The sequence below is a fragment of the Pseudomonas sp. MS15a(2019) genome (assembly GCF_013277805.1).
Taxonomy (GTDB): Bacteria; Pseudomonadota; Gammaproteobacteria; order Pseudomonadales; family Pseudomonadaceae; genus Chryseomonas; species Chryseomonas benzopyrenica.
This window is the reverse complement of record NZ_VBTN01000007.1, coordinates 1-226,650: the sequence shown is the minus strand read 5'-3', so window position 1 is coordinate 226,650 and position 226,650 is coordinate 1. Positions and strand designations below refer to the sequence as shown.

General features: G+C 65.8%; 196 protein-coding genes and 1 other RNA gene (1 of these 197 only partly in view). 101 read left to right on the top strand and 96 right to left on the bottom strand.

All coding sequences use genetic code 11. The annotated features are described in order from the left end of the window. Positions 1-770: the 3' portion of a spermidine/putrescine ABC transporter substrate-binding protein gene (locus tag FEZ61_RS11440; protein WP_173148685.1), read on the top strand. It extends 280 nt beyond the left edge of the window; 770 of the gene's 1,050 nt are visible here — the last part of the coding sequence; its start codon lies beyond the left edge, outside the window; it ends in the stop codon at positions 768-770. After that, positions 757-3,081 (top strand): EAL domain-containing protein, encoded by a 2,325-nt coding sequence (locus tag FEZ61_RS11435; RefSeq protein WP_064307818.1) that lies wholly within the window; start codon positions 757-759, stop codon positions 3,079-3,081. Before FEZ61_RS11440 ends, FEZ61_RS11435 begins: the two co-directional genes overlap by 14 nt. Positions 3,082-3,132: 51 nt before the next feature. Here the strand turns inward: FEZ61_RS11435 and FEZ61_RS11430 are convergent, their stop codons facing one another. The 4 genes from FEZ61_RS11430 to thiI all read right to left on the bottom strand — a co-directional run bounded on the left by FEZ61_RS11430 (position 3,133) and on the right by thiI (position 9,475). Then, positions 3,133-5,070: an autotransporter domain-containing esterase gene (locus tag FEZ61_RS11430; RefSeq protein WP_017639453.1), complete on the bottom strand. Its 1,938-nt coding sequence runs from the start codon at positions 5,068-5,070 to the stop codon at positions 3,133-3,135. A gap of 436 nt (positions 5,071-5,506) precedes the next feature. Continuing rightward, positions 5,507-5,899: a lysozyme inhibitor LprI family protein gene (locus FEZ61_RS11425; RefSeq protein WP_017639452.1), complete on the bottom strand. Its 393-nt coding sequence runs from the start codon at positions 5,897-5,899 to the stop codon at positions 5,507-5,509. Positions 5,900-6,045: 146 nt separating this feature from the next. Continuing rightward, entirely contained in the window at positions 6,046-7,863 is a 1,818-nt protein-coding gene (gene typA / locus FEZ61_RS11420; RefSeq protein WP_017639451.1) for a translational GTPase TypA, read from the bottom strand. A 157-nt stretch (positions 7,864-8,020) separates the two neighbouring features. Further along, positions 8,021-9,475, bottom strand: a complete 1,455-nt coding sequence (gene thiI, locus FEZ61_RS11415; RefSeq protein ID WP_068384718.1) for a tRNA uracil 4-sulfurtransferase ThiI — start codon at positions 9,473-9,475, stop codon at positions 8,021-8,023. Between the two features lie 385 nt (positions 9,476-9,860). On the opposite strand from thiI, the gene glnA reads away from it, so the two are divergent. The 5 genes from glnA (at position 9,861) to ntrC (ending at position 15,277) form a co-directional block, all read left to right on the top strand. After that, on the top strand, positions 9,861-11,267 hold the full coding sequence (gene glnA, locus FEZ61_RS11410) for a glutamate--ammonia ligase (protein ID WP_017639449.1): 1,407 nt from the start codon (positions 9,861-9,863) through the stop codon (positions 11,265-11,267). 174 nt (positions 11,268-11,441) lie between these two features. After that, positions 11,442-11,960, top strand: coding sequence for a DUF4124 domain-containing protein (locus FEZ61_RS11405; RefSeq protein WP_173148683.1), 519 nt, complete (start codon positions 11,442-11,444; stop codon positions 11,958-11,960). Beyond that, positions 11,960-12,598, top strand: a complete 639-nt coding sequence (locus tag FEZ61_RS11400) for a DUF4124 domain-containing protein (RefSeq protein ID WP_173148681.1) — start codon at positions 11,960-11,962, stop codon at positions 12,596-12,598. Before FEZ61_RS11405 ends, FEZ61_RS11400 begins: the two co-directional genes overlap by 1 nt. 171 nt (positions 12,599-12,769) lie before the next feature. Further along, a complete protein-coding gene (gene glnL, locus FEZ61_RS11395; protein WP_017639446.1) occupies positions 12,770-13,834 on the top strand; it encodes a nitrogen regulation protein NR(II) in 1,065 nt (354 codons plus the stop codon). A gap of 12 nt (positions 13,835-13,846) precedes the next feature. Beyond that, a complete protein-coding gene (gene ntrC, locus FEZ61_RS11390) occupies positions 13,847-15,277 on the top strand; it encodes a nitrogen regulation protein NR(I) (protein WP_007161316.1) in 1,431 nt (476 codons plus the stop codon). Between the two features lie 1,188 nt (positions 15,278-16,465). On the opposite strand, the gene FEZ61_RS11385 is transcribed toward ntrC, so the two are convergent. Further along, complete coding sequence (locus FEZ61_RS11385; protein WP_160922019.1) at positions 16,466-17,023, bottom strand: hypothetical protein; 558 nt, start codon at positions 17,021-17,023, stop codon at positions 16,466-16,468. A gap of 72 nt (positions 17,024-17,095) precedes the next feature. Between FEZ61_RS11385 and FEZ61_RS11380 the strand changes: the two genes are divergently transcribed. Together FEZ61_RS11380 and FEZ61_RS11375 are read left to right on the top strand one after the other, a co-directional pair. Beyond that, positions 17,096-17,563, top strand: coding sequence for a tRNA (cytidine(34)-2'-O)-methyltransferase (locus tag FEZ61_RS11380; RefSeq protein WP_007161318.1), 468 nt, complete (start codon positions 17,096-17,098; stop codon positions 17,561-17,563). Positions 17,564-17,639: 76 nt separating this feature from the next. Continuing rightward, positions 17,640-19,988, top strand: coding sequence for an FdhF/YdeP family oxidoreductase (locus FEZ61_RS11375; protein WP_178121521.1), 2,349 nt, complete (start codon positions 17,640-17,642; stop codon positions 19,986-19,988). 315 nt (positions 19,989-20,303) lie between these two features. On the opposite strand, the gene putA is transcribed toward FEZ61_RS11375, so the two are convergent. Together putA and FEZ61_RS11365 are read right to left on the bottom strand one after the other, a co-directional pair. Next, a complete protein-coding gene (putA, locus tag FEZ61_RS11370) occupies positions 20,304-24,272 on the bottom strand; it encodes a trifunctional transcriptional regulator/proline dehydrogenase/L-glutamate gamma-semialdehyde dehydrogenase (RefSeq protein ID WP_173148679.1) in 3,969 nt (1,322 codons plus the stop codon). 269 nt (positions 24,273-24,541) lie between these two features. Further along, the gene (locus tag FEZ61_RS11365; RefSeq protein WP_017639440.1) at positions 24,542-25,531 is read right to left on the bottom strand and encodes an LLM class oxidoreductase; all 990 of its coding nucleotides are present in this window, start codon (positions 25,529-25,531) and stop codon (positions 24,542-24,544) included. Between the two features lie 540 nt (positions 25,532-26,071). On the opposite strand from FEZ61_RS11365, the gene FEZ61_RS11360 reads away from it, so the two are divergent. Then, positions 26,072-27,961: a methyl-accepting chemotaxis protein gene (locus FEZ61_RS11360; RefSeq protein WP_173148677.1), complete on the top strand. Its 1,890-nt coding sequence runs from the start codon at positions 26,072-26,074 to the stop codon at positions 27,959-27,961. Between the two features lie 43 nt (positions 27,962-28,004). On the opposite strand, the gene FEZ61_RS11355 is transcribed toward FEZ61_RS11360, so the two are convergent. From FEZ61_RS11355 to yrfG, 5 genes are all read right to left on the bottom strand, one after another. Continuing rightward, positions 28,005-28,565 carry a nucleotidyltransferase family protein gene (locus tag FEZ61_RS11355; protein WP_017639438.1) on the bottom strand — a complete coding sequence of 187 codons (561 nt, stop codon included), beginning with the start codon at positions 28,563-28,565 and terminating at the stop codon, positions 28,005-28,007. A 176-nt stretch (positions 28,566-28,741) separates the two neighbouring features. Beyond that, positions 28,742-31,066, bottom strand: coding sequence for an FdhF/YdeP family oxidoreductase (locus tag FEZ61_RS11350; protein WP_173148675.1), 2,325 nt, complete (start codon positions 31,064-31,066; stop codon positions 28,742-28,744). A gap of 16 nt (positions 31,067-31,082) precedes the next feature. After that, positions 31,083-31,898, bottom strand: coding sequence for a formate dehydrogenase accessory sulfurtransferase FdhD (gene fdhD / locus FEZ61_RS11345; RefSeq protein WP_173148673.1), 816 nt, complete (start codon positions 31,896-31,898; stop codon positions 31,083-31,085). A 94-nt stretch (positions 31,899-31,992) separates the two neighbouring features. Further along, positions 31,993-32,886 carry a LysR substrate-binding domain-containing protein gene (locus tag FEZ61_RS11340; RefSeq protein WP_173148671.1) on the bottom strand — a complete coding sequence of 298 codons (894 nt, stop codon included), beginning with the start codon at positions 32,884-32,886 and terminating at the stop codon, positions 31,993-31,995. 69 nt (positions 32,887-32,955) lie between these two features. Then, positions 32,956-33,615: a GMP/IMP nucleotidase gene (gene yrfG, locus FEZ61_RS11335; protein WP_173148669.1), complete on the bottom strand. Its 660-nt coding sequence runs from the start codon at positions 33,613-33,615 to the stop codon at positions 32,956-32,958. 63 nt (positions 33,616-33,678) lie between these two features. On the opposite strand from yrfG, the gene nudE reads away from it, so the two are divergent. Together nudE and cysQ are read left to right on the top strand one after the other, a co-directional pair. Then, positions 33,679-34,245: an ADP compounds hydrolase NudE gene (gene nudE, locus FEZ61_RS11330; protein WP_059316538.1), complete on the top strand. Its 567-nt coding sequence runs from the start codon at positions 33,679-33,681 to the stop codon at positions 34,243-34,245. Continuing rightward, complete coding sequence (cysQ, locus tag FEZ61_RS11325) at positions 34,242-35,084, top strand: 3'(2'),5'-bisphosphate nucleotidase CysQ (RefSeq protein ID WP_064307805.1); 843 nt, start codon at positions 34,242-34,244, stop codon at positions 35,082-35,084. Before nudE ends, cysQ begins: the two co-directional genes overlap by 4 nt. Positions 35,085-35,088: 4 nt before the next feature. Here the strand turns inward: cysQ and FEZ61_RS11320 are convergent, their stop codons facing one another. From FEZ61_RS11320 to FEZ61_RS11305, 4 genes are read right to left on the bottom strand one after another with little or no spacing between them, the layout of a single operon-like run. Further along, positions 35,089-36,318 carry a 2-octaprenyl-3-methyl-6-methoxy-1,4-benzoquinol hydroxylase gene (locus FEZ61_RS11320; RefSeq protein WP_068384698.1) on the bottom strand — a complete coding sequence of 410 codons (1,230 nt, stop codon included), beginning with the start codon at positions 36,316-36,318 and terminating at the stop codon, positions 35,089-35,091. 19 nt (positions 36,319-36,337) lie between these two features. After that, complete coding sequence (gene ubiH, locus FEZ61_RS11315) at positions 36,338-37,519, bottom strand: 2-octaprenyl-6-methoxyphenyl hydroxylase (protein WP_173148666.1); 1,182 nt, start codon at positions 37,517-37,519, stop codon at positions 36,338-36,340. Then, on the bottom strand, positions 37,506-38,855 hold the full coding sequence (gene pepP, locus FEZ61_RS11310) for a Xaa-Pro aminopeptidase (protein ID WP_173148664.1): 1,350 nt from the start codon (positions 38,853-38,855) through the stop codon (positions 37,506-37,508). Before pepP ends, ubiH begins: the two co-directional genes overlap by 14 nt. 6 nt (positions 38,856-38,861) lie before the next feature. Next, the gene (locus FEZ61_RS11305) at positions 38,862-39,416 is read right to left on the bottom strand and encodes a UPF0149 family protein (RefSeq protein WP_173148662.1); all 555 of its coding nucleotides are present in this window, start codon (positions 39,414-39,416) and stop codon (positions 38,862-38,864) included. A 98-nt stretch (positions 39,417-39,514) separates the two neighbouring features. Between FEZ61_RS11305 and FEZ61_RS11300 the strand changes: the two genes are divergently transcribed. From FEZ61_RS11300 to FEZ61_RS11285, 4 genes are all read left to right on the top strand, one after another. Continuing rightward, positions 39,515-39,745: a TIGR02449 family protein gene (locus FEZ61_RS11300; RefSeq protein WP_017639428.1), complete on the top strand. Its 231-nt coding sequence runs from the start codon at positions 39,515-39,517 to the stop codon at positions 39,743-39,745. Further along, positions 39,742-40,050, top strand: a complete 309-nt coding sequence (locus tag FEZ61_RS11295) for a cell division protein ZapA (protein ID WP_017639427.1) — start codon at positions 39,742-39,744, stop codon at positions 40,048-40,050. Before FEZ61_RS11300 ends, FEZ61_RS11295 begins: the two co-directional genes overlap by 4 nt. Before the next feature lie 59 nt (positions 40,051-40,109). Continuing rightward, positions 40,110-40,287: non-coding RNA, 6S RNA (gene ssrS, locus FEZ61_RS11290), on the top strand. Between the two features lie 9 nt (positions 40,288-40,296). Beyond that, positions 40,297-40,932 carry a 5-formyltetrahydrofolate cyclo-ligase gene (locus FEZ61_RS11285; RefSeq protein ID WP_068384686.1) on the top strand — a complete coding sequence of 212 codons (636 nt, stop codon included), beginning with the start codon at positions 40,297-40,299 and terminating at the stop codon, positions 40,930-40,932. Here the strand turns inward: FEZ61_RS11285 and FEZ61_RS11280 are convergent. Further along, positions 40,899-41,066 (bottom strand): hypothetical protein, encoded by a 168-nt coding sequence (locus FEZ61_RS11280; protein WP_017639425.1) that lies wholly within the window; start codon positions 41,064-41,066, stop codon positions 40,899-40,901. The two genes, FEZ61_RS11285 and FEZ61_RS11280, sit on opposite strands and share 34 nt — an antisense overlap. Positions 41,067-41,248: 182 nt before the next feature. Here FEZ61_RS11280 and FEZ61_RS11275 point away from each other — a divergent pair, with 182 nt between their 5' ends. Continuing rightward, positions 41,249-41,704, top strand: a complete 456-nt coding sequence (locus FEZ61_RS11275) for an EVE domain-containing protein (protein WP_173148660.1) — start codon at positions 41,249-41,251, stop codon at positions 41,702-41,704. 6 nt (positions 41,705-41,710) lie between these two features. Here FEZ61_RS11275 and FEZ61_RS11270 read toward each other — a convergent pair whose 3' ends face one another. Further along, positions 41,711-42,118 carry a flagellar basal body-associated protein FliL gene (locus FEZ61_RS11270; RefSeq protein WP_017639423.1) on the bottom strand — a complete coding sequence of 136 codons (408 nt, stop codon included), beginning with the start codon at positions 42,116-42,118 and terminating at the stop codon, positions 41,711-41,713. 45 nt (positions 42,119-42,163) lie between these two features. Further along, complete coding sequence (locus FEZ61_RS11265) at positions 42,164-43,189, bottom strand: DUF5924 family protein (protein WP_017639422.1); 1,026 nt, start codon at positions 43,187-43,189, stop codon at positions 42,164-42,166. Positions 43,190-43,379: 190 nt separating this feature from the next. Between FEZ61_RS11265 and glpT the strand changes: the two genes are divergently transcribed. Next, entirely contained in the window at positions 43,380-44,720 is a 1,341-nt protein-coding gene (gene glpT / locus FEZ61_RS11260; protein ID WP_173148658.1) for a glycerol-3-phosphate transporter, read from the top strand. Between the two features lie 147 nt (positions 44,721-44,867). On the opposite strand, the gene FEZ61_RS11255 is transcribed toward glpT, so the two are convergent. The 5 genes from FEZ61_RS11255 to FEZ61_RS11235 all read right to left on the bottom strand — a co-directional run bounded on the left by FEZ61_RS11255 (position 44,868) and on the right by FEZ61_RS11235 (position 50,138). After that, the gene (locus tag FEZ61_RS11255; RefSeq protein ID WP_173148656.1) at positions 44,868-45,836 is read right to left on the bottom strand and encodes a CDP-6-deoxy-delta-3,4-glucoseen reductase; all 969 of its coding nucleotides are present in this window, start codon (positions 45,834-45,836) and stop codon (positions 44,868-44,870) included. Positions 45,837-45,847: 11 nt separating this feature from the next. Then, the gene (ubiD, locus tag FEZ61_RS11250; protein ID WP_074583511.1) at positions 45,848-47,314 is read right to left on the bottom strand and encodes a 4-hydroxy-3-polyprenylbenzoate decarboxylase; all 1,467 of its coding nucleotides are present in this window, start codon (positions 47,312-47,314) and stop codon (positions 45,848-45,850) included. A 118-nt stretch (positions 47,315-47,432) separates the two neighbouring features. Continuing rightward, positions 47,433-48,695 (bottom strand): transcription termination factor Rho, encoded by a 1,263-nt coding sequence (gene rho, locus FEZ61_RS11245; protein ID WP_017639418.1) that lies wholly within the window; start codon positions 48,693-48,695, stop codon positions 47,433-47,435. 227 nt (positions 48,696-48,922) lie between these two features. Next, entirely contained in the window at positions 48,923-49,249 is a 327-nt protein-coding gene (trxA, locus tag FEZ61_RS11240) for a thioredoxin TrxA (protein WP_017639417.1), read from the bottom strand. Positions 49,250-49,442: 193 nt separating this feature from the next. Next, positions 49,443-50,138 (bottom strand): FadR/GntR family transcriptional regulator, encoded by a 696-nt coding sequence (locus FEZ61_RS11235; RefSeq protein ID WP_017639416.1) that lies wholly within the window; start codon positions 50,136-50,138, stop codon positions 49,443-49,445. Between the two features lie 266 nt (positions 50,139-50,404). Between FEZ61_RS11235 and FEZ61_RS11230 the strand changes: the two genes are divergently transcribed. From FEZ61_RS11230 to ppx, 5 genes are all read left to right on the top strand, one after another. After that, positions 50,405-51,187, top strand: a complete 783-nt coding sequence (locus FEZ61_RS11230; RefSeq protein WP_017639415.1) for a transporter substrate-binding domain-containing protein — start codon at positions 50,405-50,407, stop codon at positions 51,185-51,187. Positions 51,188-51,190: 3 nt separating this feature from the next. Continuing rightward, complete coding sequence (locus tag FEZ61_RS11225; RefSeq protein WP_064307796.1) at positions 51,191-51,856, top strand: amino acid ABC transporter permease; 666 nt, start codon at positions 51,191-51,193, stop codon at positions 51,854-51,856. Further along, positions 51,853-52,503 carry an amino acid ABC transporter permease gene (locus FEZ61_RS11220; protein WP_173148739.1) on the top strand — a complete coding sequence of 217 codons (651 nt, stop codon included), beginning with the start codon at positions 51,853-51,855 and terminating at the stop codon, positions 52,501-52,503. Before FEZ61_RS11225 ends, FEZ61_RS11220 begins: the two co-directional genes overlap by 4 nt. Beyond that, on the top strand, positions 52,490-53,221 hold the full coding sequence (locus FEZ61_RS11215; RefSeq protein WP_064307795.1) for an amino acid ABC transporter ATP-binding protein: 732 nt from the start codon (positions 52,490-52,492) through the stop codon (positions 53,219-53,221). Before FEZ61_RS11220 ends, FEZ61_RS11215 begins: the two co-directional genes overlap by 14 nt. Positions 53,222-53,332: 111 nt before the next feature. Then, positions 53,333-54,832, top strand: coding sequence for an exopolyphosphatase (ppx, locus tag FEZ61_RS11210; RefSeq protein ID WP_026083659.1), 1,500 nt, complete (start codon positions 53,333-53,335; stop codon positions 54,830-54,832). Between the two features lie 929 nt (positions 54,833-55,761). Here the strand turns inward: ppx and ppk1 are convergent. Beyond that, a complete protein-coding gene (gene ppk1, locus FEZ61_RS11205) occupies positions 55,762-57,981 on the bottom strand; it encodes a polyphosphate kinase 1 (RefSeq protein ID WP_173148654.1) in 2,220 nt (739 codons plus the stop codon). A 9-nt stretch (positions 57,982-57,990) separates the two neighbouring features. After that, entirely contained in the window at positions 57,991-59,013 is a 1,023-nt protein-coding gene (gene hemB, locus FEZ61_RS11200) for a porphobilinogen synthase (RefSeq protein ID WP_017639409.1), read from the bottom strand. Between the two features lie 263 nt (positions 59,014-59,276). Between hemB and FEZ61_RS11195 the strand changes: the two genes are divergently transcribed. Together FEZ61_RS11195 and FEZ61_RS11190 are read left to right on the top strand one after the other, a co-directional pair. After that, positions 59,277-59,831: a DedA family protein gene (locus FEZ61_RS11195; protein ID WP_017639408.1), complete on the top strand. Its 555-nt coding sequence runs from the start codon at positions 59,277-59,279 to the stop codon at positions 59,829-59,831. A gap of 121 nt (positions 59,832-59,952) precedes the next feature. Further along, on the top strand, positions 59,953-62,073 hold the full coding sequence (locus FEZ61_RS11190; RefSeq protein WP_173148652.1) for an EAL domain-containing protein: 2,121 nt from the start codon (positions 59,953-59,955) through the stop codon (positions 62,071-62,073). A 17-nt stretch (positions 62,074-62,090) separates the two neighbouring features. Here FEZ61_RS11190 and FEZ61_RS11185 read toward each other — a convergent pair whose 3' ends face one another. Next, positions 62,091-62,552: a YaiI/YqxD family protein gene (locus FEZ61_RS11185; protein WP_064307793.1), complete on the bottom strand. Its 462-nt coding sequence runs from the start codon at positions 62,550-62,552 to the stop codon at positions 62,091-62,093. A gap of 101 nt (positions 62,553-62,653) precedes the next feature. Between FEZ61_RS11185 and FEZ61_RS11180 the strand changes: the two genes are divergently transcribed. Further along, complete coding sequence (locus FEZ61_RS11180) at positions 62,654-63,418, top strand: SDR family NAD(P)-dependent oxidoreductase (RefSeq protein ID WP_173148650.1); 765 nt, start codon at positions 62,654-62,656, stop codon at positions 63,416-63,418. Between the two features lie 9 nt (positions 63,419-63,427). On the opposite strand, the gene FEZ61_RS11175 is transcribed toward FEZ61_RS11180, so the two are convergent. Genes FEZ61_RS11175 through FEZ61_RS11165 form a run of 3 tightly spaced genes read right to left on the bottom strand, consistent with a single transcriptional unit; the run spans position 63,428 to position 66,559 of the window. Continuing rightward, entirely contained in the window at positions 63,428-64,063 is a 636-nt protein-coding gene (locus FEZ61_RS11175) for a LysE family transporter (RefSeq protein ID WP_064307791.1), read from the bottom strand. Positions 64,064-64,067: 4 nt separating this feature from the next. Continuing rightward, positions 64,068-64,646, bottom strand: a complete 579-nt coding sequence (locus FEZ61_RS11170) for a mechanosensitive ion channel family protein (RefSeq protein WP_064307790.1) — start codon at positions 64,644-64,646, stop codon at positions 64,068-64,070. Beyond that, positions 64,646-66,559 carry an ATP-binding cassette domain-containing protein gene (locus FEZ61_RS11165; protein WP_173148648.1) on the bottom strand — a complete coding sequence of 638 codons (1,914 nt, stop codon included), beginning with the start codon at positions 66,557-66,559 and terminating at the stop codon, positions 64,646-64,648. The genes FEZ61_RS11170 and FEZ61_RS11165 overlap by 1 nt, the downstream gene beginning before the upstream one ends. A gap of 47 nt (positions 66,560-66,606) precedes the next feature. On the opposite strand from FEZ61_RS11165, the gene FEZ61_RS11160 reads away from it, so the two are divergent. After that, positions 66,607-67,071: a TIGR02444 family protein gene (locus FEZ61_RS11160; protein ID WP_173148646.1), complete on the top strand. Its 465-nt coding sequence runs from the start codon at positions 66,607-66,609 to the stop codon at positions 67,069-67,071. On the opposite strand, the gene FEZ61_RS11155 is transcribed toward FEZ61_RS11160, so the two are convergent. The 8 genes from FEZ61_RS11155 to FEZ61_RS11120 form a co-directional block, all read right to left on the bottom strand. Continuing rightward, positions 67,068-67,544, bottom strand: coding sequence for an Rsd/AlgQ family anti-sigma factor (locus FEZ61_RS11155; protein WP_017639400.1), 477 nt, complete (start codon positions 67,542-67,544; stop codon positions 67,068-67,070). The genes FEZ61_RS11160 and FEZ61_RS11155 overlap by 4 nt on opposite strands. A 304-nt stretch (positions 67,545-67,848) precedes the next feature. After that, entirely contained in the window at positions 67,849-68,334 is a 486-nt protein-coding gene (locus FEZ61_RS11150; protein ID WP_017639399.1) for a disulfide bond formation protein B, read from the bottom strand. Between the two features lie 88 nt (positions 68,335-68,422). Beyond that, positions 68,423-69,631 carry a heme biosynthesis HemY N-terminal domain-containing protein gene (locus FEZ61_RS11145; RefSeq protein ID WP_173148645.1) on the bottom strand — a complete coding sequence of 403 codons (1,209 nt, stop codon included), beginning with the start codon at positions 69,629-69,631 and terminating at the stop codon, positions 68,423-68,425. Continuing rightward, positions 69,628-70,794: a uroporphyrinogen-III C-methyltransferase gene (locus FEZ61_RS11140; protein ID WP_173148643.1), complete on the bottom strand. Its 1,167-nt coding sequence runs from the start codon at positions 70,792-70,794 to the stop codon at positions 69,628-69,630. Before FEZ61_RS11140 ends, FEZ61_RS11145 begins: the two co-directional genes overlap by 4 nt. A 17-nt stretch (positions 70,795-70,811) precedes the next feature. Beyond that, positions 70,812-71,570, bottom strand: a complete 759-nt coding sequence (locus FEZ61_RS11135) for a uroporphyrinogen-III synthase (RefSeq protein WP_064307786.1) — start codon at positions 71,568-71,570, stop codon at positions 70,812-70,814. Beyond that, complete coding sequence (hemC, locus tag FEZ61_RS11130) at positions 71,567-72,505, bottom strand: hydroxymethylbilane synthase (protein WP_017639395.1); 939 nt, start codon at positions 72,503-72,505, stop codon at positions 71,567-71,569. Before hemC ends, FEZ61_RS11135 begins: the two co-directional genes overlap by 4 nt. A 93-nt stretch (positions 72,506-72,598) precedes the next feature. After that, positions 72,599-73,345: a LytTR family DNA-binding domain-containing protein gene (locus tag FEZ61_RS11125; RefSeq protein ID WP_017639394.1), complete on the bottom strand. Its 747-nt coding sequence runs from the start codon at positions 73,343-73,345 to the stop codon at positions 72,599-72,601. Between the two features lie 4 nt (positions 73,346-73,349). Then, a complete protein-coding gene (locus FEZ61_RS11120; protein WP_017639393.1) occupies positions 73,350-74,426 on the bottom strand; it encodes a sensor histidine kinase in 1,077 nt (358 codons plus the stop codon). A gap of 128 nt (positions 74,427-74,554) precedes the next feature. Between FEZ61_RS11120 and argH the strand changes: the two genes are divergently transcribed. After that, positions 74,555-75,949 (top strand): argininosuccinate lyase, encoded by a 1,395-nt coding sequence (gene argH / locus FEZ61_RS11115; protein WP_017639392.1) that lies wholly within the window; start codon positions 74,555-74,557, stop codon positions 75,947-75,949. 275 nt (positions 75,950-76,224) lie between these two features. Further along, positions 76,225-76,989, top strand: a complete 765-nt coding sequence (locus tag FEZ61_RS11110; RefSeq protein ID WP_242455144.1) for an endo alpha-1,4 polygalactosaminidase — start codon at positions 76,225-76,227, stop codon at positions 76,987-76,989. 225 nt (positions 76,990-77,214) lie between these two features. Here FEZ61_RS11110 and FEZ61_RS11105 read toward each other — a convergent pair whose 3' ends face one another. Both FEZ61_RS11105 and FEZ61_RS11100 read right to left on the bottom strand, forming a co-directional pair. Then, positions 77,215-78,090 (bottom strand): NAD(P)-dependent oxidoreductase, encoded by an 876-nt coding sequence (locus FEZ61_RS11105; protein WP_017639390.1) that lies wholly within the window; start codon positions 78,088-78,090, stop codon positions 77,215-77,217. 36 nt (positions 78,091-78,126) lie between these two features. Continuing rightward, positions 78,127-79,113 (bottom strand): magnesium transporter CorA family protein, encoded by a 987-nt coding sequence (locus tag FEZ61_RS11100; protein WP_017639389.1) that lies wholly within the window; start codon positions 79,111-79,113, stop codon positions 78,127-78,129. Positions 79,114-79,168: 55 nt separating this feature from the next. Here FEZ61_RS11100 and FEZ61_RS11095 point away from each other — a divergent pair, with 55 nt between their 5' ends. After that, the gene (locus FEZ61_RS11095) at positions 79,169-79,447 is read left to right on the top strand and encodes a hypothetical protein (protein ID WP_173148641.1); all 279 of its coding nucleotides are present in this window, start codon (positions 79,169-79,171) and stop codon (positions 79,445-79,447) included. On the opposite strand, the gene rnk is transcribed toward FEZ61_RS11095, so the two are convergent. Then, complete coding sequence (gene rnk, locus FEZ61_RS11090) at positions 79,444-79,827, bottom strand: nucleoside diphosphate kinase regulator (protein ID WP_017639387.1); 384 nt, start codon at positions 79,825-79,827, stop codon at positions 79,444-79,446. The genes FEZ61_RS11095 and rnk overlap by 4 nt on opposite strands. A gap of 190 nt (positions 79,828-80,017) precedes the next feature. After that, complete coding sequence (cyaY, locus tag FEZ61_RS11085) at positions 80,018-80,347, bottom strand: iron donor protein CyaY (protein WP_017639386.1); 330 nt, start codon at positions 80,345-80,347, stop codon at positions 80,018-80,020. Positions 80,348-80,516: 169 nt separating this feature from the next. On the opposite strand from cyaY, the gene FEZ61_RS11080 reads away from it, so the two are divergent. The 17 genes from FEZ61_RS11080 to FEZ61_RS11000 all read left to right on the top strand — a co-directional run bounded on the left by FEZ61_RS11080 (position 80,517) and on the right by FEZ61_RS11000 (position 98,934). Further along, on the top strand, positions 80,517-80,642 hold the full coding sequence (locus tag FEZ61_RS11080; RefSeq protein WP_007161378.1) for a lipoprotein: 126 nt from the start codon (positions 80,517-80,519) through the stop codon (positions 80,640-80,642). 9 nt (positions 80,643-80,651) lie between these two features. Then, positions 80,652-81,899: a diaminopimelate decarboxylase gene (gene lysA / locus FEZ61_RS11075; RefSeq protein WP_173148639.1), complete on the top strand. Its 1,248-nt coding sequence runs from the start codon at positions 80,652-80,654 to the stop codon at positions 81,897-81,899. Positions 81,900-81,909: 10 nt separating this feature from the next. Beyond that, on the top strand, positions 81,910-82,740 hold the full coding sequence (gene dapF / locus FEZ61_RS11070; RefSeq protein ID WP_173148637.1) for a diaminopimelate epimerase: 831 nt from the start codon (positions 81,910-81,912) through the stop codon (positions 82,738-82,740). After that, complete coding sequence (locus FEZ61_RS11065; protein WP_017639383.1) at positions 82,737-83,423, top strand: DUF484 family protein; 687 nt, start codon at positions 82,737-82,739, stop codon at positions 83,421-83,423. Before dapF ends, FEZ61_RS11065 begins: the two co-directional genes overlap by 4 nt. Before the next feature lie 15 nt (positions 83,424-83,438). After that, on the top strand, positions 83,439-84,332 hold the full coding sequence (xerC, locus tag FEZ61_RS11060; protein ID WP_173148635.1) for a tyrosine recombinase XerC: 894 nt from the start codon (positions 83,439-83,441) through the stop codon (positions 84,330-84,332). Continuing rightward, positions 84,329-85,051 (top strand): HAD-IA family hydrolase, encoded by a 723-nt coding sequence (locus FEZ61_RS11055; protein WP_173148633.1) that lies wholly within the window; start codon positions 84,329-84,331, stop codon positions 85,049-85,051. Before xerC ends, FEZ61_RS11055 begins: the two co-directional genes overlap by 4 nt. 959 nt (positions 85,052-86,010) lie before the next feature. Beyond that, the gene (locus tag FEZ61_RS11050) at positions 86,011-87,390 is read left to right on the top strand and encodes a hypothetical protein (RefSeq protein WP_017639380.1); all 1,380 of its coding nucleotides are present in this window, start codon (positions 86,011-86,013) and stop codon (positions 87,388-87,390) included. A gap of 44 nt (positions 87,391-87,434) precedes the next feature. Further along, positions 87,435-88,607, top strand: coding sequence for a DegT/DnrJ/EryC1/StrS family aminotransferase (locus tag FEZ61_RS11045; protein ID WP_068384646.1), 1,173 nt, complete (start codon positions 87,435-87,437; stop codon positions 88,605-88,607). 19 nt (positions 88,608-88,626) lie between these two features. Beyond that, entirely contained in the window at positions 88,627-90,162 is a 1,536-nt protein-coding gene (locus FEZ61_RS11040; protein ID WP_173148631.1) for an oligosaccharide flippase family protein, read from the top strand. Position 90,163: 1 nt separating this feature from the next. Then, positions 90,164-91,099, top strand: coding sequence for a glycosyltransferase (locus FEZ61_RS11035; RefSeq protein WP_173148629.1), 936 nt, complete (start codon positions 90,164-90,166; stop codon positions 91,097-91,099). 57 nt (positions 91,100-91,156) lie between these two features. Then, positions 91,157-93,370 carry a polysaccharide biosynthesis tyrosine autokinase gene (locus tag FEZ61_RS11030; protein ID WP_017639376.1) on the top strand — a complete coding sequence of 738 codons (2,214 nt, stop codon included), beginning with the start codon at positions 91,157-91,159 and terminating at the stop codon, positions 93,368-93,370. Between the two features lie 39 nt (positions 93,371-93,409). Further along, positions 93,410-93,940 (top strand): transcription/translation regulatory transformer protein RfaH, encoded by a 531-nt coding sequence (rfaH, locus tag FEZ61_RS11025; RefSeq protein WP_068384644.1) that lies wholly within the window; start codon positions 93,410-93,412, stop codon positions 93,938-93,940. Positions 93,941-93,975: 35 nt separating this feature from the next. Then, on the top strand, positions 93,976-94,974 hold the full coding sequence (locus tag FEZ61_RS11020) for a glycosyltransferase (RefSeq protein ID WP_017639374.1): 999 nt from the start codon (positions 93,976-93,978) through the stop codon (positions 94,972-94,974). Then, positions 94,971-96,218 (top strand): glycosyltransferase family 4 protein, encoded by a 1,248-nt coding sequence (locus FEZ61_RS11015; RefSeq protein ID WP_173148622.1) that lies wholly within the window; start codon positions 94,971-94,973, stop codon positions 96,216-96,218. The genes FEZ61_RS11020 and FEZ61_RS11015 overlap by 4 nt, the downstream gene beginning before the upstream one ends. 30 nt (positions 96,219-96,248) lie before the next feature. After that, positions 96,249-97,337: a glycosyltransferase family 1 protein gene (locus tag FEZ61_RS11010; protein WP_173148620.1), complete on the top strand. Its 1,089-nt coding sequence runs from the start codon at positions 96,249-96,251 to the stop codon at positions 97,335-97,337. Positions 97,338-97,374: 37 nt separating this feature from the next. Further along, positions 97,375-97,689 (top strand): hypothetical protein, encoded by a 315-nt coding sequence (locus FEZ61_RS11005; RefSeq protein WP_173148618.1) that lies wholly within the window; start codon positions 97,375-97,377, stop codon positions 97,687-97,689. 45 nt (positions 97,690-97,734) lie between these two features. Next, positions 97,735-98,934, top strand: coding sequence for a glycosyltransferase family 4 protein (locus tag FEZ61_RS11000; RefSeq protein ID WP_017639370.1), 1,200 nt, complete (start codon positions 97,735-97,737; stop codon positions 98,932-98,934). A gap of 3 nt (positions 98,935-98,937) precedes the next feature. Here FEZ61_RS11000 and FEZ61_RS10995 read toward each other — a convergent pair whose 3' ends face one another. Next, complete coding sequence (locus FEZ61_RS10995) at positions 98,938-99,801, bottom strand: oxaloacetate decarboxylase (protein WP_068384639.1); 864 nt, start codon at positions 99,799-99,801, stop codon at positions 98,938-98,940. Between the two features lie 298 nt (positions 99,802-100,099). Between FEZ61_RS10995 and FEZ61_RS10990 the strand changes: the two genes are divergently transcribed. The 20 genes from FEZ61_RS10990 to FEZ61_RS10895 all read left to right on the top strand — a co-directional run bounded on the left by FEZ61_RS10990 (position 100,100) and on the right by FEZ61_RS10895 (position 128,080). Then, positions 100,100-101,308, top strand: coding sequence for a methyltransferase (locus FEZ61_RS10990; RefSeq protein ID WP_173148617.1), 1,209 nt, complete (start codon positions 100,100-100,102; stop codon positions 101,306-101,308). Positions 101,309-101,446: 138 nt separating this feature from the next. Then, positions 101,447-101,659, top strand: a complete 213-nt coding sequence (locus tag FEZ61_RS10985; RefSeq protein ID WP_173148615.1) for a hypothetical protein — start codon at positions 101,447-101,449, stop codon at positions 101,657-101,659. Positions 101,660-102,129: 470 nt separating this feature from the next. Then, positions 102,130-103,539 carry an undecaprenyl-phosphate glucose phosphotransferase gene (locus tag FEZ61_RS10980; RefSeq protein WP_017639366.1) on the top strand — a complete coding sequence of 470 codons (1,410 nt, stop codon included), beginning with the start codon at positions 102,130-102,132 and terminating at the stop codon, positions 103,537-103,539. Positions 103,540-103,695: 156 nt separating this feature from the next. Beyond that, positions 103,696-104,133, top strand: a complete 438-nt coding sequence (locus FEZ61_RS10975; protein ID WP_017639365.1) for a low molecular weight protein-tyrosine-phosphatase — start codon at positions 103,696-103,698, stop codon at positions 104,131-104,133. A gap of 15 nt (positions 104,134-104,148) precedes the next feature. Further along, positions 104,149-106,365, top strand: coding sequence for a polysaccharide biosynthesis tyrosine autokinase (locus FEZ61_RS10970; RefSeq protein WP_017639364.1), 2,217 nt, complete (start codon positions 104,149-104,151; stop codon positions 106,363-106,365). Between the two features lie 201 nt (positions 106,366-106,566). Further along, a complete protein-coding gene (locus FEZ61_RS10965) occupies positions 106,567-107,442 on the top strand; it encodes a glycosyltransferase family 2 protein (RefSeq protein ID WP_017639363.1) in 876 nt (291 codons plus the stop codon). Further along, a complete protein-coding gene (locus FEZ61_RS10960; RefSeq protein ID WP_017639362.1) occupies positions 107,435-108,175 on the top strand; it encodes a WecB/TagA/CpsF family glycosyltransferase in 741 nt (246 codons plus the stop codon). The genes FEZ61_RS10965 and FEZ61_RS10960 overlap by 8 nt, the downstream gene beginning before the upstream one ends. Before the next feature lie 85 nt (positions 108,176-108,260). Further along, the gene (locus tag FEZ61_RS10955; RefSeq protein ID WP_064307771.1) at positions 108,261-109,538 is read left to right on the top strand and encodes a hypothetical protein; all 1,278 of its coding nucleotides are present in this window, start codon (positions 108,261-108,263) and stop codon (positions 109,536-109,538) included. A gap of 55 nt (positions 109,539-109,593) precedes the next feature. Continuing rightward, positions 109,594-110,865 carry a flippase gene (locus tag FEZ61_RS10950; protein WP_068384637.1) on the top strand — a complete coding sequence of 424 codons (1,272 nt, stop codon included), beginning with the start codon at positions 109,594-109,596 and terminating at the stop codon, positions 110,863-110,865. Positions 110,866-110,922: 57 nt separating this feature from the next. Then, a complete protein-coding gene (locus FEZ61_RS10945) occupies positions 110,923-111,957 on the top strand; it encodes a glycoside hydrolase family 5 protein (RefSeq protein WP_160922294.1) in 1,035 nt (344 codons plus the stop codon). 285 nt (positions 111,958-112,242) lie between these two features. After that, on the top strand, positions 112,243-113,355 hold the full coding sequence (locus tag FEZ61_RS10940; protein ID WP_017639358.1) for a polysaccharide biosynthesis/export family protein: 1,113 nt from the start codon (positions 112,243-112,245) through the stop codon (positions 113,353-113,355). Between the two features lie 364 nt (positions 113,356-113,719). Beyond that, positions 113,720-116,443: a bifunctional glycoside hydrolase 114/ polysaccharide deacetylase family protein gene (locus FEZ61_RS10935; protein WP_173148737.1), complete on the top strand. Its 2,724-nt coding sequence runs from the start codon at positions 113,720-113,722 to the stop codon at positions 116,441-116,443. Beyond that, complete coding sequence (locus FEZ61_RS10930; protein ID WP_173148613.1) at positions 116,424-120,020, top strand: tetratricopeptide repeat protein; 3,597 nt, start codon at positions 116,424-116,426, stop codon at positions 120,018-120,020. The genes FEZ61_RS10935 and FEZ61_RS10930 overlap by 20 nt, the downstream gene beginning before the upstream one ends. Positions 120,021-120,042: 22 nt before the next feature. Further along, positions 120,043-120,558 carry a hypothetical protein gene (locus tag FEZ61_RS10925; RefSeq protein WP_017639355.1) on the top strand — a complete coding sequence of 172 codons (516 nt, stop codon included), beginning with the start codon at positions 120,043-120,045 and terminating at the stop codon, positions 120,556-120,558. After that, positions 120,558-121,931 carry a PelD GGDEF domain-containing protein gene (locus FEZ61_RS10920; RefSeq protein ID WP_068384629.1) on the top strand — a complete coding sequence of 458 codons (1,374 nt, stop codon included), beginning with the start codon at positions 120,558-120,560 and terminating at the stop codon, positions 121,929-121,931. Before FEZ61_RS10925 ends, FEZ61_RS10920 begins: the two co-directional genes overlap by 1 nt. After that, positions 121,909-122,898 (top strand): HEAT repeat domain-containing protein, encoded by a 990-nt coding sequence (locus FEZ61_RS10915; RefSeq protein ID WP_160922061.1) that lies wholly within the window; start codon positions 121,909-121,911, stop codon positions 122,896-122,898. The genes FEZ61_RS10920 and FEZ61_RS10915 overlap by 23 nt, the downstream gene beginning before the upstream one ends. Then, entirely contained in the window at positions 122,895-124,418 is a 1,524-nt protein-coding gene (gene pelF, locus FEZ61_RS10910; RefSeq protein WP_173148610.1) for a GT4 family glycosyltransferase PelF, read from the top strand. Before FEZ61_RS10915 ends, pelF begins: the two co-directional genes overlap by 4 nt. 1 nt (position 124,419) lies before the next feature. Beyond that, on the top strand, positions 124,420-125,790 hold the full coding sequence (pelG, locus tag FEZ61_RS10905; RefSeq protein ID WP_027598138.1) for an exopolysaccharide Pel transporter PelG: 1,371 nt from the start codon (positions 124,420-124,422) through the stop codon (positions 125,788-125,790). Between the two features lie 81 nt (positions 125,791-125,871). Continuing rightward, positions 125,872-126,483 (top strand): hypothetical protein, encoded by a 612-nt coding sequence (locus FEZ61_RS10900; protein ID WP_173148608.1) that lies wholly within the window; start codon positions 125,872-125,874, stop codon positions 126,481-126,483. Between the two features lie 103 nt (positions 126,484-126,586). Then, the gene (locus tag FEZ61_RS10895; RefSeq protein ID WP_173148606.1) at positions 126,587-128,080 is read left to right on the top strand and encodes an aldehyde dehydrogenase; all 1,494 of its coding nucleotides are present in this window, start codon (positions 126,587-126,589) and stop codon (positions 128,078-128,080) included. 49 nt (positions 128,081-128,129) lie between these two features. On the opposite strand, the gene FEZ61_RS10890 is transcribed toward FEZ61_RS10895, so the two are convergent. The 4 genes from FEZ61_RS10890 to FEZ61_RS10875 all read right to left on the bottom strand — a co-directional run bounded on the left by FEZ61_RS10890 (position 128,130) and on the right by FEZ61_RS10875 (position 131,338). Next, positions 128,130-128,735, bottom strand: coding sequence for a hypothetical protein (locus tag FEZ61_RS10890; RefSeq protein WP_173148605.1), 606 nt, complete (start codon positions 128,733-128,735; stop codon positions 128,130-128,132). A 12-nt stretch (positions 128,736-128,747) separates the two neighbouring features. Next, complete coding sequence (locus tag FEZ61_RS10885; protein WP_173148604.1) at positions 128,748-129,242, bottom strand: hypothetical protein; 495 nt, start codon at positions 129,240-129,242, stop codon at positions 128,748-128,750. 604 nt (positions 129,243-129,846) lie between these two features. Then, positions 129,847-130,467 carry a guanylate kinase gene (gene gmk / locus FEZ61_RS10880; RefSeq protein WP_068384621.1) on the bottom strand — a complete coding sequence of 207 codons (621 nt, stop codon included), beginning with the start codon at positions 130,465-130,467 and terminating at the stop codon, positions 129,847-129,849. A gap of 10 nt (positions 130,468-130,477) precedes the next feature. Then, a complete protein-coding gene (locus FEZ61_RS10875) occupies positions 130,478-131,338 on the bottom strand; it encodes a YicC/YloC family endoribonuclease (protein ID WP_017639345.1) in 861 nt (286 codons plus the stop codon). Positions 131,339-131,510: 172 nt separating this feature from the next. Here FEZ61_RS10875 and rph point away from each other — a divergent pair, with 172 nt between their 5' ends. The 4 genes from rph to FEZ61_RS10855 all read left to right on the top strand — a co-directional run bounded on the left by rph (position 131,511) and on the right by FEZ61_RS10855 (position 136,168). Then, the gene (rph, locus tag FEZ61_RS10870) at positions 131,511-132,233 is read left to right on the top strand and encodes a ribonuclease PH (RefSeq protein ID WP_017639344.1); all 723 of its coding nucleotides are present in this window, start codon (positions 131,511-131,513) and stop codon (positions 132,231-132,233) included. Between the two features lie 16 nt (positions 132,234-132,249). Further along, positions 132,250-132,612 carry a DUF4870 domain-containing protein gene (locus FEZ61_RS10865; protein WP_017639343.1) on the top strand — a complete coding sequence of 121 codons (363 nt, stop codon included), beginning with the start codon at positions 132,250-132,252 and terminating at the stop codon, positions 132,610-132,612. Positions 132,613-132,909: 297 nt separating this feature from the next. Next, positions 132,910-134,217, top strand: a complete 1,308-nt coding sequence (locus tag FEZ61_RS10860; protein ID WP_026083655.1) for a membrane protein — start codon at positions 132,910-132,912, stop codon at positions 134,215-134,217. A 46-nt stretch (positions 134,218-134,263) separates the two neighbouring features. Then, positions 134,264-136,168 carry an acyltransferase family protein gene (locus tag FEZ61_RS10855; RefSeq protein ID WP_093253297.1) on the top strand — a complete coding sequence of 635 codons (1,905 nt, stop codon included), beginning with the start codon at positions 134,264-134,266 and terminating at the stop codon, positions 136,166-136,168. Positions 136,169-136,232: 64 nt separating this feature from the next. On the opposite strand, the gene garD is transcribed toward FEZ61_RS10855, so the two are convergent. From garD to FEZ61_RS10805, 10 genes are all read right to left on the bottom strand, one after another. Beyond that, positions 136,233-137,789 carry a galactarate dehydratase gene (gene garD, locus FEZ61_RS10850; protein ID WP_173148603.1) on the bottom strand — a complete coding sequence of 519 codons (1,557 nt, stop codon included), beginning with the start codon at positions 137,787-137,789 and terminating at the stop codon, positions 136,233-136,235. A gap of 21 nt (positions 137,790-137,810) precedes the next feature. Then, complete coding sequence (locus tag FEZ61_RS10845; RefSeq protein WP_173148602.1) at positions 137,811-139,169, bottom strand: MFS transporter; 1,359 nt, start codon at positions 139,167-139,169, stop codon at positions 137,811-137,813. A 166-nt stretch (positions 139,170-139,335) separates the two neighbouring features. Then, positions 139,336-140,373: a LacI family DNA-binding transcriptional regulator gene (locus FEZ61_RS10840; RefSeq protein WP_068384614.1), complete on the bottom strand. Its 1,038-nt coding sequence runs from the start codon at positions 140,371-140,373 to the stop codon at positions 139,336-139,338. Positions 140,374-140,629: 256 nt separating this feature from the next. After that, positions 140,630-141,670, bottom strand: coding sequence for a low specificity L-threonine aldolase (locus tag FEZ61_RS10835; protein WP_068384612.1), 1,041 nt, complete (start codon positions 141,668-141,670; stop codon positions 140,630-140,632). Then, positions 141,667-143,478, bottom strand: coding sequence for an aminopeptidase P family protein (locus FEZ61_RS10830; RefSeq protein ID WP_068384610.1), 1,812 nt, complete (start codon positions 143,476-143,478; stop codon positions 141,667-141,669). The genes FEZ61_RS10835 and FEZ61_RS10830 overlap by 4 nt, the downstream gene beginning before the upstream one ends. A gap of 120 nt (positions 143,479-143,598) precedes the next feature. After that, entirely contained in the window at positions 143,599-143,769 is a 171-nt protein-coding gene (locus FEZ61_RS10825; RefSeq protein ID WP_017639335.1) for a hypothetical protein, read from the bottom strand. Positions 143,770-143,888: 119 nt separating this feature from the next. Then, a complete protein-coding gene (locus tag FEZ61_RS10820; protein ID WP_201973600.1) occupies positions 143,889-144,830 on the bottom strand; it encodes a LysR family transcriptional regulator in 942 nt (313 codons plus the stop codon). A 232-nt stretch (positions 144,831-145,062) separates the two neighbouring features. Continuing rightward, on the bottom strand, positions 145,063-148,113 hold the full coding sequence (locus FEZ61_RS10815) for an efflux RND transporter permease subunit (RefSeq protein WP_064307759.1): 3,051 nt from the start codon (positions 148,111-148,113) through the stop codon (positions 145,063-145,065). Further along, positions 148,110-149,180 (bottom strand): efflux RND transporter periplasmic adaptor subunit, encoded by a 1,071-nt coding sequence (locus FEZ61_RS10810; RefSeq protein ID WP_017639332.1) that lies wholly within the window; start codon positions 149,178-149,180, stop codon positions 148,110-148,112. Before FEZ61_RS10810 ends, FEZ61_RS10815 begins: the two co-directional genes overlap by 4 nt. Continuing rightward, a complete protein-coding gene (locus tag FEZ61_RS10805; protein WP_143075251.1) occupies positions 149,177-150,280 on the bottom strand; it encodes an efflux RND transporter periplasmic adaptor subunit in 1,104 nt (367 codons plus the stop codon). Before FEZ61_RS10805 ends, FEZ61_RS10810 begins: the two co-directional genes overlap by 4 nt. Before the next feature lie 308 nt (positions 150,281-150,588). Between FEZ61_RS10805 and FEZ61_RS10800 the strand changes: the two genes are divergently transcribed. After that, positions 150,589-150,816: a hypothetical protein gene (locus FEZ61_RS10800; RefSeq protein ID WP_143075250.1), complete on the top strand. Its 228-nt coding sequence runs from the start codon at positions 150,589-150,591 to the stop codon at positions 150,814-150,816. A 124-nt stretch (positions 150,817-150,940) separates the two neighbouring features. On the opposite strand, the gene FEZ61_RS10795 is transcribed toward FEZ61_RS10800, so the two are convergent. Together FEZ61_RS10795 and gabP are read right to left on the bottom strand one after the other, a co-directional pair. Beyond that, entirely contained in the window at positions 150,941-151,150 is a 210-nt protein-coding gene (locus FEZ61_RS10795) for a DUF1127 domain-containing protein (protein WP_017639329.1), read from the bottom strand. Positions 151,151-151,505: 355 nt separating this feature from the next. Further along, positions 151,506-152,894, bottom strand: a complete 1,389-nt coding sequence (gene gabP, locus FEZ61_RS10790; protein WP_064307758.1) for a GABA permease — start codon at positions 152,892-152,894, stop codon at positions 151,506-151,508. A 574-nt stretch (positions 152,895-153,468) separates the two neighbouring features. Between gabP and FEZ61_RS10785 the strand changes: the two genes are divergently transcribed. The 6 genes from FEZ61_RS10785 to gpmA all read left to right on the top strand — a co-directional run bounded on the left by FEZ61_RS10785 (position 153,469) and on the right by gpmA (position 159,628). Then, on the top strand, positions 153,469-154,200 hold the full coding sequence (locus FEZ61_RS10785; protein ID WP_064307757.1) for a gluconate 2-dehydrogenase subunit 3 family protein: 732 nt from the start codon (positions 153,469-153,471) through the stop codon (positions 154,198-154,200). Next, entirely contained in the window at positions 154,200-155,987 is a 1,788-nt protein-coding gene (locus FEZ61_RS10780; protein WP_173148601.1) for a GMC family oxidoreductase, read from the top strand. Before FEZ61_RS10785 ends, FEZ61_RS10780 begins: the two co-directional genes overlap by 1 nt. Before the next feature lie 11 nt (positions 155,988-155,998). Further along, a complete protein-coding gene (locus FEZ61_RS10775) occupies positions 155,999-157,342 on the top strand; it encodes a cytochrome c (RefSeq protein WP_173148600.1) in 1,344 nt (447 codons plus the stop codon). 57 nt (positions 157,343-157,399) lie between these two features. Further along, positions 157,400-158,020: a DUF2268 domain-containing putative Zn-dependent protease gene (locus FEZ61_RS10770; protein ID WP_173148599.1), complete on the top strand. Its 621-nt coding sequence runs from the start codon at positions 157,400-157,402 to the stop codon at positions 158,018-158,020. Between the two features lie 505 nt (positions 158,021-158,525). After that, a complete protein-coding gene (locus FEZ61_RS10765; protein ID WP_017639323.1) occupies positions 158,526-158,753 on the top strand; it encodes a hypothetical protein in 228 nt (75 codons plus the stop codon). Between the two features lie 128 nt (positions 158,754-158,881). Continuing rightward, positions 158,882-159,628: a 2,3-diphosphoglycerate-dependent phosphoglycerate mutase gene (gpmA, locus tag FEZ61_RS10760; protein WP_173148598.1), complete on the top strand. Its 747-nt coding sequence runs from the start codon at positions 158,882-158,884 to the stop codon at positions 159,626-159,628. Positions 159,629-160,086: 458 nt separating this feature from the next. Here the strand turns inward: gpmA and FEZ61_RS10755 are convergent, their stop codons facing one another. From FEZ61_RS10755 to FEZ61_RS10740, 4 genes are all read right to left on the bottom strand, one after another. Next, positions 160,087-161,061 (bottom strand): YihY/virulence factor BrkB family protein, encoded by a 975-nt coding sequence (locus FEZ61_RS10755; RefSeq protein ID WP_064307751.1) that lies wholly within the window; start codon positions 161,059-161,061, stop codon positions 160,087-160,089. Positions 161,062-161,187: 126 nt separating this feature from the next. Continuing rightward, entirely contained in the window at positions 161,188-162,030 is an 843-nt protein-coding gene (locus tag FEZ61_RS10750) for a galactosyltransferase-related protein (protein WP_160922073.1), read from the bottom strand. After that, a complete protein-coding gene (locus FEZ61_RS10745) occupies positions 162,027-163,064 on the bottom strand; it encodes a hypothetical protein (RefSeq protein WP_017639319.1) in 1,038 nt (345 codons plus the stop codon). The genes FEZ61_RS10750 and FEZ61_RS10745 overlap by 4 nt, the downstream gene beginning before the upstream one ends. A gap of 7 nt (positions 163,065-163,071) precedes the next feature. Further along, the gene (locus FEZ61_RS10740; protein ID WP_160922074.1) at positions 163,072-164,148 is read right to left on the bottom strand and encodes a glycosyltransferase; all 1,077 of its coding nucleotides are present in this window, start codon (positions 164,146-164,148) and stop codon (positions 163,072-163,074) included. A gap of 187 nt (positions 164,149-164,335) precedes the next feature. Between FEZ61_RS10740 and FEZ61_RS10735 the strand changes: the two genes are divergently transcribed. Beyond that, positions 164,336-165,067, top strand: coding sequence for a glutathione S-transferase (locus tag FEZ61_RS10735; RefSeq protein WP_173148597.1), 732 nt, complete (start codon positions 164,336-164,338; stop codon positions 165,065-165,067). Between the two features lie 49 nt (positions 165,068-165,116). On the opposite strand, the gene FEZ61_RS10730 is transcribed toward FEZ61_RS10735, so the two are convergent. Beyond that, positions 165,117-165,308, bottom strand: a complete 192-nt coding sequence (locus tag FEZ61_RS10730) for a CsbD family protein (RefSeq protein WP_026083651.1) — start codon at positions 165,306-165,308, stop codon at positions 165,117-165,119. Positions 165,309-165,555: 247 nt separating this feature from the next. Here FEZ61_RS10730 and gloA point away from each other — a divergent pair, with 247 nt between their 5' ends. The 3 genes from gloA (at position 165,556) to FEZ61_RS24610 (ending at position 168,185) form a co-directional block, all read left to right on the top strand. Beyond that, the gene (gene gloA / locus FEZ61_RS10725; RefSeq protein WP_017639315.1) at positions 165,556-166,080 is read left to right on the top strand and encodes a lactoylglutathione lyase; all 525 of its coding nucleotides are present in this window, start codon (positions 165,556-165,558) and stop codon (positions 166,078-166,080) included. A 195-nt stretch (positions 166,081-166,275) separates the two neighbouring features. Next, positions 166,276-167,904: a methyl-accepting chemotaxis protein gene (locus tag FEZ61_RS10720; RefSeq protein WP_082731533.1), complete on the top strand. Its 1,629-nt coding sequence runs from the start codon at positions 166,276-166,278 to the stop codon at positions 167,902-167,904. Between the two features lie 158 nt (positions 167,905-168,062). Next, on the top strand, positions 168,063-168,185 hold the full coding sequence (locus FEZ61_RS24610) for a hypothetical protein (RefSeq protein ID WP_256562921.1): 123 nt from the start codon (positions 168,063-168,065) through the stop codon (positions 168,183-168,185). Between the two features lie 42 nt (positions 168,186-168,227). On the opposite strand, the gene FEZ61_RS10715 is transcribed toward FEZ61_RS24610, so the two are convergent. After that, positions 168,228-169,853, bottom strand: coding sequence for a methyl-accepting chemotaxis protein (locus tag FEZ61_RS10715; protein ID WP_017639312.1), 1,626 nt, complete (start codon positions 169,851-169,853; stop codon positions 168,228-168,230). Between the two features lie 669 nt (positions 169,854-170,522). On the opposite strand from FEZ61_RS10715, the gene FEZ61_RS10710 reads away from it, so the two are divergent. The 3 genes from FEZ61_RS10710 (at position 170,523) to FEZ61_RS10700 (ending at position 173,686) form a co-directional block, all read left to right on the top strand. After that, the gene (locus tag FEZ61_RS10710; RefSeq protein ID WP_017639311.1) at positions 170,523-171,230 is read left to right on the top strand and encodes a carbonic anhydrase; all 708 of its coding nucleotides are present in this window, start codon (positions 170,523-170,525) and stop codon (positions 171,228-171,230) included. Between the two features lie 209 nt (positions 171,231-171,439). Further along, positions 171,440-172,987: a SulP family inorganic anion transporter gene (locus FEZ61_RS10705; RefSeq protein WP_068384581.1), complete on the top strand. Its 1,548-nt coding sequence runs from the start codon at positions 171,440-171,442 to the stop codon at positions 172,985-172,987. Between the two features lie 423 nt (positions 172,988-173,410). Continuing rightward, a complete protein-coding gene (locus FEZ61_RS10700) occupies positions 173,411-173,686 on the top strand; it encodes an HU family DNA-binding protein (RefSeq protein WP_017639309.1) in 276 nt (91 codons plus the stop codon). An 88-nt stretch (positions 173,687-173,774) separates the two neighbouring features. Here the strand turns inward: FEZ61_RS10700 and FEZ61_RS10695 are convergent, their stop codons facing one another. Then, complete coding sequence (locus FEZ61_RS10695; RefSeq protein WP_007161456.1) at positions 173,775-173,942, bottom strand: rubredoxin; 168 nt, start codon at positions 173,940-173,942, stop codon at positions 173,775-173,777. A gap of 174 nt (positions 173,943-174,116) precedes the next feature. Here FEZ61_RS10695 and FEZ61_RS10690 point away from each other — a divergent pair, with 174 nt between their 5' ends. The 3 genes from FEZ61_RS10690 (at position 174,117) to FEZ61_RS10680 (ending at position 176,961) form a co-directional block, all read left to right on the top strand. After that, positions 174,117-175,265: an MFS transporter gene (locus FEZ61_RS10690; RefSeq protein ID WP_017639308.1), complete on the top strand. Its 1,149-nt coding sequence runs from the start codon at positions 174,117-174,119 to the stop codon at positions 175,263-175,265. A gap of 98 nt (positions 175,266-175,363) precedes the next feature. Continuing rightward, the gene (locus FEZ61_RS10685; protein WP_093253245.1) at positions 175,364-176,689 is read left to right on the top strand and encodes a HipA domain-containing protein; all 1,326 of its coding nucleotides are present in this window, start codon (positions 175,364-175,366) and stop codon (positions 176,687-176,689) included. Beyond that, positions 176,686-176,961, top strand: a complete 276-nt coding sequence (locus tag FEZ61_RS10680; RefSeq protein WP_017639305.1) for a helix-turn-helix transcriptional regulator — start codon at positions 176,686-176,688, stop codon at positions 176,959-176,961. Before FEZ61_RS10685 ends, FEZ61_RS10680 begins: the two co-directional genes overlap by 4 nt. Positions 176,962-177,012: 51 nt before the next feature. On the opposite strand, the gene FEZ61_RS10675 is transcribed toward FEZ61_RS10680, so the two are convergent. The 4 genes from FEZ61_RS10675 to FEZ61_RS10660 all read right to left on the bottom strand — a co-directional run bounded on the left by FEZ61_RS10675 (position 177,013) and on the right by FEZ61_RS10660 (position 180,372). Then, a complete protein-coding gene (locus tag FEZ61_RS10675) occupies positions 177,013-177,789 on the bottom strand; it encodes a MetQ/NlpA family ABC transporter substrate-binding protein (RefSeq protein WP_017639304.1) in 777 nt (258 codons plus the stop codon). Between the two features lie 68 nt (positions 177,790-177,857). Next, positions 177,858-178,649 (bottom strand): MetQ/NlpA family ABC transporter substrate-binding protein, encoded by a 792-nt coding sequence (locus FEZ61_RS10670; RefSeq protein ID WP_026083649.1) that lies wholly within the window; start codon positions 178,647-178,649, stop codon positions 177,858-177,860. 50 nt (positions 178,650-178,699) lie between these two features. Continuing rightward, complete coding sequence (locus tag FEZ61_RS10665) at positions 178,700-179,365, bottom strand: methionine ABC transporter permease (protein WP_017639302.1); 666 nt, start codon at positions 179,363-179,365, stop codon at positions 178,700-178,702. Next, entirely contained in the window at positions 179,365-180,372 is a 1,008-nt protein-coding gene (locus tag FEZ61_RS10660; protein WP_068384573.1) for a methionine ABC transporter ATP-binding protein, read from the bottom strand. The genes FEZ61_RS10665 and FEZ61_RS10660 overlap by 1 nt, the downstream gene beginning before the upstream one ends. A 285-nt stretch (positions 180,373-180,657) precedes the next feature. On the opposite strand from FEZ61_RS10660, the gene katE reads away from it, so the two are divergent. Then, positions 180,658-182,787, top strand: coding sequence for a catalase HPII (gene katE, locus FEZ61_RS10655; RefSeq protein WP_173148596.1), 2,130 nt, complete (start codon positions 180,658-180,660; stop codon positions 182,785-182,787). Positions 182,788-183,200: 413 nt separating this feature from the next. On the opposite strand, the gene FEZ61_RS10650 is transcribed toward katE, so the two are convergent. The 8 genes from FEZ61_RS10650 to glcD form a co-directional block, all read right to left on the bottom strand. After that, positions 183,201-183,581: a RidA family protein gene (locus tag FEZ61_RS10650; RefSeq protein ID WP_064307739.1), complete on the bottom strand. Its 381-nt coding sequence runs from the start codon at positions 183,579-183,581 to the stop codon at positions 183,201-183,203. A gap of 59 nt (positions 183,582-183,640) precedes the next feature. Further along, positions 183,641-185,800 (bottom strand): bifunctional GTP diphosphokinase/guanosine-3',5'-bis pyrophosphate 3'-pyrophosphohydrolase, encoded by a 2,160-nt coding sequence (spoT, locus tag FEZ61_RS10645; protein ID WP_017639298.1) that lies wholly within the window; start codon positions 185,798-185,800, stop codon positions 183,641-183,643. A 3-nt stretch (positions 185,801-185,803) separates the two neighbouring features. Then, complete coding sequence (rpoZ, locus tag FEZ61_RS10640; protein ID WP_017639297.1) at positions 185,804-186,076, bottom strand: DNA-directed RNA polymerase subunit omega; 273 nt, start codon at positions 186,074-186,076, stop codon at positions 185,804-185,806. Between the two features lie 154 nt (positions 186,077-186,230). Next, the gene (locus FEZ61_RS10635) at positions 186,231-188,405 is read right to left on the bottom strand and encodes a malate synthase G (protein ID WP_173148595.1); all 2,175 of its coding nucleotides are present in this window, start codon (positions 188,403-188,405) and stop codon (positions 186,231-186,233) included. A gap of 173 nt (positions 188,406-188,578) precedes the next feature. After that, positions 188,579-188,983 carry a heme-binding protein gene (locus FEZ61_RS10630; RefSeq protein ID WP_017639294.1) on the bottom strand — a complete coding sequence of 135 codons (405 nt, stop codon included), beginning with the start codon at positions 188,981-188,983 and terminating at the stop codon, positions 188,579-188,581. A gap of 14 nt (positions 188,984-188,997) precedes the next feature. Further along, positions 188,998-190,230 (bottom strand): glycolate oxidase subunit GlcF, encoded by a 1,233-nt coding sequence (glcF, locus tag FEZ61_RS10625; protein WP_068384567.1) that lies wholly within the window; start codon positions 190,228-190,230, stop codon positions 188,998-189,000. An 11-nt stretch (positions 190,231-190,241) separates the two neighbouring features. Further along, a complete protein-coding gene (gene glcE / locus FEZ61_RS10620) occupies positions 190,242-191,288 on the bottom strand; it encodes a glycolate oxidase subunit GlcE (RefSeq protein ID WP_068384565.1) in 1,047 nt (348 codons plus the stop codon). Continuing rightward, on the bottom strand, positions 191,288-192,787 hold the full coding sequence (gene glcD, locus FEZ61_RS10615) for a glycolate oxidase subunit GlcD (RefSeq protein ID WP_173148594.1): 1,500 nt from the start codon (positions 192,785-192,787) through the stop codon (positions 191,288-191,290). Before glcD ends, glcE begins: the two co-directional genes overlap by 1 nt. 207 nt (positions 192,788-192,994) lie before the next feature. On the opposite strand from glcD, the gene glcC reads away from it, so the two are divergent. Next, positions 192,995-193,762, top strand: a complete 768-nt coding sequence (gene glcC, locus FEZ61_RS10610; RefSeq protein WP_093253226.1) for a transcriptional regulator GlcC — start codon at positions 192,995-192,997, stop codon at positions 193,760-193,762. 147 nt (positions 193,763-193,909) lie between these two features. After that, positions 193,910-195,274 carry a hemolysin family protein gene (locus FEZ61_RS10605; RefSeq protein ID WP_051226129.1) on the top strand — a complete coding sequence of 455 codons (1,365 nt, stop codon included), beginning with the start codon at positions 193,910-193,912 and terminating at the stop codon, positions 195,272-195,274. A gap of 12 nt (positions 195,275-195,286) precedes the next feature. On the opposite strand, the gene FEZ61_RS10600 is transcribed toward FEZ61_RS10605, so the two are convergent. Then, positions 195,287-197,188, bottom strand: a complete 1,902-nt coding sequence (locus tag FEZ61_RS10600; protein WP_173148593.1) for a diguanylate cyclase — start codon at positions 197,186-197,188, stop codon at positions 195,287-195,289. Between the two features lie 187 nt (positions 197,189-197,375). After that, entirely contained in the window at positions 197,376-198,263 is an 888-nt protein-coding gene (locus FEZ61_RS10595; protein ID WP_017639287.1) for a M23 family metallopeptidase, read from the bottom strand. Between the two features lie 350 nt (positions 198,264-198,613). Here FEZ61_RS10595 and FEZ61_RS10590 point away from each other — a divergent pair, with 350 nt between their 5' ends. Continuing rightward, positions 198,614-199,414: an AraC family transcriptional regulator gene (locus FEZ61_RS10590; protein ID WP_026083646.1), complete on the top strand. Its 801-nt coding sequence runs from the start codon at positions 198,614-198,616 to the stop codon at positions 199,412-199,414. A gap of 216 nt (positions 199,415-199,630) precedes the next feature. On the opposite strand, the gene FEZ61_RS10585 is transcribed toward FEZ61_RS10590, so the two are convergent. From FEZ61_RS10585 to FEZ61_RS10555, 7 genes are all read right to left on the bottom strand, one after another. Further along, the gene (locus FEZ61_RS10585; protein WP_017639285.1) at positions 199,631-200,530 is read right to left on the bottom strand and encodes a M23 family metallopeptidase; all 900 of its coding nucleotides are present in this window, start codon (positions 200,528-200,530) and stop codon (positions 199,631-199,633) included. Positions 200,531-200,606: 76 nt separating this feature from the next. Then, entirely contained in the window at positions 200,607-201,527 is a 921-nt protein-coding gene (locus FEZ61_RS10580; RefSeq protein WP_173148591.1) for a response regulator, read from the bottom strand. A gap of 72 nt (positions 201,528-201,599) precedes the next feature. Next, complete coding sequence (phoU, locus tag FEZ61_RS10575) at positions 201,600-202,325, bottom strand: phosphate signaling complex protein PhoU (protein ID WP_007161478.1); 726 nt, start codon at positions 202,323-202,325, stop codon at positions 201,600-201,602. 58 nt (positions 202,326-202,383) lie between these two features. Further along, a complete protein-coding gene (gene pstB / locus FEZ61_RS10570) occupies positions 202,384-203,211 on the bottom strand; it encodes a phosphate ABC transporter ATP-binding protein PstB (protein WP_153015331.1) in 828 nt (275 codons plus the stop codon). Positions 203,212-203,233: 22 nt separating this feature from the next. Then, entirely contained in the window at positions 203,234-204,946 is a 1,713-nt protein-coding gene (gene pstA / locus FEZ61_RS10565; RefSeq protein ID WP_173148589.1) for a phosphate ABC transporter permease PstA, read from the bottom strand. Beyond that, positions 204,933-207,218 (bottom strand): ABC transporter permease subunit, encoded by a 2,286-nt coding sequence (locus tag FEZ61_RS10560; protein WP_173148587.1) that lies wholly within the window; start codon positions 207,216-207,218, stop codon positions 204,933-204,935. Before FEZ61_RS10560 ends, pstA begins: the two co-directional genes overlap by 14 nt. 94 nt (positions 207,219-207,312) lie before the next feature. Beyond that, a complete protein-coding gene (locus tag FEZ61_RS10555; protein WP_068384553.1) occupies positions 207,313-208,284 on the bottom strand; it encodes a phosphate ABC transporter substrate-binding protein PstS family protein in 972 nt (323 codons plus the stop codon). A gap of 266 nt (positions 208,285-208,550) precedes the next feature. Between FEZ61_RS10555 and FEZ61_RS10550 the strand changes: the two genes are divergently transcribed. The 4 genes from FEZ61_RS10550 (at position 208,551) to FEZ61_RS10540 (ending at position 212,009) form a co-directional block, all read left to right on the top strand. Next, on the top strand, positions 208,551-209,594 hold the full coding sequence (locus FEZ61_RS10550) for an MFS transporter (RefSeq protein WP_242455143.1): 1,044 nt from the start codon (positions 208,551-208,553) through the stop codon (positions 209,592-209,594). Between the two features lie 8 nt (positions 209,595-209,602). After that, entirely contained in the window at positions 209,603-209,848 is a 246-nt protein-coding gene (locus FEZ61_RS24395) for a hypothetical protein (protein ID WP_242455142.1), read from the top strand. Between the two features lie 11 nt (positions 209,849-209,859). Next, positions 209,860-211,041 (top strand): M20 aminoacylase family protein, encoded by a 1,182-nt coding sequence (locus FEZ61_RS10545; RefSeq protein ID WP_173148585.1) that lies wholly within the window; start codon positions 209,860-209,862, stop codon positions 211,039-211,041. Between the two features lie 155 nt (positions 211,042-211,196). Further along, the gene (locus tag FEZ61_RS10540) at positions 211,197-212,009 is read left to right on the top strand and encodes a hypothetical protein (protein ID WP_346342863.1); all 813 of its coding nucleotides are present in this window, start codon (positions 211,197-211,199) and stop codon (positions 212,007-212,009) included. Between the two features lie 153 nt (positions 212,010-212,162). Here FEZ61_RS10540 and FEZ61_RS10535 read toward each other — a convergent pair whose 3' ends face one another. The 9 genes from FEZ61_RS10535 to arnB are packed head-to-tail and all read right to left on the bottom strand — an operon-like array spanning position 212,163 to position 222,636. Then, the gene (locus FEZ61_RS10535; RefSeq protein WP_173148582.1) at positions 212,163-213,845 is read right to left on the bottom strand and encodes a glycosyltransferase family 39 protein; all 1,683 of its coding nucleotides are present in this window, start codon (positions 213,843-213,845) and stop codon (positions 212,163-212,165) included. After that, positions 213,845-215,242, bottom strand: a complete 1,398-nt coding sequence (locus tag FEZ61_RS10530) for a UDP-glucose/GDP-mannose dehydrogenase family protein (protein WP_173148580.1) — start codon at positions 215,240-215,242, stop codon at positions 213,845-213,847. Before FEZ61_RS10530 ends, FEZ61_RS10535 begins: the two co-directional genes overlap by 1 nt. Then, positions 215,239-215,640 carry a 4-amino-4-deoxy-L-arabinose-phosphoundecaprenol flippase subunit ArnF gene (gene arnF / locus FEZ61_RS10525; RefSeq protein WP_017639274.1) on the bottom strand — a complete coding sequence of 134 codons (402 nt, stop codon included), beginning with the start codon at positions 215,638-215,640 and terminating at the stop codon, positions 215,239-215,241. The genes FEZ61_RS10530 and arnF overlap by 4 nt, the downstream gene beginning before the upstream one ends. Then, entirely contained in the window at positions 215,637-215,978 is a 342-nt protein-coding gene (locus FEZ61_RS10520) for an EamA family transporter (RefSeq protein WP_017639273.1), read from the bottom strand. The genes arnF and FEZ61_RS10520 overlap by 4 nt, the downstream gene beginning before the upstream one ends. Continuing rightward, a complete protein-coding gene (gene arnT / locus FEZ61_RS10515) occupies positions 215,975-217,618 on the bottom strand; it encodes a lipid IV(A) 4-amino-4-deoxy-L-arabinosyltransferase (RefSeq protein ID WP_242455141.1) in 1,644 nt (547 codons plus the stop codon). The genes FEZ61_RS10520 and arnT overlap by 4 nt, the downstream gene beginning before the upstream one ends. Next, a complete protein-coding gene (gene arnD, locus FEZ61_RS10510; protein ID WP_064307823.1) occupies positions 217,615-218,496 on the bottom strand; it encodes a 4-deoxy-4-formamido-L-arabinose-phosphoundecaprenol deformylase in 882 nt (293 codons plus the stop codon). Before arnD ends, arnT begins: the two co-directional genes overlap by 4 nt. An 11-nt stretch (positions 218,497-218,507) precedes the next feature. Then, entirely contained in the window at positions 218,508-220,490 is a 1,983-nt protein-coding gene (gene arnA / locus FEZ61_RS10505) for a bifunctional UDP-4-amino-4-deoxy-L-arabinose formyltransferase/UDP-glucuronic acid oxidase ArnA (RefSeq protein WP_173148729.1), read from the bottom strand. 11 nt (positions 220,491-220,501) lie between these two features. Then, positions 220,502-221,491 carry an undecaprenyl-phosphate 4-deoxy-4-formamido-L-arabinose transferase gene (arnC, locus tag FEZ61_RS10500; protein ID WP_068384540.1) on the bottom strand — a complete coding sequence of 330 codons (990 nt, stop codon included), beginning with the start codon at positions 221,489-221,491 and terminating at the stop codon, positions 220,502-220,504. Further along, complete coding sequence (arnB, locus tag FEZ61_RS10495) at positions 221,488-222,636, bottom strand: UDP-4-amino-4-deoxy-L-arabinose aminotransferase (protein ID WP_173148727.1); 1,149 nt, start codon at positions 222,634-222,636, stop codon at positions 221,488-221,490. Before arnB ends, arnC begins: the two co-directional genes overlap by 4 nt. A gap of 300 nt (positions 222,637-222,936) precedes the next feature. Here arnB and FEZ61_RS10490 point away from each other — a divergent pair, with 300 nt between their 5' ends. The 5 genes from FEZ61_RS10490 (at position 222,937) to FEZ61_RS10470 (ending at position 226,553) form a co-directional block, all read left to right on the top strand. Next, on the top strand, positions 222,937-223,212 hold the full coding sequence (locus tag FEZ61_RS10490) for a hypothetical protein (RefSeq protein ID WP_017639267.1): 276 nt from the start codon (positions 222,937-222,939) through the stop codon (positions 223,210-223,212). Then, positions 223,209-223,499 (top strand): cell division protein ZapA, encoded by a 291-nt coding sequence (gene zapA / locus FEZ61_RS10485; RefSeq protein WP_173148578.1) that lies wholly within the window; start codon positions 223,209-223,211, stop codon positions 223,497-223,499. Before FEZ61_RS10490 ends, zapA begins: the two co-directional genes overlap by 4 nt. A 375-nt stretch (positions 223,500-223,874) precedes the next feature. After that, positions 223,875-224,426 (top strand): chorismate mutase, encoded by a 552-nt coding sequence (locus FEZ61_RS10480; RefSeq protein ID WP_173148576.1) that lies wholly within the window; start codon positions 223,875-223,877, stop codon positions 224,424-224,426. A 58-nt stretch (positions 224,427-224,484) separates the two neighbouring features. Then, positions 224,485-225,162: a response regulator transcription factor gene (locus FEZ61_RS10475; RefSeq protein ID WP_068384534.1), complete on the top strand. Its 678-nt coding sequence runs from the start codon at positions 224,485-224,487 to the stop codon at positions 225,160-225,162. Beyond that, the gene (locus tag FEZ61_RS10470) at positions 225,159-226,553 is read left to right on the top strand and encodes a sensor histidine kinase (RefSeq protein ID WP_173148574.1); all 1,395 of its coding nucleotides are present in this window, start codon (positions 225,159-225,161) and stop codon (positions 226,551-226,553) included. Before FEZ61_RS10475 ends, FEZ61_RS10470 begins: the two co-directional genes overlap by 4 nt. Positions 226,554-226,650: the final 97 nt, after the last annotated feature.

Below are 226,650 nucleotides of genomic sequence, written 5' to 3'. Positions count from 1 at the left end.
GCATCGATCCCCGGCGCCTGCCCCATCTGAACGAACTCGATCCACGCTGGCGCCACAGTTGTGGCGACTACGCGGTGCCCTATGTCTGGGGCACCCTGGGTCTGCTCTATCGCAGCGACCGCCTGGCCCAGGCGCCCACGTCCTGGCTGCCGCTGCTGCAGCCGGCGCCGGCGCTGCACGGCCGCATCGCCATGCTCGAAGACCATGACGACCTGCTGGTCGCGCCGCTGATCATCCTGGGTGCCGCCATCAACAGCGACGATCCCGAGTTGCTCAGACGCAGCTTCGCCCTGCTCAAGGCCCAGGCACCGGCGGTGCTGACCTATCAGTACGTGGTCAGCGCCCTGCGCAATCCGGCCTACAGCGACCGCATCGATCTGGCCCTGGGCTACAGCGGCGACCAGCACCTGCTCAATGCCGCGACGCCCGGGCAGCCCTGGCATTTCACCACGCCCCGCGAAGGCAGCCTGCTGTGGATGGACTGCGTGGCGGTGCTCAGCAGCTCCCCGCACCAGGCCGCCGCCTGGCGCTTCATCGACTTTCTCAACGAGCCGCGCAATGCCGTGCTGGCCACCGAGGAGCTGCACCTGGCGACCCCCAATGCCGGCGCCGTGCGCCTGCTGCCGGCCGACCTGCGCGAGGATCCCAGCCTGTTCCCCCCCGACGACGTCATCGCCCGCAGCCAGGTCTTCCGTGAAGGTCCGCCCGACGCCTTCCAGACCCGGCAGCGCATCGGCAGCGCTTTGGTAGGTCACCATGAATCTCAATAGGCGCGCCTTGCTGCTGATCCTGCCAGTCGCCCTGCTCTGCAGCCTGACCCTGGTCGGACTGGGCTACACGGTGCAGCGCGAGGCGGTGATCGGCCTCGAACGCTCGCGGGTCAACCACGACCTGGCGGCGCTGGAGACCACCTATCGCGAGTACGATCACTTCAGCCGCAATCTGCTCTATGCCCTGTCCAACAGCGCGGCCCTGGGCAACTTCCTGCGGCAGACCGAGGTGCCCTATCGCAACGAGGCCCTGGGCACCCAGTTGCAACTGGCGGTGCGCCAGCTGGCCGGCGACGACGCTCCCACGCGCATCTCCCTGGCCATCGCCCGGCCCGATCTCAGCCTGGCCTACTACTACGAACGCAGTGGCGATCCCTTCGCCCAGCTGAGCAGCGTCCAGCGCCAGCTACTCGAGCGCCTGGCGCGGGAAGCGAACGGGCCGCTGGAGCGGCGCGATTATCTGCTAGACGAACAGGGCCACTCGCTGCTGGTGGCGACCACCTCATTGTTGCCGAGCACGGCCGGACCGCCCCTGCCAGGTCAGCGCGGCCTGGCGATGACGCTGCAGCTGGCGGTCAGTCCGGACCGAATGGAGGTCATGCGCCGTACCCTGGAACAGAGCTATGGCGCGCCCCTGGAATTCAGCCGGACGCTGCCCGTACGCACCAGCGATTTCACCGCTGTCGTGCGCCTGGCACCCGATCTCTATGTGCGCCTGACCCCGAACCCAGAACATCTGCATGGGGAACTGCGCCGTCTGGCGATCGCCTATTTCAGTGGTGGCCTGCTGGTGACCCTGGCCTGCATCCTGGTGTTGATCGTGCTGATCCGGCGCTACATCACCCGGCCCATCGCCCGCCTGGACAGCCAGCTCACCGAGGTGCTGGAGGGTCAGCGCCAGGCCCTCGAAACCGGCGACGAGCCCGGCGAGATCGGCCATCTGGGCGCCAACATGAAGCGCCTGCACGACAACAACCTGGCCATTCTGGCGCAACTGCGCACGGCCCTGCGCACCGACGTCCTCACCCAGATCGGCAACCGCCGCTACTTCCAGCTCATGGGCGAATCCTGGCTGGCGGGCAAGCCGGATGGCCGCCGCATCGCCCTGCTCTATTTCGGCCTCGACCATTTCAAGTCGGTCAACGACCGCTTCGGCCACGAGGTAGGCGATGAACTGCTGCAGGCCGTGGCGCGCCAGACCCAGCAGCTGCTGGAGGCCTATCAAGCAGGCAACGAACTGGTGTTCACGCGCCTGGCGGGCGATGAATTCGCCGTCCTGCTGCGCGGTCCGGCAGCAGCGACCGAGGCCCTCGCCCTGGGCCAGCGACTGCAGCAGAACTACGCCAACGGCACCCTGGTCGGCGAACGCCGCTATGCCGTGACCCTGAGCATCGGCCTGGCGACCCCCGAGGCGCCGCTGGACCTGGCCGACCTGCTGGCCCAGGCCGATCTGGCCATGGAGCGAGCCAAGAACGAAGGCGGCAATCGCCTGGTGCACTTCACCCCGGAATTGGCTGCGCGCCAGCGCCGCCAGGATCTCCTGGACGAGCACCTGCGGCGAATGAATCCGGACGAGGAATTCCACCTCGTCTACATGCCGGCGGTCGACAGCAGCGGCCAGGTACGCTCCGCCGAAACCCTGCTGCGCTGGAATTCACCGCGCCTGGGTCCGGTATCGCCGGCGGAATTCATCCCCATCGCCGAACGCCAGGGGCATTTTCGCTGGATCGATCGCTGGGTCGTGGACCAGGCCTGCCGCGAGTACCCGGCGCTGCAGGAGGTGCTGGGCAGCGACCTGGTGCTGTCCGTCAACCTGTCATCCGCGCAACTGGATCAGGCCGACATCGTGCCCTATCTGCGCGAGCGGGTGCGCCACCACGGCGTCGATCCGGGCCATCTGGAACTGGAATTCACCGAGACCTTCGCCGCCGAGCTGAACGAGCGCACCCTGGGGCTGCTGCACGAATTGCGCGCCGAGGGCTTTCGCGTGGCCATCGACGACTTCGGCGTCGGCTACACCTCCATCCAGCAGGTCACCGACTATCCCGCCGACACCATCAAGTTCGACCGGCTCATCGTCGAGCGCCTCAGCCAGCCCGGTAACCAGGCCAGCCTGGATGCGCTCATCGCCTTCTGCCATGCCCGCGACGCCCAGGTCATCGCCGAGGGCGTGGATACCGAGCTCAAGCAGCTGTGCCTGCAGCAGGCCGGTTGCGATCTGCTGCAGGGCTTTCTGGTCTGCCCGCCGCGGCGTCTGGACGAGTTGCGCGACTGGCAGCGCCAACGGCTGGGTGATCCCAGCCGGGTCTAGGGATAACGGGCGCTGACAAGGTCAGCGCCCGTTATCCAGGTCGAGCGACGCTTAGAAATCCAGCGACAGGCCCAGCCCCACGCCCTGCTGCTGGGTATCGCCCGCGCCGGCATAGCTGTAGCCGCCGCGCAGGGTCAGCTCCGGGGTAAGCCGCTGGACCACGCCCAGACTCAGGCGGGTGCGGTCGCAGTCGGGCTGGTAGCCGTCCAGGGTGTAGTCCAGACCCGGCACGCTGTTCAGGCGCATGGTCACATCGCGGGTACCGTCGGCGAATTCCCGCTCGCGACCCAGGTCGGCGAACAGCGCCGTAGCCGGTGCCAGTTGCCAGCGGCCCTGCAGGCCCAGCCCCAGCCGTCGCGAGGTGCTCGACTGGTCGTCGAACTCCAGCGCCGTGGCGTCGTTGCCGCGCTCCCGATAACCGTCCACCTGGACGCGGGCATAGTCGGCGCTGAGATAGGGACTCAGGTGCCAGGGGCTGCCAGCCGCCGCCAGGTCATAGCCCAGGCGCGCCGAGAGGGCACGTACATCACCATCGGTATCGCCCTGCTCGCTGCGCGTGGTCGAGCCGAGGGCGAAGCGCCGGCTCAGATCGTCATAGTCCAGGCGGCCACCGGTGGCGGTGAGATCGCCCCAGAGGCGCTCGCCCTGGTACTGGGCGAAGGCGCTGAGCAGGTAGCTGTTGAGGCGATAACTGGAATCGGCCGCGCCGGGTTCCAGGTGCTGCCGCGCGACCCCGGCGGCGACGCCGAGGCGCCACTCCTCGCTGAGTCGATAGCTGCCGCCCAGGTCCAGGCTGTAGCCGTTGCCATCGCCGCCGGCGGTGCTGCGCTGGTCGTCGACGTCCAGGCGTCGCGCGCTGGTATCCACATAGCCCTGCCAGCGCCCCACCGGCTGCCAAGCATGCCAGTCGCCCAGCCAGCGCTGGTGCAGGCCGTCCTGATGGGCTCTGAGGGTGGACTGGGCCATCTCCGGCAGCAGGGTGACCTCCCAGGGCGCCGCCAGCAGCGAATAGGCGTAGTCGGCGATCAGTCGTTGACCGGTGATGGTCGGGTGGACGCGATCATTGAACAGCAGCTGGCTGGGATCGGCCGCCGCCGCGCCCAGGCCGTAGGTAGCGTTGCGGGTGCAGTTGTCGCCACTGAAGCAGGTGCCGGTGAGATTCTGCCCGCTGGCCAGGCCATAGCGCCCCGGCTCGGCCACCACCTCGGCGAGCAGCTGAGGCACGTTGAGGCCGATGATCTCGGCGTCGATGCCGGCCAGGCGCGCCACCAGGGCCTGGTTGTAGACCCGACTCAGGGCCGAGCTGGCCGCCTGTTGCGGCGAACCGGCCAGGGCCGGGGTCTGGCCGATGTCCGGCAGCAGCCAGACCACCATATAGCGCGCGCCGGCCTGCTGCAGGGCAGCGACACCGTCGCCCAGGCGATTGGCCGCGGCTGCCGCGGTGGCCGGCGAGGTGACCAGTCCTTGGAGGAAGTCGTTACCCCCGCCGCTGATGTAGAACAGGGTATTGGGATCCAGACTCAGGCCCTGGCTGGCAAGTCCCGGCAGGTAGCCGTCGCGGCTGCGCAGGGTCAGCCCACCTACCGCCACCACCGAGCCATTGCGGGCGGTGATGGAGTCGCGGATCTGCGCCGTGGTGTAGCCGCCCGTGGCCCAGTTGTCGCCATCGCTCAGGCCGATCCGCTGATTGATCAGCGAGGTCGAGGCGTCCAGGGTCCGGACGTCGAAGCCCAGTTGCTGGCCGAGCAGGATCGAGGACACCGGTCCGGTCACCGCGCCGCTCGCCGGGCTGTAGCCGGGGCCGACACGATTGGTGAATCTGAGGCTGGCGCCGTTGACCCCGGTGTCGGGAAATTGCCCGGCATCGAGCAGGCTGTCGCCGAACACGGTGAAGCCGCTGTAGGGATTGGGAGCCGCCTGGGCGGTTGCCGCGAGCGCCGTCGCCAGGGCGATGGCCAGCGGCAGGCGTTGCCTGAGGAAAGATGTCATGCCTGCATCCTTGGTTGTTGTTATCGGAGCACGCGTCAGGGCGTGTCGCCTCACGCTAGACGGTTTTCATGACGTTGTATCCGGGTGTAAACAAAAACCTGGAAGACATTTGTTCGGCTTGAACGGCAGGCCCGATGGCTGTCGGCAATTCGACCGGAGCGGCCTGCCATGACTGTCGAGTCCGCCGATCAGTCCGTGGCGGCCCTCATCGGGACAATGACGCCGAGCGCCCGCTCGGATAGTCCCCTCTCCCTCGGGGAGAGGGTTAGGGTGAGGGCCCCCTGGCAGCGAGCCCCCAGTGGAAAAGGCTGCGCCGTTTTCCACGCTACGGTTTTCTCCGAAGCGATGAAGCCGAGCGCCCGCTCGGATAGCCCCCTCTCCCCGGGGGAGAGGGTTGGGGTGAGGGAATGGCGCGATGCCTATCCCGCCAGCGACCTCACTGCCCCAGCTTGCCCGCCTCGCAACCGGTGCTGGCGCATTCGCGCAGGCGTTCCTTGAGCACCTCCAGGCGGCTTTCGGTCAGGCTGACGGCGCAGTCCAGATTGACGAAGTAGCCATCGGCTTCCTCGCGGGCGCACTGGCTGTCACGCTGCTTGATCCAGGCCAGCTGGCGCTGCTTGAGCACGGCCTGCTGATCGGCCGGCAGCTGCTTGCGCAGTTCGCCATAGGTCTGGTTCAGCGACTTGTCGCTCTGGGCGAACAGGTTGCTGGCGCAGTAGACGGTATCGAAGGCGTTGCGCGGCGTGCCGCAACCGGCGGCCTGGGCCGTGGCGAGACCGAAGAGACCGGTCAAGGTCAGGGCGGCGGCGGCGAGGGTGTTCTTGAGCATGGCAGCATCCTGCAGAAAGGGCCGTTCCGGGTGGCGCGACCGTGAGACAAACGCTAGCAGAGCCGCCAGCTCCGTGCGCCGCGCTCGCTGGAAAACAGCCAACAAAAAAGCGCCCGAAGGCGCTTTCCTGTACTACCCGGGCGGGATCAGACCTTGGAACGCTCGAAGCGCTTGCGGTCGTTCTCGTTCAGGTACTTCTTGCGCAGACGGATGGACTTGGGCGTCACTTCCACCAGCTCATCGTCGGCGATGAATTCCAGCGCCTGCTCGAGGGTGAACTTGATCGGCGGCACCAGGGCGATGACTTCGTCCTTGCCCGAGGCGCGCATGTTGTCCAGCTTCTTGCCCTTGGTGGGGTTGAGCACCAGGTCGTTGTCACGGCTGTTGATGCCGCACAGCTGGCCTTCGTAGATCTCGTCGCCCGGGGCCAGGAACAGCTTGCCGCGGCTCTGCAGGGTTTCCAGCGAGTAGGTCAGCGCAGTACCGGTGGCCATGGACACCAGCACGCCGTTCTGACGGTTGCTCACTTCGCCGGCCTTGATCGGGCCGTAGTGGCTGAAGGTCGAGGTCAGGATACCGCTGCCCGAGGTCAGGGTCAGGAAGTTGTTACGGAAGCCGATCAGGCCACGCGCCGGGATGGTGTATTCCAGGCGGATACGGCCCTTGCCGTCGGGGATCATGTTGGTCAGATCGCCCTTACGCAGACCCATCTGCTCCATCACCGAGCCCTGGTGCTGCTCTTCGATGTCGATGGTGACGTTCTCGTAGGGCTCCTGCTTCTCGCCATCCTTCTCGATGATCACCACTTCCGGACGGCCCACGGCCATCTCGAAGCCTTCGCGGCGCATGTTCTCGATCAGTACCGACAGGTGCAGCTCGCCACGCCCGGAAACCTTGAACTTCTCGGCGGACTCGCCCGGCTCGACGCGCAGGGCCACGTTGTGCAGCAGTTCCTTCTCCAGACGGTCCTTGATGTTGCGGCTGGTGACGAACTTGCCTTCACGACCGGCGAACGGCGAGTCGTTGACCTGGAAGGTCATGCTCACGGTGGGCTGGTCGACGGTCAGCGGCGGGCGCGCTTCGACGTTCTGCGGATCGCACAGGGTGTCGGAGATGAACAGCTCGTCCATGCCCGAGACGCAGACGATGTCGCCGGCTTCGGCTTCGGCCACTTCCACGCGCTGCAGGCCGGAGTGGCCCATGATCTTGAGGATACGACCGTTGCGTTTGCTGCCGTCGTCACTGATGGCGACGACCGGGGTGTTGGCCTTGATGCGGCCACGGGCGATGCGGCCGATACCGATCACGCCGAGGAAGCTGTTGTAGTCCAGCTGGGAGATCTGCATCTGGAACGGGCCGTCCAGATCGACCTGGGGAGCCGGGACGTGGTCGACGATGGCCTGGAACAGGGCATCCATGTTGTCGTCCATCTTCTCGTGGTCCAGACCGGCGATGCCGTTCAGGGCGCTGGCGTAGACGATGGGGAAGTCCAGCTGCTCATCGGTGGCACCGAGGTTGTCGAACAGGTCGAAGATCTGGTCGATGACCCAGTCCGGACGCGCGCCGGGACGGTCGATCTTGTTGACCACCACGATCGGACGCAGACCGGCCTTGAAGGCCTTCTGGGTCACGAAGCGGGTCTGCGGCATGGGGCCGTCCTGGGCGTCGACCACCAGCAGCACGGAGTCGACCATGGACATCACGCGCTCCACCTCGCCACCGAAGTCGGCGTGGCCGGGGGTGTCGACGATGTTGATGTTGTAGTCGCCCCACTTCAGCGCGGTGTTCTTGGCCAGGATGGTGATGCCACGTTCCTTTTCCTGGTCGTTGCTGTCCATCACCCGCTCGTTTTCCGCTTCTTTGCGGTCCAGGGTGCCGGACAGGCGCAGCAGCTTGTCGACGAGGGTGGTCTTGCCATGGTCGACGTGCGCGATGATGGCGATGTTGCGTAGATTCTCGATCACAGTGGTGTTCTCGGTATAGAAATGAAGGAGCTTCAGCCAGCAGGCTGACAGCCGGAGATTGCAAAGGCGCGAAACGCGGCCGACCGGTATGTGGCCGGCAGGCTAGAAGAGGTCGGGAGGGCGGTGGCGGATACTGCCACCCAGCAGGCCCGGCTGCTTAGGCCGGACGATAAACGCGCACATTGGCGTGCCCTTCGGTGAGCAGGTGATGGGCGTGCAGCCGGCTCATCACCCCGCGGTCGCAATAGAGAAGGTACTGACGATTCTCGTCCAGTTCCTTGAAACGGCTGTTCAGCGCGAAGAACGGCATGGTCTGCACCTCGATGCCAGGCAGCTCCAGCGGCAGGTCTTCCTGGGCGTCGGGATGGCGAATGTCCACCACGATCTGCCCGGGCAGCGGCTGGTCCACCTCTTCCACCTGCACGTCCTTGCCCAGCTCCTCGATCACCTTGTCGACGGTGATGAAGCGTGCGCGTTCCAGGGCGGCGTCGAGCACCGCCATGTCGAACTTGCCTTCCTCGTGCTCCACCCGCAGGGCCTTAGCCTTGGTGGTGGGATTCACCGAGATGATGCCGCAGTACTCGGGCATGTGCTTGGCGAAGTCGGCGGTGCCGATGCGCTGGGCGGTGTCGATGATGTCCTGCTTGTGGCTGGCCAGCAGCGGGCGCAGCACCAGGGTATCGGTGGCCTTGTCGATCACCGCCAGATTGGTCAGGGTCTGGCTGGAAACCTGGGAGACGGCCTCGCCGGTCACCAGCGCCTCGATCTGCAGCTGCTCGGCGATGCGACTGGCCGCGCGCAGCATCATGCGCTTGAGGATGACGCCCATGTGGCTGTCGTCGCACTGGGTGAGGATCTGCCCCACCACTTCCTCAAAGGGCACGCTGATGAACAGCACGCGCTGGGAGCGCCCGTACTTCTCCCAGAGATAGTGGGCCACTTCCATCACGCCCAGTTCGTGGGCCCGCCCGCCGAGATTGAAGAAGCAGAAATGGCTGACCATCCCGCGTCTCATCATCTGGTAGGCGGCCACGGTGGAGTCGAAGCCACCGGACATCAGCACCAGCACCTGCTCCAGGGCGCCCAGCGGATAACCGCCCAGCCCTTCATGGTGCTCGTCGATGATGAACAGCTGCTGGTCACGGATCTCCAGGCGGACGTTCACCTCGGGATTCTTCAGGGCGATGCCGGCGCCGCCGCAGCGTTCGCGCAGGCCACCGCCGACATGGCGCTCCACGTCCATCGAGGAGAAGTCATGGCGGCCGGCACGCTTGCAGCGCACCGAGAATACCTTGCCGCGCACCCGCTCACCGAAGTGGCGCACGCAGAGTTCCAGGATGGTCTCGAAGTCACCCAGCGGATACTCGTGCACCTCGAGGAACTGGCCGATGCCCGGGGTGCAGGCCAGGCGCTGCTTCATGTCCGCCAGCAGCCGCGGCTCGCTTAGCGCGGTCTCCAGGGTGATGTTGTCCCAGACCCCTTCCACGCGGACATCCGGATCCAGATCGCGCAGCACGACACGAATGTTCTTCACCAGCTGGCGAATGAAATTCTTGCGCACCGGGCGACTCTTGATGGTGATTTCCGGAAAGACCTTGATGATGAGCTTCATGAGCGGGAAACGGGGGGCGGGTAACGCGAAAGAAAAGGGCCAATATCATACCTGAAAACCATCACGCACTCGAATCCAGCCGACAAAATCACTTGAGGCGCCATTTAGGTGCAGAGATGAATTATAAAGCACCAAATTAGTGCGCTGATGCGTCACTGATTGGTCTGAAAACGGCACGACAGGCGTCAGGAAGGGCCTCCAGCCCATTTGAGGGCACTGGCATACAACTTGCTCTCTTGTGAGGCAGCCGCCCCTGGGCCAGCATAGGGCGCTTTTCGTGGAACGCCGGTCGTGGACCAGGCAGTACGGAAGCGCCCCTCAAGGGCACAGCTGATACCGGGAGTACCGCCAACCGCTCCCGGCCGAAATTCCTCTGGAGGAAACCATGTCGAAGGCTGTTCAACTGATCAAAGAAAACGACGTGAAGTGGGTAGACCTGCGCTTCACCGACACCAAAGGCAAGCAGCAACACGTCACCATGCCGGCGCGTGACGCGCTGGACGAAGACTTCTTCGCCCACGGCAAGATGTTCGACGGCTCCTCCATCGCCGGCTGGAAAGGCATCGAAGCCTCCGACATGATCCTGCTGCCCGACGACAGCACCGCCGTTCTGGATCCCTTCACCGAAGAGCCGACCCTGATCCTGGTCTGCGACATCATCGAACCCTCCACCATGCAGCCCTACGAGCGCGACCCCCGCGGTATCGCCCGTGCTGCCGAGGAATACCTGAAGTCCACCGGTATCGGCGACACCGTGTTCGTCGGCCCGGAGCCCGAGTTCTTCATCTTCGACGAAGTGAAGTTCAAGTCGGACATCTCCGGCTCCATGTTCAAGATCTTCTCCGAGCAGGCCTCCTGGAACACCGATGCCGACTTCGAGTCCGGCAACAAGGGCCACCGTCCGGGCGTCAAGGGCGGCTACTTCCCGGTACCGCCGGTCGATCACGACCACGAAATCCGTACCGCCATGTGCAACGCCCTGGAAGAGATGGGCCTGGTCGTGGAAGTCCACCACCACGAAGTGGCGACCGCTGGCCAGAACGAGATCGGTGTGCAGTTCAACACCCTGGTCAAGAAGGCTGACGAAACCCAGACCCTGAAGTACGTCGTGCACAACGTGGCCGATGCCTACGGCAAGACCGCCACCTTCATGCCCAAGCCCCTGTACGGCGACAACGGCTCCGGCATGCACGTGCACATGTCCATCTCCAAGGATGGCAAGAACACCTTCGCTGGCGAAGGCTATGCCGGCCTGTCCGATACCGCCCTGTACTTCATCGGCGGCATCATCAAGCACGGCAAGGCACTGAACGGCTTCACCAACCCGTCCACCAACAGCTACAAGCGTCTGGTGCCCGGCTTCGAAGCCCCGGTCATGCTGGCCTACTCGGCCCGTAACCGCTCCGCCTCCATCCGTATCCCCTATGTGTCGAGCCCGAAAGCCCGCCGCATCGAAGCCCGCTTCCCGGATCCGGCTGCCAACCCCTACCTGTGCTTCGCCGCCCTGCTGATGGCCGGCCTGGACGGTATCCAGAACAAGATCCACCCCGGCGATGCCGCCGACAAGAACCTGTACGATCTGCCGCCGGAAGAAGGCAAGAAGATCCCGCAGGTCTGCGGCAGCCTGAAGGAAGCCCTGGAAGCCCTGGACGCCGGTCGTGCGTTCCTGACCAAGGGCGGCGTCTTCACCGACGAGTTCATCGATGCCTACATCGAGCTGAAGTCCGAGGAAGAGATCAAGGTGCGTACCTTCGTGCACCCGCTGGAATACGATCTGTACTACAGCGTCTGATCCCGCTGCAGTAACTGAAAGAGGCCTCCTTCGGGAGGCCTTTTCTTTGCGCGGGTTTTCTTTGCGTAGGAATAGCAGCCGCGACCGGCGCCAGCGCGGAGCGGCCGAGCTGCCTACCTGACCACACGACGCGCCTGCTACCCTTGATCTCCATCGCCCGGCCGAGATTCCGCCATGCCTCGCCTGCTTGCCTGCTGTCTGCTCTGCCTCGCCTGCTCCGCCCAGGCCGCGATCTACAGGTCGGTGGATGCCGAAGGCAACACGGTATTCAGCGATCAGCCCTCGGCCAATGCCAAGCCGGTGCAGGTGGCGCCCACCAACACCGTGGACAATCCACGACCGGCGCCGCCCATCCCCAGTGCGCCTGCGGCGGCGACCCCTGCCGGCCCGGCCTTCAGCCGTCTGGAAGTCAATGTGCCCGACGACGAGGCCATCCGCGCCAACAACGGCACCTTCTCGGTGGGGGTAGCCGTGGAGCCGGCCCTGGGCCCTGGGCAGTCCCTGCAACTGCTGGTGGATGGCGCGCCCTATGGCAGCCCAGGTCAGAGCACCCGTTTCGGCGTGGCCAACCTGGAGCGCGGCGAGCACCGCTTCGCCGCCCAGGTGCTGTCCGGCACTGGCGAGGTGATCCAGACCAGTGCCGAGAAGACCGTTACCGTGCAGCGCATCAGCGTCAACAGCCCGGCTCGCTGATGCGCACGCTCCTGGCACTGGTTCTGCTCTGCCTGCTGCTGCCCGCCCAGGCGGCGGTCTACAGCTATGTCGACAAGGACGGCAATCGGGTCTACACCGACCAGCCACCCAAGGGCGTCAAGGCGACCCAGGTGCCGATCACGGTGCCCAACAACCTCAATCAGCAGGGCCAGCCGACCCGCAAGCTGAGTCCGACACCGGCCGCACCGGCGGCCAGGACGCCCAAGGCCGCACCCTTCCGCTACCAGATGCTGCGCATCCTGGTACCCGAGCCCGATGCTACGGTGATCGATCAGCAAGGGCAGCTCATCGTCAGCCTGGTCAGCGAGCCGGAGCTGCAGCCGGGTCACAGCTACCGGCTGCTGGTGGATGACAGGGAAGCCGGCGTCGGGCGCAGTCCGGTGTTTCCCCTGGACAACCTGGATCGTGGCACCCATAGCCTGGTGGCGGAGATCCTCGCCGCCGACGGCAATGTGCTGGAGCGTACTCCGGCCCAGCCCTTTCACCTGCGGCGTCCCTCGCTGGAGCAGAAGCGCCGTGCCCATCCCTGCAGTGACAAGGACTGGGGCAAGCGGCCGGAATGCCCATTGGACATGAAACCGCCCGAACCCAGGAAATCCTGGCTACCCTTCCTCTAGCGCACCTATTTGGTGCGCTTTTTCATTGTGCACCATCTTGATACAAATCCAGTTTCGTTCCGCCCGTCGCGCGGCGGCTGTTAGTGCACGTTTCAGCCATCTGCCCTAACTCGGGGCGTCTTGGTTTGCTTCTTGCATTTTCCTATCGTCCCTATAGCGCTGTGGCCCCTCATGCCTACCGACGTCATTCACCGACTCCTGCTCGACAACCTCACCACCGCAGTCATTCTGCTCGATGCGGAGTTGCGCCTGGAGTACATGAACCCGGCGGCCGAGATGCTGCTGGCCATCAGTGGCCAGCGCAGCCATGGCCAGTTCATCAGCGAGCTGTTCACCGAATCGCCCGAGGCCTTGCAGGCGCTGCGCCAGGCGGTGGACCACGCCCATCCCTTCACCAAGCGCGAGGCGCTGCTGATCTCCACCTCCGGGAACAGCCTCACGGTGGACTATGCGGTGACCCCGATCCTGGATCGCCACAACACCCTGCTGCTGCTGGAAGTCCATCCCCGCGACCGGCTGCTGCGCATCACCAAGGAAGAGGCCCAGCTCTCCAAGCAGGAGACCACCAAGCTGCTGGTGCGGGGCCTGGCCCACGAGATCAAGAATCCTCTCGGCGGCATCCGCGGCGCGGCCCAGCTGCTGGCCCGCGAGCTGCCGGAAGAGGCGCTCAAGGACTACACCAACGTCATCATCGAGGAAGCGGATCGGCTGCGGAATCTGGTCGACCGCATGCTCGGCTCCAACAAGCTGCCCAAGCTGGCCGTCACCAACGTGCACGAGGTGCTCGAACGGGTCTGCAGCCTGGTGGAAGCGGAAAGCCAGGGACTGATCAACCTGGTACGCGACTACGATCCGAGCATTCCCGATCTGATGATCGACCGCGAGCAGATGATCCAGGCGGTGCTCAACATCGTGCGCAACGCCATGCAGGCCATCTCCCAGCAGAACGAATTGCGCCTGGGCCGGGTCACCCTGAGAACCCGCACCCTGCGCCAGTTCACCATCGGCCACCACCGCCATCGTCTGGTGTGCAAGGTGGAGATCACCGACAACGGCCCGGGCATCCCCCCGGACCTGCAGGAAACCATCTTCTATCCCATGGTCAGCGGTCGCCCCGACGGCACCGGCCTCGGGCTCGCCATCACCCAGAACATCATCACCCAGCACCAGGGGCTGATCGAGTGTGAAAGCCATCCTGGCCACACCGCCTTCAGCATCTTCCTGCCGCTGGAATAACGAGGAGTACGCATGAGCCGTCAGGAGACCGTCTGGATCGTCGACGACGACCGTTCCATCCGCTGGGTCCTGGAAAAAGCCCTGCAACAGGAAGGCATGACCACCGTCGCCTTCGACAGCGCCGACAGCGTCATGACCCGCCTCGGTCGCCAGCAACCGGACGTGGTGATCTCGGACATCCGCATGCCGGGGACCAGTGGCCTGGACCTGCTGTCGCGCATCCGCGAGATGCACCCGCGCCTGCCGGTCATCATCATGACCGCCCATTCCGACCTGGACAGTGCCGTGGCCTCCTACCAGGGCGGCGCCTTCGAATACCTGCCCAAGCCCTTCGATGTCGACGAGGCCGTGGCCCTGGTCAAGCGCGCCGGGCAGCATGCCCAGGAGCAGCAGGGTTTCGCCGAGCCGGCGCACCTGACCCGCACCCCCGAGATCATCGGCGAGGCGCCGGCGATGCAGGAGGTGTTCCGCGCCATCGGCCGCCTCTCGCACTCCAACATCACGGTGCTGATCAACGGCGAATCCGGCACCGGCAAGGAGCTGGTCGCCCACGCCCTGCACCGCCACAGCCCGCGCGCCGCGGCGCCCTTCATCGCCCTGAACATGGCCGCCATCCCCAAGGACCTGATGGAGTCCGAGCTGTTCGGCCACGAGAAAGGCGCCTTCACCGGCGCCGCCGCCCAGCGCCGCGGCCGCTTCGAGCAGGCCGATGGCGGCACCCTGTTCCTCGACGAGATCGGCGACATGCCGGCCGACACCCAGACCCGCCTGCTGCGCGTGCTGGCCGATGGCGAGTTCTATCGCGTCGGTGGCCATACCCCGGTCAAGGTGGACGTGCGTATCATCGCCGCCACCCACCAGAATCTCGAAGGTCTGGTGCGCGAGGGCAAGTTCCGCGAAGACCTCTTCCACCGCCTCAATGTCATCCGCATCCACATTCCGCGCCTGGCCGACCGCCGCGAGGACATCCCCGCCCTCGCCCGCCACTTCCTCGCCCGCGCCGCCCAGGAGCTGGCCGTGGAGCCCAAGACCCTGCGCGGCGAGACCGAGGAGTACATGAAAGGCCTGCCCTGGCAGGGCAACGTGCGCCAGCTGGAGAACACCTGCCGCTGGATCACGGTGATGGCCTCCAGCCGCGAGGTGCTGATCGACGACCTGCCGCCGGAGCTGCTCAACCAGCCCCAGGACGCCGCCCCCGCCGCCAACTGGGAACAGGCGCTGCGTCAATGGGCCGACCAGGCCCTTACCCGCGGCCAGTCCAGCCTGCTGGACAACGCCGTGCCGGCCTTCGAGCGCATCATGATCGAGACCGCCCTCAAGCACACCGCCGGCCGCCGCCGCGACGCCGCCGTCCTGCTGGGCTGGGGCCGCAACACCCTGACCCGCAAGATCAAGGAGCTGGGCATGAAGGTGGACGGGCCGGATGAGGAGGGGGAGGACTGAGGGTTCTCTACGGTGCCGTAGGTTGGGCTGAGCGTAAGCGAAGCCCAACATTGCCAGGCTTGAACTTCATATCGGTGCCTTAGCTGCTTATCGTGTTTTGCTGGTAGCTCTTTTTTCGCCCACTCGGGCGACTCACTTTTTTCAGTCGCGGCTGCGCGCCCCGGACAAAAGTAAGCAAAAACGCTTGCCCCGACCATCCGGCCCTCCGCTGCGCTCCGGGTGACTCGCGTTGCTCGCCCTTCGGGCCAGCCTACGGCTGTTACTTCGCTGCGCTACGTTTCGCTCACACCAGCGCCGTTCCGGGGTCGGCCTACACGGGCCGTCCATGGCCCGTTAGGCCTCTCGCCGCATCCATGCGGCTCGACCCACTCCACGGCACTGGCGTTCGCCCTCCTGAACGGGGCGATTCGCTAGCCTGAAAGTGTTGGTTGAAGAAACGGAAGCGACTCATAGCGTGGACAAGAGCGAAGCCTTGTCCACTGATGGTGTCGGTGCCCAACAGTGGAAAACGCTGCGCGGTTTTCCACGCTACGCCCCCCTGAACTCCGAACTCTCAGGCTGGCGCCCCGTCCCCGTCAGTGAGGCCGAGTGCAGGTGTCGCGTAGGGGGATGCGAGGCAGGACGCCGAGCAAGGCGCGAGGGGCAGGAGGCCCCTTCGTGCCGTGCCCCCCGGAGCGGCGCCGGAGTGAGGGGACCCGGAGCGCAGCGGAGGGCCGAAACGTGGGGACAGCGTTTTTGGTTACTTTTGCCGCGACTGGCAAAAGTGACTCGCCCGAGGGGGGCGAAAATAAAACGATCAGCAAACTGCGATAATCAGCTGAGGCAGCCTTAAGCCCGAACCCGAGACGTTTGGGCTTCGCTAACGCTCAACCCAGGTAACAAAGCCCCTCAAAACACCCAAACCAAAACTTGGCACACCTCCTGCAATATCCTAGGTAACTACCCTTTTGGGGACCTCGGTACAGGCAGGCTGGGGAATCCCCTCTTTTCTTCTCGAGGCCATCACTCACTGTGATGGCCTCTTTTTTTCGTCCGTGAAAAGTCGCAAACCCCAGGCTAGAGCGCTTTTCACCCCACGGCCAAGCCCATGGGATTGGCAATGGCAGCCGAAGCACCAAGGCAACCCGGCACCCCACCCCGTTCCGCTCTGGTGCAAACCAGCGGCCTTTTGCCTGATAACGGGGCATTTCAGGGTGTCAGCGGGACCTCGATGTGCAGCACCCAGTCCTCGCCTTCCTCGACGATACGATCGCTGGCCTGCAGGGCGCCGCCGACGCCTACCAGCAAAATCTTCAAGTCCTGTCCGTCCTGGCGTACCGCCCAGGAAAAGCTGCCGCCCGGCCGTACCACTCGTCCCTGGCGTTCGCCACCGTCCCAGCGGGCCCGGGGCAGACGCAGGCTAAGGGCGCCTTCGGGGCGATAGCGTTCGTAGAACAGTGAGCGGTCGGCGGTGATCAGCAATTCGAAGCGGCCGGCCTCCTGGCGACTGTCCACCCCGAGGATGACCGGGCGGCGGGCCTCGGCCGACCAGGGATCGGGATGGGTGCGCTGGTACATCAGCTGGCCGACGATCATGCCGAACAGGCCGGCGCCCAGGGCCGCCGAGGCCAGCCAAAGGGTCAGGCGCTGGCGCTGGCCGCGCCATTCGGCCTTGAGCAGCTCGGGATCCTCCACCCGCGCCAATTCCTCCCGGCGGGCACGCTGTTCGCGCAACAGCCAGTCGACCAGCCGGTGCCAGAGGTTCATCGCCCTACCCCGCTCGCGACGGCGCGACGGCGGCGCAGTACCATAGGCGCTTTGCCAGGCGCCCTGCCCTTCATGTTCGACATCATCCTCTACCAACCGGAAATTCCGCCCAATACCGGCAACGTCATTCGCCTGTGCGCCATCACCGGCTGCCGCCTGCATCTGATCGAGCCGCTGGGCTTCGCGCTGGACGACAAGAAATTGCGCCGCGCCGGCCTGGACTACCACGAATGGTCCAGCGTGCGGACCCATGCCAGCCTCGCGGCCTGTATAGCAGATTTGCAGCCGCCCCGACTGCTGGCCTTCACCACCAAGGCCAGTCATCCCTTCACCGAGATCGCCTACGCGCCGGGCGATGCCCTGCTGTTCGGCCCGGAAAGTCGCGGTCTGCCGGCCGAGGTGCTGGAGTCCCTGCCACCCGAACAGCGGCTGCGCCTGCCCATGCTGCCCAATCGCCGCAGCCTCAATCTGTCCAACACCGTGGCCGTGGCCGTCTACGAAGGCTGGCGTCAGCTGGGCTTCGCCGCACCGCCTGGCTGACCGCCAGAACCTTACTGCCAGACGCGCCGTCCCATGACCTACAGGCACATCGCCAGACCGTCACACGAGGCGCACCATGAGCAAGATCGGCAAACCCAAGGTTGAACGCTACGACGCGCCCTCCGGTGGTTGGGGCTCGGCGCGCTCGGTGACCGAGATCGTCTTGCGCGAGCGGGTGCCGCTCAAATCCGGTGCCCTGCTGACCCGGCAGAACAAGCATGGCGGCTTCGCCTGCGTGAGTTGCGCCTGGGCCAAGCCGGGCAAGCCTCACCCACTGGAATTCTGCGAGAACGGCGCCAAGGCCACCGCCTGGGAGGTCACCAGCAAGAGGTGCGGACCGGAGTTCTTTGCCGGTCATTCCCTCACCGAACTGCGCGGCTGGCGCGACTACGATCTGGAAGAAGTCGGACGCCTCACCCACCCCCTGCGCTACGACGCCGCCAGTGATCGCTATCGGCCGGTAAGCTGGGCTGAAGCTTTCGCCGACATCGGCGCCGAGCTCAAGGCACTAGATCCGGATTCGGTAATCTTCTACGCCTCGGGTCGCGCGGCGCTGGAGACCTCCTACCTCTATCAGCTCTATGCCCGCCTGTACGGCACCAACAATCTGCCGGACAGTTCCAATATGTGCCACGAGAGCACTTCGGTGGCCCTGCCCAAGAGCATCGGCGTGACCGTGGGCACCGTGACCCTCAACGATTTCGATCAGGCCGACTGCCTGCTGTTCTTTGGCCAGAATCCCGGCAGCAACAGCCCGCGGATGCTGCATGACCTGCAGGAAGCACGCAAACGCGGCGCGCCCATCATCACCTTCAACCCCCTGCGCGAGCGTGGCCTGGAGACCTTCGTCAATCCGCAGTCGCCAGTGGAGATGCTGACCGATCACCCCACGCAGATCAGCACCCAGTACCATCAGCTTAAGCCGGGTGGCGACATCGCCGCCCTCACCGGTATGTGCAAGGCGCTGCTGACCGCCGATGACCTGGCTCGCGAGCAGGGCCAGCCCGCCGTGCTCGACCATGCCTTCATCGCCGAGCACTGCCATGGTTTCGCCGAGTTCTGCGAGTGGCTGCAGCGTCAGGAATGGCCGCAACTGGAGCGCCAGTCGGGTCTGACCCGCAGCGCGCTGGAAGCGGCTGCCGCCGTCTATGGCCGTCGCCAGAAGGTCATCGGCATCTATGGCATGGGGCTGACCCAGCATCGCCATGGTGTGGAAACCATCCAGATGCTGACCAACCTGCTGCTCATGCGCGGCAACATCGGCAAACCCGGTGCCGGCATCTGCCCGGTGCGCGGCCATTCCAATGTCCAGGGTCAGCGCACCGTGGGCATCACCGAGAAACCGGAACTGGCGCCGCTGGAGCAGCTCGGCGAGCGCTTCGGCTTCACCCCGCCGCAGGACAAGGGCCGCAACACCGTGGAGGCCTGCGAAGGCATCCTCGATGGTTCGGTAAAGGCCTTCATCGGCCTGGGTGGCAACTTCCTGCGCGCCATTCCCGAGACCAGTCTGATGGAACCGGCCTGGCGCACCCTGCGCCTGTCGGTACAGATCGCCACCAAGCTCAATCGCAATCACCTCGTCCCGGCGGACAAGGCCTATCTGCTGCCCTGCCTGGGTCGTACCGAAATCGATCGCCAGAATGGCGTGGAGCAGGCTCACAGCACCGAGGACAGCACCGGCTGCATTCACGGCTGGCGCGGCGTGGCCGAGCCGCCTGAAGGTGACCTGCTGTCCGAGTCGGCCATCGTCGCTGGCCTGGCCAAGGCCACCCTGCCAGACAACCCCAAGGTCACCTGGGATGCCTGGGTGGCCGACTATGCGCTGATCCGCGACGAGATCGCCCTCTCCTTCCCGGAGATCTTCCACGACTTCAATGCCAGGATGTGGGAGGTGGGCGGCTTCCATCGACCGCTGCCGGCGGCCAAGCGCGAGTGGAAGACCGAGACCAGCAAGGCCAATCTCATCGTGCCGCGCAGCCTGGATGCAGACCCGGACATGCCCGCCAGCGGGCGTGACGTCCTCACCCTGATGACGTTGCGCAGCAACGATCAGTTCAACACCACCATCTATGGCTATCACGATCGTTTCCGCGGCGTGAAGGGCACCCGCGCGGTGCTCCTGATGAATCGCAACGACATCGAACGCCTGGGCCTGGCCGAGGGCGACAAGGTGCAGGTGTCGACGGTGGCCGACGACGGCGTGCGTCGTGAGGTCGGGCCGCTGCGGGTCACGCCCTACAACATCCCGGAAGGCGCCTGCGGCGGCTATTACCCGGAATGCAATGCCCTGATTCCGCTCTGGCACCACGCCGAAGGCAGCAAGGTACCGGCGGCCAAGGCCATCCCGGTGCGTTTGAACAAGCTGATCGCCGCCAACGACGGCGGCTTTCCGGTGGAGCCGGAGGGGTATGGGGCGCAGTACTGAAAGTGGATCAAACCAAGCTTAGAAAACGCTGAAGCCTGGTTCATACCACTGCCTTCCGGAAAACGAAAAGCCCAGCATTGAAGTGCTGGGCTTTTTTGCAACGCTCGATCCAATCTACGGGTAACCGAGCTGAGACAGCTTCACCGTCGAAGCCCAACGGCAAGGCTGACTGTTGGGCATCGCTGCGCTCAACCCAACCTACGAGCTGTCCGTGCTACGGACAAGGCTGCGACCGCCCGGAAAGTAAAAAGCCCAGCACTCACGTGCTGGGCTTTTCGTTGCGCTCAGGCTACGCGCTTCGCAGCCCGATACTTCTTAGCCGATCGTCATCAGACTGGCATTGCCGCCAGCGGCCGCAGTATTCACGCTCAGGGCGCGCTCGATGAGCAGGCGCTCCAGCGGAATGGCGGTCTCGCCGCGGGCCAGGCCCTGGACGCCGACGATGGGGCCGTTGCGCTTGGCTACCAACTGGCAGATCTGGCGCAGCTGGTCGGAGTCACCGTGGTGCAGGACCGCCTCGAAGGCGACTTCATCCTTGCGCCAGTCGGCGGCTACCTGCACCCGCGACCGCACCGTTTGCGGCAAACGATTCAGGGTGACCTTGTGCGCCTCCTCGACCAGCGCGGTGCTGCCCACCGCCATGACCGCCGCCAGCTGTAGCAGCAGATCGCTTTCGTCTGCTGCCAGGCACAGTACTCGGCTGCGCGGCAGCAGGCTGTAGCTGTTGCGCTCGCCCGTCGGGCCGGGCAGCAGGCGGGTCAGGCCGCTCAGGGACTCCTCGGCGAATCTCAGGCAGGCCTGCTCCAACTCGCCCAAGCCCTGCTGCTTGGCCCAGTCATGCAGAGCGCCCAGCGGATTGCCGGCCTGTTGACGCAGGGCATCACGCACCTGCCATTCGGTCTCGCCAGTACTACCCTTGGCCAGGGCCACGGCCGGATCGCCATCCGGACGGGTGCTGAGCAGGCGATAGAGGTATAGCGGACCACCGGCCTTGGGACCGGTGCCCGAAAGGCCTTCGCCGCCAAAGGGCTGCACTCCGACCACCGCGCCGACCATGTTGCGGTTGACGTAGAGGTTGCCGGCATGGGCGCGCTCCACCACCTTGGCGATGGTCTCGTCGATGCGGGTGTGGACGCCAAAGGTCAGGCCGTAGCCGGTGGCGTTGATCTGGTCGATGACCTTGTCCAGGTCCTTGCGGCCATAGCGCACCACGTGCAGCACCGGCCCGAAGACCTCGCGACCCAGCTCGGCCAGGCTCTCCAGCTCGATCAGGGTGGGCATGACGAAGGTGCCGCGGTGGATGGCATCGCCTTCCACCCGTCCACCTTGGTGCACCCGGCGGCCTTTGCCGCGCAGGGCCTGGATGTGCTTGTCGATGGTGGCCTTGGCCTCGCCGTCGATCACCGGGCCGATGTCGATGGCCAGGTTCTCCGGGTTGCCCAGGCGGCATTCGGCCATGGCGCCCTTGAGCATTTCCAGTACGCGATCGGCCACGTCCTCCTGTACGCAGAGCACGCGCAGGGCCGAGCAGCGCTGACCGGCGCTGTCGAAGGCGGAGGCGACCACGTCGGCCACCACCTGCTCGGCCAGCGCCGAGGAATCGACGATCATGGCGTTCTGGCCACCGGTCTCGGCGATCAGCGGGATCGGCCGGCCCTGGGCGTCCAGGCGTCCGGCGATGTTGCGCGCCAGGATCTGGGCCACCTCGGTGGAGCCGGTGAACATCACGCCCTTGACCCGCACATCGTTGACCAGGGCGGCGCCGATGCTGGAGCCCTCACCCGGCAGCAGCTGCAGCACGCCTTCGGGGATGCCGGCTTCCAGCAGGAGGCGCACGGCCTGGGCCGCGATCAGCGGGGTCTGCTCGGCCGGCTTGGCCAGCACGGTGTTGCCAGCGGCCAGGGCCGCGGCGATCTGGCCGCTGAAGATGGCCAAGGGGAAGTTCCAGGGACTGATGCAGACCACCGGACCCAGCGGGCGGTGGCTGTCGTTGGCGAAGTCGCGACGCACCAGGGCAGCGTAGTAGCGCAGGAAGTCCACCGCCTCGCGTACCTCGGCGATGGCGTTGGCGTAGGTCTTGCCGGCTTCGCGCACCAGCAGGCCCATCAGCGGCTGGATCTGCGCCTCCATCAGTTCGGCGGCACGGTCCAGGGCGGCGGCGCGCTGCTCGGGCGGCGTGGATTGCCAGATGGGCGCGGCGGCCAGGGCTTCTTCCAAGGCGATGTCGACATCGGCGCGGGTGGCGTTGCTGACCTGACCGACGCGGTCGCGGCGATCGGCCGGGTTGAGCACCGGCTGCGGAATCGACGGCTCACTGGCGCGACCCAGCAGCGGACGCGCCTCCCAGGCGGTGTTGCCACTGGCCAGCAGCGCAGCGGACAGCGAACCCAGGCGGTGTTCGCTGGACAGGTCCAGACCGCTGGAATTGCAGCGCTCGGCGCCGTACAGGGCACTCGGATGGGGAATGCGCGGATGCGGCAGGCCGATGCCGCCTTCGTTGGTGGACTGCTGCTCGATCTGCACCACCGGATCGGCCACCAGCTCGTCCAGGGAGATGGAGTGGTCGGCGATGCGGTTGACGAAGGAGGTGTTGGCGCCGTTTTCCAGCAGGCGGCGGACCAGGTAAGCCAGCAGCGTCTCGTGGGTACCCACCGGGGCATAGATGCGGCACGGGCGTGCCAGCTTGCCGTCCTTGACGCTGCCCACCACCTGCTCGTACAGCGGCTCGCCCATGCCGTGCAGGCACTGGAATTCGTACTGACCGGGGTAGTAGTTCTGCCCGCCGAGCTGATAGATGGCGGCCAGGGTATGGGCGTTGTGGGTGGCGAATTGCGGGTAGATGGCTTCCGGCGCGGCCAGCAGCTTGCGCGCACAGGCCAGGTAGGCCACGTCGGTGTAGACCTTGCGGGTATAGACCGGATAGCCCTCCAGGCCTTCCACCTGGGCGCGCTTGATCTCGCTGTCCCAGTAGGCGCCCTTGACCAGGCGGATCATCAGGCGGCGACGGCTGCGGCGGGCCAGGTCGATCAAATAGTCGATCACCAGCGGGCAGCGCTTCTGGTAGGCCTGGATGACGAAGCCGATGCCGTTCCAGCCGGCCAGCTGCGGCTCGAAGGACAGGCGCTCCAGCAGATCCAGGGAGATCTCCAGGCGATCGGCTTCCTCGGCGTCGATGTTCAGGCCGATGTCGTAGCGCTTGGCCAGCAGAGTCAGCTCCAGCAGGCGCGGATAGAGCTCGCTCATCACCCGGTCGTACTGGGCGCGGCTGTAGCGCGGATGCAGCGCCGACAGCTTGATGGAGATGCCCGGGCCTTCGTAGATGCCACGGCCGTGGGAGGCCTTGCCAATGGAGTGGATGGCCTGCTCGTAGGAGGCCAGGTAGCGACGGGCGTCGGCCTCGGTCAGGGCCGCTTCGCCCAGCATGTCGTAGCTGTAGCGGAAGCCCTTCGCCTCGAACTTGCTGGCGTTGGCCAGGGCCTCGGCGATGGTCTCGCCGGTGACGAACTGCTCGCCCATCAGGCGCATGGCCATGTCCACGCCCTTGCGGATCACCGGCTCGCCGCTCTTGCCGATGAGGCGATTGAGCGAACTGGTGAGGCCGGCTTCGTTATGGGTCGAGACCAGGCGGCCGGTCAGCAGCAGGCCCCAGGTGGCAGCGTTGACGAACAACGAGGGGCTGTTGCCCAGGTGCGGCTGCCAGTTGCCGGTGCTGATCTTGTCGCGGATCAAGGCATCGCGGGTGCCCTTGTCGGGGATGCGCAGCAGGGCTTCGGCCAGGCACATCAGGGCCACGCCTTCCTGGGACGACAGTGAGAACTCACGGAGCAGACTCTGCACCATCCCGGAGCGCCCGGTTGCACCCTTGGCGTTGCGAAGCTTCTCGGCGATGCGGTGGGCCAGCTCGTGGGTGGCCTTGGCCTGGGCAGCGGGCAGGCGCGCCTGCTCCAGCAGCAGCGGCAGCAGCTCTTCTTCTGGGCGGCGATAGGCGGCGGTGATGGCCGAGCGCAGGACCGATTGCGGCAGGATGCTTTCAGCGAATTCCAGGAAGGGCTGATAGACCGGATCGGCCAGGGCTTCCACCGCCTCGTTGTCCCCCTCGGCCAGCCGCTGGGCGATACCCTGCAGATCGGCCAGGGTCGCACCGCTTTCCAGGGTTTCCAGATAGGTGAAGATAGCCTGCTTGATCAGCCAATGGGGCGTCCGATCGATACGGCGAGCCGCTTCCTTGAGGCGATCGCGAGTGGCTTCGTCGAGCTTTACGCCCAGGGTGGTAGTGGTGGCCATGCGCAGGTCCTCAAGCAAGAAGGCATCGAAATTCGGCGCAGCTTAGCGCCGCTCGAAAGAAAAGTGCAACCAAGTGCAACCCGGCAGGTTCTACCGTCGATCTGGTTGCACCAATGGCAAGGTAACAGATCGCAAAACTATGCAGAGATCAGGCCAAGGGTTGCGACCTGGTCGAACCCCCGCCACAGAGGAATCGCACATTCGAATGACGACTTGGGAAAGTCGTTAGCCAGGCAAGTGTTACCTGGCTTCACACGGGGCCGGGCCTTTCACTGCAGGGACGGAAAGTACGGCAGCACGAACTCGCCCAGCTCCTGGACGACTTCGCTGGCCGGACGGCGCGAGGGACGCAGATTGAGCGCCAGGTGATTGACGCCCGCCTCCTGCAATTGGGTGAGATAGTCCACCAGCGCTCGCCGCCCACAGGACAGGCCGGCATGGATGGGCCGTGGGGGTTGGTCCGGATCACTGGCCAGCTCGAAGAACAGGCCCTGAGCGAAGGGCTTGAACAATTCGCGCCCGCCGATCTCGTTCAGCGCCTCGCGCCAGACCCGCGTCAGCGCCGGGACATGCTCGGCAGGCACGAAGTAATAGAACCAGCCATCGGCCTTGGCGGCGATCCAGTCCACCGTTTGCCGACTGCGCCCGGTCACCAACGCCGGGATGCGACCGTGCACCGGTTTGGGCACCAGATCGGCCAGCCCCTGCAGATCGCCGAAACGGCGGAATTCAGCCAGGGGAAAATTGGTTTCGCCGGCCAGCCGGAACATCTCGAAGGCATCGCGAAAGCGCTCGCCCCGTCGCTCGAACTCGCCTTCCAGGCCAAACGCCGGGTATTCCACCGGGCGATCGCCGGAGGCTACTCCCAACACCAGGCGACCATCGCTCAACTGATCGACCGAGGCCGCCATCTTGGCCAAGTGCAGGGGATGCCGCAGGGTGATGACGGCGCTGCCAGTGGCCAGGGTCAGGTGCTGGGTGATGCCGGCCAGATAGCCGAGATAGGTGAAGGGTTCGAATACCTGGCCGGCGTCGTTGAAACCAGGATCATAGAAGGGCACGTCGCGTGCCCAGAGCGCAGCGAAGCCCAATTGGTCGGCCAGCCGCGCCAGACGCGCATGGTCGCGCAGGGTCGGCATGGGATCATCGGGATAGCCCTCCAGCGGTAGCAGGAAGCCCAGGGTCAGGCGACCGGGTGCGAACAGCCGCGAAAAACCCGGATGCTGAAGGAAGGCGCGGCGACGCTCCGTGGTGGACATGGGGATTCCTTGCCAGAGAGGGAAAGCGAATGACCTTTCTATGGAGTCTAGCGGCATTCCAGGGTTCGCCGAGTGCCGGCTCGCTCATCCTCGAGCCACCCCCTTGCGACCCAGCGCGCCACGGACTGCGCATTCTCCGCCGCCCCGGCAGCCTGCATCGACCTTGGCACTCTCCTTATGCGGTCTTTTTACACCCCACCCTGCAAGCCATTTTTTCAGAAAATTATTTAACCTACTTTCTTCATATAAAGACAGACTAATAGCAAGGATAAACTTTTAGCTTTTTACTTTTATCAACTTCGCCAAATAGTGCTCGAGTCTCGCTATAGCTGAAACAAAAAGGCTTTTCTTGCAAACGGTGGTCGGCCAAGCCTCCAGGCAGAGCTTGAAGGGACACTCCATAAATAGATTTACCAATTTGGCGTATCTTCTTCGAAGCGGAAAATGCTCATCCCAGAGCCTTTCCAGCTGGTTTAAGATCTTTCCCTTTTTCTTTCCCTTGGCTCCGGAACATTTTTCCGAACATCAGGAATAGCATCCATGCAGTTGCACAATATGAGTGTTCGTACAAAGCTTTTTTCCGGTTTCACCGCCTTGATCATCCTCACACTGGCCATTGCCTACGCAGGCTGGTCTGGCATCCAGGCCTTGGGCCGGCGCGGCAATCTCATCGAGCAGTTCACCCAGATCGGCCTGCTCACTCGCGACATGCGCAATGCCCGCGGGGCCTTCGCCCTACTGCCGGAAACGGAGCAGGCCAATCGCTGGAAGCTCTCCATCGACGCCCTCGAAAAGCAACTGCAGGAAGCTCGCCCGCTGTTTCGACGCCCCCAGAGCCAGGCGCTGCTCGCCCGCACCGAGCAAACCCTCCAGGAATATCGTGACCTCTATCAGCAGACGCTGAAGGTGACCCAGGACCGCGATGCCACCATCCAGAGCATAAGAGAGACTGGCGATACGCTAGACAAGCAGCTTCAAGACGCCTCCAGCGCGCTGGATAGCCAGATCGACCATGGCGGCGTGCAATTCTCGTCCCTGCTGGCGGCCCTGCAAAAACTGCGAATCGACTTCCGCGTCTATGTGCTTAAATCCGCCGGCCCGCAGCAGGAAGCCCTGCAGACCTCACTGGGCAAGGTCGGTGCCGTACTCAAGACTCTGCCGGCCAGCAGCGCCTCGACCACGAGCCTGCAGCGACTGCCAGAACTCTTCGACCAGTATCAGCGCCAGATACAGCAGCTGTTCACCATTCAGAAGCAGTTCGAACAAGCCGACGACGGCCTGGACCAGCGCATCCTGGCGCTGCTCAAGACCGCCGACGAGATGAAGCAGGTGCAGAACCAGTTCCGTCTCGGCGATATCCGCGATGCCAAGCTGATGCTCTTTGGCGGCCTGCTTCTGGCGGTGCTGCTGAGCCTGGTCGCCGCCTGGATCATCACCCGCTCCATCGTGACGCCACTGCGCCAGACCCTCGGCACCGTGGAACGGATCGCCGCGGGCGACCTGACCGTCGAGACCCAGGCCGACCGCAAGGACGAACTCGGCCTCCTGCAGGCGGCCATGCAACGCATGATCGTCAATCTGCGCGAGCTTATCCGCGAGCAGAAAGACGGCGTCGTCCAGGTCGCCAGCGCCGCTGAAGAGCTCTCCGCCATCACCCAGCAGACGCGGGCGGGCGCCACGGCGCAAAAGGTGGAGACCGAGCAGATCGCCACCGCCATGCAGCAGATGACCGCCACCATTGGCGAGGTGGCCCGCAATGCCGAGCAGGCCTCCATGACCGCCCGCGAGGCCACGCTCAAGACTCGCGAAGGCGATGAGATGGTCAACCAGGTCGCCACCCAGATCGAAACCCTGGCGCAGGAAGTGGACAGTACCCAGGTGACCATGGAGCTGCTCAAGCAGAACGCCGACCGCATCGGCGGCGTGCTGGACGTGATCAAGGCTGTCGCCGAACAGACCAATCTGCTGGCGCTCAATGCGGCCATCGAGGCGGCCCGTGCCGGCGAGGCAGGTCGTGGCTTTGCCGTGGTGGCCGACGAGGTACGCGGGCTGGCGCAGCGCACCCGCTCTTCCACTGATGAAATCGCCAGCCTGATCACCAGCCTGCATGGCAGCACCGACAAGATGAGCGAGGCGCTGGAGCGCAACATCCAGTTGACCGGCGACAGTGTCGGCCTGACCCGCCAAGCCGGCGTGGTACTGGCCAGTGTCAGTAGCGCGGTGGGCGAAATCGAGGCCATGAACGAGCAGATCGCGGCTGCCGTCGAGCAGCAGAGCGCGGCGGGTGAGAACATCAGTCGCAGCGTGGTCAAGGTTCATGAGGTCGCCGACCAGACCGCCGCCGCCACCGAGGAAACCGCCGGCTCCAGTACCGAGCTGGCCCGCCTGAGCCTGCAACTGCAGGAGCTAACCGCACGCTTCAAGGTCTGACGCCAGCGCCGAAGCAGTTCGCCACCCGCTTCGGCGTTTGCCATCAATCCCGCTCGGCAAACCCAGGCTTCTGCACGTGCAAGCGCGGCCAGCGCGTCAGCCAGCCTTTGCTCGACAGGCGCTGGCGAAAGGCGTCGAGCCGGGGCCGCCAGGGATTCGGCGTCAAGTGCAAGGCGAAGAGCCCATCCTGGACGAAGGGGCTGACCACCTCGAGTTCGCCCGTCTCGGTGAGGCGCGCGGCCAGCGCGGACTCCACCTCGACCCAGAAACGCATGGCATCCAGGCTATCGGCATAGGGTGCATCGTCGTTGCGTAGATGCATGGCAGCCTGGTTGCGCACCGACCAGGGCCACCCCGGCGCCCGCTCCGCCAGGGCCATCTCGATGGCCCTGTCCCGTTCGGGCCGGCAGTCGGTCACATCGAAATAGATGACATCCAGATCTACCAGCGGTGTCGGCACGGTATAGCCGTGCAGCCGATCCCAGACCAGATTGCGCACGAAGCCGGCCGCCAGCCAGGCATCGGGCAGTTGTAATCCCGCAAGAACGGCAAGCAGCTGGCAGCGGACCGGATCCTCGCCGAGCCAGGTGGCGATGCGTTGCATCGCTGCCCTCCCCTCGGAGCCTGTTGAAATGCTGCTATGCGTTGGCCAAACGGCGTTGGAAAGGCTTCGGATCTCATTTACCAGTTGTAAACTCCGCTTCCTCAGCCCTTTTCGTCTCGTTCGGCTCTAGCTCGCGAGACTTTGTACAGACTTTCCCATAGGACAGCCTACCCCGGTCAGGCCACCGAGGCGATGCGGTTGCCGGCGCTGGCCTTCTCGACCTTGATGGCGACGAACTTGGAGGTGGGCGTGAAACTGCCCTCGCCATAGCTCTCCAGAGGCACCAGCGGGTTGGTTTCCGGGTAGTAGCCGGCAGCCTGGCCGACCGGGATGTCGAACGGCAGCGCGGTGAAGCCGCGGACCCGGCGCTCGATGCCGTCGTCCCACAGGGCGATCAGATCCACCTTCTCGCCGGCCGCCACGCCTAGGCGATCCAGATCGGCCTGGTTGACGAAGACCACGTCGCGCTGGCCCTTCACGCCGCGATAGCGGTCATCCAGGCTGTAGATGGTGGTGTTGTACTGGTCATGGGATCTCATGGTCTGCAGGATCAGGTCCGGCTTCACGCCCTGGCGGCGGACCGCGTCCGGCAACAGGTCATGCAGCAGCGCATTGGCGGCGAAGTTGGCCTTGCCAGTGGCGGTGTTCCACTCCCGGCGACCGGCCTTGTTGCCCAGGTAGAAGCCACCGGGGGCGGCCAGGCGGGCATTGAAGTCCTGGAAGCCGGGGATGACGTCGGCGATCAGGTCGCGGATGCGGTCGTAGTCCTCGATCAGCCAATCCCAATCCACCGGATGGTTGCCCAGCACGGCCTTGGCCAGACCGGCGACGATGGCCGGCTCGGACTTCATCTGCGCCGACAGTGGCCGCAGGATGCCGGCGGAGGCATGCACCATGCTGAAGCTGTCTTCCACGGTGATGGCCTGCTTGCCGCCCTTCTGCACATCCATCTCGGTGCGACCCAGGCAGGGCAGGATCAGCGCCTGCTGACCGGTCACCAGGTGGCTGCGGTTGAGCTTGGTGGCGATGTGCACGGTCAGCCGGCACTTGCGCAGCGCCTTGTGGGTGCGTGGGGTGTCCGGGGTGGCCTGGGCGAAGTTGCCGCCCAGGGCGATGAAGACCTTGGCCTGGCCCTGTTCCATGGCGGCGATGGCCTCCACGGTGTTGTGACCGCGATTGCGCGGCGGCTCGAAGGCGAAGCGCTTGGCCAGGGCGTCGCTGAGCCAGGCCGGGGCCTTCTCGTCGATGCCCATGGTGCGGTCGCCCTGGACGTTGCTGTGGCCGCGCACCGGGCAGAGACCGGCACCAGGCTTGCCGATCTGGCCGCAGAGCAGCTGCAGGTTGGCGATTTCCTGCACCGTGGCCACCGAATGGCGGTGCTGGGTGATGCCCATGGCCCAGCAGATGATGACCTTCTCAGCGCGGGCATACATGCGCGCGGCCTGCTCGATCTCGTGCAGCGACAGCCCCGACTGGCGCTCGATCAGCTCCCAGGAGGTGGCGTCGACCTGAGCCAGGTAGTCGTCCATGCCCAGGGTGTGGGCGGCGATGAAGTCGTGGTCGAAGACGCGCTTGGCGCCCTTGGCAGCGGCTTCGCGCTCCCACTGCAGGAGGTACTTGGCGATGCCGCGCAGCGCCGCCATGTCACCGCCCAGGGCCGGACGGAAGTAGGCGGTGTTGGTCGGCCGCGAGTCGTTGGTGAGCATCTCCAGCGGACTTTGCGGATGCTGGAAACGCTCCAGACCCCGCTCCTTGAGCGGGTTGAAGCAGACCACCTGGGCACCGCGCTTCACCGCGTTGCGCAGGGTCTCGATCATCCGCGGGTGGTTGGTGCCGGGGTTCTGGCCGATGACGAAGATGGCATCGGCCTCGTCCAGGTCGTGATAGGTCACGGTGCCCTTGCCGACGCCGATGCTGCGGCCCAGGCCGACGCCGCTGGCCTCGTGGCACATGTTCGAGCAGTCGGGGAAGTTGTTGGTGCCATAGGCGCGCACGAACAGCTGATAGAGGAAGGCCGCCTCGTTGCTGGCGCGCCCCGAGGTGTAGAACTCGGCTTCGTCGGGGCTGGCCAGGGCCTTGAGCTCCTTGGCGATCAGCGCGAAGGCGCCGTCCCAGGCGATGGGCACATAGCGATCGGTGGCTGCGTCATAGCGCAGCGGCTCGGTCAGCCGGCCCTGATATTCGAGCCAGTAGTCGCTCTGTTCCTGCAGCGAGGTCACGCTGTGGCGAGCGAAGAAGGCGGCGTCGACACGGCGCTTGGTGGCCTCCCAGTTGACCGCCTTGGCGCCGTTCTCGCAGAACTTCACCAGGCCGTTTTCCGGCGCCTCGCCCCAGGCACAGCCGGGGCAGTCGAAGCCGTGGTCCTGGTTGGTCTTGAGCAGCGTACGCAGATTCTTGAAGGCGTTGCCGCTGTCGAGCCAGAAGTGCACCACGCTCTTCAGGGCGCCCCAGCCGGCGGCGGGGCCTTGATAGGGTTTGAAGGACTGCTGAGGTTTGTTCATGGCGATACCCGTGGGATCAAGGGGCAACGGGCGCCGGGGCATAGACCCGCGGTGGCGACCGGTGCGGCAGGTGGATCAGATTGAGACGATGGCGGCGCGCCCATTCCACGGCGAGCCCGGTGGGGGCCGACAGGGTGATGAGGGTGGCGAGCCCGGCACGCACCGCCTTGTGGATGAGTTCGAGGCTGCAGCGACTGGTGACCACCACGCAGCCCTCGCGCACCGGCTGGCGCTGGCGCAGCAAAGCGCCGATCAGCTTGTCCAGGGCGTTGTGGCGGCCGATGTCTTCGCGGCACAGGGTCAGCTCGCCCTGAGCGTCGATGAACAGCGCGGCATGGACCGCCCCGCTGCGTTGACCGAGATCCTGGGCGGCGTCGATCCGCTGGCGCAGGTCATGCAGGTGAGCGGCCGGGGGCAGCCGCACCTTGCGCAGTCGATCCAGCTGCGGCAGCGCCTGTTCCAGCGCCTCGACCCCGCACAGGCCGCAACCGCTGGTCCCGGCCAGCTGGCGGCGCTGCTGCTTGAGCGCCCAGAAGGTGCGGCTGCTGATCTCGACGTCGACATTGAGCGCCTCGCCCACGCGCCGCACCTGGATGCCATAGATGTCGTCGATGGCATCGACGATGCCGGCGCTGAGGCTGAAACCGACCACGTAGTCTTCCACGTCGGCCGGCGTCGCCATCATCACCGCATGACTGATGCCGTTGTAGGCGATGGCCAACGCCACCTCTTCGGCCAGCGGCTGTTCGCCCCGCACGGTAGGCTGCTCCAGCTCGGCGAAGGCATAGCCGGCAGGAGGCGCGGTAACGAGGTCTGGCGATTGCTGGGACATGGGCGAAAACGACCTGCGGCGGTTTGACACAGATCAAAGATTAACCAGCACATCCCGGGGCGTCTAATCGCTATGACCGATGCCTTGATAAACGCTATCTATCACTCTCGGCGTAGAGCGCCTTGACCGCCTGGAAGCAGGCATCGGCCACCGCCAGACGCGGCTCCGTCCGCCGGATGAGCAGCCCCAACGGCGCCAGGGTTCGCGCGGTGTCGATGGGAATCAGCCGGGCATGGGGCGTAAGACGATCGAAGCCGCCGGCCAGGGGCACCACGGCGCAGCACAGCCCGGCATTGACGGCCTGCAGCAGCAGATAGACGGCATCGGTCTCCAGCACCGGCTGCGGCGTCAGCCCCAGGCTGCGAAAGCCGTGGTCCACCGACTGGCGGAAATGCATGGCGCCGGTCAGCAGGCCCAGCGGCAGCCCGGCCACCGCCTGCCAGTCCAGCGCGGCCTGGTCGAAGCTGAAATGGCGCTCGTCATAGAGCAGGCCCATGCGCGTCTCGGTCAGGGTCAGGCTGTCGAAGCGCGCCGGATCCAGGTGCTCCAGGTAGGAAATGCCCAGCTCCAGCCGATTGCTGGCCACGGCTTCGAGGATGCGTTCGGTGCTCAGCACCTGCAGCTGGAAGTGCAGCTTGGGGTGCAGCAGGCGCAGGTGCTGGAGTAGCGGCATGGGATCGAAGCTGGCCAGGGGCACCAGGCCGACCCTCAGGGTGCCCACCAATTGCCCCTGGAAGGCCTGGGCTTCGGCATAGAGGCCATCGTGGGCGGCCATCAGGGTGCGCGCCCAGGCGAGGATACGCTGACCGGCCTCGGTGAAACCCTCGAAGCGCTGCCCGCGGCGCACCAGCTCCACGCCCAGTTCGTCTTCCAGACCGCGCAGGCGCATGGACAGGGTCGGCTGGGTGACGTGACAGCGCGCCGCCGCCTGGCCGAAGTGCCGCGTCTCGTCCAGGGCGATGAGAAAGCGCAGTTGCTTGATGTCCACCGGTCTACTCCACTCTCGCCTGCTTTACCCCCTCTCCCCCTGGGAGAGGGTTGGGGTGAGGGTCTTTCTTCAAGCGGGCAGCAACTCCCGATAATCCCGCACCGCCGTGAACTCCTCACTGTCCTTGGGCCCGCGGCGGCTGTCCGGCTCATGGATCGCCAGCAGGTGGGCGACCCCATAGTCACGAGCGCTGCGCAGGATCGGCAGGTTGTCGTCGATGAACAGGGTACGCGCCGGATCGAAGGCGAAGTCGGCCTGCAGGGCCTGCCAGAACTGCTGTTCTTCCTTGGGGAAGCCGTAGTCGTGGGAACTGATCAACCGGTCGAAATAGGGCGCCAGTTCGATGCGCTCCAGCTTCAGCGACAGGGAATCGCGATGGGCGTTGGTGATCAGCGCCACGCGCTTGCCGGCGCGCTGCAGGGCGGCGAGAAAGGTGTCGGCGTCGGGTCTCAGGGCGATCAGGTGAGCGATCTCCTCCTTGAGTTCGCGCATGGAAAAGCCCAGCTCGGCGCTCCAGAAGTCCAGGCAATACCAGGTCAGCTTGCCCTGGTGGCTGAAAAACAGCGGCTCCAGCTCGGCCTTGGCCAGCGCCAGGGACTGGCCGTGGCGCTCGGCATAGCGCTGCGGCAGGTACTCCAGCCAGAAATGGTTGTCGAAATGCAGATCGAGCAGGGTGCCGTCCATGTCCAGCAACACGGTATCGATACGGCTCCAGTCGAGAGGGGTCATGGTGACTCCGGATCATGTAACAGGCGGGTTATCATACCCGTCCGCCCAGCCCAGGAGCCGTCCATGCGCCAGAAACCCACTGTTCTCGCCCGACAGATCGTGGCCAAGAGCCGTCTGTTCACCGTCGAGGAGATGCAGTTGCGCTTCGCCAACGGCGAGGAGCGCACCTACGAGCGCCTGGCCAACAAGGGCACCGGTCACGGCGCGGTGATGGTGGTGGCCCTGCAGGACGCCACCCGCGCCCTGCTCATCGAGGAATACTGCGGCGGCGTGGAAGACTACGAACTGTCGCTGCCTAAGGGTCTGGTGGAACCGGGCGAAGAGATCCTCGACGCCGCCAATCGCGAACTCAAGGAAGAGGCGGGTTTCGGTGCCCACCAGCTGGAATACCTCACCGCGCTGTCGCTGAGCCCCGGCTACATGAGTCAGCGCATCCATGTGGTGCTGGCCCGCGACCTCTATCCGGAGCGCCTGCCGGGCGATGAACCCGAGCCCCTCGAAGTCAGCAGCGTCGACCTGCGCGAGCTGTCGCAGCTGGTGCAGAATCCACGCTTTTCCGAAGGCCGCGCCCTGGCCGCCCTCTACTTGGTGCGCGACCTGCTCACCCAACGCGGAGAACTGCCGGCATGATGGCGCCCGTTTCCATTACCGCTCCGCTGGTACTCAACGTCATCGACCTAGTGCGCCAGGCCGGCGCGGCCATCCTGCCCCACTGGCGCCAGGGCGTGGCGGTGCGGCAGAAGAGCGACGACTCGCCGGTGACCGCCGCCGACCTCGCCGCCCACCGGGTGCTGGCCGAAGGCCTGGCCCGGCTGACCCCGGACGTGCCGGTGCTGTCGGAAGAAGCCTGTGACATCCCCTTCGCGGCGCGCAGCGCCTGGGACGTCTGGTGGGTGGTCGATCCCCTGGACGGCACCAAGGAATTCATCGACGGCAGCGAGGAATTCACCGTCAACGTGGCCCTGGTCGAGCGTGGCCAGGTGATCTTCGGCGTGGTCGGCATCCCCACCCGGGATGTCTGCTTCAGCGGCGGTCGTGAACTGGGCGCCTTCCGCATCCAGGGTGAAGACGGCGTCGAGATCGGCGTGCGCAACCAGCCGGAAGACGCCTTCACCGTGGTCGCCAGTCGCCGCCACGGCAGTCCGGCGCAGCAACGGCTGCTGGAAGAACTGGGCAACACCCTCGGCGAACCCAAGCTGGTCAGCGTCGGCAGCTCGCTGAAGTTCTGCCTGCTGGCCGAGGGGCTGGCCGACTTCTATCCCCGACTTGCCCCCACTTCTCAATGGGACACTGCCGCCGCTCAGGGCGTGCTGGAAGGCGCCGGCGGCGAGGTCCTGACCCTGGACGGTCAGCCCCTCACCTACGAGATGCGCGAGTCCTTCCTCAATCCGCACTTCCTCGCCCTGCCCCGCGAGGCCGCCTGGAGGCAGCAGGTGCTGGAGCTGGCCGGCTCCTTGGGCGACGCCTGAGCCGTCAGACCACGACCCTGGCCAGCTCCGGCACATCGCCCGACAGGCCCAGGGCGCGGCGCACGAACAGCGCCTTGGCCTCGAAGTGGCGATCGACCTGCTTGAGCGCGGCGTTGCGCAGCCAGCGTAGCGGCAGGCGGTCGTCCTGGAACAGGCGCTGGAAGCCTTCCATCGCCGCCATCATCGCCAGGTTGTGCGGCATGCGGCGGCGCTCGTAGCGTTCCAGCACCCGCTGTTCGGCGATGGATTCACCGCGCGCCTGGGCATGACGCAATTCCTCGGCCAGCACCGCGGCGTCGAGAAAGCCCAGGTTGACGCCCTGCCCGGCCAGCGGATGGATGACATGGGCGGCATCGCCGATCAAGGCCAGGCCAGGTTCCACATAGCGCTTGGCATGGCGCTGGCGCAGCGGGATGCACAGCCGCGTGTCGCTGCATTCCACCTTGCCCAGGCGATGCTCGAAGGCCTCGCCCAGGGCCTGGCAGAAGGCCGCGTCGTCCAGGGCCATCAGCCGCTCGCCCTGCTTGGGCGTGCAGGACCAGACGATGGAGCACCAATTTGTGTCGCCGCCGCGATCCAGCGGCAGGAAGGCCAGCGGGCCGTCGTCGGTGAATCTCTGCCAGGCGGTGCGCTGGTGCGATTCGGCGCAGCGCACACTGGTGACGATGGCATGGTGCAGATAGTCCCACTCGCGGGTTTCCAGCCCGGCCAGGCGACGCACGGCGGAGGTGGCGCCATCGGCGGCCACCACCAACGGGGCGCGGATCTGACGATCGCCGGCCAATTGCACCAGCCACTGGTCGCCGGAGCGACGCAGCAACTCCAGGCGCGCCTCCGGCAGGAGCAGGACGTTGGCCTCGGCCAGGCGTTCGAGCAGGGCCTCCTGCACCACGCGATTCTCGACGATGTGGCCGAGCACCTCGGCGTGCACGCTGGCGGCATCGAAATGCACGGCGCCGGTACCGGAGCCGTCCCAGACGTGCATCGCCTGGTAGGGACTGACGCGGCGCGCCAGGATGCCGTCCCAGGCGCCCAGGCGCTGCAGGATGCGCTGGCTGGCCAGCGACAGGGCGCTGACCCGGGGCTCGAAGGGCAGGTCGCTTTCGACCGCGCCCGGCGTGAGCGGGCCACGGTCGAGCAGCACCACCGACAGGCCGCTGTCGGCCAGGGCCAGGGCCAGGGCGCTGCCGACCATGCCGGCACCGACGATCACCAGATCCGCATGGGTCAGCATGCTCGTTTCTCCTCGCAGGTCAGGGACGGGTACCCAGGCCCATGGCCTGGCGGGCGAAGGCACTCTTGGCCGGTGGGCACAACTCCAGGCCGACCAGGCCCAGGTTGCGTCCGGCACTGAGCCAGGGCCGGCTGTTGGAAAACAGCCGGGTGATGCGATCGGAAAAGCCGATGGTCAGCTGCTGATCCAGACGCTGGCGCTGCAGATAGTCCTGCAAGGTGGCGAAATCACCGGGCGCCGCGCCGCTTTCCAGCAGGCACTCGGCCAGGCTGTCCACGTCGCGCAGGGACAGATTGAAGCCCTGACCGGCGATAGGATGCAGGCTGTGGGCCGCGTTGCCCAGCACCACCAGATGTGGGCGGACCTGTTCGTTGGCCTCCAGCAGGGTCAGCGGATAGGCGTGACGGGTGCCGACCTGGGTGAAGCTGCCCAGGCGATAGCCCACCGCCTGCTGCAATTCGGCGAGAAAGACGGCATCGGGCGCCTGCTGCAGGCGTAGCGCCTCGGCATCCGGCTGGGTCCAGACCAAGGCGCTGCGCTGGCCCGGCAGGGGCAGCAGCGCCAGGGGACCATGGGGCGTGAAGCGCTCGAAGGCGCGACCGCCGTGCCCTAGATTGGTCGAGACGTTGGCGATCAGCGCGGTCTGCTCGTAGACCGTGCGGCGCACCTCGATGCCGAGGGATTCGCGCAGCGCCGATCGCCCACCGTCGGCCAGCACCGCCAGGCCGCATTCGAGGACGTCGCCATCATCCAGTTCCAGACGATAGCCATCGGGTATGGCGGTGAGCGTGCGCACCTCGGCCGGGCAGCGCCAGTCCACCACCTCGCGATCCAGCGCCTGCCAGAGCACCTGGCCGATCCAGGCGTTCTCCACCACATAGCCCAGCGCCGGTAGCTTCTCGTCACGGGCGAGCAACTGGGTCACGCCGAAGCGGCCCTGGTCGGAGACCTGGATCTCTTGGATCGCCTCGGCATGTTCGGCCAGAGCCTCCCACACGCCGAGACGCTGGTAGATCAGCCGTGAACCATAGGACAGCGCCGAGGAGCGGGCGTCGTAGCTGGGCTGATAGGTATCGCCGGGGGCGAAGGGTTCCACCAGCAGGATGCGCCAGCCGCGCGCCTTGGCGCCGGCCTGCAGGGCCAGGGCCAGGCTGGCACCCACCAGACCGCCGCCGATGATGGCGATATCAGGACGTTGCATGAGCGTTCTCCCGGCGGTCGCGCGCGGCCGCCATCAAGCCTTCGATCTCCGCGACCGCCTTGGGCAGGCCGGCGGTCAGCACCTCGCAACCACTGCGCGTCACCAGCACCTCGTCCTCGATGCGGATGCCCAGGCCACGCCATTTGCGCGGCACCTCGGCGTCCGGCGGGATATAGAGTCCGGGCTCCACGGTCAGCACCATACCCGGCTCCAGCATCCGCCACTGGTCGCCGATGCGATATTCACCCACGTCATGGACATCCAGCCCCAGCCAGTGACCGGCGCGGTGCATGTAGAACTCGCGACAGGCGCCCGCCTCGATCAGGTCGTCCAGTTGGCCCTGGAGCAGGCCCAGGGCCAACAGCCCTTCGGTGATCACCCTGACCGTGGCCTCATGGGGTTCGTTCCAGTGCCGCCCGGGTGCCACGCAGGCGATGGCGGTCTGGTTGGCCGCCAGCACGATGTCGTACAGCTGCCGCTGCTCGGGCGAGAAGCGGCCATTGACAGGAAAGGTACGGGTCACGTCGCTGGCATAGCACTCCAGTTCGCAGCCGGCGTCGATCAGCACCAGGTCGCCGTCGCGCAGGGGCGCGTCGTTGGCCTGGTAATGCATCACGCAGGCGTTGGCCCCCGCGGCGACGATGGAGCCATAGGCCGCCAGCCGTGCGCCCCCCTGGCGAAAGCAGTAGTCCAGCTCCGCCTCCAGGTGATACTCGCGCAGCCCCGGCCGGCAGGCCTGCATGGCGCGCAGGTGGGCGGCGCAGGTCAGCTCGGCGGCGGCCTTGAGCAGGCGCACCTCGGCGGCCGACTTGTACAGTCGGCTGTCGTGCAGCAGGGTATCCAGCGCCAGCAGCTCCCGCGGCGGCGAAGCGCCCTGATCGGCCTTGGCGCGGATCAGTTCGATCCAGTTGAGCAGTTGCCGCTCGAATTCCGGATGGGCACCCATCGCGTAGTAGACCCGCTCGCGGCCTTCCAGCAGGCCGGGCAGGATGTCGTCCAGATCGCCGATGGGAAAGGCGTCGTCCGCGCCATAGTCGGCCAGCGCCCCTTCCTGACCCGCGCGCCGGCCCTCCCAGCGCTCCATCTCCAGGTCCCGCTCGCGGCAGAACAGCAGATATTCACCATGGGCACGGCCGGGAATCAGCACGGCCAGGGCTTCCGGCTCGGGAAAGCCGGTGAGGTACTGGAAATCGCTGTCCTGGCGATAGGGCTGCTCGATGTCGCGGTTGCGCAGGCACACCGGCGCAGCGGGCAGCAGGGCGATGCCGCCGTGGCCGATCTCGGCCATCAGGGCGCGGCGGCGGCGGGCGAATTCGGCCTTGTGGATTCGCGGCATGGCCGCTCAGTGCACCACGGGCGCAGGTTCGGGGAGGGAGCCGCGGCCGTACTCGCCATAGAGCAGCAGCGGGGCCACGCGCAGGTATTCGGTGACTTCCATGAAGTCGTTCTCACCCTCTTCGCCTTCCTCGGCGGGCTCCTGAATCTGCGCGATGGCTGCCAGATCTTCGAGCACCTCGCGCGCCTCGCCGGAGACTTCGCCCGTGCGCCCGGACAGGCCGAAGCCGGCCAGAAAGCCCTGGCACCACTCGCCCAGGGCGGCGGTGCGCTCGACCAGGGAGAATTCGTCCGGTGGCAGCATTAGTACCAGGGCCACCTGCTGGCCGGCGAATTCCTGTTGCACCATGCCCAGCAGCCCCGAGAGCGCCGCCTGCAGACGTTCGCCCGGCGCGCCACCGAGCAGCTCGCTGGCCGCGGCCAGCCAGTCGTTCTCGTCGAAGCCCGCGCCGCCACAGACCCGACCGAGCAGGTGACCGTGGAGTTCGGCGGGCGAGACCGGCAGAGCGGCCTCGGCGAGCAGGGTTGAGAAGGCGGCGTAGGCGGATGCTGAGCTGGACATGGCGTCGAGGTGGGGCGCTGGCTAGAATGAAGCCTTATCCTACGCGCTGACCCCGCCGGCGGCCAATCTCGTTGCACCCTTCTGGAGCTGTAGCCCTCATGAGCGAGTCTCGCGACACGCCCCTCGACGCCGATCTGGAAGCCCTCGGTGACCGTGTGGAGCGCCTGCTCCTGCGGCTTGAGGAATTGCAGCGGCAGAATCGACAACTGCGCCAGGGCGAGCGCAACTGGCGCCAGGAGCGCGCCGAGTTGATCGAAAAGAACGAATTGGCCAGATCGAAGGTCGAAGCGATGATTTTACGCCTGAAAGCTTTGGAGCAGGACTCATGAGCATCGAGACCGTGACCGTCCAGATAATGGAAAAGGAATATCGCATCAGCTGCCCGGCTGACGAGCGCGCCAACCTGGAGAGCACCGCTCGCTACCTGGACGGCAAGATGCGCGAGATCCGCGCCAGCGGCAAGGTCATCGGCGCCGACCGCGTGGCCGTGATGGCCGCCCTCAACATCACCCACGAACTGCTGCACCGCCAGGACGACGTCAGCCTGGAAGTCAGCAGCACCCGCGAGCGGGTCCGCGACCTGCTGGATCGCGTCGACCGGGCACTGATCACCGAACACGACACCACTGCCTGACCGCCGACCCGGGGATCGGCGGGGGTTTGCATCCTGGCTCAGGGGCGTATACTGGAGGTCACTCTCTGGTGTGTGCGCCAGTCGGTCATGTCCCCGAGCCGATAAGCAACACCCCGGGGGTTGCTCGTAAGACTGGTGTGCATGTCCGCTACGGCGGAAAGCCTAAAGGTCTACGACTTCTCCCACCTTGAACCAAGGGTTCAAGGGCTACACCGGCAGCGGCATTCCGGAGAGCTCATTTCTTCCATGACCACCCCGCCTTCTACCGATCTCAGCAGGCCCGCGCTGCGCAAGCTTCTCCGCCAGCGACGTCGCGCCCTCACCCCCGTACAGCAACGCCAGGCCGCCCGCGAACTGTATCGCCAGCTTGCCCAGCATCCGCTGTTTCGTCGCGCCCGCCATATCGCCTTCTACCTGCCCAGCGATGGCGAGATCGATCCGCGTCCATTGCTCGAAGAAGCCCAGCGCCGCGGCAAGGCCACCTATCTGCCGGTACTCTCCCGCTGGCCACGCACCGCCATGATCTTTCAGCGCGTCGGCCGCGGTGAATCCTGGGTGCGCAATCGCTTCGGCATCGCCGAGCCACGCCCGGATCGGCGCCTGGGTCGACCGACCTGGGCTCTCGGGCTGATCCTGATGCCGCTGGTGGGCTTTGATCCGCAGGGCGGACGCCTGGGCATGGGCAAGGGCTTCTATGACCGCAACCTGGCCTATCTGGCACGCCGGCGGCAATGGCGCAGCCCGCAGCTGATCGGCTGTGCCCATGAATGTCAGAAGGTGGAGCGACTGGCACTGGCGGCCTGGGACGTGCCCATGGCGGCCGTGGTGAGCGATGGCGGCTGGTACGGTCAGCGTACCGGAGAGACTTCCCGCGCCGGCTGAGCGTCGCTGGTGTAGCGAGCGTATTGCTGCTGGTTCTGGCGCTGCTCCCAGAAGCTCTGGGTATACCCGGTGGTGACCACGCCCAGGGTAAAGATCAGGACCAGCACCCACAACAGATCAGGTTTGCGTTTCATCGAACTGGGCCACCCCCTTGCTGGCACCTTTGGGCAGGACAGGACGTCGCCCTGTTATGCTCAGCGCGTACGATCAGACTACATCCGGAATGCGCGGCATTCTGCGACAAGCGGTCGCCCCTTGCAATCGACCAGACCCTTTCCTGGAAGCTCCCGAGCCTCCATTCGTCAGGAGACGAACCGTGGCCTGCTGGCTGTTGAAATCCGAGCCCGATGAGTTCTCACTGGACGACTTGCAACGCCTGGGCCAGGCGCGTTGGAACGGCGTGCGCAATTACCAGGCACGCAACTTCCTGCGCGCCATGAAACCCGACGAGCTGTTCTTCTTTCATCATTCGAGTTGCGCCGAACCGGGCATCGCCGGCATCGGTCGGATCGTGGGCGAAGCCTTCGCCGACCCCACCGCCCTAGACCCGGAAAGCCCCTACCATGCGCCCAAGGCCAGCGCCGCAGACAATCCCTGGACGGCGCGCCAGGTGGCCTTCGTCGAGGCCTTTCCGCGGCTGCTGACCCTGCCGCGCCTGCGCCAGTTGCCGGCACTCGCCGACTTCGCCCTGCTGCGCAAGGGCAATCGCCTGTCGGTGATGCCGGTCAGCGCCGAGGAGTGGGCGGCGATCGTCGCCGCGGCCCGCGCCTGACCGCGCTCAGGGCTGGATGATCAGGTTGTTGAACAGCAGGTCTTCCACCAGGGGCTTGCCTTCCTCCTGGGTGAGCACGTTCTGCACCTGCTTTAGCGCCTCCTGGCGCAGTTTCTCGCGGGCTTCCACGCCGGCCAGGGTCTCGTCGGTCTGCTGGGCGAAGAGCATCACCAGCTGATTGCGGATCAGCGGCTCGTGGAACTCGACCTTATCCTTGGCTTCCTTGCCGGTCATCATCAGGGCGATGTCGGCCTTGTAGTACTTGAGCTTGGGCCCGCTGCCATAGTTGCCGACCAGGGCCGGAGTCAGGTTGTAGAATTCGGTCTTGGGGGCCTCCCCCTCCTTTTTCTCTTCGTTCGCCCAGGCAGTGAAGGCCAGGCAGAAAGACAACAAAACGGCGGCGACGGCTTTCACGGCGAATCCTCTAGAGATGGATGGCTGCAGCATAGCCAGCGGAATTCAAGGGGTCACCTCGAACCTGAGGGTTCCGATCACCTGGCCGACGTCCGTAACCACTTGCACCTGCCAACGGCCGGTCACGTCGCCGGGAAAGTTCTGCTTGTGGGTCCAGGCGCGATAACCGGCCTCGCGACCGCCGCTGATATCCAGGGGAATCCGATCCACCTCCCGACCGGCATGACGCCAGACATGGTAGATACGCTCGTTCAGGCCACGCGGTGCGTTGATGGCGGTGAAGGCATAGAGCCCCTGGGCGCGCAGCTGGGCGCTGCTCAGGCTCTTCACCGCATCGCCGGGCTGGCGCTTGAGGCTGTCGAAGTTGGTGCTCATGCCCATGTCGGTCAGCCACAGGGTGGCCGGCGGCACCCAGGCGCGCCCCAGCCAGCCAAAGGCGCCGATGGCCAGGCACAGGCCCAGCAGCCCCAGCCAGCGCCAGCCCAGGCGTACCCGGAAGGCCACCGCCAGACTGGGAAAGGACAGCAGCACGGCGACGCCCAGGGCCAGTTCGTAGCTCTGGGTAGTGGTCAGGTGCAGGATGATCGGTAGCGCCGTGAGCAGTACCGCGAACAGCGTCAGGGTGTGATAGCTGAGAAATACCCAGCGCCGCGGCGCCAGGGTCTTGTAGTAGAGCGGATCGATGATGGACACCAGGGCGGCCGCGCCAAGCAGTCCGGTGAACAGCGCCTGGCCGCTGTTCCAGGCCGTGGTGATGGCAAAGAACGGCAGGCAGAAGAACAGACTTTCCTGGTGGATCAACTGGGTGGCGTAGCGTAGCAGCGGTGGTGGCAATTCCCAGCCGAAACGGCGGCTGACCCAGCCCCGCAGCACGTTTTCCAGCATCAGCCAGACCCAGCTCGCCAGCATGATCACCGCCATCACCGGGGCGAAACCCTTCTGCCGGTCCACCAGCAGGAAGCTGCAGATCCCCGAGATGAAGCCGGCCAGGGCGATCAATCGCGGATAGCGCTCGAACAGGGTGGTGATCAGGGTCAGGGCGCGGGAGGACAGGACTTTCCAGGCAGGCATGATGACTCGTGAAAACGGCAGCAAAGACGCGCCACCCTAGGCGCGCAACCCGTACAGATCAAGGGGGAATCCGGGCACCCACTGCCACAGGGCGGAAAAGCCTATGCAGGCTGTAATATCATTGTAATATTCGAAAACGAACCTGGAATGTTCGCTTTCGATTAATACCTATAACAATACCGAGGCTCCCATGCTTGGAATCTTCGCCCCTGCGGCCCATCGCACGCCGCTGCCCGCCGATCGCATCGATCCCGTCTACCGCCGTCTCCGCTGGCAGATCTTCGCCGGGATCTTTATCGGCTATGCCGGCTACTACCTGCTCCGCAAGAACTTCTCGCTGGCCATGCCCTATCTGGTGGAGCAAGGCTACAGCCGGGGTGAACTGGGCGTGGCGCTGTCCGCGGTGGCCATCGCCTACGGCCTGTCCAAGTTCCTCATGGGGCTGGTCTCGGACCGCTCCAATCCACGCTATTTCCTGCCCTTCGGGCTGGTGATGTCGGCGCTGGTGATGCTGCTGTTCGGATTCGCACCCTGGGCCACCTCCAGTGTCAGCATCATGTTCGTCCTGCTGTTCCTCAACGGCTGGTTCCAGGGCATGGGCTGGCCGCCCAGCGGTCGCACCATGGTGCACTGGTGGTCGCAGAAGGAGCGTGGCGGGGTGGTCTCGGTGTGGAACGTCGCCCACAACGTCGGCGGCGGCCTGATCGGCCCGCTGTTCCTGCTCGGCCTGGCCTGGTTCAACGACTGGCACGCCGCCTTCTATGTCCCGGCCGTGGTGGCTCTGGCGGTGGCGGTCTTCGCCTTCATCGCCATGCGCGATACCCCGCAGTCCTGCGGCCTGCCATCGGTGGAACACTGGAAACAGGACTTCCCCGAGGGCTACAGCGAAGGTCACGAACGCGAATTCTCCACCAAGGAGATCTTCGTCGAGTACGTGCTGAAGAATCGCCTGCTCTGGTACATCGCCTTTGCCAACGTCTTCGTCTATCTGCTGCGCTATGGCGTGCTGGACTGGGCCCCCACCTACCTCAAGGAAGCCAAGCACTTCTCGGTGGACAAGACCTCCTGGGCCTACTTCTTCTACGAATGGGCCGGCATCCCCGGGACCCTGCTCTGCGGCTGGCTCTCGGACAAGCTGTTCCGCGGTAACCGCGGCGCCACCGGGGTGGTGTTCATGCTCGGCGTACTGGTCGCCACCCTGGTCTATTGGCTCAACCCGGAAGGCAATCCCGGTGTCGATCTGGCAGCGCTGGTGTCCATTGGCTTCCTGATCTACGGCCCGGTGATGCTGATCGGCCTGCAGGCGCTGGAACTGGTGCCCAAGAAAGCTGCTGGCACCGCCGCAGGCTTTACCGGGTTGTTCGGCTACCTGGGCGGCTCGGTGGCAGCCAACGCCCTGGTGGGCTACACCGTGGACCACTTCGGCTGGGATGGTGGCTTCATGCTGCTGGTCGGCTCCTGCGTCCTGGCCATCGTCTTCCTGGCGATGACTCTGAGACACACCGGCATGGTGGCCAAGTCGGCGCAGTAGCGCCGATTGCCCAGGATGGATGACGGCACAGCCTCATCCACTCTGGGTCCTGGTCGAAAACGCTTTGTGCTTTTCGATCAATCGCGGCCATGGGCCGCTCCTACAGGTAGAGCTTACCCGTAGGAGCGGCCCATGGCCGCGATAGGCTCACCCCCGCGGCGCGTAGGCGAAGACGTCGGCGCGCATCTGGTGCGCGTCCATGCCGGCGTCCACCAGGGCATCCAGGGTGGCGTAGACCATCGCCGGCGACCCGCTGGCATAGACGTGCAGGCCGCTCAGGTCAGCGAAATCCGCGCGCACCACCTCGTGCAACAGACCACAGCGCCCTTCCCAGCCACAGGCATCGCTCACCACCCGGTTCAGGGTGAGATTGGGCAATTCCGCCCAGGCGTCCCAGGCCTCGATGGCATAGAAGTCGTCCGGCGTCCGCACGCCCCAATAGAGGTGCACCGGATGAGCGAAGCCCCGGGTACGGGCGTCTTCGATCAGGCTGTGCATCTGCGCCATGCCGGTCCCGGCGGCGATCAGTACCAGGGGGCCCTCAGGCAGTTCGGCCAGATGGGCGTCGCCATAGGGCAACTCGACCTGGGCCATGCCCCTGCTTTCCAGTTGCGCCAGCAGCGCCTGGCTGCTGGCCTCGCGGGCCAGCACGTGCAATTCCAGCTCACGCCCCTGGTGGGGCGCCGAGGCCAGGGAAAAGGCCGATTGCTTGCCGTCATCGCGCTGGATCAACAGGTACTGACCGGCGTGATAGCGCGGCGCCCGGCCGGCCGGCGCGCGCAGGCGCACCCGGCGGACATCGCCCCCGACGTCATCCAGGGCAACCACCTGACAGGCCAGCTGACGCACCGGCAACTCACCGGGCGCCAGGACGCCATCCCACTGCAGCAAGCAATCGCTGAGCGGTACCGCCACGCAGACATAGACCTCGCCGTGATCGACGGTCTTTCCGTGCTGGGTGACCTGCCCCTCCACCAGCAGCGCGGCGCAGAGCTGGCAGTTGCCGTTGCGGCAGCTGTGCGGTCCGCTGTAGCCGAGACGCTGCGCGGCGGCCAGGATGGCTTCGCCGGGCTGGGTTTCCAATACCGCACCCGAGGGCTGCAGGGTGACCTTCATCGTCGTCTCCGTTAATCGATCCCGAGACTGGACCACATCTCGTCCACCCGTTTGACCACCGCTTCGTCCTTGACGATCGCCCGCCCCCACTCACGCGTGGTTTCGCCCGGCCACTTGTGGGTGGCATCCAGGCCCATCTTCGAGCCCAGGCCGGAGATCGGCGAGGCGAAGTCCAGGTAGTCGATGGGGGTGTTGTCGATCATCACGGTGTCGCGCTTGGGATCCATGCGCGTGGTGACCGCCCAGATGACATCGTTCCAGTCGCGGGCATTGATGTCGTCGTCGGTGACGATCACGAACTTGGTGTACATGAACTGCCGCAGGAACGACCAGACACCCAGCATCACCCGCTTGGCATGACCGGGGTACTGCTTCTTGATGGTCACCACCGCCATGCGATAGGAACAGCCTTCCGGCGGCAGATAGAAGTCGACGATCTCCGGAAACTGCTTTTGCAGGATGGGCACGAAGACTTCGTTGAGCGCCACGCCGAGGATGGCCGGCTCGTCCGGCGGCCGCCCGGTGTAGGTGCTGTGGTAGATGGGGTCGCGGCGGCGGGTGATGCGTTCCACGGTGAACACCGGGAAGGTATCGACCTCGTTGTAGTAGCCGGTGTGGTCGCCATAGGGGCCTTCCGGCGCGGTCTCGCCCGGATGGATGACCCCTTCCAGCACGATCTCGGCACTGGCCGGCACCTGCAGGTCGTTGCCCACGCACTTGACCAGCTCGCTGCGACTGCCGCGCAACAGGCCGGCGAAGGCGTATTCGGACAGGGTATCGGGCACCGGAGTGACTGCGCCCAGGATGGTGGCCGGATCGGCGCCCAGGGCCACGGCCACCGGGTAGGGCTGGCCGGGATGCTTCTGGCACCACTCGCGGAAATCCAGCGCGCCGCCTCTATGGCTCAGCCAGCGCATGATCAGCTTGTTGCGGCCGATGACCTGCTGACGATAGATGCCGAGGTTCTGGCGCTCCTTGTTGGGTCCGCGGGTGACGGTCAGGCCCCAGGTGATCAGCGGCGCCACGTCGCCCGGCCAGCAGTGCTGGATCGGCAGCTTGCCGAGATCGACCGCCTCGCCCTCTTCGATCACCTCCTGGCAGGGCGCGTCCTTGAGAACCTTGGGCGCCATACTGATGACCTTCTTGTAGATCGGCAGCTTCGACCAGGCGTCCTTGAGGCCCTTGGGCGGCTCGGGCTCCTTGAGAAAGGCCAGCAGCTTGCCGATCTCGCGCAGGGCGCCGACGTCTTCGGCGCCCATGCCCAGGGCCACGCGCTGGGGCGTACCGAACAGGTTGCCCAGCACGGGCATGGAGAAGCCCACGGGATTCTCGAACAGCAGCGCCGGACCCTGCTTGCGCAGGGTGCGGTCGCAGATTTCGGTCATCTCGAGGATCGGCGAGACCGGGGCGGTCACGCGCTTCAGTTCACCACGCTGCTCCAGGCTGCGGATGAAGTCACGCAGATCTCGGTATTGCATGCGGCCTCTTGGCGCTGGGGAAAGTCTGGCAGTCTACCGCCTGAGTCGCGCATCGAGAAAGCATTGGTCCAGAAACGCCAAAGGCCGGGATTTCCCGGCCTTTGCTTGCGACTGCGCCTTACTTGCTGCGCTTCATCGAATCGAAGAACTCGTTGTTGGTCTTGGTCTGACGCAACTTGTCGAGGAGGAATTCGATCCCGGCGATCTCGTCCATCGGATGCAGGATCTTGCGCAGGATCCACATGCGCGACAGCTCTTCCTCGTCGGTGAGCAGCTCTTCGCGGCGGGTGCCGGACTTGTTGATGTTGATGGCCGGGAAGACGCGCTTCTCGGCGATCCGACGCTCCAGGGGCAGTTCCATGTTGCCGGTGCCCTTGAATTCCTCGTAGATCACCTCGTCCATCTTCGAGCCGGTTTCCACCAGCGCGGTGGCGATGATGGTCAGGCTGCCGCCTTCTTCGATGTTACGGGCGGCGCCGAAGAAGCGCTTGGGCTTCTCCAGGGCATGGGCGTCGACACCACCGGTGAGCACCTTGCCGGAGCTGGGGATCACGGTGTTGAAGGCCCGCGCCAGACGGGTGATGGAATCCAGCAGGATGACCACGTCCTTCTTGTGCTCGACCAGGCGCTTGGCCTTCTCGATCACCATGTCGGCGACCTGCACGTGGCGGGTCGGCGGCTCGTCGAAGGTGGAGGCCACCACTTCACCGCGCACGGTGCGCTGCATCTCGGTCACTTCCTCGGGACGCTCGTCGATGAGCAGCACGATGAGGTAGCACTCGGGATTGTTGCGGGTGATGTTGGCCGCGATGTTCTGCAGCATGATGGTCTTGCCGGCCTTGGGCGGCGCGACGATCAGACCGCGCTGACCCTTGCCGATGGGAGCGCAGAGGTCGATGACCCGACCGGTGAGGTCTTCGGTGGAGCCGTTGCCGGCTTCCATGGTCAGGCGCTTGTTGGGGAACAGGGGCGTGAGGTTCTCGAACAGCACCTTGTTCTTGGCGTTTTCCGGCCGGTCGAAGTTGATGGTGTCGACCTTGAGCAACGCGAAGTAGCGCTCGCCCTCTTTCGGCGGACGAATCTTGCCGATGATGGTATCGCCGGTGCGCAGGTTGAAGCGGCGGATCTGGCTGGGGGAGACATAGATGTCGTCGGGACCGGCCAGGTAGGAGGAGTCGGCGCTACGCAGGAAGCCGAAGCCGTCCTGCAGGATCTCCAGCACGCCATCTCCGGAAATCTCGTCGCCACCTTTCGCATGCTTCTTGAGCAGCGCGAAGATGATGTCCTGCTTGCGGGACCGGGCCATGTTTTCCAAGCCCGCGGCATCCGCCATTTCCAACAGTTCCGTGATGGGCTTTTGCTTGAGTTCGGTCAGATTCATAGACGTATGTTGACGTGAGAAGAGGCGAAGGAGGGAATCGAGCTGAGCGGTCGGATGCGAGATTAGCTTCGCGGGATGCGTTCTGAAGAGGAGAACTGACGGCTGCAGCAGATGAGAAGACGACCCGCTGATGGGGTCGTGGGCTGGAATCTAGCACCTGCATGGGTGCTCGTCCAGCCGTCCAGGCATAAAAAAGCCCCGCATGGCGGGGCTTTCGACTGGATTCCTCAGACGTTGGCGTCGAGGAAGGCGGCCAGTTGCGACTTGGACAGGGCACCGACCTTGGTGGCCTCGACCGCGCCGTTCTTGAACAGCATCAGGGTCGGGATGCCACGCACGCCGTACTTGGGCGGGGTGTCCTGGTTTTCATCGATGTTCAGTTTGCAGACCTTGAGCTTGCCCTGGTAATCCTTGGCGATCTCGTCCAGGACCGGGGCGATCATCTTGCACGGACCGCACCATTCGGCCCAGTAGTCGACCAGCACGGGGCTGTCGGACTTCAGCACGTCCTGCTCGAAGCTGGCGTCGCTGACGTTGGTGATGTATTCGCTCATTGACTCTCTCCGAATTCGGGTGCGACTTGAAGTATGGCCATGATAGCCCTGCTGCCGTCACTTCGAAAGCATTCGAACATTGATGGTGACTATGACGGGCATTGATGGCAGAGGCAGCTCACGATCCGGCGAGCCGGCGATAGGGTCTTTTTAGCACCGTTTGACCACCGCGCCGCCGATCATGGACAGCTGGTTAGACAGCGGGCACCGGGAAAGGGGTTCCACTGCGCAGCGCCGCATTGCGGATATGTTCGCGCATGGCCTTTTGCGCCGCTGCCGGCGAGCGGCGACTCAGGGCCCGAAGGATACGCCGGTGTTCCTGCCAGGTTTCCAGTGCCCGCTCGGGCCGGACGAAGGGCAGCTTCTGACTTTCGTGAAAGCGCTCGGGGCTGGTGGTGATCACTGCCAGCATGGCCGGATTGTCCGCGGCCAGCAGCAGCTGGCGATGGAAATCGAAGTCCAGCGCGGCCGCTTCTTCCAGCTCATTGGCCCGCAGCGCCCGGTGCAGGGCGGCGAGATTGACCTCCAGGCGATCCAGGTCGGCGGGGCCCAGGGTAACGGCGGCCAGACCGGCCGCGAAGCCTTCGAGGGCAAAGCGCAGCTGGAAGACATGGGCGGCGGCGACCTCGCCAGCGAAGGGCCAGTGTCCGTCCGCCGTGCTCGCCGTCTCCTGGACATAGACCCCACGTCCAGGCTGCACGCTGACCAGGCCCAGGGCACTGAGGGTGGACAGCGCCTCGCGCAGGGAGGCGCGACTCACTCCCAGCCGCTCGGCCAGCTCACGCTGCGCCGGGAGCGCCGCGCCAGGGGCATAGCCTTCGGTCTCGATCAGCCGGCGAATGGCGTCGACGGCATATTGGGGTACGGCGCGGGTGGCAGCGAAGGGCATGGAGTGGTCAGGCCAGTCAGTCCGGAAGTTCGCCTTTTATGCCGATTTTCCCGCCAGTTCAAGCCTGGCCCCATGGCGGAGCATAGGGCGGTAAGCGCGCACCAAAGCGGCCCACGCTAAAAGCAGAGGCCTGCTTAGCCGCCGTTCAACTGTTCAGACCAGTAAGACCAATCCTCAGGTCTGACGGCCCTCGCGTCCGTCTGGCCAGGGACTGGCACATGAAATGCACTGGGCACAGCCACCCATCCTGCTTCCGGAGTCTCGTCATGCTCAAGCGCTGGACCGCCCTCTCCCTGCTCGCCCTGGGCCTGACCGCCCTGCACACCCCCGTCCAGGCCGACCAGCTGGCCGATATCCAGCAGCGCGGCACGGTGCGCATCGCCGTGCCCCAGGACTTTCCGCCCTTCGGCACCGTGGGCCCCGACCTCAAGCCCCGCGGCCTGGACATCGACACCGCCCAGTTGGTCGCCGACAAGCTGGGCGTCAAGCTGGCGCTGACCCCGGTCACCAGCACCAACCGCATCCCCTTCCTGACCACCGGCAAGGTGGACATGGTCATCTCCAGCCTGGGCAAGAATCCCGAGCGCGAACAGGTCATCGACTTCACCAAGCCGTATGCGCCCTTCTTTCTCGGCGTCTTCGGCGCCAAGGGCAGCGGCCTGAGCACGCCCGAGGAGCTGGCTGGCAAGACCATCGCCGTGACCCGCGGTGGCATCGAGGACATGGAGCTGAGCAAGGTGGCGCCCAAGGAGGCGGTGATCAAGAGATTCGAGGACAACAACGCCACCATCGCTGCCTATCTCGCCGGCCAGACCGAATTCATCGCCAGCGGCAGCTCGGTGATGGCCTCCATCGCCGAGAAGAAGCCCGAGCGCGCGCCGGAAATGAAGCTCACCCTGAAGAATTCGCCCAACTACATCGGCCTGGCCAAGCACGAACCGGCACTCAAGGCCAAGCTGGACAGCATCATCGACGCCGCTCGCGCCGACGGCAGCCTGGATCGCCAGGCCGAGAAATGGCTGGGCCAGCCGCTGCCCAAGGACATGTAAGGCATGGCCTATCAGTTCGACTTCCAGCCGGTCCTGCAGCAGGGTGACCTGCTGCTCAAGGGCGCCCTCTTCACCCTGGAGCTGACCGCCATCGGCGCGGCGCTGGGCATCGCCCTGGGCATCCTGGGCGCGGTCTGCCGCGCCTGGCAGCTCAAGCCCTTCGACCGGGTGTTCGGCGTCTATGTCGAGCTGATCCGCAACACGCCCTTTCTGATCCAGCTGTTCTTCATCTTTTTCGGCCTGCCCTCGCTGGGGGTGCACATCAGCGAATGGCAGGCGGCGGTACTGGCCATGGTGATCAATCTGGGCGCCTATTCCACGGAGATCATCCGTGCCGGCATCCAGGCGGTACCCAAGGGCCAGCTGGAAGCCGCCGCGGCCCTGGCCATGACCCGCGCCGAGACCTTTCGCCACGTGATCCTCAGGCCCGCCCTGGCCAAGGTCTGGCCGGCGCTGTCGAGCCAGGTGGTGATCGTGATGCTGGGTTCGGCGGTCTGCTCGCAGATCTCCACCGAGGAGCTGACCTTTGCCGCCAACTTCATCCAGTCGCGCAACTTCCGCGCCTTCGAAACCTATCTGCTGACCACCCTGCTCTATCTAGTCATGGCCATCGGCGTACGCCAGCTGCTGCACTGGATCGGTCGGCGCTTCATCCAGGGAGGCCGCTGATGGACTTCACCCTCTGGGACATCGTCCGCAACCTGGGCACCGGGCTGTACTGGACCTTTGTCCTCTCGCTGGCGGCCTTTGCCGGCGGCGGTCTGGCCGGCCTGCTGGTGCTCTGGGCACGACTGTCGCCGCTGCGGACGCCACGCACGCTGGCGCGCCTGCACATCGAGCTGTTCCAGGGCACGCCACTATTGATGCAGCTGTTCCTGGTGTTCTTCGGCGTCTCGCTGCTGGGGCTGGAGATTCCCGCCTGGCTGGCCGCCGGGGTGGCCCTGACCCTGTTCACCAGCGCCTACCTCGCCGAGATCTGGCGCGGCTGCGTCGAGGCCATTCCCCATGGCCAGTGGGAAGCCTCGGAAAGCCTGGCCCTGACCCGCTTCGAGCAGTTGCGCCACGTCATCCTGCCGCAGGCCCTGCGCATCGCCGTGGCGCCCACCGTGGGCTTCTCGGTACAGGTGGTCAAGGGCACCGCGGTGACCTCCATCATCGGCTTCACCGAGCTGACCAAGATCGGCGGCATGCTCGCCAATGCCACCTACCAGCCCTTCACCGTCTACGGCCTCGCCGCCCTGGGCTACTTCCTCCTCTGCTACCCCCTGTCGCTGGCCGCGCGCTGGCTGGAAAGGAGACTGCATGCCGCTGCTTAGAGTGACCGCCCTGCACAAACACTATGGCAATCACCATGTGCTCAAGGGCATCGACCTGACCGTCGAGGAAGGCCAGGTGGTGGCCATCATCGGCAAGAGCGGCTCGGGCAAGAGCACCCTGCTGCGCACCCTGAACGGTCTGGAGTCGATCAACGACGGCGTCATCGAGGTGGATGGCGAGTACCTGGACGCCGCGCGGGTCAATCTGCGTTCCCTGCGGCAAAAGGTCGGCATGGTCTTCCAGCAGTTCAACCTCTTCCCGCATCTCACGGTGGGCGAGAACGTGATGCTGGCGCCCCAGGTGGTCAAGAAGACGAGCAAGGACGAGGCCCGCGCCCTGGCCCAACAGATGCTCGACCGGGTCGGCCTGGCGGAAAAATTCGACAGCTATCCGGATCGGCTGTCCGGCGGCCAGCAGCAGCGGGTGGCCATCGCCCGCGCCCTGGCCATGTCGCCCAAGGTGCTGCTGTGCGACGAGATCACCTCGGCACTGGACCCTGAGCTGGTCAACGAGGTGCTGGCGGTGGTCAAGCAACTGGCCAGCGAAGGCATGACCTTGATCATGGTCACCCACGAGATGAGATTCGCCCGCGAGGTGGGCGACAAGCTGGTGTTCATGCATCAGGGCAAGGTGCATGAAAGCGGCCATCCCCAGGCGTTGTTCGCCCAGCCGCAGACCCCGGAACTGGCCCAATTCATCGGTCAAGTGGCCTCCTGAGCCGAAAAACCCCATTTTTTCTGCCACTTTGCGCAACCGTCACCGCTGTGCGCTTGAAGCCGTCACCGGCTAGCTGGCACGATGGCGCGGTTTATCGCCGAGAGCCTCCAGATGCAGCCTTCGCCAGCCGAACCCCACGAACTGATCGCCGCCATCGACCTGGGCTCGAACAGCTTTCATATCGTCCGGGCACGCAATTTCCACGGGGAGATCCGCATCCTTGAGCGGCTGGGCGAAAAGATCCAGCTGGCCGCCGGCCTGGACGACTCGCGCCTGCTCAGCGAAGAGGCCATCCAGCGTGGCCTGGACTGCCTGCGCCGCTTCGCCCAGCTGATCGCCGGCATGCCGCGCGGCGCCGTGCGGGTGGTGGGCACCAACGCCTTGCGCGAGGCACGCAATCGCGCCGAATTCATCCAGCGCGCTGAAGCCGTGCTCGGCCATGCGGTCGAGGTCATCTCCGGTCGCGAAGAGGCGCGTCTCATCTATCTGGGCGTGTCCCACTCCATGCCCGATGTGCCCGGGCGTCGCCTGGTCACCGATATCGGCGGCGGCAGCACCGAATTCATCATCGGCCAGCGCTTCGAAACCCTGCAGCGCGAGAGTCTGCAGATGGGCTGCGTCAGCTTCACCAAGCGTTTCTTCGCCGACGGCAAGATCACCGCCGCCCAGTACGCCCGTGCCTATACCGCCGCGCGTCTGGAATTGATGAACATCGACCAGGGTCTGCGCGAGATGGGCTGGCACCAGGCCCTTGGCGCCTCCGGCACCATTCGCGCCGTGGCTCTGGCGATCCAGGCCGCCGGTCGCGGCACTGGCGAGATCACCCCGGACGGCATCGAGTGGCTCAAGCGCAAGCTGCTCAAGCAGGGCGACATCAACCTGCTCAACATCGACGGCGTGAAGCCGGATCGGCGCGCCATCCTGCCCGGCGGCCTGGCCATCCTCGAAGCCCTGTTCAAGGCCCTGGAACTGCAGGAGATGCACCTCTCCGAAGGCGCCCTGCGCGAAGGGGTCCTTTACGACATGATCGGCCGGCACAGCCATGAGGACGTGCGCGAACGCACCCTCAAGGGCCTGGCCGAGCGCTACCACGTCGATCAGCGCCATGCTGAGCGGGTGGAAAAGCGCGCCCTGAAGTCCCTGGCACAGGTCGCCGAGGCCTGGGCCCTGACCGACGAGAACCATGCCGAACTGCTGCGCTGGGCGGCGCGCCTGCATGGCGTGGGGCTGGACATCGCCCACTACCAGTACCACAAGCACGGTGCCTACCTGATCGAGCACTCGGACCTGCCCGGCTTCTCCCGCCGCGATCAACAGGCCCTGGCTCTGCTGGTACGCGGCCATCGCCGCAACATCCCCTTGGAGCGCCTGCAGGAGCTCGGCCCGGAAGGCGAGCCGCTGCTGCGCCTGACCCTGCTGCTGCGCTTCGCCATCCTCTTCCACCACATCCGCCACAAGAGCATCCCGGACGTCCAGCTCAGCGCCGGCGAGCGCAGCCTGGACGTGCAGTTCCCCGACGGCTGGCTGGAGGAAAATCCCCTGACCCAAGCCGACTTCGAACTGGAAGCCCAGTGGCTGGAGCGGGTGGGGTATCGGTTGAGCGTGCGCTGAGGGGATTTTTCTTAGGTTGGGCTGAGCGCCAGCGAAGCCCAACTGTTGGCTTTTCACCGCCCTAACTGATTATCGTGTTTTGTTGATGGCTCTTGTTTCGCCTGGCCGGCGACTTACTTTTCTTTGCTTGTGCAAAGAAAAGTAAGCAAAAGAAAGCACACCCCAACAGTTCGGCCCTACGCTGCGCTCCGGGTCTCCTCGTCCCGGCGCCGTGGCGGGGGCACGGCACGAAGGGGCCTCCTGCCCCTCGCGCCTTGCTCGGCGTCCTGCCTCGCAACCCCCGCCACGACACCGGAACTCGGCCTCACTGACGGGGACGGGGCGCCAGCCGGAGGCCACAGTGTTTACAGAGAGAACTAGAGCGGATTCGTAGCGTGGAAAACCGCGCAGCGTTTTCCACAGGTGAATACCGACGTCATCAGTGGACAAGACTTGGCTGTTGTCCACGCTACTAGTCGGCTCTGGTTTTTCAACCAAAACTTTCAGGCTGGCGAAATCGCCCCGTTCAGGAGGACGAACCCTAGCGTCGTGGAGTGGGTCGAGCCGCATGGATGCGGCGAGAGGCCTAACGGGCCATGGACGGCCTGTGTAGGCCGACCCCGGAACGGCGCTGGGGTGAGCGAAACGTAGCGTAGCGAAGTAACAGCCGCAGGCTGGCCCGAAGGGCGAGCAACGCGAGTCACCCGAGGCGCAGCGGAGGGCCGGATGTCCGGGGCAAGCGTTTTTGGTTACTTTTGTCCGGGGCGCGCAGCTGCGACTGGCAAAAGTGACTCGCCCGGGTGGGCGAAATAAGAGCAATCTGCAGAGTTCGATAAGCAGCTATGGCACCAATAAAGCCGAGCTGAAGTACCGCAACGTTGGGCTTCGCTGGCGCTCAGCCCAACCTACGGAACGGCCAGGGCCCATGGCGGCATGGGCCCGAAACTCCCTCAGCGGGTATTCACCACCGGACTGGCCAGCCGCTCCAGCAGCGTCGCCTGCACGCTACGGGCGTTCTGGTTGCCGGTCGGCGATTGCCGGATGTAGCTGCCGTCTTCCTGCAACACCCAGGCCTGGGTGTTGTCGGTGAGGTAGCCTTCCAGCTCCTTCTTGACCCGGCTGATGAGCTTCTTGCCTTCCACCGGGAAGCAGGTCTCGACGCGCATGTCGAGGTTGCGCTCCATCCAGTCGGCGCTGGAGAGATAGAGCTTCTCGTCGCCGCCGTTGAGGAAGTAGTAGATGCGACTGTGCTCCAGGAAGCGGCCGATGATGGAGCGCACCTGGATGTTGTGGGACACGCCCGGTACGCCCGGACGCAGGCAGCACATGCCGCGCACCACCAGGTCGATCTTCACCCCGGCCTGGCTGGCCTTGTAGAGGGCGCGGATGACCTTGGGATCGGTGAGGCCGTTGACCTTGGCCATGATCTGCGCCGGGCGCCCCTCGCTGGCCGCCACCGCTTCGCGGTTGATCATCTCCAGCAGGTTCTTCTTCAGGGTGAAGGGCGCGTGCAACAGCTTCTTCATGCGCAGGGTCTTGCCCATGCCGATCAGCTGGTTGAACAGCTTGTGCACGTCCTCGGTGAGGGCCACGTCGGCGGTCAGCAGGCTGTAGTCGGTGTACAGCTTGGCGTTGCCGGCGTGGTAGTTGCCGGTGCCCAGGTGGGCATAGCGGCGCAGCTCGCCGTTCTCGCGGCGCAGGATCAGCATCATCTTGGCGTGGGTCTTGAAGCCCACCACGCCATAGATGACCACGGCGCCGGCCTGCTGCAGGCGGCTGGCCAGCTGCAGGTTGGACTCCTCGTCGAAACGCGCGCGCAATTCGATGACCGCGGTCACCTCCTTGCCGCTACGCGCCGCGTCCACCAGGGCATCGACGATCTCGGAGTTGGCGCCGCTGCGGTAGAGCGTCTGCTTGATCGCCAGGACGTTGGGGTCCTTGGCCGCCTGGCGCATCAGGTCGATCACCGGGGTAAAGGACTCGAAGGGGTGCAGCAGCAGCACATCGAGCTTGCCCAGCACGTTGAAGAGGTTGTCCTTCTTCTGCAGCAGCTTGGGAATGGTCGGGGTGAAGGGGGCGTTCTGCAGCTCCGGGTGGCTGTCCAGGCCGGTGATGGAAAACAGCCGGGTCAGGTTGACCGGGCCGTTGACCTTGTACAGCTCGTTTTCGCCCAGGCCGAACTGCTTGAGCAGGTAGTCGGTGAGGTGTTTCGGGCAGATGTCCACCACCTCGAGCCGTACCGCATCGCCATAGCGCCGAGAGAACAGCTCGCCGCGCAGGGCGCGGGCCAGGTCTTCGACATCCTCGGTGTCCACCGAGAGATCGGCGTTACGGGTCAGACGGAACTGGAAGCAGCCCTTGACCTTCATGCCGGGGAACAGATCGTCGGCATGGGCGTGGATCATCGAGGACAGGAAGACGTAGTTGTCCCCGGGACCGGCGACTTCCTCCGGCACCCGGATGATCCGCGGCAGCAGGCGCGGCGCCGGGATGATGGCCAGGCCCGAGTCGCGGCCGAAGGCGTCCATGCCCTCCAGCTCGACGATGAAGTTGAGGCTCTTGTTCACCAGCAGCGGGAAGGGGTGGGTCGGATCCAGGCCGATGGGGGTGATGATGGGCGCGATCTCGTCGCGGAAGAACTTGCGCACCCAGGCCTTGATCTTGACGTCCCAGTAACGCCGACGGATGAAGCGGATCTGCTGCTCGGCCAGGGCCGGCAGCAGCACGTCATTGAGGATGGCGTACTGCCGCTCCACCTGGCCGTGGACGATGTCGCTGATGCGCGCCAGCGCCTGGTGCGGCAGCAGGCCGTCGGCGCCGGCCTGCTCACGGGCGAAGGTGATCTGCTTCTTCAGGCCCGCCACGCGGATCTCGAAGAACTCGTCCAGGTTGCTGGAAAAGATCAGCAGGTACTTGAGCCGTTCGAGCAGCGGATAGGATTCGTCGAGGGCCTGCTCCAGCACCCGGATGTTGAACTGCAGCTGCGACAACTCGCGATGGATGTAGAGGCTGCTGTCATCCACATTGGCCGCCGGCACGCTAGGCACGGCCGGCAATTCGGCGGGGGCCGGCACCTCGGCGTCCAGCGCCAGCGTCTCTTCCGTGGATTCTGGAGACTCGGCGGCGACGGACTGTTGCAGATCGGTTTCGACGAAATCCTGGCTACTCATTGAAGCTCCTTAGGAACGCGAAGGCCCCTGGCAAAGTTGTTGGGCGGCGCGCTTGGCGAAATAGGTGAGGATGCCGTTGGCCCCGGCACGCTTGAAGGCCAAGAGCGACTCGAGGATGACGGCGTCGGACAGCCAGCCGTTCTGGATCGCGGCCATGTGCATGGCGTACTCGCCGCTCACCTGGTACACGAAGGTCGGCACGCGGAATTCCTCGCGGACCCGGCGGACGATGTCCAGATAGGGCATGCCCGGCTTGACCATCACCGAGTCGGCACCCTCGGCCAGATCGCCGGCGATCTCGTGCAGCGCCTCGTCACTGTTGCCCGGATCCATCTGGTAGGTGGCCTTGTTGCCCTTACCCAGATTGGCGGCCGAGCCAACGGCGTCGCGGAACGGCCCATAGTAGGCACTGGCGTACTTGGCCGAGTAGGCCATGATCTGCACGTTGTGATAACCGGCGTCTTCCAGGGCGGCACGGATGGCGCCGATGCGACCGTCCATCATGTCTGAGGGCGCGATCACCTGGGCCCCGGCAGCGGCATGGGACAGCGCCTGCTTGACCAGCACCTCGACCGAGATGTCGTTGAGCACGTAGCCGCGCTCGTCAAGGATGCCGTCCTGGCCGTGGGTGGTGAAGGGATCCAGGGCCACGTCGGTGATCACCCCCAGTTCCGGGAAATGCTCGCGCAGGGCACGGGTGGCGCGCTGGGCGATACCGTCGGGGTTGTAGGCCTCGGCGCCGTCCAGCGACTTGCGCTCGGTGGGCGTGACCGGGAACAGCGCGACCGCGGGAATCCCCAGCGCCACCAGCTCGGCGGCCTCTTCCAGCAGCAGGTCGATGGACAGCCGCTCGACGCCAGGCATCGAGGGGATCGCCTCGCGGCGGCCTTCACCGTCGAGCACGAAGACCGGCAGGATCAGGTCATCCACCGTCAGCACATGCTCGCGCATCAGGCGACGGGAAAACTCGTCACGGCGCTGACGACGCATGCGAGTGGCAGGATAGCTACGGTTGATGGGGGTAAAACTCACGATCGACTCCCGGACCCGGATCACGGGTCAGTGTGAGGGGTTATAGGCCACAATCATGACCGATTGGTAACAACGGATGACAATATGGTGTGCCTATAGGTGCTATCCAAGGCAGACGCCGGCTGGACCCGGCGTGACACAGAGTCGCATGGAAATCGCGGACTGACCGTCTGGCACCCGGCGGACGGAAGTTCGTCACACTTTCTTTCCAGACTCCAACCGGGGTAGGCTGCGCCATCCTTATCCACCTCGTGTAGCGCCGAATGCTCCAGCAATTCCTCCACGATTTCGGCTATTTCGCCCTTTTTCTCGGTACTTTTTTCGAGGGCGAAACCATTCTGGTGCTGGCCGGCTTTCTTGCCTTTCGCGACTACATGAACATCCAGACGGTCATCCTGGTCGCCTTCTGCGGCAGCTACGCCGGCGATCAGCTCTGGTATTTCCTCGGCCGCCGCCACGGGCGCAAACTGCTGGCGCGTAAACCCAAATGGGAAGCCGCTGGCGAGAAGGCCCTGGCGCATATCCGGCGCCACCCGGATCTCTGGGTGCTCAGCTTTCGCTTCGTCTATGGCCTGCGCACGGTGATGCCGGTGGCGATCGGCCTGTCGGGTTATCCCCCGGCGCGCTACCTGATCCTCAATGGCATCGGCGCCATCGTCTGGGCCACGGTGCTAGGCTATGCCGCCTACCACTTCGGTGCCGTCCTCGAAGGCGTGCTGGGCAATCTCAAGCGCTATGAACTGATGGTGCTGGGCGGTCTGGTAGTCATCGGGCTGCTGCTCTGGCTGTGGCGACGCAGCCGTACGCCCAAGACCTGATTGCCAGCCAGCTCTTTACTCGGTACGTCTATCGAAACCGGATTAAAGGCTCGGTCAGCGCTGCCGATGCCCTGAGCATCAACCTCTTTCAATGCCCCGTGCGGCAAGCTGGCGATCGAGCATGCTGAACTTCTCCACCTTGCTTCCCCCCGGCCATCAGATCCTGGCTGCCAACGAGTACGAAAGCGTACTCGTGGTCCTGTCGTACCTGATCGCCAGCGCCGCCGGCTATACCGCCCTGGCCATGGCCGACTGGGTCACCAATAGCCGCTCCCGTCGCGGCAGCGAGCTGGCCAAGCTGATCGGCGCCATCGCCCTGGGCGGCGGCATCTGGTCGATGCACTTCCTCGCCATGCTGTCGTTCAAGATCGGCATCCATGTGCACTACGCGCCGTGGCAGACCCTGGCCTCATTGCTGATCGCCATCGCCGTGTCCTACACGGTCATGCATCTGATCGGGCGTGAATCCCTCACCGCACCTCAATACCTGCTCGCCGCCCTGGCTGCCGGCCTGGGCATCGCGACCATGCACTACACCGGCATGCTGGCCATGCAATCGGTCGCCGTGCAGCTCTATGATCCGCTGCTGGTGGTGGTCTCGGTGATGATCGCCAGCCTCGCCTCCCTGGGCGCCCTGCTGCTGGCCTTCCGCCTGCGTGGCAGGACCGGTATCAGGACCTTCTGGCTGCGCCTGCTGGGCAGCCTGGTCCTGGGCTTCGCCATCGTCTCCATGCACTTCACCGGCATGGCCGCCCTGACCCTGGCCGTACCCATCGGCTTCGAACCCGACGGCCTGGCGGAAGTGAATCAGCACCTGGAGCTGGGCACGGGCATCGCCCTCGGCACCCTGTTCATCATCATGGTCGGCCTGCTCGCGGCCTGGGCCGGCGAACGCTTCCATGCCCAGCGCCTGCGGCTGGAGCGGGTCTCGACCACCCTCGACCAGATCACCCTGCACGATCCCCTCACCCACCTGCTCAACGGCGGCAGCTTCATCCAGACCGTCGACCGGGCCATCGGCCAGGCCCGCACCGGTGAGCAGTTCGCCCTGCTGATGCTGGACATCGACCACTTCAAGCGTATCAACGACAGCCTCGGCCATGCCCTGGGCGATGAACTGCTGATCCAGATGGCGCAACGGATCCGCGCGGTCCTCGATAACGATCTGCCACTGGCCCGCTATGCCGGTGACGAATTCAGCCTGCTGCTGCCCCTCGGCCAGCGCGGCGATAGCCAGCCCTTGGCCATGCGCCTGCTGGAGCAGTTGCGACCGCCCTTCGAGCTGGCCGGACAGCGTATCGCCATGACCTTCAGCCTGGGTATCGCCCACTATCCCCAGGACGGTGCCAATGCCGGCCAGTTGCTGCGCAGTGCGGGCCTTGCGGTCGGCCATTGCAAGCGCAGCGGGCGCAATCGCAGCCAGAGATTCACCACCGAACTCCAGCGCGATGCCGACGACCTGCTCAGCCTGGAGATGGACCTGCGCCATGCCCTGAGCCAGGGCGGCCTGCATGTGGCCTATCAGCCCATCGTCGATCCCGCCGGTGCCCCAGTGGCCCTGGAGGCCCTGGTCCGCTGGCAGCATCCGGTGTTGGGTCCGCTGAGTCCCGAACGCTTCGTCCGCGTCGCCGAGGAGACCGGCTTGATCGCCGACCTGGATGGCTGGGTCATGCGCCAGGCCTGCGCCGATTTGGCCCAGCTGCATCGCGAAGGCCATGCGGCCCTACGGGTATCGGTAAATTGCTCGGCGCTGAATCTGAGCGATCGGCTGCTGCCCCAAGCCATTGCCCGGACGCTGCAGGCCGAGGATCTGCCGGCGTCGGCACTGATCCTCGAGGTGACCGAGAATGCGCTGATGCACAGCCTCAACGTCGCCGTCGAGGTGCTCAACGAAATCCGTACCCTGGGCGTGCGGGTGTCCATCGACGATTTCGGCAGCGGCTATTCGTCCCTGGCCTACCTGAGCCGGCTGCCCGTGGACTCGCTCAAGGTGGATCGCGCCTTCGTCCGCACCATTCCCAAGCAGAGCAACGACATGGCCATCGCCGCGGCGATCATCGCCATGGCCCACAAGCTGGGCCTCAATGTCGTCGCCGAAGGGGTGGAAACCGCCGAGCAACGCCAGTTCCTGCAGGCCAATGACTGCAACTTCATGCAGGGCTACCTGTTCGGGCGACCCATGCCGTTGCCGCACTTGCGCACCTGGCTGCAGCAATCCGCCATCGCGTCCGTGCCGGCCTAGCCGGCTGCAGATCGCAGCTAGCCCGCGGCGCTGCGCTGGAGGCGGGTGATCAGCCGATCCAGGGCATTGGCGAAGGCCTGGCGATCACGCTCACCATAGCCGGCCTGGCCCCCACCCATCTGCCCTTGGTCGCGTAGATCGGTCATCAGGTTGCGCATGGCCAGGCGCTGGCCCATGTTGCGCTCATCGAATTCCTGGCCACGCGGATCAAGGGCGACCACGCCCTTCTTCACCAGCCGGTCGGCCAGGGGGATGTCGCTGCAGATCACCAGGTCACCCGGCTGCGCCTGCTCGACCAGGTGGTCGTCGGCGGCATCCGGTCCGCTGGGGACCACCACCAGGCGTACGCAGGCGAACGGCGGCTTGATCTGCGGCTGACCGGCCACCAGCACCACCTCCAGCTTGCGCTTGAGGGCGAATTTGCAGACCAGCTCCTTGGCGGCGCGTGGACAGGCATCGGCATCGATCCACAGGATCACGAGGCATTTCTCCGGCAAAAGCCCAGGATACCGCGCCGCGGCGACGCACCCCAGCGTGGCGGTGCGGTCCGACAGGGATAGCGATCGGACTGGAGTCTCCCATGACCTTCTGGCAACGCCTGGAGCAGCCCGCCCAGGTCCTGGTGTATGGCGCCACCGGCGGCCTTGGCCTGGCCCTGTGCGAGCAGCTGCTGGCCCGCGACGACGTCGCGCGGGTCTGGGCCTGCGCGCGCCACGCCGAGACGCATGAGGCCCTGGCCGCACTGGCACGGCGACATGGCCCGCGGCTGTGCCGACTCGACCTCGATCCGTTGGCCGCAACCGACGTGGCGGCCCGGCTGGCGGCCGAGACGCCACGCCTGGATCTGCTGCTGTGCGCCTCTGGGCTGCTGCAGGGCGAGCGGGCGCGCGCCGAGAAGAGCCTGGCGCAGGTGGACCAGGCCGGACTGCTGGAAAGCTATCTGGCCAATGCCGTGCTGCCGCTGCTGCTGATCCGCCAGCTGACGCCGCTGCTCAAGGGCCAGCACCCCTGTCAGATCGCCGCGCTCTCGGCGCGGGTCGGCTCCATCGGCGACAATCAGCTGGGCGGCTGGTACGGCTATCGGATGGCCAAGGCCGCACTCAACCAGGGCCTGCGCTGCGCCAGCATCGAACTCGCCCGGCTCAACCCTCAGAGTTGCGTGCTGGCCCTGCACCCTGGCACCACCGACACGGCGCTGTCCCGCCCCTTCCAGGCCCGGGTACCGGCCGACAGGCTGTTCACCCCAGCCTATGCGGCAGCACGGCTGCTGGAGGTGCTGGCCGCACGAACGCCGGCCGAGACCGGCAGCTTCTGGGATTGGCAGGGGCACCCGGTAGTCTGGTAGCGCCTGGCTTCACACCGCGGCGCGGCGCACCGTGGACAGCAACGCGGCCGCGGCGAGGAACAGGCTGGCGAATACCCGGTTGGTGATGCGCTGCTGTCTTGGCGTGCGCAGCAGGGTCAGCACCCGGGCGGCCAGACCGGTGTAGCCGGCCATGACGATCAGGTCGACGGTGACCATGGTCGCCCCGATGAGCAGATACTGCGCAGCCAGGGGCGCGTGGGGATCGACGAATTGCGGCAATACCGCGAGCAGGAAGATCAGCGCCTTGGGGTTGCTCACGTTGACCAGGAAGCCGCGCATGACCAGGGCGCCGATCCGCGGTGGCAGACGTTCGCCGACCACCTGCTCACCCAGGTCCAGCGGCGCGGCGCGCCATTGGCGGATGGCCAGGTAGGCGAGATAGGCCACGCCGAACCACTTGATCAGGGTAAAGGCCAGCTGCGAGGTCGCCAGCAAGGCGCCGACGCCCACGGCGACCACGGCGATCTGCAGGGCCAGCCCTAGCTGCAGGCCCAGCGCCGTCCAGTAGCCGCGCCGGAAACCGTGGTTGACGCCCGCGCTCATGGAGGCGACGGCGCCTGCACCTGGCGAGAGGCTGATCATCCAGCAGGCGATGAAGAAACCGGTCCAGACCTGCAGACTCATGGGTTCACCTGTCGAGATGGAAATCGAAGGAGCCATCGGCATCGCGCCAGCGGCGTACCGACTTCTGGAAGAACTGGGTGTTGGGAATCTGCACCAGGGCGCCCTCCTGGTTGTCGTCCAGTTCCTGCAAGGTCACGAAGAGCATGTTGATGGCCACCACCCGGCCCTTGATGCCGGGCTTGTCCGAGGAGTCCAGCACCTCGATGCGATCACCCAGGCGGAAGGGTCCGACGGTAAAGATCAGCACTGCGCAGAACAGGTTGGAGAGCACGCTCCAGATGGCGAAGAAGGCCACCGCGGCCACGGCGACGAAACCGGAGATGGCCGTCCAGAGCACCGCCGCGGACACCCCGAAGCGCTCCAGGGCCATAAGGATGGCGCTGCCCATGATCAACCAGCGCAGGGTCCCGCGCAGCCCCAGGACGATCTGCGGCGGCAGCGGATAGCGCTCGCCCAGGCCGGTGACCGTGCGGGCCACGATGCGCTGCAGCACGTAGCCGATCAGCAGCACCAGGGCGACCTGGCCGGCCACCAGCAGGTAGTCGCCCCAACCCGGTAGCCAGGTGTGCAGCCACTCGATCATCAGGCCCCCTCGAGTTCGGCTTGCAGGCTTTCCAGCCGTTCCAGGGCCTCCAGCCACTGCTCTTCCAGTTCGGCCTCGCGGGTCTTGGCGGCGGCCTGATCGGCCAGCGCCTGGCGCAGCTCCTCCTTGCGGGCCGCGTCATAGAGGCCGCTGTCACCCAACCGAGCGTCCAGGGCGGCGAGTTTTTCCTGCAGCTTGCCGAGTTCGGCTTCCAGCTTGTCGGCGGTCTTCTTCAGCGGCGCCAGCTGCTGGCGCAGGGCGGCAGCGGCCTGGCGCTGGGCCTTGCGATCGGTCTTGTCGACCGCGGCGCCCTCGCCGGCGGCGAGGCCTGGCTCCTGACGGGCGCGGAAATCCACCAGCCAGCGGCTGTAGTCGTCCAGATCACCGTCGAAGGCCTGCACCTTGCCATCGGCCACCAGCAGGAATTCGTCGGTGGTGCTCTTGAGCAGGTGACGGTCGTGGGAGACCACCAGCACCGCCCCGGCGAATTCCTGCAGGGCCAGGGTCAGGGCCAGGCGCATGTCCAGGTCCAGGTGGTTGGTGGGTTCGTCCAGCAGCAGCAGGTTGGGCTTCTGCCAGGCGATCAGCGCCAGGGCCAGGCGCGCCTTCTCGCCACCGGAGAAATTCAGCACCGCTTCGTCGCAGCGCGGCCCGCGGAAATCGAAGCCGCCGAGAAAGTCGCGCAGGCTCTGCTCGCGCTCGCCGGGGGCGATGCGCTGCAGGTGCAGCAGCGGACTGGCCTTGGCGTCCAGCGAATCGAGCTGATGCTGGGCGAAATAGCCGATGGCCAGGTTCTCACCACGCTGCAGCCGGCCGCCGAGGGGCTCGAGTTCCGCGGCCAGGGTCTTGATCAGGGTCGACTTGCCGGCGCCATTGGGGCCGAGCAGACCGATCCGTGCGCCCGGCGTCAGTTGCAGCTTGACCGGATGCAGGATGGTGGTCTCGCCGTAGCCGAGCCGACCCTCGGCCAGATCGAGCAGCGGGCTGGACAGCTTGTCTGCCTCGCGGAAGACGAACTCGAAGGGCGAGTCGACATGGGCCGGCGCCAGCTCTTCCAGGCGCTCCAGGGCCTTGATCCGGCTCTGCGCCTGACGGGCCTTGGTGGCCTGGGCCTTGAAGCGGGCGATGTACTTCTCCATGTGGGCGCGCTGGGCCTGCTGCTTGTCGTAGGCCTGCTGCTGCTGCGCCAGGCGTTCGGCGCGGGTGCGCTCGAAGCTGGAATAGCCGCCGCGATAGAGCACCAGTTTCTGCTGGTCCAGGTGCACCACATGATCGACCACGGCATCGAGGAAGTCGCGGTCGTGGGAGATCAGGATCAGGGTGCCGGGATAGCCCTTGAGCCAGTCTTCCAACCAGAGGATGGCGTCCAGATCCAGGTGGTTGGTGGGTTCGTCCAGCAGCAGGAGGTCCGAGGGGCACATCAGCGCCTGGGCCAGGTTCAGGCGCATCCGCCAGCCCCCGGAGAAGTCGCCGACCTGGCGCTCCATCTGTGCGGCGGTGAAGCCCAGACCGGCCAGCAGCTTGCGCGCCCGGGCATCGGCGGTATAGCCGTCGGCGGCCTCGAAGTCGGCATGCAGCCGGCCGAGGGCGTTGCCGTCCTGGGCGGCTTCGGCCGCCGCCAGCTCGCGCTGAATGCGGCGCAGGTCGATGTCGCCGTCCAGCACATAGTCCACCGCCAGCCGCTCCAGGGTATCCACCTCCTGGCGCATGTGGGCGATGCGCCAGGCCGCCGGGATGTGGCAGTCACCGGCGTCGGCCCCGAGCTGCCCACGCAGGAGGGCGAACAGACTGGATTTGCCGGCGCCATTGGCACCGATCAGACCGGCTTTCTGGCCGGGATGCAGGGTCAGCTCAGCGCTTTCGAGCAGACGCTGGGGACCACGCTGTAGAGTAAGGTTCTGTAGTCGGATCATGGCGGCGGAGTGTAGCAGCTCCACCACCCACGAATGGGGAGGCGGACATGCAAGAGGACCTGTGGGAATTCGCGTTGGCAGTATACGCCCGGCCCGGCGTGGAAGGCGCCTGTTTGCGTCTGCAGGAGGCTGGCGCCGATGTCTGCCTGGTGCTGACGGCGCTCTGGCTGGATCGGCGCGCCTGCGCCCTGGATGCCGAGGGGCTGACCCGGCTGCAGCGCGCCTCGCAGCACTGGCAGGACGCGGTGGTGCGCCCCCTGCGCCAGTTGCGGCAGGCCTGGAAGGCGCCGTCCGGCGCCGACGAACGCCTGGCGGCGCTGCGCGAACAGCTCAAGGGATTGGAATTGGCCGCGGAGCGTGAACAGCTCGCCCGCCTGGCGCGACTGGCCGGACATTGGCCGTGCCGCGATGCGCAGGACTCAAGGGGCTGGCTGCATGCACTGGCACCGCGCGAGGCAGTGCCAGCGGACCTCGACCTGCTGGCCGAGGCGGCACGAGCGATCCGGGTCTAGACTGACGCCAGCCGCGGTTGCTGGTGCGAGGTGTGCAGCACCTCGATCAGGCAGTCTTCCAGCTCGAAGCGCTCGCGCAGGGTTTCACCCAACAGCTTGAGTTCGATGGTCAGCAGACCCGGGTCCCGATAGGCCCCGCGCTCGAATCTGTCGTTGAAGTTCAGCGCGGCGTCGGTCAGGGCCTGCAGGCGCGGATAGACGCTGTCGGCGAACTCGATGGCGCGCTCGTCCTGGAATTCCCGGGCTTCGGCCACCAGTTGCTCGTAGATCTCGAAATGCGCGGTGGACATGTAGTCGACCAGCATGTCGCAGAGTCGCTCCAGTTCGCTCACCTCGCGTACCGGTGCCAGCAGGGGCTCCATGTCCAGGGTTTCATAAGCGGTCACCAGCTCGCGGCGGGCAATCAGCCAGCGGTCGATCAGCTGGTGGACCCCACCCCAGCGTTCCTGGGCATTGCGGCAGGTTTCTAGCATGACGGCAGCTCTCTATGCGGGCGAAACGATCCGGGCGCAGGCACCCGGCTGTTATCAGGAACTATACCGACATCGTCCCGCCAGGCGAGTGCCGTTGCTCGGAGAAAGGCTTGGTGTGGTGTTTCAGAAGTTACCTCCACAATTTTGGCGGCGCTTTTTCTCCGCAGCGGCGGACCGCCTTGGACGTCGTTGCCACTCCTCGCCATAGCCCTGCTATGACTCGTCCCGGCGCCTAGTCCATTCGGGGCGCCGAACCGAACAAAAATCACTCGCCAACTCTTGCGCGAACTTCAGAAACACCACACTAGCGACGGCGGAAGATCTTGATCAGGCTCAAGGCCATGAGCACCACGAAGGCCAGCAGGCTCCATTCCGGGATGCTCAGGCCGAACAGCGTCCAGTTGACCTCGGCGCAGTCGGCGGTGCCGTGCAGCACCAGGCGGATGATCTCCTGGAAGGGCAGTGCCTGCATCATGTAGTCCAGGCTTGGCAGGCAAGCCGCCAGCTCTTCCGCCGGTACCGTCTGCAGATAGACCTGACGACCCGCGGTGGCGGCGCCGGCCGCGGCCAGCAGCAGCAGGACCACGCCATAGATGCGCCGCCCACGCTTGCCGGGCGCCTGGATGCCCGCGATCAGCGCCACCACCCCGACCAGGATGAAGAAAATCCGCTGCACGACGCATAGCGGGCAGGGCTCGAGGCCGACCACGTGTTCAAGATAGAGACCGACACCCATGAGCACCGCACAGGTGGCGGCCATGAACAGAAAGATGAAGCGGGGACTATTCACGGACGCGCCGTCTCCAGCAAGGAATTGGGACGTTACGGTAGTGAAAGCCCGGGCACCTTTCAAGGACCCGGGTAGACGAGACGCGCCGTCAGACCCTGGGGGTCGGCAGCGACGTGGCATCCGACTCGCGCCATTGACTCTGCAGGAGCTGCTGGCTGCGGTTCACATCGCCAAGCTGGATGGCCACCCGGGCCAGTTCGCCGGCGGTAACGGCGGACGGCCGCTGCGCCAGGCTGCGCTCCAGGTACTCCCGCGCCTTGCCCCACAGCTGGTTGTTCATGCACAGCCGCCCCAGGGCCAGCAGCAGCACCGGATCCTGGGGCCGATCCTTGAGCCAGCCTTCGGCGTGGTGCAGCGGCCGGCTGGCGTCACGGGGACGCAATTGGCCATAGAGTTCGACCAGACGCTCGTCCCACTGGCGATTGAGGGTGATGTGCAAGACCTCTTCGGCCAGATCGTCGCGGCCGATGGCACGCAGCTGACGGGCATAGGCCAGCACCACCGAGGCATCACCCTTGAGCGCCGTCGGTACCTGCTGCCACTGGGCATCCAGCGCCGATTCCGCGCCCTGGGCGGGGACCTCGTCGAGGGTGGCGATCCAGACCTTGCGTTCCAGGTCGTCCTGCTCCTGGGGCCGCAAGACCTGCTGCTTGCGCAGCTGCGGCAACAGGGCGATCAACGCCGGCCAGTCGCGCAGGGTTACCTGCAGGCGCTGCAGTTGCAGCAGCACCTCGCCATTCTTCGGATACTTGGCCTGCAACGGCGCCAGGCTGTCGCGGGCTTCCAGGTACTGGCCACGATCGATTTGCAGCCGAGCCTGCTGCAGGCCGATGGCCAGGTCGGCCTGGGGCTCACGCTCACGGGCCTGGCGCAGCAGGCGATCGCGCTCTTCCAGGTCGCCGAGTTCATTAGCGGCGCGGGCCGCGCCCAGCAGCACGAACAGCGGCTGGTCGGCGTGCTCGGCAGCGCCCTTCAGGTGCTTGAGCGCACCGCTCCAGTTGCCTTCGGCCAGTTCCAGCTGGCCCTTGTGGCGCGCCTGCTCCAGACGGCGTTGGCGGTTGTGCCGCGACCAGGGGTTGAGCACCTTGCCGGTCAGGCCCAGGGCGCCCAGCACCAGCTTAAGGATGTAGAGCGCCAGCCAGACCGCCACCAGCAGGGCCAGAAAGGCCCAGAGACTCGATTCGTAGCGGAAGTTGCTGTAGGACAGCAGCACGTAGCCCGGCTCCTTGGCCAGCACCACGGCAACGCCCAGGCCGACGAGCAGGGCGAACAGGAACAGCAGGTACAGGCGCTTCATGGGCGATTCTCCTGAGCCGCGCCGGCGGCGGCATTGTTCGGCTGGATTTGCTGACGTTGCGCGATGTAAGCCTGCAGCGCGGTCAGGGCCGGCGTCAGGTCAGGCGCTTCGAAGGTGACCGGCCGCTCGGCCAGCTCCTGCAGGCGCAGCTTGACCGCATGGCTGTCGGGATTCTGATTGTTGAAGTGGGCGGCGAGGACATCTTCGGCCTGCTCGATGGCGAGTCGATAGACCTCCTGATTGCCGTTGAGCACGGCCCACTGCGCCTGCTCCAGTGCCAGGCTCATGGCCAGGCGCACCTGGGCCAGGGACTCCTCGGCCAGCAGCGGACGGATCGGCTGGTCGGCGGAAAAGTCGATGCGGAAATAGCTGGAGATGCGCTGGCGGAAATCCTGCCACCATTGCTGCAGGGCGTTGCTCGGCGGGACCGCGGCCTTTTCCACGCCGGGCTGGTCGGCCACCGTGGTGGAGAAGCGCGGCGGCAGGGGCTCCAGGCTCTGCACCTGGTTGCGCAGCGAGGCCAACTGGACGAACTGCCCGGTACGATCCAGATCAGGCAACTGACGCAGGGTCTGCTGGGCATTGGCCACCTGCTGGCGCGCGTTGAAGGCGGCCGGATCGTTTTGCGCCTTGAGGATGTCATCGACGCCCTGCAGCAGATTCTGGGCGCTGGGCACGTCCTGCAGTGCGGTCATGCGCAGGGTGGCCATGCGCAGCAGGTGCTCGGCTTCGGTCAGGCGCCAGGCCTGGCGACTCTGGCCGACCACCTCCTTGAACTGCTCGGCGAGGTGCTGCTGATCGCCCTGCAGCGCGCCCAACTGACGGCGACGCTCTTCCAGCTCGTTGGCCGAAGGCAGACGCCCCAGATCGGCACTCAAGGCCTGGTTGCGCATTTCCAGCTGGCGCAGCTGGCTGCGCAGATCTTCGGCCTGGGCGGCCTGGCCCTGCTCGGCCTGCCGCACCTGCTGCAGTTGCCAGACGCTCCAGCCACCGACACCCAGGCCACCGGCGGCTACCAGCAGGGCCAGCAGCGCCAGACCGGACGCCTTGCCCGACCCCTTGCGGCGCGCACCCGCCGGAGGGGGGGGCGGCGGCGGCGAGGCGGGAGTCACGACTGGATCGGGAGAGACGTCGTCGGCGCGGGGGGCTTGAGTTTCGCTCACGGGAATTCCTTGTAGGGTCAATCCGGATGGTGATGGGCAAGCGCGGTGATCAAGGCGCTGGCGCTGGCGCCCTGGCACTCGATGATGAGTTCGCAGCCGCTGGCGCGAGCCAGTTCGGCCACACGAGCGCTGGGTACCAGCAGGGGATAACGGCGCACCGCGGGCCAGTCCGCACCCGCACAGGCCTGCAGATGCGCGAAACCCTGCCCACTGCTGACCATGATGGCATTCAGGCGTTCCGCTGCCAGGGTCTCTAGGACCTGCCCTGCCGGGTACTCCGGGCATTGGCGGCGATAGAGTTCGAGTACCTCGACGCGCGCGCCGCGGGCGGTGAGGGTTTCGACCAGCAGATCACGGCCGCCCTCCCCGCGCAGGAGCAGCACCTCGGGTTCCGGGCGCTGCAGGGCTTCCTGCAAGGCCGGCAGCGCCAGCAGGCCTTCGCTGTCTTCGCGCTGGGGATGATGCACCTGCAGTCCATAGTCTTCGAGCACGGCGGCAGTGGCCGCGCCCACGGCGAACCAGGCCTGCAACGGGGGTTGCGGCCAGTAGCGGTCCAGGGCGGCGAGCCCCAGGCGAGCGGCCGGCTTGCTCACCACCAGCACGGCGGCATAGCGGTCCAGATCGAGCCAGAGGGTGCGCTGCTCGGGGGTTTCCGCCAGCGGCTGGAGTTCCAGCAGCGGCAGACTGGCACTGGCGATGTCCGCCGCGGCCAGGGCGGTGGCCAGGGGTGGATTCTCCTCCGCCGGCCGGGTCAGCAGCAGTCGCCAGGCGCTCATGATGCGCCGGAGGCCCCGTAAACGGCGTCGAGAATGCCCTGGGCGCCCTGGGCCAGCAGGTCTTCGGCCACGGCTACACCGAGACCAGCCGGATCGTTGACGGGACCACGGGCTTCGGCGCGCAGCAGCAGGCCGCCATCGGGCTGGCCGACCAACCCACGCAACCAGAGCAGCTCGCCTTCCTGCACGGCATAGCAGGCGATGGGCACCTGGCAGCCGCCGTTGAGGCGACGATTCAGGGCGCGTTCCGCAGCGACTCGGCGCTCGGTGTCGAAATGGTGCAGGGGTTCGAGCAAGGCATGGACCTCGGCATCGTCGGTGCGGCATTCGATGCCCACGGCACCCTGGCCACCTGCGGGCAGGCTGTCTTCGACGGTCAGGGATTCGCGGATGCGCTCGGCGAAGCCCAGGCGGATCAGGCCGGCGGCGGCCAGGATGATGGCGTCATAATCGCCGGCGTCGAGCTTGGCCAGGCGGGTATTGACGTTACCGCGCAGGAAGCGGATTTCCAGGTCTGGCCGCAGGGCCAGCAACTGGGCCTGGCGTCTCAGGCTGGAGGTACCCACCACGCTGCCCTGGGGCAGATCGGCGAGTCGCGCATAGCGATTGGAGACGAAGGCGTCACGCGGGTCTTCCCGCTCGCAGATGGCGTATAGCCCAAGGCCCGCGGGAAATTCCATGGGCACGTCCTTCATCGAATGCACGGCGATGTCGGCGCTGCCGTCGAGCAGGGCGTTTTCCAGCTCCTTGACGAACAGACCCTTGCCGCCGATCTTGGCCAGCGGCGCGTCGAGCAGCTTGTCGCCGCGACTGGTCATGGGCAGCAGGCTCACCCGCAATCCCGGATGCGCCGCTTCGAGGCGGGCTTTCACATAGTCGGCTTGCCACAGTGCCAGGGCACTCTGGCGCGTGGCGATACGGATTTCGCGGAGCATGGGCATTACCGGCACGTCAGATTGCCGGCCATGATAGCAGGTCGACCGGCGCCCCTCCCCCGCTACGCGCCAGTCATCGACCCGGAAGCGACGTCAGATGCTGTGCATCAGGCGGCGCACACCGGCCACATGGCGGCGGCTGACGGTCAGGGCATCGCCGTTCATGCCCTTGAGGAACAGCTGGAAGTGGCCCAGAGGGGTGCGCTGCAGACGCTCGATGCGCTCGCGGGAGACCAGCGCATTGCGGTGGATACGTACGAAGCGCTCGCCGAATTCGTCTTCCAGAGCCTTGAGTGGTTCGTCCAGCAGGACCTCGCCACCCGAGTGTCTCAGGGTCACGTATTTGTGGTCGGCGATGAAGTAAACCACGTCGTCCAGCGGAATCAGCTCGATACCCTTGCGGGTCCGGGCGCTGATATGGCTGCGCGGCCCCGGACCACCGCTGGCCGGCGGCTTGGTCAGGGCGGCGAGCTGCATCCGGTTCGGACGCTGGGCCTTGCCCAAGGCGGCAGCCAGGTCTTCCTGGCGCACCGGCTTGACCAGATAGCCAACGGCACTCACCTGGAAGGCGTCGAGCGCGTATTCATCGTGAGCGGTCACAAAGATCACCGCGGGCGGCGATTCGCGCTCGCAGAGTCGCGCGGCCACCTGCAAACCGTCCAGACCCGGCATGCGGATGTCGAGCAGGACGATGTCAGGCTTGAGGTTTTCGACCAAAGCGAGGGCTTCCTCACCGTTGGTGGCTGTTGGCTCCAGGGCGGTATAACCGTCCAGTTGCCCCACCAGACGGGCCAGACGCTCGCGCGCCAAGGGTTCGTCATCGACGATCAGGACATTCATAAGCTCAGGCTTCCCGCATGAGTCGCTCGCATGGATAGCGAAGAGACGTTGTATGCCGCTGGTCGCGGCGTTCGATTTTGAGACTCGCAGCTGGTCCGAAAAGTGCCGTTAATCGCGCCTCGATATTGCTCAAAGCTTGACGAGTACCCTTTGGTGGGCGGGGCTGCTGCTCCACCTCGGGATCGTAGGGGTTACTGATCACCAGTTCGAACACCCCTTCTCGGTAGGTGGCGAAGATGGTTACCAAACCGCCTTCGATACGCGGCGCGACGCCGTAGATCAGGGCGTTTTCCAGCAGCGGCTGCAGAGTCAATTGGGGAATCGGCAGATCCGCCGGCACTCCGTCCACGTCCCACTGCAGTTGCAGGCGATCACCCAGGCGCAGGCGTTCGATCTCCAGGTAGCGGCGCGACAGCTCCAGTTCCTGGGACCAGCGCACCTTGGTGCCGGGCTGGGCCAGGCTGGCACGGAACAGGGCCGAGAGGTCCAGCACCGCGCGCTCGGCCTTGTCCGCATCCAGAGCGATGAGACTGGCGATGCTGTTCAGGCTGTTGAACAGGAAGTGCGGACGGATGCGCGCCTGCAGGGACTCGATACGCGCGTGCAGTTCGGCCTGCTGCTGGCGGCGCCACTGGCTCTGCAGCCAGAAGTAGCGCAGCAGCAGCATGGACATGATCAGGGCGATCAGTGCATGGCGCATGTACAGCCGCACCTCGCCGGTCCGCTGCAGCGGACCGGCCAGTTGCAGCCAGTCGGCCACCAGGGTGCAGAGCAGGGTCAGGGCCACCACGATGGCGCAGCAGAAGCCGCCCGCCACCACCGGGCGATGCCGCGCGAGCCAGGGCCGCAGGCGACAGAGCAGCGCCGCCGACAGCAGCACGATCCATTGCACGAACAGCGACACCAGCGCCAGCCGGATCCAGTTGAACTGCAGGGTGAAGGGCTCCGCCAGGACCAGGACCAGCACCAGCAGCTCGGCCAGCACCACCAGCACGAGCAGGGCTTCCGGTTCGCAGAGCGCCGGGACGAAGAAGTCGTCGACCTTGACCGGCCGAGGGGTTTTGCGGCGTTCGAGTATCATGGAGCCAGTGTGGGTCAGATACCACTCGTCGGCAAGTCGGCTCCGTTGAATCGGGCCGGAACCCGCTCAGGACTGCTATCATCGGCCCCCTCTCACTTCCACCGACAAGCCCAGCAGCAGGCCGATCCATGAGCAGCGAAAAAACCAACCAGTCCTGGGGCGGACGCTTCAGCGAACCCGTCGACGCCTTCGTCGCCCGCTTCACCGCTTCGGTGGACTTCGACAAGCGCCTCTACCGCCACGACATCCTCGGCAGCCAGGCCCATGCGCGCATGCTGACCCAGGCCGGCGTGCTCAGCGAAGCCGAGCGCGACGCCATCGTCGCGGGGCTGGACGAGATCCGCCGCGAGATCGAGGCCGGCACCTTCGAGTGGCGCGTCGATCTGGAAGACGTGCACATGAACATCGAGGCACGCCTGACCGAGCGCCTGGGCGTGGTCGGCAAGAAGCTGCACACCGGCCGCAGCCGTAATGACCAGGTGGCCACCGACATCCGCCTCTGGCTGCGCGACGAGATCGACGCCATCCTCGTCGAGCTGAATCGCCTGCAGGCCGGCCTGCTGCAACTGGCCGAGACCGAAGCCGACACCATCATGCCCGGTTTCACCCACCTGCAGACCGCCCAGCCGGTGACCTTCGGCCACCACCTGCTGGCCTGGTTCGAGATGCTTTCCCGCGACCACGAGCGCCTGGTCGACTGCCGCAAGCGCGTCAATCGCATGCCCCTGGGCAGCGCGGCCCTGGCCGGCACTACCTACCCCATCCAGCGCCAGGTCACCTGCGAGCTGCTGGGCTTCGAGGCCATCGGTGGCAACTCCCTGGATGGCGTCTCGGATCGCGACTTCGCCATCGAATTCTGCGCCGCCGCCTCCCTGGCGATGATGCACCTGTCGCGCTTTTCCGAAGAGCTGGTGCTCTGGACCAGCGCCCAGTTCCAGTTCATCGACCTGCCCGATCGCTTCTGCACCGGCTCCTCGATCATGCCGCAGAAGAAGAATCCCGACGTTCCCGAACTGGTACGCGGCAAGACTGGCCGGGTGTTTGGCGCCCTTACCGGCCTGCTGACCCTGATGAAGGGGCAGCCGCTGGCCTACAACAAGGACAACCAGGAAGACAAGGAACCCCTGTTCGACGCCGCCGATACCCTACGAGACTCCCTGCGTGCCTTCGCCGACATGGTCCCGGCCATCAAGCCCAAGCGCGAGATCATGCGCGAGGCAGCGCGTCGCGGCTTCTCCACCGCCACCGACCTTGCCGACTATCTGGTGCGCAAGGGCCTGCCGTTCCGCGATTGCCACGAGATCGTCGGCCATGCGGTGAAGTACGGTGTGGATAGCGGCAAGGACCTGGCCGAGATGAGCCTGGACGAACTGCGTCGCTTCAGCGATCAGATCGAGCAGGACGTCTTCGCCGTCCTGACCCTGGAAGGCTCGGTCAATGCCCGCGACCACATCGGTGGCACCGCACCGGCCCAGGTCCGCGCCGCCGTGAAGCGCGGCCGCGAGCTGCTGGCCAAGCGCTGAAAGCTGTCTTGCGCTCCCACCACCTCTCAGCGGTGGTTGCCCGGGAGCAGGCAAGCCGTCCATCGGACGGCTTGCCTGATGGAGAGCCAGGCCGTATGGCCTTGGTAGCACTGTGCCCGCCTGCAATCCGTCTACGACAGGGCTCTCTGGCTGAAGGCCTTGGCAGGCCGCTAAGCGGCCGCCGACCAGCCGTCGATAGGTACGACCACCGGCACTCAGGACAGTGACCAGGCGGCCGATACTGGAGACTTGACCAGCCGTTCGAGTCAAGTCTCATGCGCCTTTCAGCCTGCTCCATCCTGCTTTGCGGAATGTTCGCCGCGGCTTCCAGCCAGGCCGCCCTGCCGCCGCCGCTGCCACAGACGCTCACCTGGCATGTCCAGCTGAACGGCGTGCTGCAAAAGCCCAATCGCACCCTCTATGACATCGATCTCTATGACACCAGTAAGGCGGTGATCGCCAATCTGAAGGGCAATGGGAAGACGGTGATCTGCTATTTCAGCGCTGGCACCTGGGAAGACTGGCGGCCCGATGCCGCTCTCTATCCCAAGGCGGCCCTGGGCAAGGCGTTGGACGCCTGGCCGGGCGAGCGCTGGCTGGACATCCGTCGCGCCGACGTCCGCGTGCTGCTGGCCAAGCGCCTGGACCTGGCGGTACAGAAGGGCTGCCAAGGGGTGGACCCGGACAACGTCGACGGCTACTCCAACCCCAACGGCCTCAAGCTGACCAAAGCCCAGCAGCTGGACTTCCTCAACTGGCTGGCCGACGAGGCGCACAGGCGCAGTCTGCTGGTGGGTCTGAAGAATGCCGTGGACCTGGTGCCGAGCCTCTACACCAAGTTCGACTTCGCCCTCAACGAGAGCTGCTACGACTACGCCGAGTGCAACGCCTACAGCTACTTCCGCACCCAGAAGAAGCCGGTGATGATCATCGACTACGGTCTCTACAGCACCAAGCGCTGCAGCCAGGCCAAGACCTCGGGCTACAACCTGCAGTTCTACCCGCTGTCGCTGGCGGCACTGGGCACCGCCTGCAAGTAGCCATGGCGCGGGATCTGGGTCAGGTCGCGCGAGCCACGCCCAACGTGGCTTGGCCGACGCGCAGCGGATTTTGAGCAGGCGCTCAGAACTTGTTTACGATCTTTTGGACTAGAGCCAGACAAGGCAAAAACAGCTGAGGAAGCGCAGTTTACAAGTTGTAAATGAGCATTCCGAAGCTGTTTCTAACGCCGTATGGCCGACGGCCAGGAGATCGTAAACAGGTTCTCAGTCGAGGCCGGCCTTCTTGTGCGATCTCTGCCCCAGCGCGATCCAGTCCAGATCGCCCTCGCCCTGGGCGACCGCTTCCAGCAGGTTGTCTCTCAGGACGCTGGCGAAGGGTAGCGGCACCGCCTTTTCCTGCCCGGCCGCCAGGGCCAGGCCGACGTCCTTGAGCCCCAGGCTGAGCTTGAAGGCCGCCGGCGAGAATCGTCGCTCGGTCAGCAGGCGTCCGTAGTTTTGGTACACCGGGGCGGCGAACAGGGTGCTGGTGAGGATTTCCAGCAGCGCTGCCGGCTCCACGCCATAGCTGCGGGCCAGGGCGGTGCTCTCGCCCATGGTCTCGATGGCGCTGGCGATCATGAAGTTGCCAGCGATTTTCACCACGTTGGCCTGGCGCGGCTCCGCGCCCACCGGCCAGGTCTTGCGTCCCAGCACGTCGAGCAGCGGCTGGACGCGCTGGATCGCCTCGGGCTCGCCGGCCACCACGATGTTGAGCTGGCCACTGGCAGCTACGTCGGTGCGGCCGAAGACGGGTGCCGCCACATAGCCCAGGCCGGCCTCGGCATGGCGCGCGACCAGTTCGTCCACCAGGGCCACCGACAGGGTGGCCATGCTGACGTGGATCAGCCCGACCCGTGCCTGCTCAAGGGCGCCGCTGTCGAGGATCACCTCGCGGGTGGCGGCGTCATTGGCCAGGATGCTGAAGACCACCTCCACGTCGAAGGCCTCCGCCGGCGTCGCCGCCGCGCGGGCACCCTGCTCGACCAGCACCTGGACCGGCGCCTGGGAGCGATTCCAGACCACGACCTCATGACCGGCCTTGAGCAGATTGGCGGCCATGCCCTGGCCCATGCCACCCAGGCCAATGAATCCGATACGCATAGTGTTGCCTCCTTGAGGTGCGATGGATGCCGCCGGCTACAGCCAGCGGCGAAACTTGAACCAGGCATAGGGAATCAACGCCGAGACCACCATGGCGCCCAGCGCCAGCGGATAGCCGAAGTGCCAGTCCAGCTCCGGCATGACCTTGAAGTTCATGCCGTAGACGGTGCCCACCAGGGTCGGCGGCAGGAACAGCACCGAGGCGATGGTGAACACCTTGACGATGTTGTTCTGCTCCACGCTGATCAGCCCAAGGGTGGCGTCGAGCAGAAAGCCGATCTCGCCGTTCATCTTGGCCTGGTAGTCGCTCAGCGAGCGGACGTCGCGCTCCAAGGTCTTGAACCAGGTCTTGGCCGTGCCGGAGATCCAGGTGGCGCCCGCCCGGCGCAGGTAGGAGACGATGCGATTGATGCCCAGCAGACTCTCGCTGAGCTGGGCCAGCAGCTGATTGCTGCGCCCCAGCTGCTTGACGATGGATTGCAGGTCGGTCTTGGGCTGCTGCTTTTCCTGCGGTGAATCCAGGGGTTCGCGAAACACCGCCTTGGCCAGGCGATTGAGATGCGCCTGCACCGATTCGAGGATGTCGGCCACCCGGTCCACCAGGCTATCCAGCAGCGAGGCGAAGATGACATCGCTGCGACAGTGCTGGCTCGCCTGCTGCTGGGCCTTGCCGAGAAAGGTCTTGAAGGCCGCCAGTTCGGCGTAGCGCACCGTTACCAGCCACTCGGGCGTCAGCACGAAATTGACCACCGAGGCCTGCGGCTGATGCTCGCTGAAGCCACTGACGACGGTGGTGGTCAGGTGCAGAGCCTGGTCGGTCTGGTAGAGTCGCGAGGATTCCTCGATCTCGGCGATCTCTTCCCGGGTGGGGATGTCCATCGCCAGTGCCTGCTCCAGATAGCGCTCCTCCGCCTCGCTGGGGTCGAGCAGATCGACCCAGAGCAAATCGTCCGGCAGCGCGTCTCCCGGCGACAGCGGCTGGGCCACCAGCTCGTTGGCGGACAGGCGATAGCAGGTGATCATCGAGAAGACTCCAGGCCAGCATCAGGGGTCGCACTGTAACAAAAGGTATCCGAACATGATTGACCACGCCGATGACGAAGAATCCTTTGTCTCCTCCCATCTGATCGAAGCGGTGGAGAACCAGCTTGCCGCTGGCGAGCCGGCCTATGTCCAGGCCGTGCTCAACAAGCTGACCCTGGTCGGCTACGAGCGCGAAGAGGCCGTGCTGCTGATGGCCCAGGCGCTGTCCTACGAGATCGCCGCCATGCTCGCCGCCGATCGCCCCTTCGACGGCGCCCACTACGAGCGCCTGCTACGGGCCCTGCCGGAACTGCCCGAGGTCGCGGACGACTAGGCCTCGACCGGCTCCAGCGCCAGCAGCTCCACCTGCTGCTCCTTGCCGCCGGGCACCGGCCAGCTGAGGCGCTCGCCGGGGGTCGCGCCGAGCAGCGCGCTGCCGGCCGGCGCCAGCACCGAAATCCGGCCCTCCGCGCCGGCGTCCTCCGGATAGACCAGCACCACCTGGTACTCCTTGCCGGTGTCGGTCTCACGGCAGCGTACCCGCGAATTCATGGTGACCACCGCGCCGATCTCCTCGGGCGCCACCACTCGCGCCTGAGCCAGTTCCTCGTCCAGGGCCTCGGCCACGGGCCCGAATTCGGGCAGGGCGTCGAGCAGCCGTTCGAGACGGGGCAGATCGACGGCGGAAACGGTGATGGGCGATGCATGACGCATGGCGGACTCCTGGAAGACGAGACGATGCGGCCCAACCGCGCGGTGCGGCGGACCACCGGGATGACGGGCGACCGGCGCCCAGCGAGAAGCCGCACAAGGGCGGCAAAAGAAAACGGCGCTCGAAAGGCGCCGTCAGGTCACGCTAGCACAGGGCTCAAGGCTCGGGTCAAGCTGCACCGACCGCAGGTCATTACAGCCCGGGCAAGGCCACACTCTCGCCGGTCTGCTCCAGGGTCACCCGTACCAGCAGCGCGCCGAGGGTCTCGGACGAGCTGTCGCAGATCCAGTTCTGGCCGTCCCAGTCGAAGTGATAGCCACCCGAACGCGCGGCGACCCAGAGCTGCACCAGCGGGGGCTGGCGGCTGAGAATCACCTGGCTGCCGTTGTCGAACTTGATCGTCAGCACGCCGCCGGCATTTTCCAGATCGAGGTCCAGACCGCTGTCGTCATAGGCGTCTTCGACCTGACGCTGGGTCTGGTCGACGAGGTGATGGAATTGCGCTTCGCTGAGCCGGCTCATGACGATCCTCGAAAGAAGAGAAAGAATCGCCGCACGGTAGCGGGCTGCCCAGATGACGTCCAGTCGCGGCGGCTGTCGGCAGCTGCGCTTCAGCCATCCGGGCGTGTCAAAGAGTCGCTCAACCCCGTTATACTCCGGGCAATATTCGCCTGAATAAAGGTTTAGCGTCATGAAGCGCCTGTCTCTCCTCTTCATCGCCTGCGCCTGCCTGCTGGCCGGCTGCGGTCAGAAAGGCCCGCTGTACCTGCCCGACGACCAGAAAGCCGCCAAAGAACACCGCCACGACGTGTTCTAAGGAGCCACCATGGAAGTCTTTGCTGTCCGTGCAGGTGAACTGCATGCGGAAGGGGTAGCCCTGAGCGCCGTGGCGCAGGAATTCGGCACCCCCGCCTACGTCTACTCGCGAGCGCACATCGAGGGGCAGTACCGCGCCTATACCGATGCGCTGGCCGGTCTGCCGCACCTGGTCTGTTTCGCCGTCAAGGCCAACTCCAACCTCGGTGTGCTCAATGTCCTGGCCCGCCTCGGCGCCGGCTTCGACATCGTTTCCCGCGGCGAACTGGAGCGCGTCCTGGCCGCTGGTGGCGATCCGCACCGGGTGGTGTTCTCCGGGGTCGGCAAGACCCGTGACGATATGCGCCGCGCCCTGGAAGTGGGCGTGCACTGCTTCAACGTCGAATCCACCGACGAGCTGGAACGGCTGCAGCAGGTGGCCGCCGAACTGAACGTGGTCGCGCCGATCTCGCTGCGGGTCAATCCCGATGTCGACGCCGGCACCCATCCCTACATCTCCACCGGTCTCAAGGAAAACAAGTTCGGCATCGACATCGCCGACGCCGAGGCGGTCTACGCCCGCGCCGCCGCGTTGCCGAACCTGGAAATCCTCGGCGTGGACTGCCATATCGGTTCCCAGCTCACCACCCTGCCGCCCTTCCTCGACGCCCTCGACCGCCTCCTGGCGCTGATCGATCGCCTCGCCGAGCGCGGCATCGTCCTGCGCCACCTGGATCTCGGCGGCGGCCTGGGCGTGCGCTATCGCGACGAGCAACCGCCGCTGGCCGGCGACTACATCCAGGCCATCCGCGAGCGCATCGCCGGGCGCAGCCTGACCCTGGTGTTCGAACCGGGCCGCTTCATCGTGGCCAATGCCGGCGTCCTGCTGACTCGCGTGGAATACCTCAAGCACACCACCCACAAGGATTTCGCCATCGTCGACGCAGCGATGAACGATCTCATCCGTCCGGCGCTGTACCAGGCCTGGATGGCGGTGGAGCCGGTGGTCGCGCGCCAGGGCGACGCCCGCCGCTACGACCTGGTCGGTCCCATCTGCGAGACCGGCGACTTCCTCGCCAAGGACCGCGAGCTGGTGCTGGCCGAGGGCGATCTGCTGGCCATCCGCTCCGCTGGGGCCTATGGCTTCACCATGAGTTCCAACTACAACACCCGCGGCCGTGCGGCCGAGGTGATGGTGGATGGCGACCAGGCGCACCTGGTCCGTCGGCGCGAGACGCTGGAAGAACTCTTCGCAGGCGAGAGCCGGCTGCCGGCCTGAGGGGAGTTCCATGCAACTGCGCTTCACCAAGATGCACGGTCTGGGCAACGATTTCATGGTCCTCGACCTGATCAGCCAGCACGCCCACATCCAGCCCAAGCACGTCCGTCTGTGGGGAGATAGAAATACCGGGGTTGGCTTCGACCAGTTGCTGATCGTCGAGACCCCGACCACCCCGGACGTGGACTTTCGCTATCGCATCTTCAACGCCGATGGCTCCGAGGTCGAACAGTGCGGCAATGGCGCCCGCTGCTTCGCCCGCTTCGTCTTCGACAAGCGCCTCACGGTCAAGAAGCAGATCCGCGTCGAAACCAAGAGCGGCATCATCGAATTGCACCTCAAGGGCGATGGCCAGGTACGCGTCGACATGGGCGCACCGCGCCTGCAGGCCGCCGAGATCCCCTTCATCGCCGAGGCGGAGACCCTGAGTCATGCCGTCCAGGTCGACGGCGAGACGGTCGAGCTGGCAGTGGTCTCCATGGGCAATCCCCACGGCGTGCTGCGGGTCGCCGACGTCGACCAGGCGCCGGTGCTCACCCTCGGACCCAAGCTGGAGTGCCATCCGCGCTTTCCGCAAAAGGCCAACATCGGCTTCCTGCAGATCATCGATGCCCAGCGCGCCCGCCTGCGGGTCTGGGAGCGCGGTGTCGGCGAAACCCGCGCCTGCGGTACCGGCGCCTGCGCCGCCGCCGTGGCCGGGATTCGCCAGGGCTGGCTGAAATCGCCGGTCAGCATCGAGTTGCCGGGCGGTCTGCTCAACATCGAGTGGGACGGCGTCGGCCAACCGGTGCTCATGACCGGTCCGGCCACCCGTGTCTACGAAGGCCAGGTAAGAGTATGAGCGATACCCCCGAACTGACCGCGGACCAGGTCGCCGACTGGCTGCTGGACCATCCGCACTTCTTCGCCGATCGCGAAGAGCTGCTGGCGGAGATGCGTGTCCCCCACCAGCGGGGGACCGCCATCTCCCTGGTCGAGCGGCAACTCGGCCTGCTGCGCGATCGCAACGGCGAGATGCGCCATCGCCTGGCCCACCTGATGGACGTGGCCCGGGACAACGACCGGCTGTTCGACAAGACCCGCCGGCTGATCATCGGCCTGCTGGACGCCAACAGCCTCGAAGAGGTGATCGGCACCGTCGAGGACAGCCTGCGCCATGAGTTCAAGGTGCCCTACGTCGGCCTCATCCTGTTCCACGAGCACCCGCTGCCGGTCGGCCGCAGCGTCACCCCCGCCGAAGCGCAAAAGGTGATCGGCGGCCTGCTGGGTGGTGAGAAGACCACCAGTGGCGTCCTGCGCGCCCACGAACTGGCCTTCCTGTTCGGTGACTCGGCCAAGGAAGAAGTCGGCTCGGCTGCCGTCGCCGCCCTCTCCCACCAGGGCCTGCATGGTGTCCTGGCGATTGGCAGCCCCGACCCCCAGCACTATCGCAGCAGCCTGGGCACGCTGTTTCTGAGCCATGTGGCGGAAGTCCTGGCGCGGGTACTGCCCCGCTTCCCCGTCCCCTTGCGCACGGTGCGCTGAGCCCGGGAGCGGAGCATGCAGATCCAGCTCGATGCCTATCTCGACCATCTGCGCCTGGAACGCCAGGTTTCGCCCCACACCCTCGACGGCTACCGCCGCGATTTGCGCAAGCTGCTGACCTTCGTCGAAGCCGAGGGGCTGAGCGACTGGGGCGGCCTGGACAGTCGCCGCCTGCGCGCCCTGATCGCCCAGCTGCACCGGGCCGGCGCCTCCAGCCGCAGCCTGGCGCGGCTGCTCTCGGCCTGTCGCGGCTTCTATCTCTACCTGATTCGCGAAGGCCACTGCAGCCAGGACCCGGCCCACGGGCTCTCGCCGCCCAAAGCCCAGAAGGCCCTGCCCAAGGTGCTCGACGTCGACCGCTCCATGCAGCTGCTCGACGGCGCCGTGGAAGACGACTTTCTTGCCCTGCGCGACCAGGCCCTGCTGGAGCTCTTCTACAGCTCCGGGCTGCGGCTGTCCGAACTGGTGGGTCTGGACCTGGCGGATGTGGACCTGGCCCAGGGCCTGGTTCAGGTGCGCGGCAAGGGCAACAAGGAACGGGTGCTGCCCATCGGCAGCAAGGCTCGCGACGCCCTGGAGGCCTGGCTCAAGGTCCGGCTCCAGGCCGCACCGCGCAACGATGCCCTGTTCATCGGCCAGCGCGGTCTGCGGCTGACGCCCCGCGCGGTGCAGCTGCGGGTGCGCGAGGCCGGCGTCCGCGAACTGGGCCAGCACCTGCATCCGCACATGCTCAGGCACAGCTTCGCCAGCCACATGCTCAGCGCCTCCGGCGATCTGCGCGCGGTGCAGGAGCTACTCGGCCACGCCGACATCGCCACCACCCAGATCTACACCCACCTGGACTTCGGCCAGCTCGCCGAGGTCTATGACAAGGCGCACCCCCGCGCCAAGCGCAAGGCCAGCCGATGACGATTCGCCTCGTGACCTTCGACCTCGACGACACCCTCTGGGAAATCGCTCCCGTCATTCATTCCGCGGAGGCCCTGCTGCGCGACTGGTTCGCCGATGCCGCTCCGCGGCTGGGCAGCGTTCCGGTGGAGCACCTCTGGGCGATCCGTGATCGCCTGCTGCAGCAGGACGCCGGGCTCAAGCACCGGGTCAGCGAGATGCGCCGCCGGGTCATCCACCAGGCACTGCTCGATGCCGGCTATGACGAACCCGAGGCCGCCCAGCTGGCCGAAGCGGGCTTCGCGGTCTACCTGGCCGCCCGCCAGCAGGTCACCCTGTTCAACGACGTCCACCCCACCCTGGAGCAACTGGCCGATCGCTACACTCTGGGCGTGCTTACCAATGGCAATGCGGACGTCCAGACCATCGGCCTGGCCGACTACTTCCGCTTCGCCCTGAATGCCGAGCAACTGGGTGTCGGCAAGCCCGACCCTACGCCCTTTCGCGAAGCCCTGCGCCTCACCGGCATTCCCGCCGAGGCCACCGTGCACGTCGGGGACAACCCCGTGGATGATGTCGAGGGCGCCCAGCGCGCCGGTATCCGCGCGGTCTGGTTCAACCCCTTGCAGCATCCCTGGCAGGGCCCCGGCAAACCGGATGCGGAGGTCCGCAGCCTGAGCGAGCTTCCCGCCGTGCTGGAGGGATGGTCAGGCAGACCGAAAAATAGTAATACTAAATAATGAAAGGCTGAGTTTTTCGCGCTTGCCAGCCGTCTGCTTGCTCCTTCGATTCTGTTAACCAATCGTCAAAATATTCGTCACACTTGCAGCCCGCATTAGCAGTTGCTTTGCGACTCTCTTCACCAAAAACTTCGGGAGCCGACGGTTTTTTGCCAAGCACACCTCATTTGGCCGTCTATTCCCTAAGAACAACAGCAGTAATGGCCGTCTCGCTGACCAACTTCCTCTGCCGGACCTCGCGTTGACAGTCCAAACCCTTTTGACAATCATTGCCGCAGATTCGAAGTAGCGCTGGGATTGCGCGCTGAATCTGCTGCCGTACAGGTCAGGGAAGACAGCATTACCTCCCCCTCCTCTGCGTCTCGCCGATGGTTTCTCAAGTTTCTGGACGTTGCGTTGTCAGGCCTTGATATCGGTAACTAAACCCTCTGCTCATTCCGTCCAGGTGCAAACCCGTGCGGTAGCCATGTCCGAACCGGACCGGTTACCAGCCAAGACGCGGTAAACCTGTGCGGTAGCCATGCCCAGGCGCTGGACAGAGCGGGACGATCACCGTGCCAGCGAGCACCTGCAGGACTACATGGATGTCATCTGAACTGGACTTAATTCTCTTTGCTCACGCAACTTCGGTCTTGCCTGAAACAGGCAAGCGAATGGCGGTGCGGGCAAACAAGCTACCGCGGGCTTCAGCGCCCTGCGTGCTGGTTCGGATCAGTTCGAAAAAAGTGGAAAGCGCTCGCTAGACAGTCTCGAGCAAGTTGGCGAAGTCCTGGCACTGACAACCAAGCATTAGTTATCCGCATTGGCTGTCGCGGGTCCTGACCGACGTTCATCAGACGGTCATTTACTCAATAAAGATTAAAAAGCTCTGCTGCATTTTTTGCTGACTGCCGGGCACGGCGAAAGCCAGTTTCAACCACGTTAATTGCGCCCTGATGGCGCACGGAGAGGATGCCCCGATGGCAAGGAATGATCTATCGGAAGCGACATTAGGATGTCTAATTGGCGGCGCTGGTCCAGCGGGCCTGGGATTCCTGTTCAATGCCATCAAGCGTGGCGCCCTGGAGCAGTTGGCCCAGGCGGGCACCATCATCGTCGACGCCGGGACCGAACTCGGTGCCGGCAAGCTGGGTGACTATCAGATCATTGCCAACTCGGTGAGCGACGTCTTCCTGGACTGTCTGCGCGACCCCCTGTTGGCGCCCATCCTGGCGCCGCTGCAGGCCTCGCCGACCTTTCGCCACCTCAAGTTGAATGCCCAGGAAGCGCCGGCGCTGCCCATCGTCGGCCAGCTCTTCCAGCAGGCCGCCGGCCTGATCCTGCCCTGGCTGGAACGCCAGTACGGTATCCCCACCTGGCGCCAGACCCGTATCACCGAGGTCACCTGCGAAGGTTCGAGCTATGTCGTCTGGCTGGAACAGGCCGGCGCCATCCGCCGCGTGCGCACCTCCAGCCTGGTGCTGAACCTGGGCGGCAAGCAGACCCGCTCCAGCTTCGAGGAAAGCAGCCAGGCCATGGGTCTGCAGCTGCCCCAGAGCGCCTCGATCGACAGCTCCGACAGCCTGCTGCGCCTGCAACCCGAGGCCCTGCGCCAGCGCTATCGTGCCCGTCTTAAGGATGGCGGTCCGATCTGCGTGGTGGGCGGGTCCCACAGCGCCTTTTCCGCCCTGGACAACCTGGCCAGTGCCCTGCACCACGACGGCCTGCGCGAACTGACCCTGGTCCATCGCTCGCCGATCCGACTGTTCTACGAGACCGCTGCCGAAGCCCTGGCCGCCGGCTATGACTTCGACCCGCTGCAGGACATCTGCCCCATTTCCAAGCGGGTCAACCGCTCGGGCGGGTTGCGCTACCGAGCCCACGAGATCGGTCGCCAGGTCCTGGCCGGTCAGGCCATCGGCGGCACTCCGGTCAAGGTGAAGACGCTGCAACTGGATGGCAGCGCCGAGCGCCTCGCCAGCGCCCAGACGCTGTTCGACAGCGCCGCCCTGCTGGTTCAGGGCATGGGTTACCAACCCATAGTGCCCGAGCTGCGCTGCCAGGACGGTCGTCCGCTGACCCTGCGCACCCTGCGCGGCGGTCTGGATTCCGACGCGGCCGGCAGCCCGCTGGACCAGCACGGCCAGCGCCTCAAGGGCCTGCACCTGTTCGGCCTGGGTTCGGGGTTAGCGGTCGACCCCCGACTGGGCAGCGAAGCGTCCTTTTCCGGACGCATCTATGGGGTCTGGCAGTTCCACAACGATGCCAGTCGCGAGGCCCTCGAATCGGTTCTGGAGCGGCTGGACAAGCCCGGCGTCCCCTTCCGGCCGATGGCCAGCCCCGTCGCCGAACACGCTTGACCGAACCGACACGTATCAAGGACTCGATAAGCAGGTACCGGATCATGATCAATGTGACCAAGCCCTACCTGGGCGACAAGGAACGCTTCAAGGCGTATATCGACAAGATCTACGCCAACAACTGGATCACCAATCAAGGCCCGCTGCACGCTCAGCTCGAAGAGCGCCTGCGCGATTATCTGGGTGTCAGAAACATCATCCTGGTCAACAACGGTACCCTGGCCCTGCAGGTCGCCTATCGCGCCCTGGGCCTGTCCGGCAGCGCCATCACCACGCCGTTCAGCTTCGTCGCCACCACCAGCACCCTGCACTGGGAAGGGATCCGCCCGGTCTTCGCCGACATCCACCCGGAAACCTGGAACCTGGATCCGGCCAACGTCGAAGCCGCCATCGAGCCTGACACCTCGGCCATCGTCGCCACCCACGTGTTCGGCAATCCCTGCGATGTCCGTGGCCTGCAGCAGGTCGCCAACCGCCACGGCCTCAAGGTCGTCTACGACGGCGCCCATGCCTTCGGCACCCGCTTCGAAGGCCGCTCGGTGCTGCAGTGGGGCGACATCACCACCGTCAGCTTCCACGCCACCAAGCTGTTCCACACCATCGAAGGCGGCGCGATCATCACCGAAGACGACGAGCTCGCCGAGCGCGTCCGCCGCATGATCAATTTCGGCATCGTCGATGCCGAGCGCATCGAAGGCGTGGGCATCAACGCCAAGCTCAACGAGGTATCCGCGGCCATGGGGCTGTGCATCCTCGACGAGCTGGAAGACATCCTGGCCCGCCGCGCCGTCATCGGTCAGCACTATGAGCGACGCCTGCAGGGCGCCTTCGACCTGCAGCGCCCCACCTACGGCAGCCAGCTGAACTACAGCTACTTCCCGGTGGGCCTGCGCGACGAGCCGAGTCTGCTGGACACCAAGAGGGCCCTGAACGCCGTCGGCATCAATCCGCGCCGCTACTTCTATCCGTCGCTGGAAACCCTGGACTACCTGCAGCCCCAGGCGATCAAGCCGGTCTCGCGCAAGCTGAGTCACCGCATCCTCTGCGTGCCGCTCTATCCGGACCTGCCGCAGGCGACCCAGGACCTGCTGATCGACACCCTGCTGTTGGCACAACAGAAAAAGACCAGCATGGAATCCCTGCGGGCACTCATCACCCCGGCACAGCTGCTGCCGAGCTGGGATTTTCCCGGCGACTCCTCTCCTGTTCTAACTTGATCCTGGCCCGCTATCTCCCATGACCAGTCCCGCGAAAGTGTCGGTGTTGCGCAACACCCTGATCAATTATGCCGGCCAAGCCTATGCGCTGCTGATCGGCATCTTGATCCAGCCGATGTATCTCGGTCATCTGGGTGCCGAAACCTATGGTCTGATCGGCTTCTTCGCCGTGCTGCAGACCTGGCTGCAACTCCTCGACGTCGGCATTTCCGCCTCGCTGGTGCGTGACGTCGCCCATGGCCGTGGCCAGATCGGCGCGGGGCGTACCCGTGGCCAGCTGCTGCGCTCGCTGGAATTCATCTTCATCCCCCTGGCGACCCTGGCCTTCGTCGCCATCGAGCTGAATTCGGAATGGATGGCGGGCCACTGGCTCAACGTCCAGGGCCTGTCCACGGAGACCGTGGCCCACTGCATCGGCCTGATGGGGCTGATGATCGCCTTCCGCCTGCTGTCGACGCTGTACAAGAGCGGCGTCCAGGGCGTCGAGCTGCACGGCTGGCTGAATCTGGTCAACGTACTGATCGCCACGGTGCGCTATTTCGGCGGCCTGATCCTGGTGATGTGGATTTCCCAGGAGCCGCTGGACTTCTTCGTGTTCCAGGCCTTCGTCGCCGTGTTCGAGATGCTGGTCTATGCGCTCAAGGCCTATCGCCTGCTGCCCAATCCCACCTGGTGGAGCGGCTTCGACTGGCAGCGGGTCAAGCCCATCGTGCCCTTCGCCCTGAGCATGTCCTTTACCTCGATCCTGTGGATCGCCCTGACCCAGCTCGACAAGCTGGTGCTGTCCAAGGCGCTGCCCCTGGCCGAGTACGGCTACTTCAGCCTGGTGGCGCTGATCTCCACCGGCATCGTCACCCTGACCAATCCACTGGTGCAGGCGCTGCTGCCGCGCATGACGGTGCTGGTGTCCCAGGACAAACCGCTCGAACTGGAACGCCTCTATCGCAACGCGGCGCGCTTCGCCTTCGCCATCCTACTGCCGCTGGCGGCCATGGTGGCCTTCCATGGCGAGGCACTGATCTTCGCCTGGACCGGCGACAAGGTCTCCGCCCACTGGAGCGAGCCGATCCTGTTCTGGTACGCCCTGGGCTCGGCGCTGCTGGCCCTCAGTCAGTTCCAGTTCTATCTGCAGTACGCCTACGGCAAGTTGCGCCTGCACGTCTGGTACAGCCTGGTGTCCGCAGCCATTTCGGTGCCCATCGTGATCCTGGTGGTCCTGCATTACGGCGCCTACGGCGCGGCGCTGGCCTGGTTCTTCATGCGCCTGATCCCCTTCGTGATCTGGCCGATGATCGTCCACGGCCGCTTCGCGCCGAATCTGCAGCGCTACTGGAACCAGGACCTGCTGGTGGCCGTGGTGGTGACCGCCATCGGCGTGGGCCTGAGCAAGCTGCTGTACCAAGAGATTCAACCGCAGGAGCGGTTTGCCATTCTCGCCACCCTCGCCCTGAGCGGTGGCCTGACCCTGGTGTTGATGGCGCTGAGCTATGTGCTCTGTTCTCCGAAACAGACCCGCTCGCGCCTGTTTTCCCAACTCTACAAAGCAGGTATCTGACATGGACGCTCGGACCGAAGCAGAGATCATGAAGAACTGGCCGACGGATTGCAGTCGGCCGGTCGCCAGCATCGTCTGCCTGACCTTCAACCATCGCGACTACATCGGCCAGGCCATCGATGGCTTTCTGCGCCAGCAGACCGATTTTCCCTTCGAGATCATCATCAACGATGACGCTTCGACCGATGGTACCCGGGACATCCTCAAGGACTACGAGCGCCGCTATCCCCGGCTGATCCGCCTGATCCTGCAGAAGGAAAACCAGTATAGCCAGGGCAAGCCCTATGGCATGCCGGTGTTCCAGCACGCCCGCGGCGACTACATCGCCTATTGCGAAGGCGACGACTACTGGAACGACCCGCGCAAGTTGCAGCTGCAGGTGGATTTCCTGGAGCGCAATCGGGACTACGCCCTGACCTTCCACGCCTCCTATGCCTTCAACAGCAAGGGGATCGTCAATCCGCAGCGTTTCAGTGGCCAGGATCACTACGACCGCAGCGAAACCGAGCTGAAGAAGGCCCTGCCGCTGTCCACCCTGACCGCCTGCTTCCGCAATGTCCTGCGGGAACTGCCGCCGGAGCTGGAAACCGCTGCGCTCATGGACATCGTCTGGTGGTCGCTGCTGGGTGCCCACGGCAAGGGCAAGTTCATGGACGAGATCCGCCCCGCCGCCTACCGCGTGCACGAGAACGGGATCTTTTCCATGCGCGCCAGCCAGAAGCGCCTGCAGATGGATCTCCACACCCAGTACTGCCTCGCCAACTACTACTACCGGCTGGGCGAGCGTGACCTGCATGTCTTCTTCCTGCGCCAGGTCCTGAGTCTTTCGCTGTCCTCGATTCCGCCGACCCAGAAGGTCAAGGCGCTCTTGCGGGCGGTAAGCAACATCACCCTCAACATCGGCCGACGCTTCGCCCCCAAACGCGTCACCTACTGAACGTACACAGAGCAGTTTTCCGGCTGCGCTGTATCCAGCTAAAAGGAAGGGACCCCAATGACCGTCATGCAGCGCTCTTCGTTCGAACAACACGAAGAACAACACCTGGACCTCAAGACGATGGCCCTCACGCTTCTTGATCACAAGAAGCTGATCGCGGGTATCACCGCGGGCTTTCTCGCCGTGGGCATCACCTATGCCGTGCTGTCCACCCCGCAGTACATCGCCGGGGCGATGATCCAGATCGAACCCAAGAAGAATGCGCTCACGGCGGTCGCCGAGACCGTGGTGCGCCCCAACTCGGCCTCGCCGGCCGTGGCCGAGATCGAGCTGCTGAAATCCCGCGCGGTGCTGGCCAAGACCGTGGAGAACCTGCGCCTGGACATCGAGGCCAAGCCACGCTTCTTCCCGCTGATCGGCCACTACCTGTGGCGCACCTACGAAGCCGACAAGCCGGGTCAGCTGGCGGACAGCTGGCCGCAACTGCGCGGCTTCGCCTGGGGCGGCGAAAAGATCGACGTCTTCCAGTTCGATGTCCCGGACGACATGTACGGCGAGACCCTGACGGTGGTCGCCGGCAGCAACGGTCGCTATCGCCTGCTGGACAAGGACAAGCAGCCGCTGCTGGATGGCCAGGTCGGCCAGATGGCCAGCGGTAACGGCTACCGCATGCAGATCAAGACCCTGACCGCGCGCCCCGGCACCGAATTCAAGGTGACCCGCAACCGCGTCATCACCACCGCGCAGCTCTATCAGAACCGCATCAAGACCAGCGAAGCGGGCAAGGAATCAGGCATCATCTATCTGTCCCTGGCGGACGAGAATCCCGATCTGGCCAAGAGCGTGCTGTCCGAGATCAGCCGCCTGTACGTGCTGCAGAACGTCGAGCGTAGCTCGGCCGAAGCGGCCCAGCGCCTGGACTTCCTGCGTGGTCAGCTGCCGGCGGTGCGCAAGGACCTGGAAAGCGCCGAAGCGGCCCTGAACAGCTATCAGACCAACAGCCGCTCCGTGGACATCAGCCTGGAAACCAAGGCGGTCCTGGACAAGATCGTCACCCTCGACACCAACATCTCCCAGCTCAAGCTCAAGCAGGCCGAATACGATCGCCTCTATACCCGCGATCACCCCAGCTACAAGACCCTGCTGAACCAGCTCGCCCAGCTGGAAGTGGAAAAGCGCAGCCTGCAGCGCAAGGTGGAAGCCCTGCCCAGCACCCAGCAGGAACTGCTGCGCCTGAATCGCGACATGAAGGTCACCAACCAGACCTATCAGCTGCTGCTCAACCAGGCCCAGGAACAGGACATCATCCGCGCCGGCACCATCGGCAACGTGCGCCTGGTCGACAACGCCGACGTCAACCTCGACGAGCCGGCCACCAACCGCAAGATCGCGCTGATCCTGTCGCTGCTGCTGGGTCTGGTGACCTCCGTGGTGGTGGTCTTTGTCCGCCAGGCCTTCCAGAAGGGCATCGAGAATCCCGACACCGTCGAGCAGATCGGCCTGCCGGTCTATTCCACCCTGCCCTTCACCAAGGACCAGGAGCGCCTGAACCGTCGCCTGAAGAAAAAGACCCGTACCGGCGAACCCAATCTGCTGAGCGTGGTGCAGCCGGCCAACCTGGCGGTGGAGTCCCTGCGCAGCCTGAGATCCAGCCTGCACTTCGCCATGCTGGAAGCCAAGAACCGGGTGATCATGATTTCCAGCCCGACCCCGGGCGTCGGCAAATCCTTCGTCTCCAGCAACCTCGCCGCGGTGGTCGCCCAGTCGGGTCAGCGCGTGCTGCTGATCGACGCCGACATGCGCAAGGGCTATCTGCACCGCGTGTTCGGCCTGCAGCCGCAAGCCGGCCTGTCCGAGCTACTGACCGGTCGCAGCAAGCTGCGTGAAGCCATCGTGCCGAGCGGTATCGCCCAACTGGACATCATCAGCTGTGGTCAGTCCGCGCCGAATCCTTCGGAGCTGCTGATGCACGCCAACTTCTCCCGTCTGCTGGACGAAGTGGGCGGCCTCTATGACCTGGTGATCATCGATACCCCGCCGATCCTGGCGGTGACCGATGCCGCCCTGGTGGGTCGTCTCGCCGGCACCACGCTGCTGGTCACCCGTTTCGGCCAGAGCACCCTCAAGGCGGTGGAGAACTCCCGCCGGCGCTTCGCCCAGAACGGCATCACCATCAAGGGCGCCATCCTCAACGGCGTGCAGCGCAAGGCCTCGACGTCCATGGAAGACGATGGCGTCTACGGCTACTACGAATACGGCCCCCGTACCTGATACGCCGCAACCGATCGCCCCTAGAGAAGGAACTCGCCCATGACGCTCGCCCCTCCCACCGGTCACTGGTATCTGGTGCAGACCAAGCCCAATCAGGAAGCCAGGGCCGAAGAAAACCTGAGCAGACAGGGCTATGTCTGCTTCCGGCCCCAGCGCGAGCGCAAGGCGTCCGGCAGAAGTCGTGCGGTTGGCAGCGAGTCGCTGTTCCCGGGGTATCTGTTCATTCAGCTCAATGACGTGAACGACAACTGGTACCCCATCCGCTCGACGCGCGGCGTCAATCGGATCGTCAGCTTCGGCACCCAGCCGACGGCGGTGAGCGAAGGCATCATCGACGACATCCGCCAGCGACTCGCCGCCCTGGCGGAACCTGCGCCCGCCCACCAGCCCGGCGCGACCGTGCGGGTGCAGTACAGCCAGGAGCTGGAAATGGACGCCGTGTTCCTGAGTGCCGATGGCAACGAGCGGGCCATCATCCTGCTGCGCATCCTGCAACGCGAACAACGGGTCAGCGTCGCTCTTGATCAACTGTCGGCAGTCGCCACCGTCAACCAGCGGCTGCGCGCCTGACCAAGAACTGTAAGGCCCTTTGGAGGAATCTGTTCATGCAATGCAAGACCACGGTCGTGACCGTCACCTACGGCAATCGCCTCGGCTATCTGGAGCAGCTGGTCACCCGCGCTCTGGCCGAACGCACCATTCACCAGGTCGTCGTGGTGAGCAATGCGGCGACGGTATCGCTGGATAGCCTCGAAACCCGCTGGCCCGGTCAGGTCAAGGTGATCGCCCTGAGCGAGAACACCGGCTCCGCCAACGGTTACGCCGTGGCCCTGGAAGCCGCTCTGGCCAGCGACACCACCCATATCTGGATGATGGACGACGACAACGCCCCCCTGGGCGATGCCCTCGACGTGCTGCACCGCCGCCTCGACGAACTCGGCGCCGTCCATGGCCGCGACAAGGTCGCCGTGCTCGGCTATCGGCCGACCCAGCAGGCCGACATCGCCCAGTGCATCCCGACCAAGATGATCACCCAGCCGCGTTCGAGCTACTTCGGCTTCCACGTGGCGCGCATTCCCTACAAGATCTGGCGCCGCCTGCCCTGGGGCCGTCCGCGCGGTGGCCAGCCGGAAGCCCTGGTCGAGCTGCCCTTCGCCCCCTATGGCGGCATGCTCGCCCACCGCAGCCTCTATGAGCGCATCGGCCTGCCCCTGCGCGAGCTGGTGCTCTATTCCGACGACACCGAGTACACCTACCGCATCACCCAGGCCGGCGGAAAGCTGTTCATGGTCACCGAGGCGGAACTCGAAGAGCTGGAGCACTCCTGGAACATCAAGGAAGGCACCAGCAACGTCTACCAGAACTACCTGCAGGCCGGCTCGGACTTCCGCGCCTACTACGCCGCGCGCAACCAGGCCTGGTTCGACAAGAACGTCTGGGCCAGCTCGCGGCCGATGTACAACCTCAACCGCTACGTCTTCCACACCCTGCTCAAGTGGTTCGCCCGTGACGACAAGAGTCGCCAGCGCCTGGCGCTGATCCGGCAGGCGGTCCAGGACGGCGAAACCGGCGCGCTGGGGATAAACCGCAGCTATCCGCTATGAAACTGCTCTTTCTCAACAGCTTCTATCCGCCCCATGTGGGCGGTGGTGCAGAGCTCATCCTGCAACGCAGCGTGGAAGGCTTCCAGCAGCGTGGCCACGACGTCGCCGTGCTGGTGACCGGTCCCGAGCAGGGTGTGCATGAGGAGACGGTGAACGACGTCCGCGTCTATCGCGCCGGGCTGAAGAACTTCTACTGGCCCCTGACCCAGCAGCGCCCCGGTCCGCTGGCGCGCTTCGGCTGGCACTTTCGCGACCAGTACAACAGCGCGATGCGGGCACCCTTGCGCCAGGTCCTGCAACGGGAAAAGCCGGATCTGGTGGTGTGCCACAACCTGTCCGGCTGGTCGGTAGCGGCCTGGGACGAGATCCGCGCCAGCGGCGTCCCCATCGTGCAGGTGCTGCACGACATGTATCTGCTGTGCCCGAAGAACACCCTGTTCAAGAAGGGCCAGAGCTGCCAGAAACTCTGTGGCAGCTGCGCGGCCCTGCGCCGGCCCCACGCCGAGCAGTCCGCCAAGGTGGATGCCGTCGTCGGCGTCAGCCGCTATCTGCTGGACACCATCGTCAACAAGGGCTACTTCGGCGGCGTGCCGCGCCAGGTCATCCACAACGCCAGCCTGATCGCCGGCAGCAATGGCGAAACCTCGACGCCCAGTCCCGAGGGCGTCGTCCGCTTCGGCTACATGGGCACCCTGTCGGAAAACAAGGGGGTGGGCTGGCTGATCGAGCAATTCCAGCGGCTGTCGCTCAACGCGACCCTGACCATCGCCGGCAAGGGCCAGCTGGACTACGAAACCCAGCTCAAGGCCATGGCCGATCCGCACAAGGTCAGCTTCGTCGGCTATCAGAAGCCCGAGGACTTCTACCGGAACATCGACGTCTTCGTGGCGCCGTCGCTGTGGGCCGAGCCCTTCGGCATGGTCGCCGTCGAGGCCTGCGCCTTCCAGAAGCCGGTCATCGCCACCCGCATGGGCGGCCTGCCGGAGATCGTCCGGGATGGTGTCAACGGCCTGCTCTGCAACGCCGACGACCGCGACTCCCTGGGCCGCGCCCTGCAATGCCTGCATGACGATGCCGAGCTGCGCCAGCGGCTGAGTCTGCTGAGCCGCACCGCGGTGGCCGATCTGCTGAGCATGGACACCATGCTCGACCAGTATCAGGCGCTCTTCGAGGACGTGCTGGGCAAGGCGCAGCACGGCGCCGCCAAGCAGCTTCACGTCCCTCACACACAGCTTTCCAACTGATCCACCCAGGTCACGGCAACGGGCAGAATCATGATCATCGTCAATTCCCGCTTCATCACCCAGGATCTTCGCGGCGTCCAGCGCTTCGCGGAATGCATCTCGCTGGAGCTGGCGAAGCTGAGATCCGACCTGCGCTTCGTCGCGCCGCCTGGCGCCGTCAGGCCCGAGGTGGCCAAACGGCTGGGCATCGAAGTCATCGGCACCCGCCAGGGCCAGCGCTGGGAGCAATGGGACCTGCCGAACTGGCTGAAGAGCCAGGGCAGCCCGCTACTGCTGTCACTGTGCAGCACGGCGCCGCTGCTCTACAGCAACCAGATCGCCACCCACCACGACATCAACTACGTGCGCTTTCCCGAGAGTTACTCGTGGAAATTCCGCACCTCGTACCGCTGCCTGATTCCCATGCTGCTCAAGCGCTCGAACGCCCTGATCACCGTGAGTGAATTCTCCCGCGACGAGATCTCGCGCTTCTATCGCTACCCGAGCGACTCGATCACGGTCGTGCCCAACGCCGTGGCCGACGCCTTCACCCTGGCGCCGCGGATCGACAGCGTCGACACCCCCTATCTGCTGGCGGTGTCCTCGCCCAGCTACCACAAGAACTTCTCACGGATGCTGGAAGCCTTCGCCGCCCTGCCGCGGGACCTCAAGGTCGAATTGCGCATCGTCGGCGACAGCCACGCCGTGTTCGGCCAGAGCGATCTGGCGACCCTGGCGGCCAGGGATCCGCGGGTCAAGCTGCTCGGCCGCATCGACGATGGCGAACTGGCGCGCCAGTATCGCCAGGCCACCGCCTTCGTCTTTCCGTCGCTCTACGAGGGGTTCGGCATCCCGCCCCTGGAAGCCCAGGCCTGCGGCTGCCCGGTGATCTCGGCCAATACCGCCTCCATGCCGGAAGTGCTGCAGGACAGCGTCCTCTATTTCGCCCCCTACGAGACGGCCAGCATCACCCAGGCGATGCGCACCATCCTGCAGGACGCACCGCTCAGGGAGGCGCTCCGCGCCAAGGGCCTGGCCAACATCCAGCGCTTCAACTGGCAGACCTCCGCGAGAAAGGTCTCCGACCTGCTGGACAGCGCCCTTGCGACCACCACGAAGTCCGCGGCCAGGGCCGCCTGAAACGACCCCACAACAACAATTCAGCGATCAAGAACTCATGGAAGAGACAAGCAAAGCCATGGCTGGCCAGCGCCGTTCCTCTGTACCCCTGACGCTCGACGAATCGAACGTGTCCGGGCGCGTCCTTCAGGTCGCTGATTGCCACCTTCTGCAAGAAGGCTCGGACGGCACCGCGGCAGAGACCGCGGAATGTCCGGCTAACGCCGATGCTTGCGAAACGCCTGCAACAGACACCGTCTTTGCACAAAGCCCAACCATCAAGTTGCACGAGCTCGACAGCCCTTCGGACAGCATCGAGATCACCCGGCTGCCCTGGGGATATGCAGTGACCAGAAAGACCAGCACTCCATGAATCAGCACCAGCACTTGATTTCATTTCACGCTTAAGGAAGACGACATGAAAATCGCCATCGTTCACGATTGGTTGGTAACCTTTGCTGGCGCCGAACGCGTGCTCGCCGAACTGCTCGACATCTGGCCGGAGGCGGACCTGTTCAGCGTGATCGACTTCCTTTCGGACGAAGATCGAGCGCAGCTGCAGGGCAAGCAGGCGACGACCACCTTCATCCAGCGCCTGCCGCAGGCCAAGAAGCGCTATCAGACCTATCTGCCGCTGATGCCGCACGCCATCGAGCAGCTGGATCTGTCCGGCTACGACCTGATCATCTCCAGCAGCCATGCGGTGGCCAAGGGCGTCCTGACCGGTCCGGACCAGCTGCACATCAGCTATGTCCACTCGCCCATCCGCTACGCCTGGGACCTGCAGCACCAGTACCTCAAGGAAGCAGGGCTCGATCGCGGCCTGAAGGGCAAGCTGGCACGCGTCATCCTGCACTATGTGCGCATCTGGGATCAGCGCACCGCCGCCGGCGTGGATGCCTTCGTCGCCAACTCCCACTTCATCGCCCGGCGCATCAGCAAGGCCTATCGCCGCGAAGCCAAGGTCATCTATCCGCCGGTCGACATCAGTCGCTTCACGCCCAGCGGCGGCAAGGACGACTTCTACCTGACGGCCTCGCGCATGGTGCCCTACAAGCGTATGCCCATGATCGTCGAAGCCTTCAGCTCGATGCCCGACAAGAAACTGGTGGTGATCGGCGCCGGCCCCGAATTCGAGAAGGCCAAGGAGGTCGCCGGTCCCAACGTCACCCTGCTCGGTTACCAGGACTTCGACTGCCTGCTAGACCACATGCGCCGAGCGCGGGCCTTCGTCTTCGCCGCCGAGGAAGACTTCGGCATCACCCCCATCGAAGCCCAGGCCTGCGGGACCCCCGTCATCGCCTATGGCCGGGGTGGCGTGCTGGAAACCGTACGCGGCCTGGATGCGCCCCATCCCACCGGCGTCTTCTATCCGGAGCAGAGCGTCGCCTCGCTGTGCGCCGCCGTGCGCCAGTTCGAAGCCCTGGAGACGCCGATCAGCCAGCAGGCGTGCCGGCAGAATGCCGAGCGCTTCGCCACCAAGCGTTTCCGTCAGGAAATGCGTGCCTTCGTCGAAGCCCGGGTTGCCGCGCTGCATCTGCCCGCCGACCTGGATCTGGAGATCGTCACGCCCTTTCCCAGCAAGGGTCTGCAGCCGAGTTCGCTGAGCACCGCCTGATCGTTACTCCTTTACGTCCATGAATTCCCGCGCCCAGACTCGATACTCCTGCAGTGTCGAGTACTTGGTGGACAGTTCGGACGCGGACAGGTCGGACGCGGTGATGTCGCGCTGCTCTCTCAGGCAATCGTAGGTTGCCTTGATCGCCGCGAAGTAGGCGGCATGACCATTCACCACCACCCGCACCCCGGCCTTGGACAGGCGGGCGTTGTCGCGCAGCTGGGGATTGCCGTAGGTCACCAGCATCACCGGCACGCTCAGGTGCTGGGTGATCTCTTCCAGATGATCGAAGTCACGAATCCCGACCATGCAGATGCCGTCCGCGCCCGCCGCCTCATAGGCCTTGGTACGGGAGATGACCTCTGCGGTGCTCAGTTCGGTGGCGTTGGTGCGGGCAAAGATGCTCAGGGCTTCGTCGATACGGGCTTCCAGCGCACCCTTGATCTTGCCGATGCCCTCCTCGACGCTCACCAGGTCGGTGGACTTGCGGCCATAGCCGGCCGGTAGCACGGTGTCCTCGATGGTCAGGGCAGCCACCCCGGCGCGCTCGAGCTCGGTGATGGTACGCATGACGTTCAGGGCATTGCCGTAGCCGTGATCGGCGTCGGCGATGATGGGCAGCCGGGCGACCCGGCCGATGCGTGTGGCCTGTTCGACGAATTCGCTCAGGGTGATCAGGGCGAAGTCCGGAGCGGCGAGCACCTGCAGGGAAGCCACCGACCCGCCGAGGATGCCCATTTCGAAACCGAGGTCGTTGGCGATGCGCGCCGACATGGGATCGAAGACGGACGCCGTGTGGTAGCAGCTGTCCGATTTCAGCAGGGCTCTGAACGCTAAGCGCAGCTTGTGCGGGGAGGTTGGCTTCATAGAATTTTCCTTCTGGGATAAACCGAACAGACAATGTTAGCGCGACAAGTAGTGGTCACACGACCAGATGTCCGGCTTTGAGATAAATCGATTCATCCAACTGACCCACGGTCGCCGTTCGGCCTCGCCGCTCAGGCGCCGCAAGCCACAGGTCGAAACTCGCGGAGAACGGATCAGCCCGGGTAACCCGCCGCCTGGCCAGACGCTGGAGATTTCGATACCCAAGCATGCCCGGGCAAAGTGACAATAGTGGCCAGGCTCAGCCTTTCTGCCAATCCCGTCATTGCCCAATGCCATCATGCTTGCTGCCGACTTTCTAGACCGCTTCACCGCCCTGGATCTTTTCCTGACCCGGCATCAGCACCTGTGGCGGCCTAGACCCTTCGTCGAGCGTGAGCTGCCCTGGGAGTCGAGCTGCCCGGAACTGGCCGATTGGTTGCGCGCCCGCAGCCTGGAAGCGGCGGAGGCGGCCCATAATACCCCTCAGCTCCTGGCTGCACCCGAACCCTTCCACTCCCTGGCCAAGACCTCGCTGGCGCTCACTCAGGTCCCCGAATACCAAGACGCTCCTGGCCGCAATCTGTCCGGCAGGCAAGACGTCGACGTACCGGGGCGCAAGTGGCTGCAGATCGAGGCCTTCAGCCGCAAGCTGGACTTCCAGCGACCAGTGCGGCGCTGGGTCGATTGGTGCGCGGGCAAGGGCCATCTCGCCAGGCACCTGACCTATCAGGGTGCACCAGCGGTCTGCCTGGAGGTCGATGCGGCTCTCGTCGCGGAAGGCGCAAGGCTCAGCCACCGGGCCCGGGCCTCCGTGCACCATTATCAGGCCGATGTGCTCCAAAGGCTGGCAGGCGACCAGCTTGGCAGCCGCGACACACCCGTCGCCCTGCATGCCTGCGGCGACCTCCACACCCAGCTGCTCAGGGTGACGGCAGCGCGCGGCTGTCAGCAACTGGCCCTAGCGCCCTGTTGCTATGACCGCATCTCCGCCGAAGTGTATGGCCCCTTGTCCGCGCCGGCGAAGGCCTCGGCACTGCGGCTGGACCGGGAAGCCCTGCGTCTGGCCCTCTGTGAAACCATCACCGGCGGGCAACGGGTACGCCGGGATAGAGACCTGTCCATGGCGCGACGGCTGGGCTTCGATCTGCTGCAACGCGAGGTCACGGGGCACGATGTCTATCTCAATACGCCGCCACTGCCCAGCCACTGGCTGCGCCAACCCTTCGCCGCCTTCGGTGAAGAGCTGGCAAGACGCAAGGATCTGCTGCTGCCGAACGGAATCGACTGGCCGCTCTGGGAAAGGCGAGGCTTCCAGCGGCTGGCGGAAGTTCGGAATCTCGAGCTGTTGCGCGGCCTGTTCCGCCGTCCCCTGGAGCTCTGGCTGGTATTGGATCAGGCGCTGTTCCTACAGGAGCAAGGTTACAGAGTGACGCTGGGGACCTTCTGTCCAGCCCACCTGACACCGCGCAACCTGCTGCTGACGGCGGAAAAACCCCACTCGGCCTAGGCTCACAGCCGCTCTATCCTGCACGTTTGTCGGAATCTGCGCGACGGAATGTAAAAAATACCTTTTGGTGATGGACTTCTCACAAAGTCTGCACAATAGTTAGGTTGCAATCTCGCAAAAAAAGCAGGAATAACAAAAATGCGCTACTACCTGCCCGTTTGGACCGGCGTCGCCGGTTGCCTCGTCTTCGCCCAAGCCCAGCTGCCCTGGCTTGCGGTGGCCTCCCTCCTCGTCAGCTGGTCCTTCTTGCTGTTCTCGCATGACAACGCAAGGAATTCAGTCTGGCATTCCAAGATCTCCACCCTCCCCGTCAATTCCCCCTTGAGCTTTCAGTCCCATCATCGCCATTGAGGCGTGCTCCAGGCCAGGGACTGGCCTACACCCGACCTGACGGGTCTGGCTGTCTCATTGTTTGGTGAAGCAGCGCACAAATCCCGTATCCCGCATTAAAGTCCGACGGAACGTTTTCCTCCCTTCTGCTGCCCGGACAAACCGCTCATCGCACCCTGCGACGAGAGAAGTGTGCCGGCCGTCCGCCCGCACTGTGACGCACTCCCTCCTTCTTTACATCCCCTCTCCTGCCGCACCTCGTCTGGCGTGCTATTTGCCCTGATTTGGGCTTGCTCGACAGCGCCTCCCCGCCTTTCTACCGTGTGAACCTCTTAATCAGTGCCGAGTCCTAACGTCGCTACAGCCATCATGGCATTTAGCGATCGGTGGCCAGTCATCGGTCCTAGAGCGCCATAGTGAACATTTCAGACGCTGGTAGCTGCCTCGCCCAGTTGAAAGTTCGTGCACGGTATACGCACAAGGATGGAACCATGAATTTGAAAGAACGCGGCATTTTGCATACGAATTCCTCGGCAATCTCGCTCGCACACCGCCTGCTCGACCTCGCCGTGATCACGCTGAGCGCCTACGTGGCAGGTACCTGGGCGTCGGAAACCGGCATGCGTCCCGAGCATTGGGTCGTCATCTTCCTGTCCTTGCTGATCTTCCATTTCCTCACCGAGCTGAACCACGTCTATGGTTCCTGGCGCGGTGAACGCATCACCGATGAACTGCTCAAGATCGCCACCTACTGGGTGCTGACCTTCGCGACCGTGTTCATGGTCGATTACTTCTTCTTCGATCAGTCCTACCTCTCGCCTGGCGTGATGCAGGGCTGGCTGGGCCTGACGCTGGGTACGCTGTGCGGCTATCGCGTGCTGCTGCGCTCGATCATGCACTCCCTGCGTAAGGCCGGCATCAACACCCGCAACGTTGCCATCGCCGGCAACGGCATGGTCGCCCAGCGCCTGGCGCACACCATCAGCACCGCGCCCTGGATGGGCCTGCGCATCGCCGGGTTCTACAGCGACAACCAGGATACCGGTGAAGAAGGCGTGCCCAGCCCAGTGCTGAATGGCGGTCTCGACCGGCTCATGCAGGACGTCCGCTCCGGCCAGGTCGACAAGGTCTACATCACGCTCGGCATGGCCGATCAGAGCAAGATCAATTGGCTGGTCCAGGAGCTGAGCGACACCACGGCGTCCGTCTACATCATCCCGGACATCTTCATGTTCCACCTGCTGCATGCCCGCAGCGAAAGCCTCGATGGCCTGCCCAGCATCAGCATCTTCGATACCCCGATGGATGGCGCCAGCCACATCGTCAAGCGGATCGAGGACATCGTGCTGTCTTCCATCATCCTGGCCATGATCTCCCTGCCCATGCTGGCCATCGCCATCGGCATCAAGATCACCTCGCCCGGTCCGATCTTCTTCAAGCAGAAGCGCTACGGCATGGATGGCAAGCCGATCGAAGTGTGGAAATTCCGCAGCATGAAGGTCATGGAAAATGGCGCCAAGGTCACCCAGGCGACCAAGAATGACACCCGCATCACCCCGTTTGGTGCATTTTTACGACGTACGTCTCTCGATGAATTGCCTCAATTCATTAATGTACTCCGCGGCGAAATGTCCATCGTCGGTCCCCGCCCCCATGCCGTCGCTCACAACGAGCAATACCGCAAGCTGGTGCAGGGCTACATGCTCCGCCACAAGATGAAGCCCGGCATTACCGGTTGGGCTCAGGTCAATGGCTGGCGCGGCGAGACCGATACCCTGGACAAGATGCAGAAGCGGGTCGAGTTCGATCTGGACTATATCCACCACTGGTCTTTCTGGTGGGACGTCAAGATCATCTTCCTCACGCTGTTCAAAGGCTTCATCAATAAGAACGCATACTGAGACCGGCCGGGGCCATTGGCCCGCCCCTCAGCACGACGATCTGGAGCCTGGACTCCCGACCCTAATTACATCGGCAGCAAGCGATCCCTGGAGACAGGCATCGCTGGCTATCTGCCGTCGATACCTGTTGTCCGGACAACAGGAAGGTTTTGAAGAATGATCAAGTCGATATTGGTTGTATGCGAAGGGAACATCTGCCGCAGCCCGGTCGCAGAAGCACTACTGGCCAAGGCGCTGGAAGGCCGTGACGTCCAGGTCGGTTCCGCTGGCATCAGGGCACTGGTTGGCCATGGCATCGAGAAGAACGCACAAGAGGTACTACGGCAAAACGGCATAGATTTCACCACCCACCAAGCTCGCCAAGCGGATGCAGAGATGCTGCGCAAGGCGGATTTGATTTTGACCATGGAAGAGTTTCACTCACGCTCCGTCGAAAGTATTGCTCCTGAAGTCAGGGGTAAGGTTTTTCTGATCGGGAAATGGTTGAGCAATCAAGAAGTACCAGACCCTTATCGCCTTTCTAAAGAGATGTTTCAAAATGTCCACATACTTTTGACGCGCTGTGTAAACAGTTGGCTTCCATACATCAAATAGGGAAGAAGGAATTTCATGACCACGATGCCTCGCTTTACTCCCGAAGTTAAGAATGAGTCGGATATCAACTTTTCCGCACTCTTCGGTATGTTGATCGATTACAAATGGCAACTCCTGTCGGTAATCGGTATTTTCGCCGCGCTCGGTATTGGCTACGCCATCCTGGCCACGCCCATGTATTCGTCCAACGCCATGATCCAGATCGAAATGGAGAAGAAGGGCGTTACCCGACTGACCGATCAGACCAGCGGCATGCCGCCGCCCATGCCCGAGGCGGTGACCGAGATCGAGCTGCTCAAGTCGCGCTCCGTGATCGGCAAGGCGATCGAGAACCTCAAGCTGGATATCGAGGTCAAGCCGCGCTATTTCCCGCTGATTGGCAACTTCGTCGCGCGTCGTTTCGAGCCGCAGAATGAGACCGACGTGGCCTCGCCCCTGCTGGGTCTGAACAGCTTTGCCTGGGGCGGTGAGAAACTGGTCCTCGACCAGCTGGAAGTGCCTGACAGCAACCTCGACAAGCCGATGAAGCTGAAAGTCGAGGACAACCAGAATTTCACCGTCTTCAATGCCGATGACGAAGTGGTGCTGCACGGTGGCCTCGGCCAGCCGGTGAGCAATGCGGGCTACCAGATCAAGGTCGCCACGCTGCAGGCTCGCCCGGGCACCGAATTCACCATCATGAAGAAGCGTTTCTCCAAGACCATCCAGGAATACCAGGGTCGCATCGTCGCCGGTGAGCGCGGCAAGATGTCGGGCATCATCGGTGTCGGTCTGCAGGATGCGGATCCGCTGAAGGCCCAGGCCATCGTCCAGGAAGTCGCGGACATCTATGTTCAGCAGAACATCGATCGCAACGCCGCCGAGTCCACCCAAAGCCTGGAATTCCTGCGTGCCCAGATCCCGGTCGTGAAATCCGATCTGGAAAAGGCCCAGTCCGCGCTGAACTACTACCAGACCAACAAGAAGTCGGTCGATATCGACAGCGAGACCAAGGGCGTCCTGGAACAGACCGTTGCGCTGGACAACCAGATCTCCGAGCTGAACCTCAAGCGCACCGAGATGGATCGCAAGTTCACCCGTCAGCACCCGGCCTACCAGGCGCTGATGAGCCAGCTGGGTCAGCTGCAAGCTGAGCGGGCCAAGCTGCAGAAGCGCGTCGAAGTACTGCCGGAAACCCAGCAGGAACTGCTGCGCCTGAACCGCGACATCGAAGTGACCGGCCAGACCTATGCGCTGATGCTGAACAAGGCTCAGGAGCTAGAAGTCATTCGCGCCGGTACCGTGGGTAGCGTGCGCATCATCGACAACGCCAACGCCAACGTCGATGACCCGTCCGCCCCCAACAAGCCGCTGATCATCGCCGTCGCCATCATCCTGGGCGGCATCGTCGGCCTGGCCATCGTCTACACCCGTCACACCCTGCGTCGCGGCGTCGAGACGCCGGAAGCCATCGAGCAGATCGGTCTGCCGGTCTACGCTTCGATCCCCTACAGCAAGAATCAGGCGGACACCACCAAGGTACTGGGCACCAAGCAGCCGGGCGAATCCTCGCTGACCGCTCTCACCCACCCGACCGATCTGAGCACCGAGGCGCTGCGCAGCCTGCGTACCAGCCTGCACTTCGCCATGATCGAGGCCAAGAACAACATCCTGATGATCTCCGGTCCCAGCCCGGGCGTCGGCAAGTCCTTCGTGTCCTCGAACCTGGCCGCGGTGATCGCCGAGTCCGGCCAGCGCGTCCTGCTGATCGACGGCGACATGCGCAAGGGCTATCTGCACAAGCTGATGAACACCAAGCAGCAGGACGGTCTGTCCGATCTGCTGAGTGGTCGTATCGCCCTGAACGACGCCATCAAGAAGACCGAAGTCGGCAGCCTGGATTTCGTCTCCTGCGGTCAGTTCCCGCCGAATCCGTCGGAACTGCTGATGAGCCTTCGCTTCACCACCGTGCTGAAGAAATTCAGCGAGCTGTACGACATCGTGATCATCGATACCCCGCCGATCCTGGCGGTGACCGAGGCCGGCATCATCGGCAGCCACGCCGGTACCAGCCTGATCGTCGCACGTTTCGGCGTGAACAGTGTCAAGGAGCTTGAGGCGACCAAGCGCCGCTTCGACCTCAACGGCATTCCGCTCAAGGGCGTGATCTTCAACGCCGTGGAGCGCAAGGCCAGTAACTACGGCTCCTATGGCAATTACCACTACTCCTACGAGCAGAACGCCAAGAGCTGATGCACTACCCCGGCTGGACGGTCTGATCGCCGTCCAGCCGATCCCTTCAGGGATCGCGGCAGTATTCGTACAGGCGCATCGAACAAGAAACTACCTCACACAGCGATTTCGAAGGGTTTCCTCCTGAACCCGGCCACGCTTGGCAGCCTTGCATCTCGACGCTGTACCGGATTGATGATTCTGAAGAATAGGAACACGCCAATGAACGTAGTCATGGTGCTCAACTACAAGGCCCCCAACGAAACCATCAGTTGCGTGGAGAGCATCCTCAAGCACTGCCCGTCCATCGATCACGCGGTGGTGGTGGACAACGATTCCCAGGACGGCTCCATCGACGTCCTGCAACGCTGGCAGGCCGACAACGCCCTGAGCCAGGTCACCGTGCTCGCCAGCCCGCGCAACGACGGCTACGCTGGCGGCAACAACTACGGCATGCGCTGGGCGCTGGACAATCTGGCGGTCAAGCATTTCTGGGTCGTCAACAACGACGCCTACGTCAAGGACGATGCCTTCGCCCCGCTGCTGGCCGAGCTGCAACGCGCGCCCAAGACCATCGTCGGCTCGGTGATCCTGAGTTCCCAGACCGGGCGCCTGGAATGCTATGGCGGCGGCATCCTCTATCCACTGCTGGGCAAGTCCAAGCTGCTGGGCAAGGACATCGACGTCAGCGAGATTTCCCAGCTGGACCGTGAACCCGATTACATCATGGGTTGCAGCATGGCCTTCTGCGCCAGCCTGCTGACCGAGATCGGCTTCATGGACGAAGCCTACTTCATGTATTCCGAGGAAGTGGACTGGCAGCACCAGGCCAAACGCAAGGGTGTCGTGCTCAAGGTCTCACGCGAGAGCCAACTCTATCACTACGGCTCCATGAGCTCGGGCGGTCGCAGCGCCTTCTATCACTACTTCCGTAATCGTGCGGCGACCCGCTTCAATCGTAAATTCCATGGCACTCCCTATGCGCTGGTGTCCGCCGTGCTCCTGTCCGGCATCACCGTGCTCAAGGAATTCAAGAATCCGAAATTGGCCTGGTCCGGCGTCAAGGGTGCCTTCAAGGGAGCGACGATGCATGTCTAACCTAAGCAACCAAGCCTTCGGTATCGACTTCTTCACCGGTACCAAGGACGAGCTGATGAGCTCGATCAGCCAGGACATCCATCGTCCCTACAGCTACATCGTCACGCCGAACATCGACCATGTCGTGCAGCTGCAGAGCAATCCGGACATGCGCGAGTCCTATCAGCGCGCCGGCAAACGCATCTGCGACAGCCGGATCCTGATGCCCATCCTCAAGTCGCTGGGCGTCGCCGTGCCCGAGGTCATCACCGGCAGCGATCTCACCCTGAGCATCCTGCGCAAGGCCAACGACGAGCGCCTGTCGGTGGTGCTGATCGGTTCGAGCGAGAATGACGTGGGCAAGCTGCGCCGGATGTATCCGCACATCCAGCTGGCGCACTACAACCCGCCGATGGGTTTCATCAACGATCCGCTGGAGACGCAGAAATGCGTCGACTTCGTGATGCAGAACCCTTCCGAGTTCATCCTCTATGCCGTCGGGGCGCCGCGCCAGGAAAAGCTCGCACGGCAGATCGACAGCAGCAAGCGTACCGGCGTCGGCCTGTGCATTGGCGCCTCCATCCTGTTCGCCGTCGGCACCGTCAAGCGTGCCCCGCGCTGGATGCAGAAGGCCAAGCTGGAATGGCTGCACCGGATGTGTTCGGAGCCCAAGCGGCTGGCCAAGCGTTACGTGCACGATGCCCTGAGCATCCTGCCCATCTATCTCAAGGAACGCAGCAGTCGCCGCACCTGAGGCGCTGCCCCCGCAGCATTCTCAGCCGCAAGGAAGATGACCACCGGACAAGCAGTCCGGTGGTCCCGTCTGGATGGGTAGGTCTATGAGCATTCTCCGTAAAAGTACCGTTTCCTTCGTTCTCCTGATCCCGTTGCTGATCCTGCACCTGGACGTGTTCGGCGAAAGCCCGCACAACCCGGTCGGCATCCTCTATCTGAACGAGTTGTATCTGGCCATCTGCATGGCCTTCACCTTCTTCTACCTGCTGACCAGCATTGGCACCCAGCAGCGCGAATTCAAGATCCTGATGACCTACGCCGTCTATTCGTCGGCGGTGTTCATCGGGTTGCCGGCGATCTTTTCCTTTCTGTTCTACGGTCAGCCGATCTTCTACGGCCTGATCGAAGAGCGGCGGATCCTGTTCAGCTTCGGTTTCGCCACCCTGATGTTCCTCGGGCGCAACATGAGCGCCTCGCAATTCGAGAAAGCCCTGCTGATCACGGCGCTGCTGGCAGCGGCCATGGCCTGGATGTTCAAGTTCGGCGCGCTGCCGGATCTGCGTGACAAGCAGTCCTCCTTCGACCGCCCGGACCGTTCTTCCATCGGCGCGCCGGCCCTGTGCCTGGCCTACTTCTACTGCATCCAGACCTGGAACAAGGGCATCTCGCCGATCGACGGCTCGGCGCGCAGCAAGACCGTGCACATCGTGCTGGCCATGTTCTTCCTGCTGACCCTGGTGTTCGGCACCCAGACCCGGCAGCTCATCGTGCTGGCACTCTGCTTCACCGTGTTCTGCCTGAAGAGCAAGTCGATCGTCTGGATCTGCGTCTCCGCCCTGCTGCTGTCGCCCTTCTTCATCTTCCCGGACCTGATGAAGGTGCTGGGGCTGAATCTGGATTTCTACGCTCAGTCGGTGGAAGACGGCCCCACCGATGGCGTGCGCGAGCAGACCATCGGTTACATCTTCTCCCACCTCAGCCAGAACCACTGGCTGCCCAGCGGCTCGCTGTCGCTGATGTGGAACAACGGCTTCATTCCCTACTTCGGCGAGTATTTCTTCCTGTCCGACGTAGGCGTGTTCGGCACCGTGTTCCGCTTTGGCTTCCTGGCCTTCATCATCATCCCGGTGTCGCTGTTCCTCTACTATCGCTGGGCGAAGATGCTGCACCCCGATACCGGTTTCGTGGTGACCGCCACCCTGGCCCAGCTGGTGATCTGGCCGCTGGCCGGTTTCTTCGAGTATCTCCAGGCCACCATCTGCTACCTGATGGTGATCCAGGCGCTGCGCGCCCTGCATCACTACAGCTCCGCACCCGTCCAGGAGACCTACGTCAGCAGCCCCTACCCGCGTCCGAGCAGCCAGCTGGCTCGTTCGGTCTGATCCCTCGTGCCGCCCGGCGTCCGCCGGGCGGCCCCAAGGAGTTTTCACCCCCACGATGTCGATGATCAAAAACAGCACCTGGAACATCCTGGGTGTCGTCATTCCCAGTGCCATCGCGCTGCCCACCATGGGCGTGCTGTCGCGTCTGCTCGGTGTCGAGCAGTTCGGCCTGTTCACCCTGGCCTTCGCCATCGTCGGCTATGCCACCCTGTTCGATGCCGGCCTGTCGCGTGCGGTGATCCGCGCCGTCGCCATGCACCACGGCGACAAGGGGCTCAATCGACTGGTCATGGGCACGGCCACCGGCGCCGTCATCGGTCTGAGCCTGCTGGCGACGCTGCTGCTGTGGTTCGGTGCGGGCAAGGTGGTGAGTCTGCTGCACGTCTCGCCCGAGCATTTCGACAATGCCGTGGCCGGCTTTCGCTGGCTGAGCCTGTGCGTACCACCCTTCCTGCTGGCGACGGTCTGGTTCGCCTACCTGGAGGGCAACGAGCGCTTTGGGGAATTCAACATCCTGCGGACCTTCTCCAACAGTCTGCTGGCGATCGCGCCGCTGATCGCGGTGCTGATCGAACCGAGCTTTTCCGCCACCGTGATCGGCCTGGTGCTGGCCCGGGTGGTGTCCATGGCGCTGGCCTACTGGCCGCTGCACAAGGACTTCCCGGAAGGCATCCGCACCTTCAAGGTGGAGGTGTTCAAGGAACTGCTGAAATTCGGCAGCTGGATGACGGTGAGCAACATCATCAGTCCGCTGATGGTCTATTTCGACCGCTTCGTGCTGTCGCACATGGTCGGCGCCAGCCGGGTGTCCTTCTACACCGCTCCTGCCGAGGCCGTGTCGCGGATGCTGATCATCCCCAATGCCGTGGCCCGGGTGGTGTTCCCACTCCTGAGCAAGAGCGGCGAAGACGCCGCGCGCCAGGCCAACAAGGCGTTCTGGGGTCTGCTGCTGATCAGCCTGGCGATGGTGTTGCCGATCCTGGTGCTGGCGCCCTGGATCATGACGGTGTGGATGGGTCCGGAGTACGGCGGCGATGCCGCGCAGATCCTGCGTATTCTGGTGGTAGGCTTCATCTTCAACGCCCTGGCGCAGATTCCCTTCGCCAAGATTCAGGCCCGGGGCCATTCGCGGACCACCGCGATGATCCATCTCGCCGAGCTGTTGCCCTATCTGGGCCTGCTGGTGGTGTGCATCCAGCATTTTTCCATCATGGGCGCCGCCATTGCCTGGACCATCCGGGTAACCGTGGACTACCTGGCGCTGGAATACTTCGCTCGGCGCACGCCGCCGCTGCAACCCACACCCGTCTATCAGCAGAGTCCCTGAGGGCGCTCTGCTTAGACGAACGTCCGCAATACACGAGAGGTGCTGTCCGTGTCACGAGTGAAACGTCGTATCGGTGGTGGCCTGCTGGCCACCGTATTACTGTCCGCGGCGCTTTATGGCCAGGCGCAGGCAGCGCCGGCGACAGCCAAGGTGGATCTGATCGGCATCAACATGTCGGCCGCCGGCTTCGCGGGTCAGGTCCTGCCGGGCGTGGAAGGCACCAACTACTTTTATCCCACCGAGGATTACTTCCGCCGCTACGCGGCCAAGGGCTTCCGCTTCATCCGCTTCCCCTTCCTCTGGGAACGGGTGCAGCCCCAGCTGGGCGGTGAGCTGGACCAGGCCCAGGTCGCCCTGCTGCAGCGCACTCTGGATTTCGCCGACAAGTACGGCATCCGGGTGATCCTGGACATGCACAACTACGCGCGCTATCGCGGTCAGCTGATCGGCTCGCCGCAGGTGCCCTATGCCAGCTATGCCGATGCCTGGAAGCGTCTGGCCATCACCTTCCAGAAGCATCCGGCGCTGTACGGCTACGACGTCATGAACGAACCCCATGACACCCAAGGCCTCTGGCCTCAGGCCGCGCAGACGGCGGTGGACAGCATCCGCAGCGTCGACATGAAGACGCCGATCTTCATCGCCGGTGACAGCTGGTCCAGCGCCCAGCGCTGGCCCCAGGCGAACGGCGATCTGCTGATCAAGGATCCGGCGGACAACCTGATCTACGAAGCCCACATCTACTTCGACGAGGACTCCAGCGGCAACTATGCCTCCGGCACCAAGGGTGTCCATCCCATGATCGGGGTGGAAAGAACCCGGCCCTTCATCGAGTGGCTGAAAAAGCACAATTTGCGCGGCTTCATTGGCGAATATGGGATACCTGCACACCCACAGTGGCTGGAAGCCATGGACAATCTGCTGAGCTATCTGGGCGAGCAGTGCGTACCTAGCGCCTATTGGGCGGCCGGTCCGGGCTGGGGCGACTATCCCCTGGCCATCGAACCGAAGAACGGCGTGGAAAAGCCCCAGACGGCGCTGCTGGAAAAACACCTGAACCGGCATGACTGCCAAGTCATAGGACCTCGTTGAGGGAGATGTGACAGATTTCGAACGGCGTCACCTTTTTCCGCTCCGGGGGCGCTGAACTCGATGGCTAAAGGCCAGTCCTAGACCAGCAGACTCAGGTGCTCGTACAACTAAAAGCTGAGACCTCGAGTTCTCTCGCACGCTGGGCAGGCTAGCCGCATGGAAACCGGTCCACTGTCGAGAAGTGCCTCGTCTCGCGAAGGAACACCATGAATAACCGGCTCGTTGCTTCTACCTTCCGATTTATTCCTCTTGCTCACACTCAATCAGCAATCAAGGACGAATGACATGAAAACCAAATTTACCGCTCTGGCCTTGCTGTCTGGCATCGTCCTGCAGGGTTGTGCCTACTCCCCGGGTCAGTACCTGGACCAGGACGACCTCAAGAGCGATCCAAGCATCCAGGGCACCAAGGTCCAGCTGATCCCGATCACCAGCTCGCTGCTGATGAGTCAGGATTCCGCGGCCCTGACCAAGGCTCCCGACCTCAAGCCCCTGCTGGACTACAAGCCGCAGGCTTACCGCGTCGGTGCGAGCGACCTGCTCTACATCACCGTCTGGGATCACCCCGAACTGACCGCTCCGTCCGGCGCCCAGCAGCAGCTGGAAGCCAACGGTCGCCTGGTACGTCCGGATGGCACCCTCTTCTATCCCTACGTCGGCACCGTGCGCGCCGCCGGCAAGACCCTGGAAGAGATCCGTACCGACATTTCCCGTCGTCTGGCCACCTTCATCGACAATCCCCAGGTCGACGTCAGCGTGCTGAAGTTCGGTAGCCAGAAGGTCACCATCTCCGGCGCCGTGAACAAGGGCGACGCCATTCCCCTGACCACCAAGCCCATCACCCTGGTGGAAGCCCTGGGCCAGGTTGGCGTGGCCAACACCGGTGGTGCCGACCTGACCGGCGTGACCCTGGTGCGCGACGGCAAGGAATACCGCCTGGATACCGACAGCCTGAACCGCAAGGATTCCAAGCTGTACGGCATCTACCTCAAGGACGGTGACAGCATCCACCTACCCTACAACGACGCCCGCAAGGTCTACGTGGTCGGTGAAGTCCGCACGCCGTCCGCGGTCAGCTACAAGATCACCAACCTGAACCTGATGGAAGCCCTGAGCCAGGCCGGTGGCATCCAGCAGGAAACCGCCAACGCTGATGCCGTCTACGTCATCCGTGGCCCGGAAGACCTGAAGGCTCCGGGTGCCACCGCCCAGGTCTTCCACCTGGCGGCCAAGAACCCCACCGCCTACGTGCTGGCGCAGAATTTCCATCTGCAGCCGCAGGACGTGGTCTTCGTCGGCCCGGCCGGTATCACCCGTTGGAATCGCTTCGTCAGCCAACTGCTGGGCTCCACCAACGTCCTCTCCTCCAGCGCCAGCCTGAACAGCAGCTTCAAGTAATAGCGCTCGCTTGCCGTCATGCCGGTTACCGCCGCGCATGACGGCAATTCTCCTGACATTCGGCTACACCCCCTCCTGCCTTCCTGCGCTACACCTCTCCCCATCGCCACACTTGAAAGCCGCTGCCTAGACGCGCTTGCCTGGCGGCCATCAATTATTTCGATACCTATTAACCTGGTAATTGCTGCCGCTCGGCTTGGCACGGGCAGTTTTTCGTCACGCTTTTGCGTAATGTAGCTAACCTGATACCGAAGTTGGGTACGTTTAAGGACTGGGTGTGGCGTCAGGCAAGGCAACAAGGGCAGGGTCCCGCTTCGGTGGGTGGCGCAAGCTGACGGTCTGGCTGCTGGGCTATCTGTCCTTCATGGGCACGGCCCTGGCCGCGCCCGCCAGCGTGGCCTTCTGGTACGCGGAAAAACCGCCAGTGGCCGAACTCGCCCAGTTCGACTGGGTGGTGCTCGAACCCGGCCATGCCAGTGCTGCCGATGTCCGCGCCCTGCGCGACGGCGGTGCCCAGCCCTTCGCCTATCTGTCCATCGGCGAATTCGCCGGCGACGCGGCGGCGCTGGAGAAGGCCGGGCTCAGCGCGGGGGCCAGCCCGGTAGCCAACAAGGCCTGGGGCAGCCAGGTGATGAATCTGGCCACGCCGGTCTGGCGGGCCCATCTGCTCGAACGCGCCGCCCAGCTGGCCAAGGCCGGTTACACCGGACTCTTCCTCGATACCCTCGACAGCTTCCAGCTGGTGGCCGAAGACCAGCGCGAAACCCAGCGCCTGGCGCTGCAGAGCCTGCTGGCCGAACTGCACCGTCGTCAGCCATCGCTCAAACTGTTTTTCAATCGCGGCTTCGAGGTGCAACCCGAGCTGCCCGGCGTGGCTGCCGCCATGGCGGTGGAGTCCATCTATGCGGGCTGGGATGCCGGCAAGAAAACCTATCGACCGGTCAGCGCCGGAGATCGCGAATGGCTGAAGCCGCGGATCGAGGCGGCGCGCAGTGCCGGCATCCCGGTCATCGCCATCGAATACCTGCCGCCGGAACAGCGTGACGAAGCCCGGCGCCTGGCCAAGCGGCTGCGCGACGAAGGCTATGTGCCCTATATCACCACCCCCGATCTCAATACCCTGGGTATCAGCTCGGTGGCCCTGCAACCACGACGGCTGGCGCTGCTCTACGATGGCCGCGAAGGCGCCTTGCGCCAGTCGGCCGTGCACCGCTTCCTGGGCAGCGCCCTGGAGTACCAAGGCTATCGGCTGGACTATTTCGATGCCTCCAAGCCGCTGCCCATGGCCTGGCCTGGCGCGCTCTACGCCGGGGTGGTGGTGTGGATGACCAGCGGCCCGCCACCCAATTCGCGAGCCTTCAGCGACTGGATCGGCCAGCGCCTGGATGAAAAGACGCCCTTGCTGATCCTCGGCGGCCTGCCGCTGGACAACGAGGCCCTGCTCAAGCGACTGGGCCTTGGCGTCAGTCGCAAGCCACTACCCGACAACCTGACCCTCAAGGTGGCGGACCCCGCCCTCGCCGGCAACTTCGAGGCGCCGGTCAAGTTGCGCACCCGTGGCCTGCCGGCCGTGCAGACGTTGCCAGGCGGGCCGACGCCGGTGGTCAGCCTCACGGGCCAGGATGGCAGCTTCGTGCCCATGGGGGTGGCCCCCTGGGGCGGCTTCGTCTTCAGCCCCTACGTCATGGAGGACGGCCCCGAGGCCAGTCGCTGGATCATCGACCCCTTCGCCTTCACGGCGAAGGCCCTGCAGCTGCCGCCCCTGCCGGTACCCGACCCCACCACCGAAAACGGCCGCCGCATTGCCACCGTGCATATCGACGGCGACGCCTTCGTGTCCAAGGCGGAGATTCCGGGTGCGCCCTTTTCCGGCCAGGTGGTGCTGGAGCAGTTCATCCAGCCGCATCCCTTTCTGACCTCGGCGTCGATCATCGAGGGCGAGGTCGGGCCCAAGGGCCGCTATCCGGAACTGACCGCGCAGCTGGAGCCCATCGCCCGCCGGCTGTTCGCCGATCCCAAGGTGGAGGTGGCCACCCATACCTTCAGCCATCCATTCTTCTGGCAACCGGCGGTGGCCGAGCAGAGCGAGAACTTCGAAGCTCAGTACGGCTACATGATGCAGATTCCCGGTTACGACAAGGTGGATTTCACCCGGGAGATTGTGGGTTCGACCCGCTATATCAATGAGCGCCTGACCACCCCGCAAAAGCCGGTGAAGATGGTGTTCTGGTCCGGTGACGCCCAGCCCGATGCGGCCACCCTCAAGCTCGCCTACGACAACGGCCTGCTCAACGTGAATGGCGGCAACTCCCATATCACCCGTTCACAACCCTCGGTGAGTGGCCTCTATCCCTTCATCCGCCCCACCCCCGGCGGCCTGCAGTTCTACGCGCCCATCATCAACGAGAACGTCTACACCAATCTCTGGCGCGGCCCTTACTACGGCTTTCGCGACCTGCTCTATACCTTCGAGCGAACCGAGCACCCCCGCCGTCTGCGTGGGCTGCATCTCTACTATCACTTCTACTCGGGCACCAAGCAGGCCTCGCTCAAGGTCATGGAGGAGATCTACCAGGGCATGGCCGCCGAGCGTCCCCTGTCGCTGTGGATGAGCGATTACCTGAGCCGCCTGCACGGCTTCTATACCGCCAGTCTCGCCCGCGAAGACGACGGCAGCTGGTCGATCAAGGCCCTCGATGGCTTGCGCACCCTGCGCCTGGATCCGCGCCTGGGTTGGCCGGACCTGCAACGCTCCAAGGGGATCGCCGGGGTCCGCGACCTGCCGCAGGGGCGCTATGTCCACTTGGCCGGCGCTCAGGCTCAACTGGTATTGCGTGACAGCCGCGACCCCACCCCCGCCCTTGAAGAAGCCAACATTCCGCTGCAGCAGTGGGACTACCTGTCGCCGACGCGCATCCGCTTCGCCTTCGCCGGGCAATTCCCGCTGGAGCTGACCGTGCGCGCGTCCGCGGTCTGCGAGGTGCGGGTCGGTCGCGAGCGCTACAAGAGTCAGCCGGCTGCGGCCGGACTCCAGACGTTCAAACTTCCGCTAACACGAGTGAGTGACGGTGAGATCGTCTGCGGCTAAGAAAACCCGGCTCCTGAGTGGTTGGACGCTGCTGGGGGTCGCGCTCCTCACCGCCCTGGTGCTGGTGCTGACCTTCCACGGCAAGCAGGTGTTCCTGCCGGGCGAAGAGCCGGCCGACCAGGTGTCCATCAGCTACGCCCAGGTGCTGCTCAAGGCGACCCCGGACGATACCGGGCTGCGCATGAAGCTGATCGACCAGTTGATCGCCCTGGGGCGCATCGACGAGGCGCGGCGTCAGCTGCAACTGCTGCCGGAGCCCCTGGCGTCGACGCCCTTCTATGCCCTGGAACTGGACATCCTGCAGGCGGAAGCCCAGCCGCAGGGTCTGGCCGATGCCGACCGCGAACGCCTGGCGCAACGGCTGAGCGCCCTCGACGTGGCGACCCTGAGCATGCCCCAGCTGCAACGGGTGGCCGAGCGCGCCCTGCAACTGGCCGATCCAGCCAACGCGGCAGAGCGTTTCGTCGAACTGGCGCGCCGCGATCCACCCCGACGCCAGCAATGGCTGGAACAGGCGGCGCGCTGGAGTCTGGCGAGCGGTCGTCAGCAGGAAGCCGCCCGCCTCTATCTGCGCCTGGCCGATCTCGCCGACTCGGCCGAGCAGCGTCAGGGCTACCGGCACCAGGCCTTCGATGCCTGGCTGGCCGCCGGCCAGGGCGCCGAAGCCGCCGCCCTGCTGGAACAGGAACTGCCCCGGCTGCAGCACGATGCCCGTGGTCTGGCCTGGCTGCAGGCCGGGGTGGCTGCGGCCCAGGGCAGCGGACGCCTGGATCTGGCCCAGCGCCTGATCGAGCGCTGGCGCGAGTGGCAACCGGACGATCCGGCCGCCCTGGAGGCCGCCTACCGGCTGGCCCTGGCGCGCGGTGACACCGAACGCGCCTGGGAGGAAGGTCATCAACTGCTGGCGCTGCGTCCTGACGATGAGCCACTGCTCGCGGAGCTCGCCCAGCTGGGTGAATGGACCGGACGGGTGGATGAGGCACTCGACCTCTGGCTGCGCCTGCTCGCCCGCCACGATGACCCCGCCCGTCGCGATCATGCCTGGAAGCTGGCCGCCCGGGCCTTTCGCTTCGATGCCGTGGTCGAATTGCTCGGTCGGGCGTCCCACGAGCGCCAGCTGGACAAGACCGAACTGGATGCCCTGATCTTCGCCTACGAGTCCCTGGGTGATCCCGAGGCGGAAGAACGCTGGCTGCGCGGCTACATCAAGCGCCAACCGAAGCAGCGCCTGGTGTGGGAACGGTTGCAACAGTTGCTGGCCCGCACCGAACAGGGCGAGGCCGAAGCCGAAGGCTGGGCCGCCTTTGGCAAGCGCTTCCCGCTGACCACCGAGGAGTACCTGGCCTGGGCCGACACCCTGTGGACCCTGTTCAAGCCCGAAGAGGCCTGGGCGGTACTCGAACGGGTCCCGGCCAAGCAGCGCCAGCGCGACGACTACTGGCGGCAGCGCGCGGAACTGGCCTGGGAACTGGAGCGCGACGCGGACGCCCAGGTGGCCTTCGAACGCCTGGCCGCCAGCAGCAAGGGGCTGATGGCCAACGACGAGGATCGGCTGCTGGAGTTGTACCGGCGCACGGCGCCGCGCAAGGCGCTGGCGCTGCTGGAACAGAGCTGGGAGAAGCGCAAGGACCAGCGGCGCCTGACCGAAGCCCTGCAATGGGCCGAGCAACTCAAGGATGCCACCGCGCTGGAGCGGCTGCTGGCCAGCGCCGCCCGCGAACCGGCATCGGCCGACAATCCCGCCGTCTGGCTGGCGCGGTCGGGTCTCGACTTCCAACGCGGGCGCATCGCCCAGGCCGAAGAAGGCTATCGCCGGGCCCTGCAGCGCTTCCCGGACGACGACCGCTTCCGCGAGCGCCTGCTGTGGCTGCTCATCGACCAGAATCGCCAGACCGAACTGGCCACCCTGTTGCGCGACTGGAAGGGCCGGGCCCGCGACAGCGACGTGCTCTGGCTGCCCTTCGGCAGTGGCCTGGTGCTGCTGGGCCAGGCGGAAGAGGCGCTGGGCTGGTATCGCCGCTATCTGGACGCCCATGCCCAGGACTGGCTGGTCCAGGCCGCCTATGCCGATGCCCTGGACGCCGCCGGCCACCAGGACGCGGCGTTGCGGCTACGCAAGGCGGTCACGCCGCACCTGGCCAACGACGAGGTGCCCGCCACCCCCGAGCGCTATGCCACCTATCTGCGGCTGCTCTCCAGCCTGCGCGGTCCCCAGGCAGCCCTGGCCCAGGCGCGCGCCTGGCAGGACGGCTCGCCGAGCATGCTGCAGCTCTGGTTCGACCAGTGGCTCGACGCCCTCAGTCAGAACAACGACGACGGCCTCAAGAGCGAATGGCTGGCCTGGGCCAAGAGTCGTGGCCTGAAGGTGCGCCAGTACGAGCAGTTGCAGGAGGTCCTGCGCCGGCAGAATCGCGGCGAGCTGGAGAAGTTGCTGGCAGCCGGCGATCTGGATCCGGCCCAGCGCGTCGAGGTGCTGCAGCGCCTCGGCCATGCCGGCGACGCCCAGGCCGCGGCCCTGACGGCGGCCGGCGACGAGCCGCCGGAGGTCATCCAGCGACAGTTGCTGCGCCAGGCCACCGAGCAGGCCGAACGCACCCCCAATGGGGTCCAGGCCGGCTGGGAACGCCGCGACTATGGCGGTCTGATCGAGCAGGGCAGCGAGGTGCGCGCCGCCCGGCGACTCAGCGATGACGTCTACGCCGATGTCCAGTTCAAGCAGAATCGCGTGGAAAGCGACGGCCTCAAGCCCGATGCCCTGGGCAACGAGCACCAGATGCTGCTCAAAGTGCTGAAGAATCTGGCCGACGGCGGTCTGGAAACCACCGTGGACGCCAGTCAGCGGTCGGACAGCAATCGCCTGGGCCTGGGCGTCGCCCGCACCTGGCGTATCGATGGCAACACCGAGATCGAAGCGGCCCTGGACTGGCACCGGCAACCCGACGAAAGCGGCTATCTGCGCGCCCTGGGCCGGCGCGACAGTGTCAGCCTGGCCGGTCGCCACAACCTCACGCCACGCGACCAGCTGAGCTGGCGGGCGGCGCACAATCGCTATTCCAGTCGCGACGGCGATGCCCTGGGCAGCGGCTTCGCCTTCAACCTGGAGCTGAGCCATATGATCTTCTTCGAAGGCCCTACCTGGCAGGTGCGCAGCGGCATCACCTATCAGCAGAACAAGGCGCGCAGCACCCTGCCCGCCAGCGTCACCCGTTATCTGCAGCCCCTGGCCGGCAGTGGCGAGAACGGCGAGGTCACCGTGGCCGACCTGGAGGCCCTGGGCGGTACCCAGCTCTTGCAGGATCGCTATGGCCAGCTCTATGTCGGCAGCAGCTGGCGGCGTGGCATTCCCGGTTCGCTCAACCGCACCCATCCCCAGTACAGCTGGTTGGTGGATACCCTGGTCGGCTGGCAGTGGACCGAGCGCGAATTCAACTACGGTTTGAATGTCGGCCTGGGCATGGCAGTGCTCGGCGACGACGAACTGGCGTTCACCGCCGGCTACCAGTCCGCGCCCCAGGGCAGCGGCGGTCAGGCCGGCAGCACCCTGGGCATTCAATACAGCAATCGAATCGGTCGCTAGACCGCTTCAAGGGAGAGACCTCATGAACATCACGCGTCTGCTCGTCGCCAGTGTCGCCACCGTGCTGCTGGCCGGCTGCTCGAGCTTTACCCGACCCAGCGGCGAAGCCCTGCCCAAGGATGCCCGCTGGGGCTTGGTGCCCCTGGCCAACTATGCCCAGGCGCCCATGGCCGGCGATCGCGCGGCGCAGATCCTGGTCAGCGTGCTCGGCGAGCGCGGCATCCGTCCGCAGGTCTACGACGACAGCCAGGGCGGCAATCCCACCGACGACGAGAAGGCCCGCCAGCGCGCGGCCCTGGACTGGGCGCGGCAGCAGAATCTGCAATACGTGCTCACCGGCAGCGTGGACGAGTGGCAGTACAAGAACGGCCTGGACGGCGAGCCGGCGGTGGGCGTGACCCTGCAGGTGGTCGAGCCGGCCAGCGGCCGGGTGGTCTGGAGCAACAGCGGCGCCCGCTCCGGCTGGTCGCGCGAGAGCCTGGCGGCCACCGCGCAAAAGGTCCTGCGCGGCACCGCGCAAGAGCTGCAGTTGCGCTGATGGCCCTGCAATCCGTCCACAAGGACTACACCCTGGCGCCGCGCGCCAGTGGCCGCCTGTCCTGGCTGGAGACCCTGCTGGTCACGGCGGCCGCCCTGGGCCTGGGCTTCTGGCTGGTGCCGGAAGACCCCCTGATGGTTGGCCTGGCCTTTCCCTGGGTGGTGTTCGCGCCCATCCTCATGGGGGTGCGCTATGGCTTCATGCGCGGCCTGGTGAGTGCCAGCCTGCTGGTGGTGGCGCTGCTCTATCTGCATCGCCAGGGCTATCCGGCCTACGAAGAGATCCCGCCGTCCTTCATCGTCGGCGTGCTGCTCAGCGCCATGCTGGTGGGCGAATTCCGCGATCTCTGGGATCGCCGGCTGGAACGCCTGGACCTGGCCAACGACTATCGCCAGCTGCGTCTGGACGAATTCACCCGCGCCCACCATCTCCTGCGCATCTCCCACGATCGCCTGGAACAGCGCGTCGCCGGCAACGACCTCAGTCTGCGCAGCTCGCTGCTGGATCTGCGGCGCCAGCTGCGCGAGGTGCCCCGCGAGCAGGATGCCCTGCAGGCCCTGGCCGAGCCCATCGTCGGCCTGTTGACCCAGTACGGTTCGCTGCGCGTGGCGGGCCTCTACCGGGTCGACGGCAATGGCCGGGTGGATCGTCGCGCCCTCGCCAGCCAGGGCGAGATGCCCGGCATCGATCCCGACGACCTGCTGGTGCGCCTGACCCTGGAGCGCGGCGAGACCCTGAGCATCCGCCAGGCGCTGCTGGAGCGCGGCGAGACCCAACATTCGGCGCTGCAGGCCTGCGTGCCGCTGCTGGATACCGAGGAGCGCCTGCTGGCGGTGCTGGCCATCGAGCAGATGCCGTTCTTTTCCTTCAACGAGCGCACCCTCAATCTGCTGACCATCCTCGCTGGCCACATCGCCGACCTGCTCGGCAGCGATCCCCAGGCGCTGGCCCTGGCCGACGATGACGCCCAGCAATTCTCCCAGCACCTCAAGCGCTCGCTGCGCGATGCCCAGCAGCACGCCCTGCCCGCCTGCCTGTTCTGCTTCGAGATGACCGAGGCCGACGGTGGCGAGCGCGCCCTGGCGCTGCTGGAAGGCAGCCGCCGCGGTCTCGACCTGCAATTGCGCCTGACCAATCAGGCCGGCCACCCCTGCCTGCTGGTGCTCTTGCCGCTGACCTCCTCCGACGGCCTGGAAGGCTACCGTCGCCGGCTGCGTCAGCTGCTGGCCGAGCGCCATGGCCAGGACAGCACCCTGGAAAGCCTGGGCGTGCGCAGCCACGAGCACGAGCTGCTGCCCAAGACCCGCGCTCAGGAGCTGCGCGTCTTCCTGTTCAACGAGTGTGGTCTGCATGAACAGCAAGTGGCTGTTTAGCGGCGCCTTCGCCTTCGAGGCCAGCAGCTGGGCGCTGCTGTTCGCCAATCTGCCGGTGGCGGCGGCGGCCCTGGCCTTCGCCACTGCCCATGCCGCCGGCAGCGCCCTGCTGGCGGGCGGTGCCTGGCTGTTGCTGCCGCGACGCTACCAACGGCCGCTGCCCTGGAGTCCGCTGTTTCTCTTTGCCTTGGCCTTCTTCATTCCGCTGCTGGGTGCAGTCGGGGTGATCGCCGCGGTGTTTCCGGCGCTCTATCTGCCGCGCAAGCACCGCGAGATCGCCTGGGAGGCGCGTAGCGTGCCCAATCTGCCGTTCCGCCCACTGGAGCGGCGCGAGGAGATGCTGTTCAGCGATGGCGGCCTGCAGGACGTATTGCGCCATGCGCCCAGCACCGACAAGCGCCTGACCGCGCTCTTCGCCACCCGGCGCATGCCCGGACGCGATGCCATCCCCATCCTCAAACTGGCCCTGCGCGATCCGGCCGACGACGTCCGGCTGCTCGCCTATTCGATGCTCGACCAGCAGGAAAGCCAGATCAACCAGCGCATCGAGACCCAGCTCGGCGAACTGGCCAGCACGGCTGCGGAGCGCCAGCCGGCGCTGCACGGCACCCTGGCCCGCGGCTACTGGGAGCTGGCCTATCTGGGCCTGGCCCAGGGCAGCGTCCTGCGCCACGTGCTGGGTCAGGCGCGGGAACACATCGAGCTGGCCCTGGCCGGTGAAGAAAACGAAGAACTGCGCATCCTGGCCGGGCGCATCGCCCTGGAACAGGGCGAGCCGGAACGGGCCCTGGAATTCTTCCAGGCCGCCGAAGCGGCGGGCGTACCCCTGGCCCAGCTGGCGCCCTTCCGCGCCGAAATCGCCTTTTTGCGCCGCGATTACGCGGTCATCCCGGCACTGCTCGACAGCCTGCCGGCGGATCTGAAGAAGCGGCCGCCGTTCGCCGCCCTGGTGAAGTACTGGTTATGAAAGACGCCACCGCCGCGACCGTGACACCCGATGTCTGCCTGCTGCTGGAGGGCACCTGGCCCTATGTGCGCGGCGGAGTGTCGAGCTGGGTCAACCAGCTGATCCTCGGCCTGCCGGAGCTGACCTTCTCGGTGTTCTTCATCGGCGGTCAGCGCGAGAACTACGAGAAGCGCCACTACGCCATCCCGCCCAACGTGGTGCACATCGAGGAGCACTTCCTCGCCGGCTCCTGGGTGCCCAAGGCAGCGCCCATCAGCCCGCGACGCCAAGCGCCGGTACAGCTGCTGCGCGATCTGCACGCCTTCCTGCACCACCCCGACGAACCCAGCGCCGCCCAGGGCGATGCCCTGGTGGACGCCTTCGCCGAAGGCAAGGTGACCCTGGACGACTTCATGTACAGCCGCGCCAGCTGGGAGGCCATCACCGAGGGCTACGAGCGCTATTGCACCGATCCCTCCTTCGTCGACTACCTCTGGACCTTGCGCGCCATGCAGGCGCCGCTGCTGATGCTAGCGGAAGCCGCACGGCGTCTGCCGCGACCGCGGATGATCCACTCCATCTCCACCGGCTATGCCGGCATGCTCGGCGCCATCCTGCAGCGCCGTTGGGGCTGCAACTTCCTGCTCAGCGAGCACGGCATCTACACCAAGGAGCGCAAGATCGACCTGGCCCAGGCCAAGTGGATCGCCGAAGGCCCGGACGAGGCCCTGCGCACCGGGCTGGACGTGGACGTCAGCTACATCCGCCGGCTGTGGATCCGCTTCTTCGAACGCATCGGCCTGCTCACCTACAAGGCCGCCGATCCGATCATCTCGCTCTATGACGGCAACCGCCGTCGGCAGATCCAGGACGGCGCAGATCCCGCACGCTGCCGGGTGATTCCCAACGGCATCAGCCTCACCCAGTGGCAGGACGCCCTGGAGCGCCGCCCCGAGGGCGTGCCGCCGGTGGTCGGGCTGCTCGGCCGGGTGGTGCCGATCAAGGACGTCAAGACCTTCATCCGCGCCATGCGCGGGGTGATCAGCGCCATGCCCGAGGCCGAGGCCTGGGTGGTCGGTCCGGAAGACGAAGACGAGGAATACGCCGCCGAATGCCACAGCCTGGTCACCAGCCTGGGCCTGGAGGGCAAGGTGAAATTCCTCGGTTTCCAGAAGATCGGAGACATCCTGCCCAAGCTCGGTCTCATGGTGCTGACCTCCATCAGCGAGGCCCAGCCGCTGGTGATCCTCGAAGGCTGGGCCGCCGGCGTGCCGGTGGTGAGCAGCGACGTCGGCTCCTGCCGCGAGCTGATCGAGGGCTCCATCCCCGAGGACCGCGCCCTGGGTACCGGTGGCAGCGTGATCGCCATCGCCGATCCCCAGGCCACCGCCCGCGCCATCCTCGCCCTGCTGCGCAATCCGGGGCGCTGGCAGGCCGCGCAGCGCACCGGGCTGGCCCGGGTCAATCGCTACTACACCGAGCCGCTGATGCTGGAACGCTATCGCGAGCTCTACCAGGACGCCATCGGGAGGGTCGTCTGACATGGCCGGCATCGGCTTCGAACTGCGCAAGATCCTCGCGCGCGACTCCTACACCGCCACCCTGCGCGCCTATGTCTATGCCGGCCTGATCAGCTCCGGCCCCTGGGTGCTATCGATCATCAGCGTCATGCTGATCGGCGTGCTGGCCACCGGCATCGTCACCCCCAGCGTGCTGATCCGCCAGTTCCTGGTCACGGTGACCTACCTCATGGCCAGTTCGCTGATCCTCACCGGCGGCCTGCAGCTGTATTTCACCCGCTTCGTCTCGGATCGGCTGTTCGAGGAAAAGCAGACCAGCATCCTGCCCAATCTGGTGGGCATCCTGCTGCTGGTGACCCTGGTCGCCGGCGGCCTGGGCTTCCTGCTGCTGGCCACCCTGTTCGACCAGCCCTTCGCCTACCGGCTGCTGGTGCTGGCCAACTTCGTCACCCTCTGCGATCTCTGGCTGGTGATCATCTTCCTGTCCGGGATGAAGGCCTACAACCGCATCCTGGTGGTGATGACCCTGGGCTACGCCATCATGATCGCCGCCGCCTTCGTGCTGCGCTTCCTGGGCATGGACGGCCTGCTGATGGCCCTGCTGCTGGGTCACGCCGCGCTGCTGTTCATGTTTCTCTACGACATCATCCGCGAGTACCCGGCTGATCGCCTGGTGGCCTTCGACTTCCTCGACCGCAAGCAGATCTTCATAAGCCTGCTGGTCACCGGGCTGTTCTACAACCTGGGCATCTGGGTCGACAAATTCGTCTTCTGGTTCAATCCGCTGACCTCCGATGCCGTCATCGGCCCGCTGCGCGCCTCCATCCTCTACGACCTGCCGATCTTTCTCGCCTACCTCGCCATCATCCCCGGCATGGCGGTGTTCCTGGTGCGCATCGAGACCGACTTCGCCGAGTGGTACGAGCGGGTGTTCAACGCCGTGCGCGGCGGCGAGACCCTGCAGCACATCAGCCAGCTCAAGGAACAGATGATCCTGGCCATCCGCCAGGGCCTGCTGGAGATCTGCAAGGTGCAGGGTCTGACCCTGGTGCTGGTGTTCCTGCTGGCGCCGCAGTTGCTGGCCTGGCTCGGCATGTCGCACTACTACCTGCCGCTGTTCTACATCGACGTGGTGGGGGTGAGCATCCAGGTGGTGTTCATGGCGCTGCTCAACGTCTTTTTCTACCTGGACCGGCGCGACACCGTGCTGATGCTCTGCACCCTGTTTCTCGGCCTCAACCTGGCACTGACCCTGCTCAGCATCGAGCTGGGCCCGAGCTTCTTCGGCTACGGCTTCACCGTCTCCCTGGCCTGCTGCGTGCTGCTCGGCCTGCACCGCCTGGACCGGGTGCTGGACGACCTGGAATACGACACCTTCATGCTCCGGCACTGAGGTGCCGCTGGCACCGGACGAACGGTGTGACCCGCTCCTGCTGCAGACGTCCAACACAGCTCACCCCTGCAGGACCCTGCCATGAATACCGCCGCCTTGCGCCTCGTGATCCAGACCACCCAGGTGCGCGCTCGGGACAGTGGCGAGGCCAGCCGTACCTTCGCCGACCAGGCGGCGCGCACTGCCAGCGCCGATGTCACTCGCGGTCCGGCCCTGGAGCGCTTCGCCAGCGCCTATGTCGACAAGGTGCCCGACGCCCTGGAAGCCCTGCTGCTGCAGGCGCGGGCGGTGGCCTTCGAGGCGCCCCTGGCCGGAGTGCTGGAACGCGCCCTGGCCGGTTTCGCCCCGGCGGCCCTGGCCCAGGCGCCGTCCGCCAGCCTGGCGCTGCTGGCCGCGGCCTACCGCCTCCATCGCCTGCTCGAAGGCCTCCAGGAGCGCCTCGCCGCCTGGTGGGGTGCCGCCCGCGAACCGGCCGCGCCCAGCCTGGGCAATCTCATCGCCCATCAGGTGCTGGGGCAGCTCACCGTCGCCGCCCTGGAAGACGCCGTGGACGGCTGGCTCGACGACCTGGACGCCAGTGTCGCGGCGCCGCTCACCCAGCAGTGCTTTCAGCCACGGCAACGGCGCGGCGCCCTGGCCACGGCGCGGCCGGCCCTGACCTTGAGTCGGCAACGCCAGCGTAGCGTTCGATAAAACGCACGTTTCGGCGCCTTTGGCGGCCGACTGTCAAATATATTGATAACCCTCCCGGGCCGGTTTAGGGTGGCTGCTCACCGCCAACCGCGAGGAGTCACCCATGAGCTTGCCCAGCCGCGCCGAGTGGGAGCAGCGCTTCCAAGGTCTCACCCTGGAAGGTCGCGCCTTCATCGACGGCGCCTATGTCGATGCCGCCGCCGGCGCCACCTTCGATTGCCTGAGTCCGGTGGACGGACGCTTCCTCGCTAAGGTCGCCCGCTGTGACGCCGCCGATGCCGACCTGGCCGTGGCCGCCGCCCGCGCCGCCTTCCAGAAAGGCACCTGGGCGCACCTGGCGCCGGCCCAGCGCAAGCGGGTGCTGATCCGCTTCGCCGACCTGCTGCTGGCCAATGCCGAAGAGCTGGCGCTGCTGGAAACCCTGGACATGGGCAAGCCCATCGCCGACGCCTTCACTATCGACGTGCCCGCCTCGGCCAATGCCATTCGCTGGAGCGCCGAGGCCATCGACAAGCTCTACGACGAGGTCGCTCCCACCCCCCACGATCAGCTCGGTCTGGTCACCCGCGAAGCCGTGGGCGTGGTCGCCGCCGTGGTGCCCTGGAACTTCCCGCTGATGATGGCCTGCTGGAAACTCGGCCCGGCGCTGGCCACCGGCAACTCGGTGGTGCTCAAGCCCTCGGAGAAATCGCCGCTGACCGCCATCCGCGTCGCCCAGCTGGCGCAGCAGGCCGGCATCCCGGCCGGGGTGTTCAACGTGTTGCCGGGCTACGGCCACCAGGTCGGCAAGGCCCTGGGCCTGCACGCGGACGTCGACACCATCGTCTTCACCGGCTCCACCCGGGTCGCCAAGCAACTGCTGGCCTATTCCGGCGAATCCAACATGAAGCGGGTCTGGCTGGAGGCCGGTGGCAAGAGCCCCAACATCGTCTTCGCCGATGCCCCCGACCTCAAGGACGCCGCCGCGGCCGCCGCCAGCGGCATCGCCTTCAACCAGGGCGAGGTCTGCACCGCCGGCTCGCGCCTGCTGGTGGAGCGCTCCATCAAGGAAGAGTTCCTGCCGCTGGTGATCGAGGCCCTCAAGGGCTGGAAGCCCGGCCATGCCCTGGACCCGGACACCAACGTCGGCGCCCTGGTGGACACCACCCAGCTGGAAACCGTACTGCGCTACATCGAAACCGGCCATGCCGAAGGCGCCACCTTGGTGGCCGGTGGCAAGCGCACCCTGGAAGAGACCGGCGGCGTCTATGTCGAGCCGACCATCTTCGACGGCGTGAGCAACGCCATGAAAATCGCTCGCGAAGAGATCTTCGGCCCGGTGCTTTCGGTGATCACCTTCGACACCGCCGAAGAAGCCGTGCAGATCGCCAACGACACCCAATACGGCCTGGCCGCCGCGGTCTGGACCCGCGACATCTCCAAGGCCCACAAGACCGCCCGCGCCCTGCGCGCCGGCAGCGTCTGGGTCAACCAGTACGACGGCGGCGACATGACCGCGCCCTTCGGCGGCTTCAAGCAGTCCGGCAACGGTCGCGACAAGTCCCTGCACGCCTTCGACAAGTACACCGAGCTCAAGGCGACCTGGATCAAGCTCTGATCCCTGGCCAGCCGGGTCGCCATGACCCGGCTGGGTCCCGACGTGGGGTTTACCGGTAGACGTGGTAGGTGGCGAATTTGCCCACCTCGATATTGCCACTCCAGCTGCTGATCACGCGTCTGGAATCCCACTCGTACCAGTGTGGTCCGGGCCGATTGCCGATGCCGGTGGAGCAATATTCAGTCTGTACCCAAGCGCCGCGGAACTGGCCACTTTTCCAGCGCCGCTCAATCACCTGAACGGGTTGCACCCGGTACCCCGGCTGCACCCGTACGCTCCAGGTGAAGGAGGTACTGAGCGAGCGGTCCTGCTTGTAGCTGCCATCGACACCGAGGATGCTCAGGTATTTGCCGACGAAGGGCAGCTTCTCCGGATTGATCTTGACCCCCACCGACCAGCCGTAGCTGGATGTCTTGGTTTCGCCCCAGGCATAGGTGCAGTCGATGGTCCCGGTGCTCGAACACAGGAAGACCGGCCCGCGCCAGATCCAGTCCTGCCAGGTCTTGGCTGCCTGCTGGGTGGCGAAGGCGCGCGAGCCATCGCCCAGGATGGCCGGCTCGCTGTGGTCGGTGAAGCATTCGCCGGCCTGTACCAGACCGGTCGAAAGCATGAAGCCGAACGCCCCGCCTATGGTGGATTTGATGAAGGTGTTCATGGCTTCAGTCCCTCAAAGTCCAAAGACGTTTTCGATGGTGTTGCTCTGCTGATCCTGTTTGTTGCTCTGTACCTTGCTCTCAGACAGGGAATCGGCTTGCTGCGGACGATCGACGGGAGTCAGCAGCAGGCCCGTCGCGTTGTCGGGTTTGCGCACCACCAGGGCGTCTGCGTCGACGGTCATACCGAGCGCCAGGGCAGCGTTCTCACTGGCGAGGTGCTGACCGGGTTGATTGTCGAAGATCACTCGCCCACCCTGACTCAGGGTGTTGTTGATCTCTTTCTTGATGTTGTCATCGACCTGAACATTGGGCCCGACCACCAGATAATCATATTCGCCCTCACTGACTATCCTGGTATCTTCCGCCTTCAATCTGTTGAGGACGAAACCGGTATTACCCAGCACCTTCAGTCGCAGGTAAGGGCCCTTGTTCAAAGACTCTGCAGCCTGGGCAGTGGCACCTAGGAAAGTGACTAAAATCAGTGCAGCCATAGGTTTCAACTTCATGTCGAACGCTCCTATTACGCCAGTCATGCAACAAATGAAAGCCCTATAAAAATGCCGAACGAGCTCGCGCAGCCTTCAGCCACGAGGCTCTGGCAGAAAGGACAGGCAGCAGGAAGCCACTTACCGGAAGTGACTCCGATAATTGCCCTACTAACAGGCCTCAAACAGCCAGCGATCATCCAGCGGCAACGACTTTGATAGCGAAGTGCCAGTTATTGGCTAACTAGCCATTTCGACAGTCGTTCAGGAAAAGACTAGCCGAATATTCTTTTAACAAATAGCAACGACTTTAATCCAGCCAGACAAGACTCAGCGCGCATAGCAAGCCGCTGGTATACCGGTTTTAAATACTTATATAAAAAGAGTTACTACAGGAAAACAAGATCGGCAATCGCCAAATAGCAGTCATTATTTTTTGTATAAGATCAGATAAATAACGCGACTGTCAAAACATCGACAGAGGCTAGCAGCCTGATCCAAGACCACACAAAAAATGTAATAAGATATTTCGAAGCCCTCTGGCAGCTCTCCGAATAGGTGACCGGAGATGCCGCCTGGAGGCAGATGGGCCCACGCACTGACGGCGTGGGCCGGCGGGCAGGTGTCAACCCAGCAGATCCACCAGCAGGTCGTCATGCCGACGCTGCTGGCGATCCAGGCGCAGCTGGCGGGTGCGGAAGATCGACTTGAGGTCTTCCAAGGCACTGGCGAAGTCATCGTTGATGATCAGGTAGTCGTACTCGACATAGTGGCTCATCTCGCTGACCGCCTCGCGCATGCGCCGCTCGATGATCTCGGCGCTGTCCTGGCCGCGATTGTCCAGGCGTTGGCGCAGCGCCGCCTGGCTGGGCGGCAGGATGAAGATCGACTGGGCGTGGGGCAGCTTGCGACGGACCTGCTGGGCGCCCTGCCAGTCGATCTCCAGGATCAGGTCGTGACCCTCGGCGAGGTCACGCTCCAGGGCGGCCTGGGAGGTGCCGTAATAGTTGCCGAACACCTCGGCGTGTTCGAGGAAATCGCCGTGCTCGAGCAGGTTGGTAAAGGTCGCGCAATCGACGAAGTGGTAGTTCACGCCGTCGGCTTCACCCGGGCGCATGGCACGGGTGGTATGGGAGACCGACACGCGGATGTCGGGCAGAGCGTCCAGCAGGGCCTTGACTAGGCTGGTCTTGCCGGCGCCGGAGGGCGCGGAAACGATATAGAGGGTGCCGGGAAGGGCTGTCATGGAGGTTCGCCTATTCGATGTTCTGCACTTGCTCACGCATCTGTTCGATGAGCACCTTGAGATTGATGGCCGCCTGGGAGGCGCGGGCGTCGATGGCCTTGGAGCCCAGGGTGTTGGCCTCGCGATTGAGTTCCTGCATGAGGAAATCCAGCCGCCGACCAGCCGCGCCACTGCCCGCCAGGACCCGCCGCACCTCGGCCACATGGGTCTCCAGGCGATCCAGCTCCTCGGCCACGTCGCTCTTTTGCGCCAGCAGCACCAGTTCCTGCTCCAGCCGTGCCGGTTCGAATTCGACGCCTGCCTCGGCGCAGCGCTCGAGGATACGCCGGCGCTGCAGGGCCAGCAGCTCGGGCAGCAGCGTCCTGAGCGTCGTCACCTCCGCCAGCACCTGGACCAGCCGCTCCTCGATCAGGCGCGCCAGTTCGCGTCCCTCGCGCTGCCGGCCTTCGAGCAATTCATCCAGGGCCGCCTCGAACAGCGCCAGGGTCTGGGCCCCGAGTTCGGCGTCATCCACCTCGGCGCCTGCCAGCACCCCCGGCCAGGCCAGCACGGCCAGGGGATCGAGCTTGGCCGGCCGGGCGATCAGCGCCGCGACATCTTCAGCGGCCGCCACCAGTTGCGCGGCCCGGCGGGCGTCTACGCGCAGGACCGCGTCTTCGTCGCGCGCCTCGCGCAAAACGCACTCCACCTTGCCCCGCGACAACCGCCGGCGCAGCGCCTCGCGCACACCGGATTCGAGCTCGCGAAAGGTCTCCGGCAGCCGCAGGTGCGGCTCCAGGTAGCGGTGATTGACCGAGCGCAGCTCCCAGCTCAGGGTGCCCTGGGGCCCCGGCCGCTCGACCCGGGCGAACGCCGTCATGCTGTGCACCATGGCAGGATCCTCGTCTGACGATGCGTGGATCTGGGGCGATCCAGAGCGCCCACGCATGTAAAACGCACGATTCTAGCGCACCTGATCGGAGCGACCCAATGCATCCGTGTCGCATGAGCCGGACGCTCTCTATACTATGGACCTGATACCCATGCCTTACAGGAAGCCCGCAATGAAGCGTCCCAGTGGCCGCGCCGCCGATCAGCTGCGCCCCATCCGCATCACCCGTCAGTACACCAAGCACGCCGAGGGTTCGGTTCTGGTGGAATTCGGCGATACCAAGGTGATCTGCACCGCCAGCGTCGAGGCCGGGGTGCCGCGCTTTCTCAAGGGCAAGGGCCAGGGCTGGCTCACCGCCGAATACGGCATGCTGCCCCGCGCCACCGGCGAGCGGAATCAGCGTGAAGCCGCCAAGGGCAAGCAGGGTGGTCGCACCCTGGAAATCCAGCGGCTGATCGGTCGTTCGCTGCGCGCCGCCGTGGACCTGTCCAAGCTGGGCGAGAACACCATCTACATCGACTGCGACGTCATCCAGGCCGATGGCGGCACCCGCACCGCCTCGGTGACCGGCGCCTGCGTGGCCCTGGTCGATGCCCTGGGCGCGCTCAAGCGCCGCGGCAACCTCAAGGGCAATCCGCTCAAGCAGATGGTGGCCGCCATCTCCGTGGGCATCTACCAGGGCACCCCGGTGCTCGACCTGGACTACCTGGAAGACTCCGCCGCCGAGACCGATCTCAACGTGATCATGACCGATGCCGGCGGTTTCATCGAAGTTCAGGGCACCGCCGAGGGCGCGCCCTTCCAGCCGGCCGAACTCAACGCCATGCTCGAACTGGCCCAGGGCGGTCTGCGCGACCTGTTCGAGCTCCAGCAAGCCGCCCTGCGCGGCGAGTAACGAAAAGGGTCAAGCCATGCACGATCTCGTCCCCGCCCCCAGCGCCGAAGCCCGGCGCTGGGCCATGCTCTGCCACTACGCCGCCTTCCTGGGCTTCGTGGTGCCCTTCATCGGTAACGTCATAGGTCCGCTGGTGGTCTGGCAGTTCAAGCGCGAGGACGATCCCTTCATCGACCGCCAGGGCAAGGAGGCGCTGAACTTCCAGCTCACCGTCACCCTGCTGCACATGATCTGCTGGCTGCTGGTGTGGGTGCTGATCGGCTTTCCGCTGATGCTGCTGGTGGCCTGCGTGGCCTTCGTGCTGACGGTGATCGCTGGTATCAAGGCCAACCAGGGCCGCGACTACCGCTATCCCCTGACCTGGCGGATGGTTAATTAACGGGCTTTTTGTGGCCTGCTTCTGATATCCGCGTTGAGGATTTCCGGTCGGTCTGTCGTCGTTTGACAGGCGCCGGAAGCCCTCCGCTATCATCCCCCGCGTCTTGCTTTCTTTACCTGTCGTCCGTGGCCGTTTCTGACCGCCATGGGCGGTAGCGTGCCTGCCTTTCGCTGGCAGACCTCATCCAGCCCAGGGACCACGCCAAGGTGGCGAACCCTCTGCTGGTTACCCCTTTCGCGCTTTTCACGTCAGCGCAGCGGGCCACCCATGGCCGGCTGTTTCGGCATCAACACAGGGATGATGATCATGTCGGCCGTAGTCGCCCCCCCGCAATCGGCGTTCCAGCAGGCTTTGTCCTGGCGCTACTCGACCCTCGCGGTCTGGACCGCCATCTCGCTGCTGTTCGTCGAGACCTTTTCCGGCGCCCTGCGCTATTACCTCGACATGGCCGGCGCCTCGGCGCTGATCTACCTCCCCAAGATCGCCTGCCTGGCGCTCTTCGCCCTGCAACTGGCCACCGCCAAGCTGCCGCGCATCCTCTGGGTGGCCCTGCTCAGCATCCCGGCCTATGCGGCCCTGGCCCTGCTGCACGGCGCCAGTATCAACAACGTCTTCTTCTCGCTGTTCGTCTACAGCCCGCTGCTGTTCGGCCTGCTCTGCGGCCGTGAGTTGCTGGAACAGCGGCGCCTGCTCGGCCGGGTGGTCCTGGGCCTGCTGATCGCCTCGCTCATCGGCATCCTGCTGGACAAGTACACCTCGGTCCCCTGGAAGGGCTACAGCTACACCCTGGGTGGCAACGACATCGCCGGCAACACCAACTGGATGGCGGGCGAGGCCGACCGGATCGCCGGCTTCGCCCGCGTGTCCAACGTGCTGGCCGCCCTGATCGCCGTCTACTGCCTCTATCTCTCCTACTTCGCGCGCTCCTACACGCTCTGGCTGCTGATGGCCCTGACCGGTCTCTTCGGCATCCTGCTGACCACCAGCAAGGCCCCCGCCGCCGCCTTCGCCTTCACCCTGGTGCTGATGCTGGGCCGTCGCTTCCAGTGGTCCACCTACCTGCTGCTGCTGCTCGGCGTGGTCGGTGGCCTGCTGCTGCCGATCCTCAGCCTGATCCGCGACTTCGATCCCCACGTGGTCACCAGCGACAGCGGCCTGGCCTCCTTCTACGACCGTCTGGTCAACACCTGGCCCAACGTCGTGGAGGTCATGAGCGAGCCCGGCTGGACCCTGACCGGCGCCGGCTTCGGCATGTTCGGCAGCACCATGGCCGCCTTTCCCGTGCCGGGCATGGACCTGATGGTCAACTGCGACAGCAGCGTGGTCTATCTCTGGTGCGTGTTCGGCGTGGTCGGCATCGCCCTCTACTGCCTGCAACTGCCGCTGTTCATCCGCCTGCACCTGAGCCGCGATCGCGAAAGCCACACCCTGCTGGCCATCGCCTTCTGCCTCTGCCTGATCGGCTGGACCACCGACCTCTTCGAGATCGGCGTGGCTAACCTCTTCATCGGTATCACCCTGGGCTATCTGCTGCTCAAGCCCAAGACCGATCCCGGCCTGCACCTGGTCCGCCCGGCACCGGAAACCCTGGCCCCCCACGCCTAGCCCGACGCCCCTCTCCCGCCTTCCCCTTGCCGCCCGGATGCCGCTCATGGACTTCAGGAAAGACATCAATGGGCTGCGCGCGATCGCCGTGATCGCCGTCGTCCTCTTCCATTTCAATGCCGACTGGCTACCGGGCGGTTTCGCCGGGGTCGACGTCTTCTTCGTCATCTCCGGCTTCCTGATCACCGGGATCATCTTTCGCGCCCTCGAACAGCAGCGCTTCCGCCTGTCCGCCTTCTATCTGTCCCGCGTCCGCCGCATCGTGCCGGCGCTGGCGGTGCTCTGCGCCGTACTGCTGATCGCCGGCTGGTTCTTCCTGCTGCCCAACGCCTATGGCGAACTGGGCAAGCACGTGGCGAGCAGCCTGGGCTTCGTCTCCAACCTGGTCTACTGGAAGGAAGCCGGCTACTTCACCGCGGCCGCCCATGAGAAGTGGCTGCTGCACACCTGGTCGCTGTCGGTGGAATGGCAGTTCTACCTGATCTATCCGCTGGTGCTGGTGCTGCTGTCCAAGCTGGTATCGCTCAAGACCCTGCGGGTGCTGATCCTGCTCGCCACCGCGGTCGGCTTCGCCTTCGCCGTCACTGCCTCGCTGCTTTGGCCGGAAGCGGCCTTCTATCTGCTGCCGACCCGCGCCTGGGAGCTGATGGTGGGCGGCGCCGCCTATCTCTTCCCGCTGCAGCTCGCCGCCCGCTCGCGCCGGCTGCTGGAAGGCGCGGGGCTGATCGCCCTGGCGGTGGGTTTCCTGACGCTCGCCGAAGGCGATGTCTGGCCAGGCTACTTGGCGCTGATCCCGGTGCTCGGCACCGCCGCCATCATCCTGGCCGCACGCCAGGATTCGCTGGTCACCGGCAACGGCTTCTCTCAATGGACCGGCACCCTCTCCTATTCGCTCTACCTCTGGCACTGGCCGGTGGTGGTGTTCATGAGCTATGCCGGCCTGCTCGACCAGACGCCGCACCTGCTGCTGGGCATCGCCGCCTCCTTCGCGCTGGGCTGGGCCTCCTATACCCTGGTAGAAACCCGCGCCTCGCGCCGGAAGGGCCAGAGCGGTGCGGCCCTGGCCACCGGCACCGGCCTGCTCGCCACCCTGTTCCTCAGTGCGGGCGCGGTGAACGCCACCGACGGTGCCATCACCCCACTGCGCAGCATCAGCCAGTCGGATCGCGCGCAATTCGTGCAGGAGTACCTGGATCGCCAGAAGAATCTCCACGATCTCTACTGGCTCAAGTGCGACGCCTATTCGGCCTTTACCCAGCGTCATCAGGACGCCATCGACCCCAGCTGCACCCATGCCCAGGGCAAGGGCGGCCTCTTCGTCTGGGGCGACTCCCATGCCCAGGCGCTGTCCTTTGGCTTGCGCAGCCTGCTGCCGGCCGGCCTGCCCTACTACCAGGTGGCCTCGGCGAGCTGCAAACCACGCCTTACCGACGACCTGGGTCGGCAGACCGAGACGCGGGTGACCTGCAACTACTCCAATCGCACCGCCCTGGAAGCCATCCAGCGCCTGCGCCCGGACGTGGTGGTCATGGCACAGAAGGCCGATCATGAAAAGACCGACTGGAAGGCCATCACCGAGCGCCTGCACAGCTATGGCGTCAAGCGCATCGTGCTGCTCGGCCCCGTTCCCCAGTGGAGTCCATCACTGCCCAGCGTCATCGCCATCCGCCATTGGGGCTCCACCGATGACCACATCGCCGACTCCGCCCTGGATCGCCATGTCCTCGCCACCGACCAGGCCATGCGCCAGGCCAAGCTCCCGGCGGGGCTGGAGTACATCTCCCTGGTGCAACACCTCTGCGTCGAGGATGCCTGCCGGGTACGGGCCGCGGATGGCCGTACCCTGCTGCAGATCGACGATGGCCACCTGAGCGACAAGGGCTCACTGTTCATCGTCGGTCACTATCTGCTGCCGAGCCTGCAACTGACGCCGGCCACCGCCCAGCGCTAGTTTCCAGGCTCCACGAAAAAGGGCCGATCCCAGGGGGATCGGCCCTTTTTTATTGCCCTGTGGCTCAGGTCACCGGAGCGGGATTGAACAGCGCCAGGTCGTTGTGCAGGCGATGGCGCTCCGCCCAGGTCTGGCGGCGACCGCTGGCCACGTCCAGGTAGCACTGGAAGATCTCCCAGCCCATCTCCTCCAGCGACAACCGCCCACTCACCACGCGCCCGGCATCAATATCGATCAGATCCGGCCAGCGCTCGGCCAGCTGGGTGCGGGTCGAGACCTTGATCACCGGCACCATGGACAGGCCATAGGGGGTGCCGCGGCCGGTGGTGAAGATGTGCAGATTCATGCCGGCCGCCAACTGCAGGGTGCCGCAGATGAAGTCGCTGGCCGGGGTGGCGGCGAAATACAGGCCCTTGCCTCTGATCTTCTCGCCCGGAGCGATGACCCCGGCGATGGGGCTGGTACCCGACTTGGCGATCGACCCCATGGCCTTTTCGACGATGTTGTTCAGGCCGCCCTTCTTGTTGCCAGGGGTGGTATTGGCGCTGCGATCAGCCATGCCCCGCTCCAGATAGCGGTCGTACCAGTCCATCTCGCGGATCAGCGCATCGGCCACCTCGGGGGTGGCGGCGCGCGGGGTCAGCAGGTGGATGCCGTCGCGCACCTCGGTGTTCTCGGAGAACATCACCGTGGCGCCGGCCCGCACCAGCAGATCGGCGGCCACGCCCAGGGCCGGGTTGGCGGTGATGCCGGAGAAGGCATCGCTGCCGCCGCACTGCATGCCCACCACCAGCTCGGAAGCCGGCACCGTCTCGCGGCGGCGCTGATCGAGCACCTCCAGACGCGCCTCGATCAGACCCATGATCTGCTCGACCATGCCGGCGAAGCCGTTGGCCGAATCCTGCAGGCGAAACAGCCAGTCCTCTTCGTTCTGCCCAGCGGTGAGGTCGTCGCCCGGCATCAGCTGACTGGCCTGCAGCTTCTCGCAGCCCAGGCCGATGACCAGCGCCTGGCCGCCGAAGTTGGGATTGCGGCTGATGTTGTGCAGGGTGCGGATCGGGATCACCGCATCCGGGGCATTGATGGCCACGCCGCAGCCATAGCTGTGGGACAGCGGCACCACGTCGTCGACATGGGGATAGCGCGGCAGGATCTCCTTGCGCACCCGCTCCACGCAGTGATCCAGCACCCCCACCACGCACTGCACGGTGGTGGTCACCGCCAGGATGTTGCGGGTACCGACGCTGCCGTCCGGATTACGGAAGCCCTCGAAGGTATAGCCGTCCAGGGGTTCGCCGATCTGGCCGGGTGCGGTGGCCTTGGGCAGGTTGTCCAAGGCGGGCGGCTCCGGCATGCGCAGCAGGGCTTCGGTGATCCAGCTGCCGGCCGGGATGTCCTGCAGGGCGTAGCCGATGACCTCGCCATAGCGCACCACCTCGGCGCCTTGCCTGAGGTCCACCAGGGAGACCTTGTGGCTCTGGGGAATGGCCTCGACGGTGGTCAGGCCGTCGGCGAAGGCGGTGCCGGCGGCCACGCCGGGTTCGTTGACCACCACCCCGACGTTGTCCTGGGGGTGGAGCTTGATGTAACGCGGCGAATCACGGTGATCGATCAGGTGCATTTTCTTATCCTCTGCCGGGGCTCAGGCCCGGACCGGGTCAGGCTGGGTCGCGCCCAGGATCTCGCCGTCGGCGGTACGCAGCTCGACGCGCTGGATGCGACCGACGATGAACAGGTAGCTGAACACCGCCACCAGGGCATTGGCGCCGACGTAGACCAGCGCCCACTTGAAGGAACCGGTGGCGGCGATGATGTAGCCGATGACGATGGGGGTGGTGATGGAGGCCAGGTTGCCGAAGGTGTTGAACAGGCCGCCGGACAGCCCGGCGATCTGCTTGGGCGAGGTGTCGGCCACCACCGCCCAACCCAGGGCACCGATGCCCTTACCGAAGAAGGCCAGGGTCATGAAGCCCACCACCATCCAGTCGGCATCGACGTAGTTGCAGAAGATCATGCTGGTGGAGAGCAGCAGGCCACAGACGATGGGCAGCTTGCGAGCGAAGGTCAGGGAGTGACCGCGGCGTAGTAGGTAGTCGGAGATCACCCCGCCGAGCACCCCGCCGATGAAGCCGCAGATCGCCGGCAGCGAGGCGATGAAGCCGGCCTTGAGGATGGTCATGCCGCGCTCCTGCACCAGGTACACCGGGAACCAGGTCAGGAAGAAATAGGTGATGGCATTGATGCAGTACTGGCCGAGGTAGACGCCAAGCATCATGCGGTTGGTCAGCAGCTGGGGGATGTAGTGCCACTTGGGACCGCCGCCCTGCTGGCGGGCGCCGTTGTCCATGTCCACCAGGCCGCCGTTGTCGCGGATGTGCGCCAGCTCCGCGGCATTGATGCGCGGATGCTCCTTGGGGTTGTGGATGTACTTCAGCCAGACCCCGGAGAAGAGGATGCCCAGGGCGCCCATGATGACGAAGACGTGTTCCCAGCCGAAGTGGAAGACGATGCCACCCATGATCGGCGCGAACAGCGCGGTGGCGAAATACTGCGCCGAGTTGAAGATCGCCGAGGCGGTGCCGCGTTCGGCGGTAGGGAACCAGGCGGCGACGATGCGTGCATTGCCCGGGAAGGACGGCGCCTCGGCCGGGCCGACCAGGAATCTCAGCATGAACAGGGTGGTCACCGCCCAGGCCACCGGCAGGCCGCCGACCAGGCCCTGCAGCAGGGTGAACAACGACCAGAAGAAGATGCTGCCGGCATAGACCTTCTTCGAACCGAAGCGATCCAGCAGCCAGCCGCCGGGAATCTGCCCGGCCACATAGGCCCAGCCGAAGGCGGAGAAGATATAGCCGAGGGTGACGGCGCTGATGCCGAGGTCTTTCTGCAGGCTGGAGCCGGCGATGGCGATGGTGGCGCGATCGGCATAGTTGATGGTGGTCACCACGAACAGCATCAACAGGATCAGGTAACGCACCCGGGTGGGTCTTGTGGCATCCATGGGGATCCCTCTTGCGTGATTGTTTTTATTGAAGGCGCGGACTGCTGGATGATTGCGCAATCATACCTTGATGCGACAACCTGACTCAGCCCCGGCGTTTGTCCAAGACTAAGCCATGATTGCGCAACCATACAAGTATGACGTCTAACGACTTCGACGCCGGTGGTCAGGTCGTGGCGCGGTCGATGATGTGGAAGCCGGTATCGATGCGCACGGCGTCCCGGGCCCGCTCGCCCTGGTTGAACCGTTGCAGCAGCGCCTCTGCCGCCAGGGTGCCCATGCGATCACCCTCGACACTCACCGACGACAGTGCCGGGTGCATCTGGGCAGCGCTGGAGAGATTGCCGAAACCCAGCACCGCCAGATCCTCGGGCAGGCGCAGCCCGCGACTCGCGGCTTCCGCCATCACCCCCTGGGCGACGGTGTCGGAGCTGCAGACCACCACGTCGAAGCCCTCGTCGCGGGCCAGCAACTGGCGCAACCCCGCCCGCCCGGATTCCACCAAGGCTGGCGCCGGCAGGATTTCCAGCGGCGGTTCCGCCAAGCCCAACTCGGCCAGCCGGGCGACCAGACTGCGGCAGCGGCGCAAGGCGCGGGGGTCGTCCACCGAGACCACGGCGAAGCGCCGATAACCGCGGGCGTGCAGGTGCTCGGCCTGGGCCCGGCCAACCGCTTCATGGGAGAAGCCCACCTGCATGTCCAGCGGGTCTTCGCCCAGGTCCCAGGACTCCACCACCGGGATGCCGGCCTGGGCCAGGCGCTGGCGACTGGCCGCGGTGTGCAGGGTACCGGTGAGCACGATGCCATCGGGTTTGCGCCCCAGCACCGCGGCCAAGAGTTGCTCTTCCTGTTCGGCGCTGTAGCCGGTTAGGCCCAGCAAGGTCTGGTAGCCCGCCTGGGACAACCGCGCCATCAACGCCTGAACGGTCTCGGCGAAGATGGAGTGGACGATGGTCGGCACGAACAGCGCCACCAGGCGACTGCGATTGGAGGCCAGGCCACCGGCCAGCAGATTGGGTACGTAGCCGGTAACCCGCACGGCTGCCAGCACCTTCTCCCGCGCCGCCTCGCTGACGATCTCCGGTCGATTCAGCGCCCGCGAGACGGTGATCGGCGACACCCCGGCGACCCGGGCCACGTCGATGAGCGTGGGGGCAGCGGGATTGACAGCGGCAGTGAGGACTTTGCTGGACTTCTTGGCCATGGATCGCCAGGGATGATGGAGAGGTTGGCCATGGTAACGGTTGGTGGGGGCGGCGTCCCCGGCGAACACCGTAGCGTGGAAAACCACGCAGCGTTTTCCGTATGGGAATGGGTACCGATGGATGAGAAAGCAGCGAATCCCGTAGGAGCGGCCCATGGCCGCGATACACCCTATGCCAGGTTTGATCGCGGCCATGGGCCGCTCCTACAGAATCGAGTACGCGTCAGCAGCGGCCGCCTCGCCATGGCGGTACAACCTAACCCCCCATCGCCGTACGAATATCCGCCGCCAGCTCCAGCACGCGAGCCTCTTCGGTGTCCCAGGAGCACATGAAACGCGCACCCCCGCTGCCGATGAAGGTGTAGAAGCGCCAGCCACGGCCGCGCAGGAATTCCAGCGCTGGCTCGGACAGCTGCAGGAACACCGAGTTGGCTTCCACCGGGAACATGAAGTCCACCCCGGGCACGTCGCGCACTCGCCCGGCCAGCAGCTGGGCCATGGCGTTGGCGTGGCGGGCGTGGCGCAGCCAGGTGTCGTTTTCCAGCACGCCCAGCCAGGGCGCGGAGAGGAATCTCATCTTCGAGGCCAGCTGGCCGGCCTGCTTGCAGCGGTACTCGAAGTCTTCGGCCAGCTCGCGGTTGAAGAAGAGGATGGCCTCCCCCACCGCCATGCCGCTCTTGGTGCCGCCAAAGCAGAGCACGTCGACGCCAGCCTTCCAGGTCACCTCGGCCGGGGTGCAGCCCAGGCCGGCCACGGCGTTGGAAAAGCGCGAGCCGTCCATGTGCAGGTGCAGGCCGAGGTCGCGGCAGGTGGCGCTGATGGCCTGCAGTTCGTTGAGGCCATAGAGGGTGCCCACCTCGGTGGCCTGGGTGACGGTCACCGCGCGCGGCTTGGGAAAGTGGATATCGGCGCGCTTGGTGGCGATCTGCTGAATGGCACCCGGGGTCAGCTTGCCCTGGTGGGCCGGTGCCAGCAGCAGCTTGGAGCCGTTGGAAAAGAATTCCGGCGCCCCGCATTCGTCGGTCTCGACGTGGGCGGTGTCGGAGCAGATCACGCTGTGGTAGCTCTGGCACAGCGCCGCCAGGGCCAGGGAGTTGGCCGCGGTGCCGTTGAAGGCGAAGAACACCTCGCAATCGGTCTCGAACAGCTGGCGGAAGCGATCGGCGGCGCGCGCCGTCCAGGTGTCGTTGCCATAGGCGGTCTCGTGACCGACGTTGGCCGCCGCCATGGCCGCCCAGGCCTCCGGGCAGATGCCGGAATAGTTGTCACTGGCGAATTGCTGGGCGTTGCTGCTCATGCGTCAGTCCTCGCGACGGGTTCGGTACGGGCCAGCAGCCAGTCACGGGCGGCGCCTTCCACTAGCGGCAGCACGCGGCGGCGGACCTCGGCGTGATAGCCATCCAGCCAGTCCAGCTCGTCGGCGCGCAACAAGGCAAGATCCAGGCAGCGGGTATCCAGCGGACAGAGGGTCAGGGTCTCGAAGGCCAGGAAGTCGCCGAATTCGGTGGTCTCGGCGCGGGTGCACAGGAGCAGGTTCTCCAGCCGCACGCCCCACTGGCCGGGACGATAGATGCCCGGTTCGTTGGAGGTGATCATGCCCTCGCGCAGGACATGGTGCGGGGTGACCGTGGCATAGAAGGAAATCGACTGCGGTCCCTCGTGCACATTGAGGAAGTAGCCCACGCCGTGGCCGGTGCCATGGCCGTAGTCGATGCCGGCGGCCCAGATCGGCTCGCGCGCCAGGGCGTCGAGCATGGGCGCGGCGACCCCGGCCGGAAAGCGCGCCCGCGACAGCGCCAGCATGCCCTTGAGCACCAGGGTGAAGTCGCGCTTCTGGGCGGCGCTGGGGGTGCCGATGGGCACCACCCGGGTGATATCGGTGGTGCCGCCCAGGTACTGGCCGCCGCTGTCGATCAGCAGCAGGCCGTCACCCTGGAGTTCGGCATGGGCTTCTTCGGTGGCCCGATAGTGCGGCAGGGCGCCACCAGCGTTGAAGCCGGCGATGGTGGCGAAGCTCAGGGAGACGAAGTGGGGCCGGGCAGCGCGGGCTTCGCTCAGCCAGTCGTCCACGGTCAGCTCGGTGAGGCGCTCGCCGCGGGCCAGGGCGGCCTCGAAACGGGCGAAGAAGACACACAGGGCCGCACCGTCCTCCTCCATGGCGGTGCGTACCTGGGCCACTTCCTCAGCGGTCTTGCAGGCCTTGAGCAGGGTCGAGGGATTGATCTGTTCCAGGCGCTTGACGCTCGTCGGTGCGGCCTCGGCGAGGCCCAGGGTGACCCGCGCCGGGTCCACCAGCAGGGTGCTGTCCGCTGGCAGCAGGCCCAGCTCGGTGGCGGCCTGGGCGTAGTCGGCCAGCGCCACGCCATCCGCTGCCAGGGCCGCGCGGATCTCCGCTGGCACCTTGGCCGGGTCGATGAACAGCTGGCAGCTGTCCCTACCCAGCAGCAGATGGGCGAGGAACACCGGGTTGTAGGGCACGTCGGCGCCACGCAGGTTGAGCAGCCAGGCGATGTCGTCCAGCGAAGAGATGAAATGCCAGTCGGCCTTTGCCTCCGCCAGCGCCTGGCGCACCTGGGCGAGCTTGGCGCTGCGCGGCTGGGGCGCATGGGGCGCGGCATGGGCATAGAGCGGCGCGGCCGGTAACGCGGGGCGATCGCTCCAGATCGCCGCCAGGGGATCGAGGTCGGTACGCAACTGGATGCCCTTGGGCTCCAGTGCCCGGCGAAGGGCGGCGGCGGAGCCCAGGGACAGCACCTGGCCGTCCACCAGCACCGTGCCACCTTCGGGCACCTGGTCGGCCAGCCACTGCAGGTGGGCCTGGGGCTGGCTGGCGACCTGCTTCATCAGGTCGATGCCGCTGCCCGCCAGCTCCTGGGTGGCCTGCTCCCAGTAGCGACTGTCGGTCCAGACGCCGGCGGCCTGGCGGGTCACCAGCAGCAGCCCGGCGGAGCCGGTGAAACCGGATAGCCAGGCCCGCCCCTGCCAGTGTTCGGGCAGGTACTCGGACAGGTGGGGATCGGCGCTGGGGATCAGGCAGGCATCGGCGCCCTGCTCGGCCAGGAAGGCGCGCAGGTGGGCGAGTCGTTGAGCGGGGGTGGCGGTCATGAGCACCTCGACAAGGTCAGAAGCTCAGTGTGCCGCAGATATAAAAAAGCCGCACCCAAAGGGTGCGGCGGAGAAAGACCAAAGGAGCAAAGAGGGGTGGTCTTTCGAAAACTGAGTGGCTCAGCGACGCAGGTTGGCGGCGGGAGCAGCCTGATCCCCGTAGTGCTGCATGGCGGCATGATTCTGATCGACCAGCTTGTATCTCAGGCTGGGATTGTCGTCGGCAGCAGCGAATTGGGCGGCAGTCAGGGTGGCAAGGGTCAGCAACAGGGCGGACAGAGAACGTTTCATAGCGAACTCCTAAAAAGGTCGTGTTCATCGGGGTACGGGACCATTCTAGGTAATGAATGCAGCCTAATAAATAGCATGCTAACTAATTCACTATTACAAAACCTGCAACAAGCCATGGCTTAGTCTTTGGCCCAGTAGCGTTGGTCTTCCAACACTAGATTTTCTACCTGCAGGCGCTCGGGAAGTTCTTCCTTGAGGAAGTCGATCCAGGTCTTGATCTTGGCGTCGAGAAAGCGCCGCGAGGGATAGAGCGCATGGATGGTGCGCTCGCGTAGGCGGAAGTTGGGCAGTAGCCGTACCAGACTGCCATCGCGCAGGTAGTTGACCGCGATGTAACTGGGTAGCAGGCAGATGCCCATGCCCTGCCGCGCCACGCTGGCCAGGGCCTCGGCGACGTTGACCTGGAAGACGTAGCGCGGCGCGACCTGCTGCTCGCCGTCTTCACCAGCGAAGACCCAACGCTCGGAGAAGTTGGGATCCAGCAGCCGCAGGCAGTCGTGCTCGGCGAGATCGGCCGGTACCTTGGGCGCCGGACGCAGCGCCAGGTAGCTGGGCGCCGCGCAGACCACGCTATAGACGCCACCGAGACGCTGGGCGACGAAATCCGAATCGGCCAGCTCGGTGTCCAGGGTGATGGCGATGTCATGCCCATCCTCCAGCAGCGCCGGATGGTTCTGCGAGAGCGTCATGACGATCTCTACGTGGGGATAGCGGGCGCAGAAGCGCGACACCAATGGCGCCAGCAGCTGGGTGCCCAGGCCGGTCATGGAATGCAGGCGCAGATGGCCATGGGGCTTGAGATGGGCACCGCTGGCTTCGGCTTCGGCCTCGCCGACATCCTGCAGGATGCGCCGGCAGCGTTCGAGATAGCGCTCGCCCGCCTCGGTCAGTGCGAGCCGCCGGGTGGTGCGGTGCAACAGACGGGTCTGCAGGTGGCTTTCCAGTTCCGCCAGCAGGCGCGACACCTGGGCGGTGGACAGGGCGAGGGTGTGGGCGGCAGCCGTGAGACTGCCCAGATCCACCACCCGGACGAAGATGCGCATGCCTTGGAAAATATCCATTATTGCCTTTTTCGCAATGGAGTTTCGTCAAGCTGTCACTTTATTGAAAAAGTCACACGCCCGATAGTGGTGCGGTGAGCTGCTGTGGATTCGACATTTTGACCGCGCGAATCCTTCCCTCCGGCAGTGGCTCCTTGGATAGCTCCTTGCGGCCTTCCGGCAGACGTCTCCTCTGGAGACCTCGGTCGGAAGGCCGTTTTTTTTGCCCGGCTTTTGGGCCAGGCCCGCTGCCTCAGCCCTTCCGCTCCGGCTCGCGAATGCGGTAGCTGGCGATATAGAGCGCCGGCAGGAACAGCAGGGTCAACAGCGTCGCCGCGACGATACCGCCGATCATGGCGTAGGCCATGGGTCCCCAGAACACCTCGCGGGCGATGGGAATCATGCCCAGGCTGGCCGCGGCGGCGGTCAACAGGATCGGCCGGCGACGGTGGCGGGTGGCTTCCACTACGGCGTCCCAGGGCGAGCGACCGTCACGCTCGAAGGCGTCAATCTGGGTCACCAGGATCACCGAGTTGCGGATGATGATGCCGATCAGCGCCAGTACCCCGAGGATGGCGACGAAGCCCAGCGGCTGGCCGAAGGGGATCAGCCCCAGCACCACCCCGATCAAGCCCAGGGGCGCCACGCTCGCCACCAGGAACAGCTTGCGGATGCTGTGCAGCTGGATCATCAGGAAGGTAGCCATGAGAAACAGCATCAGCGGCACCACCTCGGCGATGGGGCCCTGGGCCTTGCTGCTCTCCTCCACCGTGCCGCCCACCGCCACCTGATAGCGCGGCGGCAGCTTGGCGATGAAGGCATCCACCTCCGGCTGCAGCTGCTTGACCAGGTCCGGTGCCTGGATCTCGCTGAGAATGGACGCCTTGAGGGTGATGGTGGGCAGGCGGTCACGGCGCCACACCAGCGGCTGCTCCAGGGCGTAGTCGATGCGAGCGAAGGCCTTGAGCGGCACCGCGACGCCCTGGGGCGTCATGATCTGCAGATTCTCCAGGGTCTCCACCGAGCGCCGCTCGGCCTCGCTGGCCCGCGCCACCACGTTGACCAGGTAGATGTCGTCGCGCACCTGGGTCACCGGGGTGCCGGTCACCACGCCATTGAGGATCTGCGCCACGTCCTGGGAAGAGAAACCCAGCTGCCGCGCCTTGTCCTGGTTGACCTCGACCTTGAGCATCCGCGCCGGCTCGTTCCAGTCGTAGAGGAAGTCGCCCAGCTGCGGACTCTTGCCCAGCACGCTGGCCAGGGCCAGCGCCTGGCGACGCACCTCGGCGACGTCCGGGCCGCTGATGCGGTACTGGATCGGCCGCCCCACCGGCGGGCCCATTTCCAGGGGCTGGACGTAGCCGGACAGCCCGACGAAGTCCTGGCGCAGGCGCTGTTTGAGCTTGGGCAGCAGCCGGTTGCGGGCTTCCAGGTCCTTGGCCACCAGGATCACCTGGCCATAGAAGGGATTCTCCAGCTGCTGGTCCAGCGGCAGATAGAAGCGCACCGCGCCCTGGCCGACATAGGAACTCCAGTGGGCCACGTCCGGATCGTCGGCCAGGGTCTTTTCGAACCTGTCCATCTGCGCGCGGGTGGCATCGAGGGAGGCGTTCTGCGGCAGGTTGAAGTCGATCAGCAGCTCGGGCCGATCCGAAGACGGGAAGAACTGGTTCTGCACGAACTTCATGGCGAACAGCGCCGCGGCGAACAGCAGCACCGTGAGGATGATGGTCAGCCAGCGATGGCGCATGGCGCCCAGCAGCAGGCCGTCGGACCAGCGCGCCAGGCGACCGGGCTGGTCATGATCCTTCTGCTTCACCTTCTTCGGCAGGATGTGCACGCCGATCACCGGCGAAAAGAATACCGCGACGATCCAGGACAAGAGCAGCGCCACGGCGATCACCGCGAACAGGGTAAAGGTGTACTGGCCGGCGCTGCTGGAGTTGAGGCCGATGGGCACGAAACCGGCCACGGTCACCAGGGTGCCGGTGAGCATGGGAAAGGCGGTGGACTCGTAGGCGAAGGTCGCCGAGCGGTGCAGCGACTCGCCCTCCTCCCGCTTGGTCACCATCATCTCCACGGTGATCATGGCGTCGTCCACCAAGAGGCCCAGGGCGATGATCAGGGCGCCGAGGGAAATCCGCTGCATGGTGATGCCGCTGTATTCCATGAAGACGAACACCAGCGCCAGGGTCAGGGGGATCGACAACGCCACCACCAGGCCGGCGCGCACGCCGAGGCTGATGAAGCTCACCACCAGCACGATGATGACCGCCTCGAACAGCGCCCGGGTAAAGCCGCCGACGGCCTTTTCCACCACCTGCGCCTGGTTGGAGACCACGTGCACGCCGATGCCCACCGGCAAGGCGCCGGTCAGCTCCTGCATCTTTTCGGTCAGGGCCGCGCCAAAGGTCTGGATGTTGCCACCGCTGCTCATGGCGATGGCCAGGCCAATGGCCGGCTGGCCCTTGTAGCGGAACAGCGAACTGGGCGGATCGGCATACCCGCTGCGGATGTCGGCCAGATCGGTGAGGCGATAGAAGCGATCGTCGATGCGCAGATTGACCGCGGCCAGATCGGCGGTGGAGCGGAATTCGCCACTGGTACGCACGCTGATGCGCTCGGCGCCGGATTCGATGGTCCCCGAAGGCGTCACCGCGTTCTGCTGCTGCAGACTCTGCATCACCTGGCGCTGATCCAGCCCCAGGGCGGCCAGCTTGCGGGTGGAGAAGTCCAGATAGATGACCTCGTTCTCCGCACCGATCAGTTGCACCTTGCCGATGCCCGGCACGCTACGGATCTCGCGGCGCACCTGCTCCACCTGGTCGCGCAGCTGGCGCATGCTGAAGCCGTCGCCGGTGAAGGCATAGATGCTGCCGAAGACGTCACCGAATTCGTCGTTGAAGGCCGGTCCCTGGATGCCCTGGGGGAAGTCGCCCTGGATGTCGGAGACCTTCTTGCGCACCTGGTACCAGATGTCCGGAATCGCCTTGGCCGGCGTGGTGTCACGCAGATAGACGAATACCGTGGACTGGCCCGGCCGGGTAAAGCTCTTGGTGTAGTCCAGCGAATCCAGTTCTTCGAGCTTCTTTTCCACCCGCTCGGTGACCTGGCGCAGCGTCTCCTCGGTGGTCGCCCCCGGCCAGCGGGTCTGGATGACCATGGTCTTGATGGCGAAGGACGGGTCTTCCTCGCGGCCCAGCTTCATGTAGGAGAAGACGCCCATCAGCAGGGCGACGAACATCAGGTACCAGACGAAGGATTGGTGGCGCAGCGCCCAGTCCGACAGGTTGAAGCCTTTCATGGCCGAGCGCCCTCCTGATCCTTCACCCGCTGTCCCTCCTCGAGACTGTTGACCCCGGCTATCACCACCCGCTCACCGGCGCTCAGACCATTGCCGATCCATGCCAGGCCGTCCGCCTCGCGCAGCACCTCGACCGGCCGCTGGCGCACCTGCGCCTGCTCGCCCTGGCCTGCCACCACCCAGACCGAGGTCTGGCCGTTCTGGCGCCGCAGCGCCTGGGCCGGCAGAGACAGGCCCGCGGCCGGTGGCGACGCCAGTTCGCCCTGTACCAGACTGCCGATGCGCAACGCGGCCGGTGGCTCGTCCAGGGTCAGGCGCACCCGCCGGGTACGGGTGGTGGCATCGGCCTGGGGCTCGATCTCGCGCACCTGGCCCTGCACCGCCACGCTCGGATCCAGCGCCATGCGCACGGTCAGGACACGACCTGGGGTCAACTGGCCGATGGCCTGGGCCGGCAGGTCCAGCACCGCCTCGCGGATGTCCGGGCGGGCGACCCGCACCACCGGCTGACCGGCGGACACCACCTGGCCGACCTCGGCCTGCCAGGCGGTGATCACGCCGTCGAAATCGCTGTAGAGCTCGGCATAGTTGCGCTGATCGCGGGCCTGCCGCTCGGCGCTCTGGGCCTGTTCGCGGGCGGCCTCCAGGGTATGCAGGCGGGTCAGCGCCTGGTCCAGCTGGGAGCGCGAGCCGACGCCCTGGTCGAACAGCTGCTGCTGACGCCGGGCATCGTTGCGGGCATCGCGCCACTGGGCGTCGGCATCGGCGCTCTGGCCCTGGCGACTGCGTAGGGCATTGTCCTGATCGGTGGGGTCCAGCGCGGCCAGCAACTGGCCGCGGCGGACCGGCTGACCCACGTCCAGCAGGCGGCGGGTCATGCGGCCACCGACGCGAAAGCCCAGCACGCTCTCGTAGCGCGCCTGGATGCTGCCGGCGAACACCTCACGCTGGGGCTGCGGCGCGCTGAGGGTCAGGGTCGCTACCGGCCGGATCGGCGGCGGTGGCGCCTCGTCGTCGGAACAGCCGGCGAGAACCAGCAGCAGGCAGAGCGGCAGGAGGGGCTTCATGGGCGCACCTCGTTGAAGGCGGAGCGCTCGGCGACCTCGACCTTCTGGCCGGGACTCAGGGCCTGGCCGCCGGCGACCACGATGCGGTCGCCGGCCTTGAGGCCGTCGCTGACGATGATGCTGTCGCGGGTGTAGCGCTCGATGCGCAGTGGCTGCAGGCTGACCCGGCCGTCTTCGTTCAGGCGCCAGGCGGCGGGCTGATCGGTGGTGCCGTTCAGCGCCGTCCAGGGCAGGGCGAAGCCCTGCTCGGCCACGCCCTCCAGCTGCGCATTCACCACCGCGCCAAGGGTCATGGCGGCGGGTGGCCGGTCCAGCTGTACCTTGATGCGTACCGTGCCGCTGCTCGCCACCGTCGGGGCGATCTCGCGCAGGGTGCCCTGGGTCGCGATCGCCGGTTGCGCCTGCAGGGCGACGGGCAGCCGCTGGCCGACCTGGAGTTCGCGGGCCAAGGATTCGTAGAGATCGAAGACGGCATCGAGTTCGCCGCTCACCGCCAGGTCGAAGATCGCCGCGCCGGCCTGCACCACCTGACCGGCTTCGGCATGGCGGGCGGTCAGCACCCCAGCGGCGCTGGCGCGCAACTCGGTATAGCCCAGCTGCTTGCGCGCATCGTCGCGCTGGGCTACGGCGGTTTGCAGCGCACTGCGGGCGCCATCGAGGGTGGCCTGGGCCTGGTCGTACTGGCTGCGACTGGTATAGCCCTTGGGCAAGAGCGCGGCCTGGCGCTCGAAATCGACCCGCGCCAGCCGGGCGCGGGCTTCCTGGGCCTCCACCTGGGCCTGGGCGGCGGCCAGGTTGTTGCGCAGATCCTGGGGATCCAGCCGCGCGAGGATCTGGCCCTCGCGTACCCGATCCCCGACGTCCGCCAGCCGCTCGCTGATCTTGCCGCTCACACGGAAGCCGAGCGGTGCCTGCACCCGCGCTTGGATATCACCGGTGAAGGGAATGCGCTGGGCATCCTTTATCGGGCTCAGCTGCGTCACCACCACCCGCGCCGGTTCCTCGGTGGGCGGTCGCTCCTGGGAACAGCCTGGCAACAACGTTACCAGGGCCAGAGCGACCGTTACCTGGCAGAGGTGAGCAAGGCGGAGAGCCCTCATGATTATCCTTATCGGTGGAAGAGGCGCGATCTGCGAACTGACCACAGGCGGCGCGGGGGGTTCGTCCGACGAATTGTCCGGCGCTGGGCGCTGCTTGGGAAGCGCTACGGCGGGGCCGCCTGCGCAAATGGTCGGTACCAGAGCGGCAACTTGCCCACAAATGTTCACAAATGCTCTGGAACCCGGCATTCCAGGGCGCAGTCAACTACAACGAGCGCTGTGGACCTGCCCGTTCGCAGCTGATGCCCGTCTCTCCACTGGAACGGGCCCAACCAGATTCCCAGGTTTACTTCGACGAGGCCGAACTCATGAAAAAGCTGCTGATCACCTCTACCGCTGCTGTGATGCTGTCGATGGCCACGGGTGTCTTCGCGGCCGAAACCTCCAAGAGCGCCACGGCCGTCAATGGTTCGGCTACCGAAGCCGTACCGGGCAAGACCACCGTCAAGGGCGGTGCTGATGGTGGTGCCGAAGTCCCCTTCAAGAGCGAGAAGCCCAACAAGGTCGACGCGCGCAACCAGAACAACATGCAGTAAGCCCAGCTTTCTGGCGGTAACAAAAGCCCCGGCATGCCGGGGCTTTTTGCTGCCTGACGTTCGAAACGCAGACAAAACAAACCCCGCCGAAGCGGGGTCTGTGGAAACTGTGCAGCAGCCGGGCTTAGCGCCAGAACGGCTTGTGCATTTCCTGGTAGCGCTGGGCCTCGGTGATACCGGCGTCAGCCAGCATGCGGGTGTCCAGGCGAGCCAGTTCGTTACGGCTGGCGATGCGACGCTGCCAGGTGGACAGGGTGGAGATAACGCGCAGGGCAACGGGCACACGGTTGCTGGGCTTGGCGTTGTACAGCGAGGAACTGAAGGTGCGTTCCATGGTGGCTTTCCTTCCCGTTTGTGACGGGTACTGGTCATCGAATGGCGCCATTGTCTCGCCAGGCGAGTGCTACCACCAGTAACAGTACAAGGAAAGGTTCGCGGATCACTCAGCACACAATTGCAACTGTACTGCTGCAATTTGGGTCATTCTGTAACGCTTTGCACCATTGCAGTGCAAAAATTGGTTACCAGAAGGAACATCGCGGAAATTCGAGCTATACAGTTGGCCCGAGGCCAACGAAACAGGACTGCTGTTCTACCTGTTACCGCACCCACTGTCCAGCCTGGAAACGCCGTCATGCTCCAGAAAGGAGCGCTTCCGACGCCCGGTGGGCGCCGGAAGCCTCTCACCGTCAACGCGCGGCAGCGGCCAGGCTCGGGGCGGCAGGCTGACGCCGACCCACCCAGGTACCGATGGCCACGACCACCAGTGCCAGCAGACCGGTCGCCAGGATCTCGAAGCGGTGGGCGTCGCTGAACAGCATCACGGTCAGGGCGCCGACGATGAAGACGATCACCGCCCAGGTCAGCCAGGGGAACAGCCACATACGGAATTCCAGACGCTCGCCCCGGGCCATCAGCTTGCGTCTCAGGCGCAGCTGGGTCACGGCGATCACCAGGTAGACCAACAGGGCGACGGCACCGGAGGTGGACAGCAGGAAGCTGAACACCGCCTCGGGCATGGTGTAGTTGGCGATGGTGGTCAGGAAACCCACGGCGGTGCTGGCCAGCACCGCGGTACGGGGCACGCCAGCGCTGGAGGCACGCCCCATCTTGGCCGGGGCATCGCCACGGCGGGCCAGGGAGTAGAGCATGCGCGACGCGGTGTAGAGCGCCGAGTTCAGGCAGCTGGCCACGGCGACCAGGACCACACAGTCGACGATCAGCTTGGCATTGGGAATCGACAGCACTTCCAGGGCGCGCTGGTAGGACCCCACCAGCGGCAGCTGGGCGTCGTTCCAGGGCACCATGGACACCACCAGGAAGATGGAGACCAGATAGAACAGCGCGATCCGCCAGATCACCGAGTTGGTGGCCTTGCTGATCTGCCGGGACGGATCCTTGGACTCGGCCGCGGCGATGGTGACGATCTCGGTCCCCATGAAGCTGAACATGGTGGTCAGCAGGGCGCCCAGCACCGCACCGAAGCCATTGGGCATGAAGCCACCGGTATGGGCCATCAGATTGCTCAGGCCACTGACCTCACGACCTGGCAGAGCACCGACCAGCGCCGCCGCGCCCAGAGCGATGAAGGCGACGATGGCGATGACCTTGAGCAGGGCGAACCAGAATTCGAACTCGCCGTACTTGGCAACGCTGAACAGGTTGGTCACGGTCAGGATGCCGGTGATGATCAGCGCGAACTGCCAGGTGGCAATGGCCGGGAACCAAGCATTGAGGATGGCGGCCGCAGCCACGGCTTCAAGCGGAATGACCAGCACCCAGAACCACCAGTACAGCCAGCCGATGGTGAAGCCGGCCCAGCGGCCGATGCCCTGTTGGGCATAGGACGAGAAGGAGCCGGTATCGGGTGAGGCGACCGCCATTTCACCCAGCATGCGCATGACCAGAACCACCAGGGTGCCGGCCAGGGCGTAGGCCAGCAGCACGGCCGGGCCGGCAGCGGCGATGGCATGACCGGAGCCGACGAACAGACCGGCACCGATCACTCCAGCGATGGACAACATGGTCACATGGCGCGGTTTGAGCGCCGGAGAGAGGTTGCATTCTACGTTGGACATAAGGTGTTACCTGACAACGGAAAGCCTCCCAAGTGCAACTTGCGCGCCACCCCCGCTGAAATCGGCACAAAATGAACTCAAAGGGTGCAACGCTTCGCGCAAAGTCGCGAAAAAGCGGCACTTTGCCTAGCTATTGCACTAACTATTTGATGTGCAAAACGATTTCTTTCGTGTGCCGCTGCGCTTCCACCTTGCTTCGTTAGGTATCACTTTGTGCAACTTGCACCATCATGGTGCCGACAAAGGTGGAACCTCAGGTAACCGCATGTGACGAGGATGCTACTGCCTCCACCCGACGAGGCAGCAAGAAGGGCTCGATCTCCTCAAGAAATATTCTTTCCACGGTAAAGGTCCATCGCAGCTGCTCGGACTGACGAAATCAGGACTTCAAAGGCCAACAAAGAGGCTTTTGCGCATCGCCGCACGGGTGAAGGGAACTTGAATGGCTGCCAAGCCTCTGCACAGCTGCGACAAAATGTAACCGTGGCGGACAGATGTTGGTAATATTCCAACATATTAGCTAGCTAACCATAAGCCCTGCGGATCACGTCGGGCACCTGATGAGACCCTGATCATGTCCGCAGACGATTCCGTCCCGGCCCGTCGCGACTTCCTGCGCAAGTCCCTGAGCCTGATCCCCGTGGTCGCCCTGGCGGGCGGCACGAACCCCGGCCTGGCCTTCGCCACGCCCGCCGCGGAAAACAAGCCTGGCAGCAGTCCGCGCGCCGACCACTACCAGCCGGTGTTCTTTACCGCCGAGGAATGGGCCTTCGTACAGGCTGCGGTGGCCCGGCTGATTCCGGCGGACGAACTGGGTCCGGGTGCCCTGGAAGCCGGCGCGCCGGAATTCATCGATCGGCAGATGCAGACCGCCTATGCCCGCGGTGGCCTCTGGTACATGCAGGGCCCCTTCGCCGCCGATGCCGCACCGGAAATGGGCTATCAGAGTCGCCTGGTGCCCCAGGATCTCTATCGCCTGGGGATCGCCGCGGTGGACCGCTGGACCCGTCAGCAACACGGCAAGGTCTTCGCCGAGCTGGTACCTGCCGAGCAGAACGCGGCCCTCAAGGCCCTGGAAAGCGGTGACGCCACCCTGGAAGGGGTACCGGCCAAATTGTTCTTCGCCCAGCTGCTGCAGAACACCAAGGAAGGCTTCTATTGCGATCCGCTGCACGGCGGCAACAAGGAACTGGTCGGCTGGAAACTGGTGAATTTCCCCGGCGCCCGCGCCGACTTCATGGACTGGGTGGAGCGTGACGAACGCTATCCGCTGCCCCCGGTCTCCATTCGCGGGGAGCGCGGTTGATGGCCAAGGTACTGCCCAGCAAGAACGTGGTGATCGTCGGCTTCGGCTGGACGGGGGCCATCATGGCCAAGGAACTGACCGAGGCCGGCCTGGACGTGGTGGCCCTGGAGCGCGGCAGCTACCGTGACACCTATCCCGACGGCTCCTATCCCCAGGTGATCGACGAACTCACCTACAGCATCCGCAAGAAGCTGTTCGTCGATGTGTCCAAGGAAACCGTCACCATCCGCCACAGCGTCAACGACGTCGCCCTGCCCAACCGCCAGCTGGGCGTCTTCCTGCCCGGCGATGGCGTAGGTGGCGCGGGCCTGCACTGGTCGGGCGTGCACTTCCGGGTCGATCCGGTGGAGCTGCGCCTGCGCAGCCACTATGAAGAACGCTACGGCAAGAAATTCATCCCCGACGGCATGACCATCCAGGACTTCGGCGTCAGCTACGGCGAGCTGGAGCCCTACTTCGACTTCGCCGAAAAGGTGTTCGGCACCTCGGGCACTGCCTGGAGCGTCAAGGGCCAGGTCGTAGGCGACGGCAAGGGCGGCAACCCCTATGCCGCGGATCGCTCCAGCGACTTCCCGCTGCCGGCGCAAAAGAACACCGTCTCGGCGCAACTGTTCGAGAAGGCCGCGCGCGAGGTGGGCTATCACCCCTACAACCTGCCGTCGGCCAACACCTCGGGCCCCTACACCAATCCCTATGGGTGCCAGATGGGCCCCTGCAACTTCTGCGGCTACTGCAGCGGCTACGTCTGCTACATGTATTCCAAGGCCTCGCCGAATCTCAACATCCTGCCAGCGCTCAAGCAGGAGCCGCGCTTCGAGCTGCGCAGCCAGGCCCATGTGCTGCGGGTGAACCTGGACAGCACCGGCAAGAAGGCCACCGGGGTGACCTACCTGGACGCCCAGGGCCAGGAGCTGGAACAGCCGGCCGACATCGTCATCCTAGCCGCCTTCCAGTTCAACAACGTACGCCTGATGCTGCTGTCGGGCATCGGTCAGCCCTATGATCCCAAGACCGGCGAGGGCGTGGTCGGGCGCAACTTCGCCTATCAGAACATGGCCACCATCAAGGCCTTCTTCCGCCAGGATCAGCACCACACCAATCCCTTCATCGGCGCCGGTGGCAATGGCGTGGCGGTGGACGACTTCAACGCCGACAACTTCGACCATGGCCCCCACGGCTTCGTCGGCGGCTCGCCCATGTGGGTCAACCAGGCCGGCACCCGGCCCATCGCCGGGGCGGCCAATCCACCCGGCACCCCGCAGTGGGGCAGTGCCTGGAAAAAGGCCCAGGCTGGCTACTACAACCACCAGCTGTCGATGGACGCCCATGGCGCGCACCAGTCCTATCGTGACAACTACCTGGATCTGGACCCCACCTATCGCGACGCCTATGGCCAGCCGCTGCTGCGCATGACCTTCGACTGGAAGGACAACGACATCCGCATGACCCGCTTCATGGCGGCCAAGATGAAGAAGATCGCCGAGGCCATGAGCCCCGAGCACATCAGCGTTTCGGTCAAGGATTTCGGCGGGCACTTCAACACCGCCAGCTACCAGACCACCCACCTCAACGGTGGCGCCATCATGGGTACCGACCCCAAGACCAGCGCGGTCAATCGCTACCTGCAGAGCTGGGACGTGCACAACGTCTTCGTGCCGGGCGCCTCGGCCTTTCCCCAGGGCCTGGGCTACAACCCCACCGGCCTGGTGGCGGCCCTGACCTATTGGTCGGCGCGGGCCATCCGCGAGCAGTACCTGAAGAACCCCGGCCCCCTGGTGCAGGCATGAGAGGCGCGCCCATGATCTTCCGTACCCTCGCGACCCTGCTGCTGAGCGCCGGCCTGGCCATGACGGCCCAGGCCGCCGAAGACGCCGATCCGGCGCTGGTCAAGCAAGGCGAATACCTGGCCCGCGCCGGCGACTGCGTGGCCTGCCACACGGCGCCGGGCGGCCAGCCCTTCGCCGGCGGCCTGCCCATGCAAACGCCCATCGGCACCCTCTATTCCACCAACATCACCCCGGATCGGCAGACCGGCATCGGCGACTACCGCTTCGCCGACTTCGACGCCGCCATCCGCCAGGGCATCGCCAAGGAGGGCCATACCCTCTACCCAGCCATGCCCTACCCCTCCTATTCTCGGGTGACCGAGGCGGACATGCGCGCCCTCTATGCCTACTTCATGCACGGGGTCACCCCGGTCGCCCAGGCCAATCGCGACAGCGACATCCCCTGGCCGCTGTCGATGCGCTGGCCCCTGGCGATCTGGCGCCAGTTGTTCGCCCCCGAGGTGGTGCAATTCCAGCCGGCCCCGAGCCAGGACCCGGTGGTGGCGCGCGGCGCCTATCTGGTGGAAGGCCTCGGCCACTGTGGCGCATGCCACACGCCCCGGGCTTTCACCATGCAGGAAAAGGCCCTCTCGCCCGCCGACGGCAAGGACTTCCTGGCCGGCAGCGCACCCCTGGAAGGCTGGATCGCCAAGAATCTGCGTGGCGATCATCGCGATGGCCTGGGCAACTGGAGCGAAGACCAGCTGGTGCAGTTCCTCAAGACCGGTCGCTCCGCCGACAGCGCCGTGTTCGGTGGCATGACCGAGGTGGTGCAGCACAGTCTGCAATACCTGAGCGACGCCGACCTGCGTGCCATCGCCCGCTATCTCAAGGCCTTGCCGCCCAAGGATCCGCACGATGCGCCCTTCCAGCCCGATGGCCGTGCCGCCGCAGCGCTCTGGAAGGGTGACGACAGCGCCCGCGGCGCCCAGGTCTATGTGGACAACTGCGCCGCTTGCCACCGCACCGATGGCCAGGGCTACGACCGGGTCTTCCCTGCATTGGCCGGCAATCCGGTGCTGCGCACGGCCGACGCCAGCTCGCTGATCAACATCGTGCTTAAGGGCGGCACCCTGCCCGGCCTGCACAGCGCACCTTCGATGATCGTCATGCCGCCGTTCGGCTGGCGGCTGAACGATGCCCAGGTGGCCGACGTGGTCAGCTTCATCCGCGCCAGCTGGGGCAACGACGCTGCCCCGGTCAGCGCCGCCGATGTCGCCAAGTGGCGCACCGATGACACCCGCGCCACCTCGGGCGATGACCTGGGCCAGGCCTTTGGTCACGGTCAGCCAGAGCCGCGCGAAGCGGGCAAGTAGCGAACGAAGGGGCGCGACTTCGTCTATAAAGACAGGCCGCGCTCCGGAGATGCCTGGATGACCTGCGTACTACATCTGCTCAACGCCAGCGGTCGCCTGGACCCCTGGCGCGCCATCCTGGAAGAGACCTTCACCGATGCCCTGACCCGTATCGCTGCGCACCTGCCCGAGCAACGGGTAGACGTAGTGGTGCAGGCGGGCGCCTGGGTGATCCCGGAGTTGGGTCTGAATGGCTACAGCCCGGACGCCGAGCGAGTCTTTCTGACCCTGGACCCCGACAGCCCGCACCTGCAGCAAGCCTTCCCTGACAGCTTCACCGCCCTGCTCGGCCACGAATTGCACCACTGCCTGCGGCATGCCGGTCCTGGTTACGGATCCACACTGGGCGAGGTCTTGGTCAGTGAAGGCCTCGCCTGCCAATTCGAGCGCGAGCTGACTGGCCGGCTGCCGTTCTATGCCCAGGCCGCACCCCAGGAAATGGCGGCACACTGGGAAGCACTAGATGCTGAACTGGGCCAACCGTACGATCACGCCCGCTGGTTCTTCGGCAGTGGCGACCTGCCTCGCCATCTCGGCTATGCGCTGGGTCGCTGGCGAGTCGATCGTTATCTGCAACGTCATGGCCTGACGGCCGCCGCCTGCGGACACTACCCGGCTACAGCCTTTCTCGCGGAATGATCTCACCGCCTTAGCCAAGCCGGCGCGACGGCGGCGAACACCTCGTCCAGCCATTCGACCCAGGCGCGCACTTCTGCGAGGTCTCCACTCTTAGTGGTCGTTACGCCATCTGATTTCGCCCAGCGACCTTTCGTACAGACCTGAAGACCATCAAGCCCATCGCCGACCAGCGGGCTTGCGCGGCTGGCATCGATCCTGCTAGCTTGATCGGGTTAGTACCAAGCTGACCCCAATCGCTGGACGCCTTTCCGCTCGTTGTAGCAGCGCGAAATAAGCGTCATCCGGATCGAATCGATCCCTCGATTGCTCAGGATCTGCCGCCCTGGCCTCTGAATCTCGTGCCCGGCCGGTTGCCTGCCTTCCCAAGTACTTACCTGCATGCCTGGGCGTCTCGCCCACACGCTGCCTTCCTCCAGCCAGAGATTCAGCCGTCGGCCGTTATGGGTACGAGGTTGCTGGAGTTATTTCACCGCGCCGACTGAGCGTGGATCCCAAGGATAGTTAGATGAACATTCAAAATCAGGCCATTGCGGCCATGCAACACCTCCAAGCGGCCTTCGCGCCGTTTCAATGCATCACCACCCCGGCTTCGCGCAAGGGCGGCTTCAGTTTCACCGTGATCGACGAGCGCGGTGTCGCCTGTCGTAGCGAGCGCCTCTACCCCGAGCAGTACAACGCTGCCGACGGCCTGGAGCGGGTCATCGCCCGTACCCGTCGCGCCCTGGTGGCCTAAGGCTCCCTGCGAGTGCCGGACGCATCACGGTTTCCGTGATGCCCATGCCGGCAGCCTCCATCTGCGGTATGTTTGGCACAGCTTCGCGTAGGCGTGAGCCAAACAATGAATCCCAAGATGGAGGTCGCATGTCGCAAGTCGTATTCATCCGCCATGGCCAGTCGGCGTGGAACCTGGAAAACCGCTTCAGTGGCTGGGCGGATGTGGATCTGACCGAACAGGGGATCCGCGAGGCCCACGAGGGCGGCAAGGCACTCAAGGACGCCGGCTTCCTTTTCGACGTGGCCCACGTCTCGGTGCTCAAGCGCGCCGTGCGCACCCTGTGGCACGTGCAGGAAGGCATGGACCAGATGTGGCTGCCAGTGGTGAGCGACTGGCGCCTCAACGAACGTCACTACGGTGGCCTGACCGGTCTGAACAAGTCCGAGACCGCTGCCAAGTTCGGTGAAGAGCAGGTCTTGGTCTGGCGCCGCAGCTACGACGTACCGCCGCCCGAGCAGAGCGTCGAGGAGCAGCAGGCCCTGGCCGCTGATCCGCGCTATGCCGGTCTGTCGCTGGATCAGGTGCCGCGCACCGAGTGCCTCAAGGATTGCGTCGAACGCGTCCTGCCCTACTGGAACGAAGTCCTGGCCCCGGCCATTCGCAGTGGCCAACGCGTGCTGGTAGTCGCCCATGGCAACTCCATGCGCGCCCTGATCAAGTACCTGGACAACATTTCCGACAGCGACATCGTCAGCCTCAATATCCCCAACGGCGTGCCGCTGGTGTACGAGTTCAACGAAGACCTCAAGCCCACCAAGCACTGCTACCTGGCCGACCCGGACGAGGTCGCCGCCAAGATGGCTGCGGTGGCCAATCAGGGCAAGGCGAAGTAAGGCGCTTGTTCGCGGCCATGGGCCGCTCCTACAGGCTTCAAGGCAACCGTAGGAGCGGCCGCATCGGCGGACCGCTATGGCCGCGATGAGCGATACGCCCAGACCCACAGCGTGGCAAACCGCTTGGCGTTTTCCACAATAATGGTCGCCGGTAGACGGTGGATAAGGTGGGCGCCGTTATCCACCCCACGGCCTGCTGACTTATCGCGGTCACGGGTCGCCGTAGGTTAGGTTGAGCGCAGCGAAGCTCAACAGGTCTCGCCTCAAGGTGCTGGCCATGTCGGGCTTCGACGGTGAAGCCGTCTCAGCCCAACCTACGATCTGCGCGGTCGTCCGCACAAAGCCGTTACAAGCCGAACCCCTGGATCCGTAGGGTGGAAAACCGCGTAGCGTTTTCCACCCTCAAAGTCTGTCGGTGTACGGTGGATAAGGCCGGCGCCGTTATCCGCCCTACGCCTTTAGGCATGACCGTTCGGGCGCTTTACCAACCGCGCCTCACTCACCACGCCTTCGTCCTGCCCCGCCTGAATCTCTTCGTCGGCCTCCACACCACCGTCGCCGGGCGTCTTCTCGCCCTTCTCCTTGCCTTCGTCACTGTGGTGCTCGATCACCGCATTGATTTCCGCGCCGAACAGCAGCACGGCTGAAGACAGATAGAAGTACAGCAACAGCACGATGATGGCGCCGATGCTGCCGTAGGTGGCGTTGTAGTTGGCGAAATTCTGCACGTAGTAGCCAAAGCCCAGCGATGCCAGGATCCAGACCACCACCGCCAGCATCGAGCCGGGTGTGATGAAGCGAAAGCTCTGCTTCACGTCTGGGGTGACGTAATAGAGCGCCGCGACGGCGATCATCAGCAGGAACACCGCCAGCGGCCAGCGGATCAGCGCCCAGAGGGTCACCATATAATCTTCCAGCCCTACATAGGCGGCCAGCCAGTTCATCACCTGGGGACCCAGCACCATCAACGCCGCAGCGCTGAGCAGCAGCCCGGCGAGACCTACGGTGTGCAGTACCGACAGCGGGATGCGCTTCCAGGCCGGGCGGCTTTCCACTACGTCGTAGGCACTGTTCATGGCGGTCATCAGCGAGCGGAAGCCACCTGAGGCGGACCAAAGCGCGATGATGATACTGAAGGACAGCAGACCACCCTGCTGCGTCTGCAGCTGGTCGATGATGGGATTGACCGTATCCAGCGCAGTGGGCGGCAACAGGTAGGCAGCCTGTTCGCGCAGGAAGGTGAAGAAATCCGGCAGGTGCAGGAAGCCGATCAGGGCGATCAGGAACAGCAGGAAGGGAAACAGCGAAAACAGCATCTGGTAGGCCAGGGCTGCCGCATAGGTGGGCATGTCGTCAGCAACGAACTCCTGGACGGCACGCTTGATGAGGGTGAACGGCGCAATGCCGCGCAGGTTGAAGGCAAACAAGGACATAACGGCTCCTGACGAACATTCCTCACGAAGGATTCCTGGAGCGGGCCTGCACGGCCTGCGCCCGGCGGCTTTTGCAGACCGCCCTACCTTCAGAGTGGCGGCAGCCGGGTTGGTTGCGCGCCGTCGTCAGAAGCCGGAACCGGAGGCATCCCGGCAGGCGGCGATCTCGGCGGCCGTGGGCACCCGGAGCTCCTCTATCCCGCGACGTTCATCGAAATGGATGAAGCCGGCGGCGGCGAATTCGCGCAACCAGCCCTCCATGGGCCAGAGCCCCCAGCGCGCCTGAAAGCGCCGGGCATTCTCCAGGATACTGGCGAAGTGGTTGAGCGGCGGGTGATAGGTCGGGTGGTACTGGTGGAAGGCGCGCGCCTCGGCCTGATAGACGGGGACCCCCGCGTCACGGGCACGAAAGGCGAAATCGGTGTCCTCGCCGCCATAGCCACGATAGCCCTCGTCGAAACCGCCGATGCGGCTGAAGGTGGCGCGCGTGCAGGCGAAGTTCAGCGACCAGAACAGCGGATGGGGAATCATCTCCCCGCTCGGTCGATCCCGGTGCAGGGGATGGACGACGCCCGAGGCGAGCAGCGCCTCCGGCGTCCAGTCACCTTCCGCGACGCCGGCCGGCAGGTAGTGGACGAAGCCCTGGTGCAGGGCGTCGGGGCGCGCGGCCAGCGCCCGGCGATAGGCATCGAGCAGGTCTGGTGCGGGGATGCAGTCCACATCGAGAAACACCAGCGCCTCGCCGGGTGCAGCGGCCACGGCGGCATTGCGCGCGGCGGCCAGGGGCAGGATGCCGTCGCCTTCGACCGCCTGTACCTGGATCGGAAAGCGCGAGCTGTGCAGTGCGCGTGGTGCCTCGTTCATCTGCACCACCACCAGGGCGGCGGGCGGGGTCGGCGCCAGCTCCAGGCCGCGGATCAGGTTGGCCAGTTGCCGCTCGCGGCCATGGACCAGGGTCAGGACGATCATGTCAGCACCTCCTGGGCGACTTCTCGAATACAGGCTGCGGCGCGCCGGGCGCCCTCGCCATCGCCTACCGCCGCCCAGCGCTCGGGATCGAGCCCGCGTGCCCTGGCCAGCAGCTCCGGCCAGTCATCGTCAGCGGGCCAGGTTTCGCCGGTGAGCGCCAGGCCCTGCATGGCCAGCAGGCGCCCGGTGGACAGTTGCTCGTCGAAGGGCCGGGCATCCGGCAGGCAGATGAAGCGACAGCGCAGATCGGCCAGCTCCGCCACCAGGCTGTCACCCGCCGAGCCGACCACCAGCTCGGCGCGGGTCAGCCAGGGCGCGGGATTGGCGACGCTGCCGAGGAAACTCAGATTGGCCGGCGCCACGGTGGCGTCCTCCGCCACCGGACCCAGCACCGTCCAGCGCCAGGCGGGACAGGCGCGCGCCGCGGCGACCAGTCGCGCGCGGCTGAAGGCGGTGCCGCCATGGCCGGCGATGACGGTGACCGTGCCGGGCTCGCGCAGGCTGTCGCGTCGTTGCCCGGCATAGCGCGACAGGCTGCCGGCATAGCAGGTCTTGGCTCGCCAGATGGCTGGAGTGGCGGGTTCTTCCAGATGTTCCGGATAGGGTGCCAACAACCGGCTGGCACTGGCATAGGCCAGTTCATGGGCGGCATCGAAGCGGCTGCCGCGCTGACGCAGATAGATCGTCGGCACGCCACACAGCCTGGCCAGCAGTGCCACCTCCACCGAGACGTCGACCACCAGCAGACAGGGCCAGGCGCGGCGAAACCAGTCCACCAGCAGGCCCATGCGCTCGCGCAGCCCTGCCACTCCCAGCGGCGCATAGTGCAGGCAGGCGAAGGCTTCGCCCTCGACACCCGGGGCCACGTCGGGCGGCAGCGGGCAGAGCTGGACGTTGGGCAGCTCCACCTGTTCGGGCAGGCGACTGCCGAACAGGGTCAGGGGGCCATCGAAGGCGGCGGCGATGGCCAGGGCTCGGGTCACATGGCCGGCGCCGTGATGGTGGGCGTAGTAGCCGATGTTCAGCTCAGCCACGGGCGGTCTAGCCACGGGCCACCCGACCGGCGGCGACATCGGCGAGCAGGCGCTCGTAGCGATCGATCATCAGGCGATGGCTCCACTGGGCCTCGGCCCGCGCTCGGCAGGCCTCGCGGGACAACGACAGGGCCTCGCGCAGGGCTGCGGCCAGGGCCGGGACATCACCCGGCGGGGCCAGGGCGCCGGTCTCGGCGGTGAGGAGTTCCGGCAGGGCACCGCGGGCGAAGGCCGCCACCGGCGTACCACAGGCCAGCGCCTCGGCGACGATCAGGCCGAAGGGTTCGTCCCAGCAAGGGGTCACCAGGCAAGCGCGGGCCTGGGCGACTTCGACGGCCAGGGCGGTGCGGTCCAGGTGACCGAGGTAAACGGCCTGGTCACCCAGACGCGGCGCGATCTCCTGGCGAAAGTAACGCTCGTCGGTGGCCTGGCCAGCCAGGCGCAGGGGCACACCGGCCGCCCGTGCGGCGTCCAGCGCTAGGTGCGGCCCCTTGTCGGGCACCAGGCGACCGAACCAGAGCGCATGGTCGCCGATTGGGGTACCGCGTGGCCGCCAGGCGTCGAGATCGATGCCGTTGGGAATCACGTGGCAGGCCGGCGCCAGGTGCGCCCAGTTGTCGGCATTGGCCTGGGACACGGTGCAGTAATGACCGCCACCGCGCTTGTGCAATTCGCCGATGGCGTTGATCAACTCGAAGAACGGCGGGGTATGCAGCACCGTGAGCATGGGCGTGCGGATCAGCCCGGACATGGTCACCGGCACATAGTGCAGGGCATTGTTGAAAATGACGTCGAAGCCATGGCTGTCGATGCGCTGCATGCAGTCGAGATAGCCGTGGTGCTCGTCGAGGTACTCGGAGCTGAGTACGTTGCGCTTGCGCCGGCAACCATCCGTCCCGTAGTTGCCGTCGTCGAGGATGGGTACCACCTCCAGCTCCGGCGCCGAAGCCGAACTGGCGAACAGAGTCACCCCATGGCCACGCTCGCGCAGTTGCAGGGTGATGTCGTAGGTGAAGGCCTCGAGACCACCGGCGAACGGCTGGCGTACCGGGTGTTTCACGTGGGTGAGAATGCCTATGCGCATGGAGCCGTCCGCTTGCTGTTGACCGTCATCCCACCGTCCTCATTGCTAGCCGCTGGTTGATAGGAGTCTCAGCGATGGGAATTGGTTGTGCGCTTCGTCGTGAAAGCCGCACGGCGGGAAAACCTCCGAACCCCGCAGGGAGTCAGCCTTCCTGGACCCGTATTCCCAGCAGACGACGGAGGTTTCCATGCATTATGAACTGCACTACTGGCCCAGCATCCAGGGCCGCGGCGAATTCGTCCGCCTGGCGCTCGAAGAAGCCGGCGCGGACTACCTGGATGTGGGCAACGCCCCGGAGGACGAAGGCCTGGGCATACCCGCCATGGAGGACTACCTGCAAGGCAAGCAGACCCACCGCCCACCCTTCGCCCCGCCCTTTCTCAAGGCCGGCGACGAGGTCGTTTCCCATGTCGCCAACATCCTCCAGTACCTGGGGCCGCAGCTGGACCTGGTGCCGCCGGACGAGGAGTCACGCTTCTGGGTACATGGCCTGCAACTGACCATCACCGACCTCACCGCCGAGGCCCACGATGTCCACCATCCGGTGGCCATCTCCCTGACCTATGAAGAGCAGCAGGACGAAGCCCGGCGCCGGGCCAAGGCCTTTGCCGGCGAGCGAATCCGTACCTATCTGAGCTATTTCGAACGGGTGCTGGGTTACAACCCGGCGGGTGATACCTGGCTGGTGGGCGAGCGGCGCTCCTATGTCGACCTGTCGCTGTTCCAGGTGGTGGCCGGCCTGACCTATGCCTTCCCCAACGCCATGCATCGTCTCGCCCCGGAGATCCCGCAGGTCCTGGCCGTGGCCGAACGGGTGGCGGCCCTGCCCAACATCGCCGCCTACCTGGCCTCGTCGCGCCGCCTGCCGTTCAGCGAGAACGGCATCTTCCGTCACTATCCGGAGCTGTATCCGGCCTGACGGGCAAAGAAAAGGCCGCCCGGGGGCGGCCTTTTCACTGTGGCTGGATTCAGGCGCGGTCGATGGTGTTCTTGACCGCTTCCTTACCCTTGCCCACGTTCTTTTGCAGTTTGCCTTCGGCTTCCTGGGCACGACCCTCGCCTTTCATGCGCGAGTTGTCGGTGGCATCGCCGACGCCTTGCTTGACCTTGCCGGCCACTTCTTTGGCGGTACCCTTGATCTTGTCGCTGGTGCTGCTCATATCAGTCTCCTTGGGATCGCACAGGCAGTGCGCTTGTAAAATCCGACTACGGCTCTAACCGGGTGGTTTCGACCACTCGTCGCCCAGCGTAGCGGCCAGGAGCCTCAGGAAGCTTTGGGCAGCGGCCCTGGAAGCCTTTAGACTTCCCGCCCTTTTTCGTGAGCGATTGCCCAGCCGCCGCCCCTTGGCGGGAACGTTGCGCAGGGCCGCCTCTCCAAATTCCACACCCCTTCAATGGAGACTTTTGATGTCGCTGAGCCAATTCGACAACCTGCCGGGCGTGACCGCCCAGCCCGACGCCGCCACCCGCGAGTTCGTCTTCAACCACACCATGCTGCGGGTCAAGAACCTGGAGACCTCGCTGGACTTCTATACCCGCGTACTGGGTTTCACCGTGGTCGATCACAAGGACTTTCCGGACGCCAAATTCAGCCTGACCTTCCTCGCCCTGGTCGATCGCAACCAGGTGCCGACAGACCCGGAAGCCCGCCAGCGCTGGCGCAAATCCACGCCGGGCATTCTCGAGCTGACCCACAACCATGGCACCGAGAACGATGCCGCCTTCAGCTACCACAACGGCAACAGCGATCCGCGTGGCTTCGGCCATACCTGCGTGGCGGTCCCGGACATCCGCGCCGCCTGCGAACGTTTCGAGCAACTGGGCGTGGCTTTCCAGAAGCGCCTGACCGACGGCAGCATGAAGGAAATCGCCTTCATCAAGGACCCCGACGGCTACTGGGTCGAAGTCATCCAGTTCACCCCGCTGTCCTGATCCCTCCGGGCCCGGCGTCCGTCGGGCCCACCCTGCCTGCCCTTCTGAAGACATCCGACGACTTTTCGGCGCTTAACTGATACCGACTGGCTCCAAGCCATCGACGCCTGCTCATGCCTTTGGCGTACTGCTGGCGAATAGCCTTACCAAAGTCGTATTGCGACCCCAGCCAGCGACGTCTTCAAAGAGCCCATCATGAAAAAAACAACAAGAATTCGGACGGGGATGTACAGCGTCCTCAGCCTGTTCGTCGCCTGCCTGCTGCTGGCTTGCCTGTATGGGTGGCTCAGCGCCCGTACCAGTGCCCAGCAGATCCGCGACCTGGATAGTCTGACCATGGAGCAGCTGGACAAGGTCAACAACGCCGCCACCTGGATCAGCCGCGCCAGTGCCAACTCCCATACCGCCATGCTCGATCGGGTCAATGGCGATGCGGCCAAGGCCGAAAAAGGCACGGTGCTGGCGCTGGAACGCCTGAACATCGCCCGCACGCTGATCACCGAGATGCTGGCCAGCACCACCGAGCCCAAGTTGCGCGGCCAGATCGATGCCATGCTCAAGGCCTTCGATGCCTACAAGGTCATCGTGGAAAATCAGATCAAGGCCTGCCGCGCCGGTGATCTGCCGGGCTACATCCGCATCAGCGATGGCGCCAAGGACGCCAGCACCGCCTTCGCCGACACCCGCAAGGTCTTTACCGACGAGATCACCGGGCGCATCGACGCCACCCTGGCCGCCTCCGACAGCCGCGTGCTGCAGGCCGAGATCGGCACCCTGGTACTGGTCGGTCTGACCCTGCTGCTGGCGGTGCTCTCCGGCTGGTTCATCGCCCGCCGGGTGCTGGCCCCGTTGAACGAAGCCGGCGAGCACTTCGCCGCCATGAGCGAAGGCGATCTGACCCGCCGCATCGAGGTGCGCAGCCATGACGAGATCGGCCAGCTGTTCGCCGGCCTCGCCACCCTGCAACGCCGCCAGCGCGACACCCTGGCCCAGCTCAATCGCACCGCCGAGCAACTCGACGGCGCCGCCCAGGAACTGGGCCAGGTCACCGCCCAGAGCAATCGCACCCTGAACCAGCAGCAACAGGAACTGGAACAGGCCGTGACCGCGGTGACCGAGATGACCACAGCCGTGGAAGAGGTGGCACGCAATGCCGCCTCCACCTCGGATACCGCCCGCGAATCCGATCGCCTGGCCACCGGCAGTCGTGGCCAGGTGGCCCAGGTCCTCAGCGAATTGCAGAGCATGCAGACCACGGTCAACGAAAGCGAAGCCGTGATCGCCAGTCTGGCGCAGCAGGCCAACCAGATCGGCAAGGTGCTGGACGTGATCCGCGCGGTCTCCGAGCAGACCAATCTGCTGGCGCTCAACGCCGCCATCGAAGCCGCCCGTGCCGGCGATGCCGGGCGTGGCTTCGCCGTGGTGGCCGACGAGGTGCGCAGCCTGGCCCAGCGCACCCGCCAGTCGACCCTGGAGATCGAGCAGATGATCGGCAACATCCAGGCCGGCACCGGCCAGGCGGTAACCGCCATCCAGCGCAGCAACACCCTGGCCGGTACCACCCTCGAGACCACCGAGCGCACCGGCCAGAGCCTGGAGCACATCTTTGTCGCCATCGGCGATATCAACGAGCGCAACCTGGTCATCGCCAGCGCCGCCGAGGAGCAGGCCCAGGTCGCCCGCGAGGTGGATCGCAACCTGATCAACATCCGCGAATTGGCAGGCGTGTCCAAGCGTGGCGCCGACCAGATCGAGACCTCCAGTCGCCAGCTCGCCGAGCTGACCCGCGAGATCCACAGCCTGGCCGCGCGCTTCCGCGTCTAGCCCGGCGCGCCGTCGCTCCCGGGAAGAGTCATCCCGGGGCAGCGGTGGCTTTACCCATCTTTACCTTTTCTTGGCATGACGTCGCTGCCGGTACAGGCGAAAATTGGCCCCGGGCGCCCAGCGTGGCGCCGGTTTTCGCTACGGAGCTGCCTGACGTCATGACGACCTGCCCTACCCCGCGCGGCCCTCGCCTGAGGTGCCTGCTGCTGTCCGTTCTCGCCTCGCCCCTGGGCCTGCTGGTGCTGCTGACCGGCGTGCTGCAGCTGCTCGGTCCCGGCTAGTGCCGCAGCGTCCGGTCACCACAGCGACCGGACGCGCCAGGGTCACAGGCGGAAGCGCGTCACCAGCCCATTGAGGTCCACGGCCAGGCGCGACAGCTCGGCGCTGGCGGCGCTGGACTGCTCGGCACCCGCCGCGGTCTGGACCGACAACTCGCGAATGTTCACCAGGTTGCGATCCACCTCGCGGGCGACCTGGGCCTGCTCTTCCGCCGCGCTGGCGATGACCAGGTTACGTTCGTTGATGCCGCCGATGGCGCCATGGATGCGCTCCAGGGCATGGCCGGCACCGCGCGCCACTTCCAGAGTGGACTGGGCGCGCTCGGTGCTGCTGCGCATCGCCGCCACCGCCTGATCGGTACCCTGCTGGATGGTGCCGATGGAGGTCTCGATCTCGCGGGTCGATTCCTGGGTGCGATGGGCCAGCGCCCGCACCTCGTCGGCCACCACTGCGAAGCCACGACCGGCCTCGCCGGCGCGCGCCGCCTCGATGGCGGCGTTGAGCGCCAGCAGGTTGGTCTGTTCGGCCACGCTGCGGATCACATCCAGCACCTTGCCGATGTCGTTGACCTGGACCGCCAGATCGCCCACCAGGGTGGCGCCGTGTTGGACATCCTCGCTCATGGTGGCGATGGCGCCCACGGTTTCCTGCACCAGATCGCGGCCATCACGGGCCACACCGGCCGACTCCTGGGACGCCTGGGAGGTGTTGACGGCGTTGCGCGCCACCTCGTCCACCGCCGATGACATCTGGTTCACCGCGGTGGCGGCCTGTTCGATCTCGGCGTTCTGGCGTTGCAGACCGCGACTGGATTCATCGGTCACCGCATTGAGTTCTTCCGCTGCCGAGGCGAGCTGGGTGGCCGAGCCAAGGATGCCCTGCAGGGTCTGGCGCAGCTGGCCCTGCATGGTTTTCATGGCCTGCAGCAGGCGCGCGGCCTCGTCGCGGCCTTCGCTGTGGATCTCTTCGCTGAGGTCGCCGGTGGCGATCACCTCGGCCGCCCGCACGGCCCGGGCGATGGGCTGGGTGATGCTGCGGATCAGCAGCCAGGCGAAGACCACGGTCAGCAGCGCAGTGGCCGCCAGCAGCAGCACCAGCCACTGGATGGCATGGCTATAGTCGGCAGCGGACTGGGCGTTGGCGGCGGCGGTCTGCTGATCCACCAGGTCGGTGAGTTGCTTGAGCACGCCATTGACCGCATCGGAGTTGGCCAGCAGGTCTTCGTTGAGCAGCCGGCGCAGGGGCTCCAGCTGATCGGCGGCGGAAAACGCCAGCATGCGCTGCTGCAGACCGTCGTACTGGGCGATCAACTGGCCGTAGCGACCGTAGGCGGTGCGTTCTTCGGCGGACTGGATCAAGGCCTCGTAGCGCTGCTGGGCGGCGCGCATCTGGCCGTTGCGCTGCTGGAACAAGGCCTGGGTCTTGGCGATGATCTCCGGCTCGCGATTGAGCAGCAGACGATAGGAGAGCACCCGCAGGCGCAGGGTCAGGGCGGTCAGCTCGTCGAGGGCGGCCACGCGCGGCATGGCGCGTTCTTCGATGGCCAGGCCCGAGGCGCGGATATCGTTCATCTTGACCAGGGCGGTGCCGCCGAGCAGCAGCAGGAGCAGACCGATAAAGGCGAAACCGAGCGTGGCGCGCCGCGCGATGGAGAGGTTGCGAAAGGACATGGAGAGTTTCCGTTGAGCCTGGAAAGTTCCCCTATCGACCGCTGGCGGCAGATCCTGAGGCCAATTATCGACCTGGATGCGGACGGCTTGCAGGAGCATGCGTCGAGCAAAGCCACCAAACCCTTGTCTCATAGGGCATTGGAGCTATTGAAAGGCTGGCGAAAGGTCTAGGCTGCGGCACTGTGCCGCAGATCACAGGCTGGATGCAAAGCGGGAGAAAGGCGAGCAATCTCCACCAGCGGCATTGTGTTCACATTTTTGCACATCTTTCGCAAGCCACTGATCATCAAGGAAATCTGTTCGGCTATCGCGATTTACATTTTCTTCACGGGGAAAAGCGTGATCCGGTGGCGAAATGCAGGGTTCGTGTCGATAAAAGGGCTAAATGCACTGATCATGTCGCGATAATGGCGGGATGATCTCAGTATTAGTTTGAAATATCTTCTGCGTTGTCGGTCACGAGCTATTGTTTCAGCGTGGATTAAGGTTGTGTTCACCAAGATGCGACACCGGGTGCCAGGACACCGCCCGACTACGCGATGGATTGCCGGAAAATGAAGCCACCAGAGCCCGAGATGGCCGGGGCGTATCGAAGCGATGCCAGGGGGCGTCTAGCCACTAACCAGCGCTTGCCGCTGCCATTGCGTACTTGAGAGAGGTCAGAAACAGATGAGCGACAACACGGATACCTTCGGCGCACCCGACGAGGCCCTCCTGCAGCTGGTCGATGGTTTCAAGCGTTTCCGCCAGGATGTCTTTCCCGAACAGGAAGCGCTGTTCAAGAAACTCGCCAGTGCACAGTCGCCCAAGGCCATGTTCATCACCTGCGCCGACTCGCGCATCGTCCCGGAACTGATCACCCAGAGTTCGCCAGGCGATCTGTTCGTGACCCGTAACGTCGGCAACGTGGTCCCCCCCTACGGCCAGATGAACGGCGGCGTCTCCACCGCCATCGAATACGCGGTCGTAGCCCTGGGCGTGAAGCACATCATCATCTGCGGCCACTCCGACTGTGGCGCCATGAAAGCCGTACTCAATCCCGATCCGCTGGAAAAGATGCCGACGGTAAAGGTCTGGCTGCGCCATGCCGAGGTCGCCCGTACCGTAGTCGAAGACCATAGCCATTGCGACTGCGGCCACGGCGGCACCCTGGGTTTCCTGACCGAGGAAAACGTAGTGGCCCAGCTGGTACACCTGCGCACCCACCCCTCGGTGGCTTCGCGCCTGGCCAGTGGTCAGCTGCAGATCCACGGCTGGGTCTATTCCATCGAGACCAGCGAGATCAAGGCCTACGACGCCCAGCAGGAACGCTTCCTGCCCCTGGATGGCGAAAACATGCCAGTCGCCACCCCGCGTCCGCGCCTGCAGCAGGCCTGATCCACCGCGGTCATCCGGTTCGCCGGCTGGCCGCCCGGAGACGGGTCCCTGGACCCGTCCCTATAACAGCGCACCGCGCCGGACGATCCCACCTGGGGCTCCATCGGGATCGCCCACCCTTTCCGCTAGCCGCCTAAATCCCGCACCGTGTCATATGACGTGATATGACGCGCGGGCACCTTTTTCCTAGTCGCTGGAGGACCAGGACCATGCTTGGCAATCAACAGACCCCGGGGCGCAACCTGTCGCGCGACGCCCTGGCCTCACTCGTAGTGTTTCTGGTCGCCCTGCCGCTGTGCATGGGGATCGCCATCGCCTCCGGCATGCCACCGGCCAAGGGCATCATCACCGGCATCATCGGTGGCCTGGTGGTCGGCTTTCTCGCCGGCTCGCCGCTGCAGGTCAGTGGTCCGGCCGCCGGCCTGGTGGTGCTGGTGTTCGACCTGATCAACCGGCACGGCCTCGAGGCCCTGGGCCCGGTACTGCTACTGGCCGGTCTCATGCAGCTCGTCGCCGGTCTCACCCGGCTGGGTGCCTGGTTCCGCGTCACCTCGCCAGCGGTGGTCTACGGCATGCTCGCGGGCATCGGCATCCTCATCGTGCTCTCGCAGCTGCACGTCATGCTGGACGCCAAACCAGCGGCGTCGGGCCTGTCCAATCTGCTGGCCTTCCCGGGCGCCGCCCTCACCGCGGCCGGCCAGTGGAACGGCAGTGGCAGCGGCGCCCAGGCGGCGCTGATCGGCCTGCTGACCATCGCCAGCATGTGGCTGTGGGAGAAATTCCGCCCACAGCCGCTACGCTTCCTGCCCGGCGCGCTGATCGGCGTGACCCTGGCGACCCTGGCCAGTCTCTGGCTGGCGCTGGACATCCGCCGGGTCGAAGTGCCCAACAACCTGGCCGATGCCATCGACTGGGTGACCTTCGCCGATCTTGGCATGCTGGCCAACGCCGAGCTGGTGGTAGCCGCCCTCGCCCTGGCCTTCATCGCCAGTGCCGAGACCCTGCTCTCGGCCGCCGCGGTGGACCGCATGCACAACGGGCCGCGCTCGCACTTCGACCGCGAACTGGGTGCCCAGGGCATCGGTAACCTGCTCTGCGGCGCCGTCGGGGCGCTGCCCATGACCGGCGTCATCGTGCGCAGCTCGGCCAATGTCCAGGCCGGCGCCACCAGTCGCGCCTCCACCATCTTCCACGGCCTATGGCTGCTGGCCTTCGTCGCCGCCCTGCCCTTCGTGCTCAAGCTGGTACCGGTGGCGAGCCTGGCCGGCGTACTGGTGTTCACCGGCGTCAAGCTGGCCGATCCCAAGTCGCTGACCGGACTCAAGCGCTATGGCCGCGCGCCCATGGCCATCTATGCCCTGACCGCGCTGATGATCGTCGCCACCGATCTGCTGACCGGGGTGCTGGTGGGCTTCGGTCTGTCGATCGCCTTCCTGGCGGTCAAGGCGGCACAGCTCAAGGTCAGCCTGACCTATCGCGAAGACCAGCCGGACCAGGCCGACCTGCGCCTGGTGGGCGCCGCGACCTTCCTGCGCGTGCCCCAGCTGACCAAGGTGCTGGAGCAGGTCAAGCCGGGCACCACCCTGCACGTGCCCCTGGAACGCGTCTCCTATATCGACCACGCCTGCATGGAGCTGCTGGAAGACTGGGGCCGCACTCAGGCCAGCAATGGCATGCGCCTGGTGATCGAGCCCAAGGCGCTGGAACGGCGCCTGGAAGGTCAGGCCTCCGCCGGGCAAACGGTGATGTCGACCTAGGCGCCGGTTTGCTAGCGATGGCGGAGCCTTCTGGCCGCTCCGCCATCCGGTCGTTTTGGTAACGAAATGATGCAAAGACGCCTTGACATCAAGACGCTCCATTCGACCCGACAGTGGCTTGCCAGAGCATCTCGCTAAAATCTGGACGGCCTCGCCATTGGTCATATTGTGGACAATCTGTCCACAAATAGTGCGCAAATCAGCGGATAAAGGCCGAAGCCGGGGTCAGTCATCCTACCAACAGCTAATAGTCTGCTAATTAACTTTCGCTCTTCTCGGCTTTGCCTTATAACGCTATCTGGTTCGACTTTTGTCGCACCAACGATCTTTGTGTCGGGCCACCCTCTATCCCGGGGGTAATCGCTTTGCCAGGAAAGCCATGCGACGCCCACACGGCTAAAAATGACTCCACGAGAGGTAGCTATGCGCAAGCCTGAATTGGCGACTGTGATTGCAGAAAAAGTCGGACTTCCTAAGGAACAAGCCAACGTCGTGCTCAACACGCTGCTGGACGAGATCGCGAATGCGCTGCACCGCAAGGACAGCGTGACGCTGGTCGGCTTCGGTACCTTCCTGCCGCGTCATCGCGGTGCTCGCATGGGGAAGAATCCCCAGACCGGCGAGCCGGTCAAGATTCGTGCGAGCAACACGGTGGCGTTCAAGCCGGGCAAGGCACTGAAGGACAGCATCGAAGGCTGAGGATGAGGCGGCAGGGATGGCCGCTGCAGCCAAAAGGCATCGCTCGTGCGATGCCTTTTTTGTGTCCGCGTGGCGCACGCGGAGCCGATCAGCCGATGGCGATCATCTCGAAGTCACCCTTGCCCACGCCGCAATCCGGGCACAACCAATCCTCGGGCACATCTTCCCAGCGCGTTCCGGGAGCGATGCCGTCGTCCGGCCAGCCCAGGGCTTCGTCATAGATATAGCCGCACACGATGCACTGCCATTTCCGCATGTTCTGTTATCTCTCAACCGGCTTCAGGTAGCGCGCACGCTACGCGAAAGCCTGGCAAAGGCCAACCGTGCCAGAACCCAAGCCGCTGCCGGTGGCTCTATAGCGGCTCTTGGCGACTGTCCGTCGTCCGCGTTCATCAGCTAGGCTAAGCCCATGACTTCCTCACCCTCCCCCATGCCCTGGGCCATCTATTTCGCCGTACTGGGCAGTGTCATCAGCGTGGGCCTGGCCATCGGCCTGTCGATGCCGCTGGTCTCGCTGCGCCTGGAGGGCTGGGGCTATGGCAGCTTCGCCATCGGTGTCATGGCCGCCTCGCCGGCCATTGGCATCCTGACCGGCGCCAGCCTGGCCGGGCGCCTCGCTTCACGAGTCGGCACGCCACGACTGATGCAGCTATGCCTGGTGACGGGTGCCGCCTCGCTGATTCTGCTGTCGCTGCTGCCCAGCTACCCCCTGTGGCTGCTTCTGCGCCTGGCGCTCGGCGCCATCCTCACCCTGATCTTCGTGCTGGGCGAAAGCTGGATGAACCAGGTCATCACCGATCGCTGGCGGGGTCGCCTGGTGGCCCTCTACGGCAGCAGCTACGCCCTGAGCCAACTGGCCGGTCCGCTGCTGCTGGGCGCGCTCGGTACCGAGGGTGACCAGGGCTTCTGGCTGGGCGCCCTGCTCATGCTCGGTGGCGCCACCCTGCTGCTCGGCCGCCAGGGCGCACCAGCCGCCGGCGGCCACACCGCCGCCTGGCAGGCGCTGCTGGATTTCTGCCGCGGCGCTCCGGCCATCGCCTGGGCGGTAGCGCTGTTCGCCTGCTTCGAGGCGATGATCCTTACCCTGCTGCCGGTCTATGCCCTCAACCAGGGCTTCGGCCAGCAACTGGCGCTGTACATGGTCAGCGCCGTGGTGGTGGGCGATGCTCTGCTGCAGCTGCCCCTGGGCCTGCTCGCCGACCGCCTCTCGCGCCAGGGCCTGTTCCTAGGCTGCACCCTGGGGCTGCTGGCGGTCAGCCTGGCCTTGCCACTGCTGCTGCACACCCCGGGCGTCTGGCCGCTGCTGGTGCTGTTCGGCGCCACCGCCGGCGGCCTCTTCACCCTGGCACTGATCCTGGTGGGCGAGCGCTACCGTGACGCCGAGCTGGTCAGCGCCAACGCCTGCATCGCCCAACTCTGGGGCCTCGGTTGCCTGGTCGGTCCGCTGGTCACCGGCGCTGCCAGCCAATGGCTCACCGGCCATGCCCTGCCGCTGCTGATGGCGGCCGGCGCCGCGGTATTGCTGGTGATCGTTGGGCGCCGAGGTAGCGCGCCGGTCACAGCAGAAACGGCAATTTAATGCCCAAACGCAGTTCTTAGAGTCGCGATTTTGGCATTATATTGCCGATAGTGCGCCAAGGACCCATACTACCGGCAGTATATTGCCGGAGGTCGTCCGTGAGTGCGCTGGTGGTTCAAACCTATCTGACCGGGCGTTGGCAGGATGCCTTACGCTTGGTTTTTGATGATCCGAGGCAAGGTCCCCAACAAGGCGCCTGCACCCTCAGCTATCTGGCTGCCTACCTGAGCGATCATCTCGACGATTTCGGCAAGCCCACAGCTGCCGCAGTGAGCGCTAATCTGCCTTTGAGCTGGGAAGTCGAGCGACTGTCCCATTGGCCGGCGTTTCTCCATGACATTCTCCCGGCCGGCGCCGCTCGCCGTTTTCTGCTACCTCGCCTTGGGCTGAGCGCAGCGGAAGCCACTCAGACCGACTTTCGGTTGTTATCACGCTGCACGCCAGCGCCCATCGGCCATTTGCGGATTCGTGAGTCGCTAGATGAGCGTGCGCAGACACCCTCCGTGGGCTTTACCCGTGAGCAGGTCGTCGCTCGCGATCAAGGCTTTCTGGAATATGCCTATGAGCAAGGTGCCGCCCTTGGCGGTGCAACCGGCGCGGGTGGTGACGCACCCAAGCTGCTGCTGACCGAAGATCCTCAGGGCCTGCTCCATCCAGATGCCACCCTGCCCGATGACCTGGTCTGCCGACATTGGCTGGTGAAGTTTCCACGCAACAAAGCCAGCGCCACGGACCAGGACATCCTGCGCAGCGAGCACTGCTACTATCAAGCCCTGAACGCCCTAGGACTGGAGACCGTTTCCGCAAACGGACTCGCCCTGGAAGAAGGCCGACGCCCCAGCCTCTGGATGCCACGCTTCGACCGCCGCACCAGCCCCCAAGGGGTGGAGCGTCTGGCCGTTGAATCTCTCTATTCGCTGACTCACACCCTGGTACCCGGTAGCTATCTGAATCATCTCGACGCCATCGGTGCCCTGACCAGGGTTTGGCGTGCAGCCGATCAGGACCAGGGGATACCGGCGCTGCTGGATGATTACCTGCGGCGTGACCTGCTCAATCAACTGCTGGGCAACAGTGACAACCACGGTCGCAATACCGCCATCCTGCGTGATGAGCGTGGTGTTCGTCTGACCCCCCTGTACGACCTTGCACCCATGGTCATGGACGAACAGGGCATCACCCGAACCAGCAAATGGCCCCTGCCCGTCGAGCAGGCGGGCGTTGTCGATTGGCACGCCGCCTGTCGGCTACTGGCCGAATGGGACGATCCGGAGCGGCTGTGGGATGCCCTCAAGAAGAGCGCCGAGGTGCTCCGTGCTCTGCCGGACCTGCTGCAGCCGGTATTGCCGCAGGCCACCTGGGAGCATCCGCGAATTCCGCTGCGGCGCCTGGATAGCCATCTGCGCGAGGCAGGGCTGCTATGAGTCTTGATGATCAAGAACGGCGGCAACGTACGCTGGATAATATCCGTGAGGGATTACAGACTGGACGCCTGAGCCTGGGCACTGGCATCCGACGTCTGCGGCGCGAGATCACCGGCCTTACCCAGACCGACTTCGCGCGCATGGCCCGTATCTCGCTGCGCACCCTACGGCAACTGGAGCAGGACGAAGGCAATCCCACGCTGGCGACGCTACAGGCGGTTTTTCGGCCCTTTGGCCTGGGGATGGGTGTCGTACCCTTGAAACGCCATTGAGCCCATGAAAAACGCCGGCACTGGGCCGGCGTTTTTCATCTCAAACCACGATCAGAACGCGGGCACCACGGCACCCTTGTACTTCTCTTCGATGAACTGCTTCACCGCCGGGGTGTTCAGCGCCTTGGCCAGCTTCTGCACGGCGTCGCTGTCCTTGTTGTCCGGACGGGCGACCAGGATATTGGCGTAGGGCGATTCCTTGCCTTCCAGCAGCAGGGCGTCCTGGGTCGGGTTGAGCTTGGCTTCCAGGGCGTAGTTGGTGTTGATCAGCGCCAGGTCGACCTGATTCAGCACGCGCGGCAGGGTCGCGGCTTCCAGCTCCTTGAACTTGAGCTTCTTGGGATTCTCGGCGATGTCCTTGGGCGTGGCGAGGATGTTGGCGCTGTCCTTGAGCGTGATCAGCCCAGCCTTCTCCAGCAGCAGCAGGGCGCGACCGCCGTTGGTGGCGTCGCTGGGGATGGCCACGATGGCGCCTTCGCGGACTTCGTCGAGCTTCTTGATCTTCTGCGAGTAGATGCCGAAAGGCTCGACGTGCACCTGGGCGACGGTCACCAGGTCGGTGCCACGGCTCTTGTTGAATTCATCCAGGTAGGGCTGGTGCTGGAAGAAATTGGCGTCCAGGCGCTTCTGGGCCACCTGCAGGTTGGGCTGCACATAGTCGGTGAAGACCTTGATCTGCAGGTCCACCCCTTCCTTGGCCAGCTGGGGTTTGACGAATTCGAGGATCTCGGCGTGGGGCACCGGGGTGGCGGCGACGCTGAGGGTCTCGGCGGCGTGGGCGGTCAGGCTGGCGGCCAGCAGGGCGGCGGTGGCGAGCAATTTCTTCATGGCAGTTTCCTAAAGCGGGGTGGAACCGTCGGCGCCTCTGCGGGCGTCGACGGCGGTGGAGCTAAGGCTCAGAAGGCGGGCACGACGGCGCCCTGGTACTTCTTCTCGATGAATTGCTTCACCTCGGGGGTGGTCAGGGCCTTGGCCAGCTTCTGGATGGCCGGATCATTGGCCTTGTCGGCGCGGGTATAGAGCAGGTTGGCGTAGGGCGACTCGCCGCTCTCGATGAAGAGGGCGTCCTTGGTCGGCACCAGCTTGGCTTCCAGGGCATAGTTGGCGTTGATCAGCGCCAGGTCGACCTGGTTCAGCACCCGCGGCAGGGTCGCGGCTTCCAGCTCCTTGAACTTCAGGTGCTTGGGATTCTCGACGACGTCACGCGGGGTGGCGGTGACGTTGCTCGGATCCTTGAGGGTGATCAGGCCCTGCTTGGCGATCAGCAGCAGCGCGCGACCGGAGTTGCTCGGATCGTTGGGGATGGCCACGGTGGCGCCGTCCTTGAGCTCCTTGATGTCCTTGATCTTCTGCGAATAGGCACCGAAGGGCTCGACGTGCACCGCCACCACCGGCACCTGGTCGCTGCTCGGGTTGCTCTTCTGGTAGCTGGCGTAATAGGGCTTGGTCTGGAAGTAGTTGGCATCCACCTGCTTCTGATCGGTCTGGCGATCGGGCTGGATGTAGTCGGTGAAGACCTTGATCTTCAGGTCCACGCCTTCCTTGGCCAGCTGCGGCTTGATGAATTCCAGGATCTCCGCATGGGGAACCGGATTGACCGCGACGGTCAGGGTCTCGGCGGCCTGGGCGGCCTGGGCGGCGGTGGCGACACCCAGGCCGAAGGCCAGGGACAGCAGGGTACGTTTCAGCGACATCTGGATTTTCCTTGTGCAAAACCTTCGAGTGGATGAAGCCTGAATCAACGACGACTGAAATGGGCGACGAGGCGATCGCCGACCATCTGCAGTACCTGGACCAGCACCAGCAGCAAGAGCACCGTGACCACCATGACGTCGGTCTGGAAGCGCTGGTAGCCGAAACGGATGGCCAGATCGCCGAGGCCGCCGCCGCCGATCACCCCGGCCATGGCGGTGTAGGACACCAGGGCGATGGCGGTAACGGTGGTGGCCGCGATCAGCCCGGGCAGGGCCTCGGGCAACAGGGTGCGGGTGACGATCTGCCAGAGACTGGCGCCCATGGCCTGGGTCGCCTCGATGATGCCGCGGTCGACCTCGCGCAGGGCGGTTTCCACCAGCCGGGCGAAGAAGGGCGCGGCGCCCACCACCAGCGGCGGGATGGCGCCCTCGACGCCCAGGGAGGTGCCGATCAGCCAGACCGTGATGGGGATCATCAGGATCAGCAGGATGATGAAGGGCACCGAGCGCAGCACATTGACCACGAAGGAGAGGATGCCGTAGACCAGCGGCTGCTCCAGCAACTGGCGGCGGCTGGTGAGAAACAGCAGCACGCCCAGCGGCAGCCCGAGGATCAGGGTGAAGAGCATGGACCAGCCGAGCATGGCCAGGGTGTCCTGGGTCGCCTGCCAGATCTCGGCCCAGTCGATGTTGCTGAATAGTTCGTCCATCAGCGCAGGACCTCCACGGTGACGTCGGCGGCCTGGAAGCGAGCCAGGGCGGCGTCCAGGTCACCGCCCACCAGGGCGATGGTGAGCTGGCCATAGGGCTCGTCCCGGATGCGGTCGATGCGACCGCCGAGAATGCTGTAGTCCACACCGGTCTCCCGGGCAACATGGCCCAGCAGCGGTGCATAGGTGGCTTCGCCGCGGAAGGTCAGGCGCAGGATGCGCCCTTCGACATGGGCATAGGCGTCGGCCAGTTCGGCCTCGTCCTGGTGCTCGGCTTCGAACACGAAGCGGCGGGTGGTGGGGTGCTGCGGATGCAGGAAGACATCGGCCACGGTGCCCTGCTCCACCACGGCGCCGCCGTCGAGCACGGCGACGCGGTCGCAGACGCGGCGGATCACGTCCATCTCGTGGGTGATCAACACGATGGTCAGGCCCAGTTCGCGATTGAGCTCGGCCAGCAGTTGCAGCACCTGGGCGGTGGTCTGGGGATCGAGGGCGCTGGTGGCCTCGTCGCAGAGCAGGATCTTCGGCTCGGTGGCCAGGGCGCGGGCGATGCCGACGCGCTGCTTCTGGCCGCCGGACAGTTGCGCCGGGTACTTGCGCGCCTGGTCGGACAGCCCGACCCGCGCCAGCAGCTCCTCGACCCGCTGGGCGATCTGCGCCCGCGAACGGCCGCCGGCCAGTTCCAGCGGCATGGCCACGTTGGCCGCCACGGTCTTGGACGAGAGCAGGTTGAAATGCTGGAAGATCATGCCGATGCGGCGGCGGAAATCGCGCAGCTCGCTCGCGCCAAGGGTGGTGACCTCGGCGCCATCGACCTGCAGGCGACCGCCACTGGGGGCTTCGAGGCGGTTGATCAGGCGCAGCAGGGTGCTCTTGCCGGCCCCCGAATGGCCGATCAGGCCGAAGATCTCGCCGGCTTCGATCCTCAGGTCGACCGGCTGGAGCGCCGCGACCTCGCGACCGCGCGTGCGGTACGTCTTGTGGACAGCGTGGAATTCGATCAATGGAAAAACCTTGTGGGTAACGTCAGACAACAGGATGGTGATCCAGCCGTGCAGTTTAACGTGCGCGCTTATATCTGCTTAGCACTTGTTGTCGGGTATTACGCCAATAAAGGCATATGGCCAGCCCAGACAATGACCAAGCGCCAGGCGCACAGCCCGTCGCTTCGCATCAGCCAAACGGAACACCGGCTCTGGACCGCGAGTCACTAGAGGACTGCCTGAATTCGCCCCACATTCCGTAGGGGACGCAAAGAGCGCCCTACAGGCGCCTGATGAGGACTTTCCATGGCTACGCCCCCCAAGAGTGAACTCGCCGGTACCGATACCCTGGATCGCCAGAACACCTCGAAGAAACTCGAGCAACTGGAGCAGTTCCGCTCCGATGCCACCGGCCAGGCACTGCGCACCAACCACGGCGTGAAGATCGCCGACAACCAGAATTCGCTGCGCGCCGGCACCCGCGGACCCTCCCTGCTCGAAGACTTCATCATGCGGGAGAAGATCACCCACTTCGACCACGAGCGCATCCCGGAGCGCATCGTCCATGCCCGCGGCACCGGCGCCTATGGCTATTTCCAGCCCTACCAGGACTGGTCCGACCTGACCAAGGCCGCCCTCTTCCGCGACCCCAACCACCAGACCCCGGTGTTCGTGCGCTTCTCCACCGTGCAGGGCCCGCGTGGCTCGGGCGATACCGTGCGTGACGTGCGCGGCTTCGCCATCAAGTTCTACACCGAGGAAGGCAACTGGGACATGGTCGGCAACAACATGCCGGTCTTCTTCATCCAGGACGCCATCAAGTTTCCCGACTTCGTCCATGCGGTGAAGCCCGAGCCGCACAACGAGATCCCCACCGGCGGCAGCGCCCACGACACCTTCTGGGACTTCGTCTCCCTGGTGCCCGAGTCGGCGCACATGGTGCTCTGGACCATGACCGACCGTGCCATCCCGGTGAACCTGCGCAGCATGCAGGGCTTTGGCATCCACACCTTCCGCATGATCAATACCGCCGGCAAGGGCGTCTTCGTCAAGATCCACCTGAAACCCGCCGGTGGCGTGCGTTCCCTGGTGTGGGACGAAGCCCAGAAGCTGGCGGGCAAGGACACCGATGCCCACCGCCGCGACCTCTGGGAAGCCATCGAGGCCGGTGACTATCCCGAGTGGGAGTTCGGCGTGCAAATCATCCCCGAGGAAGACGAGCACAAGTTCGACTGGGACATCCTCGACGCCACCAAGATCATTCCCGAAGAGCTGGTACCCATCACGCCCCTGGGCAAGCTGGTGCTCAACCGCAACCCGGACAACTACTTCGCCGAAACCGAGCAGGTGGCCTTCTGCCCCGGGCACGTCGTGCCCGGCATCGACTTCAGCAACGATCCCCTGCTGCAAGGCCGGCTGTTCTCCTACACCGACACCCAGATCAGCCGCCTCGGTGGCCCGAACTTCCATGAGCTGCCGGTCAACCGTCCGGTGGTGCCGAACCACAACGGCCAGCGTGACGCCAAATACCGCATGACCATCGACAAAGGCCGTGCCTCCTATGAGCCCAATTCCATCGACGGTGGCTGGCCCAAGGAAACGCCGCCAGCACCCCAGGATGGCGGCTTCGAGAGCTATTACGAGCGCATCGACGGTTACAAGGTGCGCGAGCGCAGCGAGTCCTTCGGCGACCACTTCTCCCAGGCCACGCTGTTCTACAACAGCCTGTCGGAAGCCGAGCAGGCCCACGTCGCCGATGCCTACAGCTTCGAGCTGGGCAAGGTCGAGCGCATGTGGATCCGTGAGCGTCAGGTCAACGAGATCCTCGCCAACATCGATCTGGACCTGGCGCAGAAGGTCGCCAAGAAGATCGGCGTGACGCCGCCCACCGCACCCACCGTGCAACCGCGCCAGATCTCCATCGACAAGTCGCCGGCACTGAGCCAGCTCAACCTGCTGTCCGGCAACATCAAGGGCTTCAAGGTGGCGGTACTGGTCGGTGACGGCGTCATCGCCAGCGAAGTGGACGCCATCAAGCAGGCACTCAAGGCCGAAGGCGCCCATGTGAAGGTGCTCGGCCCTACCGCCGGCCCGGTCAAGGCCGCCGATGGCAGTGAAGTGGCCGTGGACGGCTCGGCCGAGGGCATGCCTTCGGTAGCCCTGGACGCGGTCTATGTGCCGGGCGGCGCCGAGAGCGTCAAGGCCATGCTCGACGACGGCGTGATCAAGCACTACCTGCTGGAAGCCTACAAGCACCTCAAGGCCATCGCCCTCACCGGCGAAGCCGAGCAGCTGCTCAAGGCGGTCTACCTGAGCCCCGACGAGGCACTGCTCACCGGCAGCCACTTCAAGGCGGTGCAGCAGGATTTCTTCGCCGCCATCGCCAAGCACCGTTGCTGGGCGCGGATGCCGAAGATCAAGTCCATCCCGGCCTGATTCAGGCAGGTATGAAAAAGCCGACCGTCGCGAGACGGTCGGCTTTTTTCTTTTGGGGCTATCGCGATCGTTGCCCGTTTAGGCCATCGCGGCCATGGGCCGCTCCTACAGAAGATTGATGCTGCTGTAGGAGCGGTCGTTACGGCGCACCGGCACGGCCGCAATGCGTCCCTACCTTCGTAGGTTGGGTTGAGACGGCTCCATCGTCGAAGCCCAACAACCCGCGGCTGACAGCGTGCTCCGTTGTTGGGCTTCGCTGCGCTCAACCCAACCTACGGATCCTGCGTTGGGATCGGTCCCGTAGGTTGGGTTGAGACGGCTCCATCGTCGAAGCCCAACAACGCGCGGCTGATAGCGTGCTCCGTTGTTGGGCTTCGCTGCGCTCAGCCCAACCTACGGATCCTGTATCGGGATCAGCCCAGCACCAACACCCCGTCCATTTCCACCTGGGAGCCCTTGGGCAGCGCCGCCACGCCGATGGCGGCACGAGCCGGATACGGCTGCTGGAAGTAGCGACCCATGATCTCGTTGACGGTGGCGAAGTGCGAAAGGTCGATCAGGAAGATGTTCAGCTTGACGATGTCAGCCAGGGAACCACCGGCGGCTTCGGCCACGGACTTGAGGTTCTCGAACACCTGGACCACCTGGGCCTCGAAGCCGTCTACCAGCTCCATGCTGGTGGGATTGAGCGGGATCTGCCCGGAGAGATAGACGGTGTCACCGACCTTGATCGCCTGGGAATAGGTACCAATGGCGGCAGGCGCCTTGTCGGTGTGGATCACTTGCTTGCTCATGGGTCGCTCCTGTGCGGGAAAGGCTCGATTCTGCAAGCCCGTGGCGACCCACTGCAACCTCAGCTACGAACCCGAGTGATACCGGCCACGCCCTTGAGCGTCCGCAGCTTCTTGATCACCCGTGCCAGATGGACACGGTCGCGCACGCTGACCACCAGCTGAACCACGCTGACTCGGCCGTCGCGCTCGTTCATGCCGATCTTCTCGACGTTGGCGTCCGCGGCGGTGACGTTGTTGGCCAGCATGGCGATCAGGCCGCGCTGGTGCTCCAGCTGGACGCGCAACTCGACGCTGAATTCGCCGGTGACGTCCTTGGCCCAGTTGAGCACGATGCATTTTTCGCTGTTGTGGCGGAATTCGGCGATGTTCCGACAGTTTTCCAGGTGGATCACCATGCCCTTGCCGGCCGACAGGTGGCCAACGATGGGGTCGCCCGGAATCGGCGTACAACACTTGGCGTAGCTGATCACCAGGCCTTCGGTACCGCGGATGGCCAGCGGCCCTTGGGGCGTGGTACTGGCCTGGGGTTCCAGCGGTTCTTCCTGCTCGCTGCCGGACACCAGGCGCCGCGCCACCACATAGGCCATGCGATTGCCCAGGCCGATCTCTTCGAGCAGGTCTTCCAGCACCACGCCCTTGTACTCGCCGAGTACCGAGAGGATGCGCATCGGCGAGATCTTCGACAGCTGGGTGCCAAAGCCGGACAGCGCCTTGTTCAGCAGCCGCTCGCCGAGGCTGATGGACTCGGAGCGACGCTGCTGCTTGAGCGCATGGCGGATATTGGTGCGCGCCTTGCCGGTGACCACGAAGTTGAGCCAGGCCGGATTGGGCCGGGCACCGGGCGCGGTAACGATCTCCACCGTTTCACCACTGCCCAGCGGCTGCGACAGCGGCGCCAGGCGACGATTGATGCGGCAGGCGATGCAGCTGTTGCCCACGTCGGTGTGCACCGCATAGGCGAAGTCCACGGCCGTGGAGCCCTTGGGCAGCTCCATGATGCGACCCTTGGGGGTGAAGACGTAGACCTCGTCGGGAAAGAGGTCGATCTTCACGTTCTCGATGAATTCCAGGGAGTTGCCCGCACGTTGCTGCAACTCGAGGATGCCCTTCACCCACTGGCGCGCGCGCAGGTGGCTGGCGCGCGGCTCGTCGCCCCCGGCCTTGTACAGGCCATGGGCGGCGATGCCGTTGTTGGCCATCTCTTCCATCTCGCGGGTGCGGATCTGGATCTCGATGGGCACACCGTGCATGCCGAACAGGGTGGTGTGCAGGGACTGGTAGCCGTTCGCCTTGGGGATGGCGATGTAGTCCTTGAAGCGTCCCGGGAACGGCTTGTAGAGATTGTGCACCGCGCCGAGCACCCGATAGCAGGTGTCGACCTTGTCGACGATGATGCGGAAGCCGTAGACGTCCATGATCTCGTTGAACGACTTCCGCTTGCCGCGCATCTTCTGGTAGATGCTGTGCAGGTGCTTTTCGCGCCCGACCACCTCGCCGTCCAGACCGTCGCGGGCCAGGCAGTTGGCCAGGGATTCCTGGATCTTGCCGAGGATCTCGCGGCGATTGCCCCGCGCGGTCTTGACCGCCCGCTGGATGCGCTCGGCGCGCATCGGGTGCATGGCGCGGAAACCCAGGTCCTCGAATTCCACGTAGAAATCGTGCATGCCCAGCCGGTTGGCGATGGGCGCGTAGATTTCCAGGGTTTCCTTGGCGATGCGCCGGCTCTTGTCCGGCGGCATGGCGTCCAGGGTGCGCATGTTGTGCAGCCGGTCGGCCAGCTTGACCAGGATGACGCGGATGTCCTTGGACATCGCCATGGTCATCTTCTGGAAGTTCTCCGCCTGGGCCTCGGCCTTGGTCTCGAACTTCATCTGGGTCAGCTTGCTGACCCCGTCCACCAGCTCCGCCACCGTCTCGCCGAACTGGCCGGCGAGGGCTTCCTTGGCGATGCCGGTGTCCTCGATCACGTCGTGCAGCATGGCCGCCATCAGGCTCTGATGGTCCATGTGCATGTCGGCGAGGATGTTGGCGACGGCCAGCGGATGGGTGACATAGGGCTCGCCGCTACGGCGGCGCTGCCCGTCGTGAGCCTGCTCGGCGTAGTAATAGGCCCGCCGGACCAGATTGACCTGGTCGGGGGTCAGGTAGTCCGCCAGACGCTCGGCCAGCAGGTCGATGCCGGTCGGGCGGACGTCACCATAGGCAGGCTCGGCGGCCATGGCTTAGAGGGCCTCGCCGTCCGCTTCGTCGTTGACTTCGAAGGCGGCGAACAGCGGCTCTTCTTCAACGATGTCGTCCAGACGGATGACTTCCTCGTCGACCAGGCCTTCGGCGATCTCGCGCAGGGCGACGACGGTGGGCTTGTCGTTGTCCCACGGTACCTTGGGCTCCTTGCCGCCGGTGGCCAGCTGGCGCGAGCGCTTGGTGGCGAGCATGACCAGCTCGAATCGGTTGTCTACGTTGTCCAGGCAGTCTTCGACAGTAACGCGGGCCATGGTCTTCCTCGTGGCGATGATGATCCCGGGAACGGGGGACCTGATAGTATAAAAATTCGCCAGTGGCAAGGGAAGAGGCGGTGGTCGGAGGACCACCGGCAGCGCTCCCTGCAGAAGCGGCTCCCACCCGCGCCGGATGGGAGCCCTAGCCGGATCAGACCCCGGCTTTCTTCTTCAACCGCCAGGCGTGCAGCAGCGGCTCGGTGTAGCCGCTGGGCTGTTCGCGGCCCTTGAAGATGAGGTCACGGGCGGCGCGATAGGCGTAGGAGCTGTCGAAGTGGCCGGCCATGGGTTCGTAGAGCGCATCGCCGGCGTTCTGGCCGTCCACCACCTTGGCCATGCGCTGCAGCGTCTCGTCCACCTGTTCGGCGCTGACCACGCCGTGGTGCAGCCAGTTGGCGATGTGCTGGCTGGAGATGCGCAGGGTGGCGCGGTCTTCCATCAGGCCGACGTCATGGATGTCGGGCACCTTGGAGCAGCCCACGCCCTGGTCGACCCAGCGCACCACGTAGCCGAGGATGCCCTGGCAGTTGTTGTCCAGCTCCTGCTGGATGGCCTCGGCGGACCAGTCGGGCGATTCGGCCACCGGTACGCTGAGCAGCCCGGCGAGCAATTCGCCGCGGGCAGCGTCGACGTCGCTGCGCTCCAGTTCCTGCTGCACCTGCTGGACGTTGACCTGGTGGTAATGCAGGGCGTGCAGGACAGCGGCGGTGGGCGACGGTACCCAGGCGGTGTTGGCGCCGGCCTTGGGATGGCCGATCTTCTGTTCCAGCATGGCCGCCATCAGGTCGGGCATGGCCCACATGCCCTTGCCGATCTGCGCCTTACCGCGCAGGCCACAGGCCAGGCCGACCAGCACATTGTTGCGCTCGTAGGCGGTGATCCACTTCGAGGTCTTCATGTCGCCCTTGCGCAACATGGGCCCGGCCAGCATGGCGGTGTGCATCTCGTCGCCGGTGCGGTCGAGGAAGCCGGTGTTGATGAAGGCGACCCGCGCGGCGGCGGCGGCGATGCAGGCCTTGAGGTTGACGCTGGTGCGGCGCTCCTCGTCCATGATGCCCAGCTTGACGGTGTTGGCCGGCAGCCCCAGCAGGGCCTCGACGCGGTCGAACAGCTGCACGGCGAAGGCCACCTCGGCCGGGCCGTGCATCTTGGGTTTGACGATGTACACCGAGCCGCTGCGGGAGTTGCCCTGGCGCTTGAGGTCGTGCATGGCGATGGTCACGGTGACCAGGGCGTCGAGGATGCCTTCGGGGATCTCGCGACCGTCCTCCAGCAGCACCGCCGGATTGGTCATCAGGTGGCCGACGTTGCGGATGAACAGCAGCGAGCGCCCGTGCAGGCTCAGCGGCTGGCCGTCGGCGCCCTGATACTCGCGATCGGGGTTGAGGCGACGGGTAAAGGTCTCACCACCCTTGCTCACCTCTTCGGCCAGATCGCCCTTCATCAGGCCCAGCCAGTTGCGATAGGCCAGCACCTTGTCGGCGGCGTCCACCGCGGCGATGGAGTCTTCCAGGTCCATGATGGTGCTGACCGCGGCTTCCATGAGCAGGTCCTTGACCCCGGCGGCGTCGGTCTTGCCGATGGTGCTGGCGCGGTCGATCTGGATCTCCAGGTGCAGGCCGTTGTGGCGCAAGAGCACCGCGGACGGCGCGGCGGCATCGCCCTGATAGCCGACGAAAGCGGCCGGATCGGCCAGTTCGCTGGTGCCGCTCTTGAGGTCCACCACCAGGCGACCGTCCTGGATGCGGTAGGCGGTGGCGTCCCTGTGCGAGCCACTGGCCAGGGGCGCCACGCCATCCAGCACCTGACGGGCGAAGGCCACTACCTTGGCACCGCGGGTGGGGTTGTAGCCCTTGCCGCGCTCGGCGCCGTCGCTCTCGGGCAGGGCGTCGGTGCCATAGAGGGCGTCGTACAGCGAACCCCAGCGGGCATTGGCGGCGTTCAGGGCGTAGCGGGCGTTGAGCACCGGCACCACCAGCTGCGGACCGGCCTGCTCGGCGATTTCACGATCGACGCCGGAGGTTGAGGCCTGCACCTGACCGGGCACCGGCTGCAGATAGCCGATGCTTTCCAGAAAGCTCTGGTAGGCGGGCAGATCGGTGACCGGACCGGGATGGGCGCTGTGCCAGCTGTCCAGCTCCACCTGCAGGCGATCACGCTCGGCCAGCAGTTCCCGATTGCGCAGTGCCAGCTCGTGCACCAGCGCGTCCACGCCCGACCAGAAGGCGGCGGTGTCGAGGCCGGTGCCGGGCAGTACTTCCTCGTCGATGAAGCGCTGCAGCTCGGTGGCCACCTGCAGGCGGCCCAGGGTAGTGCGGTCGGTCATGATGGCTTTCCTTGAGACATGAAAATTAAATGGAAGCCTGTCCACGATCTCGCGAGCTAGAGCCAGGCAAGGCGAAAACAGCCGAGGAAGCGGAGTTTACGAAAGGTAAATGAGCATTCCGAGGCGGTTTTCAACACAGCCTGGCCGACGCGCAGCAGATCGTGGGCAGGCGATCAGCCGAGGGCGGCGATGGCGGCTTTGGCGACCTGCGCATCTTCCGGGGCCTTGACGCCGGAGACGCCGACCGCGCCCACCACCTGGCCGTCCACCAGGATGGGCACCCCGCCTTCGAGCATGCCCTGCATCAGCGGCGCGCTGAGAAAGGCGGTGCGGCCGTTGTTGATCATCTCTTCCAGCACCTTGGACTCCTTGCGCGCCAGGGCGGCGCTGCGGGCCTTTTCCGGGGCGATGTAGGCGCTGTTGGGCGCGGCGCCGTCGAGACGCAGCAGGGCCAGCGGATGACCGCCGTCGTCGGCCACGGCGATGCACACGGCCCAGCCCTGGCGCTCCGCTTCGGCACGCCCGGCGGCCAGCAGGGTGTCGATCTCGGCAAGGGTGAGCACGGCTTTGGTCTTCATGGGGCCTCCAGGGTTCAGGGTTGAGTCGGAGCGGCCAGGGCCGCGTCGAGGATTTCGATCCAGTGGCGCACGGGAGTTCTCCCAGCGCCGTCGAGATGGCTCTGGCAACCGATGTTGGCGGTGGCGATCAGCTCGGGGTGACCACTTTCCAGGGCATCGAGCTTGGCGTCACGCAGCCGCCGCGACAAGTCCGGCTGGGTCAGCGAATAGGTGCCGGCCGAACCGCAGCAGAGGTGACCGTCCGGCACCGGCGCCAGCGGAAAGCCGAGGCGCTGCAGGACGCCTTCCACGGCGCCGCCGAGGCGCTGGGCGTGCTGCAGGGTGCAGGGGCAATGGAAGGCCAGCCGCGGGGTGTCCTTCAGCTGCAGCTCTTCCAGCGGGAGCTCGCGCAGCACCTCCACCAGGTCGCGGGTGCGCGCCGAGACCTCGCGGGCCTTGGCGGCATAGACCGGGTCGTCCTTGAGCAGGCTGGCGTACTCCTTGACGAAGGCGCCGCAGCCGCTGGCGGTCTGGATGATGGCCTCGGCGCCGCCCTGCAAGGCCGGCCACCAGGCGTCGATATTGCGCCGGGCACGATCGAGGCCAGCCTCCTGGGCATTGAGGTGATAGTCCACCGCGCCGCAGCACCCGGCGCGGGGCGCGGCGTCCAGGCTGATGCCGAGGCGATCCAGCACCCGCGCGGTGGCGGCATTGGTATTGGGCGACAGCCCTGGCTGCACGCAGCCTTCGAGGATCAGCATGCGCCGGGCATGGCGCGGTGCCGGGCGCACACCCGGGGCGGCGATGCGCGCTGGCAGCTTGGCCTGGACGCTGGCCGGCAACAGCGGCTTGAGGGTCTGGCCGCCCTTGAGCAGGGCGCCGAACAGCCGCGGCTGCGGCAATACCTGGCGCAAGCCGGCGCGCAACAGGCGCTGGCCTAGTGGCCGCGGCACCCGGCGCTCCACCTCGGCGCGGCCGATGTCGAGCAATTCGTGGTAGGAGACGCCCGAAGGGCAGGTGGTCTCGCAATTGCGGCAGGTCAGGCAGCGGTCGAGGTGCTCGCGGGTCTTCTCGCTGACCTCGCCGCCTTCGAGCATGCCCTTGATCAGGTAGATGCGCCCGCGGGGCCCGTCCAGCTCGTCGCCGAGCAGCTGGTAGGTCGGGCAGGTGGCGTTGCAGAAGCCGCAATGCACGCAGCTGCGCAGCACCCGCTCGGCATCGGTGGCGCGGGGCAATTTACGAGCAGCGGGACTCAGATTGGTTTGCATAGGTCGCTCCCTTAGAGCCCGGCGTACAGCCGACCCGGATTGAAGATCCCCTGGGGGTCCAGGCGGGCCTTGAGGCGGCGGTGGTAGTCCAGCAGCGCGGCCGGCAGCGGATGCTGGGCCTCGCGCTCGGCGTCCGGCGTGTAGCACAGCGCATGGCCACCGGCGCGCTCGGCGATCTCGCGCAGGACTGTGGCCGGGGCATCGCTCTTGAGCCAGTACTGGGCACCGCCCCAGTCCAGCAGCCGGGTGCCGGGCAGCTCCAGCAATGGCGTATTGACCGGTACCGACAGTCGCCACAGCGGCGCGGGACCGGCGAAGAAGGCCAGGCGCTGCTCGTTGAGCTCTTCCCAGAAAGCCTCGGCCAAGCTGTCACCGCCAAGGCGATCGACCGCCGAGCGTACCGAACCCTCGCCACCTTCCAGGCGCAGGTGCAGGTGCTGGCCGTCATAGCAGGCCGCCGAGATCGGCAGGGCTTCACGGCCCCAGACGGCGAGGCGCTGCAGGGCGCGTTCGGCGTCCAGTTCCAGACTCAGGCTCTGGGTGCAGCGCGGCCTGGGCAGGACCTTGAAGGACACCTCGGTGACCACCCCCAAACACCCCTGGCTGCCGGCCAGCAACCGGGAGACGTCGTAGCCGGCGACGTTCTTCATCACCTCGCCGCCGAATCTCAGGTGTTCGCCAGTGCCGGTGATCAACCGGGTGCCCAGGACGAAATCCCTCAGGCTGCCGGCCCAGGGCCGCCGCGGACCGGAAAGGCCGCAGGCCAGGGTGCCGCCGACCGTGGCGCCCTCCCCCAGCCGCGGCGGTTCGCAGGGCAGCATCTGCCCCTGCTCGGCCAGGGCGGCATTGAGTTCGGCCAGCGGCGTACCGGTGCGCACCGTGGCCACCAGCTCGGTGGGGTCGTAGTGCACCAGACCGCGATGGCCGCTGACGTCCAGCGGCTCGCCGTCCACCGGGCGACCCAGATGAGCCTTGGTATCGCCGCCATGGATGCGCAGCGGCTGGCGACGGACCAGGGCCTCGCGGACCTGATCGAGGAGCAGTTCCAGGCTGTCCATCAGAAGCGCTCCAGTTCGGGGTGGGGCAACTGGCCGTGATGCACGTGCAGGCCACCGAATTCGGCGCAGCGGTGCAGGGTCGGCACGTTCTTGCCGGGGTTGAGCAGCCCGGGGGCGTCGAAGGCTGCCTTCACCGCATGGAAGAAGGTCAGCTCGGCCGACTGGAACTGGGTGCACATGGCGTTGATCTTCTCGCGACCCACCCCGTGTTCGCCGGTGATGGTGCCCCCCACCGCCACGCAGAGGTCGAGGATGCGCCCGCCCAGAGCCTCGGCCTGCTCCAGTTCGCCGGGCCGGTTGGCATCGAAGAGGATCAGCGGATGCAGGTTGCCGTCGCCGGCGTGGAAGACGTTGCCCACCGCCAGGCCGTATTCCGCCGACAAGGCCTCGATGCCGCGCAGCACCTCGGGCAGGGCGCGACGCGGGATGGTGCCGTCCATGCAGTAGTAGTCGGGCGACAGCCGCCCCACGGCGGGAAAGGCATTCTTGCGCCCGGCCCAGAATTTCTGCCGCTCGGCCTCGTCGCGGGCCAGGCGGATCTCGGTGGCACCGGCGGCCGCCAGCAGGCTGCTGACGCGCTCGATGTCGGCGGCTACGTCGGCTTCCACCCCGTCCAGCTCGCAGAGCAGGATGGCGGCGGCATCCACCGGGTAGCCGGCGTGGATGAAGTCCTCGGCGGCTCTCAGGGTCAGGTTGTCCATCATCTCCAGTCCACCGGGGATGATGCCGGCGGCGATGATGTCGGCCACCGCCGCCCCGGCGCGCTCGATGTCGGCGAAGCTGGCCATCACCACCCGGGCACAGGGCGGCTTGGGCAAGAGCTTGACGGTCACCTCCACCACGACGCCGAGCAAGCCCTCGGAGCCGGTGAACAGCGCCAACAGGTCGAAGCCGGGACTGTCCAGGGCGGCGCTGCCCAGGGTCAGGCGCTCGCCCTCCAGGGTAACGATCTCCACCGCCAGCACGTTGTGCACGGTCAGGCCGTATTTCAGGCAGTGCACGCCGCCGGCGTTCTCGGCCACGTTGCCGCCGATGGAGCAGGCGATCTGCGATGAAGGATCGGGAGCGTAGTAGAGATCATGGGGCGCCGCGGCCTGGGAGATGGCCAGGTTGCGCACCCCGGGCTGGACCCGGGCACGGCGGCCATCGGGGTCCACGTCGAGGATGCGATTGAAGCGCGCCATCACCAGCAGCACGCCTTGCTCCAGTGGCAGGGCGCCGCCGGAGAGCCCGGTGCCGGCACCGCGCGCCACCAGGGGTACGTTCAGCTCATGGCAGAGGCGCAGGGTCGCCTGCACCTGCTCTACCGTTTCTGGCAGCACCACCAGCAGCGGCGTGGTGCGATAGGCCGCGAGGCCATCGCACTCATAGGGTTTGAGGTCTTCCCTGTCGTGCAGCAGGCAGTGCTCGGGCAGCGCAACGCGCAGCCGCTGCAGCAGTTGCGCCTTGTCCGGGCGGGGCAAGGCGCCGTCGAGACGTTCGTCGTAGACCAGGCTCATCGGGTAACCGCCGTTGTTGTTGTTCTGGCTGGAGAGGCTTCGTTGTACCCCGAGACTTGACGGCGAGTCCATCGCCCAAACCACTGGTCATACCAGTTTTTTCATACTCTTCGACCAAAGGATCACCCGCTTTCAGCCTGCTTGACGGCGAATCCGGCCGGTGGCTCACTAGGGCTGAATCTAGTGGTCATACCAGCAGGAACCTCCATGTCTGCACCCGCCCCCCGCCTTCCCGTCGCCGAGAACGTCAGTCAGCAGATCGAACGTCTGGTGGTGGACGGGGTGCTCAAGGTCGGCCAGCCGCTGCCGTCCGAGCGGCGCCTGTGCGACAAGCTCGGCGTCTCCCGCACCGCCCTGCGCGAGGGCCTGGGCCTGCTGCGCGCCCGCGGCATCATAGAAACGCGCCACGGCCAGGGCAGCTTCGTCGCCCGCCTGGCGGCGCCGGCGGCGGAGAATCCCCTGCTGCACCTGTTCAGCAGCCAGCCGCGTACCCTCTACGACCTGCTGGAGGTACGCGCCCTGCTGGAGGGCGAAGCCGCGCGCCTGGCCGCGTTGCGCGCCACCACCGCCGACCTGGTACTGATCGGGCGACGATACGAGGAGCTCTGCGCCGCCTGCCAGGATCCGGCCAGCCTGCCCGCGGAAACCCATGCCCGCCTCGACCACGCCTTCCACCTGGCGATCAGCGAGGCCTCGCACAACCCGGTGCTGGTGCACACCCTGCAGTCGCTCAACGAGTTGCTGCTGGGCTCGGTGTTCGCCTGCATCGCCAATCTCTACCATCGCCCGCCGCAACGCCGCGAGATCGATGCCCAGCACGCCCGCCTCTATGCCGCGGTGAGTGGACGCCTGCCCGACGAGGCCCACGCCGCCGCCCGCGACCATATCCACAGCGTGAGGGACAGCCTGCGCGAGATCGAGCAGGAAGAGCAGCGGCTGGTGCGGGCGACCATGCGTCTGGAAGGCTGGACCTAGATAAAAGGTCCCGCCGGCAAAGGTCAGTGCCAGAGCCGCTGTCCGTCAGCCCGCAGCATGCCCCCGTCCCCTCGGCGGGCGTAACATCTTGCAACTGCCCTGCCCCGCCCCCATGCTTAGCCGACCTTTTTCCAGCTCCCGGCCCTAATGGACCCTTCCACCAGTCTCGCCTCGACGTTGTTCGCCGATCTCGGCCTCGTGTTCTTCGCCTTCTTCCTCGTGCTGCTCAACGGCTTCTTCGTCGCCGCCGAGTTCGCCATGGTCAAGCTGCGCGCCACGCGTGTGGAGGCCATCGCCAAGAAGCACGGCTGGCGCGGGCGCATCCTCAAGAAGGTGCATAACCAGCTCGACGCCTACCTTTCCGCCTGCCAGCTCGGCATCACCCTGGCCTCCCTGGGCCTGGGCTGGGTCGGCGAGCCGGCCTTCGCCGAATTGCTCGAACCCCTGCTCGGCGCCGCCGGCGTTCGCAGCCCCGAGGTGATCCACGGCGTCGCCTTCTTCTCGGCCTTCTTCATCATCTCCTACCTGCACATCGTGGTCGGCGAGTTGGCGCCCAAGTCCTGGGCGATCCGCAAGCCCGATCTGCTGTCGCTGTGGACGGCGGTGCCGCTGTACCTCTTCTACTGGCTGATGTACCCGGCCATCTGGCTGCTCAACGCCAGTGCCAATGGCATCCTGCGCATCGCCGGCCAGGGCGAGCCGGGCGCGCACCACGAACACCACTACAGCCGCGACGAGCTCAAGCTGATCCTGCACTCCAACCGCGCCACCGACCCGGACGCCCGGGTGCTGGCCTCGGCCGTGGAGTTGGGCGAGCTGGAGGTGGTGGACTGGGCCAATTCCCGCGAAGACCTCATCTACCTGGACAGCAAGGCCAGCCTGGAGGAGATCCTCACCCAGATCCGCCGCTCCAAGTACAGTCGCTACCCGGTCTATGACGAAGATAGCCAGACCTTTACCGGGGTGCTGCACATCAAGGACCTGCTCCTGGCCATCGCCGGCCTGGACAGCGAAGCCGCCTCCTTCGACCTCGACGACCTGGTGCATCCGCTGGAGCGGGTGACCAAGCACATGCCGCTGTCGGACCTGCTGGAGCAGTTCCGCCGCGGTGGTGCGCACTTCGTGCTGGTGGAGGAAGCCGACCACAAGGTCATCGGCTTCCTGACCATGGAGGACGTGCTCGAGGTGCTGGTGGGCGACATCCAGGACGAACACCGCAAGACCGAACGCGGCGTGGTCGCCTATCAGCCGGGCAAGTTGCTGGTGCGTGGCGACACCCCGCTGTTCAAGGTCGAGCGCCTGCTGGGCATCGACCTGGACCACGTCGAGGCCGAGACCCTGGCCGGCCTGATCTACGATAGCCTCAAGCGCGTTCCCGAAGAGGAGACGGTGCTGGAGGCCGAAGGCCTGCGCATCATCGTCAAGAAGATGAAGGGTCCCAAGATCGTCCTGGCCAAGGTCATCAAGCTGGACCCCAAGGACGTCCGCCGGCGCCAGCCGGAGGAGCGCTGAGGCGACGCGGCCTCAGCCGCGTCCGCTGCCCAGTTCCGGCAGACCGTCGCTCAGGCAGACGCGATTGCGCCCACCGCGCTTGGCTGCATAGAGCGCCCGGTCGGCGTCTTCCAGCAGGCCCAGGCCGTGCTCGAGATTGCTCGGCACGGTCACCGCGACACCGATGCTGACCGACGGACGCAAGCGCCCCTGCTCGGTCTGCAACTCCAGCCCCGCTACCTCCTGGCGGATACGCTCGGCCAGGAGCTCGGCCGCCGCCCGGTCGCTGCCGGGCAAGGCAATGACGAATTCCTCGCCGCCATAGCGCGCCGCCACCTCCCCCGCGCGCTGGACGTGCTGGCGCAACACCTCGGCCACGCACCTCAGGCACTCGTCGCCCAGGGTGTGGCCATGGGTGTCGTTGACCGCCTTGAAGTGATCGAGGTCCACCAGCAGCACCGCCAGCGGCAGTTCGGCACGGATGGCGCGGCGGATCTCCTGTTGGAAGACCCGCTCGAAATGCCGGCGATTGCCGAGCCCGGTCAGGGAATCGGTCTGGCTCTGGTGCAAGAGTTCGCGATTCAGCCGCTCGAGGCTGGCCTTGGCCTGCTGCAACTCCACGGTGCGCAGCGCCACCCGCAATTCCAGCTCGACAAAGGAGGCTTCGCGCTCGCGGGCCAGGGCGTTGGAGGCTTCCAGGGCCTGCCGTTGGGCTTCGATTCGCGCCCGCCGCTGCAGACTCAGGCCCTCGGTGAGCCCCAGCGACAGCATCACGAAGCCCAGGGTGAAACCGGCTATCTGCCCATGGAAAGCCGGACTGTCGGCGGCCAGCCAGCCGGCCACAGCCAGCAGCTGGATCGCGCTGCCCAGCAACAGCAGGGCCCAGGCGGCGCTGAACCACAACGCCATGCGGCTACCGCGCAGCGCCAGGTAGGTGGTGGTGCCCAGCAGGCCCAGGCAACTCAGCGCCATCATGCCGAGCATTTCCTGGAAGCTCAGCAGGTGCGGCCAGATCAGCGTGACGACCAGCGTCACATTCCAGTAGCCGATCAGCAGACGATTGCCAAAGTCGATCCACCGGCCGCCGTGATAGAGACTGAGCAGATAGCGCACGAACAACCCGCCGCTCAGAAAGCACAGGGCGGCGAAGGCCAGGTGCGCACGCAGGGCGAAGGCCGGGCTCTCCGGCCAGAGTTGCCAGGCGCCATAGCCGCTGGTGACCGCCTGATAGCCGATGACGCTGAGCAGATAGAGGGCATACCAGCCAAAGCCCGAGCGGCGGCCGAACCCCCACAGCGTGAGGGTCAGCAGCAGGATGGTGATCAGGCAGCCAAAGAAGCTGCCGACCAGCCAGGCATCCTGCTGGGCCTCGCGCAGATAGATGGCCGGGGTCACCAGGCGCAGCGGCAGGATAAAGGTCTCCCGCGAATCCAGCCGCAGGTAGACCTCCTCCACGGCGCCGGCGGTCGGCGCCAGGGCGAACATCAGCTGGCGCCCGGGCAGCGCCCGTTGCGTCGCCGGCAGCGCCAGGCCGCTGCGCTGCAGCGGGCTCCAGCGACCATCGGCTCCGCGGGTGCGCAGGTCCAGACGATCCAGCACCGGCCAGGTCGGAATCAGCCACCAGGCCTGGTCGTCGCGACTCTGGATGGCAAAGCGCAGCCAGAGGCCCTGGCGGCCGTCATGGAGCAGCATTTCCAGTTCATCGGGCGCATGCCAGCCGTTTTCGCCACCGCTTGGACGCGCGGCGGCCTCGGCAAAGGTCAGACTGGCGTGCGCCTTGAGAATCTCCAGTGCCGGTCGGGGATCGTAACTGCGCGCCGGATCGTCGAGGCGCAGCACCTGCGCCTGGCCGTCGAGGGCGATCAGCAACAGGACCAGCAGATGCAAAGCCCGATTGCGCCCACCGGCGCACAGGACGGCCAGGAATCCTTTCATAGGGCGGCATCCAGAGCCTGAAGGAAGAAAAGGCCGCGGTAGAGCCCGCGGCTGGAGGAAATAGCGTGGTGATAGCATAACGCCACCAAGCCTGATCCTGCCAAGGGATTTCTACAGGCGACAGGGTGCCTGGGCCCTGGATGGGCCCGGTGGCGTCAGCCTGTCTGGAACGCCCTGAAGCGCGGACTCAGCGGTCGCCCAGCGCCATGTTGGGCAGGGCCGCCAGCGGCCGCACGAAACGGAAGGGAATGGAGACCATTTCACCGCCCGTGTGGGCCTGGACGACGAAATGCAGATGGGGACCGGTGCTGCGACCGGTGTTGCCCGACTCCGCCAGGGGCGTGCCGATCTCCACCCGCTCCCCGGGTCGCACCTTGACCGAACCGCGGCGCAGGTGCAGGTAGGCGCTCTGGCTGCCGTCCTCGTGGGCGATGCGCACGAAGTTGCCGGAGGGGTTGGGACCATGGCCGAACTGGCCGTTTTCGACGTCGATCACCGTGCCGGCGCGAGCGGCGCTGATCGGCGTGCCCTCGGGCATGGCGATGTCCACCGCATAGCGCCCCTTGGGCGTGTTGTGGCTGAAATCGCCCCCGGCGCCCTGGGTCACGTAGTAGACCCCTTGCCGCCAGGGCCAGGCGTAACCATAGCCGATGCCGTTGTCGGCACCACCCGCGACATTCGTCGCCAGCGACGGCAGGGTGCCGACCGGCAGCTGCGGACTGTAGCTGAAGGCCTGGTCGAAGTGCATGGGAAAGCCCTGCTGGCGCTTGCGGATCACCGCCAGCTGCACCGTGGAGCGCGGCTCGATGACCTGGCGGATCGGGCGCTCGGCACCGGCCACGTTGACGGTGCGTTGCAGGCGCAGTTCGACGCGCACGGGCACGTCGAAATCGTTGCGGACTTCGAAGATGCGACCTTCGCTGCCGTTGCGGACCTTGAGCTTGACCTGCCCCTTGCGGGCCGGGCTCTTGGCGGAGGTCTTGGTCAGGGTCGCCTTTTCGGCAGCCGGCGCAACGGCAGGCACGGCCAGGGCGAGGGTCAGGCAGGTGATCAGGGCGGTCAGGCGTCGGTCCATGGCATAGGGCCACCATGATGGGCAAGGACAGAACCTAACAAAGCCGCGCGAGGCGGGCGATGGTCAAACCGCGGCTTTGTGAAGCCGCTGGCAAAGCATCGTCGCGAATAAAAAAGCGTGGCACTCAAATCCCTGTGCCACGCTGCCACCGATCGGACGGTAGTTCAAATACAGGCCTGATGGTTCAGGCAGGTCAGCCAAGCGGCGGGTGTTCTGTGCGACACTCCCGCAAGAGGCAGGTTTTCGGCGTGCAGGGGGATCGCCCCTTGGGCGCGCCCAATGCTCCGGCCATAGTGCTGCAGGTTAGGTCCTGGCACCTTGACCCTGCCCAACCGAAACGGACAGCCGCTATGCAGGAACAGACAATCGACCCGACGCGAAGCGTGGCTGCGGATGCGCCTATCCCGCCCGCCGGGCCGCTGGTATCCCAGCTTGGCACCTTCGCCCACGGCCAGGCGTGGCCGCCGCATGTGCACGATCAGGCGCACCTGATGTACACGGTCAACGGCGTGCTGGAGGTCACCACCCACGAAGGGGTCTGGTACGTTCCGCCCAAGCAGGCGATCTGGATTCCGCCCCGCGTCGAGCACCAGGCGCGGGCCAACGGCGAGGCCACCCTGCAGGTGGTGATCATCGAATTGCCGAGCGGCCTGCCCTGCCCCGAGGCGGCCACCCGCATGGTGCTCATCTCGCCGCTGCTGCGCGAATTGCTGCGTTGCCTGCGACGCGGCGGTACCTCCTATGGCGAGGCCGAGCTGGGCAGCCATGTGCGGGCGCTGATGCTGGCGGAACTGGTGTTTCTCGAAGAGACGGCCCTGCACCTGCCGGCGCTGGCCGATCGCCGGCTGCAGACCATCCAGACCACGCTGCATGCCGATCCGGCCAACGATACGGCCCTGGCGACCTGGGCGCAGCAGTTGCACCTCTGCTCGCGCAGCCTGGCCCGACTGTTCCTCAAGGAAACCGGCACCAGCTTTTCCACCTGGCGCCAGCACACCCGGCTGATGCTGGCCCTGCCGCGGCTGGCCGCCGGCGAGCCGGTCACCCGGGTGGCCCTGGATCTCGGCTACGCCTCGCCCTCGGCCTTTACCCGGATGTTTCGCCGGGTGCTGGGAGTGTCGCCGAGCGAGTACCTCGACGCCCAGGGCTGAAACTGGACGAGGGTAAGAGCCTGCTCAAAGGCTGGCGAGCCAGAGCCAAACAAGGCCTAGGCGGCCCCACGAAAAGCCCTGAGGAAGCGGATCGGACCCGCGCTCGGGTTTACCGATGGTAAATGAGCATGGCGACGGGGCCGCCCAGGCGGGGCTGGCCTTCCAGGGGCTTTTCAACGCCGTTTGACCGACGCGCAGCAGCCTTTGAACAGGCTCTCAAGGTCCGCCGACGGCGAAATTCGGCAAGCTGTCCACTGCCTGGGCGAAGCGGAAGGGAATGGATTCGACCGCCTCGCCGGTGTTGCGCTGGACCACGAAGTGCAGGTGCGGCCCGGTGCTGCGCCCGGTGTTGCCTGAAGCGGCCAGGGCCTGGCCGGTGCGTACCCACTGACCCTCGGTGACCTTGATCGAACCGCGCTGCAAGTGCAGGTAGACGCTCATGGTGCCGTCGTCGTGGAGGATGCGCACGAAGTTGCCGGAGGGGTGGTTGCCGCGACCGTCCTGAGCGTTCTCCACCTCCACCACCTGGCCGGCGCGCGAGACCACGATGGGCGTCCCCTCGGGCATGGCGATGTCCACCGCATAGCGACTCTTGGGCGTGTTGTGGCTGAAACCACCGCCGGCGCCCTGGCTGACGTTGAAGGGCCCGCCCAGCCAGGGCAGCGGATAGGCGAAACCGGAGGCGAAGACCGGGGTGACACTGCCCATCAGGGTGGTGAGCTGGGGGGTGTAGCGCTGCGGACGACTGGGATCCGGCGCGATCAGGGTCGCCAGGCGGGTCAGGCTGCGCGCCGGCAGGACCTTGCGGATCGGCGCCTCGCCCACCCCGCTGACGTTCTGCAGCGCCGAGAGGCGCAGGGTTACGGTCACTGGCAGAAAGCTGTCGTTGCGCACCTCCAGCACCGTACCGCCGGCATAGTGCCGCGGCTGCAACTTGACCCGCTGGTCCAGCCGCTCGATGGGGTCGTCGCTGAAGGTCATCACCTTGGCGCCCTTCTGCGCCTTGTCGGTGTAGGTGACCACGCCATTGGCATCGACGTACTTGTAGATGGGCGCCGCCAGGGCGGGACCCGCAAGGGTCAACGACAGCAGCAGCAGGTGACGGGCAAGGGGCATGGGCAGGGCGTCAGAAATCCGCGATACCTGAGCGCGAAGCAGTCTCCGTGCCAGCCCCCTCATGGCGTCGCCCTCTTCAGGCGCCCGGCACGTAGTGCCGCTGGGCGGTGCCCTTGGCGATCAGCCGCGACAGGTAGTCGAGCTTGGCCGGGTCCCGGTCGATGAAGCGGAAGTTGACCTGCACCCACTCGCTGGCCGGCGTCGCTTCCAGCGCGGCGAGGGAATGCAGATAGCCGTTGAGGCGCGCCACGTCGTTGCCGTCTTCGCCCTGCTCCAGGTCGAGCACGGCGGTTTCCAGGATCTGCGGCAGTGGATCGCCGCGGCGGACCACCAGCAGGGCTTCCTTGAGGCTGATGGCCTTGATCAGGCAGGCCATGCTGGCGTTGGGCAGGCGCAGCTGACCCTGGCCGAAATTGGCGGCCGCCTTGCCGCGGGCAGGTGCCGGCGGCGCGCTGCCGGTGAGCAGGGCGGCACTGGAGGCGGCGGCCGGCGCCGCGACCGGTGCGGCGGTGGGCTGGACCACGTCGCTGCGGCCGGCGGTCAGGGCACCGAGGGAATCATTGGCGAAGCCGGTAGCCGGGCGCGGCTGGGCGCCGGCCTGCAGCTCGGCGAGCTTGCCGGTGCGCTGCAGGGCCTTCTTGACCTTGGCCGCCAGCTGTTCGTTGGAGAACGGCTTGCCCATGTAGTCGGACACGCCGGCCTGGATGGCCTGGACGACGTTTTCCTTGTCGCCGCGGCTGGTGACCATGATGAAGGGCACGCCCTGGTGGTCCGGCTGGGCGCGAAACCAGCTCAGCAGTTCCAGACCGGTCATGCCGGGCATTTCCCAGTCGCAGAGGATGAGGTCGAAGCGCTGCTTGCCGAGCATCGTCTGGGCGCGGCGACCATCGGCCGCCTCGTCCACCGTCAGCCCGGGAAACAGGTTGCGCAGGCCCTTCTTGATCAGATCGCGAATGAAGGGCGCGTCATCCACCACCAGTACGTTCAACTTGCTCATCGGTCACTCCATGCCAAGTCTTCCAGCATAGCAGGCGGGTTCGGCACGCCACCCGGGGAGTGACCGGACGGATCATTCGCGCGACCGATTGACCTCTTCGGCCATGCGCTTGAGGCCCATGTGCCGTACGTCGGTACCCTGCACCAGGTAGATCACCAGTTCGGCGATGTTGCGCGCATGGTCGCCGACCCGCTCCAGGGAGCGCAGCACCCAGATGATGCTCAGCACCCGCGAGATCGAGCGCGGGTCTTCCATCATGTAGGTGGCCAGTTCGCGCAGGGCGGACTTGTATTCGCGGTCGATCAGCTTGTCGTACTGGGCCACCGAGAGGGCCAGTTCGGCGTCGAAGCGGGCAAAGGCGTCCAGCGCCTGGTGGACCATCTTGCGCACCTGCTCGCCGATGTGGCGGACCTCGACGTAGCCGCGCGGGGCCTCGCCGTCCTCGGTCAGCTCGATGGCGCGACGGGCGATCTTGGAAGCCTCGTCGCCGATGCGCTCCAGATCGATCACCGACTTGGAGATGCTGATGATCAGGCGCAGATCGGAGGCCGCGGGTTGACGGCGAGCGAGGATGCGCAGGCATTCCTCGTCGATGCCACGTTCCATGATGTCGATCTGGTCATCGATGGTGCGTACCTGACGCGCTAGGCCGGCATCGGCGTCGATCACCGCGCGCACGGCGTCGCTGACCTGCTTTTCCACCAGACCGCCCATGGCCAGCAGGTGACTGCGGACCTCTTCCAGTTCGACGTTGTATTGCTGGGAGATGTGCTGCGTGTGGCCTTCTTTGTTGATCATGCTGTCAGTCCTGCCTGAGAGGATCGAGTCGCCGGGTGGGGCACCGGCCTGCCTGGAACTAGCCGTAGCGGCCGGTGATGTAGTCTTCGGTCTGCCGCTTCGCGGGATTGGTGAAGAGGGTGTCGGTGTCGCCGTGCTCGACCAACTGGCCCAAGTACATGAAGGCGGTGTAGTCGGACACCCGCGCCGCCTGCTGCATGTTGTGGGTGACGATGACGATGGTGTAGCGCTGTTTCAGTTCGTGGATCAGCTCTTCCACCTTGAGGGTGGAGATGGGATCCAGCGCCGAGCAGGGTTCGTCGAGCAGGAGCACATCGGGTTGCACGGCGATGGTGCGGGCGATCACCAGGCGCTGCTGCTGGCCACCCGAGAGGCCCAGGGCCGACTCGTGCAGGCGATCCTTGACCTCGTCCCACAGCGCCGCGCCGTGCAGCGCCCACTCCACCGCTTCGTCGAGCACCCGCTTCTGCTTGATGCCCTGGATGCGCAGGCCGTAGACCACGTTCTCGTAGATGCTCTTGGGAAAGGGATTGGGCTTCTGGAACACCATGCCCACCCGCCGCCGCAGCTCGGCGATCTCGGTGCCGCGGGCATAGATGTTCTGGCCGTCGAGCAGGATCTCGCCGTCAATGCGGCAGTCTTCCACCAGGTCGTTCAGGCGATTGAAGCAGCGCAGCAGGGTCGACTTGCCGCAGCCGCTGGGACCGATGAAGGCGGTGACGCACTGGCGCGGGATCTCCAGGGCGATGTCCTGCAAGACCTGCTTCTTGCCGTAGAACAGATTGAGCCGCGGCACCGACAGGGCCACGCCACCTTCGCTCGCCGCAGGCTGGGCGCTGGCCGCGTAGGCGGCGGCGGTTCTGAAGATGGAGGAATCGGAAGGCATGGGGTCTCCTCGGCCGCGGGCGCTAGTCTTCCAGCAGCCGGTACTTTTCGCGCAGCCGGTTGCGCAGGAACACGGCGGACAGGTTCAGCCCGGCGATCACCAGCACCAGCAGCAGGGCGGTGGCGTAGACCAGCGGGCGGGCGGCTTCCACGTTGGGGCTCTGGAAGCCGACGTCATAGATGTGGAAGCCCAGGTGCATGATCTTCTGATCCAGGTGCAGATAGGGATAGTTGCCGTCCAGCGGCAGCGAAGGCGCCAGCTTGACCACCCCCACCAGCATCAGCGGCGCCACCTCGCCGGCGGCGCGGGCCACGGCGAGGATGAGCCCGGTCATCAGCGCCGGGCTGGCCAGCGGCAGCACCACCTTCCACAGGGTCTCGGCCTGGGTCGCGCCCAGCGCCAGGGAGCCCTCGCGGATGCTGCGGGGAATGCGCGCCAGGCCCTCTTCGGTGGCGACGATCACCACCGGCACGGCGAGGATCGCCAGGGTCAGCGAGGCCCACAGCAGCCCCGGGGTGCCAAAGGTCGGCGTGGGCAGGCTGGCCTGGAAGAACAGCTGGTCCAGCGAACCGCCCAGCACATAGACGAAGAAGCCCAGGCCGAAGACGCCATAGACGATGGCCGGCACCCCGGCGAGGTTGTTGACCGCGATGCGGATGGTACGGGTCAGCGGGCCCTGGCGGGCGTACTCGCGTAGGTAGATGGCGGCGATGACGCCAAAGGGGGTGACGATCACCGCCATCAGCAGGGTCATCATCACGGTGCCGAAGATGGCCGGGAAGACCCCGCCCTCGGTATTGGCCTCGCGCGGATCAGCGCTGAGGAATTCCCACAGCTTGCTGCCATAGAAGCCGAGCTTGGCGCCCAGGCCCATGGCGTTGGGCTGATAGGCGCGCACGATGCGGGCGAGATTGAGTTCCAGGGTGCGGCCCTCGACGTCGCGCAGCACCACGCTGTCGCGGCGGCGCTCCTGGCGCAGGCTGGCCAACTGGTCTTCCAGCTCGCCGTAACGGGCTTCGAGCTCGGCGCGGCGGGCGGCGAGGTCGGCCTGGGCGACGGCGTCGAGACGCCCGTCCAGCTCCAGGCCGCGGCCCTCCAGGCGCAGCCGCTCCAGGGCATGATTGACGCCGCCGATGTCCAGCTTTTCCAGCCGCTCCAGGCGCTCGCTCAGGTCGCGGGTGCGCAGCAGGCGGCGCTGCAGTTCGGGCACCGCCGCGGCGCCCTTGGCCACCTGGCGTCCCGCTTCGCGCACCTCCAGTGCATAGCCGTAGAAGTTGCCCCATTCGCGGCGCTCCAGCACCAGGGCGTCGGCCGGGGTCTGGCGATCGCGCAGCCAGTCGCCGACCAGCCAGACGAAGTCGCTGCCATAGAGGTCGCGATTGCCCAGCTTGAAGAGTTCGCGAGTCAGGGTTTCGCCGCTGTCCGGCGGCAGGGTCACCCCGGCACTGCGCAGCCGCTCGGCCGGGATCGTCTCCTGTTCCACCACCTGGCCGAGCACCAGGCGCGCTTCCAGGCCCGGCGGCGTGTAGCGCGCCTGCACCACCTCGGCCGGCCAGAAATGCGCCAGGCCGCGCACGGCGAGGATGCCGATCAGCCCCAGGGTCATGAGCACGGCGATGGCCACGGCGCCGGCGCTGAGCCAGACCCCGGGCGCACCGCCACGCAGCCAGACGCCCAGGGAGCGCCGCCGTCCAACGCCCTGCCGCTGCGGCGCGCCGGTGCTAGAGGGCCGCATAGTTTTTCCTCAGCCGCTGGCGGATCAACTCGGCCAGGGTATTCATCAGGAAGGTGAAGCTGAGCAGCACCAGCGCGGCCAGGAACAGCAACCGGTAATGGGTGCCGCCCACCTCGGATTCCGGCATCTCCACGGCGATGTTGGCCGCCAGGGCGCGCATGCCCTCGAACAGGTTGGCATCCATGATCGGGGTGTTGCCGGTGGCCATGAGCACGATCATGGTCTCGCCGACGGCGCGGCCCAGGCCGATCATCAGCGCCGAGAAGATGCCCGGGCTGGCGGTGAGCAGCACCACCCGCGTCAGGGTCTGCCAGGGGGTGGCGCCCAGCGCCAGGGAGCCCAGGGTCAGGCTGCGCGGCACGCTGTAGATGGCATCCTCGGCGATGGAGAAGATGTTGGGGATGACGGCGAAGCCCATGGCCAGCCCGATGATCAGGGCGTTGCGCTGGTCATAGGCGATGCCCAGCTCCTGGCTCAGCCAGAGGCGCAGGTCGCCGGCGAACAGCAGCCCTTCCAGCGAGGGGCTGAGCCATAGCGCCAGGGCGGTGGTCAGCAGCACCACCGGCAACAGCAGCAGGCTTTCCCAGCCTTCCGGGATCCGCTCGCGCAGCGTGAGCGGCAGGCGCGACCAGCCAAAGCCCGCGGCGAGGATGGCCAGCGGCAGGAGCAACAGCAGGCTGAACAGCCCGGGCAGGTGGTTTTCCACGAAGGGCGCCAGGAACAACCCGGCGAAAAAGCCGAGGATCACCGTGGGCAGGGCCTCCATCAGCTCGATGACCGGCTTGACCGTGCGCCTCATGCGCGGCGCCATGAAGTAGGCGGTGTAGATCGCCGCGGCGATGGCCAGGGGCGCGGCGAACAGCATGGCGTAGAAGGCCGCCTTGAGGGTGCCGAAGGTCAGCGGCGCCAGGCTCAGCTTGGGTTCGAAGTCCGCGGTGGCGGCGCTGGACTGCCAGACCCGCGCCGGTGCATCGTAATTCTCGTACCAGACCTTGCCCCAGAGCGCCGACCAGGAGACTTCCGGGTGCGGATTATCCAGGCGGAAGCCGAGCAGCCGACCGTTCTCTTCCAGCAGCAGCCGGTCGGCGCGCGGCGACAGCGCCAGCACCCCGGCGGCGGGGGCGAGCTGCTCACGCAGCAGGGTGCGCCCGGCGGTGCTGTGGAAGACCCCGAGTTCACCGGCGGCATCCAGCGCGACGAAGCCCTTGCGCCGCTGCTCGGGCACCAGCTGGACGATGGGCGCCGTGCCTAGTTGGAAATCGCGGATATGCCTCAGCACCGGTTCGCCATCCTGGCCGCGGACCATGAACCACTGACTGACGCCACCCTTGGCGGTACCCACCAGCAGCGATACGCCGCCCAGCAGCTGGGCGCTGGCGGTGACCTCGTTGTCGGCGGCATCGAGCAGCTTGTAGTGGCCGTTGAGACTGCCGTCATGCAGGTCGAAGACATCCGCCTGGGCGCGGCCATTGAGGGCATAGAGCCAGCGACCGCGGGGATCGAGGTAGAGCGCCTTGGCCGCGGCGTTGAGCGGCCCGAGGGTGAGCGAGGTACGCACGGGAACGGCCGCGCCACCGGTCACCGGCGCGGCCAGGCCGGCCAGGCGCAGGGCCGTCACCCGGTTGCCCTGGGCCCCGGCCAGCACCAGCAGGTCCTCGTCGCCAGCGATGGCGACCCGCTCCAGGGCCGCGCGCGGCGCGCCCAGGTCCAGGGGCTCGCGCCCGTAGGGGAAGTCCAGTTCAGGGGTGATGACCCGCTCGCCCTGGGGATAGCGGGAAACATAGCGCTTGTGCGCCACCAGCACGCGACCATCGGACAGACCCAGGGCGATCAGCCCACGGGGGGCATCCTGGGCCTGGCTGCTGATGGTGACGCCAGGCGGCAACGGCAGGCGCTCGCGGATGACCGGCTGGCCGTCGGCCAGGGTAAAGAACGTCGCTTCGCCACCCTGGGAGAGGTGCAGGCCGAGGCGATTCTGTTCGTCGACACCCAACAGCAGCGGCGCCCCGGCCGTTGCCAGCCAAGCGGGTTGCGGCAGCGGCTCGGCTTCGAGACTGGCACCGCGCAGCAACGGCAGCACCACATAGGCCAGATAGAAGAAGATCAGGGTGATGGTGGCCAGCACGGCCAGGCCGCCGGCCAGCACCGAGCCCCGTACCAGTCGATCCTGCAGCGCCCGCCAACGTCGCCGCCGGCGCAGTGCAGGCGTGTTGAAGTCCAGCCGAGCGGGGCCGCGAGGATCGGGCGGGGACGGGGGTACCGGGGATATCATGGCGCAGAGCCTAATCACGTCGTGTGACAGAAAGGTTACAGCGAATGGGCGGCCAGGGGCGCCCCGCCCAGTGCGGGCGTTGAGCGCCGGCCGCTCAGTAACCCAGCGTCTTCAGCGCCTGCTGCACCACGGGGGCCGGTAGGGGAATATAGCCGTCCTTGAGCACGGCCTCCTGACCGTTGCGCGAGAGGATCAGGCGCAGGAATTCCCCTTCCAGGGGATTGAGCGGGCGGTTGGGCGCCTTGTTGACATAGACGTAGAGATAACGCGCCAGCGGATAGCGCCCGGACAGGGTGTTTTCCTGGTTGTCCTCGACGTAGTCGGTGGTGCCTTGCCGGGCCAGCGCCAGGGTGTGGACACTGGCAGTCTGGTAGCCGATACCGGAGTAGCCGATGCCACCCAGCGACTGGCTGATGGCCTGGACCACCGAGGCCGAGCCGGGCTGCTCGTTGACGTTGGCACGGAAGTCGCCACGGCACAGCGCCGCTTCCTTGAAGTAGCCGTAGGTGCCCGATACCGCATTGCGGCCGAATCTCTGGATCGGGCGCTTGGCCCAGTCACCGGTCAGGCCCAGGTCGCCCCAGGTCTTGATCTCGTGCGGACCGCCGCACAGCCGGGTGCTGGAAAAGATCGCATCGACCTGCTCCAGGGTCAGCTGCCGCAGGGGATTGTCCTTGTTGACGAAGATCGCCAGGGCATCGATGGCCACCGGCACCGCGGTGGGCTGGTAGCCGAAGCGCTGCTCGAAGGCCTGGAGTTCGGCGTCCTTCATCTTGCGACTCATGGGGCCGATGCTGGCGGTGCCTTCGGTGAGCGCTGGCGGCGCGGTGGACGAGCCGGCCGCCTGGATCTGGATATTGAGATTGGGATACTGGCGCTTGTAGCTCTCGGCCCAGAGCGTCACCAGGTTGGCCAGGGTGTCGGAGCCCACGCTCGACAGATTGCCGGAGATTCCGCTCACCTTCTGGTAGTCGGGGATGGCCGGGTCGACGCCCTCGGCCCGAGCGGTCGTGCCACCTAGCGCCAGGGCGAGCGCCACAGCGGTCAGCGGACCTTTGATGTCCATACCGGATTCCTCGCGGGGATGGGAGACGGGCCTGGGCCGGCGACGCTCAGACGCGACCTGGCACTTTAGCGGGGCATTGTGACGGATTTATGAGAGACCGCCAGCCGTGGTGGCGGGTTCGACTAGGCTGCAAGAGGACCTGCGCTGCACCACCCTGGCGCAGGCCTGGCCTTCGGACCTGCCCTGATCGCTCTCGCTGGCGGCCTTGATGGACCGGACCAACATTTGCACAGCTAAGCATTCATCTCAGTGCAGAGGAACGCACCATGGCCCAGGCTCTTCCGACGTCCTCCACCCCGGCCGCTCAGGCAACCACCGCCCCGCCCTCGCGCGCCAAGCTGATCGCCGCGGCCAGTCTCGGCAACGGCCTGGAGATGTTCGACTTCACGGTGTTCAGCTTTTTCGCCGCCATCATCGGCCAGCTCTATTTCCCCTCGGATACCCCCTACGGCTCCTTGCTGATGGCGGTCGGGGTCTTTGGCGTCGGCTTCGTCATGCGGCCGCTGGGCAGCATGGTGCTGGGCGCCTATGCCGATCGCCACGGGCGCAAGCAGGCCATGCTGCTGACCATCTCGCTGATGGGCCTGGGCAGCGCCCTGATCGCCTTTACCCCGACCCATGCCCAGATCGGCCTCGCCGCGCCGCTGATCCTGCTGTTGGGACGGCTGTTGCAGGGCTTTTCCGCGGGCGGCGAGATCGGCGCCGCCACCACCCTGCTGCTGGAGTCGGCCAGCCCCGGCCGGCGCGGCTTCCATGTCAGCTGGCAGGTGATCAGCCAGGGCGGCAGTGCCCTGCTCGGCGCCGGTCTGGGCGCCCTGCTCACCCGCAGCCTGTCAGAGGCCGAGCTGCATGCCTGGGGCTGGCGCATCCCCTTCCTGGTCGGCCTGCTGATCATTCCGGTCGGCCTCTATATCCGCCGTCAGGTGGACGAGACCTGGAGCGGCGCCGGCACGGTCGAGGGCGGCCCGGTGCGCGCCTTCCTGCGCGAGCATCCGCGGCGCTTCGGCCTGGGCCTGTTGATCGTGATGTCGGCGACCCTGCTGACCTACCTGATGCAGTTCTACATGCCCACCTACATGACCCGCATCGTCGGCCTGCCGGCCACCAGCGCCTACCTGGCCGGGGTAGCGTCCAGCGCCGTGCAGATGGCCGCCGCCCTGGCCGCCGGGCTGCTGCTGGATCGCTTCGGGCGCTACAAGCCGGTGGCCCTGGTCAGCCTGGCGGTGGCCCTGCTGGGCATCTACCCGGCCTTCGTCTGGCTGAACGACCCCCCACCCAGGGCCTGGCCTTCGCCGCCCGCTTCGTGGTGATCACCGCCATGAGCGTCAACATGACCGCCGGGCTGCTGCTGATCCTCGCCGGCCTGCCGCGGCCGGTGCGCGCCACGGGACTGGCCATGACCTACGCCCTGGCGGTGACCCTGTTCGGCGGCACCGCCCAGTTCATCGCCACCTGGCTGATCGAGGCCACCGGCAGCCCGCTCGCCCCGGCCTGGTACCTGATCGTCATGCTGCTGATAGGATGGCTGGCACTGCTGAGCTATCCCGAACGCCACCTGGATTGAGAGAGATCGCCATGAGCCTTGCCACTGCTGCGGATCAAGACGCCACCGCCCGTCATATCGCCGGCTACCTGCCGGACATGGTCGCCCTGCGCCGCGACATCCACCGCCATCCCGAACTGGGTTACCAGGAACAGCGCACCAGCGACCTGGTGGCCGCCGCCCTCTCGGGCTGGGGCTACGAAGTCCATCGCGGCCTGGGCGGCACCGGGGTGGTCGGCACCCTGCGCGCCGGCAGCGGCAGCAAGGTGCTGGGCATCCGCGCCGACATGGACGCCCTGCCGATCCTGGAGACCACCGGCCTCGACTACGCCAGCCAGCACCCGGGGCGCATGCACGCCTGCGGTCACGACGGCCACACCACCACCCTACTCACCGCCGCCCGCTGCCTGGCCGAGACCCGCGCCTTCGACGGCACCCTGCACCTGATCTTCCAGCCGGCCGAGGAAGGCCTGGGCGGCGCCCTGAAGATGATGCAGGACGGCCTGTTCGAGCTGTTTCCCTGCGACCAGGTGTTCGGCCTGCACAACATGCCCGGCGTGCCCACCGGCAAGTTCTGCTTCGTCGACGGCGCCGCCATGGCCTCCTCCGACACCGCCCTCCTGCGCATCCGCGGCCAGGGCGGCCACGGCGCGGTGCCGGACAAGGCCGTCGACCCCATCGTCGCCAGCGCGGCCACGGTGATGGCGCTGCAGACGGTGGTCTCGCGCAACGTGGCGCCGCTGGATACGGCGGTGGTCACCGTGGGCAGCATCCACGGCGGCGAGGCCTCCAACGTCATCCCCGACGCCGTGGAGATGAAGCTGACCATCCGCGCCTTCCAGGACAGCACCCGCGACCTGCTGGAGCAGCGCATCGGCGCCCTGGTGCGCGCCCAGGCGGAAAGCTTTGGCGCCACCGCCGAACTGGACTACCAGCGCGGCTATCCGGTGCTGGTCAACCACGACGGCCCCACTGCCTTCGCCCGCCAGGTGGCCGTGGACCATTTCGGCGCCGACGCCCTGCATCCCTTCGCGCCCATCCCGGCCAGCGAGGACTTCGCCTACATGCTGCAGCAGGTACCCGGTTGCTACCTGTTCGTCGGCAACGGCCCCAGTGCCAACCTGCACAACCCGGCCTATGACTTCAACGATGCCCTGCTGCCAGTGGGCGCGCGCTACTGGGTCAAGCTGACCGAGGCCTTCCTCACCGCCTGAGGCGCCGCCCCGCCGGCACCCTCACCCGGGGCGCCGGCGACGGAATCTTCACGCACGGGCCGCTAGACTGCCCGGTCATCCTTCAGCCACAGAGAGATCGCCATGCGTCGTGTTCCGCGCCTGGGCTGGCGCCAGGGTCTGCGCTGGGCGTCGCCGTGCTGGCCGCAGGCTTCGCCTATCCGGCCTGGCGGCATTTCCATCCGGTCAGTGCGGCCGAGGGCTGGCGCTATCGGGAATTCGCCGCCGACATCCCCATGGTCAGCGCCCTGGCCCTGGATGCCGATGGCAGCCTGTTCGTGACCCAGGAATTTTCCAGTCGCCGCGGCAGTCTGCTGCGGCTGCTGCCCACGGGCGAGCGCCAGCCGGTGCTGGGCGAGCTGTCCAAGCCCGATGGTCTGGTCATGTTCCAGGGCGGTCTGGTGGTCAGCCAGGAAGGCGGGCCGCTGCCGGTGTTTCTCCTGCGCGACGGGCACCGCGACGCCCTGTTCGACGGTAACGATGTCGAGGGCATCGCCACCGATGGCCGGACCCTCTATGCCATCGAGGACCTGCCGCGCGGTCGCCTGCTCAGCTACGACCCGCTGCAACGCCGCCTGGCGGTGCTGCGCGAGGGCCTGGAAGAAGGCGAAGGGGTGGCGCGCTGCCCGGATGGCCGGCTGTTCTATACCGAAAAGGCCAAGGGCTGGGTCAAGCAGTGGCAACCCGGGGGTACCGATACCCTGGTCGCCGCGGGTCTCGACGCGCCGGGCTTCGTGCAGTGCTCGGCCGACGGCCTGTGGATCACCGAAGACGCCACCCACGGCGCCCGGGTGCTGCTGGTGCAGCCCGACGGCCGACTGGTCACGGTGCTCTCGCACCTACGCTCGGCGCAGACCCTGATCCCTCGCGGCGACGGCCATTATCTGGTCGCCGAGCAGGGGCGCAACCGCATCCTGGAATTGTCGCGAGAAGCCGGAGCCGCTCGCTAAGAGTCTGCTCATAATCTGCTGCGCGTCGACGTTGAAAAGGCTTTCGGAATGCTCATTTACGATCTGTAAACTCCGCTTCCTCAAGCCTTTTCGCCTTGTTTGGCTCTAGCTCGCGAGATTATGAACAGGCTCTAAAGTCGGCTCCGGGGGGTCTCAGGGCAGGCGATACACCAGGCAGGGATTGCCGTTGAGATGGCGCCCCAGCACCGGGGTCAGGTCGGCCAAGGGGGTGCCGGCCAGCAGGCCGCGGTCGTCGCGGGCCAGGATGATCCAGGCGCCGGACGGCAGGTGCGCCAGGTCCGCGACCTGGGGTCGGGCGATGAAGATCGGCTGCTCGTCATGGTCCAGGTTCATCATGTAGCGGATCGCCCAACTGTCCTGGCCGAGACCAAAGAACACCAGCGGACCCGGCTGCTGCTGACGCAGACCCTCCACCTGCTGGACGAAGCCGCGGGTGTCGTACTGCAGGTCCTGGGCTGGCTCCACCACCGTGACCAGCATCAGCCACTGGGCGGCCAGCGCCAGGGCGCTCAGGGCAAGCAGCCGGCGACTGCCGGTCAGGCGCCGCCAGCCGACCAGGGCGGCGATCTGCAGCAGGACGAAGGCCGGCACCAGCAGCGCCAGGGAGACGTCCGGCCAGTAGCCGTGGCGCTGCCAGAGGTGACGGCAGACCAGCATGGCGATCAGGGCGAGCCCCGGCAGGGCCAGTACCAGCGCCGTGTAGAGCGGCGCGACCCGGCGGAACCAGCTCTCCGCACGCAGCAGGCCATGGGCGGCGATGGCGGCCAGGAAAGGCACCATGGGCACCACATAGTAGGCGCGCTTGAAGTGCGGGATGGACAGTCCGACCAGGATCAGCAGACCGCTGCCGGCCAGGCCCAGCAGCAGCCGGCGCTGGGCGGTGTGCGGCCAGGCCAGCAGGCGGCGGCGCTCGGCGATCAGCACCAGCAGCGCCAGGGGCAGCACCGGCAGATAGCGATACAGACCTAGTTGCAGATAGAACCAGAAGGGCTTGCCGCTCTCGTCCAGCCGGCCGGTGACCTGCATGTGCCAGACCTCGGCGGCGAAAGCCGCCCCGCCCTCGTGATGGGCCAGCTGGATCAGCGTCCACCAGCCCAGGGCGAGCAAGGCGAGACCGGCCAGGCCATAGCCAAAGAGGCGCTGCAGGGCGAAGGTGCGGCGCGCCGGCTCGCCCCAGGCGACCACCAGCCAGTAGAGGCAGACCACGCCACAGGGCTCGATCAGCCCCAACGGGCCGCGGATGGCGAAGCCCAGGGCGAACAGCGGCAACACCAGCAGGCGGCGCAGCGGGCGGCCGTCGCGGTCGGCGCTATGGAGCAGGTAGAAGCAGAGCACCACCACCAGGGCGACCAGCTGGTCCAGGCAGACCGCGCGGGCCTTTTCCAGCCATTGCGGGGTCAGGGCCACCAGCAGCACCGTGAGCAGTGCCCAGGCACGGCGGGTGTCGGCCAGCAGCCGATAGGTCAGCGCCAGCACCGCGGCCGAGGCCAGGGCGGTGGGCAGCACGTTGGCCAGGTGATTGGGCGCGCCGATCACCCGCGCGGCCAACCAGCTCAGCCAGGTGGCGGTGCCGGGATAATCCGGATAGGGCTGGCCGTAGGTGGTGGCGAAAAAGGACGGGCCATGGCGAAACATCTCGCCGAGGAAGACCGCCCAGCGACCGTCGAAGCCCTGGGGCGCCTGGTTCCAGATGCCGAGGGTGAACATCAGGGTGGCGACCACCCCGAGCAGCAGGCTTTCACGGCGCAGGCGACTGGCCGCCGGCAGCGCGTAGAGGGGCGCGCTGCGTGGGGTCAGGGGCATGGGCGAGACCATCAGGCGGCATCCACGCGGCGGGCGACCTGGGGACCGCCCAGGGCGGCGCCACGACCGATGGCGAAGTATTCGATGCCACGGCGCTCCATGCGCTCGGGATCGAACAGGTTGCGACCGTCGAAGATCAGCGGCTGGTTGAGCTGGCGGGCGATGAGGTCGAAGTCCGGCGCCTTGAACTGTTGCCACTCGGTGCAGATGACCAGGGCATCGGCCCCGGCCAGGGCGGCCTCGGGGGTACCCATCAGCGCCAGGCGTTCGTCATGACCATAGAGGCGCTGGGCCTCGGCCATGGCCACCGGATCGAAGGCGCGCACCTTGGCGCCGGCCGCCCAGAGGGCCTCCATCAGCACCCGGCTGGGCGCATCGCGCATGTCGTCGGTGTTGGGCTTGAAGGCCAGCCCCCAGAGGGCGAAGGTACGGCCGCGCAGGTCACCGTCGAAGTAGGTATTGATGCGCTCGAACAGCTTGGTCTTCTGGCGCACGTTGATGGCTTCCACGGCGCGCAGCAGATCCAGCTCCACGGCGTTTTCCTCGCCGGTGCGGATCAGTGCCTGCAGGTCCTTGGGGAAGCAGGAGCCGCCGTAGCCGCAGCCTGGGTAGATGAAGTGGTGGCCGATGCGCGGATCGGCACCGATGGCCTGGCGCACCGCCTCGATGTCGGCGCCGACGTGCTCGGCCAGTTCGGCGATCTGGTTGATGAAGCTGATCTTGACCGCCAAGAGGCTGTTGGCGGCGTACTTGGCCAGCTCGGCGCTGCGCAGGTCCATGCACTGGATGCGGTCATGGTTGCGGTTGAAGGGCGCATAAAGTTCGCGCATCAGGTCGCGGGCCACCGGCGAATCGGTGCCCACCACGATGCGATCGGGCTTCTTGCAGTCGGCGATGGCGGCGCCTTCCTTGAGGAATTCCGGGTTGGAGACCACCTCCACGTGCAGGGTGCGACCCTCTTCGGCGAGCACCTCGTGGATCAGCGCGCGGACGCGGTCGCCGGTGCCCACCGGCACGGTGGACTTGTTCACCACCAAGAGCGGATCGCGGGAGACCGGCTGGCCGATCAGCGGCTCGCGGCGCAGGCGGGCGATGGTCTCGGCCACGGCGAAGACGGCGGACAGATCGGCCGAGCCATCGGCGGCCGGCGGGGTGCCGACGGCGATGAACTGCACGGCGCCATGGGCCACGGCCTCGGCGGCCTCGTGGGTGAACACCAGGCGCCCGGCAGCCAGGTTGCTGCGCACCAGCTCTTCCAGACCCGGCTCATAGAGGGTCACCTCGCCGCGCTTGAGCTTGTCGATCTTGGCGCGATCGATGTCCATGCACACCACCTGGTGGCCGACTTCCGCCAGCACGGCGGCCTGCACCAGACCCACGTAGCCGATGCCGAAAACGCTGATGTTCATAGGGTATTCCTCAGGGTGGGAGCGGCGCTGGCGCGGGGCCCGCCGACGAGGGCGACGCCGGCCACGACCAGCGCGACGCCCAGGGTTTTCCAGGGGGTGAAGGATTCGGCGGCGCCCGGCAGCCAGGCCGCGCCGAGGTGGACGAAGACGTAGGAGAGGCCGAGCGCCGCATAGGCGCGACCCAGCGGCAGGCGTGCCAGGGCTGCCAGCCAGGCCAGCAGCGACAGGCCGTAGCAGAGGATGCCCAGGGCCAGCAGCAGACCGGCCGCGCCGAACAGCGCCGACGGCGTGCTCAGCCAGGTGGCCATCGCCGGCAGCCGCACCAGGGCGGCGCGCAGAGACAGTTGCGCGAGGGTGGTGAGCAGGATGCTCAGGCCGAGCGGCAACAGGCCGTTCATAGCTGGCCTCCCAGCAGGGCGGCGCCGGCGACGATGCACAGGCAGCCGCACCAGGCGCGGGCATCCACCCGCTCGCCGAACACCAGGCGGGCCAGCAGGGTCACTGCCAGGGTGTTGAGCGAGAGCAAGGGATAGGCGACGCCCACCGGCACCCGCTGCAGCACCGCGCACCAGACCAGCAGGGCCAGGCCCAGGCAGACCAGGGCGCCCCACAGCCAGGGCGAGCGCAGTCGTGCGGCCAGGGCATTGCCGGCAGTCACCGCGCGCTTCTGGCCCAGTTGGCCGGCGCAGGTGAGGCCGATCACCACGGCGATCAGCAGGCCGTCGAGGGCGGTCACGGTGTCGGCCTCGGATAGACCAGCAGCACCAGGCGCTCGCTGGCGATGCTCTCGCCGGGTTCGGGCAGGCTGTCGAGCAGCTGGCGATCGCTGGGACCGTCGACCCGCAAGAGGATGGCCACCGGACCCTGGTCGTGATGGGCGGCGAGCCAGGCGGCCAGGTCGCGCTCTTCGATCAGGCGACCACTGGCCGGCTCGCGGGCGAAGCCGTACTTGAGCTCGCCCGGACCGCCCACCAGCACCACGTCGTCGCGGTGGGTGGCCCAGGCCAGGCTGGCGGCCACGCCGAGGTCGTTGCTGACCAGCAGGCCGGCATTCTTGAAGTGGCCGAGCTGGGCCTGGATGAAGCTGCTCGGCAGCTTGTTGTCGACCAGGCTGTTGGGCAGGGCGATGGACAGCAGCGGCAGCAGCACCCAGAGCGCCAGGGCCGGCGCCAGCAGGGTGCGCCGCGGCCAGACCAGGGCGGCCAGACCGGCCAGCAGTAGCGCCAGGGGCGCCAGCAGGGCCAGGGCACGGGTCAGGCCTTCGCCGCTTTCATAGAGGCGACCGCCATAGATCAGCAGGGCGGCAACGCCGGCCAGGCCCAGCAACAGATTGCACAGGCCGTTCAGGCGCAGGGCGCCGGTGGCGCCGCGGCGGCCCGCCTCCAGCAGGGTGCGCGCCAGCAGCGGCACCAAGGCGGCCAGGGTCGGCAGCAGGTAGGTGGGCAGCTTGCCGCGGCTGAAGCTGAAGAACAGCAGCTGGCCGACCACGGCAATGCCGAGGAAGGCGGTACCGGCATGGCGGCGCTCCTGCCAGGTCCGGCCCAGGGTACGCGGTAGCAGGCCGGCCCAGGGCAGGATGGCCAGTAGCAGCACCGGGCCATAGAACCAGAACGGGCGCTCGTGCTGGGCATCCTGGCCGGCGAAACGCTGGATGTGCTCGTGCCAGAAGAAGAAATTCCAGAAATCCGCATCGCGCTGGGCCACCAGCAGCGCCCAGGGGGCGACCACCAGGATCGCCACCAGCACCGCCAGCGGACCGCGGCAGAGCAACTCGCCCAGGCGCCGCTGCAGGAGGAAGAAGGGCACGGCCACCAGCACCGGCAGCACCAGGGCGAGAAAGCCCTTGGTCAGCAGGCCGCAGCCACAGGCCAGTCCCAGCAGCGCCCACTGGGCCAGGGCCGCGCCGCGGGTCGCGGCGGCCTGGGCCTGCCAGAGGGCGAGCAGCGCCAGGGCCATCCAGAAGGCGAACTGGGCGTCGAGGGTGACGTAGGTGGCCAGACCCGCCACGGCCACGCAGGAGAGATAGACCACCCCGGCAAGCAGCGCCAGCGGGCGGTCCTGCCAGATCAGCCGGGTCAGGCGCGCCACCAGGGCGGCGGTGGCGAGACTGGCCAGCAGCGGCACCAGGCGTACGCTGAACAGCGAATCACCGAGCCAGGCCTGGGCGATGGCCTGGGTCCAGTAGCCGCCGATGGGTTTCTCGAAATAGGGCAAGCCGAGGAAGTGCGGCACCACCCAGTCGCCACGCCGCCAGAGTTCCTGGGCGATCTGCGCATAGCGCGACTCGTCCGGGATCCACAGGCCACGCCAGGCCAGCGGCAAGGCATAGGCCAGCAGCGCCAGCGGCAGCAGCATCCACAGGCGTCGCCGACTCATGCCTGCACGCCCAGCCAGCCCTGGCGTCCGGCCAGGCTGCCCCGCACCAGATTGCCCGCGGGCAACTGGCGCGGATCGGCCGGCAGACGGTCGCCCAGGGTCAGGAAGAGGACACCCTCTTCCCGCGCCGCCTTGAGCAGGGCGCGAAAGTCCTCGGCGAAGGCGATGCCTTCCACCTCGGCGTGCAGGGTGTAGACGTTGAGCGCACCCGGACGGAAGCGCTTGAGCAGATAGTCGTTCCAGTCACCGGCGGCCAGCTCCGGGCCAACCACCTCGTCGAAGGTCGGCATGTCCACCGGCACCTGGGGGGTGCCGTGGCTGCCGTTGCCCAGCCGCGGGCGGAACAGCGCACTGCCGCGGCAATCGCTGTTGTACCTGAGGCCGAAGGCTTCCTTGGCCAGCACCACCCGCGGATCGGCGCGCCAGCCGGCGGCGGCGGAGCAGTCGACCCGGGCGCCGAGAATGTCTTCCAGGGCCTGCAGGCCACGGCCGAATTCCGCGCCCAGGCGCTCCAGGCTCCAGCTGCCGGTGTGGGCCTGCCAGGCATGGTGATCCCAGGCGTGCAGCCCGACCTCGTGGCCACGGGCGCGGGTCTCGCGCATCAGGTGACCGAGGTCGCGGCCGATGGGCCGGCCCGGCCAGGCGGTGCCGGCCAGCAGGATGTCCCAGCCATAGAGGCTGGCGGCCTTGGATCTGAGCATCTTCCACAGGAAGGTGGGCTTCACCAGGCGCCACAGGTGGCGCCCCATGTTGTCCGGTCCGACGCTGAAGAAGAAGCTGGCCTTGACCCCGGCTTCGTCCAGCAGGTCGAGCAGCCGCGGTACCCCTTCGCGGGTGCCGCGATAGGTGTCCACGTCGATGCGCAGGCTGGCCGGGATCAGGGCTTTCATCAGGCCTCCCGCTGCGCCATGGCTTCGCGCAGGAAGAAGTCCAGCGTCTTGCCGACGGTGGCGGCCATGGCGGTGCTCGGCTGCCAGTCGATCAGGCGGCGGGCGTTTTCCACGCTGGGCTTGCGGTGGGCCACGTCCTGGTAGCCATCGCCATAGAAGCTCTTGCTCTCCACCTCGCGGAAGCCAGCGAAGGGCGGGAATTCGTGGCGCAGCGGATGGGCCTCGAACTGGGCCAGCAGCTCCTCGGCCAGCTCGCGAATGCTCGCTTCGTTGTCCGGGTTGCCGATGTTGACGATCTGGCTGTCGCAGCGACCGCCCTGGTTCTCGATGATGCGGAACAGCGCCTCAATGCCGTCGTCGACGTCGGTGAAGCAGCGCTTCTGGGCGCCGCCGTCGACCAGCTTGATCGGGGTGCCTTCCACCAGGTTGAGGATCAGCTGGGTGATGGCGCGGGAGCTGCCGATGCGCGCGGAGTCCAGGCGATCCAGGCGCGGGCCCATCCAGTTGAACGGACGGAACAGGGTGAATTTCAGACCCTTGGCGCCGTAGGCCCAGATGACCCGGTCGAGCAGCTGCTTGGAGACCGAGTAGATCCAGCGCTGCTTGTTGATCGGGCCGACCACCAGGTTGGAGCGGTCTTCGTCGAAGCGCTCGTCCTGGCACATGCCGTACACCTCGGAGGTGGACGGGAAGATCACGCGCTTGCCGTATTTCACGCAGTGGCGAACGATCTTGAGGTTTTCCTCGAAGTCCAGTTCGAACACGCGCAGCGGATTGCGGGTGTATTCGATGGGGGTGGCGATGGCCACCAGCGGCAGCACCACGTCGCACTTCTTGATGTGGTATTCCAGCCACTCGGTGTGGATGGAGATGTCGCCTTCCACATAGTGGAAATTCGGATTGGCCTTGAGGCGCTCGATGGCGTCGGAGCCGATGTCCAGGCCATAGACCTCGTACTCGCCGTCGGCCAGCAGGCGCTCGGAGAGGTGGTTGCCGATGAAACCGTTGACGCCGAGGATCAGCACCCGGGTACGGCGCTTGGCGCGGCGATCCTGGCGGTGCAGGCGGGCACCGGCCACCAGGCCGGCTTCGCGGGCCAGTTGCGGACCGGACAGATAGAGGCCGTTGTCGCCCAGCTGGCCGGCCTGGATTTCCAGGACGCCCTCGCCACAGGCGATGCGCAGGGGTTCCAGGCTCAGCACGCTGCCGGGGGCCTGGCCATGGCTTTCCTGACGCGCCTGAGCGCTCCAAACGATCAGCTTGCGATCACCGATCCAGCCAAAGGCGCCCGGATAGGGTTGGGTCACGGCGCGCACCAGGTTGTTCAGCTCCACGGCCGGACGGCTCCACTCCAGCTCGCCATCGGCGGCGCTGCGGCGGCCAAAGGTGGTGGCCTGGCTCTCGTCCTGCTCGCGCTCGGTCAGGCGGCCTTCGGCCAGGGCCGGCAGGCTGTCGCGCAGGAGCGTCTGGCTGGCTTCGCGCAGCTTGGCGTGCAGGGTCAGAGCGGTGTCGTCGGCGGCGATGGCGACGCGTTGCTGGGCGACGATGGCGCCGGCGTCGGCGCGCTGAACCATGCGGTGCAGGGTCACGCCGGTCTCGGTCTCGCCGTTGACCAGCACCCAGTTGGCCGGGGCGCGACCGCGATAGCGCGGCAGCAGCGACCCGTGCAGGTTGTAGGCGCTGCGCTTGGCGCAGGCCAGGACGTCGTTGGACAGCAGGTTGCGGTAATAGAAGGAGAAGATGAAATCCGGCTCCAGGGCGCGGATGCGCTCGACCCAGATCGGGTGGTTGACGTCTTCCGGGGCGTGCACCGGGATGCCGTGGCGGGCGCAGAGCTGGGCCACCGAACCGAAGAAGCGGTTCTCGCTCGGGTCATCCGGGTGGGTGAAGACGGCGGCGATGGGATAGCCGGCCTGGATCAGCGCGGCGAGGCCGGCGCAGCCGATGTCGTGGTAGGCGAAGACGATGGCGGTTTTCATCAGGGGCTTTCCTGTTACTGGACCTGGCGCAGCGGCGCCGGCGAAGGAGAAAGGGTGGCGGCGCGGATCACTTGTTCCACGTGGAACCGGGGCCGGGCACGGACGTCGTGGTACACCCGGCCGAGGTACTCGCCGAGCAGACCGAGGCCGACGAACTGGGCGCCGGTAAAGATGAACAGCACGGCGAACAGCGAGAACACGCCATCGGCCGCCCACTCGGCGCCGTGGGTGACGCGCAGCACCAGCAGCAGCGCGGCGAAGAGGAAACCGAAGATGGCCAGGCCACCGCCGAACAGGCTGAGCATGCGCAGCGGGGTGGTGGTCATGCAGGTCAGCAGGTCGAACATCAGGTTGATCAGCTTGAGGAAGCCGTACTTGGAATCCCCGTGTTCGCGCTCGGCGTGGGCCACCTCGATCTCGGTGGTGTGGCGGGCGAAGCTGTTGGCCAGGATCGGGATGAAGGTGCTGCGCTCGTGGCAGGCCAGCATCGACTGCACCACCTGGCGACGATAGGCGCGCAGCATGCAGCCGTAGTCGCGCATGGCGACGCCGGTGGAACGCTGCACGGCGCGATTGATCAGCCGCGACGGCAGGGTGCGCAGGTAGGAGTCCTGGCGCTGCTGGCGCACGGTGCCGACCACGTCATAACCCTGGGCGGCGGTGTGCACCAGGCGCGGGATCTCTTCCGGCGGATTCTGCAGATCGGCGTCCAGGGTGATGATCAGATCGCCCCGGGCCTGCTCGAAGCCGGCGAGGATCGCCGAGTGCTGGCCGTAGTTGCGATTGAGCAGCACCGCCACGACGGGACTGTCCGGCTCGCTGGCGGCCTGCTGCAGCAGTTCGGCGCTGCGGTCGCGGCTGCCGTCGTCGACCAGGATGATCTCCACCTGGCAATCCAGCAGGCGGCAGGCGGCGCGGGTGCGGCGCAGCAGCTCCGGCAGGCTGGCTTCTTCGTTGTAGACGGGGATCACCACGGATACCCGGTCGATCGCATAGGGCTTCATGCGCCTTTCTCCAGCAGGTCTTCGATGGCGCCGACCACGCGGTCGACGTCGGCGAGGGTCATGTCGGGAAACAGCGGGATGGAGCACAGCCGTGCCGAATTCCATTCGCTGTTGGGCAGCGCCAGCGCCGGCCAGCGCTCGCGGTACCAGGGATGCAGATGGGTGGCGGTGAAATGGATGCCGGTGCCGATGCCGCGCGCCTTGAGGCCGGCCATGAAGGCTTCGCGCTCCAGCCCGCAACGCTCGGGGCAGATACGCAGGATGTAGAGGTGCCAGGCGTGGGTCTGGGCGTAGTCGGGCAGCGCCAGCGGGGCGACCGGCAGATGCGCCAGGCGCTGGGTGTAGGCCTGGGCCAGCAGCCGCCGGCGGCTGTTGATGTCGCCCAGGCGATCCAGCTGCACCAGGGCCAGGGCGGCGTGGATGTCCGAGAGGTTGTATTTGAAGCCGGGCTCCTGCACCTGGGCCTGGGGCTTGCGGCCCAGGGCGTGACGGTCGAAGGCATCCACCGCCAGACCGTGGAATTTCAACCGGCGCACCCGCTCGGCCAGGGTGGCGTCGTCGGTCACCAGCATGCCGCCTTCGGCGCAGGTCAGGTTCTTGATGGCGTGAAAGCTGAAGATGGCGGTGCCGCGCTGGCCGATGGACTCACCCTGGTAGCGGGTGCCGGCGGCGTGGGCGGCGTCTTCGATCAGCGCCACGCCATGCTCACGGGCCAGGGCGCGCAGCGGGGTCAGGTCACAGCTGGCGCCGGCATAGTGCACCGGCACGATGGCCTTGGTGCGCGGGGTGATGGCGGCGGCCACCTGCTCGGCGGAGACCATCAGGGTGTCGCGGTCGACATCGACGAACACCGGGGTGGCACCGATCAGGGTGATCATGTTGGCGGTGGAGACCCAGGTCAGCGAGGGGGTGATCACCTCGTCGCCCGGGCCGATGTCCAGCGCCAGCAGGGTCACGTGCATGGCGGCGGTGGCCGAGCACAGGGCCACGGCGTGGGCGGCGCCCACCGAATCGGCGAAGCGCTCTTCCAGCAGGTTGGCCTGGGGCCCGGTGGTGATCCAGCCCGAGGTCAGCACCCGGCTAACCGCGGCCACTTCCTCGGCGCCGATGCTGGGTCGGGAGAACGGCAGGAAAGGCTCGTCCAGCTGACGCGGGGCGGTGCTCTGGGACAGATCGGTCATGGCGGCTCATCCGAAGCGAGGGGCGCCGGGACAGGACAGCCGACGCGATGAGCCCAGGCTAAGGCGTCTTGCCTTACGGCCCCCTTAGCGCAACCTGACAACTGCCTGACAGCCGGTCAGCTCGCCGGCCACCCCCGTGAACCCCTTGGCAAAACAAGGGCTTAGCCTGCTACGAATGGGGTGCCGGTGGTCGGTGAGAGGCCTAGAATGCTGATCCCTGCCCCCTTGGCAGTCCCGAACCTGACACGAGAGACGACCGCGCCCATGCTGGACAACACCCTGAGCGAACTGGAAACCGCCATCCGCGACCTGCTGCAGCGCAACCAGCGCCTGACCGCCCGCACCCAGGAACTGGAGCAGGCCCTGCTGGCCGCGCGCGAGGAAAACGACACCCTGCAACTGAGTCTGCTGGAGCAGGAAGAACACGGCGCCAGCACCCGCCAGCGCGTGGAAGGCCTGCTGGCCCTGCTCTCCGCGCAGTCGGTGGAGCAGACCGTAGCCGCCGACGCCGAGCAGCGCCACGCGGCCAGCGTCGAGTGAAGACCGCTAACGCGGGCGCCGACGACGAGGTGGAGGTGCTCGGTCGCCGCTACCGCTTCAAGGTGGCCGAAGGCGACCGCGCCGCCCTGCAACAGGCCGCCGCCCGCCTGCGCGACGAACTGGTCGCCATCCAGGGCGATCGCCGCCGCGGTGATGCCATCGAGCTGCTGGTGCTGGCCGCCCTGCGCCTGAGCCTGGACACCGCCGCCGACGCCGGCGCCCTGAGCGCCCTCGACGCCCGCCTCCAGGCCCTGACCACCGAGGTACGGGCGACGCAGGAGGCCTAGTCTCATCCAAGAGGCACGGCACCCACGCCGCTCTGCCCCCTCTCCCCTGGGGAGAGGGGTGGGGTGAGGGCGCCGCTCCGCTCGAACCCGACCTGCGCTCGACGCCGCCCTGTTGGGCTTCGACGATGGGGCCGTCTCAACCCAACCTACGAAAGCCACAGGTTCCGCCTGTGCGCGACTCCGTAGCGTGGATGACGGCGCAGCCTCATCCAGGAGGCACGGCACCCGCTCCGCCCCCTCTCCCTCGGGGAGAGGGCTGGGGTGAGGGCCACCCCCACTCCCTCATTCCCGCGCAACCGCCCTGCCCCGCTAATCTTGACCACCCCGCTGCCCCGTGCGAGCTTCGGTGCCCTTCCCCTGCCCTGGAGGTCCGTCATGTCCGGTATTCGCTGGCTCGCCCTGCCGCTCTTGAGTATCGCCCTCGGCGCCCAGGCCGCGCCGGCACCGCTGCCGGCCCTGCTGGACGCCATGGCCCAGCGCCTGACGCTGGCCGATCAGGTGGCCCGCAGCAAGCACGACAGCGGCAAGCCGGTGCTGGACGAAGTCCGCGAACGCCAGGTGCTGCAGGACGTCGCCCAGGCCGCGCCCGCCGCCAGCGTCTCCCCGGCCACCGCCCAGACCTTTTTCGCCGCCCAGATGGAAGCCAACAAGCTGGTGCAATACGGCCTGCTGCAGGCATGGCGGCGCAACGAACAGCCGCTGCCCGCCAGCACGACGGACCTCACGGCACTCAGGACCCAGCTGAACGAGCTCCAGGCCAGGCTGCTCGGCGGTCTCGCCGCCACCGGCGAATTGCGCGCCGCCGCGGACTGCCCGGCGCAGCTGGATCGCGCCCTCGCCGCCCATCTCGCCGCCGCGCGCCCCGATGATCTCCACCGCCTGGCCCTGGTGCGAGCGCTAGGCGATTTCTGCACCCTGCCGCGCTGAGAGCCTGTGCATAATCGGCGGCACGGCGACCGAACCGCGTTGAATCCAAGGACCCTACATGCACATCCTGCTCGTCGAAGATGACGCCACCCTGGCCGACGGTATCCGCCGCGTCCTGGAAGGCCATGGCATGCAGGTCGACCTCCTGCGCACCGGCGCCGAGGCCGACGCCTGGCTGCGCACCACCCGCTTCGCCGTGGTGGTGCTGGACATCGGCCTGCCCGGTGGCCTGGACGGCTTCGAGGTGGTCCGCCGTCTGCGCCAGCGTGGCAGCGATCAGCCGGTGCTGCTGCTCACCGCCCGCGACGCCATCGACGACCGGGTACATGGCTTCGAGGTGGGCGCCGACGACTACCTGGTCAAGCCCTTCGCCGTGCCCGAGCTGGTGGCGCGGATCAAGGCGCTGGTCCGTCGCGCCGGTGGCCAGAACAGCGCCGACCTCACCCTTGGCGTCTTGCGCCTGGACACCGCCGCCCACCAGGCGCGCCTTGGCGACACCTCACTGGATCTCTCGGCCCGCGAGTGGGCGGTGCTCGAACACCTGCTGCGCCAGGCCGGCAAGGTGGTCTCCAAGCAGCAGATCATCGACGCCCTGGCCCCCTGGGGCAGCGAGGACCTGACCCACAACGCCGTGGAGGTCTATGTCTCGCGGCTACGGCTGAAACTGGCCGACTCCGGGGTCGGCATCCGTACCGTGCGCGGCTTCGGCTATCGCCTGGAAGAAGCCGCGCCATGACCGCCACCGCGCCCAGCCTGCGCCGGCGGCTGCTCAAGTGGCTGGTGCTGCCGGTGCTCCTGGTAAACCTCGCCGGCGCGGTGGTCAGCTATCAGTTCGCCCGCAAACCGGCGTTCAGCGCCCTGGACGGCGATCTCACCGATGCGGTGATCCTGCTGCTCGAACAACTGGAGGTGGATGGCAACGGCCGCCTGTGGCTGCCGACGGAAGCCGACTACCTGCTGCGCCACAACAGCCACGACCACGTCTGGCTGGCGGTCCGCACCCTCGATGGCCAGCTGCTGTTCGGCGATGAGGCCATGCCCGTCCAGGAGATCACCGACGAGATGCGCGACGGCCATACCACCGCCCTGCGCACCCGCATCAACGACCGCTCGGTGTTCATGGTCGGCCGCCTCGGCGCGGTAGCCGGGCAACCGGTGGTGGCCAGCGTGGCCCAGACCCTGAGTCGCCACACCGCCGCCCTGCAGCGCATGGTACTGACCCTGGTGGCGGTGCAGATCCTGGTCGCCCTGCTGATCGCCGCCCAGTTGCTCTGGGCGGTGCGCCGGGGCCTCAAGCCCCTGGAACGGCTGGAGCGCCAGCTCGACAGCCGCCACTACGATGACCTGGCGCCACTGCGCGAAGAGGGTGCGCCGCGCGAACTGGGCACCTTCGTCACCGCGCTCAACGGCCTGCTGCTGCGCATCCGCGAGGGCGCACGCAACCAGCGCGCCTTTCTCGATGACATGGCGCACCAGTTGCGCACCCCGCTGGCCGGCATCAGCACCCTGACCCAGTGGCTGCGCCAGCGCCATGCCGGCGATGCCGAAAGCGCCGCGGCCCTGGCGCAGCTCCAGGCCGCCACCGAGCGCATGACCCGCCAGACCAACCAGTTGCTGACCCTGGCCCGCGCCGCCACCGCACGCCTGGAAAGTCCGCCACGCGAACCCTTGCGGCTGGACGAGCTGATCGGCGCAGCCATGCCCAGCCAGCTGTCCCAGGCCGATGGCCACGGCATCGACCTGGGCTACGAACTGGAGCCGCAGACCGTGCAGGGCAACGCCTTTCAGCTGCGCGACCTGCTCGACAACCTGGTCGACAACGCCCTCAGATACACCCCGCGCGGCGGCCAGGTCACGGTGCGGCTGCGTGGCCAGGCCGGAGCGACGGTACTGGAGGTGGAAGACGACGGCCCGGGCATTCCCGAGGCGGAGCGCGAACGCATCTTCGAGCGCTTCTATCGCCTCGACAGCGGCATCCACGGCACCGGTCTGGGGCTGGCCATCGTCCGCGACATCGCCACCGCCCACGACGCCGGCATCGAACTGGCCACCGCCACCGGCGGCCACGGCCTGCGCGTGGCCATCCATTTCCCGCCCCTGGTCGTGCCGCCGGTGGAGGCTTCTTAGGTTGGCTGGAAAGCGACCCTCACCCCAACCCTCTCCCCAAGGGAGAGGGGGCTATCCGGCCTGCCCCTGCACCCTCGTAGATACCATCTCTCCCATC

What these genes read in the sequence shown, in the direction of transcription:
- FEZ61_RS11435 (WP_064307818.1), top strand. Translation starts at nt 757, where the DNA reads ATGAATCTCAATAGGCGCGCCTTGCTGCTGATCCTGCCAGTCGCCCTG.
- FEZ61_RS11430 (WP_017639453.1), bottom strand. Translation starts at nt 5,070, where the DNA reads ATGACATCTTTCCTCAGGCAACGCCTGCCGCTGGCCATCGCCCTGGCG.
- FEZ61_RS11425 (WP_017639452.1), bottom strand. Translation starts at nt 5,899, where the DNA reads ATGCTCAAGAACACCCTCGCCGCCGCCGCCCTGACCTTGACCGGTCTC.
- thiI (WP_068384718.1), bottom strand. Translation starts at nt 9,475, where the DNA reads ATGAAGCTCATCATCAAGGTCTTTCCGGAAATCACCATCAAGAGTCGC.
- glnA (WP_017639449.1), top strand. Translation starts at nt 9,861, where the DNA reads ATGTCGAAGGCTGTTCAACTGATCAAAGAAAACGACGTGAAGTGGGTA.
- FEZ61_RS11405 (WP_173148683.1), top strand. Translation starts at nt 11,442, where the DNA reads ATGCCTCGCCTGCTTGCCTGCTGTCTGCTCTGCCTCGCCTGCTCCGCC.
- FEZ61_RS11400 (WP_173148681.1), top strand. Translation starts at nt 11,960, where the DNA reads ATGCGCACGCTCCTGGCACTGGTTCTGCTCTGCCTGCTGCTGCCCGCC.
- glnL (WP_017639446.1), top strand. Translation starts at nt 12,770, where the DNA reads ATGCCTACCGACGTCATTCACCGACTCCTGCTCGACAACCTCACCACC.
- ntrC (WP_007161316.1), top strand. Translation starts at nt 13,847, where the DNA reads ATGAGCCGTCAGGAGACCGTCTGGATCGTCGACGACGACCGTTCCATC.
- FEZ61_RS11385 (WP_160922019.1), bottom strand. Translation starts at nt 17,023, where the DNA reads ATGAACCTCTGGCACCGGCTGGTCGACTGGCTGTTGCGCGAACAGCGT.
- FEZ61_RS11380 (WP_007161318.1), top strand. Translation starts at nt 17,096, where the DNA reads ATGTTCGACATCATCCTCTACCAACCGGAAATTCCGCCCAATACCGGC.
- FEZ61_RS11375 (WP_178121521.1), top strand. Translation starts at nt 17,640, where the DNA reads ATGAGCAAGATCGGCAAACCCAAGGTTGAACGCTACGACGCGCCCTCC.
- putA (WP_173148679.1), bottom strand. Translation starts at nt 24,272, where the DNA reads ATGGCCACCACTACCACCCTGGGCGTAAAGCTCGACGAAGCCACTCGC.
- FEZ61_RS11365 (WP_017639440.1), bottom strand. Translation starts at nt 25,531, where the DNA reads ATGTCCACCACGGAGCGTCGCCGCGCCTTCCTTCAGCATCCGGGTTTT.
- FEZ61_RS11360 (WP_173148677.1), top strand. Translation starts at nt 26,072, where the DNA reads ATGCAGTTGCACAATATGAGTGTTCGTACAAAGCTTTTTTCCGGTTTC.
- FEZ61_RS11355 (WP_017639438.1), bottom strand. Translation starts at nt 28,565, where the DNA reads ATGCAACGCATCGCCACCTGGCTCGGCGAGGATCCGGTCCGCTGCCAG.
- FEZ61_RS11350 (WP_173148675.1), bottom strand. Translation starts at nt 31,066, where the DNA reads ATGAACAAACCTCAGCAGTCCTTCAAACCCTATCAAGGCCCCGCCGCC.
- fdhD (WP_173148673.1), bottom strand. Translation starts at nt 31,898, where the DNA reads ATGTCCCAGCAATCGCCAGACCTCGTTACCGCGCCTCCTGCCGGCTAT.
- yrfG (WP_173148669.1), bottom strand. Translation starts at nt 33,615, where the DNA reads ATGACCCCTCTCGACTGGAGCCGTATCGATACCGTGTTGCTGGACATG.
- nudE (WP_059316538.1), top strand. Translation starts at nt 33,679, where the DNA reads ATGCGCCAGAAACCCACTGTTCTCGCCCGACAGATCGTGGCCAAGAGC.
- cysQ (WP_064307805.1), top strand. Translation starts at nt 34,242, where the DNA reads ATGATGGCGCCCGTTTCCATTACCGCTCCGCTGGTACTCAACGTCATC.
- FEZ61_RS11320 (WP_068384698.1), bottom strand. Translation starts at nt 36,318, where the DNA reads ATGCTGACCCATGCGGATCTGGTGATCGTCGGTGCCGGCATGGTCGGC.
- ubiH (WP_173148666.1), bottom strand. Translation starts at nt 37,519, where the DNA reads ATGCAACGTCCTGATATCGCCATCATCGGCGGCGGTCTGGTGGGTGCC.
- pepP (WP_173148664.1), bottom strand. Translation starts at nt 38,855, where the DNA reads ATGCCGCGAATCCACAAGGCCGAATTCGCCCGCCGCCGCCGCGCCCTG.
- FEZ61_RS11305 (WP_173148662.1), bottom strand. Translation starts at nt 39,416, where the DNA reads ATGTCCAGCTCAGCATCCGCCTACGCCGCCTTCTCAACCCTGCTCGCC.
- FEZ61_RS11300 (WP_017639428.1), top strand. Translation starts at nt 39,515, where the DNA reads ATGAGCGAGTCTCGCGACACGCCCCTCGACGCCGATCTGGAAGCCCTC.
- FEZ61_RS11295 (WP_017639427.1), top strand. Translation starts at nt 39,742, where the DNA reads ATGAGCATCGAGACCGTGACCGTCCAGATAATGGAAAAGGAATATCGC.
- FEZ61_RS11285 (WP_068384686.1), top strand. Translation starts at nt 40,297, where the DNA reads ATGACCACCCCGCCTTCTACCGATCTCAGCAGGCCCGCGCTGCGCAAG.
- FEZ61_RS11280 (WP_017639425.1), bottom strand. Translation starts at nt 41,066, where the DNA reads ATGAAACGCAAACCTGATCTGTTGTGGGTGCTGGTCCTGATCTTTACC.
- FEZ61_RS11265 (WP_017639422.1), bottom strand. Translation starts at nt 43,189, where the DNA reads ATGCCTGCCTGGAAAGTCCTGTCCTCCCGCGCCCTGACCCTGATCACC.
- glpT (WP_173148658.1), top strand. Translation starts at nt 43,380, where the DNA reads ATGCTTGGAATCTTCGCCCCTGCGGCCCATCGCACGCCGCTGCCCGCC.
- FEZ61_RS11255 (WP_173148656.1), bottom strand. Translation starts at nt 45,836, where the DNA reads ATGAAGGTCACCCTGCAGCCCTCGGGTGCGGTATTGGAAACCCAGCCC.
- ubiD (WP_074583511.1), bottom strand. Translation starts at nt 47,314, where the DNA reads ATGCAATACCGAGATCTGCGTGACTTCATCCGCAGCCTGGAGCAGCGT.
- rho (WP_017639418.1), bottom strand. Translation starts at nt 48,695, where the DNA reads ATGAATCTGACCGAACTCAAGCAAAAGCCCATCACGGAACTGTTGGAA.
- trxA (WP_017639417.1), bottom strand. Translation starts at nt 49,249, where the DNA reads ATGAGCGAATACATCACCAACGTCAGCGACGCCAGCTTCGAGCAGGAC.
- FEZ61_RS11235 (WP_017639416.1), bottom strand. Translation starts at nt 50,138, where the DNA reads ATGCCCTTCGCTGCCACCCGCGCCGTACCCCAATATGCCGTCGACGCC.
- FEZ61_RS11230 (WP_017639415.1), top strand. Translation starts at nt 50,405, where the DNA reads ATGCTCAAGCGCTGGACCGCCCTCTCCCTGCTCGCCCTGGGCCTGACC.
- FEZ61_RS11225 (WP_064307796.1), top strand. Translation starts at nt 51,191, where the DNA reads ATGGCCTATCAGTTCGACTTCCAGCCGGTCCTGCAGCAGGGTGACCTG.
- FEZ61_RS11215 (WP_064307795.1), top strand. Translation starts at nt 52,490, where the DNA reads ATGCCGCTGCTTAGAGTGACCGCCCTGCACAAACACTATGGCAATCAC.
- ppx (WP_026083659.1), top strand. Translation starts at nt 53,333, where the DNA reads ATGCAGCCTTCGCCAGCCGAACCCCACGAACTGATCGCCGCCATCGAC.
- ppk1 (WP_173148654.1), bottom strand. Translation starts at nt 57,981, where the DNA reads ATGAGTAGCCAGGATTTCGTCGAAACCGATCTGCAACAGTCCGTCGCC.
- FEZ61_RS11195 (WP_017639408.1), top strand. Translation starts at nt 59,277, where the DNA reads ATGCTCCAGCAATTCCTCCACGATTTCGGCTATTTCGCCCTTTTTCTC.
- FEZ61_RS11190 (WP_173148652.1), top strand. Translation starts at nt 59,953, where the DNA reads ATGCTGAACTTCTCCACCTTGCTTCCCCCCGGCCATCAGATCCTGGCT.
- FEZ61_RS11180 (WP_173148650.1), top strand. Translation starts at nt 62,654, where the DNA reads ATGACCTTCTGGCAACGCCTGGAGCAGCCCGCCCAGGTCCTGGTGTAT.
- FEZ61_RS11175 (WP_064307791.1), bottom strand. Translation starts at nt 64,063, where the DNA reads ATGAGTCTGCAGGTCTGGACCGGTTTCTTCATCGCCTGCTGGATGATC.
- FEZ61_RS11170 (WP_064307790.1), bottom strand. Translation starts at nt 64,646, where the DNA reads ATGATCGAGTGGCTGCACACCTGGCTACCGGGTTGGGGCGACTACCTG.
- FEZ61_RS11165 (WP_173148648.1), bottom strand. Translation starts at nt 66,559, where the DNA reads ATGATCCGACTACAGAACCTTACTCTACAGCGTGGTCCCCAGCGTCTG.
- FEZ61_RS11160 (WP_173148646.1), top strand. Translation starts at nt 66,607, where the DNA reads ATGCAAGAGGACCTGTGGGAATTCGCGTTGGCAGTATACGCCCGGCCC.
- FEZ61_RS11155 (WP_017639400.1), bottom strand. Translation starts at nt 67,544, where the DNA reads ATGCTAGAAACCTGCCGCAATGCCCAGGAACGCTGGGGTGGGGTCCAC.
- FEZ61_RS11145 (WP_173148645.1), bottom strand. Translation starts at nt 69,631, where the DNA reads ATGAAGCGCCTGTACCTGCTGTTCCTGTTCGCCCTGCTCGTCGGCCTG.
- FEZ61_RS11135 (WP_064307786.1), bottom strand. Translation starts at nt 71,570, where the DNA reads ATGAGCGCCTGGCGACTGCTGCTGACCCGGCCGGCGGAGGAGAATCCA.
- hemC (WP_017639395.1), bottom strand. Translation starts at nt 72,505, where the DNA reads ATGCTCCGCGAAATCCGTATCGCCACGCGCCAGAGTGCCCTGGCACTG.
- FEZ61_RS11125 (WP_017639394.1), bottom strand. Translation starts at nt 73,345, where the DNA reads ATGAATGTCCTGATCGTCGATGACGAACCCTTGGCGCGCGAGCGTCTG.
- FEZ61_RS11120 (WP_017639393.1), bottom strand. Translation starts at nt 74,426, where the DNA reads ATGATACTCGAACGCCGCAAAACCCCTCGGCCGGTCAAGGTCGACGAC.
- argH (WP_017639392.1), top strand. Translation starts at nt 74,555, where the DNA reads ATGAGCAGCGAAAAAACCAACCAGTCCTGGGGCGGACGCTTCAGCGAA.
- FEZ61_RS11110 (WP_242455144.1), top strand. Translation starts at nt 76,225, where the DNA reads ATGCGCCTTTCAGCCTGCTCCATCCTGCTTTGCGGAATGTTCGCCGCG.
- FEZ61_RS11105 (WP_017639390.1), bottom strand. Translation starts at nt 78,090, where the DNA reads ATGCGTATCGGATTCATTGGCCTGGGTGGCATGGGCCAGGGCATGGCC.
- FEZ61_RS11100 (WP_017639389.1), bottom strand. Translation starts at nt 79,113, where the DNA reads ATGATCACCTGCTATCGCCTGTCCGCCAACGAGCTGGTGGCCCAGCCG.
- FEZ61_RS11095 (WP_173148641.1), top strand. Translation starts at nt 79,169, where the DNA reads ATGATTGACCACGCCGATGACGAAGAATCCTTTGTCTCCTCCCATCTG.
- rnk (WP_017639387.1), bottom strand. Translation starts at nt 79,827, where the DNA reads ATGCGTCATGCATCGCCCATCACCGTTTCCGCCGTCGATCTGCCCCGT.
- cyaY (WP_017639386.1), bottom strand. Translation starts at nt 80,347, where the DNA reads ATGAGCCGGCTCAGCGAAGCGCAATTCCATCACCTCGTCGACCAGACC.
- FEZ61_RS11080 (WP_007161378.1), top strand. Translation starts at nt 80,517, where the DNA reads ATGAAGCGCCTGTCTCTCCTCTTCATCGCCTGCGCCTGCCTGCTGGCC.
- lysA (WP_173148639.1), top strand. Translation starts at nt 80,652, where the DNA reads ATGGAAGTCTTTGCTGTCCGTGCAGGTGAACTGCATGCGGAAGGGGTA.
- dapF (WP_173148637.1), top strand. Translation starts at nt 81,910, where the DNA reads ATGCAACTGCGCTTCACCAAGATGCACGGTCTGGGCAACGATTTCATG.
- FEZ61_RS11065 (WP_017639383.1), top strand. Translation starts at nt 82,737, where the DNA reads ATGAGCGATACCCCCGAACTGACCGCGGACCAGGTCGCCGACTGGCTG.
- xerC (WP_173148635.1), top strand. Translation starts at nt 83,439, where the DNA reads ATGCAGATCCAGCTCGATGCCTATCTCGACCATCTGCGCCTGGAACGC.
- FEZ61_RS11055 (WP_173148633.1), top strand. Translation starts at nt 84,329, where the DNA reads ATGACGATTCGCCTCGTGACCTTCGACCTCGACGACACCCTCTGGGAA.
- FEZ61_RS11050 (WP_017639380.1), top strand. Translation starts at nt 86,011, where the DNA reads ATGGCAAGGAATGATCTATCGGAAGCGACATTAGGATGTCTAATTGGC.
- FEZ61_RS11045 (WP_068384646.1), top strand. Translation starts at nt 87,435, where the DNA reads ATGATCAATGTGACCAAGCCCTACCTGGGCGACAAGGAACGCTTCAAG.
- FEZ61_RS11040 (WP_173148631.1), top strand. Translation starts at nt 88,627, where the DNA reads ATGACCAGTCCCGCGAAAGTGTCGGTGTTGCGCAACACCCTGATCAAT.
- FEZ61_RS11035 (WP_173148629.1), top strand. Translation starts at nt 90,164, where the DNA reads ATGGACGCTCGGACCGAAGCAGAGATCATGAAGAACTGGCCGACGGAT.
- FEZ61_RS11030 (WP_017639376.1), top strand. Translation starts at nt 91,157, where the DNA reads ATGACCGTCATGCAGCGCTCTTCGTTCGAACAACACGAAGAACAACAC.
- rfaH (WP_068384644.1), top strand. Translation starts at nt 93,410, where the DNA reads ATGACGCTCGCCCCTCCCACCGGTCACTGGTATCTGGTGCAGACCAAG.
- FEZ61_RS11020 (WP_017639374.1), top strand. Translation starts at nt 93,976, where the DNA reads ATGCAATGCAAGACCACGGTCGTGACCGTCACCTACGGCAATCGCCTC.
- FEZ61_RS11015 (WP_173148622.1), top strand. Translation starts at nt 94,971, where the DNA reads ATGAAACTGCTCTTTCTCAACAGCTTCTATCCGCCCCATGTGGGCGGT.
- FEZ61_RS11010 (WP_173148620.1), top strand. Translation starts at nt 96,249, where the DNA reads ATGATCATCGTCAATTCCCGCTTCATCACCCAGGATCTTCGCGGCGTC.
- FEZ61_RS11005 (WP_173148618.1), top strand. Translation starts at nt 97,375, where the DNA reads ATGGAAGAGACAAGCAAAGCCATGGCTGGCCAGCGCCGTTCCTCTGTA.
- FEZ61_RS11000 (WP_017639370.1), top strand. Translation starts at nt 97,735, where the DNA reads ATGAAAATCGCCATCGTTCACGATTGGTTGGTAACCTTTGCTGGCGCC.
- FEZ61_RS10995 (WP_068384639.1), bottom strand. Translation starts at nt 99,801, where the DNA reads ATGAAGCCAACCTCCCCGCACAAGCTGCGCTTAGCGTTCAGAGCCCTG.
- FEZ61_RS10990 (WP_173148617.1), top strand. Translation starts at nt 100,100, where the DNA reads ATGCTTGCTGCCGACTTTCTAGACCGCTTCACCGCCCTGGATCTTTTC.
- FEZ61_RS10985 (WP_173148615.1), top strand. Translation starts at nt 101,447, where the DNA reads ATGCGCTACTACCTGCCCGTTTGGACCGGCGTCGCCGGTTGCCTCGTC.
- FEZ61_RS10980 (WP_017639366.1), top strand. Translation starts at nt 102,130, where the DNA reads ATGAATTTGAAAGAACGCGGCATTTTGCATACGAATTCCTCGGCAATC.
- FEZ61_RS10975 (WP_017639365.1), top strand. Translation starts at nt 103,696, where the DNA reads ATGATCAAGTCGATATTGGTTGTATGCGAAGGGAACATCTGCCGCAGC.
- FEZ61_RS10970 (WP_017639364.1), top strand. Translation starts at nt 104,149, where the DNA reads ATGACCACGATGCCTCGCTTTACTCCCGAAGTTAAGAATGAGTCGGAT.
- FEZ61_RS10965 (WP_017639363.1), top strand. Translation starts at nt 106,567, where the DNA reads ATGAACGTAGTCATGGTGCTCAACTACAAGGCCCCCAACGAAACCATC.
- FEZ61_RS10960 (WP_017639362.1), top strand. Translation starts at nt 107,435, where the DNA reads ATGTCTAACCTAAGCAACCAAGCCTTCGGTATCGACTTCTTCACCGGT.
- FEZ61_RS10955 (WP_064307771.1), top strand. Translation starts at nt 108,261, where the DNA reads ATGAGCATTCTCCGTAAAAGTACCGTTTCCTTCGTTCTCCTGATCCCG.
- FEZ61_RS10950 (WP_068384637.1), top strand. Translation starts at nt 109,594, where the DNA reads ATGTCGATGATCAAAAACAGCACCTGGAACATCCTGGGTGTCGTCATT.
- FEZ61_RS10940 (WP_017639358.1), top strand. Translation starts at nt 112,243, where the DNA reads ATGAAAACCAAATTTACCGCTCTGGCCTTGCTGTCTGGCATCGTCCTG.
- FEZ61_RS10935 (WP_173148737.1), top strand. Translation starts at nt 113,720, where the DNA reads ATGGGCACGGCCCTGGCCGCGCCCGCCAGCGTGGCCTTCTGGTACGCG.
- FEZ61_RS10925 (WP_017639355.1), top strand. Translation starts at nt 120,043, where the DNA reads ATGAACATCACGCGTCTGCTCGTCGCCAGTGTCGCCACCGTGCTGCTG.
- FEZ61_RS10920 (WP_068384629.1), top strand. Translation starts at nt 120,558, where the DNA reads ATGGCCCTGCAATCCGTCCACAAGGACTACACCCTGGCGCCGCGCGCC.
- FEZ61_RS10915 (WP_160922061.1), top strand. Translation starts at nt 121,909, where the DNA reads ATGAACAGCAAGTGGCTGTTTAGCGGCGCCTTCGCCTTCGAGGCCAGC.
- pelF (WP_173148610.1), top strand. Translation starts at nt 122,895, where the DNA reads ATGAAAGACGCCACCGCCGCGACCGTGACACCCGATGTCTGCCTGCTG.
- pelG (WP_027598138.1), top strand. Translation starts at nt 124,420, where the DNA reads ATGGCCGGCATCGGCTTCGAACTGCGCAAGATCCTCGCGCGCGACTCC.
- FEZ61_RS10900 (WP_173148608.1), top strand. Translation starts at nt 125,872, where the DNA reads ATGAATACCGCCGCCTTGCGCCTCGTGATCCAGACCACCCAGGTGCGC.
- FEZ61_RS10895 (WP_173148606.1), top strand. Translation starts at nt 126,587, where the DNA reads ATGAGCTTGCCCAGCCGCGCCGAGTGGGAGCAGCGCTTCCAAGGTCTC.
- FEZ61_RS10890 (WP_173148605.1), bottom strand. Translation starts at nt 128,735, where the DNA reads ATGAACACCTTCATCAAATCCACCATAGGCGGGGCGTTCGGCTTCATG.
- FEZ61_RS10885 (WP_173148604.1), bottom strand. Translation starts at nt 129,242, where the DNA reads ATGAAGTTGAAACCTATGGCTGCACTGATTTTAGTCACTTTCCTAGGT.
- gmk (WP_068384621.1), bottom strand. Translation starts at nt 130,467, where the DNA reads ATGACAGCCCTTCCCGGCACCCTCTATATCGTTTCCGCGCCCTCCGGC.
- FEZ61_RS10875 (WP_017639345.1), bottom strand. Translation starts at nt 131,338, where the DNA reads ATGGTGCACAGCATGACGGCGTTCGCCCGGGTCGAGCGGCCGGGGCCC.
- rph (WP_017639344.1), top strand. Translation starts at nt 131,511, where the DNA reads ATGAAGCGTCCCAGTGGCCGCGCCGCCGATCAGCTGCGCCCCATCCGC.
- FEZ61_RS10865 (WP_017639343.1), top strand. Translation starts at nt 132,250, where the DNA reads ATGCACGATCTCGTCCCCGCCCCCAGCGCCGAAGCCCGGCGCTGGGCC.
- FEZ61_RS10860 (WP_026083655.1), top strand. Translation starts at nt 132,910, where the DNA reads ATGATGATCATGTCGGCCGTAGTCGCCCCCCCGCAATCGGCGTTCCAG.
- FEZ61_RS10855 (WP_093253297.1), top strand. Translation starts at nt 134,264, where the DNA reads ATGGACTTCAGGAAAGACATCAATGGGCTGCGCGCGATCGCCGTGATC.
- garD (WP_173148603.1), bottom strand. Translation starts at nt 137,789, where the DNA reads ATGCACCTGATCGATCACCGTGATTCGCCGCGTTACATCAAGCTCCAC.
- FEZ61_RS10845 (WP_173148602.1), bottom strand. Translation starts at nt 139,169, where the DNA reads ATGGATGCCACAAGACCCACCCGGGTGCGTTACCTGATCCTGTTGATG.
- FEZ61_RS10840 (WP_068384614.1), bottom strand. Translation starts at nt 140,373, where the DNA reads ATGGCCAAGAAGTCCAGCAAAGTCCTCACTGCCGCTGTCAATCCCGCT.
- FEZ61_RS10835 (WP_068384612.1), bottom strand. Translation starts at nt 141,670, where the DNA reads ATGAGCAGCAACGCCCAGCAATTCGCCAGTGACAACTATTCCGGCATC.
- FEZ61_RS10830 (WP_068384610.1), bottom strand. Translation starts at nt 143,478, where the DNA reads ATGACCGCCACCCCCGCTCAACGACTCGCCCACCTGCGCGCCTTCCTG.
- FEZ61_RS10825 (WP_017639335.1), bottom strand. Translation starts at nt 143,769, where the DNA reads ATGAAACGTTCTCTGTCCGCCCTGTTGCTGACCCTTGCCACCCTGACT.
- FEZ61_RS10820 (WP_201973600.1), bottom strand. Translation starts at nt 144,830, where the DNA reads ATGGATATTTTCCAAGGCATGCGCATCTTCGTCCGGGTGGTGGATCTG.
- FEZ61_RS10815 (WP_064307759.1), bottom strand. Translation starts at nt 148,113, where the DNA reads ATGAAAGGCTTCAACCTGTCGGACTGGGCGCTGCGCCACCAATCCTTC.
- FEZ61_RS10810 (WP_017639332.1), bottom strand. Translation starts at nt 149,180, where the DNA reads ATGAAGCCCCTCCTGCCGCTCTGCCTGCTGCTGGTTCTCGCCGGCTGT.
- FEZ61_RS10805 (WP_143075251.1), bottom strand. Translation starts at nt 150,280, where the DNA reads ATGAGGGCTCTCCGCCTTGCTCACCTCTGCCAGGTAACGGTCGCTCTG.
- FEZ61_RS10800 (WP_143075250.1), top strand. Translation starts at nt 150,589, where the DNA reads ATGAAAAAGCTGCTGATCACCTCTACCGCTGCTGTGATGCTGTCGATG.
- FEZ61_RS10795 (WP_017639329.1), bottom strand. Translation starts at nt 151,150, where the DNA reads ATGGAACGCACCTTCAGTTCCTCGCTGTACAACGCCAAGCCCAGCAAC.
- gabP (WP_064307758.1), bottom strand. Translation starts at nt 152,894, where the DNA reads ATGTCCAACGTAGAATGCAACCTCTCTCCGGCGCTCAAACCGCGCCAT.
- FEZ61_RS10785 (WP_064307757.1), top strand. Translation starts at nt 153,469, where the DNA reads ATGTCCGCAGACGATTCCGTCCCGGCCCGTCGCGACTTCCTGCGCAAG.
- FEZ61_RS10780 (WP_173148601.1), top strand. Translation starts at nt 154,200, where the DNA reads ATGGCCAAGGTACTGCCCAGCAAGAACGTGGTGATCGTCGGCTTCGGC.
- FEZ61_RS10775 (WP_173148600.1), top strand. Translation starts at nt 155,999, where the DNA reads ATGATCTTCCGTACCCTCGCGACCCTGCTGCTGAGCGCCGGCCTGGCC.
- FEZ61_RS10770 (WP_173148599.1), top strand. Translation starts at nt 157,400, where the DNA reads ATGACCTGCGTACTACATCTGCTCAACGCCAGCGGTCGCCTGGACCCC.
- FEZ61_RS10765 (WP_017639323.1), top strand. Translation starts at nt 158,526, where the DNA reads ATGAACATTCAAAATCAGGCCATTGCGGCCATGCAACACCTCCAAGCG.
- gpmA (WP_173148598.1), top strand. Translation starts at nt 158,882, where the DNA reads ATGTCGCAAGTCGTATTCATCCGCCATGGCCAGTCGGCGTGGAACCTG.
- FEZ61_RS10755 (WP_064307751.1), bottom strand. Translation starts at nt 161,061, where the DNA reads ATGTCCTTGTTTGCCTTCAACCTGCGCGGCATTGCGCCGTTCACCCTC.
- FEZ61_RS10750 (WP_160922073.1), bottom strand. Translation starts at nt 162,030, where the DNA reads ATGATCGTCCTGACCCTGGTCCATGGCCGCGAGCGGCAACTGGCCAAC.
- FEZ61_RS10740 (WP_160922074.1), bottom strand. Translation starts at nt 164,148, where the DNA reads ATGCGCATAGGCATTCTCACCCACGTGAAACACCCGGTACGCCAGCCG.
- FEZ61_RS10735 (WP_173148597.1), top strand. Translation starts at nt 164,336, where the DNA reads ATGCATTATGAACTGCACTACTGGCCCAGCATCCAGGGCCGCGGCGAA.
- FEZ61_RS10730 (WP_026083651.1), bottom strand. Translation starts at nt 165,308, where the DNA reads ATGAGCAGCACCAGCGACAAGATCAAGGGTACCGCCAAAGAAGTGGCC.
- gloA (WP_017639315.1), top strand. Translation starts at nt 165,556, where the DNA reads ATGTCGCTGAGCCAATTCGACAACCTGCCGGGCGTGACCGCCCAGCCC.
- FEZ61_RS10720 (WP_082731533.1), top strand. Translation starts at nt 166,276, where the DNA reads ATGAAAAAAACAACAAGAATTCGGACGGGGATGTACAGCGTCCTCAGC.
- FEZ61_RS24610 (WP_256562921.1), top strand. Translation starts at nt 168,063, where the DNA reads ATGACGACCTGCCCTACCCCGCGCGGCCCTCGCCTGAGGTGCCTGCTG.
- FEZ61_RS10715 (WP_017639312.1), bottom strand. Translation starts at nt 169,853, where the DNA reads ATGTCCTTTCGCAACCTCTCCATCGCGCGGCGCGCCACGCTCGGTTTC.
- FEZ61_RS10710 (WP_017639311.1), top strand. Translation starts at nt 170,523, where the DNA reads ATGAGCGACAACACGGATACCTTCGGCGCACCCGACGAGGCCCTCCTG.
- FEZ61_RS10705 (WP_068384581.1), top strand. Translation starts at nt 171,440, where the DNA reads ATGCTTGGCAATCAACAGACCCCGGGGCGCAACCTGTCGCGCGACGCC.
- FEZ61_RS10700 (WP_017639309.1), top strand. Translation starts at nt 173,411, where the DNA reads ATGCGCAAGCCTGAATTGGCGACTGTGATTGCAGAAAAAGTCGGACTT.
- FEZ61_RS10695 (WP_007161456.1), bottom strand. Translation starts at nt 173,942, where the DNA reads ATGCGGAAATGGCAGTGCATCGTGTGCGGCTATATCTATGACGAAGCC.
- FEZ61_RS10690 (WP_017639308.1), top strand. Translation starts at nt 174,117, where the DNA reads ATGCCCTGGGCCATCTATTTCGCCGTACTGGGCAGTGTCATCAGCGTG.
- FEZ61_RS10680 (WP_017639305.1), top strand. Translation starts at nt 176,686, where the DNA reads ATGAGTCTTGATGATCAAGAACGGCGGCAACGTACGCTGGATAATATC.
- FEZ61_RS10675 (WP_017639304.1), bottom strand. Translation starts at nt 177,789, where the DNA reads ATGAAGAAATTGCTCGCCACCGCCGCCCTGCTGGCCGCCAGCCTGACC.
- FEZ61_RS10665 (WP_017639302.1), bottom strand. Translation starts at nt 179,365, where the DNA reads ATGGACGAACTATTCAGCAACATCGACTGGGCCGAGATCTGGCAGGCG.
- katE (WP_173148596.1), top strand. Translation starts at nt 180,658, where the DNA reads ATGGCTACGCCCCCCAAGAGTGAACTCGCCGGTACCGATACCCTGGAT.
- FEZ61_RS10650 (WP_064307739.1), bottom strand. Translation starts at nt 183,581, where the DNA reads ATGAGCAAGCAAGTGATCCACACCGACAAGGCGCCTGCCGCCATTGGT.
- spoT (WP_017639298.1), bottom strand. Translation starts at nt 185,800, where the DNA reads ATGGCCGCCGAGCCTGCCTATGGTGACGTCCGCCCGACCGGCATCGAC.
- rpoZ (WP_017639297.1), bottom strand. Translation starts at nt 186,076, where the DNA reads ATGGCCCGCGTTACTGTCGAAGACTGCCTGGACAACGTAGACAACCGA.
- FEZ61_RS10635 (WP_173148595.1), bottom strand. Translation starts at nt 188,405, where the DNA reads ATGACCGACCGCACTACCCTGGGCCGCCTGCAGGTGGCCACCGAGCTG.
- FEZ61_RS10630 (WP_017639294.1), bottom strand. Translation starts at nt 188,983, where the DNA reads ATGAAGACCAAAGCCGTGCTCACCCTTGCCGAGATCGACACCCTGCTG.
- glcF (WP_068384567.1), bottom strand. Translation starts at nt 190,230, where the DNA reads ATGCAAACCAATCTGAGTCCCGCTGCTCGTAAATTGCCCCGCGCCACC.
- glcE (WP_068384565.1), bottom strand. Translation starts at nt 191,288, where the DNA reads ATGGACAGCCTGGAACTGCTCCTCGATCAGGTCCGCGAGGCCCTGGTC.
- glcD (WP_173148594.1), bottom strand. Translation starts at nt 192,787, where the DNA reads ATGAGCCTGGTCTACGACGAACGTCTCGACGGCGCCTTGCCCCGCCCG.
- glcC (WP_093253226.1), top strand. Translation starts at nt 192,995, where the DNA reads ATGTCTGCACCCGCCCCCCGCCTTCCCGTCGCCGAGAACGTCAGTCAG.
- FEZ61_RS10605 (WP_051226129.1), top strand. Translation starts at nt 193,910, where the DNA reads ATGGACCCTTCCACCAGTCTCGCCTCGACGTTGTTCGCCGATCTCGGC.
- FEZ61_RS10600 (WP_173148593.1), bottom strand. Translation starts at nt 197,188, where the DNA reads ATGAAAGGATTCCTGGCCGTCCTGTGCGCCGGTGGGCGCAATCGGGCT.
- FEZ61_RS10595 (WP_017639287.1), bottom strand. Translation starts at nt 198,263, where the DNA reads ATGGACCGACGCCTGACCGCCCTGATCACCTGCCTGACCCTCGCCCTG.
- FEZ61_RS10590 (WP_026083646.1), top strand. Translation starts at nt 198,614, where the DNA reads ATGCAGGAACAGACAATCGACCCGACGCGAAGCGTGGCTGCGGATGCG.
- FEZ61_RS10585 (WP_017639285.1), bottom strand. Translation starts at nt 200,530, where the DNA reads ATGCCCCTTGCCCGTCACCTGCTGCTGCTGTCGTTGACCCTTGCGGGT.
- FEZ61_RS10580 (WP_173148591.1), bottom strand. Translation starts at nt 201,527, where the DNA reads ATGAGCAAGTTGAACGTACTGGTGGTGGATGACGCGCCCTTCATTCGC.
- phoU (WP_007161478.1), bottom strand. Translation starts at nt 202,325, where the DNA reads ATGATCAACAAAGAAGGCCACACGCAGCACATCTCCCAGCAATACAAC.
- pstB (WP_153015331.1), bottom strand. Translation starts at nt 203,211, where the DNA reads ATGCCTTCCGATTCCTCCATCTTCAGAACCGCCGCCGCCTACGCGGCC.
- pstA (WP_173148589.1), bottom strand. Translation starts at nt 204,946, where the DNA reads ATGCGGCCCTCTAGCACCGGCGCGCCGCAGCGGCAGGGCGTTGGACGG.
- FEZ61_RS10560 (WP_173148587.1), bottom strand. Translation starts at nt 207,218, where the DNA reads ATGATATCCCCGGTACCCCCGTCCCCGCCCGATCCTCGCGGCCCCGCT.
- FEZ61_RS10555 (WP_068384553.1), bottom strand. Translation starts at nt 208,284, where the DNA reads ATGGACATCAAAGGTCCGCTGACCGCTGTGGCGCTCGCCCTGGCGCTA.
- FEZ61_RS10550 (WP_242455143.1), top strand. Translation starts at nt 208,551, where the DNA reads ATGGCCCAGGCTCTTCCGACGTCCTCCACCCCGGCCGCTCAGGCAACC.
- FEZ61_RS24395 (WP_242455142.1), top strand. Translation starts at nt 209,603, where the DNA reads ATGAGCGTCAACATGACCGCCGGGCTGCTGCTGATCCTCGCCGGCCTG.
- FEZ61_RS10545 (WP_173148585.1), top strand. Translation starts at nt 209,860, where the DNA reads ATGAGCCTTGCCACTGCTGCGGATCAAGACGCCACCGCCCGTCATATC.
- FEZ61_RS10535 (WP_173148582.1), bottom strand. Translation starts at nt 213,845, where the DNA reads ATGGTCTCGCCCATGCCCCTGACCCCACGCAGCGCGCCCCTCTACGCG.
- FEZ61_RS10530 (WP_173148580.1), bottom strand. Translation starts at nt 215,242, where the DNA reads ATGAACATCAGCGTTTTCGGCATCGGCTACGTGGGTCTGGTGCAGGCC.
- arnF (WP_017639274.1), bottom strand. Translation starts at nt 215,640, where the DNA reads ATGAACGGCCTGTTGCCGCTCGGCCTGAGCATCCTGCTCACCACCCTC.
- arnT (WP_242455141.1), bottom strand. Translation starts at nt 217,618, where the DNA reads ATGAGTCGGCGACGCCTGTGGATGCTGCTGCCGCTGGCGCTGCTGGCC.
- arnC (WP_068384540.1), bottom strand. Translation starts at nt 221,491, where the DNA reads ATGAAGCCCTATGCGATCGACCGGGTATCCGTGGTGATCCCCGTCTAC.
- FEZ61_RS10490 (WP_017639267.1), top strand. Translation starts at nt 222,937, where the DNA reads ATGCTGGACAACACCCTGAGCGAACTGGAAACCGCCATCCGCGACCTG.
- FEZ61_RS10480 (WP_173148576.1), top strand. Translation starts at nt 223,875, where the DNA reads ATGTCCGGTATTCGCTGGCTCGCCCTGCCGCTCTTGAGTATCGCCCTC.
- FEZ61_RS10475 (WP_068384534.1), top strand. Translation starts at nt 224,485, where the DNA reads ATGCACATCCTGCTCGTCGAAGATGACGCCACCCTGGCCGACGGTATC.
- FEZ61_RS10470 (WP_173148574.1), top strand. Translation starts at nt 225,159, where the DNA reads ATGACCGCCACCGCGCCCAGCCTGCGCCGGCGGCTGCTCAAGTGGCTG.